203 protein-coding genes, 4 tRNA genes and 4 pseudogenes (1 of these 211 running past the window's edge) are annotated in these 205647 nt (G+C 73.2%); 158 read left to right on the plus strand and 53 right to left on the minus strand.

The genetic code is table 11. The annotated features are described in order from the left end of the window. The 10 genes from O2W18_RS14145 to ccsB all read left to right on the plus strand — a co-directional run. Positions 1 to 381, plus strand: partial view of a glutamyl-tRNA reductase gene (locus O2W18_RS14145; protein WP_269188149.1) — the end only. The gene continues 1038 nt to the left of window position 1, outside the view; only the last 381 of its 1419 coding nucleotides appear in the window; its start codon lies off the left edge, out of view; its stop codon occupies positions 379 to 381. Next, a complete protein-coding gene (gene hemC / locus O2W18_RS14150; RefSeq protein WP_269188150.1) occupies positions 378 to 1316 on the plus strand; it encodes a hydroxymethylbilane synthase in 939 nt (312 codons plus the stop codon). The genes O2W18_RS14145 and hemC overlap by 4 nt, the downstream gene beginning before the upstream one ends. An 88-nt stretch (positions 1317 to 1404) precedes the next feature. Then, on the plus strand, positions 1405 to 2964 hold the full coding sequence (locus O2W18_RS14155; RefSeq protein ID WP_269188151.1) for a uroporphyrinogen-III synthase: 1560 nt from the start codon (positions 1405 to 1407) through the stop codon (positions 2962 to 2964). Continuing rightward, on the plus strand, positions 2961 to 3959 hold the full coding sequence (hemB, locus tag O2W18_RS14160; RefSeq protein WP_269188152.1) for a porphobilinogen synthase: 999 nt from the start codon (positions 2961 to 2963) through the stop codon (positions 3957 to 3959). Before O2W18_RS14155 ends, hemB begins: the two co-directional genes overlap by 4 nt. 83 nt (positions 3960 to 4042) lie before the next feature. After that, complete coding sequence (hemL, locus tag O2W18_RS14165; protein ID WP_269188153.1) at positions 4043 to 5407, plus strand: glutamate-1-semialdehyde 2,1-aminomutase; 1365 nt, start codon at positions 4043 to 4045, stop codon at positions 5405 to 5407. Beyond that, positions 5404 to 6039 carry a histidine phosphatase family protein gene (locus tag O2W18_RS14170; protein WP_269188154.1) on the plus strand — a complete coding sequence of 212 codons (636 nt, stop codon included), beginning with the start codon at positions 5404 to 5406 and terminating at the stop codon, positions 6037 to 6039. The genes hemL and O2W18_RS14170 overlap by 4 nt, the downstream gene beginning before the upstream one ends. Beyond that, positions 6032 to 6607 (plus strand): TlpA family protein disulfide reductase, encoded by a 576-nt coding sequence (locus tag O2W18_RS14175; protein WP_269188155.1) that lies wholly within the window; start codon positions 6032 to 6034, stop codon positions 6605 to 6607. Before O2W18_RS14170 ends, O2W18_RS14175 begins: the two co-directional genes overlap by 8 nt. 3 nt (positions 6608 to 6610) lie before the next feature. Beyond that, positions 6611 to 7465, plus strand: coding sequence for a cytochrome c biogenesis CcdA family protein (locus O2W18_RS14180; protein ID WP_269188156.1), 855 nt, complete (start codon positions 6611 to 6613; stop codon positions 7463 to 7465). Between the two features lie 73 nt (positions 7466 to 7538). Continuing rightward, positions 7539 to 9191, plus strand: coding sequence for a cytochrome c biogenesis protein ResB (resB, locus tag O2W18_RS14185; RefSeq protein ID WP_269188157.1), 1653 nt, complete (start codon positions 7539 to 7541; stop codon positions 9189 to 9191). After that, positions 9188 to 10153, plus strand: a complete 966-nt coding sequence (gene ccsB, locus O2W18_RS14190; protein WP_269188158.1) for a c-type cytochrome biogenesis protein CcsB — start codon at positions 9188 to 9190, stop codon at positions 10151 to 10153. Before resB ends, ccsB begins: the two co-directional genes overlap by 4 nt. Before the next feature lie 625 nt (positions 10154 to 10778). Here the strand turns inward: ccsB and O2W18_RS14195 are convergent. Then, a complete protein-coding gene (locus O2W18_RS14195; protein WP_269170455.1) occupies positions 10779 to 11024 on the minus strand; it encodes a hypothetical protein in 246 nt (81 codons plus the stop codon). Between the two features lie 54 nt (positions 11025 to 11078). Here O2W18_RS14195 and O2W18_RS14200 point away from each other — a divergent pair, with 54 nt between their 5' ends. Together O2W18_RS14200 and O2W18_RS14205 are read left to right on the plus strand one after the other, a co-directional pair. Continuing rightward, positions 11079 to 11591 (plus strand): Lrp/AsnC family transcriptional regulator, encoded by a 513-nt coding sequence (locus O2W18_RS14200; protein WP_269188159.1) that lies wholly within the window; start codon positions 11079 to 11081, stop codon positions 11589 to 11591. Further along, on the plus strand, positions 11584 to 11907 hold the full coding sequence (locus tag O2W18_RS14205) for a DUF4229 domain-containing protein (protein ID WP_269188160.1): 324 nt from the start codon (positions 11584 to 11586) through the stop codon (positions 11905 to 11907). Before O2W18_RS14200 ends, O2W18_RS14205 begins: the two co-directional genes overlap by 8 nt. 61 nt (positions 11908 to 11968) lie before the next feature. On the opposite strand, the gene O2W18_RS14210 is transcribed toward O2W18_RS14205, so the two are convergent. From O2W18_RS14210 to O2W18_RS14225, 4 genes are read right to left on the minus strand one after another with little or no spacing between them, the layout of a single operon-like run. Further along, a complete protein-coding gene (locus O2W18_RS14210; RefSeq protein WP_269188161.1) occupies positions 11969 to 12838 on the minus strand; it encodes a 1,4-dihydroxy-2-naphthoate polyprenyltransferase in 870 nt (289 codons plus the stop codon). Next, positions 12838 to 14013, minus strand: coding sequence for an o-succinylbenzoate--CoA ligase (gene menE, locus O2W18_RS14215; protein ID WP_269188162.1), 1176 nt, complete (start codon positions 14011 to 14013; stop codon positions 12838 to 12840). The genes O2W18_RS14210 and menE overlap by 1 nt, the downstream gene beginning before the upstream one ends. A gap of 27 nt (positions 14014 to 14040) precedes the next feature. Further along, positions 14041 to 14598: a hypothetical protein gene (locus tag O2W18_RS14220; RefSeq protein ID WP_269188163.1), complete on the minus strand. Its 558-nt coding sequence runs from the start codon at positions 14596 to 14598 to the stop codon at positions 14041 to 14043. Further along, the gene (locus O2W18_RS14225; RefSeq protein WP_269188164.1) at positions 14591 to 15292 is read right to left on the minus strand and encodes a CDP-alcohol phosphatidyltransferase family protein; all 702 of its coding nucleotides are present in this window, start codon (positions 15290 to 15292) and stop codon (positions 14591 to 14593) included. Before O2W18_RS14225 ends, O2W18_RS14220 begins: the two co-directional genes overlap by 8 nt. Before the next feature lie 135 nt (positions 15293 to 15427). Here O2W18_RS14225 and O2W18_RS14230 point away from each other — a divergent pair, with 135 nt between their 5' ends. Continuing rightward, entirely contained in the window at positions 15428 to 16390 is a 963-nt protein-coding gene (locus O2W18_RS14230; RefSeq protein ID WP_269188165.1) for an o-succinylbenzoate synthase, read from the plus strand. Next, positions 16387 to 18135, plus strand: a complete 1749-nt coding sequence (menD, locus tag O2W18_RS14235) for a 2-succinyl-5-enolpyruvyl-6-hydroxy-3-cyclohexene-1-carboxylic-acid synthase (protein WP_269188166.1) — start codon at positions 16387 to 16389, stop codon at positions 18133 to 18135. The genes O2W18_RS14230 and menD overlap by 4 nt, the downstream gene beginning before the upstream one ends. Here menD and O2W18_RS14240 read toward each other — a convergent pair. The 3 genes from O2W18_RS14240 to O2W18_RS14250 form a co-directional block, all read right to left on the minus strand. Next, positions 18132 to 18446, minus strand: a complete 315-nt coding sequence (locus O2W18_RS14240) for a hypothetical protein (protein ID WP_269188167.1) — start codon at positions 18444 to 18446, stop codon at positions 18132 to 18134. The genes menD and O2W18_RS14240 overlap by 4 nt on opposite strands. Before the next feature lie 15 nt (positions 18447 to 18461). Next, positions 18462 to 21176, minus strand: coding sequence for an EAL domain-containing protein (locus O2W18_RS14245; protein WP_269188168.1), 2715 nt, complete (start codon positions 21174 to 21176; stop codon positions 18462 to 18464). 114 nt (positions 21177 to 21290) lie between these two features. Next, on the minus strand, positions 21291 to 22565 hold the full coding sequence (locus O2W18_RS14250) for an isochorismate synthase (protein WP_269188169.1): 1275 nt from the start codon (positions 22563 to 22565) through the stop codon (positions 21291 to 21293). Positions 22566 to 22603: 38 nt separating this feature from the next. On the opposite strand from O2W18_RS14250, the gene O2W18_RS14255 reads away from it, so the two are divergent. Further along, on the plus strand, positions 22604 to 23320 hold the full coding sequence (locus O2W18_RS14255) for a demethylmenaquinone methyltransferase (RefSeq protein ID WP_269188170.1): 717 nt from the start codon (positions 22604 to 22606) through the stop codon (positions 23318 to 23320). On the opposite strand, the gene O2W18_RS14260 is transcribed toward O2W18_RS14255, so the two are convergent. Then, positions 23317 to 24195, minus strand: coding sequence for an aminoglycoside phosphotransferase family protein (locus O2W18_RS14260; RefSeq protein WP_269188171.1), 879 nt, complete (start codon positions 24193 to 24195; stop codon positions 23317 to 23319). The two genes, O2W18_RS14255 and O2W18_RS14260, sit on opposite strands and share 4 nt — an antisense overlap. Positions 24196 to 24397: 202 nt before the next feature. Here O2W18_RS14260 and O2W18_RS14265 point away from each other — a divergent pair, with 202 nt between their 5' ends. The 17 genes from O2W18_RS14265 (at position 24398) to O2W18_RS14345 (ending at position 44177) form a co-directional block, all read left to right on the plus strand. Further along, positions 24398 to 24748 (plus strand): hypothetical protein, encoded by a 351-nt coding sequence (locus O2W18_RS14265; RefSeq protein WP_269188172.1) that lies wholly within the window; start codon positions 24398 to 24400, stop codon positions 24746 to 24748. A gap of 561 nt (positions 24749 to 25309) precedes the next feature. Further along, the gene (locus O2W18_RS14270) at positions 25310 to 25672 is read left to right on the plus strand and encodes an NADH-quinone oxidoreductase subunit A (RefSeq protein WP_373286324.1); all 363 of its coding nucleotides are present in this window, start codon (positions 25310 to 25312) and stop codon (positions 25670 to 25672) included. Positions 25673 to 25738: 66 nt separating this feature from the next. Beyond that, a complete protein-coding gene (locus tag O2W18_RS14275; RefSeq protein WP_442928930.1) occupies positions 25739 to 26422 on the plus strand; it encodes a NuoB/complex I 20 kDa subunit family protein in 684 nt (227 codons plus the stop codon). Continuing rightward, positions 26419 to 27138, plus strand: coding sequence for an NADH-quinone oxidoreductase subunit C (locus O2W18_RS14280; protein ID WP_269188173.1), 720 nt, complete (start codon positions 26419 to 26421; stop codon positions 27136 to 27138). Before O2W18_RS14275 ends, O2W18_RS14280 begins: the two co-directional genes overlap by 4 nt. Beyond that, complete coding sequence (locus O2W18_RS14285; protein WP_269188174.1) at positions 27135 to 28457, plus strand: NADH-quinone oxidoreductase subunit D; 1323 nt, start codon at positions 27135 to 27137, stop codon at positions 28455 to 28457. Before O2W18_RS14280 ends, O2W18_RS14285 begins: the two co-directional genes overlap by 4 nt. Continuing rightward, positions 28454 to 29458 (plus strand): NADH-quinone oxidoreductase subunit NuoE, encoded by a 1005-nt coding sequence (gene nuoE, locus O2W18_RS14290; RefSeq protein ID WP_269188175.1) that lies wholly within the window; start codon positions 28454 to 28456, stop codon positions 29456 to 29458. The genes O2W18_RS14285 and nuoE overlap by 4 nt, the downstream gene beginning before the upstream one ends. Before the next feature lies 1 nt (position 29459). Continuing rightward, complete coding sequence (gene nuoF / locus O2W18_RS14295; protein WP_269188176.1) at positions 29460 to 30785, plus strand: NADH-quinone oxidoreductase subunit NuoF; 1326 nt, start codon at positions 29460 to 29462, stop codon at positions 30783 to 30785. Further along, positions 30785 to 33304: an NADH-quinone oxidoreductase subunit G gene (locus O2W18_RS14300; protein WP_269188177.1), complete on the plus strand. Its 2520-nt coding sequence runs from the start codon at positions 30785 to 30787 to the stop codon at positions 33302 to 33304. The genes nuoF and O2W18_RS14300 overlap by 1 nt, the downstream gene beginning before the upstream one ends. Next, on the plus strand, positions 33301 to 34740 hold the full coding sequence (nuoH, locus tag O2W18_RS14305; RefSeq protein WP_269183768.1) for an NADH-quinone oxidoreductase subunit NuoH: 1440 nt from the start codon (positions 33301 to 33303) through the stop codon (positions 34738 to 34740). The genes O2W18_RS14300 and nuoH overlap by 4 nt, the downstream gene beginning before the upstream one ends. Continuing rightward, entirely contained in the window at positions 34733 to 35413 is a 681-nt protein-coding gene (gene nuoI, locus O2W18_RS14310) for an NADH-quinone oxidoreductase subunit NuoI (protein ID WP_269188178.1), read from the plus strand. The genes nuoH and nuoI overlap by 8 nt, the downstream gene beginning before the upstream one ends. After that, positions 35410 to 36300 carry an NADH-quinone oxidoreductase subunit J gene (locus O2W18_RS14315; RefSeq protein WP_269188179.1) on the plus strand — a complete coding sequence of 297 codons (891 nt, stop codon included), beginning with the start codon at positions 35410 to 35412 and terminating at the stop codon, positions 36298 to 36300. The genes nuoI and O2W18_RS14315 overlap by 4 nt, the downstream gene beginning before the upstream one ends. After that, positions 36297 to 36596, plus strand: a complete 300-nt coding sequence (gene nuoK / locus O2W18_RS14320; RefSeq protein ID WP_166754891.1) for an NADH-quinone oxidoreductase subunit NuoK — start codon at positions 36297 to 36299, stop codon at positions 36594 to 36596. Before O2W18_RS14315 ends, nuoK begins: the two co-directional genes overlap by 4 nt. Positions 36597 to 36627: 31 nt before the next feature. Then, positions 36628 to 38532 (plus strand): NADH-quinone oxidoreductase subunit L, encoded by a 1905-nt coding sequence (gene nuoL, locus O2W18_RS14325; RefSeq protein WP_269188180.1) that lies wholly within the window; start codon positions 36628 to 36630, stop codon positions 38530 to 38532. A 40-nt stretch (positions 38533 to 38572) separates the two neighbouring features. Further along, complete coding sequence (locus O2W18_RS14330) at positions 38573 to 40255, plus strand: NADH-quinone oxidoreductase subunit M (RefSeq protein WP_269188181.1); 1683 nt, start codon at positions 38573 to 38575, stop codon at positions 40253 to 40255. Beyond that, positions 40255 to 41799, plus strand: coding sequence for an NADH-quinone oxidoreductase subunit NuoN (gene nuoN / locus O2W18_RS14335; RefSeq protein WP_269188182.1), 1545 nt, complete (start codon positions 40255 to 40257; stop codon positions 41797 to 41799). The genes O2W18_RS14330 and nuoN overlap by 1 nt, the downstream gene beginning before the upstream one ends. An 82-nt stretch (positions 41800 to 41881) precedes the next feature. Then, entirely contained in the window at positions 41882 to 42958 is a 1077-nt protein-coding gene (locus O2W18_RS14340) for a polyprenyl synthetase family protein (RefSeq protein ID WP_269188183.1), read from the plus strand. Between the two features lie 34 nt (positions 42959 to 42992). After that, complete coding sequence (locus tag O2W18_RS14345; protein ID WP_269188184.1) at positions 42993 to 44177, plus strand: PQQ-dependent sugar dehydrogenase; 1185 nt, start codon at positions 42993 to 42995, stop codon at positions 44175 to 44177. Here O2W18_RS14345 and O2W18_RS14350 read toward each other — a convergent pair. After that, positions 44161 to 44859 (minus strand): pyridoxamine 5'-phosphate oxidase family protein, encoded by a 699-nt coding sequence (locus O2W18_RS14350; RefSeq protein WP_269188185.1) that lies wholly within the window; start codon positions 44857 to 44859, stop codon positions 44161 to 44163. The two genes, O2W18_RS14345 and O2W18_RS14350, sit on opposite strands and share 17 nt — an antisense overlap. A 93-nt stretch (positions 44860 to 44952) precedes the next feature. On the opposite strand from O2W18_RS14350, the gene pdxR reads away from it, so the two are divergent. Beyond that, a complete protein-coding gene (pdxR, locus tag O2W18_RS14355) occupies positions 44953 to 46323 on the plus strand; it encodes a MocR-like pyridoxine biosynthesis transcription factor PdxR (RefSeq protein ID WP_269188186.1) in 1371 nt (456 codons plus the stop codon). Positions 46324 to 46488: 165 nt separating this feature from the next. On the opposite strand, the gene O2W18_RS14360 is transcribed toward pdxR, so the two are convergent. Both O2W18_RS14360 and O2W18_RS14365 read right to left on the minus strand, forming a co-directional pair. Continuing rightward, complete coding sequence (locus O2W18_RS14360; RefSeq protein ID WP_269188187.1) at positions 46489 to 47613, minus strand: 2-oxoacid:ferredoxin oxidoreductase subunit beta; 1125 nt, start codon at positions 47611 to 47613, stop codon at positions 46489 to 46491. Then, a complete protein-coding gene (locus tag O2W18_RS14365; RefSeq protein WP_269188188.1) occupies positions 47610 to 49583 on the minus strand; it encodes a 2-oxoacid:acceptor oxidoreductase subunit alpha in 1974 nt (657 codons plus the stop codon). The genes O2W18_RS14360 and O2W18_RS14365 overlap by 4 nt, the downstream gene beginning before the upstream one ends. Before the next feature lie 213 nt (positions 49584 to 49796). Between O2W18_RS14365 and htpX the strand changes: the two genes are divergently transcribed. Further along, positions 49797 to 50660: a zinc metalloprotease HtpX gene (htpX, locus tag O2W18_RS14370; protein WP_269188189.1), complete on the plus strand. Its 864-nt coding sequence runs from the start codon at positions 49797 to 49799 to the stop codon at positions 50658 to 50660. Positions 50661 to 50697: 37 nt separating this feature from the next. Here htpX and O2W18_RS14375 read toward each other — a convergent pair whose 3' ends face one another. After that, positions 50698 to 51189, minus strand: coding sequence for a YajQ family cyclic di-GMP-binding protein (locus tag O2W18_RS14375; RefSeq protein WP_269188190.1), 492 nt, complete (start codon positions 51187 to 51189; stop codon positions 50698 to 50700). A gap of 89 nt (positions 51190 to 51278) precedes the next feature. On the opposite strand from O2W18_RS14375, the gene O2W18_RS14380 reads away from it, so the two are divergent. Next, a tRNA-Tyr gene (locus tag O2W18_RS14380) sits at positions 51279 to 51360 on the plus strand. Between the two features lie 47 nt (positions 51361 to 51407). On the opposite strand, the gene O2W18_RS14385 is transcribed toward O2W18_RS14380, so the two are convergent. Then, a complete protein-coding gene (locus O2W18_RS14385) occupies positions 51408 to 51845 on the minus strand; it encodes a pilus assembly protein TadG-related protein (RefSeq protein ID WP_269188191.1) in 438 nt (145 codons plus the stop codon). Positions 51846 to 52010: 165 nt separating this feature from the next. Between O2W18_RS14385 and O2W18_RS14390 the strand changes: the two genes are divergently transcribed. The 8 genes from O2W18_RS14390 (at position 52011) to O2W18_RS14425 (ending at position 58807) form a co-directional block, all read left to right on the plus strand. Beyond that, complete coding sequence (locus tag O2W18_RS14390) at positions 52011 to 52292, plus strand: hypothetical protein (RefSeq protein ID WP_269188192.1); 282 nt, start codon at positions 52011 to 52013, stop codon at positions 52290 to 52292. Next, complete coding sequence (locus tag O2W18_RS14395) at positions 52289 to 54328, plus strand: hypothetical protein (protein WP_269188193.1); 2040 nt, start codon at positions 52289 to 52291, stop codon at positions 54326 to 54328. Before O2W18_RS14390 ends, O2W18_RS14395 begins: the two co-directional genes overlap by 4 nt. A 560-nt stretch (positions 54329 to 54888) precedes the next feature. Next, the gene (locus tag O2W18_RS14400) at positions 54889 to 57327 is read left to right on the plus strand and encodes a putative bifunctional diguanylate cyclase/phosphodiesterase (RefSeq protein ID WP_269188194.1); all 2439 of its coding nucleotides are present in this window, start codon (positions 54889 to 54891) and stop codon (positions 57325 to 57327) included. A gap of 99 nt (positions 57328 to 57426) precedes the next feature. After that, positions 57427 to 57499: transfer RNA gene (locus tag O2W18_RS14405), tRNA-Thr, on the plus strand. Positions 57500 to 57557: 58 nt separating this feature from the next. Next, positions 57558 to 57631, plus strand: a tRNA-Met gene (locus O2W18_RS14410). A gap of 114 nt (positions 57632 to 57745) precedes the next feature. Then, a complete protein-coding gene (gene rpmG, locus O2W18_RS14415) occupies positions 57746 to 57910 on the plus strand; it encodes a 50S ribosomal protein L33 (protein WP_014742879.1) in 165 nt (54 codons plus the stop codon). 31 nt (positions 57911 to 57941) lie between these two features. Then, a complete protein-coding gene (locus O2W18_RS14420) occupies positions 57942 to 58388 on the plus strand; it encodes a MaoC family dehydratase N-terminal domain-containing protein (RefSeq protein ID WP_269188195.1) in 447 nt (148 codons plus the stop codon). After that, the gene (locus O2W18_RS14425; protein WP_269188196.1) at positions 58385 to 58807 is read left to right on the plus strand and encodes a MaoC family dehydratase; all 423 of its coding nucleotides are present in this window, start codon (positions 58385 to 58387) and stop codon (positions 58805 to 58807) included. Before O2W18_RS14420 ends, O2W18_RS14425 begins: the two co-directional genes overlap by 4 nt. Before the next feature lie 16 nt (positions 58808 to 58823). Here the strand turns inward: O2W18_RS14425 and O2W18_RS14430 are convergent, their stop codons facing one another. Further along, positions 58824 to 60077, minus strand: a complete 1254-nt coding sequence (locus O2W18_RS14430; protein ID WP_269188197.1) for a pyridoxal phosphate-dependent aminotransferase — start codon at positions 60075 to 60077, stop codon at positions 58824 to 58826. A 224-nt stretch (positions 60078 to 60301) separates the two neighbouring features. Here O2W18_RS14430 and O2W18_RS14435 point away from each other — a divergent pair. The 9 genes from O2W18_RS14435 to O2W18_RS14475 all read left to right on the plus strand — a co-directional run bounded on the left by O2W18_RS14435 (position 60302) and on the right by O2W18_RS14475 (position 72615). Beyond that, a tRNA-Trp gene (locus tag O2W18_RS14435) sits at positions 60302 to 60377 on the plus strand. 63 nt (positions 60378 to 60440) lie between these two features. Then, a complete protein-coding gene (secE, locus tag O2W18_RS14440) occupies positions 60441 to 60905 on the plus strand; it encodes a preprotein translocase subunit SecE (protein WP_269188198.1) in 465 nt (154 codons plus the stop codon). 40 nt (positions 60906 to 60945) lie between these two features. Then, a complete protein-coding gene (gene nusG / locus O2W18_RS21760; protein ID WP_269188199.1) occupies positions 60946 to 61842 on the plus strand; it encodes a transcription termination/antitermination protein NusG in 897 nt (298 codons plus the stop codon). A 52-nt stretch (positions 61843 to 61894) separates the two neighbouring features. Then, positions 61895 to 62323, plus strand: a complete 429-nt coding sequence (rplK, locus tag O2W18_RS14450) for a 50S ribosomal protein L11 (protein WP_036334253.1) — start codon at positions 61895 to 61897, stop codon at positions 62321 to 62323. Between the two features lie 128 nt (positions 62324 to 62451). Continuing rightward, entirely contained in the window at positions 62452 to 63171 is a 720-nt protein-coding gene (gene rplA, locus O2W18_RS14455) for a 50S ribosomal protein L1 (RefSeq protein ID WP_269188200.1), read from the plus strand. A 328-nt stretch (positions 63172 to 63499) separates the two neighbouring features. Beyond that, positions 63500 to 64132, plus strand: a complete 633-nt coding sequence (rplJ, locus tag O2W18_RS14460; protein ID WP_269170500.1) for a 50S ribosomal protein L10 — start codon at positions 63500 to 63502, stop codon at positions 64130 to 64132. Positions 64133 to 64150: 18 nt separating this feature from the next. Next, the gene (gene rplL / locus O2W18_RS14465) at positions 64151 to 64540 is read left to right on the plus strand and encodes a 50S ribosomal protein L7/L12 (RefSeq protein WP_269188201.1); all 390 of its coding nucleotides are present in this window, start codon (positions 64151 to 64153) and stop codon (positions 64538 to 64540) included. Positions 64541 to 65111: 571 nt separating this feature from the next. After that, positions 65112 to 68621 (plus strand): DNA-directed RNA polymerase subunit beta, encoded by a 3510-nt coding sequence (rpoB, locus tag O2W18_RS14470; protein ID WP_269188202.1) that lies wholly within the window; start codon positions 65112 to 65114, stop codon positions 68619 to 68621. 94 nt (positions 68622 to 68715) lie between these two features. Beyond that, a complete protein-coding gene (locus tag O2W18_RS14475) occupies positions 68716 to 72615 on the plus strand; it encodes a DNA-directed RNA polymerase subunit beta' (RefSeq protein ID WP_269188203.1) in 3900 nt (1299 codons plus the stop codon). A 112-nt stretch (positions 72616 to 72727) separates the two neighbouring features. On the opposite strand, the gene O2W18_RS14480 is transcribed toward O2W18_RS14475, so the two are convergent. The 3 genes from O2W18_RS14480 to O2W18_RS14490 all read right to left on the minus strand — a co-directional run bounded on the left by O2W18_RS14480 (position 72728) and on the right by O2W18_RS14490 (position 75145). After that, complete coding sequence (locus tag O2W18_RS14480; RefSeq protein ID WP_269188204.1) at positions 72728 to 73768, minus strand: LLM class F420-dependent oxidoreductase; 1041 nt, start codon at positions 73766 to 73768, stop codon at positions 72728 to 72730. Positions 73769 to 73856: 88 nt separating this feature from the next. Continuing rightward, positions 73857 to 74072 carry a hypothetical protein gene (locus tag O2W18_RS14485; RefSeq protein WP_269188205.1) on the minus strand — a complete coding sequence of 72 codons (216 nt, stop codon included), beginning with the start codon at positions 74070 to 74072 and terminating at the stop codon, positions 73857 to 73859. A 92-nt stretch (positions 74073 to 74164) separates the two neighbouring features. Further along, positions 74165 to 75145: a hypothetical protein gene (locus tag O2W18_RS14490; protein ID WP_269188206.1), complete on the minus strand. Its 981-nt coding sequence runs from the start codon at positions 75143 to 75145 to the stop codon at positions 74165 to 74167. Positions 75146 to 75789: 644 nt separating this feature from the next. Between O2W18_RS14490 and rpsL the strand changes: the two genes are divergently transcribed. The 36 genes from rpsL to truA all read left to right on the plus strand — a co-directional run bounded on the left by rpsL (position 75790) and on the right by truA (position 98681). Further along, positions 75790 to 76164, plus strand: a complete 375-nt coding sequence (gene rpsL / locus O2W18_RS14495; protein WP_036334266.1) for a 30S ribosomal protein S12 — start codon at positions 75790 to 75792, stop codon at positions 76162 to 76164. Then, positions 76164 to 76634 (plus strand): 30S ribosomal protein S7, encoded by a 471-nt coding sequence (gene rpsG / locus O2W18_RS14500; protein ID WP_269159155.1) that lies wholly within the window; start codon positions 76164 to 76166, stop codon positions 76632 to 76634. The genes rpsL and rpsG overlap by 1 nt, the downstream gene beginning before the upstream one ends. 87 nt (positions 76635 to 76721) lie before the next feature. Next, positions 76722 to 78821 carry an elongation factor G gene (gene fusA / locus O2W18_RS14505; RefSeq protein WP_269188207.1) on the plus strand — a complete coding sequence of 700 codons (2100 nt, stop codon included), beginning with the start codon at positions 76722 to 76724 and terminating at the stop codon, positions 78819 to 78821. A 94-nt stretch (positions 78822 to 78915) separates the two neighbouring features. After that, positions 78916 to 80109: an elongation factor Tu gene (gene tuf / locus O2W18_RS14510; RefSeq protein WP_269170507.1), complete on the plus strand. Its 1194-nt coding sequence runs from the start codon at positions 78916 to 78918 to the stop codon at positions 80107 to 80109. A 119-nt stretch (positions 80110 to 80228) separates the two neighbouring features. Then, complete coding sequence (rpsJ, locus tag O2W18_RS14515; RefSeq protein ID WP_014742859.1) at positions 80229 to 80534, plus strand: 30S ribosomal protein S10; 306 nt, start codon at positions 80229 to 80231, stop codon at positions 80532 to 80534. A 14-nt stretch (positions 80535 to 80548) separates the two neighbouring features. Beyond that, positions 80549 to 81214 carry a 50S ribosomal protein L3 gene (gene rplC, locus O2W18_RS14520; protein WP_269170508.1) on the plus strand — a complete coding sequence of 222 codons (666 nt, stop codon included), beginning with the start codon at positions 80549 to 80551 and terminating at the stop codon, positions 81212 to 81214. Next, entirely contained in the window at positions 81211 to 81999 is a 789-nt protein-coding gene (gene rplD, locus O2W18_RS14525; protein WP_269188208.1) for a 50S ribosomal protein L4, read from the plus strand. Before rplC ends, rplD begins: the two co-directional genes overlap by 4 nt. After that, positions 81996 to 82298, plus strand: a complete 303-nt coding sequence (rplW, locus tag O2W18_RS14530) for a 50S ribosomal protein L23 (protein ID WP_014742856.1) — start codon at positions 81996 to 81998, stop codon at positions 82296 to 82298. The genes rplD and rplW overlap by 4 nt, the downstream gene beginning before the upstream one ends. A 54-nt stretch (positions 82299 to 82352) precedes the next feature. Then, positions 82353 to 83186, plus strand: a complete 834-nt coding sequence (gene rplB, locus O2W18_RS14535) for a 50S ribosomal protein L2 (protein WP_269170510.1) — start codon at positions 82353 to 82355, stop codon at positions 83184 to 83186. A 22-nt stretch (positions 83187 to 83208) separates the two neighbouring features. Continuing rightward, complete coding sequence (rpsS, locus tag O2W18_RS14540) at positions 83209 to 83490, plus strand: 30S ribosomal protein S19 (RefSeq protein WP_036334275.1); 282 nt, start codon at positions 83209 to 83211, stop codon at positions 83488 to 83490. A gap of 28 nt (positions 83491 to 83518) precedes the next feature. Next, positions 83519 to 83986: a 50S ribosomal protein L22 gene (rplV, locus tag O2W18_RS14545; RefSeq protein WP_442929139.1), complete on the plus strand. Its 468-nt coding sequence runs from the start codon at positions 83519 to 83521 to the stop codon at positions 83984 to 83986. Beyond that, positions 83986 to 84915, plus strand: coding sequence for a 30S ribosomal protein S3 (gene rpsC, locus O2W18_RS14550; protein WP_269170511.1), 930 nt, complete (start codon positions 83986 to 83988; stop codon positions 84913 to 84915). Before rplV ends, rpsC begins: the two co-directional genes overlap by 1 nt. A 3-nt stretch (positions 84916 to 84918) precedes the next feature. After that, on the plus strand, positions 84919 to 85335 hold the full coding sequence (gene rplP / locus O2W18_RS14555) for a 50S ribosomal protein L16 (RefSeq protein ID WP_269170512.1): 417 nt from the start codon (positions 84919 to 84921) through the stop codon (positions 85333 to 85335). Next, positions 85335 to 85568, plus strand: a complete 234-nt coding sequence (gene rpmC / locus O2W18_RS14560; RefSeq protein ID WP_014742850.1) for a 50S ribosomal protein L29 — start codon at positions 85335 to 85337, stop codon at positions 85566 to 85568. The genes rplP and rpmC overlap by 1 nt, the downstream gene beginning before the upstream one ends. Beyond that, the gene (gene rpsQ, locus O2W18_RS14565) at positions 85565 to 85870 is read left to right on the plus strand and encodes a 30S ribosomal protein S17 (protein WP_269170513.1); all 306 of its coding nucleotides are present in this window, start codon (positions 85565 to 85567) and stop codon (positions 85868 to 85870) included. The genes rpmC and rpsQ overlap by 4 nt, the downstream gene beginning before the upstream one ends. Before the next feature lie 199 nt (positions 85871 to 86069). Continuing rightward, a complete protein-coding gene (gene rplN / locus O2W18_RS14570; RefSeq protein WP_222050071.1) occupies positions 86070 to 86438 on the plus strand; it encodes a 50S ribosomal protein L14 in 369 nt (122 codons plus the stop codon). A 2-nt stretch (positions 86439 to 86440) separates the two neighbouring features. Further along, positions 86441 to 86788, plus strand: coding sequence for a 50S ribosomal protein L24 (rplX, locus tag O2W18_RS14575; protein WP_442928849.1), 348 nt, complete (start codon positions 86441 to 86443; stop codon positions 86786 to 86788). A 5-nt stretch (positions 86789 to 86793) separates the two neighbouring features. Then, positions 86794 to 87378, plus strand: a complete 585-nt coding sequence (rplE, locus tag O2W18_RS14580) for a 50S ribosomal protein L5 (protein ID WP_331254073.1) — start codon at positions 86794 to 86796, stop codon at positions 87376 to 87378. A 32-nt stretch (positions 87379 to 87410) separates the two neighbouring features. Next, complete coding sequence (locus O2W18_RS14585; protein ID WP_036334286.1) at positions 87411 to 87596, plus strand: type Z 30S ribosomal protein S14; 186 nt, start codon at positions 87411 to 87413, stop codon at positions 87594 to 87596. 133 nt (positions 87597 to 87729) lie between these two features. After that, on the plus strand, positions 87730 to 88140 hold the full coding sequence (gene rpsH, locus O2W18_RS14590) for a 30S ribosomal protein S8 (RefSeq protein WP_036334288.1): 411 nt from the start codon (positions 87730 to 87732) through the stop codon (positions 88138 to 88140). Positions 88141 to 88155: 15 nt separating this feature from the next. Next, on the plus strand, positions 88156 to 88695 hold the full coding sequence (rplF, locus tag O2W18_RS14595; RefSeq protein WP_269188209.1) for a 50S ribosomal protein L6: 540 nt from the start codon (positions 88156 to 88158) through the stop codon (positions 88693 to 88695). Next, positions 88695 to 89111: a 50S ribosomal protein L18 gene (rplR, locus tag O2W18_RS14600; protein WP_081975217.1), complete on the plus strand. Its 417-nt coding sequence runs from the start codon at positions 88695 to 88697 to the stop codon at positions 89109 to 89111. Before rplF ends, rplR begins: the two co-directional genes overlap by 1 nt. Before the next feature lie 37 nt (positions 89112 to 89148). After that, positions 89149 to 89790 (plus strand): 30S ribosomal protein S5, encoded by a 642-nt coding sequence (rpsE, locus tag O2W18_RS14605; RefSeq protein ID WP_036334292.1) that lies wholly within the window; start codon positions 89149 to 89151, stop codon positions 89788 to 89790. A 1-nt stretch (position 89791) separates the two neighbouring features. After that, positions 89792 to 89974, plus strand: a complete 183-nt coding sequence (rpmD, locus tag O2W18_RS14610; RefSeq protein ID WP_164699904.1) for a 50S ribosomal protein L30 — start codon at positions 89792 to 89794, stop codon at positions 89972 to 89974. Between the two features lie 25 nt (positions 89975 to 89999). Then, positions 90000 to 90443 carry a 50S ribosomal protein L15 gene (gene rplO, locus O2W18_RS14615; RefSeq protein ID WP_269188210.1) on the plus strand — a complete coding sequence of 148 codons (444 nt, stop codon included), beginning with the start codon at positions 90000 to 90002 and terminating at the stop codon, positions 90441 to 90443. A gap of 196 nt (positions 90444 to 90639) precedes the next feature. After that, positions 90640 to 91950 (plus strand): preprotein translocase subunit SecY, encoded by a 1311-nt coding sequence (gene secY, locus O2W18_RS14620; RefSeq protein ID WP_269159165.1) that lies wholly within the window; start codon positions 90640 to 90642, stop codon positions 91948 to 91950. Next, on the plus strand, positions 91950 to 92570 hold the full coding sequence (locus O2W18_RS14625) for an adenylate kinase (protein ID WP_269188211.1): 621 nt from the start codon (positions 91950 to 91952) through the stop codon (positions 92568 to 92570). The genes secY and O2W18_RS14625 overlap by 1 nt, the downstream gene beginning before the upstream one ends. An 81-nt stretch (positions 92571 to 92651) precedes the next feature. Next, positions 92652 to 93455 (plus strand): type I methionyl aminopeptidase, encoded by an 804-nt coding sequence (map, locus tag O2W18_RS14630; protein WP_269188212.1) that lies wholly within the window; start codon positions 92652 to 92654, stop codon positions 93453 to 93455. 289 nt (positions 93456 to 93744) lie between these two features. Next, positions 93745 to 93966 (plus strand): translation initiation factor IF-1, encoded by a 222-nt coding sequence (infA, locus tag O2W18_RS14635; protein WP_012950459.1) that lies wholly within the window; start codon positions 93745 to 93747, stop codon positions 93964 to 93966. A 73-nt stretch (positions 93967 to 94039) separates the two neighbouring features. Then, positions 94040 to 94153, plus strand: a complete 114-nt coding sequence (rpmJ, locus tag O2W18_RS14640; RefSeq protein WP_014742835.1) for a 50S ribosomal protein L36 — start codon at positions 94040 to 94042, stop codon at positions 94151 to 94153. 14 nt (positions 94154 to 94167) lie between these two features. Further along, the gene (rpsM, locus tag O2W18_RS14645) at positions 94168 to 94542 is read left to right on the plus strand and encodes a 30S ribosomal protein S13 (RefSeq protein WP_036334299.1); all 375 of its coding nucleotides are present in this window, start codon (positions 94168 to 94170) and stop codon (positions 94540 to 94542) included. A gap of 128 nt (positions 94543 to 94670) precedes the next feature. Further along, entirely contained in the window at positions 94671 to 95078 is a 408-nt protein-coding gene (gene rpsK, locus O2W18_RS14650) for a 30S ribosomal protein S11 (RefSeq protein ID WP_026844840.1), read from the plus strand. A 35-nt stretch (positions 95079 to 95113) separates the two neighbouring features. Continuing rightward, positions 95114 to 95740: a 30S ribosomal protein S4 gene (rpsD, locus tag O2W18_RS14655; RefSeq protein ID WP_269159168.1), complete on the plus strand. Its 627-nt coding sequence runs from the start codon at positions 95114 to 95116 to the stop codon at positions 95738 to 95740. 110 nt (positions 95741 to 95850) lie between these two features. After that, positions 95851 to 96918 carry a DNA-directed RNA polymerase subunit alpha gene (locus tag O2W18_RS14660; RefSeq protein ID WP_269188213.1) on the plus strand — a complete coding sequence of 356 codons (1068 nt, stop codon included), beginning with the start codon at positions 95851 to 95853 and terminating at the stop codon, positions 96916 to 96918. A gap of 169 nt (positions 96919 to 97087) precedes the next feature. Further along, positions 97088 to 97807 (plus strand): 50S ribosomal protein L17, encoded by a 720-nt coding sequence (rplQ, locus tag O2W18_RS21640; RefSeq protein WP_331254074.1) that lies wholly within the window; start codon positions 97088 to 97090, stop codon positions 97805 to 97807. 28 nt (positions 97808 to 97835) lie between these two features. Continuing rightward, the gene (gene truA, locus O2W18_RS14670) at positions 97836 to 98681 is read left to right on the plus strand and encodes a tRNA pseudouridine(38-40) synthase TruA (protein WP_269188214.1); all 846 of its coding nucleotides are present in this window, start codon (positions 97836 to 97838) and stop codon (positions 98679 to 98681) included. Positions 98682 to 98720: 39 nt separating this feature from the next. On the opposite strand, the gene O2W18_RS14675 is transcribed toward truA, so the two are convergent. Both O2W18_RS14675 and mobA read right to left on the minus strand, forming a co-directional pair. Further along, on the minus strand, positions 98721 to 99386 hold the full coding sequence (locus O2W18_RS14675) for an NAD(P)H-binding protein (protein WP_269188215.1): 666 nt from the start codon (positions 99384 to 99386) through the stop codon (positions 98721 to 98723). 58 nt (positions 99387 to 99444) lie between these two features. Then, on the minus strand, positions 99445 to 100032 hold the full coding sequence (mobA, locus tag O2W18_RS14680; protein WP_269188216.1) for a molybdenum cofactor guanylyltransferase: 588 nt from the start codon (positions 100030 to 100032) through the stop codon (positions 99445 to 99447). 42 nt (positions 100033 to 100074) lie between these two features. Here mobA and fdhD point away from each other — a divergent pair, with 42 nt between their 5' ends. Next, on the plus strand, positions 100075 to 100905 hold the full coding sequence (gene fdhD / locus O2W18_RS14685; protein WP_269188217.1) for a formate dehydrogenase accessory sulfurtransferase FdhD: 831 nt from the start codon (positions 100075 to 100077) through the stop codon (positions 100903 to 100905). 73 nt (positions 100906 to 100978) lie between these two features. Here fdhD and O2W18_RS14690 read toward each other — a convergent pair whose 3' ends face one another. From O2W18_RS14690 to moeA, 3 genes are read right to left on the minus strand one after another with little or no spacing between them, the layout of a single operon-like run. Next, entirely contained in the window at positions 100979 to 101476 is a 498-nt protein-coding gene (locus O2W18_RS14690) for a MogA/MoaB family molybdenum cofactor biosynthesis protein (protein WP_269188218.1), read from the minus strand. After that, a complete protein-coding gene (gene moaC / locus O2W18_RS14695; RefSeq protein WP_269188219.1) occupies positions 101473 to 101976 on the minus strand; it encodes a cyclic pyranopterin monophosphate synthase MoaC in 504 nt (167 codons plus the stop codon). Before moaC ends, O2W18_RS14690 begins: the two co-directional genes overlap by 4 nt. Beyond that, positions 101973 to 103178, minus strand: a complete 1206-nt coding sequence (gene moeA / locus O2W18_RS14700) for a molybdopterin molybdotransferase MoeA (RefSeq protein WP_269188220.1) — start codon at positions 103176 to 103178, stop codon at positions 101973 to 101975. The genes moaC and moeA overlap by 4 nt, the downstream gene beginning before the upstream one ends. A gap of 171 nt (positions 103179 to 103349) precedes the next feature. Between moeA and O2W18_RS14705 the strand changes: the two genes are divergently transcribed. The 12 genes from O2W18_RS14705 (at position 103350) to tsaE (ending at position 114597) form a co-directional block, all read left to right on the plus strand. Continuing rightward, positions 103350 to 104315 carry a PfkB family carbohydrate kinase gene (locus O2W18_RS14705; protein ID WP_269188221.1) on the plus strand — a complete coding sequence of 322 codons (966 nt, stop codon included), beginning with the start codon at positions 103350 to 103352 and terminating at the stop codon, positions 104313 to 104315. Positions 104316 to 104368: 53 nt separating this feature from the next. After that, positions 104369 to 104854: a beta-class carbonic anhydrase gene (locus O2W18_RS14710; RefSeq protein ID WP_269188222.1), complete on the plus strand. Its 486-nt coding sequence runs from the start codon at positions 104369 to 104371 to the stop codon at positions 104852 to 104854. 166 nt (positions 104855 to 105020) lie between these two features. After that, positions 105021 to 105473, plus strand: a complete 453-nt coding sequence (gene rplM, locus O2W18_RS14715) for a 50S ribosomal protein L13 (protein WP_442929140.1) — start codon at positions 105021 to 105023, stop codon at positions 105471 to 105473. After that, positions 105470 to 105889 (plus strand): 30S ribosomal protein S9, encoded by a 420-nt coding sequence (gene rpsI, locus O2W18_RS14720; protein ID WP_164699893.1) that lies wholly within the window; start codon positions 105470 to 105472, stop codon positions 105887 to 105889. Before rplM ends, rpsI begins: the two co-directional genes overlap by 4 nt. Positions 105890 to 105899: 10 nt before the next feature. Beyond that, entirely contained in the window at positions 105900 to 107255 is a 1356-nt protein-coding gene (gene glmM / locus O2W18_RS14725; RefSeq protein WP_269188223.1) for a phosphoglucosamine mutase, read from the plus strand. Positions 107256 to 107404: 149 nt separating this feature from the next. Beyond that, complete coding sequence (gene glmS / locus O2W18_RS14730) at positions 107405 to 109267, plus strand: glutamine--fructose-6-phosphate transaminase (isomerizing) (RefSeq protein ID WP_269188224.1); 1863 nt, start codon at positions 107405 to 107407, stop codon at positions 109265 to 109267. 45 nt (positions 109268 to 109312) lie between these two features. Continuing rightward, positions 109313 to 109690 (plus strand): holo-ACP synthase, encoded by a 378-nt coding sequence (locus O2W18_RS14735; protein ID WP_269188225.1) that lies wholly within the window; start codon positions 109313 to 109315, stop codon positions 109688 to 109690. Next, entirely contained in the window at positions 109687 to 111123 is a 1437-nt protein-coding gene (locus tag O2W18_RS14740; RefSeq protein ID WP_269188226.1) for an NAD(P)H-hydrate dehydratase, read from the plus strand. Before O2W18_RS14735 ends, O2W18_RS14740 begins: the two co-directional genes overlap by 4 nt. Before the next feature lie 27 nt (positions 111124 to 111150). Next, positions 111151 to 112302: an alanine racemase gene (alr, locus tag O2W18_RS14745; protein ID WP_269188227.1), complete on the plus strand. Its 1152-nt coding sequence runs from the start codon at positions 111151 to 111153 to the stop codon at positions 112300 to 112302. After that, the gene (locus O2W18_RS14750; RefSeq protein ID WP_269188228.1) at positions 112302 to 113489 is read left to right on the plus strand and encodes an alpha/beta fold hydrolase; all 1188 of its coding nucleotides are present in this window, start codon (positions 112302 to 112304) and stop codon (positions 113487 to 113489) included. Before alr ends, O2W18_RS14750 begins: the two co-directional genes overlap by 1 nt. 32 nt (positions 113490 to 113521) lie before the next feature. Next, complete coding sequence (locus O2W18_RS14755) at positions 113522 to 114148, plus strand: uracil-DNA glycosylase (RefSeq protein WP_269188229.1); 627 nt, start codon at positions 113522 to 113524, stop codon at positions 114146 to 114148. Next, positions 114145 to 114597 (plus strand): tRNA (adenosine(37)-N6)-threonylcarbamoyltransferase complex ATPase subunit type 1 TsaE, encoded by a 453-nt coding sequence (gene tsaE, locus O2W18_RS14760; RefSeq protein ID WP_036334325.1) that lies wholly within the window; start codon positions 114145 to 114147, stop codon positions 114595 to 114597. The genes O2W18_RS14755 and tsaE overlap by 4 nt, the downstream gene beginning before the upstream one ends. A 3-nt stretch (positions 114598 to 114600) precedes the next feature. On the opposite strand, the gene O2W18_RS14765 is transcribed toward tsaE, so the two are convergent. Then, positions 114601 to 115281 (minus strand): alpha/beta hydrolase, encoded by a 681-nt coding sequence (locus O2W18_RS14765; RefSeq protein ID WP_269188230.1) that lies wholly within the window; start codon positions 115279 to 115281, stop codon positions 114601 to 114603. 110 nt (positions 115282 to 115391) lie between these two features. Here O2W18_RS14765 and tsaB point away from each other — a divergent pair, with 110 nt between their 5' ends. Genes tsaB through tsaD form a run of 3 tightly spaced genes read left to right on the plus strand, consistent with a single transcriptional unit; the run spans position 115392 to position 117498 of the window. Beyond that, positions 115392 to 116021 (plus strand): tRNA (adenosine(37)-N6)-threonylcarbamoyltransferase complex dimerization subunit type 1 TsaB, encoded by a 630-nt coding sequence (gene tsaB, locus O2W18_RS14770; protein WP_269188231.1) that lies wholly within the window; start codon positions 115392 to 115394, stop codon positions 116019 to 116021. Continuing rightward, positions 116018 to 116467 carry a ribosomal protein S18-alanine N-acetyltransferase gene (gene rimI, locus O2W18_RS14775; protein WP_269188232.1) on the plus strand — a complete coding sequence of 150 codons (450 nt, stop codon included), beginning with the start codon at positions 116018 to 116020 and terminating at the stop codon, positions 116465 to 116467. The genes tsaB and rimI overlap by 4 nt, the downstream gene beginning before the upstream one ends. Next, the gene (gene tsaD, locus O2W18_RS14780; RefSeq protein WP_269188233.1) at positions 116464 to 117498 is read left to right on the plus strand and encodes a tRNA (adenosine(37)-N6)-threonylcarbamoyltransferase complex transferase subunit TsaD; all 1035 of its coding nucleotides are present in this window, start codon (positions 116464 to 116466) and stop codon (positions 117496 to 117498) included. Before rimI ends, tsaD begins: the two co-directional genes overlap by 4 nt. Before the next feature lie 26 nt (positions 117499 to 117524). Here tsaD and O2W18_RS14785 read toward each other — a convergent pair whose 3' ends face one another. Next, positions 117525 to 118790: a class I SAM-dependent methyltransferase gene (locus O2W18_RS14785; protein WP_269188234.1), complete on the minus strand. Its 1266-nt coding sequence runs from the start codon at positions 118788 to 118790 to the stop codon at positions 117525 to 117527. A gap of 172 nt (positions 118791 to 118962) precedes the next feature. On the opposite strand from O2W18_RS14785, the gene groES reads away from it, so the two are divergent. From groES to O2W18_RS14800, 3 genes are all read left to right on the plus strand, one after another. Next, the gene (groES, locus tag O2W18_RS14790; protein WP_269159193.1) at positions 118963 to 119271 is read left to right on the plus strand and encodes a co-chaperone GroES; all 309 of its coding nucleotides are present in this window, start codon (positions 118963 to 118965) and stop codon (positions 119269 to 119271) included. Between the two features lie 168 nt (positions 119272 to 119439). Then, on the plus strand, positions 119440 to 121080 hold the full coding sequence (gene groL / locus O2W18_RS14795; RefSeq protein ID WP_269188235.1) for a chaperonin GroEL: 1641 nt from the start codon (positions 119440 to 119442) through the stop codon (positions 121078 to 121080). A 147-nt stretch (positions 121081 to 121227) separates the two neighbouring features. Further along, the gene (locus O2W18_RS14800; RefSeq protein WP_269188236.1) at positions 121228 to 122856 is read left to right on the plus strand and encodes a GGDEF domain-containing protein; all 1629 of its coding nucleotides are present in this window, start codon (positions 121228 to 121230) and stop codon (positions 122854 to 122856) included. A 94-nt stretch (positions 122857 to 122950) separates the two neighbouring features. Here the strand turns inward: O2W18_RS14800 and O2W18_RS14805 are convergent, their stop codons facing one another. Then, the gene (locus tag O2W18_RS14805) at positions 122951 to 123250 is read right to left on the minus strand and encodes a WhiB family transcriptional regulator (RefSeq protein WP_036334333.1); all 300 of its coding nucleotides are present in this window, start codon (positions 123248 to 123250) and stop codon (positions 122951 to 122953) included. 368 nt (positions 123251 to 123618) lie between these two features. Here O2W18_RS14805 and O2W18_RS14810 point away from each other — a divergent pair, with 368 nt between their 5' ends. Next, positions 123619 to 124377: a response regulator transcription factor gene (locus O2W18_RS14810; protein WP_269188237.1), complete on the plus strand. Its 759-nt coding sequence runs from the start codon at positions 123619 to 123621 to the stop codon at positions 124375 to 124377. An 18-nt stretch (positions 124378 to 124395) separates the two neighbouring features. On the opposite strand, the gene O2W18_RS14815 is transcribed toward O2W18_RS14810, so the two are convergent. Next, entirely contained in the window at positions 124396 to 124830 is a 435-nt protein-coding gene (locus tag O2W18_RS14815) for a DUF5319 family protein (RefSeq protein WP_269188238.1), read from the minus strand. Positions 124831 to 125019: 189 nt separating this feature from the next. On the opposite strand from O2W18_RS14815, the gene guaB reads away from it, so the two are divergent. The 4 genes from guaB (at position 125020) to O2W18_RS14835 (ending at position 130399) form a co-directional block, all read left to right on the plus strand. Next, positions 125020 to 126540: an IMP dehydrogenase gene (gene guaB, locus O2W18_RS14820; protein WP_269188239.1), complete on the plus strand. Its 1521-nt coding sequence runs from the start codon at positions 125020 to 125022 to the stop codon at positions 126538 to 126540. Positions 126541 to 126543: 3 nt separating this feature from the next. After that, entirely contained in the window at positions 126544 to 127707 is a 1164-nt protein-coding gene (locus tag O2W18_RS14825; RefSeq protein WP_269188240.1) for a GuaB3 family IMP dehydrogenase-related protein, read from the plus strand. Between the two features lie 8 nt (positions 127708 to 127715). Then, on the plus strand, positions 127716 to 129299 hold the full coding sequence (gene guaA / locus O2W18_RS14830) for a glutamine-hydrolyzing GMP synthase (protein ID WP_269188241.1): 1584 nt from the start codon (positions 127716 to 127718) through the stop codon (positions 129297 to 129299). 77 nt (positions 129300 to 129376) lie between these two features. Beyond that, the gene (locus O2W18_RS14835) at positions 129377 to 130399 is read left to right on the plus strand and encodes a sodium:calcium antiporter (protein WP_269188242.1); all 1023 of its coding nucleotides are present in this window, start codon (positions 129377 to 129379) and stop codon (positions 130397 to 130399) included. Positions 130400 to 130506: 107 nt separating this feature from the next. Here O2W18_RS14835 and O2W18_RS14840 read toward each other — a convergent pair whose 3' ends face one another. Next, positions 130507 to 130791, minus strand: a complete 285-nt coding sequence (locus tag O2W18_RS14840; RefSeq protein ID WP_269188243.1) for a hypothetical protein — start codon at positions 130789 to 130791, stop codon at positions 130507 to 130509. Further along, positions 130784 to 131782 carry a PspC domain-containing protein gene (locus O2W18_RS14845; RefSeq protein WP_269188244.1) on the minus strand — a complete coding sequence of 333 codons (999 nt, stop codon included), beginning with the start codon at positions 131780 to 131782 and terminating at the stop codon, positions 130784 to 130786. Before O2W18_RS14845 ends, O2W18_RS14840 begins: the two co-directional genes overlap by 8 nt. Positions 131783 to 131916: 134 nt before the next feature. Here O2W18_RS14845 and O2W18_RS14850 point away from each other — a divergent pair, with 134 nt between their 5' ends. After that, positions 131917 to 133155, plus strand: a complete 1239-nt coding sequence (locus tag O2W18_RS14850; RefSeq protein WP_269188245.1) for an ATP-binding protein — start codon at positions 131917 to 131919, stop codon at positions 133153 to 133155. After that, entirely contained in the window at positions 133152 to 133823 is a 672-nt protein-coding gene (locus O2W18_RS14855; RefSeq protein WP_269188246.1) for a response regulator, read from the plus strand. The genes O2W18_RS14850 and O2W18_RS14855 overlap by 4 nt, the downstream gene beginning before the upstream one ends. Before the next feature lie 55 nt (positions 133824 to 133878). On the opposite strand, the gene O2W18_RS14860 is transcribed toward O2W18_RS14855, so the two are convergent. The 5 genes from O2W18_RS14860 to O2W18_RS14880 all read right to left on the minus strand — a co-directional run bounded on the left by O2W18_RS14860 (position 133879) and on the right by O2W18_RS14880 (position 138020). Further along, positions 133879 to 135249 (minus strand): acetamidase/formamidase family protein, encoded by a 1371-nt coding sequence (locus O2W18_RS14860; RefSeq protein ID WP_269188247.1) that lies wholly within the window; start codon positions 135247 to 135249, stop codon positions 133879 to 133881. A gap of 112 nt (positions 135250 to 135361) precedes the next feature. Next, positions 135362 to 136096 (minus strand): PIG-L deacetylase family protein, encoded by a 735-nt coding sequence (locus O2W18_RS14865; RefSeq protein WP_269188248.1) that lies wholly within the window; start codon positions 136094 to 136096, stop codon positions 135362 to 135364. A gap of 13 nt (positions 136097 to 136109) precedes the next feature. Then, positions 136110 to 137024 carry an RNA polymerase sigma factor SigJ gene (sigJ, locus tag O2W18_RS14870; RefSeq protein ID WP_269188249.1) on the minus strand — a complete coding sequence of 305 codons (915 nt, stop codon included), beginning with the start codon at positions 137022 to 137024 and terminating at the stop codon, positions 136110 to 136112. Further along, entirely contained in the window at positions 137021 to 137584 is a 564-nt protein-coding gene (locus O2W18_RS14875; protein ID WP_269188250.1) for a carboxymuconolactone decarboxylase family protein, read from the minus strand. The genes sigJ and O2W18_RS14875 overlap by 4 nt, the downstream gene beginning before the upstream one ends. A gap of 118 nt (positions 137585 to 137702) precedes the next feature. Beyond that, the gene (locus O2W18_RS14880; RefSeq protein ID WP_269188251.1) at positions 137703 to 138020 is read right to left on the minus strand and encodes a chorismate mutase; all 318 of its coding nucleotides are present in this window, start codon (positions 138018 to 138020) and stop codon (positions 137703 to 137705) included. A gap of 260 nt (positions 138021 to 138280) precedes the next feature. Here O2W18_RS14880 and pcrA point away from each other — a divergent pair, with 260 nt between their 5' ends. Continuing rightward, complete coding sequence (pcrA, locus tag O2W18_RS14885; protein ID WP_269188252.1) at positions 138281 to 140572, plus strand: DNA helicase PcrA; 2292 nt, start codon at positions 138281 to 138283, stop codon at positions 140570 to 140572. Here the strand turns inward: pcrA and O2W18_RS14890 are convergent. From O2W18_RS14890 to O2W18_RS14900, 3 genes are all read right to left on the minus strand, one after another. Beyond that, the gene (locus O2W18_RS14890) at positions 140562 to 141074 is read right to left on the minus strand and encodes a GNAT family N-acetyltransferase (protein ID WP_269188253.1); all 513 of its coding nucleotides are present in this window, start codon (positions 141072 to 141074) and stop codon (positions 140562 to 140564) included. The two genes, pcrA and O2W18_RS14890, sit on opposite strands and share 11 nt — an antisense overlap. Positions 141075 to 141139: 65 nt before the next feature. Next, positions 141140 to 142006 carry a M23 family metallopeptidase gene (locus O2W18_RS14895; RefSeq protein WP_269188654.1) on the minus strand — a complete coding sequence of 289 codons (867 nt, stop codon included), beginning with the start codon at positions 142004 to 142006 and terminating at the stop codon, positions 141140 to 141142. Between the two features lie 240 nt (positions 142007 to 142246). Then, positions 142247 to 143152, minus strand: a complete 906-nt coding sequence (locus tag O2W18_RS14900) for an esterase/lipase family protein (protein ID WP_269188254.1) — start codon at positions 143150 to 143152, stop codon at positions 142247 to 142249. 163 nt (positions 143153 to 143315) lie between these two features. Between O2W18_RS14900 and O2W18_RS14905 the strand changes: the two genes are divergently transcribed. The 13 genes from O2W18_RS14905 (at position 143316) to O2W18_RS14965 (ending at position 155655) form a co-directional block, all read left to right on the plus strand. Continuing rightward, entirely contained in the window at positions 143316 to 144371 is a 1056-nt protein-coding gene (locus O2W18_RS14905; protein WP_269188255.1) for a hypothetical protein, read from the plus strand. Between the two features lie 34 nt (positions 144372 to 144405). Next, positions 144406 to 144816 carry a cobalamin B12-binding domain-containing protein gene (locus O2W18_RS14910; protein WP_269170564.1) on the plus strand — a complete coding sequence of 137 codons (411 nt, stop codon included), beginning with the start codon at positions 144406 to 144408 and terminating at the stop codon, positions 144814 to 144816. 102 nt (positions 144817 to 144918) lie between these two features. Continuing rightward, positions 144919 to 146082: an ADP-forming succinate--CoA ligase subunit beta gene (sucC, locus tag O2W18_RS14915; RefSeq protein WP_269188256.1), complete on the plus strand. Its 1164-nt coding sequence runs from the start codon at positions 144919 to 144921 to the stop codon at positions 146080 to 146082. 88 nt (positions 146083 to 146170) lie between these two features. After that, positions 146171 to 147049 carry a succinate--CoA ligase subunit alpha gene (gene sucD / locus O2W18_RS14920; protein ID WP_269188257.1) on the plus strand — a complete coding sequence of 293 codons (879 nt, stop codon included), beginning with the start codon at positions 146171 to 146173 and terminating at the stop codon, positions 147047 to 147049. A gap of 137 nt (positions 147050 to 147186) precedes the next feature. Beyond that, positions 147187 to 147987 carry a hypothetical protein gene (locus tag O2W18_RS14925; protein ID WP_269188258.1) on the plus strand — a complete coding sequence of 267 codons (801 nt, stop codon included), beginning with the start codon at positions 147187 to 147189 and terminating at the stop codon, positions 147985 to 147987. Between the two features lie 85 nt (positions 147988 to 148072). After that, positions 148073 to 149260 carry a cell division protein PerM gene (locus O2W18_RS14930; protein ID WP_269188259.1) on the plus strand — a complete coding sequence of 396 codons (1188 nt, stop codon included), beginning with the start codon at positions 148073 to 148075 and terminating at the stop codon, positions 149258 to 149260. A 49-nt stretch (positions 149261 to 149309) separates the two neighbouring features. Beyond that, positions 149310 to 149948, plus strand: a complete 639-nt coding sequence (purN, locus tag O2W18_RS14935) for a phosphoribosylglycinamide formyltransferase (RefSeq protein WP_269188260.1) — start codon at positions 149310 to 149312, stop codon at positions 149946 to 149948. Next, the gene (gene purH, locus O2W18_RS14940; protein WP_269188261.1) at positions 149945 to 151495 is read left to right on the plus strand and encodes a bifunctional phosphoribosylaminoimidazolecarboxamide formyltransferase/IMP cyclohydrolase; all 1551 of its coding nucleotides are present in this window, start codon (positions 149945 to 149947) and stop codon (positions 151493 to 151495) included. Before purN ends, purH begins: the two co-directional genes overlap by 4 nt. Next, a complete protein-coding gene (locus O2W18_RS14945) occupies positions 151495 to 152115 on the plus strand; it encodes a pentapeptide repeat-containing protein (RefSeq protein WP_269188262.1) in 621 nt (206 codons plus the stop codon). The genes purH and O2W18_RS14945 overlap by 1 nt, the downstream gene beginning before the upstream one ends. A 36-nt stretch (positions 152116 to 152151) precedes the next feature. Next, a complete protein-coding gene (locus O2W18_RS14950) occupies positions 152152 to 153021 on the plus strand; it encodes a bifunctional methylenetetrahydrofolate dehydrogenase/methenyltetrahydrofolate cyclohydrolase (RefSeq protein ID WP_269188263.1) in 870 nt (289 codons plus the stop codon). Beyond that, positions 153018 to 153344 carry a DUF3017 domain-containing protein gene (locus O2W18_RS14955; protein ID WP_269188264.1) on the plus strand — a complete coding sequence of 109 codons (327 nt, stop codon included), beginning with the start codon at positions 153018 to 153020 and terminating at the stop codon, positions 153342 to 153344. The genes O2W18_RS14950 and O2W18_RS14955 overlap by 4 nt, the downstream gene beginning before the upstream one ends. A 59-nt stretch (positions 153345 to 153403) precedes the next feature. Next, positions 153404 to 154357 carry a malate dehydrogenase gene (gene mdh / locus O2W18_RS14960; protein ID WP_269188265.1) on the plus strand — a complete coding sequence of 318 codons (954 nt, stop codon included), beginning with the start codon at positions 153404 to 153406 and terminating at the stop codon, positions 154355 to 154357. 83 nt (positions 154358 to 154440) lie between these two features. Beyond that, complete coding sequence (locus O2W18_RS14965) at positions 154441 to 155655, plus strand: NADP-dependent isocitrate dehydrogenase (protein WP_269188266.1); 1215 nt, start codon at positions 154441 to 154443, stop codon at positions 155653 to 155655. Positions 155656 to 155778: 123 nt separating this feature from the next. On the opposite strand, the pseudogene O2W18_RS14970 reads toward O2W18_RS14965, so the two are convergent. The 4 genes and pseudogenes from O2W18_RS14970 to O2W18_RS21775 form a co-directional block, all read right to left on the minus strand. After that, positions 155779 to 156675 (minus strand): annotated as a pseudogene (locus O2W18_RS14970) (helix-turn-helix domain-containing protein). 846 nt (positions 156676 to 157521) lie between these two features. After that, complete coding sequence (locus O2W18_RS21765) at positions 157522 to 157869, minus strand: integrase core domain-containing protein (RefSeq protein WP_442929147.1); 348 nt, start codon at positions 157867 to 157869, stop codon at positions 157522 to 157524. Next, positions 157776 to 158108, minus strand: a pseudogene (locus tag O2W18_RS21770) (DDE-type integrase/transposase/recombinase); the annotation flags it as partial. The pseudogene O2W18_RS21770 and the gene O2W18_RS21765, both read right to left, overlap by 94 nt. Before the next feature lie 182 nt (positions 158109 to 158290). Further along, positions 158291 to 158982: pseudogene (locus tag O2W18_RS21775) on the minus strand (CAP domain-containing protein). On the opposite strand from O2W18_RS21775, the gene O2W18_RS14985 reads away from it, so the two are divergent. Then, positions 158970 to 159290, plus strand: a complete 321-nt coding sequence (locus O2W18_RS14985) for an endonuclease domain-containing protein (RefSeq protein ID WP_269188269.1) — start codon at positions 158970 to 158972, stop codon at positions 159288 to 159290. The pseudogene O2W18_RS21775 and the gene O2W18_RS14985 sit on opposite strands and share 13 nt — an antisense overlap. A 72-nt stretch (positions 159291 to 159362) precedes the next feature. Here the strand turns inward: O2W18_RS14985 and O2W18_RS14990 are convergent, their stop codons facing one another. After that, positions 159363 to 160232 carry a CAP domain-containing protein gene (locus O2W18_RS14990; protein WP_269188270.1) on the minus strand — a complete coding sequence of 290 codons (870 nt, stop codon included), beginning with the start codon at positions 160230 to 160232 and terminating at the stop codon, positions 159363 to 159365. Positions 160233 to 160430: 198 nt separating this feature from the next. Between O2W18_RS14990 and O2W18_RS14995 the strand changes: the two genes are divergently transcribed. Next, positions 160431 to 161762 carry a hemolysin family protein gene (locus O2W18_RS14995; protein WP_269188271.1) on the plus strand — a complete coding sequence of 444 codons (1332 nt, stop codon included), beginning with the start codon at positions 160431 to 160433 and terminating at the stop codon, positions 161760 to 161762. A gap of 12 nt (positions 161763 to 161774) precedes the next feature. On the opposite strand, the gene galE is transcribed toward O2W18_RS14995, so the two are convergent. Beyond that, the gene (gene galE, locus O2W18_RS15000) at positions 161775 to 162731 is read right to left on the minus strand and encodes a UDP-glucose 4-epimerase GalE (protein WP_269188272.1); all 957 of its coding nucleotides are present in this window, start codon (positions 162729 to 162731) and stop codon (positions 161775 to 161777) included. Positions 162732 to 162769: 38 nt separating this feature from the next. Here galE and hisC point away from each other — a divergent pair, with 38 nt between their 5' ends. The 4 genes from hisC (at position 162770) to O2W18_RS15020 (ending at position 166744) form a co-directional block, all read left to right on the plus strand. Next, the gene (hisC, locus tag O2W18_RS15005; protein ID WP_269188273.1) at positions 162770 to 163915 is read left to right on the plus strand and encodes a histidinol-phosphate transaminase; all 1146 of its coding nucleotides are present in this window, start codon (positions 162770 to 162772) and stop codon (positions 163913 to 163915) included. 27 nt (positions 163916 to 163942) lie between these two features. Continuing rightward, positions 163943 to 164968 carry a tryptophan--tRNA ligase gene (gene trpS / locus O2W18_RS15010; RefSeq protein ID WP_442929141.1) on the plus strand — a complete coding sequence of 342 codons (1026 nt, stop codon included), beginning with the start codon at positions 163943 to 163945 and terminating at the stop codon, positions 164966 to 164968. Continuing rightward, entirely contained in the window at positions 164965 to 165555 is a 591-nt protein-coding gene (locus tag O2W18_RS15015; RefSeq protein WP_269188275.1) for a 2'-5' RNA ligase family protein, read from the plus strand. The genes trpS and O2W18_RS15015 overlap by 4 nt, the downstream gene beginning before the upstream one ends. A 61-nt stretch (positions 165556 to 165616) precedes the next feature. Then, positions 165617 to 166744, plus strand: a complete 1128-nt coding sequence (locus O2W18_RS15020) for a YihY/virulence factor BrkB family protein (RefSeq protein WP_269188276.1) — start codon at positions 165617 to 165619, stop codon at positions 166742 to 166744. Here O2W18_RS15020 and O2W18_RS15025 read toward each other — a convergent pair. After that, positions 166674 to 167978, minus strand: a complete 1305-nt coding sequence (locus tag O2W18_RS15025; protein ID WP_269188277.1) for a D-alanyl-D-alanine carboxypeptidase family protein — start codon at positions 167976 to 167978, stop codon at positions 166674 to 166676. The genes O2W18_RS15020 and O2W18_RS15025 overlap by 71 nt on opposite strands. 317 nt (positions 167979 to 168295) lie before the next feature. Between O2W18_RS15025 and O2W18_RS15030 the strand changes: the two genes are divergently transcribed. The 11 genes from O2W18_RS15030 to O2W18_RS15080 all read left to right on the plus strand — a co-directional run bounded on the left by O2W18_RS15030 (position 168296) and on the right by O2W18_RS15080 (position 180818). Then, a complete protein-coding gene (locus tag O2W18_RS15030) occupies positions 168296 to 169357 on the plus strand; it encodes a BMP family lipoprotein (RefSeq protein WP_269188655.1) in 1062 nt (353 codons plus the stop codon). Positions 169358 to 169517: 160 nt separating this feature from the next. Then, positions 169518 to 171077, plus strand: a complete 1560-nt coding sequence (locus O2W18_RS15035) for an ABC transporter ATP-binding protein (protein WP_269188278.1) — start codon at positions 169518 to 169520, stop codon at positions 171075 to 171077. Then, on the plus strand, positions 171074 to 172330 hold the full coding sequence (locus O2W18_RS15040) for an ABC transporter permease (protein WP_269188279.1): 1257 nt from the start codon (positions 171074 to 171076) through the stop codon (positions 172328 to 172330). Before O2W18_RS15035 ends, O2W18_RS15040 begins: the two co-directional genes overlap by 4 nt. Beyond that, positions 172327 to 173607, plus strand: coding sequence for an ABC transporter permease (locus O2W18_RS15045; protein WP_269188280.1), 1281 nt, complete (start codon positions 172327 to 172329; stop codon positions 173605 to 173607). Before O2W18_RS15040 ends, O2W18_RS15045 begins: the two co-directional genes overlap by 4 nt. Further along, positions 173607 to 174023, plus strand: coding sequence for a cytidine deaminase (locus tag O2W18_RS15050; protein WP_269188281.1), 417 nt, complete (start codon positions 173607 to 173609; stop codon positions 174021 to 174023). The genes O2W18_RS15045 and O2W18_RS15050 overlap by 1 nt, the downstream gene beginning before the upstream one ends. Further along, positions 174020 to 175303, plus strand: coding sequence for a thymidine phosphorylase (locus tag O2W18_RS15055; RefSeq protein WP_269188282.1), 1284 nt, complete (start codon positions 174020 to 174022; stop codon positions 175301 to 175303). Before O2W18_RS15050 ends, O2W18_RS15055 begins: the two co-directional genes overlap by 4 nt. A gap of 138 nt (positions 175304 to 175441) precedes the next feature. Continuing rightward, positions 175442 to 176344, plus strand: coding sequence for an ABC transporter ATP-binding protein (locus tag O2W18_RS15060; RefSeq protein WP_269188283.1), 903 nt, complete (start codon positions 175442 to 175444; stop codon positions 176342 to 176344). Then, complete coding sequence (locus tag O2W18_RS15065; RefSeq protein WP_269188284.1) at positions 176341 to 177156, plus strand: ABC transporter permease; 816 nt, start codon at positions 176341 to 176343, stop codon at positions 177154 to 177156. Before O2W18_RS15060 ends, O2W18_RS15065 begins: the two co-directional genes overlap by 4 nt. Before the next feature lie 65 nt (positions 177157 to 177221). Beyond that, positions 177222 to 177830 carry a DUF6338 family protein gene (locus O2W18_RS15070; RefSeq protein ID WP_269188285.1) on the plus strand — a complete coding sequence of 203 codons (609 nt, stop codon included), beginning with the start codon at positions 177222 to 177224 and terminating at the stop codon, positions 177828 to 177830. Between the two features lie 42 nt (positions 177831 to 177872). Beyond that, a complete protein-coding gene (locus O2W18_RS15075) occupies positions 177873 to 178949 on the plus strand; it encodes an adenosine deaminase (RefSeq protein WP_269188286.1) in 1077 nt (358 codons plus the stop codon). A gap of 228 nt (positions 178950 to 179177) precedes the next feature. Continuing rightward, positions 179178 to 180818, plus strand: a complete 1641-nt coding sequence (locus tag O2W18_RS15080) for a DEAD/DEAH box helicase (protein WP_269188287.1) — start codon at positions 179178 to 179180, stop codon at positions 180816 to 180818. Positions 180819 to 180910: 92 nt separating this feature from the next. Here O2W18_RS15080 and O2W18_RS15085 read toward each other — a convergent pair whose 3' ends face one another. The 4 genes from O2W18_RS15085 to deoC all read right to left on the minus strand — a co-directional run bounded on the left by O2W18_RS15085 (position 180911) and on the right by deoC (position 185759). Further along, on the minus strand, positions 180911 to 182344 hold the full coding sequence (locus O2W18_RS15085) for a hypothetical protein (protein WP_269188288.1): 1434 nt from the start codon (positions 182342 to 182344) through the stop codon (positions 180911 to 180913). Between the two features lie 111 nt (positions 182345 to 182455). Continuing rightward, positions 182456 to 183322, minus strand: coding sequence for an aldehyde dehydrogenase family protein (locus O2W18_RS15090; RefSeq protein ID WP_269188289.1), 867 nt, complete (start codon positions 183320 to 183322; stop codon positions 182456 to 182458). Next, a complete protein-coding gene (locus O2W18_RS15095; RefSeq protein ID WP_269188290.1) occupies positions 183322 to 184764 on the minus strand; it encodes an aldehyde dehydrogenase family protein in 1443 nt (480 codons plus the stop codon). The genes O2W18_RS15090 and O2W18_RS15095 overlap by 1 nt, the downstream gene beginning before the upstream one ends. Next, positions 184764 to 185759, minus strand: coding sequence for a deoxyribose-phosphate aldolase (deoC, locus tag O2W18_RS15100; protein ID WP_269188291.1), 996 nt, complete (start codon positions 185757 to 185759; stop codon positions 184764 to 184766). The genes O2W18_RS15095 and deoC overlap by 1 nt, the downstream gene beginning before the upstream one ends. 196 nt (positions 185760 to 185955) lie before the next feature. Here deoC and O2W18_RS15105 point away from each other — a divergent pair, with 196 nt between their 5' ends. Then, positions 185956 to 187158, plus strand: a complete 1203-nt coding sequence (locus O2W18_RS15105; RefSeq protein WP_269188292.1) for an HNH endonuclease signature motif containing protein — start codon at positions 185956 to 185958, stop codon at positions 187156 to 187158. A gap of 58 nt (positions 187159 to 187216) precedes the next feature. On the opposite strand, the gene O2W18_RS15110 is transcribed toward O2W18_RS15105, so the two are convergent. Both O2W18_RS15110 and O2W18_RS15115 read right to left on the minus strand, forming a co-directional pair. Then, on the minus strand, positions 187217 to 187627 hold the full coding sequence (locus tag O2W18_RS15110; RefSeq protein ID WP_269188293.1) for a hypothetical protein: 411 nt from the start codon (positions 187625 to 187627) through the stop codon (positions 187217 to 187219). Positions 187628 to 187720: 93 nt separating this feature from the next. Further along, positions 187721 to 188098, minus strand: a complete 378-nt coding sequence (locus O2W18_RS15115) for a hypothetical protein (RefSeq protein WP_269188294.1) — start codon at positions 188096 to 188098, stop codon at positions 187721 to 187723. 89 nt (positions 188099 to 188187) lie between these two features. Here O2W18_RS15115 and O2W18_RS15120 point away from each other — a divergent pair, with 89 nt between their 5' ends. From O2W18_RS15120 to O2W18_RS15140, 5 genes are read left to right on the plus strand one after another with little or no spacing between them, the layout of a single operon-like run. Then, positions 188188 to 188832, plus strand: a complete 645-nt coding sequence (locus O2W18_RS15120; RefSeq protein WP_269188295.1) for a maleylpyruvate isomerase family mycothiol-dependent enzyme — start codon at positions 188188 to 188190, stop codon at positions 188830 to 188832. A gap of 31 nt (positions 188833 to 188863) precedes the next feature. After that, positions 188864 to 189487 (plus strand): uracil phosphoribosyltransferase, encoded by a 624-nt coding sequence (gene upp, locus O2W18_RS15125; protein ID WP_269188296.1) that lies wholly within the window; start codon positions 188864 to 188866, stop codon positions 189485 to 189487. A gap of 4 nt (positions 189488 to 189491) precedes the next feature. Continuing rightward, positions 189492 to 190379, plus strand: a complete 888-nt coding sequence (locus O2W18_RS15130) for a Gfo/Idh/MocA family protein (RefSeq protein ID WP_269188297.1) — start codon at positions 189492 to 189494, stop codon at positions 190377 to 190379. Further along, positions 190376 to 190801: a DUF805 domain-containing protein gene (locus O2W18_RS15135; protein WP_269188298.1), complete on the plus strand. Its 426-nt coding sequence runs from the start codon at positions 190376 to 190378 to the stop codon at positions 190799 to 190801. Before O2W18_RS15130 ends, O2W18_RS15135 begins: the two co-directional genes overlap by 4 nt. 28 nt (positions 190802 to 190829) lie before the next feature. Further along, positions 190830 to 191264, plus strand: a complete 435-nt coding sequence (locus O2W18_RS15140; RefSeq protein ID WP_269188299.1) for a DUF805 domain-containing protein — start codon at positions 190830 to 190832, stop codon at positions 191262 to 191264. A gap of 7 nt (positions 191265 to 191271) precedes the next feature. On the opposite strand, the gene O2W18_RS15145 is transcribed toward O2W18_RS15140, so the two are convergent. The 3 genes from O2W18_RS15145 to O2W18_RS15155 are packed head-to-tail and all read right to left on the minus strand — an operon-like array spanning position 191272 to position 194566. After that, a complete protein-coding gene (locus O2W18_RS15145; protein ID WP_269188300.1) occupies positions 191272 to 192900 on the minus strand; it encodes a phospho-sugar mutase in 1629 nt (542 codons plus the stop codon). Beyond that, a complete protein-coding gene (locus tag O2W18_RS15150; protein WP_269188301.1) occupies positions 192897 to 193751 on the minus strand; it encodes an NAD-dependent epimerase/dehydratase family protein in 855 nt (284 codons plus the stop codon). Before O2W18_RS15150 ends, O2W18_RS15145 begins: the two co-directional genes overlap by 4 nt. Further along, on the minus strand, positions 193748 to 194566 hold the full coding sequence (locus O2W18_RS15155; RefSeq protein ID WP_269188302.1) for a purine-nucleoside phosphorylase: 819 nt from the start codon (positions 194564 to 194566) through the stop codon (positions 193748 to 193750). Before O2W18_RS15155 ends, O2W18_RS15150 begins: the two co-directional genes overlap by 4 nt. Positions 194567 to 194640: 74 nt before the next feature. On the opposite strand from O2W18_RS15155, the gene O2W18_RS15160 reads away from it, so the two are divergent. The 7 genes and pseudogenes from O2W18_RS15160 to O2W18_RS15190 form a co-directional block, all read left to right on the plus strand. Then, entirely contained in the window at positions 194641 to 195789 is a 1149-nt protein-coding gene (locus tag O2W18_RS15160) for a glutamate--cysteine ligase (RefSeq protein ID WP_269188303.1), read from the plus strand. Further along, positions 195786 to 197030 (plus strand): amidohydrolase, encoded by a 1245-nt coding sequence (locus O2W18_RS15165; RefSeq protein ID WP_269188304.1) that lies wholly within the window; start codon positions 195786 to 195788, stop codon positions 197028 to 197030. The genes O2W18_RS15160 and O2W18_RS15165 overlap by 4 nt, the downstream gene beginning before the upstream one ends. Before the next feature lie 50 nt (positions 197031 to 197080). After that, positions 197081 to 199018: a methylmalonyl-CoA mutase family protein gene (locus O2W18_RS15170; protein ID WP_269188305.1), complete on the plus strand. Its 1938-nt coding sequence runs from the start codon at positions 197081 to 197083 to the stop codon at positions 199016 to 199018. Beyond that, a complete protein-coding gene (gene scpA, locus O2W18_RS15175; RefSeq protein WP_269188306.1) occupies positions 199015 to 201225 on the plus strand; it encodes a methylmalonyl-CoA mutase in 2211 nt (736 codons plus the stop codon). The genes O2W18_RS15170 and scpA overlap by 4 nt, the downstream gene beginning before the upstream one ends. A gap of 43 nt (positions 201226 to 201268) precedes the next feature. Beyond that, complete coding sequence (gene meaB, locus O2W18_RS15180) at positions 201269 to 202246, plus strand: methylmalonyl Co-A mutase-associated GTPase MeaB (RefSeq protein ID WP_269188307.1); 978 nt, start codon at positions 201269 to 201271, stop codon at positions 202244 to 202246. Between the two features lie 120 nt (positions 202247 to 202366). Next, on the plus strand, positions 202367 to 203776 hold the full coding sequence (locus tag O2W18_RS15185) for an NAD(P)H-quinone dehydrogenase (RefSeq protein ID WP_269188308.1): 1410 nt from the start codon (positions 202367 to 202369) through the stop codon (positions 203774 to 203776). 217 nt (positions 203777 to 203993) lie between these two features. After that, positions 203994 to 205647 (plus strand): annotated as a pseudogene (locus tag O2W18_RS15190) (hypothetical protein); the annotation flags it as partial.

Raw genomic sequence — 205647 nt, forward strand, 5'->3', positions numbered from 1 at the left:
GCCCCGACCGTCTCGGCGCTGCGCAGCCAGGCCGCCGAGGTGGTCGACGCCGAGCTGCTCCGGCTGTCTACCCGGCTGCCGGACCTGGACGCGAAGGCGCGCAGCGAGATCGCCCGCACCGTGCGCCGGGTGGTCGACAAGCTGCTACACGAGCCCACCGTGCGGGTGAAGGAACTGGCCGGAGCCCCCGGCGGCACCGACTACGCCGACGCCCTGCGCGCGCTGTTCGGCCTCGGGCTGTCCGGCGCGACCGACGGGGAGCGCACCAGCCTGTCCGATGCGGTCACCGTCGACCCGGAGCTGCCGGCCGGCACCCCGTTGTCGGCCCTGGACCCGCGGATCGACGTCACCAGCGACGGTCGCCCCGGCGGTGCCGCATGACCGGCACGGAGCAGCCGCTGCGGCTGGGCACCCGGGCCAGCCAGCTGGCGCTGACCCAGTCCCAGCACGTCGCCGACGCGCTCACCGCCGCGACCGGCGTGCCGGTGGAGCTGGTGCACGTGAGCACCTACGGCGACCGGTCGACCGAGGCGATCACCCTGCTCGGCGGCACCGGCGTGTTCGTCACCGCGCTGCGGGACGCCCTGCTGCAGCGCACCGTCGACCTGGCGGTGCACAGCTTCAAGGACCTGCCGACCGCGCCGGCCCCGGGCCTGACCGTGGCCGCCGTCCCGCCGCGCGAGGACCCGCGCGACGCGCTCGTGGCCCGCGACGGCCTCACCCTCGGCGAGCTGCCCGCCGGCTCCCGCGTCGGCACCGGTGCCCCCCGGCGGATGGCCCAGCTGCGCGCCCTCGGCCTCGGCCTGGAGGTCGTTCCGATCCGCGGCAACGTCGACACCCGGATGGGCCGGGTCACCTCCGGGGACCTGGACGCCGTCGTCCTGGCCCGGGCCGGGCTGGCCCGGTTGGGCCGGCTGTCGGCGGTCACCGAGGTGCTCGACCCGATCCAGGTGCTCTCCGCCCCGGCGCAGGGCGCCCTCGCCGTGGAGTGTCGCAGTGACGAGACCCGGGTCCGGGAGCTGCTCGCCGTGCTCGACGACCCCGCTGCCCGGGACTGCGTGGCCGCCGAACGCGCGGTGCTCGCCGCCCTCGAGGCCGGCTGCAGCGCGCCGGTGGCCGCGCACGCCGAGCTCGCCGAGGGGGAGGACGGCGCCGCGGAGCTCTACCTGCGCGCGTCGGTCACCGCGCTCGACGGCAGCGACGGCGTCCGTGGCTCGATCACCGGCCCGGCCACCGCAGCCGAGTCCCTGGGGCGCGAGCTGGCCGCCGAGCTGCTGGACCGTGGCGCGGCCGCCCTGATGGCAGCCAGCCGGTGACCTCACCCCGCGGGGGCCACGCCCCCCGCCCCATCCGTCCCGTACCACCCGCAGCGACCCCCTCCGGGGGCAGGAACAGGAGCACGCGATGACGCGCTCACGCAAGCAGAACGGCAACGGCAAGGGCACGGTGGTCTTCGTGGGCGCCGGGCCCGGTGACCCGGAGCTGCTGACCGTCCGGGCCAGCGCCGCGATCGCCGGCGCCGACACGGTGCTGGCCGACCCCGAGGTGTCCGCCGCCGTCCGTGAGGCGCTGCTGGAGGCGCACCCGGACCTCGAGCTGACCACGGTCAGCGGCGAGCCGGCCGAGGTGGCCAAGTCCGCGGTGGCCGCGGCCAAGAACGGCAGCGTCGTCGTCCGGCTGATCGCCGGTGACCCGTTCACCAGTGACGCCGTGGTCAAGGAGGCGCTGGCGGTCACCCGCACCAGCGTCGCGTTCGACGTCGTCCCCGGCGTCGCGATCGGCACCGCCGTGCCCGCCTACGCCGGCGTACCGCTGGGGGCCAGCTCGGTGCAGGCCGATCTCCGCACCGCCGACACCCCGGTCGACCTGGCGGCGCTCGCCGCCGCCTCGACCGGCACCGGCAGCCCGCTGGTGCTGCAGGCCAACGCCGACCAGGTGGCCACCGCGGCGGCCGGCCTGCTCGAGGGCGGCCTGTCCGGCAACACCCCGATCGTCGTCACCACCCAGGGCACCGGGACTGCGCAGAAGAGCGTCGCCGCCAAGCTGTCCGCGGTCGCCGAGAAGTCCGCCGGGCTGGACAGCCTGGCCGGTCCGGTCGTCATCACCGTCGGCTCCGTGGTCGACAAGCGCGCCAAGCTCTCCTGGTGGGAGAGCCGCCCGCTGTTCGGCTGGCGGGTGCTGGTGCCGCGCACCAAGGAGCAGGCCGGCGACATGAGCGAGCGGCTGCGCGCCTACGGGGCCGTGCCGGTGGAGGTGCCGACGATCGCCGTCGAGCCGCCCCGCAGCCCCGCGCAGATGGACCGCGCGGTCAAGGGCCTGGTCACCGGCCGCTACGGCTGGATCGTCTTCACCTCGACCAACGCGGTCCGCGCGGTGCGCGAGAAGTTCACCGAGCTCGGCCTGGACGCCCGCGCCTTCGCCGGGGTCAAGGTCGCCTGCGTCGGGCAGCAGACCGCCGACGCGGTGCGCGAGTTCGGCATCGTGCCGGAGCTGGTGCCCAGCGGCGAGCAGTCCAGCGAGGGCCTGCTGGCCGACTTCCCGCCCTACGACGACGTCTTCGACCCGATCGACCGGGTGCTGCTGCCCCGGGCCGACATCGCCACCGAGACCCTGGCGGCCGGGCTCAAGGAGCGCGGCTGGGAGATCGACGACGTCACCGCCTACCGCACCGTGCGGGCGGCACCGCCGCCGGCCGCGGTGCGTGAGGCGATCAAGGGCGGTGGCTTCGACGCGGTCTGCTTCACCTCCTCCTCGACCGTGCGCAACCTGGTCGGCATCGCCGGCAAGCCGCACGCCCGCACCGTCGTCTCGGTGATCGGCCCGGCCACCGCGGCCAGCGCCACCGAGTTCGGCCTGCGCGTGGACGTGCAGCCGGAGACCGCAGCGGTCGGTCCGCTCGTCGACGCGCTCGCCGCGTTCGCCGAGGCCCGCCGCGCCGAGGCGGAGGCCGGGGAGACCCCGTGACCTCCGGCCAGGGCGGCACGAACCCCGGGTTCGCCCGGGGACGCCGGCTGCGCTCGACCCCGGCGATGCGCCGGTGGACGGCGCAGACCCGGCTGTCCCCGGCCGACCTGGTGCTGCCGGTGTTCGTCAAGGAGGGCATCAGCGAGCCGGTGCCGATCAGCTCCATGCCGGGTGTCGTCCAGCACACCCCCGAGTCGCTGCGGACGGCGGCCGCGGAGGCGGCCGAGGCCGGGATCAGCGGGCTGATGCTGTTCGGCATCCCCGCGGACAAGGACCCGGTGGGCTCCCAGGCCGACGCCGCCGACGGCGTGGTCAACGCGGCGCTGCGGCAGCTGCGGGCCGACCTGGGGGACGAGCTCGTGCTGATGGCCGATCTGTGCCTGTGCGAGTACACCGACCACGGGCACTGCGGCGTGGTCACCCCCGCAGGCGTGGTCGACAACGACCCGACCCTCGACCGGTACGCCGCCGTCGCGATCGCCCAGGCCCAGGCCGGGGCGCACGTGATCGCCCCCAGCGGGATGATGGACGGCCAGGTCGCGGCGATCCGGGCCGGGCTGGACAGCGCCGCGTTCACCGAGACGCCGATCCTGGCCTACGCCGCCAAGTACGCCTCGGGCTTCTACGGGCCCTTCCGCGAGGCGGCCGAGGGCGCGCCGCAGTTCGGTGACCGCTCGACCTACCAGATGGACCCGCCGAACACCGACGAAGCGCTGCGCGAGGTGGCCCAGGACATCGCCGAGGGCGCCGACGCGGTCATGGTGAAGCCGGCCGGGCCGTACCTGGACATCGTCGCCCGGGTCGCCGACGCCGTCGACGTCCCGGTGGCGGCCTACCAGGTCAGCGGCGAGTACGCGATGGTCGAGGCGGCCGCCGCGAACGGCTGGATCGACCGCGAGCGGGCCGTGCTGGAGACGCTCACCGCGATCCGGCGGGCCGGCGCGGGCTCGGTGCTCACCTACTGGGCGGTCGAGGCCGCCCGCTGGCTGCGCTGATCGGGTCGTGAGCTGAGCGTGGCGCTGCTCACCGTCCACCCCGTGGGCGGCGCGGACACCGGAGCGCCTGGGAGAGTGGGACCGTGACTGAGCCCTACCCGTACGAGGCCCCGGTGTCGGCAGAGCTGTTCGAGCGGGCCGGCCGGGTGACGCCCGGCGGGGTGAACTCCCCGGTGCGTGCGTTCCGGGCGGTCGGGGGGACCCCGCGGTTCATGGCCTCGGGCTCCGGTCCGTGGCTGACCGACGTCGACGGCCGCCGCTACGTGGACCTGGTGGCCTCCTGGGGCCCGATGATCCTGGGGCACGCGCACCCGGAGGTGGTCGCCGCCGTCACGGCCGCGGCCCGCAAGGGGTTCACCTTCGGCACCCCCACCGCCGCCGAGGCGGAGCTGGCGGAGGAGATCGTCGCCCGGGTGGCCCCGGTCGAGCGGGTGCGGCTGGTGAACTCCGGCACGGAGGCGGTCCTCTCCGCGGTGCGGCTGGCCCGCGGGTACACCGGCCGGCCGCTGGTGGTGAAGTTCGCCGGCTGCTACCACGGGCACGTCGACGCCCTGCTGGCCTCGGCCGGTTCCGGCGTCGCCACCCTCGGCCTCCCCGACACCCCGGGCGTCACCTCCGGCGCGGCGGCCGACACGATCGTGCTGCCCTACAACGACGTCGCCGCGGTCGAGGCGGTGTTCGCCGAGCGTGGCGACCAGATCGCCTGTGTGGTCACCGAGGCGGCCGCCGGGAACATGGGCGTCGTGCCGCCGCTGGACGGCTTCAACGGTCACCTCCGCCGGATCACCGCCGCCTCGGGGGCGCTGCTGCTGGTCGACGAGGTGATGACCGGGTTCCGGGTCTCCGGTGCCGGTTGGTACGGCCTCGACCCGGTGGACGCCGACCTGTTCACCTTCGGCAAGGTCATGGGCGGTGGCATGCCGGCCGCGGCGTTCGGCGGCCGCGCCGACGTGATGGACCAGCTGGCGCCGTCCGGCCCGGTGTACCAGGCGGGCACGCTGGCCGGGAACCCGGTGGCGGTGGCGGCCGGGCTCACCACGTTGCGGCTGTGCACCGACGAGGTCTACGAGCGGTGCGACTCCGTCGCCGCCCTGCTGCGGGGTGCCGCCAGCGCGGCGCTCTTCGCCTCCGGGGTGCCCCACCGGGTGCAGCAGGCCGGGTCGATGTTCTCGGTCTTCTTCGTGCCCGACGAGCGCCAGGTGCGGGACTACGACGACGCGCGCAGCCAGGACGTCGCCGCGCACACCGCCTTCTTCCACGCCATGCTCGCCCGTGGGGTGTACCTGCCGCCCTCGGCGTTCGAGGCGTGGTTCGTCAGCGCCGCCCTGGACGACGAGGCGCTGGAGCACGTGCTGGCCGCCCTGCCCGCCGCCGCCTCGGCCGCCGCGGCCGCCGCGGGCGGTCCCGCCTCGCCCGAGGCGAAGGACACCCTGGAGCTGCAGCCGTGACCGAGACGACCGTCGTCCACCTGATGCGGCACGGCGAGGTGCACAACCCGGCCGGCGTGCTCTACGGCCGACTGCCCGGCTACCGGCTGAGCGAGGCCGGCGAGGGCATGGCCCGCACCGCAGCCGCCTGGTTCGCCGACCGGGACGTCACGCACCTGGTGGCGAGCCCGCTGGAGCGGGCGCAGCAGACCGCGCGCCCGATCGCCGACACGCTGGGCCTGGAGATCGCCACGGACGAGCGGCTGATCGAGGCGGGCAACTCCTTCGAGGGCAAGACCTTCGGCGTCGGTGACGGAGCGATGCGGCACCCGGGCAACTGGTGGCGGCTGCGCAACCCGTGGACGCCGTCGTGGGGCGAGCCGTACCGGGAGATCGCCGTCCGGATGCTCGGCGCGATCGACACCGCCCGGGACGCCGCCCGTGGGCACGCCGCCGTCTGCGTCAGCCACCAGCTGCCGGTCTGGACGGTGCGGTTGCACCTGGAGGGCCGTCGCTACCTGCACGACCCACGTCGCCGGGAGTGCGGGCTGGCCAGCGTCACGTCCCTCACCTACGACGGCGACCGGTTGGTGCGGCTGGAGTACGCCGAGCCGGCCGGGGCCACCGACCCCGATGCGGTGCCCGGTGCGTAGCCGACTGGCCGCCACGCTGGCGGTGGCCGCGGTGCTCACCGCCGGCTGCAGCACCGGGGAGGACGCGGTCGACGTGACCAACGGCGGCGAGTTCCGCTTCGAGGCGGCCACGCCGGACGCCGAGGTCATCCCCGAGGGTGAGCGGGCCAGCGCGCCGGAGTTCTCCGGCACGCTGCTCGGTGGCGGGAGGTTCGACTCCGACGAACTGGCCGGTGACGTCGCGGTGCTCAACTTCTGGGGTTCGTGGTGCGCGCCCTGCCGGGTGGAGAGCCCCGAGTTCCAGGAGGTCTACACGGAGGTCCGGGACGACGGCGTCCAGTTCCTGGGCCTCAACGTCAAGGACGAGGAGCAGTTGGCCACCGCCTTCGTGGAGAGCAAGGGGATCACCTTCCCCTCGCTGCACGACCCGCGCGGTGAGGTGGCGCTGGCGTTCCGCGACTACCCGGCCAGCGCCATCCCCTCGACGATCGTGCTGGACCGTGCCGGTCGCGTCGCGGCGGTGTACACCGGTGCCGTGCGCCAGGACGACCTGCGCACCGTGATCGCCCAGCTGACCGGGGAGGCCTGACCCATGGTTGAGGCCATCAGGGAGCTGATCGGTGACGGGCCGCTGCTGGTCGCCGCCGCGGTGGCGGCGCTGGCCGGGCTGATCAGCTTCGCCTCGCCCTGCGTGCTGCCGCTGGTCCCCGGCTACCTCTCCTACGTCACCGGCCTGGTGGGCAGCGCCCCGCGGACGACGGCCGGCACGCCCCCCGTGGGCGGGCCCCCGGCGGCTGGTTCTCCAGCGGCTGGGGGTTCGGTGGCCACCGCTGTCCGGCCGGTCGACGAACGGGCCTCGCGTGGCCGGATGGTGCTCGGCTCGGTGCTCTTCGTGCTCGGCTTCACGGTGGTCTTCGTGGCGATCAGCAGCGCCTTCGGCGGGCTGGGTCGGCTGCTGCTGGAGTACAACGACGTGATCACCCGGGTGATGGGCCTGGTCACCATCGTGGTGGGGCTCGGCTTCCTGGGGTGGCTGCCGTTCCTGCAGCGCACCGCCCGGATCAACGTCCGCCCCGCTGTCGGCCTGGGCGGCGCCCCGCTGCTCGGCGTCGTCTTCGGCCTGGGCTGGACCCCGTGCCTCGGCCCGACCCTGCAGGCGGTGCAGAGCCTGGCCTTCACCGAGGCGACGGTGGGGCGCGGCGCGATCCTGGGGCTCGCCTACTGCGTGGGCCTCGGCGTGCCGTTCGTGCTCGTGGCGCTGGGCGCCCGCTGGGCGGTGGGGGCGATGTCGTTCCTGCGCCGCAACGCCCGCACGGTCACCCGGGTCGGCGGGATCGTGCTGATCGGGGTCGGCCTGATGCTGGTCACCGGGGCCTGGACCGAGCTGATGATCTGGCTGCGCGGCTGGCTGGCCGCCACCGGGCTGGCCGAGTCGGCGCCGCTGTGATCGAGCTCGTGAGATCACCGATGAGCACAGCACGCCCCGTCGCCGGGTCGACGAGCGCCAGCGCGGAGGCCCGGTGACGACCACCGCCCCACCGCGCCCGGCCGCCCCGGCCAGCCCGCCGTCCCCGCCCTCGGCCGGCCGTCGGGTGCTGGGCCGGCTGCTGCGCTGGTGGCGGCAGCTGACCGCGATGCGCACGGCGCTGATGTTGCTGTTCCTGCTGGCCCTGGCAGCGATCCCGGGCTCGCTGCTGCCGCAGCGGTCGCTGTCGCAGAGTGACGTGGCCGGCTACCTGGCCGAGTACCCCACGCTCGGACCCTGGCTGGACCGGCTGTACCTGTTCGACGTCTTCAGCTCGCCGTGGTTCGCCGCGATCTACCTGCTGCTGTTCATCTCGCTGATCGGCTGCGTCGTGCCGCGGGCGATCGAGCACGGCCGGACGCTGTTCACCCCGCCGCCGACGGCACCCCGCCATCTGCAGCGGCTGCCGGAGTCGGCGGCGCTGAGCACGTCACTGGCCGGCCCGGCGGCGCTGGACGTGGTGGAGGAGGAGCTGCGGGTCCGCCGGTTCCGGGTCGTCCGCCGGGAGGGCCGGTCCGGGCCGGAGGTCTCCGCGGAGAAGGGCTACCTCCGGGAGACCGGCAACGTGCTGTTCCACCTCTCGCTGCTGGCGCTGCTGCTCGGCCTGGCCGGCGGGAAGCTCTGGGGCTACGAGGGCAGCATCCTGGTGACCGAGGGCCAGGGCTTCTGCAACGCGTTCCAGCAGTACGACACCCACCGGTCGGGGGCGCTGGTCGACGGTGAGGACCTCTCGCGGCTGTGCGTGGACCTGGACGACTTCGAGGCCCAGTACGAGGAGAACCTCACCGCGGCCTCGTACACCGCGGACATCAGCTGGGAGCTGGACGGCGCCGACCCGGTGGGCACCACCATCGGGGTCAACGACCCACTGCGGGTGGGCGGTGACCGGGTCTACGTCACCGGGCACGGCTTCAGCCCCGTCTTCAGCATCACCCGGCCGGACGGCCAGACGTTCACCGACCTCTCCGCGCCGTTCCTCCCCGCCGACCTGGGGACGATGCTCAGCCAGGGTGTGCTCAAGGTGCCCGACCTGGGTGCCGGATCGACCGAGCAGCTGGCGATCGAGGGCTTCCTCGCGCCGACCGGTGTGCTCGAGGCCGGCTTCCTGACCTCGATCGACCCGCGGCCGCTGGACCCGAAGGTGGGCATCGACGTCTACACCGGCTACCTGGGGCTGGACTCCGGTCTGCCGCAGTCGGTCTACGCGCTGGACCGGGACCAGATCGACCGGGGTCTGCTCAACCGGGTGGCCCGGACGAACCTCGCCGTGGGGGAGTCGACCACCCTGCCCGACGGCACCGTGGTCACCTTCAGCGGCCTGAAGGAGTTCGCGGCACTGCAGGTCTCGCACGATCCCGGCCAGGTGTGGGTGCTGGGGGCGTCGATCGCCGTCCTGGTGGGCCTGCTCGGCATGCTGCTGGTGCGCCGGGAGCGGGTGTTCGCCCGCTCCGACCCGGCACCGGACGGCGGGGGTACCGTGCTGTCGATCGGCTCGCTGACCCGGGGCAGCGCTGACACCGGTCCTCGCTTCGCCTCGTTCACCGAGGACGTGCAGGAGGCCCTGGCCGCCCGCACCGACGCCCCGGCGAACACCCCACCGGCCCGTGGACACGGGTCGGCACCCGATGAGGAGGCACCGCCGTCGTGATCGACGAGTCGCTGGCCGCGCTGTCCGACACCCTGTTCTCGGTCAGCGTCGGGCTGTACTCCCTGGCCGTGGTCGCCTTCTGCGCCGAGCTGGCCTTCGGCCGGTCCCGGCAGTCCCGGGCGCTCGTGGGCGCCGGCGGCCCTGCGGTGCCGCCGGCCGGGGCGTCGGCCGCGACCCCGGCCGCGGAGCCCGCGGGAGCCCGCCGGCTCGGCCTGGTCGCGATGGTGCTGACCGGGCTCGGGGCGGTCACCCACGCCGGTGTGCTCGTCGCCCGCGGCATGGCCACCGACCGGTTGCCCTGGGGCAACATGTACGAGTTCGCCACCGCGGTCGTGCTGGTGGCCGTCGTGGCCTATCTGGTGCTCGCCGTGCGGGCGCCGTCCCTGCGGCACATCGGCGTCTTCCTGTTGGCGCCCGTGGTGCTGTCGATGGTGCTGATCGGGCTGTTCCTCTACGCCGAGGCCGGCCCGCTGGTGGCCGCCCTGCGGTCGAGCTGGCTGGCGATCCACGTCAGCACCGCCACCATCGGCTTCGGCATCTTCTTCGTCAGCGGCATCGCCAGCGTGCTCTACCTGGTGCGCACCCGGCGGGACGCCACGGTCGCGGCCGGTGCCGGCACGGCCGCACCGTCCCTGCTGGACCGGCTGCCCACGGCGGCGGCGCTGGACCGCACCGCCCACCGCACCGCCGTCTTCGGCTTCCCGATCTGGACCTTCGCGGTCATCGCCGGGGCGATCTGGGCGGAGAGCGCCTGGGGCCGGTTCTGGGGCTGGGACCCGAAGGAGACCTGGGCGTTCATCGCCTGGATCGTGTACGCGGCCTACCTGCACGCGCGCACCACGGCCGGTTGGCGTGGGCGCCCCTCGGCGTGGATCAACATCGTCGGCCTGGCGGTGATGATCTTCAACCTGCTCTTCGTCAACCTGGTGTCGACCGGCCTGCACAGCTACGGCGGCGTCTGACCCTGCTCCGGCAGCGCCGCTGCTGGGCTGCTGGGCCGATCACCCACCGTCACCTTCGAGTGATGCGGTCCCGGCAGCACGCGCGATGAAGAGATGCCAGGCGCTGCCCATGGCATCCTGACCGCATGACTGAGAGCGGTGGAGCTCACCGTGGGTAGGCACTCGGCCGGGAACCGTGCGCGCGTCGACCCGATCGTCGCGGCCGCGCTGTCGCAGCGGTCCACGTCGGTGGAGCCACCCCAGCCGACTCCCGTACCCGACCCGGCGGAGGACCAGCAGGACGGCGGCCTGGGCTGGCCCGGGGAGCCGGGCGAGGGCTCCGGTCTGGGGTGGCCGGACGACACCACGGCCGAAGACACCACGGCAGAAGACACCACGGCGGATGAACTCACCGCGAGCGACACCACGGCTGCCGACGCGACTGTGGCCGCGCTCGCTGCGGCCCCGGCGGCCCAGCGGAGGTCGGGCTGGCGCCGGTGGTTCGGTGGGGGCCCCGCGGTGGCACCCACGCCGTCGGGCAGCTCCGCCGCCTGAGCGGGAGACCCAGAAGCGACGAGTCGCCGGCCACGGAGGGCCGGCGACTCGTCGTGTGTGAGCGTGCGGGCCAGGCGACCCGCGGGTCAGGTCAGGCGGCCGTCGTCCCGTCGTCCCGCCGGGCTCGCCGCTCGAGCTCGCGCAGGAACTCCGGGTCGTCGTCGGGCGCCACCGGCCGGGTGGGCCGCTGCGCCCGGGGCGGGCGCGGCCCGCGGGTCGGACGCTCCGGACGACCGATGCCGCCGGACCCTCCTCGGCCACCGTCCTGCGCCGACGCGGCGCGCATCACCAGTACGACCACGGCCACCGCGATCACCAACATCACCAGGAAGACCATCGGGCCACCCCCCTCATCACCACCAATGTACGACCGCGGCGATACTCGGACCCGGTGATCTCCTGCCCGACATGGGCGGGCTCTGCGCCAGCGCCCTGCGGGCGTGCACCCGAGGAGCCGGAGGGCGACATCGACGCAGTCGACGAGCAGCTGATCAGCCTGCTGCGAGCCAACGGCCGGGCCAGCTACGCCGAGCTCGCCCGACAGGTGGGGCTCTCGGCCCCCTCGGTGCACGAGCGGGTCGGGAAGCTGGAGGCCGCCGGCGTCGTCACCGGCTACCAGGCCGTCGTCGACCCGGCCTCGGTCGGGCTCGGCGTCACCGCCCTGGTCGGGGTGATCGAGAGCGACCAGGTCGACGACACCGGCCTGGAGGAGGCGATGGCCGAGCTGGCGTCGGTGGAGGACTGCTGGCGGGTGGCCGGTAGCGAGGGGTACGTGCTCAAGGTGCGGGTCCCCGACATCCGGGCACTCGAGGACACCATCAGTGCGTTGAACAGGATCCGGGGCGTCGCACGCACCCGGACGACCGTGGTGCTGTCGACCAAGTGGGAGGGCCGTCGTGGCTGAACAGACGAGGACCGGCGGGGCGTCGGTGCCCGGCGGCACCGATGAGGGGGCGCCGAGCCAGGGCGGGGTCGCCCGGTGGCTGGCGATCTACACCCTCGGGCGGCTGGCGATCGCCGCCGCGCTGATCGGGCTGCTGTGGGTGCTCGGCCTGCCCGGCACCCCCGGCTTCCTGTTCGGGGTGCTGCTGGCGATGCCGGTGTCCTACCTGGTGCTCGGCGGGGTGCGCCAGCAGCTGACCAGTGCCCTGGTGGCCCGCAACGCCCGCAAGGAGCAGCTGCGGGCCGAGCTCCGCGGCTCCGCCGCCGACGACGGCTGACGGCCCTGCTGCAGGGGCCCGCCGCGAGCTCGCGAGTGGTGGGGGGCAGCAGGGTCCTTCGTCAGCTGAGGCCGAGGCCGAGGCCGAGCAGGACGCCGGTGACCAGGGTGAGCTGTCCGGTGGCCTTCAGCGCGCCGATCAGCGCCGGCCCGCGGCCACCGCCGAGCACGAGGCGGACCGGCGGCACCGCCAGCGGGGCGGCCAGGAGGCCCAGCAGCGCCCACGGCCGGACGACGCCGATGCCGGCGATGACCAGGAAGGCGCCGGCCAGCAGCCCGGCGTAGAAGACCCGGGTGCGGGCCTCGCCGAGCAGCACCGCCAGCGTCCGCTTGCCGACGGCGGCGTCCCCGTGCACGTCGCGCAGGTTGTTGACCACCAGCAGCGCGACGGAGAGCAGCCCGATCGGCACCGCGGCGGCGAACGCCAGGCCGTCCAGCGACTCGGTCTGGGCGAACGTCGTCCCGACCACGGCGACCAGGCCGAAGAAGACGAAGACGAAGACCTCGCCCAGCGCCCGGTAGCCGTAGGGGATCGGCCCGCCGGTGTAGGTCCAGGCAGCGAGGATGCTCACCGCGCCGACGGCGACCAGCCACCAGCTGGACACCGCCGCGAGCGCGAGGCCGGCCACCGCCGCGACCGCGAAGGACGCCATCGCGGCGGTCAGCACCTGGCGGGGGGTGGCCGCGCCGGAGCCGACCAGGCGCATCGGGCCGACCCGGTCGGCGTCGGTGCCGCGTTTGCCGTCGGAGTAGTCGTTGGCGTAGTTGACCGCCACCTGCAGGGCGAGCGCGACGACCAGGGCCAGCAGCGCCGGCACCAGCCGGAACCCGTCGAGCGCGGCCGCGGCGCCGGAGCCGACGAGCACCGGGGCGAGGGCGGCGGGCAGGGTGCGGGGGCGGGCGCCCGCCAGCCACTGGGCGGGGGTCGCCATCAGTCGGTTCCTCTCGGCGTGCGGGTGATCGGCGTGGGTCTGATCAGCGTGCGTGCGACGGCCCGGCGGTCGGGCTTGCCGGTGTGCAGGGTGGGCACCGCGTCGACGACCCTCAGCTCGCGGGGGGCGGCGGCCGCGCCCAGCCGGGCGGCGACCCAGGGGCGCAGCTCGGCCAGGTCGGGGGTGGCGCCGGGCGCGGCGACGACGACGGCGACCACCCGCTGCCCCCACTCCGGGTCCGGCAGCCCGGTGACGACGGCGTCGGTGACCGAGGGGTGCTCGCGCAGCGCCGCCTCGACGCCCTGGGGGGCGACGTTGACCCCGCCGCTGATGACGACGTCGTCCAGTCGGCCGTGCACGGTGAGCCGGCCGGCGTCGTCCAGCGAGCCGGCGTCCCGGGTGCGGAACCAGCCGTCGCGGAAGGCGGCCGCCGTGCCGGCCGGGTCCAGTCGGTAGCCCGACGCCAGCACCGGGCCGGCGAGCTCGATCCCGTCGGTGACCCGCACGGAGACCCCGGACAGCGGCACCCCGTCGTAGACGCAGCCGCTGGCCGTCTCGCTCATGCCGTAGGCGGTGCGCACCTGCACGCCGGCGGCGCGAGCGGCGGCGAGCAGCGCGGGGTCGGTGGCGGCGCCGCCGATCAGCACGCCGTCGAAGGAGGCCAGGGCGGCCGGCTCCTCGGCCAGGTACCGGCGCAGCTGGGTGGGCACCAGGGCGACGTAGCGGCGGTCGCCGGCCGGCAGCCGGGCGGCGGCTGCCGCGAGCGGCTCTCCCCGGCTGAGGACGACGGGCTCCCGGCCGGCCAGCGCGGTGCGGACGAGCACCTGCAGCCCGCCGATGGCCGAGGTCGGCAGCGCCAGCAGCCAGCTGCCGGGGCCGCCGAGCCGGTCGGCGGTGGCGGCCACCGAGGCACGCAACGCCGTCGCGGAGAGGAGCACGCCCTTGCCCGCGCCGGTCGACCCGGAGGTGACGACCACGAGGTCGGTGCCGGGCTCCAGCGGCTCGTCGGGGCGGAGCACGGCGCGGGCGGCGTCGGCCGGCCCGGTGCCGGCGGGCAGCACGGCCAGCGGACGGTCGCCGTCCAGGCTGGACCGCACGGCCGGCCAGACGGTGTCGAGCACCGCCGCGGCCGCCTCGGGCGGCGGCGCGGCCACGAGGGTCAGCTGGCGGTGCACGAGGAGTCAGGCTACGGCGGCCTGCGCTCAGAACAGGTCGGGCACCAGCGCCAGGACGACGAACCGGATCGCGCGGCCGACCAGGCAGGTCACCACGAAGGCCCGCAGGCTCATCTTCGACGTCCCGGCGTAGAAGGCGATCGCCAGCAGCGGCGGGATGCCCACCGAGCCGCTGAGCAGCACCACCCCCGGCCCCCAGCGTCCGGACAGCAGCGCGACGCCCCGGGCGTTGACCCGGCTCAGCCAGCGGCCCACCGGCCGGAGCGCCCGCTTCACCGGCCCGCCCGGGGGTGGCTCCCCAGCGGCCTCGGCGGCGGCGATGGCGGCCGCCTCCGCCGCCCCGCGCTCACGCAGTCGCTCCAGCCAGCGGGAGCTGGTCGCGCCCCGGGCGGCGGAGAACAGCAGCACCTTGCCCACGGTCTGGCCGATCGCCGCGGCGACGGCGCCGGCGATGGCGACGGTGGGGGACTGGGCGACCGCCAGGCCGATCACGTAGGCCTCGACCGGGAGGAACGGCGTGACGGCCGAGACCGCGCCGACCACCAGGCCGAGCGCGATCAGCCCGATCGTGCCGGCGTCAAGCACGGGCGGCGGCGCCCGAGGTCGGCTGCGCGACGTGCACCAGGTCGGTCGGCCGGGGCAGCCGCAGCACCCGGCCCAGCGACCAGACCTTGATCACCAGCACCACCGAGGCGGCGACCAGGGCCACCCGCTGGTCGGGCACGAACACCAGCAGCAGCACCAGCAGGGTCGTGTTGGTGACCTTGGCGACCACGTGCCAGTTCAGCGTCCAGGCCAGCCGGTCGACGAGGAAGAAGTAGTTCGGGGAGAGCACCGGCCAGCGCATCGGCAGCAGGGTCAGCGGCAGGTCGACCACGACGAACTGGAAGAGGAAGACCGCCACCGGCCAGGGTGCGTCGATGAACATCAGCAGCACGAGGGCGCAGCTGATGCAGTTGACCCGGTCGCAGACCACGTCGAACACCGCACCGAAGCGGGTCTCCTGGTCCCGCCAACGGGCGATGTTGCCGTCGGCGGAGTCGCCGATCCAGTAGGTCAGGTAGGCGGCGAGCAGCCACGGCCAGGACTCCTGGACGGCGGCGGTGGTCACCATGGCCAGGGAGGCCAGCGTGCGGAGGACGGTGACCAGGTTCGCGGCGTTGAGCAGCTGGCGGGGGTCCTCGCAGGCGCAGCCGCGCACGCCGCACCGCACCGGCAGCCCGGGGCCGCGGGGGCTGCGGTCGGCGGGGACGGTCCGTGCAGCCGTCGAGTGGGCCACGAGGGGACCTCCGGGTCTCGGGTGCGCCGGCTCTCCGGTCGGCAGGGCGGCGCTGCGACTGCACGCTAGGGGTCGGTTGGCCCGCGCACCAGGACCGCCCCCGGGTGTCCCGGTGCCCCGCCTACGCTGTCGGCCGTGGTCACCGCCCCTCCCGACGCCGCAGCGACGGCGCTGGAGGTGCACGTCTGGTCGGTACCGCTGCGCACCCGGTTCCGCGGGATCGACGTCCGCGACGGGGTCCTCGTGCGGGGTCCGGCCGGCTGGGGCGAGTTCTCCCCGTTCTGGGACTACGACGTCGCCGAGAGCCGCCGCTGGTGGGCCGCGGCGCACGAGGCCGCCGTCCTCGGCTGGCCCGAGCCGGTGCGGGCCAGCGTGCCGGTCAACGTCACGGTGCCGGCCGTGGGGCCGGAGCGGGCGCACGCCATCGTGACGGCGTCGGGGTGCGCCACCGCCAAGGTGAAGGTCGCCGAGCCCGGCCAGTCCGCGGCCGACGACCTGGCCCGGGTGGAGGCGGTGCGCGACGCGCTCGGGCCGGCCGGGGCGATCCGGGTGGACGCCAACGCCGCCTGGGACGTCGACACCGCGGTGGTCCGGCTGCGCGAGCTGGACCGGGTCGGCCTGGAGTACGCCGAGCAGCCCTGCGCCACGATCGCCGAGCTGGCCGCCGTGCGCCGGCGGGTCGACGTCCGGGTCGCCGCCGACGAGGTGGTCCGCCGCGCCGCCGACCCGCGGGCGGTCGACCTGCGCGAGGCGGCCGACGTGGTGGTGCTGAAGGTGCAGCCGCTGGGCGGGGTGCGGGCGGCCCTGGCGGTCGCCGAGGCGCACGGTCTGCCGTGCGTGGTCTCCTCGGCGCTGGAGAGCTCGGTCGGCATCGCCGCCGGGGTCGCCCTGGCCGCTGCGCTGCCGGAGCTGCCCTTCGCCTGCGGGCTGGCCACCGTGGCGCTGTTCACCGACGACGTCACCGGTGAGCCGCTGCTGCCGGTCGACGGGGCGCTGCCGATGCGCCGCCCGGAACCCGACCGGCTGGCCCAGACCGCGGCCGACCCGGCGGTCGAGCAGCGCTGGCGCGCCCGGCTGGCTGCGGTGACGGCGCCGTGAACCCGGCCACCGCCTTCGCCCGGGTGCTCGTCGACGAACTCGTCCGCGGCGGGGTCACCGACGCGGTGCTCGCCCCCGGCTCCCGCTCCGCGCCGGTGGCGCTCGCGCTGGCCGACGCCGAGACCGCGGGCCGGCTGCGGCTGCACGTGCGGATCGACGAGCGGACGGCGGCCTTCCTCGCGCTCGGGTTGGCCAAGGCCAGCGGGCGGCCGGTGCCGGTGCTCACCACCTCCGGGACGGCGACCGCCCACCTCCACGCGGCGGTGCTGGAGGCGCACGAGAGCGGGGTGCCGCTGCTGGCGCTGACCGCGGACCGCCCGCCGGAGCTGCGCGCCACGGGTGCGAACCAGACGATCGAGCAGGTCGGCCTCTACGGCGGCGCGGCGCGCTGGGCACTGGACGTCGGGGTGCCCGAACCGGGCCGGGAGGCGGCGCAGAACAAGTACTGGCGGTCGGTCGTCGCCAAAGCGCTCATCGTGGCCCGCGGCTCGCTGTCCGGCGACCCCGGCCCCGTGCACCTGAACCTCGCGCTGCGCGAGCCGCTCATGCCCGACGACAGCGGCACCGGCCAGCCGCCGGCGCTGCCCTCGGGTGACCTGGCCGGGCGCCCCGACGGCGCGCCGTGGACGGTGTCGGCCGGGGACGGGGTCCGGACCGCGACGCTGACCGGCGGCGCGCCGGCCGAGGGCGGCCGCACCCTGCTGGTCGCCGGGGACGCCCCGTCCGCGGTCGGGCGGGCCGCCGCCGTCGTCGCCGACCAGCGGGGCTGGCCGGTGCTGGCCGAGCCCAGCAGCGGTGCCTGGGGGGCGAGCGGGGCGCTGCGCGGGTCGGCGTTGCTGCTGGGGGCCGCGGACTGGCTGGCCGCGCACCGGCCCGACCGGGTGGTCGTCGTCGGCCGGCCCACGCTGTCCCGGCCGGTCAACGCGCTCCTGGGCGACCCGGCGGTCACCGTGGAGACCTACGGGCCCACGCCGCGCTGGGCCGACCCGGGCCGGGGCAGCGCCGTCGTCGGCAGCGCCCAGCTCGACCCGGCCCTGGCGTTGCGCGATCCCGGCGCGCGGGCCGGCGGGGAGTGGGCGGCCCAGTGGGCGCAGGCCGCCCGGCAGGTCGGGGCGGCGGTCGACGCCGAGCTGGACACCCCCGGGGGCGGGCTGACCGCGGCCCGGCTCGCGCGGGACCTGGTGGCGGCGCTGCCGGCCGGTGCGCTGCTGGTGCTCGGTTCCTCGACGCCGGTGCGCGACGTCGACCGGGTCGCCGTCCCGCGCGCGGGGCTGACCGTGCTGGCCAACCGCGGGGTCGCCGGCATCGACGGCACCATCTCGACCGCGGTGGGGGCCGCGCTCGCCCACCAGGGCGCCGGCGGTGGTCCGGCGTTCGCGCTGATGGGCGACCTGACGTTCCTGCACGACCTGACCGGGCTGCTGTCCGGGGCGGGGGAGTCGCGGCCGGACCTGACCGTCGTCGTCCCGGACAACGACGGAGGTGGCATCTTCGCCCAGCTGGAGCCCGGGCAGCCGCAGTACGCGGCCAGCTACCGGCGGGTGTTCGGCACCCCGCACGGCCGGGACCTGGTGGCGGTGGCGCGCTCGCTCGGCTGGGCCGCGACCGCGGTCAGCGACCCCACCCAGCTGGTGGCCGCGCTCGGTGCGGGCGGGCCGCGGGTGGTCGTCGTCCGCACCGACGCCGCCGCCGAGGCGGCCCTGGCCACCCGGCTGCGCGCAGCCGCCGTCACCGCGCTCGGCTAGGACTCCTGGGCCGCCGGGGCATCGGTGACCTGTGCCAGGTGCTCGGCGCCTTCGCGCTCCCAGGCAGCGCCGAGTCGCGTGCCGACGTCGGTCAGCGCGGCGATGAGTGCGGGCAGCTGGTCGAGGTGGACGACGAGGCTGGCGGCCGGGCCGCCGCGCTGCGGGATCCCGTGCAACGCGACGTGTGGACCGGGTTCAGGCGCAGTGCCGCTGTGGCTGTCGAACCAGCCCCAAACGGTCAGCCGGCGGTCAGCGACCCCGGACATGAGGCGGCTGTCCATGCCCTCGTTCTGCTCCGGCCACTCGGTCATGCCTCAACGTAGTGCTCAGGCCTGGGCGACGGGCAGGTCGCCGGTGGTGGTCGCCGGCCGCGGTCGGGGGAGCGCCGGTGCGGCGGAGGCCTGGCCGAGCAGCAGCAGCTCCGCCTCCTCGACCTCCAGCGGCTTGGCGAACAACCAGCCCTGGGCCAGGTCGCAGCGCTCGGCCCGCAGCCGGTCGCGCTGGACCTCGGTCTCCACGCCCTCGGCGACGACCTCCAGCCGCAGCGTGCGGCCCAGCTGGATCAGCCCGTGCACGATCGCCGCGTCGTCGGCCGAGCCGTCGAGCAGGCTCACGAACGAGCGGTCGATCTTGAGCACGTCGACGTCGAACTGGCGCAGGTAGCTCAGGGACGAGTAGCCGGTGCCGAAGTCGTCCAGGGCCAGCCGGGTGCCGAGCGCGCGCAGCTCGCAGAGCCGCTCGGCGACGGCGTCCGGGTCGGTGACCAGCGCGGTCTCGGTGACCTCGAGGACCAGGGACGACGGCGTGATGCCGCTGGAGGTCAGCGCCTCGGCGACGTGCTCGACCAGCGTGCCGCCGGCCAGCTGCCGCGCCGAGACGTTGACCGCCATGGACAGCGGCGTTGGCCGGGGGTGGGCGCGCTGCCAGCGGGCGGCGGTGGCGGTGGCCTCCGCCAGCACCCAGCGGCCGATCGGCAGGATGTGCCCGGAGTCCTCCGCGATCGGGACGAACCGGTCCGGCCCGATGGTGCCGAGGACGGGGTGCTGCCAGCGGAGCAGCGCCTCGAAGCCGACCACCTGCTCGGTCTGCAGGTCGACGACCGGCTGGTAGACCAGCCGCAGCTGGCCGGCGGCCAGGGCCCCGCCCAGCTCCCGTTCCAGCTCGATCCGCTCCAGCGCCGCGGTGCGCATGCCCGGGTCGAACACCACCCACTGGGCGCGGCCGGCGGCCTTGGCCTGGTACATCGCGATGTCGGCGTCCCGGAACAGCGACAGCGGGGTCGCGTCGGGCTCGGCGGCGACGATCCCGATGCTGGCCGCCACGGCGACCCGGTGGCCGTGCAGCAGCACCGGCTCGTCGAGGACCTGCAGCAGCCGCTCGGCCAGCGCGGCGGCGGCCGGCAGGCCACCCCGGGTGTCGTCGATGAGGACGGCGAACTCGTCGCCGCCCAGCCGGGCCACGGTGTCCGCCGCCCGGACGACCCCCTGCAGCCGCGCGGCGACCGCGCGCAGCAGGTCGTCACCGGCCAGGTGACCGAGGCTGTCGTTGACGTCCTTGAAGCCGTCCAGGTCCAGGCACAGCACGATCGGCGGGCTGCCGGTGCGGCCGGCCCGGCGCAGCGCCTGCTCGGTGTGGTCGAGGAACAGTGACCGGTTGGCCAGCCCGGTCAGCCCGTCGTGGAAGGCCTGGTGGGCCAGCTCCCGCTCGGCCAGCTTGCGCGGGGTGATGTCGTAGACGCTGACGGCGATGCCGCCGACGTCCGGGTCGTGCCGCAGGTCGACGGCGCGCCCGCCCAGCCACACCGTGCCTCCGGTGGGGTGGGTGCCGCACAGCTCCAGCTCGACCGGTTCACCCGGTGCGAGCCGGGCCCGGTCGAGGGCCGTCAGGACGTCGGTGGGGTCGACGCCGATGCCGCTGAGCAGCTGGGGCAGCGAGCGCCCGGCGCAACCGGGGCGCCCGAGCAGCTCGGCCAGCGACCGGGAGTCCGAGGTCAGCCGCCCGTCGCGGTCGACGACGGCCACCGCGTCGGAGGAGGTCACCGCCAGCGCCTCGTACCGCCGGGCCAGGGAGTGCACCTCGGCCCGGGCGCGGCTCTGGTCGGTGAGCAGCCGCTGGGCGCGCACGATCATCAGCACGGTCAGCGTGGAGGTGGCCAGCAGGCCGGGCAGCGGGTCGAGGTCCTCCCCGGCCAGCCAGGCCCGGAGCTCGAAGACGCCGGGCACCAGCAGCGGCAGGAAGGCCAGGGTCATCCGCCACCGCCCGGTCCCGGCCGTGGCGGCCGTCACCGTCGGGCCGGCTGGGAGGTCGGAGCGGTCCGTCCAGGGCAGCGTGGCGAGCGCGACCGCACCGATCAGCCAACCGGCGTCCAGCCAGCCGCTGACCGTGTCCGGGGCGGCGAGCAGCAGCCAGGCCAGGTCGGAGGCGAGCCAGGCGGTGGAGCCGAGTCCGAGCAGCAGTGCCGGCACCCCCACCCGCGACTGCACGACCATGCCGCGCACCACGAGGCCGAGGACGACCGCGTCCAGCAGTGGGTAGGCCGCCCAGATGGCCCGGGTGCCCAGCGGCAGGCTGTCGTCGGTCAGGGTCGAGTGCACCGAGCTCTGCCAGACGACCAGCAGGGCGATGACCAGCACCGCCGCGCCGTCGAGCAGGGCGTGGAAGCGGGCCCGGGGGTGGCTGTCGCCGTCCCCGGCGTAGACGAGCAGGGCGGCCCCGAGGGCGCCGTAGGAGCCCAGGTAGGCGGCGTCGGCGAGCGAGACGTCCGGCGGGGAGTCGGCCAGCCACGCCTGCAGCTGCCACAGCACGTCGCCGACGGCGTTGAGCGAGACGGCGGCCGCCACCCACCGGGCCGCCGGGCCCGGGCGGCACCGCCGGACGCCCAGCCAGGCGGCGACCGCGGCGCCGACGGAGACCAGCAGCGAGACGACCGAGGACGAGGTCGACCCGCCGGTGAGGCCCACCAGGACGACCAGGGCAGCGGCCAGCGGCAGCCACACGGCAGCGGCCGTGCGGCCGCCGTCGTTCGCCACCCTGCTGTCCATGCCCTGTCGCCCCCCTTGCCGGTGTCCCGTTCTGGACACTGTCGGGCCGCAGGCGGGTCGTCTTGACCCCAGGGGACCACCTTGCCTGGTGCGTTCCTCCCTCCGGGGGAGGCCTCAGTCCTCGAGGGCGGCCTGGAAGGCGGCCAGCTTCGCCTGGGTCTCGGCCAGCTCGGCGATCGGGTCGGACTCGGCGACGATCCCGCACCCGGCGAAGAGCCGGGCCTGCCGTCCGCCGTCGGCCCCGGTCAGCTCCGCGCAGCGCAGGGCCAGCCCGAACTCACCGTCGCCGCGGGCGTCCAGCCAGCCGACCGGCCCGGCGTAGCGGCCACGGTCCATCCCCTCGAGCTCGGCGATCACCCGGGCGGCGGTGGGGGTGGGGCTGCCGCAGACCGCGGCGGTGGGGTGCACGGCGCCCACCAGCTCCAGCAGCCCGGTGGCGTCGTCGTCGCGCTGGCGGCCGCGGACGTCGCTGGCCAGATGCCGGACGTTGGGCAGGGTCAGCACGATGGGCTGCTCGGGCACGACGAGCTCGTCGACGAACGGCCGCAGTGCGTCGGCGAGGGAGTCGACCGCGTAGGCGTGCTCGGCATGGTCCTTGACCGAGGTCTGCAGGCCGGCCGCCAGCCGGTCGTCCTCCGCGCCGGCGCCCCGCGGGGCCGTGCCGGCCAGCACGCGGGCGTCCAGCTCGCGGCCGGTCCGGCGCAGCAGCAGCTCGGGGGTGGCGCCCAGCAGGCCGTCGACGGCGAAGGTCCAGGTGTCCGGGAACCGCTCGGCCAGGCGCAGCAGCAGGCGGCGGGGGTCCAGCGGGCGGTCGGCGGTGACCAGCAGGTCACGGGCCAGCACCACCTTGTCCAGCTCGCCGGCGTCGATCCGGGCGACCGCGGCGGCGACGGCGCCACACCAGGCCATCGCGTCCAGGGCCCCGTCGGCGTAGGCGAGCCGGCCGATCGAGGTGGCCGCGTGCTGCGTCGAGGTCTCGACGACCGCGAGCTCCTCGTCGTCCGCGTCGCCGGTGACGGTCACCCAGGTGCACCCGTCGCGGCGGCCCACGACGACCTCGGGGACGACGAACACCGACGTCCCCACCGCCGGGTCGAAGGCCACGGAGGCGAACAGGACCGGCCCGGAGCCGGGGACGCCGACCGGGTCGTGGACCTCGGTGTCCGCGCAGCGCCGGGCCCACCAGTCGGCGGCCTCGGTGAGCGCGCCGGGGCCGGAGACCTCCAGCCGGTCGGCCTCGCCCCAGCCGACCAGGCCCTCGCCGCGGCGCACCCAGGCCAGCGCACCGTCGCGGGGGAGCAGGGTCAGCAGCGGCGTGCGCCGGGTGCCCAGCGGAGTGGTGGTGACCGCCGCCGCGCTGGTCGCGGTGCGTGCGGCTGCCGTGGTCACCGCTCCAGGGTAGGAGGCGCGCAGGTAGCGTCGCCGTCGTGGCGACCGGGGAACGGGCTGGGGCAGCAGGGGCGCGAGCCGGGCTCGACAAGCGGCCGGCGGAGGTCGCGGCGATGTTCGATCGGGTCGCCGGCCGGTACGACCTGACCAACACGGTGCTCTCCGCCGGGCTGGACGCCGGCTGGCGCCGGGCCACCCGCGAGGCGTTGGGTGCGCAGCCGGGCGCCACCGTGCTCGACGTCGCGGCCGGGACGGGGGTCTCCACCGTCGAGCTCGCCGCCGGGGGCGTGCGCGCGATCGCCTGCGACTTCTCCCAGGGCATGCTCCGCGCCGGGGCGTCCCGGCCGGTGCCGAAGGTCGCCGGGGACGCGATGGCGTTGCCGCTGGCCGACGAGAGCGTCGACGGCGTCGTCATCTCCTTCGGCCTGCGCAACGTCGCCGACCCGCAGGCCGCGCTGCGCGAGTTCCGCCGGGTCACCAGGCCCGGCGGCACGTTGGTGGTCTGCGAGTTCTCCAGCCCCACGCTCGCGCCGTTCCGCACCGTCTACACCGAGTACCTGATGCGGGCGCTGCCGGCGATCGCACGGGCGGTGAGCAGCAACCCGGAGGCCTACGTCTACCTGGCCGAGTCGATCCGGGCGTGGCCGGCGCAGCCTGAGCTCGCCCGGTGGCTGCAGGGCGCCGGCTGGGCCGACGTCGCGTGGCGCGACCTGACCGGCGGCGTCGTCGCGCTGCACCGGGGCACCCGGGTCTAGCCGTCGGCCAGCACGGCCGCCAGGACGGCGTCGGCGCGCTGCCGTTCGGCCGCGTTGGTCTCGGCTGCGCCGGCGCGCACGACGAGCGCCTTCCACAGGGCCCAGCCGCGGCCGCGGGCCCAGGTGCCCGCGTCCAGGTCCAGGCCTTCCCGGAAGGCCGCCCGGCTCCGGCCGGAGAAGATCGTCCAGGCGACGACGAGGTCGCAGGCCGGGTCGCCCACCCCGCAGGTGCCGAAGTCCAGCACCGCGGCGAGCCGGCCGTCCCGCACGAGCAGGTTGCCGGCCGCGACGTCACCGTGGAACCACCGTGGGGGCCGGTCCCAGGAGGTGGCGGTCGCAGCCGCCCAGACGGCCGTGGCCGCCCGGCCGTCGATCGCGTCGCCGAGCGCCTCGATCGCCGCGTGCGTCTCGGCGGCGCAGTGGCTGAGCGGGGCGCCGCGGAACCAGCTGTGCGGCCCGGCCGGCGGCCCGTCGCGGGGGTCGACCTGCTGGAGGGCGGTGAGGAAGCCGGCCAGGTCGGTGGCGAACGTGCTGAGGTCGCCGACCGGCGCGACGGACGCATCGGTCCCCTCCAGCCAGCGGTACACCGACCACGGCCACGGGAAGCCCGCGCCGGGAGCCCCCTGGCCGAGCGGCACGGGGACCGGCACCGGCAGCCGGGGTGCCAGCCGGGGGAGCCACTCCTGCTCCTTGGCCACCTGGACGGCGTAGCCCTCCGCACTGGGCAGCCGGACCAGCATCTGCTCGCCGAGCCGGAACGTGCGGTTGTCCCAGCCGCCCGGCTCCACCGGCACGACCGGCAGGTGCGCCCACTCCGGGAACTGGCTGGCGACCAGCCGGCGCACCAGCGGGACGTCGATGCGCGGGGTGGTCACCGGGGCACCCTCCCCTGCACCCGCCGGCCGGGGCCATCGGTTTGTCCGCGTCCGTGGTCTGTCGGTCGGGGTCCGAGCAGGCCTCGTGGCGGCACGGGTGGGGTTCCATGGCCGGCGGTGGTCGGCGACCGAGCCTGGACACTCGCCGTGGGGCCGGGCATCGCAACTGAGGCGTCGCAACCGAGGTCGAGGAGGTGGTGTGGTGGTGGTCCGCCGAGCGGTCTCGTCCCCGGGAGCCCGGGCGCTGATCGTCGTCGCGCTGGTGGGCGTCCTCGGCCTTGCGGTCTGGGCGTGGGAGATCAGCGGCCCGGCCGTGTTCGTCGTGTTCGGCCCGACCGCGGTCGGTGCGGCTGTCGCCCTGTCGGTCGAACGCGCCAGCGTGACGATGCGCGCCCCAGCGGTCACCGCGGCGGTCGGGGCCACCTCCGTCGCGTGGGGGCTGGTCACGTTGCTGGGTGGTGGGCTGTACCTCCTGGTACCCGCGCTCCTGCTGCTGGTCGCCGCCGTGGTCTCGTGGGTCGCCAGACGGCCGGACGCCTCGTGGACGCGCTGACCCGGACGCCGAGTGTCGAGTTGTCGATGTCTGCGGTCCGGAGCAGACGTGCACAGCTCGTCACCCGGCGAGCGCCGCCCGGGCCGGCCGGCGAGGTGTTGCGCCCGGAGCGGACAGCGTTCCCTGTCCGCCGCGGGAGGAGCAGGCTCCCGGCATGACGATCCCGCCCAACCCTGAGCCCCAGCCGCCGTCGCCGTCCCCGTCGCCGACCGACCCGATCACCCCGCCGTCCCCGGCGCCCGTCCCGGGCCCGGACCCGACCGATCCCACCGCGCCGCCGCCGGCCCCGGCCCCCGGGCCGCTGTGAGCCGCTGACCTGCGCTCTCGCGGCCTGTCGGGACCCCCGGTGTGAACTCGATCACCGGGGGTCCTGGTGTTCCGCCACCCGTTCGGCATAGGCTTCGACCACTCGACCTTGTGAACCAGTTCACAAGCGCAGGGTGAAGCAGTTCACAAGTGGTCGCCCGGTCGTCGGATGTGAGCGGAGGTCGTCGCAGTGGTCCGCCCGAGGTCGTGCACGCCCCCCACCGTCCCGCGGAACACCTGCCTCGGGAGCTGCTGATGCTGTCGAACTACGTGCCCCTGGTCGGGCTCTTCGTCCTCGCCGCGGGCTTCGCGCTCTTCTCGGTCACCGCCGCACCGTTCATCGGGCCGCGCCGCTACAACAGCGCGAAGGTGCAGGCCTACGAGTGCGGGATCGAACCGGTCGACCAGCCGCTCACCGGCGGACGGATCCCGGTCAAGTACTTCCTCACCGCGATGCTCTTCATCGTCTTCGACATCGAGATCGTCTTCCTCTACCCGTGGGCGGTTGCCAACGACGCGCTGGGCCTGTGGGGCCTCGGCGCGATGGCGGTCTTCATCGGCACCGTCTTCATCGCCTTCGTCTACGAGTGGCGCCGCGGGGGGCTCGAATGGGACTGACCGACACGGGACCGACCGACATGGGACCGACCGACACGGAACCGACCGACACGCGACCGACCACGGATGGGGGGCGCTGAGATGGGCCTGGAAGAGAAGCTGCCGAGCGGCGTCCTGCTGACCAGCGTCGAGAAGCTCGTCAACTGGACCCGCAAGTCCTCGCTCTGGCCGGCCACCTTCGGCCTGGCCTGCTGTGCGATCGAGATGATGGCGTCCGGTGCCGGCCGCTACGACCTGGCCCGCTTCGGCATGGAGGTGTTCCGCGCCTCCCCGCGCCAGGCCGACCTGATGATCGTGGCCGGGCGGGTCAGCCAGAAGATGGCCCCGGTCCTCCGGCAGATCTACGACCAGATGCCCGAGCCGCGTTACGTGCTCGCCATGGGCGTCTGCGCCAGCTCCGGCGGCATGTTCAACAACTACGCGATCGTGCAGGGCGTCGACCACATCGTCCCGGTGGACATGTACCTGCCCGGCTGCCCGCCGCGGCCGGAGATGCTCACCGACGCCATCCTCAAGCTGCACCACAAGATCCAGCACCAGCCGCTGGGCGCCAAGCGCGCCCGGGAGCAGGCCGAGGCCCGGGCCAACGGGACGGCGCCGGAGCTGCACCTCGCGATGCCCTCCAGCGTCCGGGCGGACCCGGCGGCGCGGCGCGCCTACGAGCAGGCCGCCGCCGAGGGCCGCACCGGCCAGTTCGCCATCGAGCAGCGCGGAGGCAACGCCGTCGTCCTGCCCGGAGCAGGCCGATGAGCGACGAGGCCGGCTTCGGGGCCGCGACCCAGCCCGGCGGGGGCTTCCGCAAGGGCGCCTTCGGCGTCAGCGGCAGCGGCGACACCTCCGGCTTCGGTGGCCTCGTCCGGGTCGAGCCCGGCGGCGCTGTCGCGCTGCACTCGACCGACCGGCCCTACGGCGGCTGGTTCGACGAGGTCACCGACGCGCTGATCGACGCGGTCGGCCAGGCCACGTACGCCGCGGCCGTCCACCGGGTCCTGGTCGACCGGGGCGAGATCACGTACTTCGTCGCCTGCGAGCACCTGCTCACCCTGGTCCAGGCGCTGCGGGACGACGAGTCGTTGCGCTTCGAGCTGTGCAGCAGCGTCTCCGGCGTCGACTACGCCGACAGCGGCGGACCGGCCGCGACGCCCGACCGGCCCCGGCTCCACGTCGTCTACCACCTGACCTCGATGACCTACCGCCGCCGGATCCGGCTCGAGGTCGCGGTCACCGTCGAGGACGCGCACGTCCCGTCGGTGAGCTCCGTCTACCCCACGGCGGACTGGCACGAGCGGGAGGCCTGGGACATGTTCGGCATCGTCTTCGACGGCCACCCGGCGCTGACCCGGATCCTCATGCCCGACGACTGGGAGGGCCACCCCCAGCGCAAGGACTACCCGCTCGGCGGTGTCCCGGTCGAGTACAAGGGCGCGCAGATCCCGCCCCCCGACGAGCGCCGGAGCTACCGATGACCACCACCCAGGACCCCTACGCCGGTTCCCGGGAGACCACCGAGGGCCGGGTCTACACGGTCACCGGCGGCGACTGGGACCAGACCTTCGGCGCCGACACCCACGACGACCAGCGGCTCGTGGTCAACATGGGCCCGCAGCACCCCTCGACCCACGGGGTGCTCCGGCTGGTGCTCGACCTCGAGGGCGAGACCGTCACCCAGGCCCGCGTCGTCATCGGCTACCTGCACACCGGCATCGAGAAGACGACGGAGTACCGCACCTGGACCCAGGGCACGACCCTGGTCACGCGGATGGACTACCTGGCCCCGCTGTTCAACGAGACCGGCTACTGCCTGGCCGTGGAGAAGCTGCTCGGCATCGAGGCGCCGCCCCGGGCACAGACCATCCGGGTGCTGGTCATGGAGCTCAACCGGATCGCCTCGCACCTGGTCGCGCTGGCCACCTTCGGCATGGAGATGGGCGCGCTCACCGGCATGACCAACGGCTTCCGGGAGCGGGAGCTGGTCCTCGACGTGCTCGAGGAGATCACCGGGCTGCGGATGAACCACGCCTACGTCCGCCCCGGCGGGCTGGCGCAGGACCTCCCCGAGGGTGCTGTCGAGTCCGTGCGGGAGCTGCTCGCCGTCCTCCCCGAGCGGGTCGCGGGCACCCACCGGCTGCTCACCGGCCAGCCGATCTGGCAGCGCCGGCTCAAGGACGTCGGCTACCTCGACCTCACCGGCTGCGTGGCCCTCGGCGTCACCGGCCCGGTCCTCCGGGCGGCCGGCCTGCCCTGGGACATGCGCAAGGTCGAGCCGTACCTGGGCTACGAGACCTACGACTTCGAGGTGCCGACGGCGGACACCTGCGACGCGTGGGGCCGCTACCTGGTGCGGATGGGCGAGATCACCGAGTCCATCAAGATCATCGGACAGGCGCTGGACCGGCTCGAGCCAGGGCCGGTGATGGTCGAGGACAAGAAGATCGCCTGGCCGGCGCAGCTGTCCCTCGGCGCCGACGGCATGGGCAACTCCCTGGACCACGTCCGGCACATCATGGGCCAGTCGATGGAGGCCCTGATCCACCACTTCAAGCTGGTCACCGAGGGCTTCCGGGTGCCGGCCGGCCAGGTCTACACGGCGATCGAGTCCCCCCGCGGAGAGCTCGGCTACCACGTGGTCAGCGACGGCGGGACGCGCCCGTTCCGGGTGCACGTCCGTGACCCCAGCTTCGTCAACCTGCAGGCCACCGCGGCGATGAGCGAGGGCGGCATGATCGCCGACGTCATCGCCGCGATCGCCTCGATCGACCCCGTGATGGGAGGCGTCGACCGATGAGTGCTCTTCCCGGTTCCTACGAGGGGACGGCGGTCACCGGGCTGGACTCCAGCCCGGTCGAGCCGGCCGCCCCGGACCTGCCGCCGCTGACCGAGCAGACCGAGGCCGAGGCCCGCGAGCTGATGGCCCGCTACCCGCAGGAGCGGTCGGCGCTGCTGCCGATGCTGCACCTGGTCCAGTCGGTACAGGGCTACGTCTCGCCCGAGGGCGTGGGGTTCTGCGCCCGGCTGCTCGGGCTGACCAAGGCCGAGGTGGGCGCGGTCGCGACCTTCTACACGATGTACAAGCGGCACCCGACGGGCAAGCACCTGGTCAGCGTCTGCACCAACACGCTCTGCGCCGTCCTGGGTGGGCAGCGGATCTACGACGCCGTCTCCGCCGACCTCGGCGTCGGCCACGACCAGACCGCGCCCGACGGCTCGGTCACCCTCGAGCACGCCGAGTGCCTGGCCGCCTGCGACTACGCGCCGGTGGTCACCGTCGACTACGAGTTCTACGACCAGCAGGACGTCGAGTCGGCCCGGGCGCTGGTCACCGCGCTGCGGATGGGGGAGAAGCCGCCGCCCACCCGCGGGGCACCGCTGACCGACTTCCGAGGCGTCTCCCGGCAGCTGGCCGGCTTCTCCCAGCACGCCGACCTCGAGGCCGAGCGGGCAGCGATCGACGCCCCGTCGGCCGGTGGCCCGACGCTGGTCGGGGTGCGGCTGGCCGCCGAGCGCGGCGAGACCGCGCCGCCGATGGGCGATGCCCAGCCCGAGCAGGCGCCCGAGCCGGACGTCGAGCCCGCGGGCGGGCCGGGCGAGACGGCGTCCGAGCAGGCCGCCGACACCGCCGTCGCCTCCGCCGACACCCCGGCCGAGCGTGCCGGGGCGGCGCAGCACCACCCGGACGCCCCCGAGCCCGCCGGCCGCCAGCCGGCCGAGCGCGGCCGCGAGGGCACCGACACCCCGCCCACCAGCTCGGGCGCCGGGCAGAACAGCTCGATCGAGCGGGAGGCCTGAGATGCCGTTGACCCCCGTCCTCACCGCGCGCTTCGACGCGCCCCGCTCCTGGGCGCTGGAGACCTACGAGCGCCTCGACGGCTACCGCGCGCTCCGCTCGGCCCTGGAGATGGCGCCGGATGACGTCGTCTCCCTCGTCAAGGACTCCGGACTGCGCGGCCGCGGCGGTGCCGGCTTCCCGACCGGGATGAAGTGGAGCTTCATCCCGCAGCCCAAGCCGGGGGAGACCCCGACCGGCCCGGCGGCGGCGCCGAAGTACCTGGTGGTCAACGCCGACGAGGGCGAGCCGGGCACCTGCAAGGACCTGCCGCTGATGATGGCCGACCCGCACTCGCTGGTGGAGGGCGTGATCATCACCGCCTACGCGATCCGCTCGCACTTCGCCGTCATCTACGTCCGCGGCGAGGCGGTGCACGCCCACCGCCGGTTGATCGCCGCCGTGCAGGAGGCGTACGCCGCCGGCTACCTCGGCAGCGACGTGCTGGGCTCGGGGTACGACCTCGAGCTGGTGGTGCACGCCGGCGCCGGCGCCTACATCTGCGGTGAGGAGACCGCGCTGCTGGACTCGCTGGAGGGCTACCGCGGCCAGCCCCGGCTCAAGCCGCCGTTCCCCGCCGTCGCCGGCCTCTACGGCTCCCCGACGGTGATCAACAACGTGGAGACGCTGGCCAGCGTGCCCTACGTGGTCCGTGGTGGCGCCGAGTGGTTCAAGAGCATGGGCCCGGAGAAGTCGCCCGGCCCGAAGATCTACTCGCTGTCGGGCCGCGTGGTGCACCCCGGCCAGTACGAGGCCCCGATGGGGACGACGATGCGGGAGCTGCTGGCCATGGCCAGCGGCGTGCGGCCCGGGCACGAGCTCAAGTTCTGGACGCCGGGCGGCTCCTCGACCCCGTACTTCACCGCCGAGCACCTCGACGTCCCGCTGGACTTCGACTCGGTGGCCAAGGCCGGCTCGATGCTGGGCACCACCGCCCTGATGGTCTTCGACGAGACCGACTCGATCGTCGAGGCGACCCTGCGGTTCACCGAGTTCTACGCGCACGAGAGCTGCGGCAAGTGCACTCCCTGCCGGGAGGGCACCTACTGGCTCGTCCAGATCCTGGAGCGGCTGGTGCACGGGCAGGGCCGGGCGGCCGACCTCGACCTGCTCACCGACACCTGCGACAACATCCTGGGCCGCTCGTTCTGCGCCCTCGGCGACGGTGCGACCAGCTGCATCGCCAGCTCCCTGAAGTACTTCAAGGACGACTACGTCGCGCTGCTGCCGGCCGAGGAGCAGGCCCGCCTCGGTCGTTCGCTGCGGCTCGAGCCGGTTGGAGCAGCCTGATGACCCTCACCCCGGCAACCCCCGAGCCCGCGCCGGCCCTGCCGCCGGGCGCGCCCGGCCCGCACACCCCGCCGGACGCCGTGCACTGCACCATCGACGGCTTCCCGGTCGCCGTGCCGAAGGGCACGCTGATCATCCGGGCCGCCGAGCAGATCGGCGTGCAGATCCCGCGGTTCTGCGACCACCCGCTGCTGGACCCGATCGGTGCCTGCCGGCAGTGCCTGGTGGAGGTGGAGGGGCAGCGCAAGCCGGTGGCCTCCTGCACCACCCCGGTGACCCCGGACATGGTGGTGCAGACCCAGCTGACCAGCCCGGTCGCGGACAAGGCCCAGCAGGGCACGATGGAGCTGCTGCTGGTCAACCACCCGCTGGACTGCCCGGTCTGCGACAAGGGCGGGGAGTGCCCGCTGCAGAACCAGGCGATGAGCAACGGGCGCAGCGAGTCCCGGTTCGTCGAGACCAAGCGCACCTACCCCAAGCCACTGCCGATCAGCTCCCAGGTGCTGCTGGACCGCGAGCGCTGCGTGCTCTGCGCCCGCTGCACCCGGTTCAGCCAGCAGGTGGCCGGTGACCCGTTCATCGAGCTGTTCGAGCGCGGTGCGCTGGAGCAGGTGGCGATCTACGAGGACGAGCCGTTCGAGTCCTACTTCTCCGGCAACACCACCCAGATCTGCCCGGTCGGCGCGCTGACCAGCGCCACCTACCGGTTCCGCGCCCGCCCGTTCGACCTGCGCAGCGAGCCGAGCGTCTGCGAGCACTGCGCCAGCGGCTGCGCCCAGCGCACCGACTACCGGCGCGGCACGGTGACCCGGCGGCTGGCCGGGGAGGACCCGGCGGTCAACGAGGAGTGGAACTGCGACAAGGGCCGCTACGCCTTCCGCTACGCCAGCAGCAACGAGCGGCTGATGACGCCGCTGGTCCGCCGGGACGGTGAGCTGCAGCCGGCCTCGTGGCCGGAGGCCTGGGCCGCCGCGGCCGAGGGGCTGCGGGCGGCCCGCGCGGCCGGCGGGGTCGGGGTGCTGCCCGGTGGCCGGCTGACCGTCGAGGACGCCTACGCCTACGCCGCCTTCGCCCGCGTGGCGCTGGGCACCAACGACGTCGACGCCCGCGCCCGCGCGCACTCCGCCGAGGAACTGGACTTCCTGGCCACGCACGTCGCCGGCACCGCCCCCGGGGCCGGCGCGGTCAGCTACGACGACCTGACCGCTGCTCCCGCGGTGCTGCTGGTCGGCTTCGAGCCGGAGGAGGAGTCCCCGATCGTCTTCCTGCGGCTGCGCCGGGCCGTGCGGACGGCGGGCATGCAGGTGTTCGACGTCGCCCCCTTCGGCACCCGGGCCGCGGAGAAGCTGCAGGCCACCGTGCTGACCACCGTCCCGGGCCAGGAGGCCCAGCTGCTCCGCGACCTGGCCGCCAACCCGGTGGACGGCGTGCTGGCCGACGCGGCCGTCGCGCTGTTCCGCCCGGGCGCGGTCATCCTGGCCGGGGAGCGACTGGCCGAGCTGCCGGGCGGGTTCTCCGCGGTCAGCGCCCTCGCCGCCGAGACCGGCGCCCGGATCGGCTGGGTGCCCCGCCGGGCGGGGGAGCGGGGCGCGGTCGAGGCCGGCGCGCTGCCGACCCTGCTCCCCGGTGGCCGCACCGTCGCCAACGCCGCCGACCGGGCCGCCGTCGCCCAGCGCTGGGGGGCCGACGTCCCGGCGACCCCGGGGCGCGACCTCACCGGCATCCTCGCCGCCGTGCGCGACGGCGGCCTGGCCGGGCTGCTGGTCGGGGGCGTCGACCCCGCCGACCTGCCCGACCCGCTGCTCGCCGAGCAGGCGCTGCAGACCGCTCGGTTCGTGGTCAGCCTGGAGCTGTTCCCGACCGCGGTCACCGCGCACGCCGACGTCGTCCTCCCGGTCGCCGCTGCCCCGGAGAAGGCCGGCAGCTACCTGGACTGGGAGGGGCGGGTCCGCTCCTTCGACGCGACCCTGCACGGCTCCGGGCAGCTCACCGACGGCCGGGTGCTCCAGGGCCTGGCCGAGCACCTCGGCGTCGACCTGCGGGTGGGCTCGGTGACCGAGGTCCGCGCGCAGCTGACCGCCCTCGGCGGCGCCGCGCAGGCCCCTGCCGACACCGGGGCCGACGTCGCCCCGGCACCGCTGCCGGAGCTCGCCGACGACCAGGCGGTGCTCGCCTCGTGGCGGCAGCTGGTCGACGTCGGGACGCTGCAGCGGGAGGAGCCGGCGCTGGCCGGCACCGCCCGTCCCCCGGTCGCCCGGCTGGGCAAGGACGCCGCCCGCCGGCTCGGCGTGGCCGACGGCGACCCGCTCACCGTCACCGGTCCGGCCGGGGCGGTCACCCTGCCGGTGCGGCTGGTCGAGATGCCCGACGGGGTGGTCTGGCTGCCGATGCGCTCCCCGGGCAGCGAGGTCCGCGCCCAGCTCGGCGCCGGCCCCGGCTCCGTCGTCCGCCTCGCCGGACCGCCGCCCACCCCGGCCGGCGCGTCGTCCCTCTCGAGCCTGCGGGGAGACCAGGAGTGACCGTCTTCGCCGCCGCCGACCAGCCGACGCTGGAGGACTTCGGGAACGACGTCTGGTGGATCGTGCTCATCAAGATCGTCGGCATCTTCGGGGTGCTGGTGCTGATGACGCTGTTCGCCATCGTCTTCGAGCGCAAGGTCGTCGCCCGGATGCAGCAGCGGATCGGCCCCAACCGGGTCGGGCCGCGCGGCTACCTGCAGAGCCTCGCCGACGGCCTGAAGCTGGCGTTCAAGGAGGACATCATGCCGGCGCTGGCCGACAAGCCGGTGTACTTCCTGGCGCCGGTCATCGCCACCATCCCGGCCTTCCTGGCCTTCTCCGTCATCCCGCTCGGCCCGACGGTCAGCATCTTCGGCGAGCGCACGCCCCTGCAGCTCGTCGACTCCCCGATCGGGGTCCTCATCGTGCTGGCCGCCTCGGCGATGGGCGTCTACGGCATCGTGCTCGGTGGCTGGGCGTCCGGGTCGACCTACCCGCTGCTCGGCTCGCTGCGCAGCGCGGCGCAGATGATCAGCTACGAGATCGCGATGGGCCTGTCGATCGTCGCGGTGTTCCTCTACGCCGGTTCGATGTCGACCTCGGAGATCGTGGCCGCACAGGCCGACGGCACCGAGCTGTCCTTCTTCGGGCTGGAGTTCACCGGGCCCAGCTGGTACGCCGTCCTGCTGCCGGTCTCCTTCGTCATCTACGTCATCGCCGTGGTGGGCGAGACCAACCGGGCGCCCTTCGACCTCCCCGAGGCCGAGAGCGAGCTGGTCGGCGGGTTCCACACCGAGTACTCGTCGCTGAAGTTCGCGCTGTTCTTCCTGGCCGAGTACATCAACATCGTCACCGTCTCCGCGCTGGCCGCCACGCTCTTCCTCGGCGGCTGGCGGGCGCCCTGGCCGATCTCGATCTGGGACGGGGCCAACACCGGGTGGTGGCCGCTGCTGTGGTTCTTCGCCAAGGTCGTCGTCGCGCTGTTCTTCTTCGTCTGGCTCCGCGGCACGCTTCCCCGGCTCCGCTACGACCAGTTCATGCGCTTCGGCTGGAAGGTGCTGGTCCCGGTCGGGCTGGTCTGGATCCTCGTGGTGGCGACGCTGCGCGCCGTCGCCCGGGAGTCCGACCTGGACGCCGGTCAGGTCGCCGTCTTCGTCGGGGTGCCGATCGCCCTGGTGCTGCTGGGCGGCCTGCTGCTGGCTTCCCGGATGCGCAACCGGGACACCCGGGTCGCCGCCCGCGAGGCCGCCGCCGGCGGGCCGGCGCCCGCCGAGCCGCAGGTGCTGGACCCCCAGGGCCGGGACCGGGCCTCCGGTGGGTTCCCGGTGCCGCCGATGGACCTGGTCGTCCCGCCCTCGCCACGGCTGCGCCGCCGCGAGTCCGTCGGCGCCGGGACCGTGGTCGGCACCGGCCGGCGCAGCAGCTCGACCACGCCTGAGGAGACCGACGATGTCTGAGCCCACCCCGCCGCCCACCGCCGAGCCGACGTCGGGCGCCAGCCCGGCCCGGCCGGAGGGCACGGCCATCGCCCGGCAGTCCTCCGAGGCGCCGTCCAACACGGCGCCCGGCAAGCGGTCCAGCTGGCTGCCCGGGCCCGCCCAGGGGTTCGGCGTCACCTTCGCCACGATGTTCAAGAAGGTGACCACCGAGGAGTACCCCGAGGTCCCGAAGCAGACCAAGCCGCGCTACCACGGCCGGCACGTGCTCAACCGGCACCCCGACGGCCTGGAGAAGTGCGTGGGCTGCGAGCTCTGTGCCTGGGCCTGCCCGGCCGACGCCATCTACGTCGAGGGCGGCGACAACACCGAGGACGCCCGCTTCTCCCCGGGTGAGCGCTACGGCGCCGTCTACCAGATCAACTACCTGCGCTGCATCTTCTGCGGGCTGTGCATCGAGGCATGCCCCACCCGGTCGCTGACGATGAGCAACGACTTCGAGCTCGCCGACGACGACCGCCAGGCGCTGATCTACACCAAGGAGCAGTTGATGGCCCCGCTGCTGCCCGGGATGGAGCAGCCCCCGCACCCGATGCGCCTGGGCGAGAACGAGCAGGACTACTACGTGCGCGACCCCACGGCGGCGTCCCCGACGCAGCAGGCGGCCGAACCGGTGCTCGAGGAACGGGCATGAGCGTGCTGGCCGCCGCAGCGGACACCGGGGTGGTCATCGGCACCGGGGAGACGATCGTCTTCTGGGTGCTCGCCCCGGTCGCCCTGGCCGGCGCGCTGGGCATGGTGCTGTCCCGCAACGCCGTGCACTCCGCGCTGTGGCTGGTCGCCACCATGCTCAGCCTGGGCGTCTTCTACGTCGTCCAGGAGGCGCCGTTCCTCGGTGCGGCGCAGATCATCGTCTACACCGGCGCGATCATGATCCTGTTCCTCTTCGTGCTGATGCTGGTGGGCCGGGAGACGTCGGACTCGGTCGTCGAGACGCTGCGGGGGCAGCGGGTGGCGGCGATCGTGCTGGGCATCGGGTTCGCCGGGCTGGTCGGCGCCGGCATCGCGCGCGCCACCGAGGACCTGCCGGTGGTCGGGCTCACGGCGGTGCAGGGCACCGTGGGCGGGCCGGCCGCCGGCAACGTCGAGGCGATCGCCGCCGTCCTGTACGGCCGGTTCGTGCTGGCCTTCGAGGTCACCGGTGCGCTGCTCATCGTGGCCGCCGTCGGGGCGTTGCTGCTGACCCACGCCGAACGGGAGCCCGGCACCGCGCGCAGCCAGAAGGAGCGCTCCCGGGCCAGGTTCCTCACCGACCGGCCGCAGACGCTGCCCGGGCCCGGCGTCTACGCACGCGCCAACTCCATCGCCGCGCCCGGCCGGCTCCCTGACGGCAGCCCCGCGCCGAGCAGCTTCGCCACCGGGGTCGAGCCCGTGCAGGTCGACGAGCTGCCGCGCACCGGCAGCGTCGGCGCCGAGCGTGAGGGGCTGCCGCACGCCGGGGGCACCGACGCGGCGCTCGGCACGATCGGCGGCGGCACCACCGGACCGGTCCCCGGCAGCGGAGAGGACGCTCCCCGATGACCATCACGAACTACCTGGTGCTCGCCGCGATCCTGTTCACCATCGGCGCGGTCGGCGTGCTGGTGCGGCGCAACGCCATCGTGGTGTTCATGTGCATCGAGCTGATGCTCAACTCGGTGAACCTCACCCTGATCACCTTCGCCCGGAGCACCGGGACGGTCGAGGGCCAGGTCATCGCCCTGTTCGTGATGGTCGTCGCCGCCGCGGAGGTGGTCGTCGGCCTGGCCATCATCATGTCGATCTACCGCACCCGCCGCTCGGCCTCCGTCGATGACGTCAACCTGCTGAAGTACTGAGCGGATCGGGGACCCAGGAGTGAACGAGGTCGTGCCTGCGTCGATGCCGGTCGACGGGCTGTTGTCCGTCACGTGGCTGGTGATCGTGCTGCCGCTGGCCGGCGCCGCGCTGCTGCTGCTGGGTGGGCGGCGCACCGACCGGTGGGGGCACCTGCTGGCCACCGGGACGGTGGTCGCCGCCTTCGCCCTCGCCGTGGCCTGCACCGTCGCGCTGACCGACCGCGCCGGCCGCGCGGTGAGCCTGGACCTGTTCACCTTCATCGACACCGGCAGCCTCGACGTCACCGCCGGGCTCCTCCTGGACCCGCTGTCGGCGGTCTTCGTCCTGCTGATCACCGGGGTCGGCGCGCTGATCCACGTCTACTCGATCGGCTACATGGCGCACGACCCCGGCCGCCGCCGGTTCTTCGCCTACCTCAACCTCTTCGTCGCGGCGATGCTGCTGCTGGTCCTGGGCAACAGCTACGTGGCCCTCTACGTCGGCTGGGAGGGCGTCGGCCTGGCGTCCTACCTGCTCATCGCGTTCTGGCACACCCGCCCGGCCGCCGCCACGGCGGCCAAGAAGGCCTTCCTGATGAACCGGGTCGGGGACGTCGGTCTGGCGCTGGCGATCTTCATCATGTTCGCCCAGCTCGGGACGACGTCCTACGCCGGCGTCTTCGGCGCGGTCGGGCTGCTCGCCGGCGGCACCGTCACCGCGATCGGGCTGCTCCTGCTGCTCGGCGCCTGCGGCAAGTCCGGCCAGTTCCCGCTGCAGGCCTGGCTGCCCGATGCGATGGAGGGCCCGACGCCGGTCTCGGCGCTGATCCACGCCGCCACGATGGTGACCGCCGGGGTCTACCTGATCGCCCGCAGCGCCCCGCTCTACGACGCCACGCCCACCGCGCGCACCGTCGTCCTGGCCGTCGGCGCGGTCACGCTGCTGATCGGGGCGATCGCCGGCTGCGCCCACGACGACATCAAGAAGGTGCTGGCCTACTCCACGGTCAGCCAGATCGGCTACATGTTCCTGGCCGTCGGGCTGGGCCCGGTCGGCTACGCGGCCGCCATCGCCCACCTGCTGGCCCACGGCTTCTTCAAGGCCGGGTTGTTCCTCGGCGCCGGCTCGGTGATGCACGCGATGGACGACACCGTCGACATGCGCCGCTTCGGCGGCCTGGCCAGGCGGCTGCCGATCACCTTCGTCACCTTCGGGCTGGGCTACCTGGCGTTGATCGGCTTCCCGTTCCTGTCCGGCTGGTGGACCAAGGACGCGATCATCGAGGTGGCGCTGGACCGCGGCGGCTGGTCGGGCTGGCTGCTCGGCGGGATCGCCGTCCTCGGCGCCGGGCTCACCGCCTTCTACATGACCCGGCTGATGCTGATGACCTTCTTCGGCCGGCCACGGTGGGAGGACGGCGTGCACCCGCACGAGGCGCCACCGTCCATGACGGCGCCGATGGTGCTGCTCGCCGTCGGGTCCGTCGCCGCGGGCTTCCTGCTGGTGGCGGTCTTCCCGCTGAGCGGTTGGCTGGAGCCGGTGTTCGGGGAACCGGAGGAGGCCGCGCACCTGGTGTCGCCGTTGGTGGTCAGCATCGTCGTCACCGTCGTCGTCGCCCTCGGGGCGCTCACCGCCTGGCTGTACGTCGGTCGCCGCGAGGTGCCGACGACGGCGCCGGCCCGCGTCTCGCCGGTGGTCACCGCCGCCCGCCGCGGCCTCTACGCAGACACGGTCAACGAGTCGCTGGTCATGCGCCCGGGGATGTGGCTGACCCGCGCGCTGGTCTGGCTGGACGCCCGCGGGGTGGACGGCGCGGTCAACGGCGCGGCCGCGGCCCTGGGCGGCGGATCGGCCCGGCTGGGGCGGGTGCAGACCGGGTTCGTCCGCAGCTACGCCCTCGGCATCCTCGGCGGCGCGGTGCTGGTCGCCGGCGCGCTGCTCGCGGTGACGGCATGACCACCCCTGACACCCCCACCCGCGGAGAGGCGGCCCAGCCGTGAGCGACGTCCCCTGGCTGGTCCTGATGATCGCCGTCCCGGCGGTCGGTGCGGCGGTGGTCGCGGCGCTGCCGGCCGCCCGGGAGGCACTGGCCCGCCAGCTCGCCCTGGCGGTGAGCCTGCTGGTCCTGCTCCTCGCCGTGCTCACCACGATCGCCTTCGACCCCGGTGGTGACCGGTTCCAGCTGACCACCTCGGTGGCCTGGATCCCCGACTTCGGGGTCGAGTTCGCCCTCGGCGTCGACGGGATCGCGCTGTCGATGCTGCTGCTGATCGGCGTGCTGGTGCCGGTGGTCGTCGGCGCCTCGTGGCGGGACACCCCGGTGCCCCGGCCGGGCCGCCCGGCGCGGTCGATGACCGCCTTCTGGGCCTGGCTGCTGCTGCTCGAGTCGCTGATGGTCGGGGTCTTCGCCGCCACCGACGTCTTCCTGTTCTACGTCTTCTTCGAGGCCATGCTCGTGCCGATGTACTTCCTGATCGGCAGCTTCGGCGGTCCGAACCGGCAGTACGCCGCGGTGAAGTTCTTCCTGTACAGCCTGCTCGGCGGGCTGGTCATGCTCGCCTCGGTGATCGGGCTGTACGTGGTCAGCAACTCCCAGCTGGGCGAGGGCACCTTCGCCTTCGACGCGCTGCGCCAGCTGGAGATCGACCCCAACGTGCAGAAGCTGTTGTTCGCCGGCTTCTTCCTCGCCTTCGCGATCAAGGCGCCGCTGGTGCCCTTCCACACCTGGCTGCCCGACTCCGGTGCCGAGGCGCCCATCGGCGGCGCCGTGCTCCTGGTGGGCGTGCTCGACAAGGTCGGCACGTTCGGCTTCCTGCGCTACTGCCTGCCCCTGTTCCCCGACGCCTCCCGCGACCTCGCCCCCTGGGTGCTGGTGCTGGCCGTGGCCGGGATCATCTACGCGGCGCTGCTCGCCGTCGGGCAGAGCGACATGAAGCGGCTGGTGTCCTACACCTCGATCGCCCACTTCGGCTTCATCGCGCTCGGCATCTTCGCCTTCACCACCGAGGCGGCGACCGGCGCGGTGCTGTACATGGTCAACCACGGCATCGCGACCGGGCTGCTGTTCATCGTCGTCGGCATGGTCATCGCCCGCGGCGGCTCCCGGCAGATCCGCGACTACGGCGGCCTGGCGGCCAAGGCGCCGCTGCTGGCCGGCGTCTTCCTGCTCGCCGGGCTGGCGTCGCTGGCGCTGCCGGGCACCAACAGCTTCGTCAGTGAGTTCCTCGTGCTCATCGGGGCGTTCCCGACCCGCCCGGTCTTCACGATCATCGCCACCGTCGGCATCGTGCTGGCCGCCCTCTACGTGCTGCTGATGTACCAGCGGGTGATGCACGGACCGCCGCGCGGCGTGCTGCTGGTCGACGAGGACGAGGACGTGGACGAGGACAAGGCCGGGGACGGCGACCCCGTGCGGCCGGCCTCCGGAACGGGGGGCGCGACCGCGGTGCTGGACGCCCCGGTGCGGGCGCGGGTGCTGGCGGTCCGCGACCTCTCCCGCCGGGAGATCGCCGTCATCACGCCGCTGGTCGCCCTGATCCTGGTGCTCGGGGTGTACCCGCAGCCGCTGATCGACCTGGTCAGCCCGGCGGTCGAGGCGACCATGACCGACATCGGCGTCGACCCCGGGGGCAGCACGCCGGCTGCACCGGGCAGCACCGGGACCGGGGGGACCGACTGATGGGCGCCATCGAGGCACCGGACCTGTCGTACGCGGCGCTCGCGCCGTTGCTGTTCGTCTTCGGTGCTGCGTGCGCCGGTGTCCTGGTCGAGGCGTTCGTCCCTCGGGCGGTGCGCCACCCCGTGCAGGTGGCGATCGCCCTGGTCGGCACGATCGGGGCCCTCGTCGCCACGGTGCTGCTGGCCGGGACGGAGGAGATCACCGCCGCCGGGGCGCTGGCCGTCGACGGACCGGCCCTGTTCCTGCAGGGGACGATCGCCGTCCTGGGGGCGCTGTCGGTGCTGCTGTTCAGCGAGCGCGCCCTGGACCCGGCCCGGTCGGCGTTCGTCGCCGCCGCCGCGGTGCCGGCCGGCAGCGTCCGGGACCGGGAGCTGGCCACCTCCGAGCGGGTGCAGACCGAGGTCTACCCGCTGGCCACCTTCGCCATCGGCGGCATGATGCTGTTCACCGCCGCCAACGACCTGCTGATCATGTTCGTGGCGCTCGAGGTGCTCAGCCTGCCGCTGTACCTGCTGTGCGGGCTCGCCCGCCGCCGGCGGCTGCTGTCCCAGGAGGCGGCGGTCAAGTACTTCCTGCTCGGTGCGTTCGCCTCGGCGTTCTTCCTGTACGGGCTCGCCCTCGTCTACGGGGCCACCGGCAGCGTGCGGCTCTCCGACGTCCGGGTGGCCGTGGTCACCGAGGGCGGGAGCACCCTGATGGTGCTCGGACTCGGCCTGCTCGTCGTCGGGCTGATGTTCAAGGCCAGCGTCGCGCCGTTCCACAGCTGGACCCCCGACGTCTACCAGGGCGCACCGACGGCGGTGACCGCCTTCATGGCCGCGGCCACCAAGGTCGCCGCCTTCGGGGCGGTGCTGCGGCTGCTCTACGTCGCCTTCGGCACTGCCGACTGGACCTGGCGCCCGCTGATCTACGCCCTGGCGATCGTCTCCATGATCGTCGGCGCGGTGCTCGGACTCACCCAGACCGACGTCAAGCGGATGCTGGCCTACTCCTCGATCGCCCACGCCGGCTTCCTGCTCACCGGGGTCATCGGCCTCGGCGCGGACGGCACCGGCTACGGGCTGGCGGCGACGATGTTCTACCTGCTCGCCTACGGCCTCACCACGCTCGGCGCGTTCGGGCTGCTCACCCTCGTCCGGGACGGCGACGGCGAGGCCACCCACCTCTCCCAGTGGGCCGGCCTGGCTCAGCGCTCCCCACTCGTGGCCGCCCTGATGAGCTTCTTCCTGCTGGCCCTCGCCGGGATCCCGCTCACCAGCGGGTTCACCGGCAAGTTCGCCGTCTTCCGGGCCGCGATCGAGGTTGGGGCGTGGCCGCTGGTCGTCACCGCCCTGGTCGCGAGCGCGATCGCGGCGTTCTTCTACCTGCGGGTGATCGTGCTGATGTACTTCTCCGACCCGGCGCCCGACGGCCCCACGGTCGGCGTCCCCGGACTGCCGACGACGATCGTGCTCGCGGTCGCCGCGGCGGCGACGCTGGTGCTCGGCGTCCTGCCGGGGTCGGTGCTGGACCTGGCCGAGTCGGCGGCGGTGTTCGTCGGCTGATCGGGAGTGGTGGACCGGGGCGGTGCAGGTGGAGCGGGCCGGTGGGCCGAGGGCTGCGGACGACGGCTATCTTCGTCGGTTGATGACCGGAGCCGGCACCACCAGCCCCCAGGGCGGCGGACTCGACCCCCAGCGCGAGGGCCCGACCTGGCACCGGCCCGCCCGCCCGGCCTCGACGATCGGCCCCTGGCTGCCCGACGGTGAGCTGGGGGTGGCGCTGTCCGACGGGCTCGCGCGGGTGGAGGCCCGGCTGGCCTCCTCGGTCACCAGCGAGCACGCGTTCGTGAACGAGGTCGCCGGGCACCTCATGGCCGCCGGCGGCAAACGGTTCCGCCCGGTGCTGGCCCTGCTCGCCGCCCAGCTCGGCGATGCGGACGCCCCCGAGGTCGTCGACGCCGCCGTCGTCTGCGAGCTGACCCACCTGGCCACGCTGTACCACGACGACGTGATGGACGAGGCCTCCGTCCGCCGCGGCGCCCCCAGCGCCAACAGCCGCTGGACCAACAGCGTCGCCATCCTGACCGGCGACTTCCTCTTCGCCCGGGCGTCGGACCTGCTGGCCGACCTCGGCCCGGAGGCGGTCCGGGTGCAGGCGCAGACCTTCGAGCGGCTGGTCACCGGCCAGCTCCGGGAGACCGTGGGCGCCCGGCCGGGCGAGGATGCCGTCGCCCACCACCTCGGGGTGCTGGCCGACAAGACCGGGTCGCTGGTCGCCACCTCCGCCCGGTTCGGCGCCTCGTTCGCCGGCGCCGCCCCCGAGCTGGTCACCGCGCTCACCGCGTTCGGCGAGGAGGTCGGGGTCGCCTTCCAGCTCTCCGACGACCTGATCGACATCGTCAGCGAGGGCGGCACGTCGGGGAAGCTGCCCGGCACCGACCTGCGCGAGGGGATCGCCACCCTGCCGGTGCTGTTCGCCCTGGCCGGCGACGACCCGGCCGAGGCCCGGCTCCGCGAGCTGGTGGCCGGCCCGGTCGTCGACGACGCCGAGCACGCCGAGGCGCTCGCCCTGCTGCGCAGCTCGACCTCCCTCGCCCGCGCGACCGCGGTGCTCGGTGAGTACGCCGACCGGGCCCGGAGCCGGTTGTCCGCGGTGCCCGACGGCCCGGTGCGGGAGGCGCTGTCCGGGTTGTGCACGTACGTGGTCACCCGCACCAGCTGAGCCGCACGGCCTGATCGGGGGCATCCTGGGGAGGATGACCCGCCGTTCCTGGGTGGCCCTGCCACCGATCCTGCTGCTCGTCGCCTGCGGTGCCACCGACACCGACACCGGCGCTGCGGACACCGGTACAGCCGGTCCCGCGCCGGTGTCGGCACCCGCCGGTGCCCCCGAGCTGGACGTCGAGGTGGTCCTCGACGGGCTGGACCACCCCTGGGACGTCGCCCAGGCGCCCGACGGCACCCTGCTGGTCGACGAGCGCGCCGGCGGCCTGACCGCGGTGCTGCCCGACGGCGAGGCGCGCCCGCTGGACGCGGACTTCGAGGACCTGTTCGCCGAGGGGGAGACCGGCCTGATGGGCCTCGCCCTGGACCCGGCCTTCGCCGACAACCGGCGCTTCTACACCTGTCAGGGCGTGCAGACCGGCGCCGGCGCCGAGGTCCAGGTGATCGCCTGGACCGTCGACGAGGGGTGGACGGTCGCCACCCGGGTCGCCGACCCGCTGCTGGGCGGGATCCCGGTCAACTCCGACAGCGGCCGGCACGGCGGTTGCCGGGTCGAGTTCGGCCCGGACGGCGCGCTCTTCGTCGGGACGGGTGACAACGCGCTCGGGACCAACCCCCAGGACCTCGGCTCCCTCGCCGGCAAGGTCCTCCGGATCGACCCGCAGACCGGCGAGGCGCTCCCCGGCAACCCGTTCACCGACGACGCCGACGCCGCCGACCGGATCTGGACCTACGGGCACCGCAACGTGCAGGGCCTGGCCGTGCGGCCGGACTCCGACCAGGTGTACTCCGTGGAGCACGGGCCCGACCGGGACGACGAGGTGAACCTGCTCCAGCCGGGAGCCGACTTCGGCTGGGACCCGGTCGGCTCGGGCCGCTACGACGAGAGCGTGCCGATGACCGCCCCCGGCGCCGTGCCGGCGGTGTGGTCCTCCGGCGAACCCACCATCGCGCCGTCCGGGGCGACGTTCCTCGACGGCGCGGGATGGGGCGACTACGACGGGCTGCTGCTCATCGGCGTGCAGAAGGACACCGGCGTCCTCGCGCTGCGGCTGACCGAGGGCGGCGAGCTGGTCGAGTCCTTCCGGCTGCCGGAGCTCGAGGACACCTACGGCCGCATCCGCACCCCCGAGCAGGGGCAGGACGGCGCCCTCTACGTGACCACCGACAACGGCGACGGCGAGGACCAGGTGCTCCGGGTCACCCCGGCGAGCTGAGCGACCGGTCCCGCACCCGCGCCGGCACCGGGACGCCGGCCGGGAGCAGCGGGTCGGGCACCGGCTCACCGAGCACGGTGCGCAGCGGCAGCACCCCGGCCCACACCGGGGACGGGCCGGCATCGGCCGCCAGATCGCCCTCGTCGTCCCCGGGTGGGCCGGAGCGCACCTTCAGGCTCGCCTCGGTGAGGTCGAGCGACAGGACGGCGGTGGCGGCCAGCTCCCGGCGGTCCGGCTGCCGGGTCGCCGTCCAAGAGCCCGGTGCCAGCTGCTCGGTCAGCGCCGCGAGGGCGCGGAGCCGTTCCGCGGGGTCGGTGACCAGCTGCGCGATGCCGTGCACCACCGCGCAGCGGTAGTTCATCGAGTGGTGGAACGACGAGCGCGCGTAGACGACGCCGTCCAGGTGGGTGACGGTGAAGGCCACCGGCTGGCCGGTCGCGGCGGCCCGCAGCGTGGCCGCGCCGCTGGAGCCGTGCAGGTACAGGGTGTCGCCCACCCGGCCGTACCCGGTGGGCAGCACCACCGGGGCGCCGTCGAGCACGACACCCAGGTGACCGACGAGCCCGGCGTCCAGCACGGCGTAGAGCTCGGCGCGGTCGGTGCGGGCCCGCCGGGCCCCCCGGCGGACGGTGCTGCGGGCGGTGGGGGAGAGCGGGAGCTGGTCGGCGGGTGCGCTGGTCACCGGACCATCGTGCGGGCACGAGTGGCCTCTTCGAAGGGCCATTCCCCTACGATCTCGGCAGGCCACTCCCGGATGGCCCCGAGGGGAGTGCCCGTGGTCGACGTGCCGCCGCTGCCGCTGGACCGCACCTCCCGGGTGCCGTTGTCGGTGCAGCTGGCCGACGCCCTGCGCACGGTCACCGCCCAGGGCAGCCTGCGTGCCGGGGACCGGCTGCCCTCCACCCGGCAGCTGGCGACCGTGCTGGCGGTCAGTCGCACCGTCACCGCCGCGGCCTACGACCAGCTGCTGGCCGAGGGGTGGGTCCAGGGCCGGCGCGGGGCCGGCACCTTCGTGGTCGGCGCACCCAGCCCGCCCGCGCGGGCCCCCGCCACCCCGGCCACCGTCCGCAGCCCCGCCCCGGCGGCGGTCGACCTGCGGGCGGGCACGCCCTGCCTGGAGGTGCTCGACCGGGGCGCCTGGCGCCGGGCGTGGCGGGCGGCCGGGGACGAGGAGCCCGACGGGCGGCCGGACCCGGCCGGTGCGCCGGGCTACCGGTCCGCCGTGGTCGAGCACCTGCTCCGCCACCGCGGGCTGCCGGCCGCGGCCGAGGACGTGCTGGCCACCGCGGGCACCTCCGCCGCCGTCGGCGAGGTGGCCCGGCTGCTGCCCGCCGGGTCCCGCGTCGGGGTCGAGGACCCGGGCTACCAGCGCGCCGTCGGCGCGCTCCGCGACGCACAGCTGGAGATCGTCCCGCTGCCCGTGGACGCCGACGGACTGGTCGTCGCCGAGGTGCCCCGGGGCCTGGCCGCGGTCTACTGCACGCCGGCCCACCAGTGGCCGCTGGGCGCCCGGCTGGCCGCACCCCGGCGGACGGCGCTGGTGGCCCGGGCCCGGGCCGAGGGCTTCTGGGTGCTCGAGGACGACTACGACGGCGAGCTGCGCTACGACGTCGCGCCGCTGCCCCTGCTCGCCGCGCTCGCCCCGGACGTCGTCGTGCACCTGGGCACCACCAGCAAGGTGCTCAGCCCGACCCTCGGGGTCGGCTGGCTGGTCGCTCCACCCCCGCTGCGGGAGGGCCTGCTCGCCCGCCGGACGGCGACCGGCACCCGCCCCGCCCGGGCCGGGCAGCGGGTGGTGGCCGCGCTCGCCACCTCCGGTGACCTGTCCCGGCACCTGCGCCGGCTGCGGCGGGAGCTGCACGCCCGCCGCGACGAGGTGCTGGCCGCCGTCGCCGCCGCGGACCGGGGCACCCTGGGCGATGCGGCGGGGGCGCACGTCGTCGTCCCGCTGCCGGACCTGGCGACCGAGGCGGCGGTGCTCGCCGCCGCCGCGGCGCGCGGCCTCGCCCTGGACCCGCTGTCCCGGCACTCACTGGACCCGTCAGTCGCCCAGGCGGGGTTGGTGCTGGGCTGGGCGGCGCCGACCCGCGCCCAGCTCACCCGGGCGCTGCCGGAGCTGACCAGGGTGCTGCTGGAAGGCGGCTGAACGACACCGGACCCGCCCCCCGGTGCGGGGGACGGGTCCGGTGCGGACCGCGGAGCGGGTGACGCCGAGCGGGGGGCCGGAGGCCCTCCCGAGGTGGCACGGGAAACGGCTCAGCGACCCCGGAGCACGGCACATGGCCGCGCTGTGATCCGGAGGATCACCATGTCACTGCACGGTCCAGCTGTCGCCGCCGGCCAGCAGGGCGTCGAGGTCGGCGGGCTCCTGGGCCGCGGCGTCCTCGAGCTGGTCGGCCATCATCCGGTCGTAGGTGGGCTTGGCCACCGACCGGAAGACGCCCATCGGGCTGTACCGCAGGTCCTGGGTGGACAGCCGGGACAGCGCGAAGGCGTACGACGGGTCGTCGCGGTGCGCGTCGTGCACCACGATCTGGCTGGCGTCGACCTGGTTGGTCTCGGCGATCCGCAGGCCCCCGAAGTCGTCCCGGACGACGCAGGAGGCGCCACCCGGGCCGAAGACCAGCGGCTCGCCGTGCACCAGCGGGATCGTCCACATCGGGCCGGTGTTCGGGTCCTTGAGCAGCTCGAACGCGCCGTCGTTGAAGATGTTGCAGTTCTGGTAGATCTCCACCAGCGACGTGCCCTGGTGCTCGGCGGCCTGCCGCAGGACGTCGGTGAGTCCCTTGCGGTCGGAGTCCATCGCCCGGCCGACGAAGGTCGCGTCCGCGCCCAGCGCCAGGCTCACCGGGTTGAACGGGTGGTCCAGCGAGCCCATCGGCGTGGACTTGGTGACCTTCCCGACCTCCGAGGTGGGCGAGTACTGGCCCTTGGTGAGGCCGTAGATCCGGTTGTTGAACAGCAGGATCGTCAGGTTCACGTTGCGGCGCAGGGTGTGGATCAGGTGGTTGCCGCCGATGGACAGCGCGTCGCCGTCCCCGGTGACGACCCACACCGACAGGTCCGGGCGGGAGGCCGCCAGGCCGGTGGCGATGGCCGGGGCGCGGCCGTGGATCGAGTGCATCCCGTAGGTGTTCATGTAGTACGGGAAGCGCGAGGAGCACCCGATGCCGGACACGATGACCATGTCCTCCCGGGCGATGCCGAGGCTGGGCAGGAAGCTCTGGACCGCGTTGAGGATGACGTAGTCACCGCACCCGGGGCACCAGCGCACCTCCTGGTCGGTCTTGAGGTCCTTGGCCTTCAGCACCGTCTGCTTCTCGCCGTGCGCGGCGACGGAGGCGTCGATGGCGCCGGAGATCGTCGTGACGTCCGGGCCGCCGGCGGGCATGCCGAGGTCGTGCACGTGGGCGTTGGTGGAGTCGATGGCGGTCACAGTGCCGCTCCCGTCTGTGCAGGGGTGTCGGAGCCGGTGTCGAGGGTGGCGACCGTCCCGGTGGTCCCGTCGATGACGTCCTGGAACACGGCGGCCAGTTCAGCCGCGCGGAACGGCAGCCCGCGCACCTGGGTGTGGCTGTGCACGTCGACCAGGTACTTCGCCCGCAGCACCATCGCCAGCTGACCGAGGTTCATCTCGGGGCAGACGACGCGGTCGTACCGGGCGAGGATCTCGCCGAGGTCGGCCGGCAGCGGGTTCAGGTGGCGCAGGTGCACCTGGGCGATCGAGCGGCCGGAGGCGCGGATCCGCCGGCAGGCCGCGCCGATCGGCCCGTACGTGGAGCCCCAACCGATGACCGCGACCTGGGCATCCCCGTCGGGGTCGTCGACCTCGGTCGCCGGGATCGAGGCAGCGATGCCGTCGATCTTGGCCTGCCGGGTCCGGACCATGAAGTCGTGGTTGTCTGCGTCGTAGGAGATGTTGCCGGTCTTGTCGGCCTTCTCCAGCCCACCGATCCGGTGCTGCAGCCCCGCGGTCCCGGGGATCGCCCACGGTCGGGCCAGCGTCTCCGGGTCGCGCAGGTACGGCAGGAACTCGCCGTCGGGCCCGTTGGGCTCGGTGGCGAACTCGGTGCGCAGGTCGGGGAGCTCGTCGGCGGCCGGGATCGACCACGGCTCGGCGCCGTTGGCCAGGTAGCCGTCGGACAGCAGGATCACCGGCGTCCGGTAGGTCAGCGCGATCCGCGCGGCCTCCAGCGTGGCGTCGAAGCAGTCGCCGGGGGACCGGGGGGCGATGACCGGCACCGGGGCCTCGCCGTTGCGGCCGTAGAGGGCCTGCAGCAGGTCCGACTGCTCGGTCTTGGTGGGCAGCCCGGTGGAGGGGCCGCCGCGCTGCACGTCGACGATGAGCAGCGGCAGCTCGGTCATCACGGCCAGGCCGATGGTCTCGGCCTTGAGCGCCACACCCGGGCCGGACGTCGTCGTGACGCCCAGCGCCCCCCCGAAGGAGGCGCCCAGCGCCGCGCCGATGCCGGCGATCTCGTCCTCGGCCTGGAAGGTGCGCACGCCGAACGCCTTGTGCTTCGACAGCTCGTGCAGGATGTCGCTGGCCGGGGTGATCGGGTACGCGCCGAGGAAGACCGGCAGGCCGGAGCGCTGCCCGGCGGCGACCAGGCCGTAGGAGAGCGCCTGGTTGCCGGAGATGTGCCGGTACTTGCCCGGGGCCATCGGAGCCGGCTTGACCTCGTAGGAGACCGCGAAGGCCTCGGTCGTCTCGCCGTAGTTGAACCCGGCCCGGAAGGCGGCGATGTTGGCCGCGGCGATCTGTGGCTTGCGCCGGAACTGCCGCTCCAGGAAGCGGATCGTGCCCTCGGTGGGCCGGTGGTACATCCAGGAGAGCAGGCCGAGGGTGAACATGTTCTTGCTGCGCTCGGCCTCCTTCTTGCCCAGGCCGGAGTCCGCGAGCGCATCGGTGGTCATCGAGGTCAGCGGCACGCTCACCAGCTGCCACTTCTCCAGCGAACCGTCCTCCAGCGGGTTGCTGGCGTAGCCCACCTTGGCCAGGTTCCGCGGGGTGAACTCGTCGGAGTCGGCGATGAGCAGGCCACCGCCGGGGAGGTCCACGAGGTTGGCCTTGAGCGCGGCGGGGTTCATCACGACCAGCACGTCGGGCGCATCGCCCGGGGTCATGATGTCGTGGTCGGCGAAGTGCAGCTGGAAGCTGCTGACCCCGGGGAGGGTGCCCGTCGGCGCCCGGATCTCGGCGGGGAAGTTCGGCAGCGTCGAGAGGTCGTTGCCGAACGAGGCCGTCTCACTGGTGAAGCGCCCACCCGTGAGCTGCATCCCGTCGCCGGAGTCCCCGGCGAGCCGGATGACGACGCGATCGAGCTCGACGACGCTCTTCACCAGTCCGCCGGGGGCGGAACTGTGGGCGGCAGCGTCGATGGCGGGGTCCACGGCGGGGTGCATGCCAGGGGCAACACCGTTCGCGGCGGAGCTGATTCCGGGGTTGGTGCCAGTCATGTGTGAGGTACCTCCGACCCGCCAGGCTACGTGCGCGGCGCGCCGCACGACCGGCTCGGGCGGCGACGTGAGGCAAGCCACACAGGGTGGGCTCACCTCACCGGGCTGCGCCCGGGGTGCCGGGGGAACGGGGATCGGGCCGGGGGCGTTCTACCGCTCGTGCAACGCTGGAACAACGGACTGAAGACGGCTGTGCTCCTCGGCCTGATGGCCGGGGTCATCCTGCTGGTCGGCAGCTTCTTCGGCCGCGGGGGGCTGCTGATCGCCCTGGTGGTGGCGCTCGGCGTCAACGGCTGGGCCTACTTCAACTCCGACAAGCTGGCGCTGCGGGCCATGCGCGCCTTCCCGGTGACCGAGACCCAGGCCCCACAGCTCTACGCGATCGTGCGCGAGCTCGCGACCGAGGCCCGCCAGCCCATGCCCCGGCTGTACGTGAGCCCCACGGACCAGCCCAACGCCTTCGCCACCGGCCGCAACCCGCGCAACGCCGCCGTCTGCTGCACCCAGGGGATCCTGGAGCTGCTGGACCGCCGGGAGCTGCGCGGGGTGCTCGCCCACGAGCTGTCGCACGTCTACAACCGCGACATCCTGATCAGCTCGGTGGCCGGGGCGATGGCCACGGTGATCACCTACCTGGCGCACATGGCGATGTTCGCCTCGCTGTTCGGTGGCCGGTCCGAGGACCGGCAGGGCGGCGGGCTGGGCGGCCTGCTGCTGGTCTTCCTCGGCCCGGTCGCCGCCGGCCTGGTCCAGATGGCGGTCAGCCGCAGCCGGGAGTACCAGGCCGACGCCTCCGGCGCGCAGCTCAGCTCCGACCCGCTGGCGCTGGCCAGTGCCCTGTCCAAGCTCGACCGCGGGGTGGCCGCCCGGCCGCTGCCGCAGGACGACCGGCTGGTCACGCAGAGCCACCTGATGATCGCCAACCCGTTCCGCGGCCAGGGCATGGCGTCGATGTTCGCCACCCACCCGCCGATGGCCGAGCGCATCGCCCGGCTGCAGCAGATGGCCCGCGAACTGGGCTGACGGCCCCCTCGCCGGGGCGCGGGGGCCGTCCCTCAGCTCACCGGTAGTTGTCGAACTGCAGCGCGATCTCGAAGTCCTTGCTCTTCAGCAGCTGCTGGACCGCCTGGAGGTCGTCGCGCTTCTTGCCGCTGACCCGCAGCTGGTCGCCCTGGATCTGCGCCTGCACGCCCTTGGGGCCCTCGTCGCGGATCGCCTTGGCGATCTCCTTGGCCTTGTCCGAGGCGATCCCCTGCTGGATCCGGGCGGAGATCTTGTAGACCTTCCCCGAGGACTGCGGCTCGTCGGCGTCCAGCGCCTTCATCGAGATGCCCCGCTTGATCAGCTTCTCCCTGAACACCTCGAGCGCCGCGGCCACCCGCTCCTCGGTGTCGGCCTGCAGGGCCACCGCCTCCTCGCCGGCCCAGGCGATCGTGGCGTTGACGCCGCGGAAGTCGAACCGCTGCGACAGCTCCTTGCCCGCCTGGTTCAGGGCGTTGTCGACCTCCTGCCGGTCGACCTTGCTCACCACGTCGAAGGACGCATCGGCCATGTCGGTTCCTCCTCAGTGGGGACGACGCACCGCCGGGGACCCGGCGAGGACGTCGTCCCCCGTCTTGTAAGCTCTCCCGGTACCACCACGGCGGGTTGCCCGAGTGGCCAATGGGAGCGGACTGTAAATCCGTCGGCTTAGCCTACGAAGGTTCGAATCCTTCACCCGCCACACCTGGTACGACGGCCCCCGACCACGCGGTCGGGGGCCGTCCTCGTTCACGCGGTCGGCGCCCGGGCGCTGGCGACCGCGGTCCGCTCCAGCGGCTCGCCGGCCAGGAACAGCCAGCCGAAGGCGATCGGCACCGAGCGGCTGCACCGCACGGTCACCTCGGCCCCGTCGGTCGCCGCCGACCACGAGTCGAGGGCGACGCCGGCGTCGCCGAGCTGGTCGGCCACCGCCGCCTCGGCCGCGGCGCGGGTCAACGGCAGCTCGGTGCCCACCCCGCGGGTGTAGACGGCGGCCTCGTCGGCCTGGTTCGCCGCCGCCAGCGCCGCACCGTCGCAGATCGACTGCACCTCCTGCTGTTCCAGGAAGGCGTCGGAGGCGGCGATCGCCCCGAACACCATCAGCGCCGCCACCAGCCAGCAGACCAGCACGAACGGCAGCGTCGACCCGGCCTCGGGATCGCCCTGGTCGGGCCGTCCGGTTCGCACGCGGGCAGCGTAGAGGGCATCCGCAACGTGCTCCGTCGCTGTCCACTGGTTGTGGACGGAGCCTGTGGACGGTGTGGACGACGGCGCGCCACCCGGCCTGTGCCGCCACCTGGCCCTGTGGACGACGGCCGAGGCGGACGCCGCCCGGCCGCGAGACTGCCCGGCATGGTCATCGAGGTGGTCCCGGCGCGGCTGTACGCGCTGGCCGGGGTGCTGGACGCCGCATCGGTACGCGCTGGCCAGGTCGCTGCGGCCGGCGACGGCGCGGGGGTGGGTGGGCCGCTCGGCCCGGTCCTGGCTGATTTCGGCGAGACGGTGGCGACCGCCGGTGGTTGCCTGGCGGGCGAGCTCGCCTGGCTGCGCGGCGCCGTGACGACGGCAGCCGGGTCCTGGCAGCAGGTGGACGCCGGGCTGCTGCCCGGGCGCGGCACGGCGGTGCCCCGGTGAGCGGCCTGCTCCCCACCCCGATGGGGCTCCCCGACCCACCGGGCTCCCCGGTTGCCCTGGGGGACGTCCTCGACCGGCTCGCCTCGGCCGGCTTCGCGGCGGGGACGACGGTCCACCTGCTGGGCGCGGCGACCGTCGACTCCGGCTGGCGGGGCGCCGATGCGGCGGCGCTGGCCGCCGAGGTGGCCACGGCACGGACAGTGGCCGGGGAGCTGCACGGGGCGCTGGTGACGGCGGCCGCCCGGCTCGGTGACCACCGCGAGCTCTGGCTGACCGTCCTGACCCGGATCGCGGACCTGCGTGCCGATCAGCGCGAGCAGTTCGCGAGGGCCGGGTCCCGGCTCGCCGTGCTGGTGGGGCCGGCGTGGGACGGCGGTGTCCCCGGTCCGGGCCGGGACGAGGCCGCCGACCTCAGCGCCGCGGTCGCTGCCGACGACGTCGACCGGGCCGCCGAGCACCGGGCGCTGCTGGACGACCTGGCCGCCGACGCCACGGCCGTCGCCGCGGTCCTCGCCGCGGTCGCCGCACCACTGGGTGGGGCCACCCGCCTGGGGGGCGCCGCAGGGGTCACCGCCTGGCTCGCCGGGCGGATGCCGGGGTGGGGGGACGGCGCGTTCGCCGCGCTGGGGAGGGAGGCGGCGGCGGACCTCCTGCGGCCGGGCACGGCCGAGCGGCTCGATGCTGCGGCCGCCGGCTGGTCCGGCCACGCGGCGAGCCCCGCCTTCGCAGCTGCCGTGGTCGCGCGGCTCGGCGCCGACGGCCTCCGCTGGCTGCTCACCGTGCTGGGCGAGCGGGATGGCTCCGTCGACGCACTGGCCGACCTGCTGGCGGGAACGCTCAGCTCGGTGGCCGGTGGGGCGGCCGGAGGGAGCTCGGCCCGTCGCGCGCTGGACGACCTGCGGCTCGCGCCGGCGGACCCGGACGGCGCGGTCGACGTGCTGGCGGTCGGGATGGGCACGGTGCTGGGCGCCCTGGCGGGCCGGGGTGCGGCCGGGGCCTCCGCACTCGCTGCCTCCTGGGGGCGCCAGCTCCTGGCCCGCGAGGCAGGGCAGGGAGCCGGCGCGGCGGCCCGGGTCGGCGCGCCGGCCGCCGACCCCGTGGCGGCGGCGTTGACCGTGCTGCGCCGCGCCGGCGACCGGGCTGCTGCGGGGGAGCTGCTCGCCGACCCGGCCGCCTGGACGACGCTGCTGAGCCGGCCCTGGCCGGGTGGGACCGAGGACCTGGCTGCGGTCGTCACCCTCGCCGCGGCCGGCCCCGGTGCGGCGGCGGCGGTCGGGGCGGCGCTGCGGTCACTGGGCCGGGGACTGGCCCCGGACTCACCGGACAAGGTGCTGGTCGACCAGGAGACGCTCGCCCGGATCGGCGCGGAGGTCAGCGGTCTGGTGGCCGGACAGGCCGGTGCCGTGCTCCCGGTCCTGGAGGCGGTCGTACGCGACGGCGGCCCGGGGGGTCATCTCGATGCGTCGACCGACGCCGCGCTGCGCGGGCTCGCGCTCCTGCTCGCCGACGAGGCCCGGAGCGAACCGGTGGTCACCGCCGTGCACGCCGCACTGCTGGCCGGCGACGCGCCTGGGTCGTCGTCGGCGGAGCTCGTCGGTGCAACTGTGGCGGTCCAGGAGCACGGGCAGCGGCTCCGGTACGGGCTCGCGTACAGCCAGGAGCACGAGGCGGCGGTCGATCGGCAGCTGCTGTGGACGCTCGGGGTGACCGTGCCCAGCTTCTTCGTCCGCGGGCCCCGGGGGGACCCGCTCAGTGCTGGCCTGGACCTGGCAGCGATCGCGGTCGGCGCGGACGGCGAGGTGCGGATGGGACCGGACACCGGCCGGGTCCGCACGGCCGAGGACGCGCATCGGGACGCCGTCGAGCTGCTGGGGGAGGAGGCGCTGGTCCCCGGCGCCGTCGGGGCAGCCGCGCGGACCGGTTTCTCGCAAGTGGCCGCCGTGCTCCGCTCGCCGGGACCACCGGAACCCTCGCTCTGGGATCGGCTCGACGACCTGCCCCGTCCGGAGGCCCCGGAACGCCGTCCACGACGCTGACACCTGTCCAGGGACACCCGAACAGCTGGCCAGGGACATCCGGACATGACTGTGAGCGGATCGCTCGTCACACACAGTGGCGACACAACGAAGATCATTAGCCCAGTCGTGTCTAATCTTGCGCGTGTGGGTGACCCATCGCAGTCTCTTCATTGCGGTCTGTGCCGGACGACGCTCTGCCCCCGCGTGGGCGGCTGCCGCGAACCCCGAGTCCATCCGTGCCCTCAGGAGACGCCATGTCCAGCACCGCCACGCCCACTGTCGTTCGTTCCGCCACCGCCGACCGCGGCTGGCGTTGGTCTCGCGGGTGGCGCTGGAGCTGCTGAGCGCCTGACCTGACCGGTCCGGGACTGTCCGGGACGACTTGCTCCATCGGGTGAGCCTGCTACCCCGGGTCGGGAGCCGCTGTTACCTTCGGTCGACACCGCCTCCCGACAGACGGGCTCACGTTGGCCGAGTCCTCGGTACGCCCGACCGCGGAGATCACGCGGCCCGCACAGCTCCGACGCCCGGAGATGATCTTCGCTGTTGCCTGCGCAACGGCGATCACACTGGGTGCGTTGACGCTGCCGCAAGCCTGGACGACTCCGCCGGTGTGGGCGGTTCTGGCACTCTTCGCTGCCTTCCTGCTCACCGAGTCGGTTCAGCTGGACATCGAGTTCCGGCGGCAGACCTTCTCGGTGTCCCCCTCGGAGGTCGCCCTTCTCGTGGGCTTGGTCGAGGTCGGCGGCGTCTGGACGGCCGTCGCCCGGGTCGGGGCCGTGGCGGTCGTCCTGGCGCGTCAGTCCCTGCCGTTGCCGAAGATCGGGTTCAACCTCTCCCTCGCTGTGGTGGAGGTCTGCACCGCGTTGTTGGTGCTGTCCTTGCTGCCGCAGGTGGACCTCGATGAACCACTGAGCTGGCTGTTCCTGGCGTTCGCCCTGGTGAGTGCGACGGTCGTCGGGATGCTGCTCACCTGTCTGGCGATATCCCTGGCCGGCGGCTTCCCTGGCTGGGGGCTCTTGCTGGGCATGGTGCCGGCGCTCGCCGTGGCGCCGCTGAGCGTCGTCGTCGGCGTGGTGGCGCTGTTGCTGACTCGGCAGACCCCGTGGGGGTGGGCGCTGATCGTGCCGTTGGTGCTGGGTGTGGTGGCGATCTTCCGGCAGGGGACCCGGGCTCAGCGCGACCGTCGGACGGTCCAGCAGGTCTACGACTTCGCCCGGCGAGTCGAGCTGGTGAGCCCGGACGAGGATGGGACCCGAGAGATCGTTCGAGCGGTACGGGAGCTGCTCAACGCCAACCGGGTGGCGCTGTGGCTACCGCCGTACTTGGACGAGGGTCCCCAGTTGGTCGTCGACGCCGCCGATGGGGACGTCGCTTGGTATGACGGGCCGGGCGATCCAGACGACCTGATCCGTCGTCGCGCTCTCGCCGCCGATGTCAGCGGCCCCCTCCTGCTGTCGGCGGTACGGGCGGACCCCCAGGAGTTGGTCGCACTGAACAGGCGGGGTGCACGTGAGGTGCTCGGCGCACCGGTGGTCACGGCAGCCGGTGAGCCCGGGTATCTCGAGGTCTGTGACCGGCGCAGCGACGTGGTGACCTTTGCCGACGGGGACCGCAGTGCGCTCGACTCGATGCTGACCCACGTCAACGCCGCGATCCGCCAGCAGCAGCTGCTCAGCCAGATCCGGCACGACGGCGACCACGACCGGCTGACCGGGCTGCCCAACCGGCAGCGGCTGGGCGGGGAGATCGACGCGCTGCTGCTGGCCGAGCCGGCGACCGCCCGGGCCGGGCTGGTGCTCGCGGCCCTGGACGGCTACACCGACGTCACCGACACCCTCGGGCACGCCGCCAGCGACGAACTGCTCCTGGTCACCGCCGGGCTGCTCCGCGAGCACGCGCCGCCGCAGGCCGTCGTCGCGCGGATGGAGGGCGGTCAGTTCGCCGTCCTGCTGCCCGGGCTGTCCCTGGCCGCCACCGAGCGGGCCGCTCGCCGGCTGCGGGAGGCCGCCTCGACCCGCGCCCGGGTCGCCGGGCTCGACCTGGAGGTCGCGCTGACCATCGGGGTGGCCGCGGCACCGGTCCACGGATCGGAGTCCGGCACGCTGATCCAGCGGGCCGACGTCGCGCTGCTCGCGGCACAGGGCTCCGGGGGAGTGGCGACCTATCACCCCGTCCTGGACCAGCAGAGCCTGCGCCGCCTGCAGCTGGGCGCCGAGCTGGAGACCGCGATCGCCGACGGGCAGATCTCGGTGGTCTTCCAGCCCATCGTGGACACCCGCACCGCCGACATCGTCTCGGTGGAGACGCTCGTGCGCTGGGCGCACCCGCGCTACGGGGACATCTCGCCGGACGACTTCATCGGCCTGGCCGAGCAGATCGGCCGGATCGGCCTGCTCACCGACCACGTGCTGGACCGTGCGCTGGACCGCTGCCGGCGGTGGCTGGACCAGGACATCGCGCTGTCGGTCGCGGTCAACCTCTCCGCCCACTGCCTGGCCGAGCCGGACATCGTCGACCGGGTCCGTCGCGCGCTGCGCCGCCACGGTGTGCCGGGTGAGCTGCTGACCCTCGAGCTCACCGAGGGCAGCGTCGTCGACGACACGGTGCGCAACAGCACCGTGCTGGCCGACCTGCACGCGTTGGGCCTGCGGCTGTCCATGGACGACTTCGGCACCGGCTACTCCTCGCTGTCCCAGCTGCGGCTGCTGCCGATCGACGAGCTGAAGATCGACAAGTCCTTCGTGCTGGGCATGTCGACGAGCTCGAACGAGTCCTTCATCGCCCGGTCGATCGTCGAACTGGCGCACAACCTCGGGCTCCGCGTGGTCGCCGAGGGGGTCGAGGACGAGATGACCCGGGACCTGCTGACCCAGATGGGCTGCGACAAGCTGCAGGGCTTCCTCGTCAGTCGGCCGTTGCCCGAGGACCGGCTGGAGGGCTGGCTGCTGGCCCGCACCGGCGTCCGCGCCGCCGCGCCGGGGGCAACCCACCGGCGACTGTTCGTCCGCACCTGAGAAAGGGCTCCCTGCCCCCGCCGCTCGCAGGCTCGCGGCGGGCCCCTGCAGGGAGGCCGAAGGGATCAGGTACAGTTCTCCACGGCTCTCCGGAGCAACGCCCCTTTAGCTCAGTCGGCAGAGCGTCTCCATGGTAAGGAGAAGGTCTACGGTTCGATTCCGTAAAGGGGCTCGTACGATCGAATGCCCGACCGCCGGTCCAGTCGGAAGACCGGGCCGCACGGTCGCCTGGCGGTGTAGCTCAGCCTGGTAGAGCAAGCGGCTCATAATCGCTGTGTCACCGGTTCAAGTCCGGTCACCGCTACCCCAGACGGACCCCGGGAACGGGGTCCGTCGTCGTGTTCGGCATCCGCCGGGCACGGGCACCACCCCGACGCGTCGAGGAACTCTCGACCACCGACAAGGCGAGGATGCGCTCATGGCAGCCACCGACGTTCGTCCGAAGATCACCCTGGCTTGCCAGGAGTGCAAGAACCGCAACTACATCACCCGCAAGAACCGGCGGAACGACCCCGACCGGATCGAGCTGAAGAAGTACTGCCCCACCGACCGCAAGCACACGGTCCACCGCGAGACGCGCTGACCGCAGCGGTCGCGAGGAGAGGGCGGGGAGCATGACGCTGGACGCAGGACTGGTCGGGCGCAGCTACCCGCCCTCTGCCGTGTACGAGGTCGGGCGCGAGAAGATCGCGGAGTTCGCCACGGCCCTGGCCGACCCGGACCCGGTCTACCGCGACCCGACCGCTGCCCGAGCGGCCGGTCACCCCGACGTCATCGCCCCGCCGACCTTCGCGATCGTCCTCTCCCTCGGTGCGGGCAACGTGGTGGTCGAGGACCCGGACGTCGGGCTGGACTACAGCCGGGTCGTCCACGGCGAGCAGCGGTTCACCCACCACCGCCCGATCCGGGCCGGCGACCGGCTGATCGCGACCGCCACGATCGACGCGGTGAAGACGGTGGCCGGCAACGACATGCTGACCACCCGGGTCGACCTGGCCACCGAGGCCGGCGAGCCGGTCTGCACCACCCGCTCCATGCTCGTCGCCCGGGGCACGGCGTGAGCCCGCGACCGGCCGACGTCCAGGTCGGCGCCGAGCTCCCCGAGCAGACCTCCCGGGTCACCCGCGCCGACCTGGTGCGGTACGCCGGGGCCTCCGGCGACTTCAACGTCATCCACTGGAACGAGCGGGTCGCCCGCGAGGTCGGCCTCCCCGGCGTGATCGCGCACGGGATGCTCACCGCCGGCCTCGCCGTCCGGGCGGTCACCGCCTGGGCCGGCGACCCGGCTGCCGTCGTCGACTACCAGGTGCGCTTCAGCCGGCCGGTGGTGGTGCCCGACGACGAGCTCGGTGCCGAGCTGACCGTGCGCGGCCGGGTCGCCGCGCTCCTCGAGGGCGGCCGGGTCCGCATCGACCTCACCGTGACCAGTGGTGGCGAGAAGGTGCTGTCCCTGGCGCGCGCCGTCGTCGCGCTCGACTGATCCCGCCCCGGGGTCGTCAGTCGGCAGAGCACAGCAGCTGCTGCATCCGGCGGACCCCCTCGACCAGGTCGTCGTCCCCCAGGGCGTAGGACAGCCGGAGGTACCCCGGCGTCCCGAAGGCCTCGCCGGGGACGACGGCGACCTGCGCCTGCTCCAGCAGCAGCTCGGCCAGCTCGGCGCTCGTGGTGACGGTGCGGCCGGCGATCGACCGGCCGAGCAGTGCAGTGACCGAGGGGTAGGCGTAGAAGGCGCCCAAGGGCTCCGGGCAGGCGATCCCGGGGATCTCCCGGAGCATCCCGACCACGGTCCGGCGGCGCCGGTCGAGCGCGGCCCGCAGCTCCGCCACGCTGGACTGGTCGCCGGTCAGCGCGGCCACCGCGGCGGCCTGGGCGACGTTCGAGACGTGACCGGCCGAGTGGGACTGCAGGGCCGTTGCGCCGGCCACCACGTCGGCCGGCCCGATCAGCCAGCCCACCCGCCACCCGGTCATCGCGTACGCCTTGGCGACCCCGTTGACGACGACGCACCGCGGCTGGATCTCCGGGACCAGGGCGGGCAGGGACGCCGCCGTCGTCCCGTCGTAGGTCAGATGCTCGTAGATCTCGTCGGTGACCACCCAGAGGCCGGCCGCCAGTGCCCACCGGCCGATCTCGGCGACCTCCTCGGGCGGGTGGACGGCGCCCGTCGGGTTGGCCGGGGAGTTGAACAGCAGCACCTTGGTGCGCGGGGTGCGCGCAGCCTCCAACTGCCCGACGGAGACGAGGTAGCCGCTGGCCTCGTCGGCGACCACGGGGACGGGGACGCCACCGGCCAGCCGGATCGCCTCCGGGTAGGTCGTCCAGTACGGAGTCGGCAGCAGGACCTCGTCGCCGGGGTCCAGCAGCGTCGCCAGCACCTGGGCGACCGCCTGCTTGCCCCCGGCGGTGACCAGGACGTCGGTGGGCCGGGCAGTGAGGCCCGAGTCGCGCAGCGTCTTGGCGACGATCGCCTCCCGGAGCTCCATGAGGCCCTCGACCGGGGTGTACCGGTGCATCGCCGGGTCCCGGGCCGCGCGGACGGCTGCGGCGACGACGTGGTCGGCCGTGGCGTGGTCCGGCTCCCCGGCGGCCAGGTTGACCACCGGCCGCCCGGTCGCCCGCAGCGCCTTGGCGCGGGCGTCTGCGGCCATCGTCGTCGAGGAGGTGAGGGCACCGACTCGCCGGGAGACCCGCCGATCCACCGGTGGCGCCGGCTCGGCGGGATCGGGCCCGGGCGCAGTGGCGGTCGACATGATCCGATCGTGGCAGACGGGTGGGGACGCCCGGCCCGTCCGCTCGCCCCGTCTGAGGGCCCGGGCGGGGGCCTCGCCTCCCGTGTTCGCTGCCCCCCGGGTCGGTCCCGTACACTCGACGACCTGGGGCCTGTGGGACCCCGCCACCGGCGTGCCCCGGAGGCCCTCTTCGGGGGGTCACGTCGAGACTGGGGCCGCGTCGCGACGCGGGCCCGGCGATCCCTAGGGGTGTAGCTCAATTGGCAGAGCAGCGGTCTCCAAAACCGCAGGCTGCAGGTTCAAGTCCTGTCACCCCTGCCACGACCTGACGACCGACCGAGATGAGCCGACCGAAGTGAGCCGGACCGACGTGAGCGAGGCGCTGTGAGCGAGAAGGACGGCGAGCCGAACGGCGAGCAGGTCGACGCCGAGCAGCTCGACGCCGAGACGCCGGGCGTGGAGGACGCGGAGGCGCTCGAGGCCGCCGAGGCCGGTGTCGCCGACCAGGCGGAGTCCGACGAGGACAAGGTCGTCGCCACCCCCACCCAGCGCCGGTCCCGGTCCTCCCGCCGTCCGGCCGACCGGACGCCGGACGCCGGACCCGCGGGGGAGGGCACCCGCACCCGGGCCGACGCCGAGCGGGCACGCGCCGCGGAGCTGAAGGAGAAGCGGAACCTGGGGCGGTTCCTGCGCGAGGTCGTCGCCGAGCTGCGCAAGGTCATCTGGCCCGGCCGCAAGGAGCTGATCACCTACACCACCGTGGTGATCATCTTCGTGGCCGTCATGGTCGCGATCGTCGCCGGCCTGGACCTCCTCTTCGCCCAGGGCGTGCTCGCCGTCTTCGGCTGACCGTCCGCGCCTGCACCGCACCCGACAAGGAAGAGACCCTGTGACTGACCCCCGCGAGCCCTTCGAGACCGACAGCGCCGTCGAGGGCACCGACCTCGACGACGCGCGTGCGGACGTGCGCGGCAGCGCCGACCTCGAGACGGGCGCCGGCGAGACCGGGTCCGCCGAGGGATCGAGCGACACCGCCGACCAGGACACCAGCACCGACGCCGCCGACGTCGTCCCCGACGTCGAGACGGGGGAGCCGGCCACGCTCGCCGCCGACCCGGCGCCCGAGCCGGCTCCCGACCACGACCTGCCGGTCAGCGAGGCCCTCGAGGCCGCGGCGGCAGAGGACGAGGACCCGGCGGACACCCTGCGCTCGACGCTGCGCGCGCAGTTCGGCGACTGGTACGTGATCCACTCCTACGCGGGCTACGAGAACAAGGTGAAGACCAACCTCGAGTCCCGGATCACGTCGCTGGACATGGAGGACTACATCTTCCAGATCGAGGTGCCCACCGAGGAGGTCACCGAGATCAAGAACGGCAAGCGGACGCAGGTCAACCGCAAGAAGCTGCCGGGGTACCTGCTGGTCCGGATGGACCTCAACGACGAGTCCTGGGGAGCGGTCCGCAACACCCCGGGCGTCACCGGCTTCGTCGGGGCCACCTCCAAGCCCTCGCCGCTGAGCATCGACGAGGTCGTCAACCTGCTGGTCCCGGCGACGACCGCCAAGCCGGTCTCCGCGACCGAGGCCGCCCCCAGCGCCGGCCCCGCGCCGGAGGTCGAGTTCGAGGTCGGCGAGTCCGTCACCGTCATGGACGGTCCGTTCGCGACGCTGCCGGCGACCATCAACGAGATCAACCCGGAGCAGCAGAAGCTCCAGGTGCTCGTCTCCATCTTCGGCCGCGAGACGCCGGTCGAGCTGTCGTTCACCCAGGTCACCAAGATCTGACCCTGGCGCAGGCAGCGCAGCACCACCCCCTGATCCGAAGAAGAAGGAAGTCATGCCCCCCAGGAAGCGGTTGACCGCGGTCATCAAGCTCCAGATCAACGCCGGTGCGGCCACCCCCGCGCCGCCCGTGGGCCCCGCCCTCGGTCAGCACGGCGTCAACATCATGGAGTTCTGCAAGGCGTACAACGCCGCGACGGAGGCGCAGCGCGGCAGCGTCATCCCCGTCGAGATCTCGGTCTTCGAGGACCGGTCGTTCACCTTCGTCACCAAGACGCCCCCGGCAGCGCGCATGCTGCTGAAGGCCGCCGGTGTGGAGAAGGGCTCGGGTGAGCCGCACAAGACCAAGGTCGCGACGGTCACCCGCGACCAGGTCCGTGAGATCGCGCAGACGAAGATGGCCGATCTGAACGCCAACGACCTCGAGCAGGCCGAGAAGATCATCGCCGGCACCGCCCGGTCGATGGGCATCACCGTCAAGTGACGGCAGCCGCCGGCTGACGGCGGCGTTGCACGACCCGGGTCCACGCGGACCCGGCCAGTACTCGTGGGAGGGCCTCGCCAGGCCCGCGCACCACGCGACCCCCGCTCCGGGGGGGAAGGAGAACCACCATGGCAAAGCACGGCAAGAACTACCGCAAGGTCGCTGAGCTGGTCGACGCGGACAACCTGTACAGCCCGCTGCAGGCCGCCGGTCTCGCCAAGGAGACCTCGATCACCAAGTACGACGCGACCGTCGAGGTCGCCATCCGGCTCGGGGTCGACCCCCGCAAGGCCGACCAGATGGTCCGTGGCACGGTCAACCTGCCGCACGGCACCGGCAAGACCGCTCGCGTCATCGTCTTCGCGACCGGCGACAAGGCAGCCGAGGCCGAGGCCGCCGGCGCCGACGTCGTGGGCTCCGACGACCTGATCGAGCAGATCCAGGGCGGTTTCCTGGACTTCGACGCCGCGATCGCCACCCCGGACCAGATGGCGAAGGTCGGTCGCATCGCCCGGATCCTCGGGCCCCGTGGCCTGATGCCGAACCCGAAGACGGGCACGGTGACCCCCGACGTCACCAAGGCCGTCAACGACATCAAGGGCGGGAAGATCAACTTCCGCGTCGACAAGCAGGCCAACCTGCACCTGGTGATCGGCAAGACGTCCTTCGACCAGACCAAGCTGGTGGAGAACTACGCCGCCGCCCTCGACGAGGTGCTGCGGGCCAAGCCGTCCGCGGCCAAGGGCCGGTACCTGAGGAAGATCACCGTCTCCACCACCATGGGCCCGGGCATCCAGGTCGACCCCAACCGCACCCGCAACCTCACCGTGGACGAGCCCTCCGCCTGATCGACGGACGCCGTCCCCGCACCAGGGCCCCGCAGCGCACGTCGCTGCGGGGCCCTGCTGCGTCCGGTCCGGCAGGGGCGTGTACTCTTGCCGCTGTTCCCCCCAAGACCGCTGGTCGTCGCACGTCCGCGTGCGATCGAAGGTCCGGAAACGACCGGACGACCCGCGCAGGTGGACGGTTCGACGAACGTGTCGCGGCACGGGCCCAGCGCCCGCACCGTGATCGTCCCTCGCCCCGTGCGCCCTGCGCCGGGGCGTTCCTCGTCTCCGGGCCCGATCGCCCCGGGCGCTCGTCGCCGGTGGTCGCCCGACAGACGAGAGGAGGCCCATGCCCACGCAGGCGAAGGCCGCGGTGATCGAAGAGATCACCGAGCGGTTCCAGAAGTCCAGCGCGGCCGTGCTCACCGAGTACCGCGGGCTGACCGTGGCGCAGCTGACCGAGCTGCGTCGTTCCCTCGGTGCGGGCAGCAGCTACGCCGTCGTCAAGAACACCCTGACGAAGCGTGCAGCGGACTCGGTCGGTCACTCCGACCTGGCCCCGCTGCTCAACGGCCCCACCGCGATCGCCTTCATCGAGGGCGACCCGGTCGAGGCCGCCAAGGCCATCCGTGACTTCGCGCGGGCCAACCCGCTGCTGGTCATCAAGGGCGGCGTGGTCGAGGGCCGCACGGTCGACGCAGCCGAGGTCACCCGCCTCGCCGACGTCGAGTCCCGTGAGGTCCTGCTGGCCAAGCTGGCCGGCGCCATGAAGGGCAACCTCACCAAGGCTGCCGGGCTGTTCCAGGCCCCGCTGTCGCAGGTCGCCCGACTGGCCGAGGCCCTCAAGGAGAAGAAGCCGGCCGAGGGCGCTGCTGCCTCGGACGACGCTGCTCCCGCCGACTCTGCTGCTGACACCACCCCGGCCGCCCCGGCCACCAACGACGAGAGTGCTGCCGCGGACTCCGCGGCCAGCACCGACTGACCCCCTCAAGGAGACACCATGGCCAAGCTTTCCACTGACGAGCTGCTCGACGCCTTCAAGGAGATGACCCTCCTGGAGCTGTCGGACTTCGTGAAGGAGTTCGAGACCACCTTCGACGTCACCGCTGCCGCTCCGGTCGCCGTCGCGGCTGCCGCTGGTGCCGGAGGCGGCGCCGCTGCCGAGGCGCCGGTCGAGCAGGACGAGTTCGACGTCGTCCTCGAGTCCGCCGGTGACAAGAAGATCCAGGTCATCAAGGAGGTGCGCGGCCTGACCTCGCTCGGCCTCAAGGAGGCCAAGGACCTGGTCGACAACGCGCCGAAGCCGGTCCTGGAGAAGGTCGCCAAGGACGCTGCGGAGAAGGCCAAGGCCGCCCTCGAGGGCGCCGGCGCCACCGTCACCGTCAAGTGACCCCCCACCCGGCCGCCGCCCCCGCGGCGGCCGGGTAGCACCACCCCGCACTGACGACAGGGGCCGATCCACTCCGGTGGGTCGGCCCCTGTCGTGCGTCCAGATCGCTCCGGTGCGCCGTCCGGTCGCCCCTGGCCGGGTCTCCGTAGGCGCGTCGTTCACCCACAGGTCCCGGCGTGGCAGTTCCCGCTGGGCTGCCGCACTGGCATCATCGGCAGGGCACTCGCCTCGCTCGCCCCCGATCCCGCGGCGCTGCGCTCCTCCTCCGGAGCCCAGTGCTCCCCGGGCCGGGTGGGCACCGGACACCCCTCGTGGGTGGGTCCCCGGCCGCTCCGGCGGCCCGACGTGGACACCGGCGCTGAGCAGGGGTAGGGTCTCCTGTTGCGCTGCCCTCTGACTGCCAGCCCGCCGAGACGGGTCACGAGGGGTGCCCGGGAACGGCTCCGGGAGACCCCGTGTTGACCGTACCGACGGGGCAGGCATCCGCGGTCAGCCTCGCCGACAACGACGACGACCCAGGACGAACTGCACCCACCGCCCGCACGTCGTGAGGTCCTCGAAAGGACGCATCTTGGCAGGCTCTCGCCCCACCAGCATCACCCCCGGCACCACCGAGTCCAGCAGCACCCCGACCACCGCGGTCGACGTGCAGCCCGGTCCCCGCACCGGCGGCACCGACCACCAGAAGATCCCCGGCGCGCCGCTGCGCGTCTCGTTCGCCAAGATCCACGAGCCGCTCGAGGTCCCGGACCTGCTCGCGCTCCAGACCGCCTCCTTCGACTGGCTGGTCGGGAGCCCCGCGTGGCGGGCCACCCTCGCTCCCGAGGAGCAGGCCGGCGCGGTGGGCGGCCTGGCGGAGATCCTCGAGGAGATCTCCCCGATCGAGGACTTCAGCGGCTCGATGTCGCTGTCCTTCTCCAACCCGCGCTTCGAGGACGTCAAGGCGTCCCTCGAGGAGTGCAAGGACAAGGACATGACCTACGCGGCGCCGCTGTTCGTCACCGCCGAGTTCATGAACAACACCACCGGCGAGATCAAGAGCCAGACGGTGTTCATGGGCGACTTCCCGGTGATGACGAGCAAGGGCACGTTCGTCATCAACGGGACCGAGCGCGTCGTCGTCTCCCAGCTGGTCCGCAGCCCCGGCGTCTACTTCGACAAGAGCCTGGACAAGACGTCGGACAAGGACGTCTACAGCGCCAAGGTGATCCCCAGCCGCGGTGCGTGGCTGGAGTTCGACGTCGACAAGCGCGACACCGTCGGCGTCCGGATCGACCGCAAGCGCCGTCAGCCGGTGAGCGTCCTGCTCAAGGCCCTCGGCTGGACCGAGGACCGCATCCGCGAGCACTTCCAGTGGTCGCCCACGATGCTGGCCACCCTGGAGAAGGACCACCTCGCCGGCCAGGACGAGGCGCTGCTGGACATCTACCGCAAGCTGCGCCCGGGCGAGCCGCCGACGCGTGAGTCGGCGCAGGCGCTGCTGGAGAACCTCTTCTTCAACCCGAAGCGCTACGACCTGGCGAAGGTCGGCCGCTACAAGGTGAACAAGAAGCTCGGCGTCGAGGTGCCCAAGGGCACCTCCACGCTGACCGAGGACGACATCGTCGCGACGATCGAGTACGTCGTGCGTCTGCACGCCGGCGAGCCCGACCACGGCGTCGACGACATCGACCACTTCGGCAACCGGCGCCTGCGCACGGTCGGCGAGCTGATCCAGAACCAGATCCGGGTCGGTCTCTCCCGCATGGAGCGCGTCGTCCGCGAACGGATGACGACCCAGGACGTCGAGGCGATCACGCCGCAGACCCTGATCAACATCCGGCCGGTCGTCGCCTCCATCAAGGAGTTCTTCGGCACCAGCCAGCTCTCGCAGTTCATGGACCAGACCAACCCGCTCGCGGGCCTGACCCACAAGCGCCGCCTGTCGGCGCTGGGTCCGGGTGGTCTGTCCCGTGAGCGCGCGGGCATGGAGGTCCGCGACGTGCACCCGAGCCACTACGGCCGGATGTGCCCGATCGAGACGCCGGAAGGCCCGAACATCGGCCTGATCGGCTCGCTGTCCTCGTTCGGCCGGGTCAACCCCTTCGGGTTCATCGAGACCCCGTACCGCAAGGTCGAGAACGGCACGGTCACCGACCAGATCGACTACCTCACCGCTGACGAGGAGGACCGCTTCGTCGTCGCGCAGGCCAACTCGCCGCTGGACGCGACGGGCCGGTTCGCCGAGGACCTGGTCCTGGTCCGCACCAAGGGCGGCGAGACCACCGACCTCGCGCCGGAGAACGTCGACTACATGGACGTCTCGCCGCGGCAGATGACCTCGGTCGCGACGGCGATGATCCCGTTCCTCGAGCACGACGACGCGAACCGGGCCCTGATGGGCGCGAACATGCAGCGTCAGGCGGTGCCGCTGCTGCGCAGCGAGGCGCCGCTGGTCGGCACCGGCATGGAGCTGCGTGCCGCCGTCGACGCCGGCGACGTCGTGGTGGCGGAGAAGGCCGGCGTGGTCGAGGACTCCACCGCCGACTACGTCACCGTGATGGCCGACGACGGGACCCGGCAGACCTACCGTCTGCTGAAGTTCCAGCGCTCGAACCAGGGCACCTCGATCAACCAGAGCCCGGTGGTCGAAGAGGGCCAGCGGGTCGAGGTCGGTCAGGTCGTCGCCGACGGGCCCTGCACCGACGAGGGCGAGATGGCGCTGGGCAAGAACCTGCTCGTCGCCTTCATGCCCTGGGAGGGGCACAACTACGAGGACGCGATCATCCTGTCGCAGCGCCTCGTGCAGGACGACGTCCTGTCCTCGATCCACATCGAGGAGTTCGAGGTCGACGCCCGCGACACCAAGCTCGGTGCCGAGGAGATCACCCGGGACATCCCGAACGTCTCCGAGGAGGTCCTCGCCGACCTCGACGAGCGCGGGATCATCCGGATCGGTGCCGAGGTCGTCCCCGGCGACATCCTCGTCGGCAAGGTCACGCCCAAGGGCGAGACCGAGCTGACCCCCGAGGAGCGGCTGCTGCGGGCGATCTTCGGTGAGAAGGCCCGCGAGGTGCGCGACACCAGCCTCAAGGTGAAGCACGGTGAGTCCGGCAAGGTCATCGGCGTCCGGGTCTTCTCCCGCGAGGACGGCGACGAGCTGCCCGCCGGCGTGAACGAGCTCATCCGGGTCTACGTGGCCCAGATGCGCAAGATCAGCGACGGCGACAAGCTGGCCGGCCGCCACGGGAACAAGGGCGTCATCTCCAAGATCCTCCCGCAGGAGGACATGCCGTTCCTCGAGGACGGCACCCCGGTCGACATCGTGCTCAACCCGCTGGGCGTGCCCGGCCGGATGAACGTCGGCCAGGTGCTGGAGACCCACCTCGGGTGGATCGCCAAGACCGGCTGGGAGGTCGAGGGCACCCCGGAGTGGGCGGCCAAGCTGCCTGGTGCTGCGCGCCAGGCCGCACCGGGCACCCGCACCGCGACCCCCGTCTTCGACGGTGCCAAGGAAGAGGAGATCATCGGCCTGCTGGGCTCGACGATCCCGAACCGCGACGGCAACCGGATGGTCAAGGAGACCGGCAAGGCGCGGCTGTTCGACGGTCGCTCCGGGGAGCCCTTCCCCGAGCCGATCTCGGTGGGCTACGTCTACATCCTGAAGCTGCTGCACCTGGTCGACGACAAGATCCACGCCCGCTCGACCGGCCCGTACTCGATGATCACGCAGCAGCCGCTGGGTGGTAAGGCGCAGTTCGGTGGTCAGCGCTTCGGTGAGATGGAGTGCTGGGCGATGCAGGCCTACGGCGCCGCCTACGCGCTGCAGGAGCTCCTCACCATCAAGTCCGACGACATCCTCGGCCGCGTCAAGGTGTACGAGGCGATCGTCAAGGGCGAGAACATCCCGGAGCCGGGCATCCCGGAGTCCTTCAAGGTGTTGCTCAAGGAGCTCCAGTCGCTCTGCCTGAACGTGGAGGTCCTCTCCGGCGACGGGCAGGCGATCGAGCTGCGTGACACCGACGACGAGGTCTTCCGCGCCGCGGAGGAGCTGGGCATCGACCTCAGCCGTCGCGAGCCGTCGTCCGTCGAGGACGTCTGATCGGCCGCCGGCCGGCCCTGAGCAGTCAGGGCCGGCCGGCACCAACCCTCATCGACTAGAAGCGAAGAACTAGCCCCGGAAAGGGGTACATCGAGTGCTCGACGTCAACTTCTTCGACGAACTGCGCATCGGTCTGGCCAGCGGTGACGACATCCGCCAGTGGTCACACGGCGAGGTGAAGAAGCCCGAGACCATCAACTACCGCACTCTCCGTCCGGAGAAGGACGGTCTGTTCTGCGAGAAGATCTTCGGTCCCACCCGGGACTGGGAGTGCTACTGCGGCAAGTACAAGCGGGTCCGCTTCAAGGGCATCATCTGCGAGCGCTGCGGCGTCGAGGTCACTCGCGCCAAGGTGCGTCGTGAGCGGATGGGCCACATCGAGCTGGCCGCGCCGGTCACCCACATCTGGTTCTTCAAGGGCGTTCCCTCGCGCCTGGGCTACCTGCTCGACCTGGCGCCCAAGGACCTCGAGAAGATCATCTACTTCGCTGCCTACATGATCACCGCCGTCGACGACGAGGCGCGTCACCGCGACCTGCCGACCGTCGAGGCCGAGATCAGCGCTGAGAAGTCCAACCTCGAGGGTCGCCGCGACGCCGACGTGGAGGCCCGCCAGCAGAAGCTGGAGGCCGACCTCGCCGAGCTGGAGGCCGAGGGTGCCAAGTCCGACGTGCGCCGCAAGGTGCGCGAGGGCGGCGAGCGCGAGATGCGCCAGCTGCGCGACCGGGCCCAGCGGGAGATCGACCGCCTCGAAGAGGTGATGGACACCTTCCGCAAGCTCGAGGTCAAGCAGCTCATCGCCGACGAGGGCCTCTACCGCGAGCTGCGCGACCGCTTCGGTGAGTACTTCGAGGGCGGCATGGGCGCTGCGGCGCTGCAGAAGCTGCTCGCCGGCTTCGACCTCGACGCCGAGGCCATCTCGCTGCGCGAGACCATCCGCAGCGGCAAGGGTCAGCGCAAGCTGCGGGCCCTCAAGCGGCTGAAGGTCGTCGCGGCGTTCCAGCAGACCCAGAACTCGCCCATGGGCATGGTGCTGGACTGCGTGCCGGTGATCCCGCCGGACCTGCGCCCCATGGTGCAGCTGGACGGTGGGCGCTTCGCGACCAGCGACATGAACGACCTGTACCGCCGGGTGATCAACCGGAACAACCGGCTCAAGCGACTGCTCGACCTGGGTGCGCCGGAGATCATCGTCAACAACGAGAAGCGGATGCTCCAGGAGTCCGTGGACGCGCTGTTCGACAACGGCCGTCGTGGCCGGCCGGTCACCGGTCCGGGCAACCGTCCGCTGAAGTCCCTGAGCGACCTGCTCAAGGGCAAGCAGGGTCGTTTCCGCCAGAACCTGCTGGGCAAGCGCGTCGACTACTCCGGCCGTTCGGTCATCGTCGTCGGCCCCCAGCTGAAGCTGCACCAGTGCGGTCTGCCCAAGCAGATGGCCCTGGAGCTGTTCAAGCCCTTCGTGATGAAGCGGCTGGTGGACCTCAACCACGCGCAGAACATCAAGTCCGCCAAGCGGATGGTGGAGCGCGCGCGGCCGGTCGTGTGGGACGTCCTCGAAGAGGTCATCACCGAGCACCCGGTGCTGCTGAACCGGGCGCCGACCCTCCACCGTCTGGGCATCCAGGCCTTCGAGCCCCAGCTGGTCGAGGGCAAGGCCATCCAGATCCACCCGCTGGTCTGCACCGCGTTCAACGCCGACTTCGACGGTGACCAGATGGCGGTGCACCTGCCGCTGTCCGCCGAGGCGCAGGCCGAGGCCCGCATCCTCATGCTGTCCAGCAACAACATCCTGAGCCCGGCCGATGGTCGCCCGATCACCGCGCCGACCCAGGACATGGTGCTGGGCCTCTACCACCTGACCTCCCTCTCCGGGACGGTCGAGGTGCCCGAGGGTGAGCGGCCGAAGTCCTACTCCACGACCGCGGAGGCCGTCATGGCCTTCGACAAGGGCGTGCTCGGGCTGCAGGAGCGGGTCCTCATCCGCCTCGACGAGGTCTTCGGCGTCGACAGCGGCCCGAACGACCCGTGGGAGGCCCCCGAGGGCTGGGAGCCCGGCCAGCCGGCCCTCGTCTCCACCAGCCTGGGCCGGGTCCTCTTCAACGAGGCCCTGCCGGAGGACTACCGGTTCGTCAACTACCAGGTGCCGAAGAAGGCGCTGGGCGCGATCGTCAACGACCTCGCCGAGCGCTACCCGAAGGTGCAGGTGGCGGCGACGCTGGACGCCCTCAAGTCGGCCGGGTTCCGCTGGGCGACCCGTTCGGGCGTGACGATCGCGATCGACGACGTCGTCACCCCGCCGGTGAAGGCCGCGATCCTGGAGCGGCACGAGGACGAGGCCCGGAAGATCGAGCGTCAGTACGAGCGCGGGGTCATCACCGACGCCGAGCGTCGTTCCGAGCTCATCGAGATCTGGACGCGGGCACGCGCCGAGGTCAGCCAGGCGATGGTCGACAACTTCCCGACCACCAACCCGGTCTGGGTCATGGTCAACTCCGGCGCTCGCGGCAACATGATGCAGATCAGCCAGATCGCCGGCATGCGTGGCCTGGTGGCCAACCCGAAGGGCGAGATCATCCCGCGGCCGATCAAGGCCAACTTCCGGGAGGGTCTGTCGGTGCTGGAGTACTTCATCTCCACGCACGGTGCCCGCAAGGGCCTGGCCGACACCGCGCTGCGGACCGCTGACTCCGGGTACCTCACCCGCCGGCTGGTCGACGTCTCGCAGGACGTCATCATCCGCGAGGAGGACTGCGGCACCGAGCGCGGCGTGATCATGCCGATCGGCACCGTGGTGGACGGCACGGTCATCCGTGACGCCCACGTGGAGACCAGCGTCTACGCCCGTGCACTGGCCGCGGACGTGGTCGCCGCCGACGGCACCCAGATCGCCCCGGCCGGGGCGGACCTGGGCGACGTGCTGATCGCTCAGCTCGTCGACGCCGGTGTCGCCGAGGTCAAGGTGCGCTGCGTGCTCACCTGCGAGTCGCTGCTGGGCACCTGCGCCACCTGCTACGGCCGGTCGCTCGCGTCGGGCAAGCTCGTGGACGTCGGCGAGGCGGTCGGCATCATCGCCGCCCAGTCGATCGGTGAGCCGGGTACGCAGCTGACCATGCGCACCTTCCACACCGGTGGTGTGGCCGGTGCCGACATCACCCACGGTCTGCCGCGTGTGGTCGAGCTCTTCGAGGCCCGTGTCCCCAAGGGCAAGGCCCCGATCGCCGAGCTGGCCGGCACCGTCCGGATCGAGGACGGCGACCAGTTCCGCAAGCTCACCATCACCCCGGACGACGGGTCCGAGGAGGTCGTCTACGACAAGCTGTCGCGTCGCTCGCGGCTGCGGGTCGAGGACGGCGGGCACGTCGAGGTCGGCGAGCAGCTGACCGAGGGTGCGGTCGACCCGCACGAGGTGCTGCGGATCATGGGCCCGCGTGAGGTGCAGCTGCACCTGGTGCGCGAGGTCCAGGAGGTCTACCGCAGCCAGGGTGTGTCGATCCACGACAAGCACATCGAGGTGATCATCCGCCAGATGCTGAAGCGGGTGACCATCATCGACTCGGGCGCGACGGAGTTCCTGCCCGGTGCGCTGGTCGAGCGGACCCTGTTCGAGACGGAGAACCGTCGCGTGGTCGCCGAGGGCGCCGAGCCCGCCTCGGCCCGCCCGGTGCTGATGGGGATCACCAAGGCGTCGCTGGCGACGGAGTCGTGGCTGTCGGCCGCCTCCTTCCAGGAGACGACGAAGGTCCTCACCGACGCCGCCATCCAGGGCAAGAGCGACAGCCTGCTCGGGCTCAAGGAGAACGTGATCATCGGGAAGCTGATCCCGGCCGGTACCGGTATCAGCCGCTACCGGAACATCACGGTCGAGCCCACCGAGGAGGCGCGCGCCGCCGTCTACACCATGGCCGGCTACGACGACGGGCAGTACTACAGCCCGGACGTCTTCGGTCAGGGCACGGGCGAGGCCGTCCGGCTCGAGGAGTACGACTGGCGCTGATGCGCTGAGTGAGTGACAGAGAGGCCCCGCACGCCAGCCGGCGTGCGGGGCCTCTCTGCGTCCTGCCGTGTCACGTGACGCAAGGAGCCGGGCGACCCCGGCTCGCCGCGGCTCAGCCGGCCAGGCGGCGCATCGTCTCGACGGTGCGGAGTCGGCCCTCCCGGCTGTCGTCGAGAGGCTGCAGGTTCAGCGTGGTCACCCCGGCCTCGGCGAATGCGGCGATCCGCTCGGACACGTAGGACTCCGACCCGATCAGGGACGTCGCCCGCACCAGGTCCTCCGGGACGGCGGCCGCCGCCTCGTCCTTCCGGCCGGCCAGGTACAGCTCCTGGATGGCCTCCGCCTCGGCCTCGTAGCCGTACCGGCGGGCCAGGTCGTTGTAGAAGTTCTTGCCCTTGGCACCCATGCCGCCGACGTAGAGCGCGATCCCCGGCCGTACTGCCTCGACCAGGTGGTCGACGTTCTCACCGATCGCCACCGGCACTCCGACAACGACGTCGAGTTCACCCAGCGACGGGTCCCGCTTGGCCTTGCCCGCCTGGAGCGAGGCGCCCCACACGTCGGCAGCGCGCTCGGGGTGGAAGAAGATCGGCTCCCACTTCTCCGCGATCTCTGCGGCGAGCTCGACGTTCTTCGGGCCGAGCGCGGCCAGCAGCACCGGGATCCGGGGCCGGACCGGGGTGTTGATCAGCTTGAGCGGCTTGCCGAGGCCGGTGCCCTGGTCGGCCGGCAGCGGCACCTGGTACTTCTTGCCGTCGTGCTCCAGCCGCTCGCGCCGCCACACCTGGCGACAGATCTCCACGATCTCGCGGGTCCGCTGCAGTGGGGCGTCGTACGGCAGCCCGTGCCACCCCTCGATGACCTGCGGGCCAGAGGCGCCGAGCCCGAGGGTGAACCGACCGCCGGACACGAAGTCCAGGCCGGCCGCGGTCATCGCGATCAGCGCGGGCGTGCGGCTGTAGATGGGCAGGATGCCGCTCATCAGCTCGACCCGGTCGGTCACGGCCGCGAGGTAGCCCAGCTGGCTGACCGCGTCGAACGTGTACACCTCCGCGCACATCGCGACGTCGAGCCCAGCGGACTCCAGGTCGCGGATCTCCTCCGCGGTCTGCTTGAAGTCACCGGCGTAGCTGGCCTGGATCCCGATGCGCACGCGTCCTCCTCGGCGTTCGCGGCACCCACGTCGGTGCCACGTGCCGCGACGGTAACGGCCTGGCGGGGGAGCGGGGCCGTGGGGCGGTTCAGAGGGCGCGGACGGTGCCGATCACCTGGGTGACGACCCGCACGCCGTCGACGTCGGCCGGTACCCGGGCGCCGGCGCCGGGCTCGGTCAGGTCGACCCGGACCACGTAGTCGGCGGCCTGCCGCGCGAGCCCGACGCCGGCGACGCCCGGGTCGGAGGCGAAGCGCGAGGCCAGCGCGTTCTTGGCAGCCCGGGCGGAGGCGCGGTCGGTCATGCACCCATGGTGCCCCTCCTCGCGGGATCCGGACAGGGCAACGGCCACCGGCGCCCTCCCTCCGGGGCTCCCCAGCCGGTGGTCCTCGCGACTCAGCCCGCGAACCACTCGACGTCGAGTTCGCGCAGCACGGTGGCCAGCGGGTTGGCGAACGTGACGCCGCCCCCGGCGCTGCCGCCGGTGGTGGAGCCGGCGAACAGCAGCCCCAGCGGGGCGCGGTCCCGGCTGCGCCAGATCACCGACCCGCTGTCACCGCCGGCGCTGAAGGCGCCGGTGAGGCCCTCGATCTCCACCTGGTCGTCGAAGGTGTGGACGACGTCGTCGTACTGCACCCCGACGCCGTCCACCTCGACGGCGGTGATCCGCCCGTGGGTGTGGCCGGTGGTGCGCCCCACCTTCTCCACCAGCTCCTCGGGGTCGGTCTCGTCCGCGGCCGCCACCGCGGCGGAGAGCGGGCCCCCGGGGTAGCCGGCGGGATCGGCGTCCATGCCCGAGTCCAGGGCAGCGACCGCGGCGTCGACGAGGTTCCCGGGCTTGCCCCGGAACCGGACGAAGGAGGTCAGCCCACCGATGCGGTCGGTCTCGAGACCGCCGTCGGCGACGCCCGGCTGCAGCACCGGGTCCCCCTCCGTGGCGGCGTCGCTGTCGGCCAGCACGTGGTTGTTGCTCAGCACCAGCAACCCGGCACCGCCGGCGCGCCGGACGAACCCCCCGAGGGTCCCGGCGGTGACGTCCCGATGGCTGATCGACGCCCCTGGCCGCAACGGACGGCCGCGCCTCCTCAGCTCCTCGGGGGTGGGGGAGCCCAGCGGCCGGACCGGTCCGATGACCCGGACGTCGACCTCCTCCCGGGCGCCGGCGTCCAACCCGGCGAGCACCACCTCGGCGTCGGCCGGCTCGATCAGCCGGATCGCCAGGTGCACCTGCCCCCCGGCGACCGGGGTCAGTCCCAGGGCCACCCCGCTCCACCGGGAGGGCCCGTCGACCGAGCTCGCGACGACGCTGGACGGCGGCACCTCGCTCAGCCGCTTGGACAGCCGGGCCTTCAGTTCGCGGGCGTTGTCGGGGAGCACGGCTACCTCCGGGCGGCAGGGGCACCACTGACTGGGTGCGGGACGGACTGGGCGCGTGACGTGAGCGGGTCAGCACCGACCGTAGGGCGGGAGTCCGACAGAAGCGACGCGGACGAACGGCCCCGGTCCACGGTGGCGGTGCACCTGCCCGCCGCCGTCCGACTCGGGTACGTTGCCGGCACGACCCCTCGGGCAGCTGCGTGCAGCGCCCGGGAATGTGCCCGGTACACCGCCAGTTGGTGCAGGACAGACCGGCTGACCCCGGTGCGCAGCCCACATGTCGACCCGGCTTTGACCGGTCCGGCAGGGCCGGGTACTGTGGTCAGCTGTGCCCAGGATGACTGGGCCTGCTCCCGTTCGCGGTGCACCTGGGTGTCCATCGATCCTCGGATCGAGTGGATGCCGGGGGCCACTCCCGTCACAGACGGGGCCCACTGCAAGGTGGTGTGGCCGGTGCCGAGTCGCGAGGGGCGATGAGTCCGGTTCGATCAACTGGCCGGTTCTCGCGAAGGGCGACACGCCCGAACGCGGGGGTCGGAGGGTGGGTCGCGGGCAGACTCGAGAGGGCCGGGCGACCGGGCACACCACAGCAGTGCACCACATCCACAGCACGACCCAGCGCAGGCAGGAGATCCAGGCCACCCATGCCCACGATCCAGCAGCTGGTCCGCAAGGGCCGCGAGGACAAGGTCGAGAAGACCAAGACCCCGGCGTTGAAGGGATCCCCTCAGCGCCGCGGCGTGTGCACGCGCGTCTACACGACGACGCCGAAGAAGCCGAACTCGGCGCTGCGCAAGGTCGCTCGCGTCCGCCTCACCAGCGGCGTCGAGGTGACCGCCTACATCCCGGGCGTCGGCCACAACCTGCAGGAGCACTCGATGGTGCTCGTGCGCGGCGGCCGGGTGAAGGACCTCCCCGGCGTCCGGTACAAGATCATTCGCGGCTCGCTGGACACCCAGGGCGTCCGCGGCCGCAAGCAGGCTCGCAGCCGCTACGGCGCGAAGAAGGAGAAGAGCTAATGCCGCGCAAGGGCCCCGCGCCGAAGCGTCCGCTCGTCGCCGACCCGGTCTACCAGTCCCAGCTGGTGACCCAGCTGGTGAACAAGGTGCTGGTCGACGGCAAGCGCTCCATCGCCGAGGCGATCGTCTACGGCGCCCTCGAGGGCGTCCGGGCGAAGAACGACACCGACCCGGTCGTCACGCTCAAGCGTGCGCTGGACAACGTGAAGCCCGCCCTCGAGGTGCGCAGCCGCCGCGTCGGTGGTGCCACGTACCAGGTGCCGATCGAGGTCCGTCCCTCCCGCAGCACCACCCTCGGCCTGCGCTGGCTCATCCAGTACAGCCGGGCACGCCGCGAGAAGACGATGACCGAGCGCCTGATGAACGAGCTGCTGGACGCCAGCAACGGTCTCGGTGCCGCGGTCAAGCGCCGCGAGGACACGCACAAGATGGCCGAGTCGAACAAGGCCTTCGCGCACTACCGCTGGTGACGACAGTCCCTCAGCAGCCGCTGCCCGCGGTGGACCCGGGCGACCCCCGGGCGCCGCGCACGGACGAGACAGAAGAGGAGTGACGTAATGGCCCAGAACGAGGCCCAACTCGCCAAGACCCGCAACATCGGGATCATGGCGCACATCGACGCCGGCAAGACGACCACGACCGAGCGGATCCTCTTCTACACCGGTATCAACTACAAGATCGGTGAAGTCCACGACGGCGCGGCCACGATGGACTGGATGGAGCAGGAGCAGGAGCGCGGCATCACCATCACGTCCGCCGCGACGAAGTGCTCCTGGGCGGACCACGACATCAACATCATCGACACCCCGGGTCACGTCGACTTCACCGTCGAGGTGGAGCGGTCGCTGCGGGTGCTCGACGGCGCCGTCGCGGTCTACGACGGGGTGGCCGGTGTCGAGCCGCAGACCGAGCAGGTCTGGCGGCAGGCGGAGAAGTACAGCGTCCCGCGCATGTGCTTCGTCAACAAGCTCGACCGCACCGGTGCGGACTTCTTCCGCTGCGTCGACATGATGGTCGAGCGCCTCGCGGCCAACCCGCTGGTGCTGCAGCTGCCCATCGGGGCCGAGGCCGACTTCATCGGCGTCGTCGACCTGGTCTACATGCGCGCACTCACCTGGCGTGGTGAGACCAAGATGGGCGAGGACTACTCCATCGAGGAGATCCCGGCCGAGCTCACCGACCAGGCCGCCGAGTACCGCGAGAAGCTCCTCGAGAACATCGCGGACTTCGACGACTCGCTGATGGAGGACTACCTCGCCGGCGAGGAGATCGCCCCCGAGCGCCTCAAGGCCGCGATTCGCAAGGCGACGATCGCCGGCCAGGTCAACCCGGTGCTCACCGGCACGGCCTTCAAGAACAAGGGCGTGCAGCCCCTGCTCGACGCGGTCGTCGACTACCTGCCCAGCCCGCTGGACGTCGAGTCGATCGTCGGCACCGCACTGGACGGCGAGACCGAGGTCCTGCGGCACGCCGACGAGAACGAGCCGTTCTCCGCGCTGGCCTTCAAGATCCAGACGGACCAGCACCTGGGCAAGCTGACCTACATCCGGGTCTACTCCGGCAAGCTCGAGGCGGGTTCCCCGGTGCTGAACAGCACCAAGGACCGCAAGGAGCGGGTCGGGAAGATCTACCAGATGCACGCGAACAAGCGTGAAGAGCGCGCGGGCGTGGGCGCCGGCGAGATCGTCGCCGTCAACGGGATGAAGCAGACGACGACGGGTGACACCCTCTGCGACCCGCAGAGCCCGGTCATCCTCGAGTCGATGACCTTCCCCGCCCCGGTCATCTCGGTGGCGATCGAGCCCAAGACCAAGGGCGACCAGGAGAAGCTGGGCATGGCCATCCAGAAGCTGGCCGAGGAGGACCCCACCTTCCAGGTCAAGCTGGACGAGGAGACCGGTCAGACGGTCATCTCCGGGATGGGCGAGCTGCACCTGGAGATCCTGGTCGACCGCATGCGCCGCGAGTTCCGCGTCGAGGCCAACGTCGGCAAGCCGCAGGTGGCCTACCGCGAGACGATCCGCAAGGCCGTCGAGCGCTACGACTACACGCACAAGAAGCAGACGGGTGGCTCCGGGCAGTTCGCGAAGGTGCAGATCGCCCTCGAGCCGCTCGTGATGAGCGGCGACTCGGCGACCTACGAGTTCGAGAACAAGGTCACGGGTGGGCGCATCCCGCGGGAGTACATCCCGTCGGTCGACGCCGGCATGCAGGACGCCATGCAGTACGGCATCCTCGCCGGCTACCCGATGGTCGGCGTCAAGGCCTCCCTCCTGGACGGCCAGTACCACGAGGTCGACTCCTCGGAGATGGCCTTCAAGATCGCCGGGTCGATCGCCTTCAAGGAGGCTGCCCGCAAGGCCAGCCCGGCCCTGCTGGAGCCGATGATGGCGGTCGAGGTCGTCACCCCTGAAGAGAACATGGGCGACGTCATCGGCGACCTGAACTCCCGCCGCGGGACCATCCAGGCGATGGAGGAGCGCTCCGGCGCTCGCGTCGTCCGGGCCCTGGTGCCGCTGTCGGAGATGTTCGGCTACGTGGGCGACCTGCGCAGCCGCACCCAGGGGCGGGCGAGCTACACCATGGTGTTCGACACCTACGCCGAGGTCCCGGCCAACGTCGCCAAGGAGATCATCGCCAAGGCGACCGGCGAGTAACGGGACGGCGGGCCCGGGTACCCCGGGCCCGCCCCCCGAGCACGGACCACCCCAGACACGAGCACGACTGCGAAGACACGGAGAGAGGATCCCAGTGGCCAAGGCCAAGTTCGAGCGGACCAAGCCGCACGTCAACATCGGCACCATCGGGCACATCGACCACGGCAAGACGACGCTGACCGCGGCGATCACCAAGGTGCTGCACGACAAGTACCCGACCCTCAACGAGGCGTCCGCCTTCGACATGATCGACAAGGCGCCCGAGGAGAAGGCCCGCGGCATCACGATCTCGATCGCCCACGTCGAGTACCAGACCGAGAACCGGCACTACGCGCACGTCGACTGCCCCGGGCACGCCGACTACATCAAGAACATGATCACGGGTGCGGCGCAGATGGACGGCGCCATCCTCGTGGTGGCCGCCACCGACGGCCCGATGCCGCAGACCAAGGAGCACGTCCTCCTGGCCCGCCAGGTCGGCGTTCCCTACATCGTGGTCGCGCTGAACAAGGCCGACATGGTCGACGACGAGGAGATCCTCGAGCTCGTCGAGCTGGAGGTCCGCGAGCTGCTGTCCGAGTACGAGTTCCCGGGCGACGACCTCCCCGTGGTCCGCGTCTCGGCGCTGAAGGCGCTCGAGGGCGACGCCGAGTGGGGCGACAAGCTCATGGAGCTCATGAACGCCGTCGACACGGCGATCCCCGAGCCCGAGCGTGAGATCGACAAGCCGTTCCTCATGCCCGTCGAGGACGTCTTCACGATCACCGGTCGTGGCACGGTCGTCACCGGTCGCGTCGAGCGCGGCATCGTCAAGGTCTCCGAGGAGATCGAGATCGTCGGCATCCGCCCGACCTCGACCAAGACGACCGTCACCGGCGTCGAGATGTTCCGCAAGCTGCTCGACCAGGGCCAGGCCGGTGACAACGTCGGTCTGCTGCTGCGTGGCATCAAGCGCGAGGACGTCGAGCGCGGCCAGGTCGTCGTGAAGCCGGGTTCGATCACCCCGCACACGAACTTCGAGGGCTCGGTCTACATCCTCTCGAAGGACGAGGGTGGCCGGCACACGCCGTTCTTCAACAACTACCGTCCGCAGTTCTACTTCCGGACCACGGACGTCACCGGCGTCGTCACGCTGCCTGCGGGCACCGAGATGGTCATGCCCGGCGACAACACCGAGATGTCGGTCGAGCTGATCCAGCCGATCGCCATGGAGGAGGGCCTGCGCTTCGCCATCCGCGAGGGTGGCCGCACCGTCGGCGCCGGCCGGGTCGTCAAGATCAACCAGTGACACCCTGACGGGCGGCGGCCTCATCGGCCGCCGCCCGTCAGCCGGGTCGGGGATACCGACCCAGGGTCAGCAGACCCACTTGTACTTTCACAACCGATCGGCAGGAGCGAAGACAACCGATGGCGGGACAGAAGATCCGCATCCGGCTGAAGGCCTACGACCACGAGGCGATCGATGCCTCGGCTCGGCGCATCGTGGACACGGTGACGAAGACCGGAGCGCGCGTCGTCGGCCCAGTGCCGCTGCCGACGGAGAAGAACGTGTACTGCGTCATCCGCTCGCCGCACAAGTACAAGGACTCGCGCGAGCACTTCGAGATGCGTACGCACAAGCGGCTCATCGACATCCTCGACCCGACGCCGAAGACGGTCGACGCGCTGATGCGCATCGACCTGCCGGCCTCGGTCGACGTCAACATCCAGTAAGGGCTGTCCCAGACATGGCGAGCACATTCCGTGGTCTCCTCGGCGAGAAGCTGGGGATGACCCAGGTATTCGACGAGAACAACCGCATCGTGCCGGTGACCGTCATCAAGGCGGGCCCGTGCGTGGTCACCCAGGTGCGCACCCCCGAGAAGGACGGCTACTCGGCCGTCCAGCTCGGCTTCGGTGCGATCGACCCCCGCAAGGTGAACAAGCCCGAGGGCGGGCACTTCGCCAAGGCGGGCGTCACGCCGCGCCGGCACGTGGTCGAGCTGCGCACCGAGGACGCCGCTGACTACACGGTCGGTCAGGAGCTGACCGCCGAGGTCTTCTCCGACGTGGCCAAGGTCGACGTCATCGGCACCAGCAAGGGCAAGGGCACCGCCGGCGTCATGAAGCGTCACGGCTTCAAGGGCCTCGGCGCGGGTCACGGCACCCACCGCAAGCACCGCGCCCCCGGCTCGATCGGCGGGGCCTCGACCCCGGGTCGCGTCTTCAAGGGCGTGCGCATGGCCGGACGCATGGGTGCGGTCACCACGACCACGCTCTCGCTGAAGGTCCACCAGGTCGACACGGAGAAGGGCCTGGTGCTCATCAAGGGCGCCGTCCCCGGTCCGCGCGGCGGGCTGCTGCTCGTCCGTTCCGCGGTCAAGGGTGGCCCCGTAGGGAGTGACGCTAAGTGACCACATCGACATCGGCTGGCGCGACCGACACCCGGTCCGACCGGCAGGTCGACGTCCGGACGCCGGCGGGGGAGACCTCCGGCAGCGTCACGCTGCCCGGCGAGCTCTTCGACGCCCCGGCCAACGTCTCGTTGCTGCACCAGGTCGTCGTGGCCCAGCTGGCCGCGGCACGCCAGGGCACGCACTCGACCAAGACGCGCGCCCAGGTCAGCGGCACCGGCGCCAAGCCGTACCGCCAGAAGGGCACCGGTCGGGCCCGTCAGGGTTCGCTTCGCTCGCCGCAGTTCACCGGCGGTGGCATCTCGCACGGCCCGCAGCCGCGCAACTACGAGCAGAAGACGCCCAAGAAGATGAAGGCCGCCGCCCTGCGCGGTGCCCTCTCCGACCGGGCCCGGGACGGCCGCGTGCACGTCGTCTCCGCGTTCGTCGAGGGTGATGCGCCCTCGACGAAGGCAGCGCTGAAGGTCCTGGACTCCATCAGCACCGCCAAGCGCGTGCTGGTCGTCCTCGACCGGGACGACGTCCTCAACTGGGTGAGCCTGCGGAACGTGCAGCGGGTCCACCTGATCGAGGCCGGTCAGCTCAACACCTACGACGTGCTGGTGTCCGACGAGGTCGTCTTCACCGAGACCGCGCTGGACGAGTTCGTCACCGGCCCGGCCCGGGGCGGCAAGGGCGCGGCCTCCTCGGCCGAGCTCCCTGACCTGGAGACCCGCGAGATCGACGGCGACGTGCCCTCGATCGCGCCGGCCACCACGACCGAGACGACCGAGGAGAAGGCATGAGCGTCCGCGACCCCCGGGACGTGCTGCTGTCCCCGGTCATCTCGGAGAAGAGCTACGGGCTCCTGGACGAGAACAAGTACACGTTCATCGTCCGGCCCGACGCGAACAAGACCCAGATCAAGATCGCTGTGCAGCAGGTCTTCAACGTGAAGGTCCTCGCCGTCAACACGATCAACCGCCAGGGGAAGAGGAAGCGCTCCAAGGGCGCTGTGATGGGGAAGCGCAAGGACACCAAGCGCGCCATCGTCTCCGTTGCCCCCGGTGACCGCATCGAGCTCTTCGGTGGACCCGGCGCCTGAGCGCCGGTGACCACCGATCGGACCAGAGAGAACAGACAGGGACTCTGAGGAACCATGGCCATCCGTAAGTACAAGCCGACGACGCCGGGCCGCCGCGGCTCGTCCGTCGCCGACTTCGCCGAGGTCACCCGCGACCATCCCGAGAAGTCGCTGGTCCGACCGCTGCACGGTCGTGGCGGGCGCAACGTCCACGGTCGTGTGACTGCTCGTCACCAGGGCGGCGGGCACAAGCGCGCCTACCGTCTCATCGACTTCCGCCGGGCCGACAAGGACGGTGTGCCGGCCAAGGTCGCGCACATCGAGTACGACCCGAACCGCACCTCGCGCATCGCGCTGCTGCACTTCGCCGACGGGGAGAAGCGCTACATCATCGCCCCGGCGAAGCTGAAGCAGGGCGACGTGGTCGAGTGCGGCCCCGCGGCCGACATCAAGCCCGGCAACAACCTGCCGCTGCGCAACATCCCGGTCGGCACGGTCATCCACGCCATCGAGCTGCGGCCCGGTGGCGGGGCCAAGATCGCCCGCTCGGCCGGCACGAGCGTCCAGCTGGTCGCCCGTGAGGGTCGTTTCGCCCAGCTGCGGATGCCCTCGGGCGAGATCCGCAACGTGGACGTGCGGTGCCGCGCCACCATCGGTGAGGTCGGCAACGCCGAGCAGTCGAACATCAACTGGGGCAAGGCCGGCCGGATGCGGTGGAAGGGCAAGCGCCCGACCGTCCGCGGTGTCGCCATGAACCCGGTGGACCACCCGCACGGTGGTGGTGAGGGCAAGACCTCCGGTGGCCGGCACCCGGTCAACCCGAAGGGCAAGCCGGAGGGCCGGACGCGCAAGCGCAAGGCCAGTGATGCCCTGATCGTGCGCCGCCGGCGCACCAACAAGAAGCGCTGAGCGGGTAAGGAGTCCGACAGACATGCCACGCAGCCTGAAGAAGGGCCCGTTCGTCGACGACCACCTGCTCGCCAAGGTGGACGTCCAGAACGACAAGGGCACCAAGAACGTCATCCGCACCTGGTCGCGGCGTTCGACGATCATCCCCGACATGCTCGGGCACACGATCGCCGTGCACGACGGCCGCAAGCACGTCCCGGTGTTCGTCACCGAGGCGATGGTCGGGCACAAGCTCGGCGAGTTCGCGCCCACGCGCACCTTCCGTGGGCACGTCAAGGACGACCGCCGGTCGCGGCGCGGCTGAGCGACGACCAGGTAGAGAAGAGACCCAGATGACTTCCCAGTTGGGACAGGAGACGCCGGTCGCCCGGGCCACGGCCCGGTTCGTCAGCGTCACCCCCATGAAGGCACGCCGGGTGGTGGACATGATCCGCTACCTGCCGACCGACGAGGCCATGGCGCTGCTGCGCTTCACCCCGCAGACCGCCAGTGAGCCGGTGGCCAAGGTCGTCGCCAGCGCGGTCGCCAACGCCGAGCACAACCTGCAGTTGGACCCCGCAGCGCTGGTCGTCAGCGCCGCGTTCGTCGACGAGGGCCCCACGCTCAAGCGGATCCGTCCGCGGGCCCAGGGCCGGGCGTTCCGCATCAACAAGCGGACCAGCCACATCACCGTCGAGGTGACCGAGGTGAGCTCGAGCGCTGAGCTGGCCCTGCGGTCGCGCAAGGCACGTCGGGAGACCGGGCAGTCCGGCCCGGCCACCCAGCAGCAGAAGAGCAACACGAGGGGAGGGACCCGCTAGTGGGTCAGAAGGTCAACCCGCACGGGTTCCGGCTCGGCATCACCACCGACTACAAGTCCCGGTGGTACGCGGACAAGCTGTACGCCGACTACGTCAAGGAAGACGTGGCCATCCGGAAGCTCATGGGCAAGGGCATGGAGCGCGCCGGGATCTCGAAGGTGGAGATCGAGCGCACCCGTGACCGGGTCCGAGTGGACATCCACACCGCCCGGCCGGGCATCGTCATCGGCCGGCGTGGCGCGGAGGCCGACCGCATCCGGGGTGAGCTCGAGAAGCTCACCGGCAAGCAGGTGCAGCTGAACATCCTCGAGGTGAAGAACCCCGAGTCCGACGCGCAGCTGGTCGCCCAGGGTGTCGCCGAGCAGCTGTCCAGCCGCGTGAGCTTCCGTCGTGCGATGCGCAAGGCCATGCAGTCGGCGCAGCGCAGCCCGCAGGTCAAGGGCATCCGGGTGCAGTGCTCCGGTCGCCTCGGCGGCACGGAGATGAGCCGCTCGGAGTTCTACCGCGAGGGTCGCGTCCCGCTGCACACGCTGCGCGCGAACATCGACTACGGCATCTACGAGGCCCGCACGACCTTCGGCCGCATCGGCGTGAAGGTGTGGATCTACAAGGGTGACGCCAGCGGCTCGCGCGCCGAGCGGGAGGCCCTCGAGGCCCTCGCCCAGCGTCAGCAGCGCCGTGAGCGGGCCCAGCGTCCCCAGCGTCGGTCCGGCTCGTCCGGCACGACCGCCGGGGGCACCGAGGCCGGCCGCGCAGCGGCCGACGCCCCGGTCTCCACCGAGCAGCCGTCCGAGGCTCCCGCCGACGCCACCAGTGCCGTCGCCGTCGCCTCGGGTGAGGCTGCTCCCGCACAGAGCATCGGCGAGGCAGCCGGTGCTGAGGGCACCGCGGCCGCGAAGGCCGCCGGCGCCGAGAACACGGAGGGCTGACCAGTGCTCATCCCGCGTCGGGTCAAGCACCGCAAGCAGCACCACCCCGACCGCACTGGCCGGGCCAAGGGCGGCACCGCGATCAACTTCGGTGACTTCGCGATCCAGGCTCTCGAGCCCGCCTACGTGACGAACCGGCAGATCGAGTCCGCTCGTATCGCCATGACCCGTCACATCAAGCGTGGCGGGAAGGTGTGGATCTCGATCTACCCCGACCGTCCGCTGACCAAGAAGCCGGCCGAGACCCGCATGGGTTCCGGCAAGGGCTCGCCCGAGTGGTGGGTGGCGAACGTCAAGCCCGGTCGGATCATGTTCGAGCTGTCGGGTGTCGACGAGCCGGTGGCCCGTGAGGCCATGCGCCGCGCGATCCACAAGCTCCCCATGAAGTGCCGCTTCATCACTCGCGAAGGAGAGGTGTGATGGCCGCCGGCCTCACTGCGCCTGAGCTGCGCGAGCTGTCCGCCGACGAGCTGGCCACCCGGCTGCGCGAGTCGCGCGAAGAGCTGTTCAACCTGCGGTTCCAGGTGGCCACCGGCCAGCTGGACAACAACCGGCGACTGCAGACCGTCCGCCGCGACATCGCCCGGATCTACACGATCATGCGCGAGCGCGAGCTCGGTCTCTCGGTCGCCCCGAACGAGGGTGTCGCATGAGCGAGGTCACGAACACCAGCACCGAGACCTCGACCGGGCCCGGCCTGGCCGGGCGTGGCTACCGCAAGGTCCGTGAGGGCCTGGTCGTCAGCGACAAGATGGACAAGACCATCGTCGTCGAGGTCGAGGACCGTGTGAAGCACGGGCTCTACGGCAAGGTCCTGCGCCGCACCAGCAAGCTGAAGGCGCACGACGAGCAGAACACCGCCGGCATCGGCGACCGGGTGCAGATCATGGAGACGCGCCCCACCTCCGCCACCAAGCGGTGGCGTCTGGTGTCGGTCGTGGAGAAGGCCAAGTAAGAAGTCGACAGCCGGCCCCTCGGGGTCGGTGAGCAGGGAGTACCCTGGACGACTGGCGCGCTCTTCGGTGCGCGCCACATCCCGGAACCCGTGCACGGACGCACCGGCGGCATCGCTGCCGGTGCGTCCGCACGTGGGTACCGGACAGCCGGTTCACCGATCCGGTCCGGCTGTCACCACTCAGATTCAGGAGCAGGAAGTGATCCAGCAGGAGTCGCGGCTCAGGGTCGCCGACAACACCGGGGCCAAGGAGATCTTGTGCATCCGGGTGCTCGGTGGCTCGGGGCGTCGCTACGCGGGCATCGGTGACGTCATCGTCGCCACCGTCAAGGACGCGCTTCCGGGCGCAGGCGTCAAGAAGGGCGATGTGGTCAAGGCCGTCATCGTCCGCACGGTCAAGGAGCGCCGTCGTCCGGACGGTTCCTACATCCGCTTCGACGAGAACGCCGCGGTGATCATCCGCGACACCGGGGACCCGCGCGGTACGCGCATCTTCGGCCCGGTGGGCCGGGAACTGCGCGACAAGCGCTTCATGCGGATCATCTCGCTCGCTCCGGAGGTGTTGTGATCATGGCTCAGCCGACGAGCGGGAAGACCCCGTCGATGAAGGTCAAGAAGGGCGACTCCGTCGTCGTCCTGGCCGGCAAGGACAAGGGTGCCAAGGGCCGCGTCATCGCGGCCTTCCCCCGGACCCAGAAGGTCCTGGTGGAGGGCATCGGCCGGGTGAAGAAGCACACCCGGATCAGCACCACCCAGCGCGGTGCCCAGCAGGGCGGGATCGTCACGCAGGAGGCCGCCATCCACGTGAGCAACGTGATGGTGATCGACTCCGAGGACAAGCCGACCCGGGTCGGCTACCGCAAGGACGAGGAAGGCCGCAACATCCGGGTTTCGCGGCGCACCGGTAAGGACCTCTGAACACCATGAGCGCACCCACCCGTGAGCTGCCCCGCATGCTGGCCCGGTACCGCGAGGAGATCGCCCCGGCCCTGCAGTCCGAGTTCGGCTACCCCAACGTCATGCAGATCCCCGGTCTCGTGAAGATCGTGGTCAACATGGGCGTCGGCGAGGCCACCCGTGACGCCAAGCTGATGGACGGCGCGGTCCGCGACCTCACCGCCATCACCGGCCAGAAGCCCGCCGTCGTGCGGGCCCGCAAGTCGATCGCGCAGTTCAAGCTGCGCGAGGGCATGCCGATCGGCGCCAAGGTCACCCTCCGCGGCGACCGCATGTGGGAGTTCCTGGACCGGCTGCTCTCGCTGGCCCTGCCCCGCATCCGCGACTTCCGCGGCCTGAGCCCCAAGCAGTTCGACGGCCACGGCAACTACACGTTCGGTCTGACCGAGCAGTCGATGTTCCGCGAGATCGACGTCGACAGGATCGACCGGCCCCGGGGCATGGACATCACCCTGGTGACCACCGCCACCACCGACGAGGAGGGCCGGGAGCTGCTGTCGCGGCTCGGGTTCCCCTTCGCCGGCCAGACCGTCGTGAACACCACCCGCTGACGCGGTCTGCGTAGAAGGTAGGAGACCAAGAGATGGCCAAGAAGGCCCTTGTCAACAAGGCGGCTCGCACGCCGAAGTTCGCCGTCCGCGGCTACACCCGCTGCCAGCGGTGCGGTCGGCCCCACGCGGTCTTCCGCAAGTTCGGCCTGTGCCGGATCTGCCTGCGGGAGATGGCCCACGCCGGCGAGCTGCCCGGTGTGACCAAGTCCAGCTGGTAACAGACGCAGTACGGCCCGCCCCGCACGGGGCGGGCCACCCGCTCCCGGGCACGCCCGGGAGCACAACCCACGTCGCCGAGAGGCCCGCGCACGACAGCGTGCGGAACCGCGGCGAGAGAGGCACGACGCACCCATGACGATGACCGACCCGATCGCGGACATGCTCACGCGGATCCGCAACGCCAACCAGGCGTACCACGACGCCGCGGCCATGCCGTCGTCGAAGCTCAAGACGAAGGTCGCCGCGATCCTCCAGCAGGAGGGTTACATCGGCGGCTGGACCGTCAACGACGTCGAGGTCGAAGGCCACGTCCGCAAGGAGCTCGTGGTCTCCCTCAAGTACGGCCCCAACCGCGAGCGCAGCATCGCCGGTGTCCGTCGGGTCTCCAAGCCCGGCCTGCGTGTCTACGCGAAGTCGACCGCCCTGCCCAAGGTCCTGGGCGGCCTCGGGGTGGCGATCATCTCCACCTCCACCGGGCTGCTGACCGACAAGCAGGCGAACAAGAAGGGCGTGGGTGGGGAAGTCCTCGCCTACGTCTGGTAAGAGGAGCGAGCAGACATGTCACGGATCGGACGACTCCCGATTCCGGTGCCGAGCGGGGTTGACGTCGCCATCGACGGGCGAACGGTCAACGTCTCCGGGCCGAAGGGGAAGCTCAGCCACACAGTGGCCGCTCCCATCACCGTCGAGCGCGGCGAGGACGGGGCCCTGCTGGTGCAGCGTCCCAACGACGAGCGCGAGAGCCGGGCGCTGCACGGCCTCTCGCGATCGCTCATCGCCAACATGATCACCGGCGTCACCCAGGGGTACGAGAAGACCCTGGAGATCGTCGGCGTCGGCTACCGCGTGCAGGCCCGCGGGTCGGACCTCGAGTTCGCCCTCGGCTTCAGCCACCCGGTGCTGGTCAAGGCCCCTGAGGGGATCGCCTTCACCGTCGAGGCCCCCACTCGCCTGCGGGTGAGCGGGATCGACAAGCAGCAGGTCGGCGAGGTCTCCGCCAAGATCCGTAAGATCCGCCGCCCGGACCCGTACAAGGGCAAGGGCGTGCGGTACCAGGGCGAGGTCGTCAAGCGCAAGGTCGGGAAGACGGGCAAGTGATGGCACAGGCAGCCAAGACCGAGAAGGGTGTCCGGGTGCACAAGCCCGTCGGCACCGACGTCAGCACTGCGCGCCGCGTCTCGCGGCTGCGCCGGCACAACCGTCTCCGCAAGCGCGTCGGCGGTACGCCGGAGCGCCCGCGCCTGGTGGTCAAGCGCAGCTCGCGGCACATCCACGTCCAGGTGGTCGACGACACGGTGGGCCGTACCCTGGCCAGTGCGTCGACCATGGACGCCAGCCTGAAGGGCGCCGAGGGCGACAAGTCCGCACTCGCCCGTCAGGTCGGTGCCCTGGTCGCGGAGCGTGCCAAGGCCGCCGGGATCGCCGCCGTCGTCTTCGACCGCGGTGGCAACCGGTACGCCGGGCGCATCGCCGCCCTGGCGGACGGCGCCCGCGAAGGCGGGCTGGACTTCTGATGAGCACCATCACTGAGCAGATCGAGAGGGACGTCTGATGCCAGGACCACAGCGACGCGGCGGTGGCGCCGGCGGGACGGGTGGCCCCGGCGGTGCCGGCGGCGGCAACGACCGCCGTGACCGCCGCGACGGCGGCCGCGGCCCCGGTGGCGGTACCGCCGAGAAGAGCCAGTTCATCGAGCGCGTGGTGGCCATCAACCGCGTGTCCAAGGTCGTCAAGGGCGGTCGGCGCTTCAGCTTCACAGCGCTGGTCATCGTCGGCGACGGCAACGGCACCGTGGGTGTCGGCTACGGCAAGGCCAAGGAGGTGCCCGCGGCGATCGCCAAGGGCGTCGAGGAGGCCAAGAAGCACTTCTACAAGGTGCCTCGCATCGCCAGCACCATCCCGCACCCGGTGCAGGGTGAGGCGGCTGCCGGTGTCGTGCTGCTGAAGCCGGCCAGCCCGGGTACCGGTGTCATCGCCGGTGGTCCGGTGCGCGCCGTGCTGGAGTGCGCCGGCATCCACGACATCCTGTCCAAGAGCCTCGGGTCTTCGAACCCGATCAACATCGTCCACGCGACCATGCAGGCGCTGAAGGACCTCGTCCGGCCCGAGGAGATCGCGGCTCGCCGCGGTCTGCCCCTGGAGGACGTCGCCCCGGCCGCGATGCTGCGTGCGCGGGCCGGTCAGGGGGTCTGAGATGGCTCAGCTGAAGGTCACCCAGGTCAAGTCGGCCATCGGCACCAAGCCGAACCAGCGCCAGACGCTGCGTTCGCTCGGGCTGAAGCGGATCAACGACTCGGTCGTCCAGGAGGACCGTCCCGAGATCCGCGGGATGGTCGCGACGGTGCCGCACCTGGTCGCCGTCGAAGAGATCGTCTGAACGTCGGACGAGAAGGAACACTGACATGACTCTCAAGGTCCACCACCTGCGTCCGGCCCCGGGCGCCCACACCAAGAAGACCCGCGTGGGTCGTGGTGAGGGCTCCAAGGGCAAGACGGCCGGTCGCGGCACCAAGGGCTCCGGCGCTCGCGTGCAGGTCTCGGCCCGCTTCGAGGGTGGCCAGACCCCCCTCTTCATGCGGCTGCCGAAGCTCTCTGGTTTCAAGAACAACAACAAGGTCGTCTTCCAGGTCGTCAACCTGGACCGGATCGCCTCCCTGTTCCCGCAGGGCGGGACCATCGACCCGGAGACGCTGGCCGACGCCGGTGCCATCCGGCGGGGTCAGCCGGTCAAGGTCCTCGGTACCGGCGAGCTGGGCGGGGTGAAGGTCGACGTGCAGGCGCACGCCTTCTCGAAGTCCGCCCAGGAGAAGATCGGCGCTGCCGGGGGCAGCACCAACCAGATCTGACCGCCGACGGCCCCCGGGGCGCGCACCCGAGCAGGGTGACTGCGCCCCGGGGGTCGTCTGCTGTCCGGTCGTGGACCGGGCCGCCCCACACTCGTCCAGGTCCGCCGGACCCCGCTCTCGTCGTCCCCGTGGGACGGTGGCTGTGGGGATGTCGGCCGACGTTGATAACCTCACACGACCAACTCGGGGAGGGCACGTGCTGCAGGCGTTCGCCGCGGCGTTCCGGACGCCAGATCTCCGGCGCAAGCTGCTGTTCTCCCTGGCGCTGATCGCCGTCTACCGGCTGGGCGCCAGCGTCCCGGGGCCAGGTGTCTCCACCGAGGCGATCAACAGCTGTCTGGACCTGGCTGCGGCCTCCGACCAGCGCGACGTCTACTCGCTGGTCAACCTCTTCTCCGGCGGGGCTCTCCTCCGGCTGTCGGTCTTCGCGCTCGGCATCATGCCGTACATCACCGCGAGCATCATCGTCCAGCTGCTGGTCGTGGTCATCCCGCGCTTCGAGCAGCTGAAGAAGGAAGGGCAGTCGGGTCAGGCCAAGCTGACCCAGTACACCCGCTACCTGACGATCGCGCTCGCCGTGCTGCAGAGCACCGGGATCATCGCCCTGGCCCGCAGTGGCCAGCTCTTCCCGAACTGCCCGCAGGACATCATCCCGTCGGACTCCGTGTGGACGACGGTCATCCTCGTCATCACGCTGACCGCCGGCACCGCCGTGATCATGTGGCTGGGCGAGCTGCTCACGGAGAAGGGGATCGGCAACGGCATGTCCGTGCTGATCTTCACCTCGATCGCCGCCCGGATCCCGGCCGAGGGTGGCGCGATCCTGCAGACCCGCGGCGCCTTCATCTTCGCCGTCGTCTGTGTCTTCGCCCTGGTCGTCATCGCCTCGGTGGTCTACGTCGAACAGGCGCAACGTCGCATCCCCGTTCAGTACGCCAAGCGGATGGTCGGCCGCCGGATGTACGGCGGGACGTCGACGTACCTGCCGCTGAAGGTGAACCAGGCCGGCGTCATCCCGGTCATCTTCGCCTCGTCGCTGCTCTACCTGCCGCAGTTGCTCAGCCAGCTGCAGAGCGACTCCAGCGGTCCGGTCCGCCGGTTCTTCGAGAACTACGTGATCAACCAGAGCAGCCCGGTGCACATCGCCATCTACTTCGGGCTGATCATCTTCTTCACGTACTTCTACGTGTCGATCACGTTCAACCCCGAAGAGCGGGCCGACGACATGAAGCGCTACGGCGGCTTCATCCCGGGCATCCGTCCCGGTCGGCCCACGGCCGAGTACCTGCAGTACGTGCTGTCGCGGATCACCCTGCCGGGGTCGATCTACCTCGGGTTGGTGGCGGTGCTGCCCAACCTGTTCCTCTCGATCACGCAAGAGGGGCAGAACCAGAACTTCCCGTTCGGCGGGACCGCGGTGCTGATCATGGTGGGAGTGGGGTTGGAGACGGTGAAGCAGATCGAGACGCAGCTGAACCAGCGCAGCTACGAAGGGTTCCTCCGCTAGTGCGCATCGTGCTGCTGGGCCCTCCCGGAGCCGGCAAGGGGACCCAGGCCCAGATCATCGCTGCGCGACTCGGCGTGCCCGCGATCTCGACCGGCGAGATCTTCCGCGCCAACGTGGGCGGTGACACGGAGCTCGGCAAGCAGGCGAAGGTCTACATGGACGCCGGCGACCTGGTCCCCGACGTGATCACGGTCGCGATGGTCTCCGATCGCCTGGCCGAGCCCGACGCGAAGGCCGGCTTCCTGCTCGACGGCTTCCCCCGCACGATCGCGCAGGCCGAACAGCTGCGTGACTCGCTGGCGGGGATGGGGCATGCGCTGGACCGCTGCCTGGAGCTCGTCGTCGACGAGGACGAGCTCGTGCGCCGGCTCTCCGGCCGGCGGGTGCAGGTCGACGGGGAGATGGTCCAGCGGGACGATGACAAGCCGGAGACCGTGCGGCATCGCCTCGAGGTCTACCGGGAACAGACCGCGCCGCTGGCCGGGTTCTACGAAGAGGTCGGGCTGCTCAGCCGGATCGACGCCATCGGGGAGATCGACGAGGTCACCCGACGCGCCCTGGAGGCACTGGGTGCCGACGAGGCGCTGGACGACGAGCCCGACGACGAGTCCGGGCGCTGACCCAGCGAGGTCGTGGTGCACGGTGACCGCGGAGCTGGCTGGGCGTCCTGGCTGCCGCTGTCGGCGAAGTGGAGTGGACGCATGATCCAGATCAAGACGGCGCACGAGATCGAGCTCATGCGCGCCTCCGGCCTGGTCACCGCCGGGGCCCTCAAGGCTGTGCGCGCTGCCGTCCGACCCGGGGTGACCACCGGTGAGCTCGACGCGATCGCCGAGGACCACATCCGGTCGTCCGGCGCGGTGCCGAACTTCTTGGGCTACCACGGTTTCACCGGCACCATCTGTGCCTCGATCAACGACGAGGTGGTCCACGGGATCCCGAACCCGGACCGGACGCTGGTCGAGGGCGACAACATCTCGATCGACTGCGGGGCCATCCTCCAGGGGTGGCACAGCGACTCGGCGATCACCGTCTCCGTCGGCACGCCGTCCGCAGCAGACGCGGCCCTGCTGGAGGTCACCGAGCGCTCGATGTGGGCCGGGCTCGCGAAGGCCGTGGCCGGCGGCCGGCTGACCGACATCAGCCACGCCGTCGAGGAGTCGATCACGGCGCACGAGCACCGGTACGGGATCGTCGACCACTACGGCGGTCACGGCATCGGCACCGAGATGCACCAGGACCCCCATGTCCTGAACTACGGGCGTGCGGGTCGCGGCCCGAAGCTCGTCCCCGGCCTCGCGCTCGCGATCGAGCCGATGGTCACCGTCGGCGATCCCGCCACCGTCGAGCTGGACGACGGCTGGACGGTCGTGACCAAGGACGGCTCCCGCGCCGCGCACTTCGAGCACAGCGTCGCCATCACCCCGGAGGGACCGTGGGTCCTGACGGCGGAGGACGGCGGCCTGGCCGGCCTGGCCCCCTTCGGGGTCACCCCCCGCTCCTGACCCGGTCTCCCGCCGGGACACCCGGTGCGCTCGAGTGCGCTCGAGGGGAGAGGGGACCGTCATACCGGCCCGGGTTGGAGCCCTGGTGCCACGGGGAGTACAGTGGCCGATGGCGTTCGCGCCGTCCGTCGTCGTGCTGTGGCCGTACGCCGCCGGACGCCCTCAGCGAGATCGCCCGCACGACCGCATCCGACTCATCGGGTGCAGCCAGCAAGGAACCCCGCACCACCGCCTGTGCCATCCCGGCATGGGCGCATGCAGTCTGATCGAACGAGGAGGCCGTGTAGGCGTGGCAAAGAAGGACGGGGCCATCGAGGTCGAGGGTCGTGTCGTCGAGCCGCTGCCCAACGCGATGTTCCGGGTCGAACTGCAGAACGGGCACCGGGTGCTCGCCCACATCAGCGGCAAGATGCGGCAGCACTACATCCGGATCCTGCCCGAGGACCGCGTGGTCGTGGAGCTCTCGCCCTACGACCTGACCCGCGGCCGCATCGTCTACCGCTACAAGTAACCCGCTGCCGGTCCGGGTCCCACGCGTGGGTCCGGGGGTCGGCGCACGATCTACAGGAATGAGGGCGGCACCGGTGAAGGTCCAGCCGTCGGTGAAGAAGATCTGTGACAAGTGCAAGGTGATCCGCCGGCACGGCCGGGTCATGGTCATCTGCGAGAACGCCCGGCACAAGCAGCGCCAGGGCTGAGGGAGTACCTGACAATGGCACGACTTGCTGGCGTCGATCTTCCCCGCGAGAAGCGGATGGAGATCGCGCTCACCTACATCTACGGGATCGGGCCCACGTCGGCCAAGGCGACCCTGGCCGCAACGGGCGTCAGCCCGGACCTGCGGGCCAAGGACCTGACCGACGAGGACCTGCTCAAGCTGCGCGACTACATCGACGAGCACTTCCGCGTCGAGGGTGACCTGCGCCGTGAGGTGGCTGCCGACATCCGCCGCAAGGTGGAGATCGGTTGCTACCAGGGTCTGCGGCACCGCCGCGGCCTGCCGGTGCACGGGCAGCGCACCAAGACGAACGCGCGCTCGAGCAAGGGCCCGCGCAAGACCATCGCGGGCAAGAAGAAGGCTCGCTGACCTCAGCACGTCGGCGCACCGTCGCGGGTCCGTAGGGCCGGACCGGCGGTGCGCCTGAGCACGACCGTCCCCTCGGCTAGGACCGGGTGGGCGACCAGGCCACGAACACAGACTCAGACCGGAGAGAGATGCCTCCCAGGGCTCGCGCGGCAGCTGGCACCAAGAAGGTGCGCCGCAAGGAGAAGAAGAACGTCGCTCACGGCGCGGCGCACATCAAGAGCACCTTCAACAACACGATCGTGTCGATCACCGACCCCACGGGCAACGTGATCAGCTGGGCCTCGGCCGGGCACGTCGGGTTCAAGGGCTCCCGCAAGTCCACGCCGTTCGCGGCGCAGATGGCTGCGGAGAACGCCGCACGCAAGGCGCAGGAGCACGGCATGCGCAAGGTCGACGTCTTCGTGAAGGGCCCGGGCTCCGGTCGGGAGACCGCGATCCGCTCGCTGCAGGCCACCGGCCTCGAAGTGGGTCAGATCCAGGACGTGACGCCTCAGCCGCACAACGGCTGCCGCCCCAAGAAGCGCCGCCGGGTCTGACCGGTCACTGACGAGACGAACTAGGAGTACCTGACGTGGCCCGTTACACCGGAGCCGACTGCCGCTTGTGCAGGCGCGAGAAGATGAAGCTGTTCCTCAAGGGCAGCAAGTGCGAGTCCCCCAAGTGCCCGATCGAGATCCGGCCGTACCCGCCGGGCGAGCACGGCCGGGGTCGCAGCAAGGACAGCGAGTACCTGCTCCAGCTTCGCGAGAAGCAGAAGGCCCGCCGCATCTACGGCGTGCTGGAGAAGCAGTTCCGCGGTTACTACGAAGAGGCGAACAAGAAGTCGGGCAAGACCGGTGAGGTCCTGCTGCAGATCCTCGAGTCCCGCCTCGACAACGTGGTCTACCGGGCCGGCTTCGCCGAGTCCCGCGACATGGCCCGCCAGCTGGTGCGCCACGGCCACATCAAGGTCAACGGTCGCAAGGTCGACATCCCGTCCTACCGGGTGAGCGCCAACGACATCCTCGAGGTGGCTGCGAAGTCCGCCGAGATGGTGCCGTTCCAGCTCGCCCAGGCCAAGGCCGGTTCTCGTCCGGTGCCGCCGTGGCTGGAGGTCATCTCCTCGCAGCTGAAGGTGTTGGTCCACAACATCCCGGCGCGCCAGGTGATCGACACCCCGGTCCAGGAACAGCTGATCGTCGAGCTCTACTCGAAGTGATCGGCCGGTAGGACAGCACGACGGCGGGACGGGCGGACCGATGTCCGTCCCGCCGGCACCACCCCCTCACGGCGTCATATGGCGGGTGCCGGAGGACCTGAAGGAGAACCATGCTCATCGCACAGCGTCCGACCCTCGCCGAGGAGACCATCGACGCCCAGCGCTCTCGGTTCGTCATCGAGCCGCTCGAGCCGGGTTTCGGTTACACCCTCGGCAACTCGCTGCGTCGCACCCTGCTGTCCTCGATCCCCGGCGCTGCTGTCACCAGCATCCGGATCGAGGGCACCCTGCACGAGTTCACGACCGTGCCGGGGGTCAAGGAGGACGTCACCGAGATCATCCTGAACCTCAAGGGCCTCGTGGTCAGCTCCGACTCCGACGAGCCGGTCACCATGTACCTGCGGAAGCAGGGGCCGGGTGAGGTCACGGCGGCCGACATCGCGCCGCCGGCCGGTGTCGAGGTCCACAACCCCGATCTGCACATCGCCACGCTGAACGCGAAGGGCCGGCTCGAGATCGAGCTGGTCGTCGAGCGCGGCCGCGGCTACGTGCCGGCCACCCAGAACAAGCAGCCCGGCCAGGAGATCGGTCGGATCCCCGTCGACTCCATCTACTCGCCGGTGCTCAAGGTGACCTACGCGGTCGAGGCGACCCGCGTCGAGCAGCGCACCGACTTCGACCGCCTGGTGGTCGACGTCGAGACGAAGCCGTCGATGGAGCCCCGCGACGCCATCGCCAGCGCCGGTTCGACGCTGGTCGAGCTCTTCGGCCTGCTGCGCGAGCTGAACATCGACGCCGAGGGCATCGAGGTCGGGCCCAGCCCGGCCGAGGCCGCCGACATCGCGAACTTCTCGATGCCCATCGAGGACATGGACCTCACCGTGCGGTCCTACAACTGCCTCAAGCGCGAGGGCGTGCACACCGTCGGTGAGCTCGTCACCCGCTCGGAGGCGGACCTCCTCGACATCCGCAACTTCGGTGCCAAGTCGATCGACGAGGTCAAGCTCAAGCTGGCCGCGATGGGCCTGGCACTGAAGGACAGCCCGCCCGGGTTCGTCCCCACCTCGGTGGAGAGCTACGACGAGGGCTACGAGACCGACGCCTACCAGGGCGACGCTGCTTTCGGCGATCCGGCGACGCTGGACGAGGGCACCTACCAGGAGACCGAGCAGCTCTGACAGGCTGTTCGTGATCCGGGGCGCGGCCGGCGGGGGAGACCCTGTCGGCCGAGCCCCGCACCGAGCACTGAGCACTGGCCATCCCACGGTGGCCCAGCAGCACGCAGCACTGCGATGTGGACGACGCAGCCGGCACACGCCCCGCCCGGCCGCCTGAGGAAGGACCGACATGCCCACCCCCACAAAGGGCCCCCGTCTCGGCGGCTCCCCCGCGCACGAGCGGCTGATGCTGGCCAACATGGCCACCTCGCTGTTCGAGCACGGGCGGATCACCACCACCGAGGCCAAGGCCAAGCGGCTGCGGCCGCTGGCCGAGAAGCTGGTCACCTTCGCCAAGCGCGGTGACCTGCACGCCCGTCGGCAGGTGCTGACGACGATCCGGGACAAGGACGTCGTGCACCACCTGTTCGCCGAGATCGGCCCGCGCTTCGCGGACCGACCCGGCGGCTACACGCGCATCGTCAAGGTCAGTCCCCGCAAGGGCGACAACGCACCGATGGCGATCATCGAGCTGGTCGAAGGCCAGACGGTGGCGCAGCAGGCCGTCGGCGAGGCCGAGCGTGCCCGCGGCACCCGGTTCGCGGCCGGCGCCGGCGCATCGGCAGCCGCCGGCGAGGTGACCGCGGACGCGGTCGCCACGGACACCGACGAGTCCGCCGAGGCCGAGGAGGTCGTCACCGACGTCTTCGTGCCCGACGGCGAGCGCCAGGACGACGGCGACGTCACCCCGGAGCCGACATCGGAGAACCTCGCCGTCGTCGACGACCCGACGCTCAGCCCCGACGTGGCCGCTGCGGCCGCCGCCGAGGTCGAGGCCGCCGAGATCACTGACGCGGCGACCGCGGGCGCCCAGGCCCCCGGTGGCGAGCCGGCCACCGACCCGAAGTGAGTTGAGACCGTCTCCGACGGTCCACCCCATGCAGGACGTGCACGCTGACGAGCCCGCCACCGTTCTCGGTGGCGGGCTCGTCCGCGTCCGGCTGGGCATCTCCTACGACGGGACCGCACTGCACGGCTGGGCCCGCCAGCCGGGCCTGCGCACGGTGCAGGGCGAGCTGGAGCTGGCCCTGGCCACCGTCCTGCGGGCGGACGTGGACCTGACCGTGGCCGGCCGCACGGACGCCGGCGTGCACGCCACCGGTCAGGTGGCCCACACCGACCTGCCGGGGGAGCTCTTCGCTGCGCAGCAGGACCGGCTGCTCCGGCGGCTACGGGGCGTCCTGGCGCCGGACATCGCCGTGACCTCGGTGGCGGCGGTCACCGCCGACTTCGACGCGCGCTTCTCCGCGTTGGCCCGGCACTACGTGTACCGCCTGACCGATGCCGACGCTGGACCGCCACCGCTGCGCCGTGCCGACACCGTCGGTTGGTCGCGCCGGGTCGACGCCGACGCGATGCAGGTCGCGGCGCGACTGCTGCTCGGGCAGCAGGACTTCGCCGCCTTCTGCCGTCGCCGCGAGGGGGCGACGACGATCCGCACCCTGCTCGCCCTGGACGTCCAGCGGGACGGGGACCTGGTGCAGGTCCACGCGTCGGCCGACGCGTTCTGCCACTCGATGGTCCGCAGCCTCGTCGGTGCTCTCGGCGCCGTGGGTGAGGGGCGCCGGCCGCCGGAGTGGCCGGCGTCCCTGCTCAGCCGGAGCGAGCGGGCCAGTGACGTGCCCGTCGCGCCGGCCGGTGGTCTGACCCTGCTGCGGGTCGACTACCCGGACGACGCCGACCTCGCGGCCCGCGCCCTGGTCACCCGGGCGAAGCGGAGCTGACGGCCGTCAGCGGCGCCACGGCGGCCCCGCACCCGACCGTCAGGGGAGGGCGCTGACGGCCTCGGGGATCGGCGTGTCCCCGGTGAGGAGCTCGACCACGGTGCCGTCCTTCGGGTCGTCCAGCAGGGCCACCAGGACGGCGGCGACGTCGTCGCGGGGCACCTCGCCGCGGTCGGTGGTGTGCTCCAGGCGGACCCGGCCGGTGCCGGGGTCGTCGGTCAGGCTGCCCGGGCGGATCACCATGGGGGACAGGCCCTCGCGGGACAGCACGTGCTCCTCGGCGGCGAGCTTGGCCCGCAGGTAGGCCACGAAGACCTCGTCCATGTCCTCCGGGGGTGCGTCGCCGGCCACGAGCTCGACGCCGATCGAGGAGATCAGCAGGTAGGGCCGGACGCCGGCGGCGACGGCCGCGTCGGCCAGCAGCACGGCGGCGCCACGGTCGACCGAGTCCTTGCGCTCGATGCCGCTGTCCGGGCCACCGCCGGCGGCGAAGACCACGGCGTCGGCGCCGGAGACGACGGCGGCCAGCTCCTCCACCGAGGCCTGCTCCAGGTCCAGCACCACCGGCTCGACCCCGTCGGCCTCCAGGTCGGCACGGTGCTCGGGGTTCCGGATGATGCCGACGGCGGTGTCCCCCCGTTGGCTCAGCAACCGGCCGAGGCGGCGGGCGATCTTCCCGTGGGCTCCTGCTGTGACGACGCGCATGGTGCGGCCCTACCCGGGGTCGGTCGCTCCCACGCAGGCCGGCTCCGTGGCGAACGGCTCACTCGCTGGTGGGTGCGGCGCGGGCGCGGGCCAGGTCGGCCGGGGTGTCACAGTCGGTCCACGGCGCCGGACGGCCGGGAGACGCCTCCGGCCGGTGGCGGCGGACCGACAGCGGCGACAACACCGCCCGCAGCGGGGTGTGCGGGCGGGGGTCCCGGACGGCGTCGCGCAGGGCCGCGGTCCGCCAGACGCCGAGCAGGAGCTGGTCCCGGCCGGTGTCGTCGACCACCAGGACTCCGTCCTCGGCCAGCTGCCGGCGCAGGGCGGTGACCAGCTCGCGGGTGAGGAAGGGCAGGTCGGCGGCGAGGACGGCGACCACCTCGGCCTCCCCGACCGCGGCGAGCCCGGCGGCGAGCGCGGGCACCGGACCACCACCCGCCGGGACCTCCCGGACGAGCACGACGCCCTCGGGGACGGGCTGGGGCGGTCCGACCACGACGACCGGGTCGCCGTCCCGGACCGCGTCCAGGACGGCGGCGAGCATGGTGCGTCCGCCGACGTCCAGCTGCGGCTTGGGCTGTCCGCCGAGCCGGGCTGCCCGGCCGCCGGCCAGCACGAGGGCCGCGAACGGCGGGAGCGAGGTCATGGCCGGAACGGTAGGGCGCGGGCGGTGAGTACCGTCATCGGCGTGGGACGAGTCACCAGCCGCACCCCGGTGCTGCGCATCCGAGGCGCCGTGCACACCCGACGGCCGGACACGGTCGCCTCCGAGGAGCCCCTGGAGATCCGGCTGGGCGGCACCCCGCTCGCGGTGACGATGCGGACCCCCGGCGACGACTTCGACCTCGTGCACGGCTTCCTGACCACCGAGGGCGTGATCGCGTCGGCCGCGGACATCGCCGGGCTGCGGTACTGCAACTCCGTCGACGACGAGGGCCGGAACACCTACAACGTCGTCGACGTCGACCTGGCGCCCGGCGTCGAGGCCCCGGACACCGCACTGGACCGGAACTTCTACACGACCAGCTCCTGCGGTGTCTGCGGCAAGGCCAGCATCGACGCGATCCGGACGAAGACCGCCTACGACGTGGCCGCCGACGACACCCGGCTGACCCTGGCGACGCTGTTGGCGTTGCCGGACCGGCTGCGCGCCGCCCAGCAGGTGTTCGACAAGACCGGGGGCCTGCACGCCGCCGGTCTGTTCACCGCCGAGGGCGAGATGGTCGCGCTGCGCGAGGACGTCGGCCGGCACAACGCGGTGGACAAGGTGGTCGGCGACGCGGTGCGCGAGGGCCGGGTGCCGCTGGCCGGGCACGTGCTGATGGTGAGCGGCCGTTCGTCCTTCGAGCTCACCCAGAAGGCGGCGATGGCCGCGGTGCCCGTGCTGGCCGCGGTGTCGGCGCCGAGCTCGCTGGCCGTGGAGCTGGCCCAGGAGGTCGGCATCACCCTGATCGGCTTCCTCCGCGGCGACGGCTGCAACGTCTACACCCACCCCGAACGCCTGGTCCTGCCCGACTAGGCACACAGAGCCGGGGACGGCTCAGCGCAGGCCGGGACGCCTCCTGGCCGCGCAGGAGCGCGGCAGCGCGACATCAGACATGGTCGCCACCGCGGAGCTGGCTGACCACGTGCGGCAGCAGCGGGCCCAGCACGGCGAGACCGTCCCGGACGCCGCCGGTGGAGCCGGGCAGGTTGACGATCAGGGTGCGGCCGGCGGTGCCGGCGACCCCGCGGGACAGCACCGACGTGGGCACCTTCCCCTCGCCGTACCGGCGCACCGCCTCGGCGATGCCGGGGGCCTCGCGCTCCAGCACCGCCCGGGTGGCCTCGGGGGTGACGTCCGTGGGCGAGAGGCCGGTGCCGCCGGTGGTGAGGACGACGTCGGCCCCGCCGGCCACGGCTTCCCGCAGCACCTCGGTGAGCGCGGCGACGTCGTCCGGGCGCACGTGCGGGCCCTCCACGGTGAAGCCGAGCCCGCGCAGCCCGTCGGCGAGCGCCTGCCCGGAGCGGTCCTCGTAGACCCCGGCCGAGGCGCGGTTGGAGGCGGTGAGCACGACGGCCCGGGCGTCGGCCGGCAGGGCGGAGGTCATCGCGTCCAGTCGCCCTTCTTGCCGCCGGACTTGGCGAGCAGCCGGACGTCGGTGATGCAGGCGCGCGGGTCGACGGCCTTGACCATGTCGATGACGGTGAGCCCGGCGACGGCGACCGAGGTCAGCGCCTCCATCTCCACGCCGGTGCGGTCGGCGGTGCGGGCGGTGGCGGTGATCTCCACGGCGTCGTCGGTGACCTCGAGGTCGACGGTCACGCCGTGCAGCGCGATCGGGTGGCAGAGCGGGATGAGGTCGGGCGTGCGCTTGGCCCCGGCGATCCCGGCGATCCGGGCCACCGCGATCGCGTCGCCCTTGGGCACCCCGGTGCCGCGCAGCAGGGCGACCACCTCCGGGCTGACCAGCACCCGGCCGGCGGCGGTGGCCACCCGTGCGGTGACCGCCTTGGCGGTGACGTCGACCATCCGGGCGGCGCCGGTCTCGTCGACGTGGGTGAGTCGGGCGGGGCGCTCGGGGGGTGGGCCCTCGGGGGAGGTGGTCACTGGAGTGCTCCTTCGATCAGGACGACGGTGACCCGGGCGCCCTCGGGCAGGTCGGTGACGTCCTCGGGGACGACGACCAGGCAGTTGGCGCGGGCGAGGTGGGCGACCAGGTGGGAGCCGGGCCCGCCGACCTGGTCGACGACCTCGCCGTCGAACCGCCCGCGCAGGAACTGCCGGCGGCCGGCGGGGGAGCGGAGCGGGGCGGTGAGCCGGGCGGTGGTGCGCAGCCGGTCGGGGGAGGCGTGGCCGAGGGCGCGGCGCAGCGCGGGCCGGACGAACACCTCGAACGACACGAACGAGCTCACCGGGTTGCCGGGCAGCGTGATCACCGGGACGCCGTCGACCGTGCCGGCGCCCTGCGGACCACCCGGCTGCATGGCGACCTTGCCGAACTGGACCGTGCCCAGCCCGGCGAACGCGTCCTTGACCACCTCGTACGCGCCGGCGCTGACCCCGCCGCTGGTGACCAGCAGGTCGGCGTCGGGCAGCTCGGCGCGCACGGCGGCGAGGAACTGGTCGACGTCGTCGGGGACGAAGTGCAACGTGCGCGCCTCGCCGCCGGCCTCGGTGACGGCGGCGGCCAGCAGCACCGAGTTGGACTCGTAGATCTGGCCCGGCTGCAGCGGGCGGCCCGGTTCGACCAGCTCGCTGCCGGTGGAGAGGACCAGCACCCGGGGGCGCCGTCGCACCGGCACGGTGTCGTACCCGACCGCCGCGGCGAGCCCCAGCTGGGCGGCGCCGAGCGCGGTGCCGGCGGGCAGGGCCAGCTCGCCGGCCCGGATGTCCTCCCCGGCGTGCCGCAGATGGGTGCCGGCCGGAGGGGCGGAGGTGATGGTGACGACGTCGGTGCCGGCGTCGGTGCGCTCGACCGGGACGATCACGTCGGCGCCGTCGGGCACCGGGGCGCCGGTCATGATGCGGTGCACCGTGCCCGCCAGCAGCGGCGGCACGTCGGTGCGCCCGGCCGGCAGGTCGGCGCCGACCGGCAGCCTCACCGGCGTCTCCGCGGTGGCCGCCCCGACCTCGGCGTGCCGTGCGGCGTAGCCGTCCATCGCGGAGTTGTCGAAGCCGGGCAGGGCCACTCGCGCGGTCAGGTCCCGGGCGAGCACCCGTCCGGCGGCCGCGGCGAGCGGGACGTCCTCGACCGGCAGCGGGGCGAGCAGCCCGGCGACCGCTGCCTGGTGTTCCTCGACGGTGCGCACGCCGCCCATCCTCACCGATGCCCCGGCAGCGCGTCGCGGCGCGGGCCGGGACGGCGCTGGGTCCGGCCGGTGGTCGCGCGGTGGGCGGTGGGCGGGCAGGCTGGTCCGGTGACCGACGTCGCGGCCGGCCGAGGGCCGGTGCGGCGCGACCCGAGCGGGGGAGGAGCGAGCGTGCCAGTTCCGGAGGGCCGCGCCGTCGTCGTCGGCCAGGTGGGTCGGGACCTCGTGCTGGAGGTCGACCGGCTGCCGCCCGGCGGCCGCAGCACCGACGTCCGACACCGCCGGGAGCTGCTCGGCGGCAAGGGCGCGAACCAGGGCGTCGCGATGGCGCAGCTGGGCTGGCCGGTCGCGCTGGTCGGGGTGCTCGGCGACGACCCGCCGGGTGACCTCGTCCTGGCCCAGGCGATCGCCGACGGCCTGTGGGTCTCCGGGGTGGTCCGCCGACACGGTGCCGACACCGCCCTGCTGGTCGACCTGGTGGAGTCCGACGGCACCCGGCGGCTGCTGGAGCACGTGTCGGCGGCCACCTTGCTGACCGCGGCCGACGTGGCGGCGGCCGGGCCCTCGTTCGCGCGGGCGTCGGCCGTCCTCCTGCAGCTGCAGCAGCCGGGGGACGCCGTCCGCGCCGCGCTGGCGCAGGCTCCCCGGGGCGCGTTGACGGTCGCGGACGGCGCACCGCCGGACGGCGAGACCCGCGACGCGCTGCTGGGCCGGGTGGAGGTGCTGCGGGCCGACCTGGTCGAGGCCGGGCTGTGGGTGGACGGCGAGCTGGACGGACTGGCCGACGTGCGCGATGCCGCCCATGAGCTCTGCGCGGCCGGTCCACGGGTGGTCTGCCTGGCAGCCGGAGCGGACGGCGACCTCACGGTGTGGCGGGAGCCCGGCGGCCGGCTGCGCGAGGAGCTGGTGCCACTGCTCGGCGCGGACCCGGTCGACCCGACCGGTGCCGGGGACAGCGTGGTCGCGGCGCTCGCCGTCGCGCTGCTGCGCGGGGCGGACCCGGGGACGGCGGCCTGGCAGGCAGGGGCCGCGGCGGCCCTGACCGTGGACCGGCTCGGCGGGCGGCCTGCGCTGGACCCGGCGGAGGTCACCGGCCTCGCCGCGGAGTGCCGGGAGCGCGGTGGTGCGGGCCGCTGACCCGCCGCGCTAGCGTTCGCCGGGACGACGAGGCGGATGCAGAGGTGGTGCAGGTGACCGAGATCGACCGGATGCTGGCGGCGAACGAGGCATGGCTCGGGGAGTTCCCGGGCGACCTCCCGGTGGCCCCGGACCGCAAGGTCGCCGTCGTCGCCTGCATGGACTCGCGGATGCCGCTGTTCGGGATGCTCGGCCTGGCGGTCGGCGACGCCCACGTCATCCGCAACGCCGGCGGCGTCGTCACCGAGGACACCCTGCGGTCGCTGGCCATCTCCCAGCACGTCCTGGGCACCCGCGCCGTCGTGCTCGTGCACCACACCGACTGCGGGCTCAACAAGGCCACCGACCAGGAGGTCGCCGACCTGGTGGAGCGGAACACCGGCCACCGGCCGCCGTGGGTGGCGCGCACCTTCACCGACGTCGACGCCGACGTCCGGGAGTCGAGGCAGCGGATCCGGGAGACGCCCTACCTGCTCAGCACCGAGGTGCGGGGCACCGTCTACGACGTCGCGAGCGGCCGGCTCCGCGAAGTGGACTGATCGCGGCTGTCAACCGACCAGTCCGACGCTGGTATGGTTCTCCGTTGGTGCGTGATGCCGGTTGGTGCACGCGTGTCCGGGGCCGCCGATCTCATCGGATCAGCCCAAGTCTCCCGTCCTCGGTGAGGCGATCCCACCAGCCACCCGCCCGACGACGACAGGACAAGTGAGCCTCGTGCGCACGTACAGCCCCAAGCCCGGTGACATCACCCGGGCCTGGCACGTCATCGACGCCACCGACGTGGTGCTCGGTCGACTCGCCAGCCAGACCGCGATCCTCCTCCGCGGCAAGCACAAGCCCCAGTTCGCGCCGCACGTCGACGCCGGCGACTTCGTCGTCATCGTCAACGCGGGCAAGGTGGCCCTGACCGGCTCCAAGCGCGACACCAAGGTCGCCTACCGCCACTCCGGCTACCCGGGTGGCCTCCGGACGATCAACGTCGGCGACGAGCTGAAGACCCGTCCCGACCGCGTCGTCGAGCGCGCCATCAAGGGGATGCTGCCGCACAACACGCTGGGCCGGCAGATGCTCTCCAAGCTCAAGGTCTACGCCGGGCCCGAGCACCCGCACGCCGCCCAGCAGCCCCAGACCTACGAGATCAAGCAGGTGGCCCAGTGACCAGCGCACTGACCGTGACCGACGCCGACGGGCGTCCCATCCAGACCGTCGGCCGCCGCAAGGAGGCCATCGTCCGGGTGCGTCTGCTCCCCGGCACCGGCGAGTTCAAGCTCAACGGCCGCACCATCGAGCAGTACTTCCCCAACAAGGTGCACCAGCAGCTCATCCGTGAGCCGTTCGTGATCCTGGAGAAGAACGAGCAGTACGACGTCGTCGGCATCCTGCACGGCGGCGGCGTCAGCGGCCAGGCCGGCGCGCTGCGCCTGGCCATCGCCCGGGCGCTCATCGAGATCGAGCCCGAGGACCGTCCGGCCCTGAAGAAGGCCGGCTTCCTCACCCGTGACCCCCGCGTCACCGAGCGCAAGAAGTACGGCCTGAAGAAGGCCCGCAAGGCGCCTCAGTACTCGAAGCGCTGACGGTACGTCCGTGGGTCGGCTCTTCGGGACCGACGGCGTCCGGGGCCGGGCCAACGCCGAGCTGACGCCGGAACTGGCGCTCTCGGTGGCCCGGGCCGCCGCCAGTGTGCTCGCCGACCGCGACGGGACCTCGCGTCCCGTCGCGGTCGTCGGGCGTGATCCCCGCGCGAGCGGGGAGATGCTCGAGGCCGCCGTCGTCGCCGGCCTGGCGAGCGCCGGCGCTGAGGTGCTGCGCGTCGGGGTGCTCCCGACGCCCGCGATCGCGCACCTGACCGGCCGCACCGACGCGGACCTGGGCGTGATGCTCTCCGCGAGCCACAACCCGATGCCGGACAACGGCATCAAGCTGTTCAGCCGGGGCGGGCACAAGCTGCCCGATGCCGTCGAGGCCGCCATCGAGCGGCGGGTGACGGGCGCCGACGACGGCGACCACCGCGGCGACAACCGGCCGACCGGCGGGGGCATCGGCCGGGTCCGCGACCTGGCCGGCGCCGCGGAGGACTACACCACCCACGTGCTCTCCGCGCTGCGTGAACCCCTCCGTGACCTGCGCGTCGTCGTCGACTGCGCCCACGGCGCCGCCTACCGCTGCGCCCCGGAGGTCTACCGCCGGGCCGGTGCGCAGGTGCACGTCATCGGTGGCGAGCCCGACGGCTGGAACATCAACGACGGGATCGGCTCCACCCACCTGGGGCCGCTGATCGACGCCGTCGCGCGGCACGGTGCCGACATCGGCATCGCCCACGACGGGGACGCCGACCGCTGCCTGGCCGTGACCGCGCAGGGCGAGGTCGTCGACGGCGACGCGATCCTGGCGATCTGCGCGCTGGCGTTGCACGAGAGCGGCAACCTGGCCGACGACACGGTGGTCGCCACCGTGATGAGCAACCTCGGCTTCCACCACACCATGCGCGCCGCCGGCATCACCGTGCAGACGACCGCCGTGGGCGACCGCTACGTCCTCGAGGCGCTGCGCTCGCGTGGACTCTCCCTCGGCGGCGAGCAGAGCGGTCACCTGGTCTTCCTGGACTGGGCGACCACCGGTGACGGGCTGCTCACCGGGCTGGCGCTGCTCTCCCGGATGAGCGCCACCGGCGCCTCGCTGGCCGAGTTGGCCTCGGTCGTGCAGCGGCTGCCGCAGACCCTGGTCAACGTGCCGGTGACCGACCGGCTCGCGGTGGCCGAGAGCGATGCGGTCGCGCGGGCCGTCAACGCGGTCGAGGCCGAGCTGGGCGACTCGGGCCGGGTGCTGCTGCGTCCCTCAGGCACCGAGCAGCTGGTGCGCGTGATGGTCGAGGCACCGACGCAGGACCAGGCTGACACCGTCGCCGCTCGGCTGGCAGAGGTCGTCGCCGCCACCCGCTGACCCGCCGTCGGCAGTGGGGTGAGCGGGTCCTCGTCGGCGGAGCCGCTCCTCGAGTGCCTGAGGGGACGGGACGGGTGGCCGGTGGGGCATGTGGGGCACTGGGTGCGTGGCCGGCGGTCAGCTGACGGCGAGTCGGTATCCTCGGTCGAATGTGCGGCATCGTGGGATACGTCGGTCCCCAGGACTCGGTGAACGTGGTCCTGGAGGGCCTTCGCCGACTCGAGTACCGGGGCTATGACTCGGCCGGGGTGGCGGTGCTGGCCGACGGCCGGCTGGCCACCGCCAAGAAGGCGGGCAAGGTCGCCAACCTGGAGAAGGAGCTCGTCGAGGCCGGGCTGCCGGCCTCGACCATCGGCATCGGGCACACCCGCTGGGCCACGCACGGCGGGCCGACCGACCGCAACGCCCACCCGCACGTCTCCGCCGACGGCACCGTCGCGGTCATCCACAACGGGATCATCGAGAACTTCGCCTCGCTGCGTGCCGAGTGCGAGGCCACCGGCATCGAGTTCTCGTCCGAGACCGACACCGAGGTCGTCGCGCACCTGCTGGCCGCCGTCTACCGGGAGACCCCCGCGGGGCCCGACCGGCTCGCCGAGGCGATGCGCACCGTCAGCCGGCGCCTGCAGGGTGCCTTCACCCTGGTCGCCAGCCACACCGCCGAGCCCGACCGGCTGGTCGCCTCGCGGCGGAACAGCCCGCTGGTCGTCGGGGTGGGCGACGGGGAGTACTTCTTCGGCTCCGACGTGGCGGCCTTCATCGGGCACACCCGCCGGGCGCTGGACGTCCAGGAGGACCAGGTCGTGCTCCTGGACCGCCACCACGGCGTGACGGTCACCGACTTCGCCGGCACCGTCGTCGAGCCGGTGACCCGCACCGTCGACTGGGACGCCGCAGCCGCGGAGAAGGGCGGCTACGACTGGTTCATGCTCAAGGAGATCGCCGAACAGCCGCAGGCGGTCGCCGACACCCTGCTGGGCCGGCTCGGTGAGGCCGGCGAGCTGGTGCTCGACGAGGTCCGGCTCTCCGACCAGGAGCTGCGTGACGTCGACAAGGTCTTCGTCGTCGCCTGCGGAACGGCGTACCACGCGGGACTGATCGCCAAGTACGCGATCGAGCACTGGACCCGGGTGCCGGTCGAGGTCGAGCTGGCCAGCGAGTTCCGCTACCGCGACCCGGTGCTCGACCGCAGCACTCTGGTCGTGGTGATCAGCCAGTCCGGCGAGACGATGGACACTCTCATGGCGCTGCGGCACGCGAGGGAGCAGAAGGCCAAGGTCCTGGCGATCTGCAACGCCAACGGGTCGACCATCCCGCGGGAGTCCGACGCGGTCCTCTACACCCACGCCGGGCCCGAGGTCGCCGTCGCCTCGACCAAGGGGTTCCTCACCCAGGTCGTGGCCTGCTACCTGGTGGGGCTCTTCCTCGCCCAGGTGCGCGGGGTCAAGTACGCCGACGAGGTCGCCGCCATCGTCGACGACCTGCGGGCGCTGCCGGCCCAGGTGACCGAGGTGCTGGGAACCATGGAGCCGGTGCGGGAGCTGGCCCGCGACCTGGCCACGGAGAACACGATCCTGTTCCTCGGTCGGCACGTCGGCTACCCGGTGGCCCTGGAGGGGGCGCTCAAGCTCAAGGAGCTCGCCTACATCCACGCCGAGGGCTTCGCCGCCGGGGAGCTGAAGCACGGCTCGATCGCGCTGATCGACCAGGGGACCCCGGTGATCATCGTCGTCCCGTCGCCGCTGAGCCGGGAGTCGGTGCACGGCAAGGTGGTGAGCAACATCCAGGAGGTCCGGGCCCGCGGTGCGCGCACGATCGTGATCGCCGAGGAAGGCGACGACGACGTGCTGCCCTACGCCGACCACCTGATCCGGGTGCCCCGCACCCCCACACTGCTCGCGCCGGTCGTCACGACCGTGCCGCTGCAGGTGCTGGCGTGCGAGATCGCGGCCACCCGCGGCCTCGACGTCGACCAGCCGCGCAACCTCGCCAAGAGCGTCACCGTCGAGTAGCACCACCACCCGGTGGGGGCGGACGGCGGCAGGCACACTGGGCCGGTGATCATCGGGATCGGTGTCGACGTCTGCCCGGTCGAGCGGTTCGCCGCCTCGCTGGTCCGTACCCCGGGACTGCGGGACCGGCTGTTCACCCCAGCGGAGCAACGCACCCCGGCCGGTGCCGAGCGCAGCGGTGAGTCGCTGGCCGCCCGCTTCGCCGCCAAGGAGGCCCTGGCGAAGGCGCTGGGCGCGCCGGGCGGGCTGCGCTGGCACGACGCGGAGGTGGTGGTCGGGGAGCGCGGGCGCCCGCACCTGGAGGTCCGCGGCACGGTCGCCCGGTGCGCGGCCGAGCTGGGCGTCACCTCCTGGCACGTGTCGCTGAGCCACGACGGGGGCATCGCCTCGGCCATGGTGGTCGCCGAGGGAACTGCCCCGTGATCGGGCTGCACACGGCCGCGCAGGTCCGGGACGCCGAGCAGGTGGTGCTGGCCGGGCTCCCGGCGGGCGCGCTCATGCAGCGGGCCGCGACCGGGCTGGCGACCGTCTGCCTGCGGCTGCTGGGCCGGGGCCACGGCGTCCGCGTGGTGCTGCTGGTCGGGTCCGGCGACAACGGCGGCGACGCGCTCTTCGCCGGCGCCCTGCTGGCCCGGCGCGGCGCCGCCGTCACCGCCGTCCTGCTCGCGCCCGAGCGGGCGCACGCCGAGGGGCTGGCCGCGTTCCGCCGGGCCGGCGGGCGGGTGGCCGAGGCGGCCGACGCCGGGCTGCACCGGGCGGACCTGGTCCTCGACGGGATCGTCGGTCTCGGCGGCAGCGGGGGGCTGCGGGAGCCGGCGGCCGCGCTGGTCCGGGAGGCGACCGCCGGGCCGGGGCTGCTGGTCGCGGTCGACCTGCCCAGCGGGGTCGTCGCCGACACCGGGGAGGTGCCCGGCGATGCCTTCCCCGCGCAGCACACGGTCACCTTCGGCGCGGTCAAGCCCGGGCTCGTGGTCGGCGCCGGGCGCCGGCAGGCCGGCACGGTGCACCTGGTCGACATCGGGCTCGGCGCCGCGCTGGCCGAGCCGGCGGCCCGGCAGCTGACCGACGCGGACGTCGTCCCGCACCTGGACGCCCCCGCACCCGACGACGACAAGTACTCCCGCGGCGTGGTCGGCGTGCTGGCCGGTTCGGCCACCTACCCCGGCGCCGGGGTGCTGTGCACGGGAGCCGCGCTGCGCACCCGGCCGGGCCTGGTCCGGTACGCCGGCACCGCCGCGGACGGCGTCCGCGCCTCCTGGCCGGAGGCCATCGTCACGTCCGGCCGCCCGGGGGACGCCGGACGTGTGCAGGCCTGGGTGGTCGGGCCGGGGATGGGCACCGACGAGGACGCCGCGAGCGTGCTCGCCGAGGTGCTGGCGACCGACCTGCCGGTGGTGGTCGACGCCGACGGGCTGACCCTGGTCTCCCAGCGGCCGGAGCTGGTGGGCGAGCGGACCGCCCCCACCGTGCTCACCCCGCACGACCGCGAGTTCGCCCGGCTCTTCGGTGAGGTCGGCACCGACCGTCTGGCCGCAGCCCGCCGCGGCGCCGCGGAGCTGGGCTGCACCGTGCTGCTCAAGGGAGATGCCACCGTCGTCGCCGACGCCGCCGGCACCACGTTCGTCAACGGCACCGGCACCCCGTGGCTGGCGACCGCCGGCACCGGCGACGTGCTCGCCGGGGTGCTGGGCGCGGTGCTGGCGACCGGGCTGCCGGCGGCGGAGGCCGCGGCCGTCGCCGCCCACGTGCACGGCCGGGTCGGTCAGCTGGCCGCCGAGCAGGGACCGCTGATCGCCGGTGACCTGGTCCGCCGGTTGCCGGAGACGCTGGCCCGGCTGCGCGCCGGTGCCGGCTGACCGCGGCGGCCTGGGACAGTGGGCGGTGTGACGCAGGTGCAGCAGGTGCTGGGCAGCCGGGCCGAGGTGGTCGTCGACCTGGACGCGATCGCGGAGAACACCGCGGCGCTGCGCGCGCGGGCCGGCCGGCCGCTGATGGCGGTGGTCAAGGCCGATGGCTACGGCCACGGGCTGGTCCCCGCTGCCCGGGCGGCGCTCGCCGGCGGGGCCGACGCCCTCGGGGTGACGGTGCTGGAGGAGGCGCTCGCGCTGCGCGCCGCCGGGGTCACCGCACCCCTGCTGTCCTGGCAGCACGCGCCGGGGGAGGACTACGCCGCGGCGCTGGCCGCCGACGTCGAGCTGTCGGTCAACGCGGAGTGGGCGCTGGCCGAGGTCGTCGACGCTGCGCGCGCCACCGGCCGCCCCGCCCGCGTGCAGCTGTTCGCCGACACCGGCCTGTCCCGCGAGGGGGCGACCCCGGAGGCCTGGCCCGGGCTGGTGGCCGCCGCGGTGCGCGCCCAGGCCGACGGCGACCTCGTCGTGACCGGGCTGTGGAGCCACCTCGCCTACGCCGACGCCCCCACCCACCCGACCATCGCCCGCCAGGTACAGGTCTTCGAGGAGGCGGTGGCGCTGGCCCGGCAGGCCGGGCTGACCGACGTCCGCCGGCACCTGGCCAACTCGGCGGCCACGATCGCGCTGCCGGAGACCTGGTACGACATGGTCCGGCCGGGCGTGGCGGTCTACGGCCTGGACCCGCTGGGCGGTGACCCGGGGCAGTACGGGCTCCGCCCGGCGATGACGGTGCAGGCCCGGGTGGCGCTGACCAAGCGGGTGCCGGCCGGGGCCGGGGTCTCCTACGGCCACACCTACTCACCGGAACGGGCGACGACGCTGGCCCTGGTGCCGGTCGGCTACGCCGACGGGGTGCCCCGCGCCGCCGGCAACCGGGCGCCGGTGCTCGCCGCCGGGGCGCAGCGGACGATCGCCGGCCGGGTCTGCATGGACCAGTTCGTCCTCGACGTGGGAGACGACCCGATCGCCCCGGGCGATGCCGTGGTGCTGTGGGGCTCGGGTGCAGCAGGCGAGCCGACCGCCCAGCAGTGGGCCGACGCGGTCGACACCATCCACTACGAGCTCGTCACCCGGGTGGGCGGCCGCTTCCGCCGCCGGTACGTCGGCACCGCAGGGGTGCGCTGATGGGGCAGCGCGGCACCCTGCACCTCAGCCGCACGGCCGGCCTGGTCGGCGCCGCGGTCGGTCTGGCCGCGGCCGGCACGGCGGTCGGCGTCGCCGTCACCCGGACGGCGACGTCCCGGGTCCGGGCCGGCCAGGTGGCGGCCCAGCGCGGGGAGGACGGGCGACCGGTCGAGGAGGTGCCGGTCAACCAACTGCGCCGGGAGGACCCGCTGGGCTCCGGCCGCCGTGCCGCTGACCGCACGATGGCGGTGCGGGCCGAGGACGGGGTGGCGCTCTGGGTCGAGGAGGTCGGTCCGATCGATGCCCCGCTGACCGTCGTCTTCGTCCACGGCTACGCGCTGTCCATGGCCTCCTGGACGTTCCAGCGCCGCGACCTGGGTGAGCAGCTGGCCACCGCCAACGGTCACCGCCCCACCGCGCGGCTGGTCTTCTACGACCAGCGGGGGCACGGCGCCTCCGGCCGCGGGGCCGCCGAGCGCTCGACGATCGACCAGCTGGCCGCGGACCTGGAGTCGGTGCTCACCGCGCGGGTGCCGCACGGGCCGGTGGTGCTGGTCGGTCACTCGATGGGCGGGATGACGGTGCTCGCGCTCGCCCAGCGACGGCCGGAGCTGTTCGGGACCCGGATCGCCGGCGTGGCGCTGGTGTCCACCTCCAGCGGCAACCTCGGCGAGCTGGACTTCGGGCTCCCCGCGCTGCTGACCCGGGTGCGCGCCGCGGTGCTGCCGGTGGCGGTCTGGGCCATGCGCCGCAGGCCCGGCCTCGTCGAGCGCACCAGGCGACTGGCCAAGGACCTCGTGTCGGCGGTCACCTGGTCGATGTCGTTCTCCTCCACCGGCGTCGACCCGGCGCTGGGGCGCTACGTGGACGCGATGATCGCCGGGACCCCGGTCGACGTGGTGGCCGAGTTCTACCCGGCGATCGCCGGACTGGACGTCAGCGGCGCGATCGAGCCGCTGTGCCGGGTGCCGACCGTGGTGCTCACCGGCGACGCGGACAAGCTGATCCCCAGGGCGCACAGCGAGCGGATCCGGGAGCGGCTCGAGGAGACGGGGGAGGGCTCGGTCGAGTACGTCGCCGTCCCGGACGCCGGGCACCTGGTGCCGCTGGAGCACCCGGCGCAGGTGACGGACGCGCTGGTCGGTCTGGTCCGCCGGGTCGCCGCCGGGCAACGCCCCACCGGCTGACGGCCGGCCCGGCCCGGCCGTAGGGTCTGCGCGTGGTCTCCGCCCGTCCGCCGCGCCTCGACGCGGCCGCGACCGAGGTGGCGGCGACCGCTGCGGCCGCGCCGGACTGGGCAGCGCTGGCCGACGTCGCCCGCTCCTGCGTCGCCTGCCCGGAGCTGGCCGCCACCCGGCAGCACGTCGTCGTCGGGGACGTGCCGGTGACCGGCCGGCCGCGGCTGGTGGTCGTGGGGGAGGCCCCCGGTGCCACCGAGGACGAGACCGGCCGGCCGTTCGTGGGGAAGAGCGGCGCGCTGCTGGACCTGCTGCTCGGCGAGGCCGGCCTGGCCCGCGAGGAGGTGGCCGTGCTCAACATCGTGAAGTGCCGCCCGCCGGGCAACCGGACCCCGAAGGCACCCGAGGTCGCTCGGTGCAGCGGCTGGCTGCGCCGCCAGCTCGACCTGCTGGGCACCTCCGTCGTGGTCGCTCTCGGGCTCTCCTCGGCGAAGTGGTTCCTCGGCCCGCGCACCGTGCTCGGCCAGGTGCGCGGCCGGGCGCACGACGTCGACGGGCGGGCCGTGTGGGTCACCTACCACCCGTCGGCGGCGATCCGGTTCGGTCCGAACGGCGCTCCGCGGGCCGCGCTGGCCGCCGACCTGCACGCCGTGGCGGCCTCGCTGTGAGGCGCGCGCACGAGCTGCCCACCGTCGCCGACACCCAGGCGTTCGGCCGCGAGCTGGCCGGGCTGCTGCGGGCCGGCGACCTGGTCGTGCTGGCCGGTCCCCTGGGAGCGGGGAAGACGGCCCTCACCCAGGGCATCGGCGCCGGCCTCGGGGTGCCCGGCCCGGTGACCTCACCGACCTTCGTGCTCGCCCGGGTCCACCGCGGCGGGCGGGTGCCGCTGGTGCACGTCGACGCCTACCGGCTGGCCGGCATGGCCGACGTCGACGACCTGGACCTGGACGCCACCACCGACGAGGCGGTCACCGTCGTCGAGTGGGGCCATGGCCTGGTCGAGCAGTTGGCCGACGAGCACCTGGTCGTCGAGCTCGACCGGCGGGACGACGACGTCCGCACCGTCCGGCTGGTGCCCGTCGGCCCGGGCTGGGAGCAGCGGCTCACCGACGCCTGAGCCTCAGCCGGCCCGCTCGACGATCGGGCGCAGCAGGGCCGCCAGCTCTGCCGGTACGGCCAGGAACGGTGAGTGGCCGGCGTCCAGCCGGAGCACGGTGCCGGCGCGGGAGGACATCGCCTCCTGGGCGGCCACCGGGATGGCCTGGTCCTGCTCGCAGACGACGTAGGTGCTCGGCAGCTCGTTCCAGGCGGCGCGGCTCAGCGGCTGGGTGAGCGCGGCCGTGGACTGCAGCTGCAGTTCGGCCACCGCCTGCCGGGTGAGCTCGGGGGAGACGCCGTTGTAGAACACCGTCTCCGGCGCGGTGGCCCGTACGTGCGTCGGGTGCAGCTCCTGCCACGACGGGACCTGACCGCCGAGGCTGCTCACCAGCGAGTCGCCCACGTCGAGCTGGAAGGCGCACAGGTAGACCAGGTGCGCCACGCCCAGCTCGGCGGTGGCCGCCTCGCTGATCGGGATCCCGCCGTAGGAGTGCCCCACCAGGACGATGGGCCCCTCGACCGCGGCGAGCGCGTCCCGGACGGCCGCGGCGTCGGCGGTGAGGTCGCCGAGCGACTGCGGGTCGGTGCCGGAGCTGGGCAGCGCGACGCGGACGACGTCGACGCCGGGCAGGTGGTCGACCAGCGGTTGCCAGCACCACGGGGTGTGCCAGGCGCCGTGGACCAGGACCAGGGTGGCGGGCATGTGGGTTCCTCGTCGTCGGGGTCAGTGGACGCGCAGTTGATCAACAAGGTGACCTCGGGCGCAACCGCCCGGCCGCTGCCGACGGGGCGCGGCATCTACCCTCGACGGTCGTGCTCGTCCTCGCGCTCGACACGGCCACCCCGACCCTCGTGGTCGGCCTCGCCCGCTGGACCGCCGGTGGCCCCGCCGACGTGCTCACCGAGCGCGGGCTGCCCTCGGGCAATCGGCACGCCGAGCTGCTCACCCCCGCGATCCGGGAGGTCCTCAGCACCGCCGGCGTCGCGATGGCCGACCTGGACGCCGTCGTCGTCGGCCTCGGGCCGGGACCGTTCACCGGCCTGCGGGTCGGCATCGTCACCGCAGCCGCCCTGGGGGACGCCCGCGGGATCCCGGTGCACGGGGTCTGCTCGCTGGACGCGGTCGGCGACGGCGCCCGGTCGGTGGTCACCGACGCCCGGCGCAAGGAGGTCCACTGGGCCACCTACGACGAGGCCGGGGTGCGGCTCTCAGGTCCCGGCGTGGACCGGCCCGAGGACGCCCCGATCACCGACCCGGTCGTCGGGGACGTCCGGTTCACCGAGCGGCTGGGCCGGGAGGTGGTCGCCGCCGAGGTCACCACCGCCGGGCTGCTGCGCGCCTCCGTCCCCCTGCTGGGCCGGCCACCGGCACCGCTGGAGCCGCTGTACCTGCGCCGTCCCGACGCGGTGCCGTCGGTGACCCGCAAGCCGGTGAGCCAGTGAGCGTGCAGCTGCGGGACATGACGGTCGACGACCTGACCGCGGTGATGGCCCTGGAGGACGAGCTCTTCGCCCCCGACACCTGGACCGAGTGGATGTACCGGGACGAGCTCGCCCGCCCCGACACCCGGCACTACCTGGTCGCCGTCGACGCCGACGCCGTCCTCGGTTACGCGGGGCTGATCAGCTACCCCTACGAGGCGCACATCGCGACCATCGGGGTCACCGGCACGCGGCAGCACGAGGGGATCGGGGCGCTGCTGCTGGACGCCCTGCTCGCCGAGGCGGACGGGCGGCGCACCCCGGTGCTGCTGGAGGTCCGCGAGGACGACGAGGCGACCCAGGAGTTCTACCGCCGACGCGGGTTCGCCCAGATCGGCCGCCGCCCGAACTACTACCCGCTCAGTGGGAAGGACGCCGTCGTGATGCTGCGGGAGGCACGGCGATGAGCCAGCCGCTGGTGCTGGGGTTCGAGACCTCGTGCGACGAGACCGGGATCGGGCTGGTGCGCGGGCAGACGCTGCTGTCCGACGCGCTGGCCACGTCCATGGCCGAGCACGAGCGCTTCGGCGGGGTGGTCCCGGAGATCGCCAGCCGGGCGCACCTGGAGGCGATGGTCCCCACGGTGCAGCGGTCGCTGGCCGACGCCGGGGTGACCCTCGGCGACGTCGATGCGATCGCGGTCACCGCGGGCCCGGGGCTGACCGGCGCGCTGCTGGTGGGGGTGGCGGCGGCCAAGGCCTACGCGCTGGCCCTCGACGTCCCGCTGTACGGGGTGAACCACCTGGCCGCGCACGTCGCCGTCGACGAGCTGGAGCACGGCCGGCTGGCCGAGCCCTCGATCGCCCTGCTCGTCTCCGGCGGGCACAGCTCCCTGCTGCTGGTGCCCGACCTCGCCCAGGACGTGCAGGAGCTGGGCCGGACGATCGACGACGCCGCGGGGGAGGCCTTCGACAAGGTCGCCCGGGTCCTCGACCTGCCGTTCCCCGGTGGCCCGCCGATCGACCGCGCCGCCCGGGAGGGCGACCGGGCGGCGATCGCCTTCCCGCGCGGGCTCACCGGCCCCCGGGACGCCACCTACGACTTCTCCTTCTCCGGCCTGAAGACGGCGGTGGCCCGGTGGGTGGAGGGGCGGCAGCGGGCCGGGGAGCCGGTGTCGGTCGCCGACGTCTCCGCGTCCTTCCAGGAGGCGGTGGTCGACGTGCTGACCGCCAAGGCGGTGCGGGCCTGCCGCGACCACGGGGTCGACCACCTGGTCATCGGCGGCGGCGTGGCGGCCAACTCGCGACTGCGCGCCCTGGCCCAGGAGCGCTGCGACGCCGCCGGGATCGTGCTGCGCACCCCGAGCCCGCGACTGTGCACCGACAACGGCGCGATGGTGGCCGCACTCGGCTCGCGCCTGGTCGAGGCCGGGGTGGCCCCGGCGCCGGTCGACCTCGGCGCCGACAGCTCCATGCCGATCGACCTGATCTCCCGCTAGCCCACCACAATGGCCATTTCGGTGGGCTAGGGGGCTGCGCAGACCAGCACGGTCGGGGCGCCGGCGACGCGGGTGACGACGACGACCGCGCTGCCCTCGCCGGGCCCGCGGAGCTGCCGGGCCAGCGTCTCGGGCTCGATCGGCGACCCCCGCTTCTTCACCACCACCCGGCCGACCCCGCGGGCGCGCAGCAGCGCCTTCAGCTTCTTCAGGTTGAACGGCAGCACCTCGGTCACCCGGTACGAGCTGACCCACGGGGAGTCGGCGGCCGCATCGGAGGTCAGGTAGGCGATCGTCGGGTCGACCAGGGTCGCGTCCAACTCGGCCGCGGCGAGGGCGACCAGGCCGGAGCGGATGACCGCCGGGTCGGGCTCGTGCAGCCAGTCGCGCACCGGGCCGGGCCGCGCGTCGCCCGGATCGGTGTCGGCGGTCAGCTCCCGCACGCCGCCGTCCCGGCCGATCACGGTGGCCCGGCGCCACGTGCGCGACGGCCCGCGCCCCCACAGCAGCGCCTCGACGATCGACCCGCCCACCGACACCCACTCGGCCTCGACCCCGGCCGGCACCCGGTCGTGGTCCAGCCCGGGAGCCACCTTCACCAGGCACGTGGGCACGGCGTCGAGCAGCGCCCGCACCGTCGACCAGGGTGGGGACCAGCGGTCCGGGTCCAGCTGACGGCGCCCGCCGGCCCGCCGGGCAGGGTCCAGGACGGCGGCGTCGCAGCCGGCCACCCGGCCCCCGGCCGCGGCGGCCACCAGGTCGACCGCGTCGCCCGCACGGACCTCGACCCCGGTGAGCCCGGCCGCCGCGGTGTTGAGCCGGGTGAGCTCCCGGGCGACCGGGTCCAGGTCGACGGCGACCACGGTGGCGCCGGCCCGGGCCAGCGCGATCGTGTCGGTGCCGGCGGCGCAGCCCAGGTCGACCACCGACCGGGCGCCGTCGGCCAGCAGCCGGGCGGCCCGCCGGTCGGCGAGCACCGGGCGGCCGGCCTGCTCCAGTGCGTCGGCGGTGAAGAAGAACCGGTCGGCGTCGGCCCCGAACGCCGGCCGGGCCCGCTCCCGCTGCCGGGCGATGCCCCAGGCCGGGCCGGCCAGCTCCACGCCCACCTCGGCCCGCAGCCGGGTCAGCGCGGTGACCGCGTCGGCGCGCTCGGCCAGCAGCTCCCGGGCGCGGGTCAGCGCCGCCGCACCGGCCGGTGCCGCGAGGGCCTGCAGCTGGCGCACCGCCTCCGCGGCCTGCCCGCCGGGCTCGTCGTCGTGGAGGTCGCCGGGCACCGGCACAGCCTGGCGCATCGCCGTCCCCACCTGGGCAGGACCCCGGTTGAGCGGCTGGCACTCACATGGGTAGAGTGCCAATCGACACGGGCCGGGCCCCGACCCCCGCGACGGCGAGGCCCAGCCCCCGTGCCACAGCATCAGCACCATCCATCGAGAGCCCGTCCGACACCGAAGGGGGCGTCACGACGTGACGACCGCTACCAAGGTCAACATCAAGCCGCTCGAGGACCGCGTGGTGGTCCAGGCCAATGAGGCCGAGACCACCACCGCCTCCGGTCTGGTCATCCCGGACACCGCCAAGGAGAAGCCCCAGGAGGGCACCGTCATCGCTGTCGGCCCCGGCCGCGTCGACGACAACGGCAACCGGGTCCCGCTCGACGTGAACGTCGGCGACGTGGTCATCTACTCGAAGTACGGCGGCACCGAGGTGCGCTACGGCGGCGAGGACTACCTCGTCCTCTCCGCGCGCGACCTGCTCGCCGTCGTCTCCAAGTAACTGAAGGACCCGGTCCCTCCCCACGACGCGCTCCGCACGCCGTGGGGCCCTAGGACCGGGCCTGAGCACCACGCAGCACGACACCGCCCCGGCGACCCGAACCACCGGGTCCCGGGGCGGTCGTCGTCTGCCTCCGTTCTCCTCCGCACCACCTGAGAGAGGTCTGGCATGGCCAAGATCATCCTGTTCGACGAGGACGCCCGTCGCGCCCTCGAGCGTGGCGTCGACAAGCTCGCCGACGCCGTCAAGGTCACCCTCGGCCCCCGCGGCCGGAACGTGGTCATCAACAAGAACTTCGGCGCCCCGACGATCACCAACGACGGCGTGACCATCGCCCGGGAGATCGATCTCGAGGACCCGTACGAGAACCTCGGCGCCCAGCTCGCCAAGAACGTCGCCACCAAGACCAACGACGTCGCCGGCGACGGCACCACCACCGCCACCGTGCTGGCCCAGGCCCTCGTGCACGAGGGCCTGCGCAACGTCGCCGCCGGGGCCAACCCGATGAGCCTGGGCCGAGGCATGCGCGCCGCCGTGGACGCGGTCTCCGCCGCCCTCGACGCCGTCGCCATCCCCGTCGACGACCGCAAGGCCATCGCCGGCGTCGCCACCGTCTCCGCTCAGGACGCCGAGGTCGGCGAGCTGATCGGCGAGGCGATGGAGCGGGTCGGCAAGGACGGCGTCATCACCGTCGAAGAGGCCAACGGGATGACCACCGACCTGGACGTCACCGAGGGCGTGCAGTTCGACAAGGGCTACCTGTCGCCGTACTTCGTCACCGACAACGAGTCGATGGAGGCCGTCCTCGAGGACGCCCTCGTCCTCATGGTCAGCGGCAAGGTCAGCGCCCTGGCCGGCCTGCTGCCGCTGCTGGAGAAGGTCCTGGCGACCGGCAGCCGTCCGCTGCTGATCGTGGCCGAGGACGTCGAGGGCGAGGCGCTGTCCACCCTGGTCGTCAACTCCATCCGCAAGACCGTCAAGGTCGTCGCGGTGAAGTCGCCCTACTTCGGCGACCGGCGCAAGGCGTTCATGACCGACCTCGCCATCGTCACCGGCGGCCAGGTCGTCAGCGAGGACGTCGGCCTGTCCCTGGACGGCGTCGGCCTCGAGGTGCTGGGCACCGCGCGCCGGGTGACCGTCACCAAGGACGACACGACGATCGTCGACGGCGGCGGCACCTCGGGCGCCGTGGCCGACCGGGTCGCCCAGATCCGCAAGGAGATCGAGGCGACCGACTCCGACTGGGACCGCGAGAAGCTGCAGGAGCGGCTGGCCAAGCTGGCCGGCGGCATCGCGGTCATCCGGGTCGGTGCCGCGACCGAGGTCGAGATGAAGGAGCGCAAGCACCGCATCGAGGACGCCATCGCCGCCACCCGCGCTGCGGTGGAGGAGGGCGTCGTCCCCGGTGGTGGCTCCGCGCTGGTGCACGCCGCCACGGCGATCGACGACCTGGAGCTGACCGGCGACGAGCTGATCGGTGCCCGATCGGTGCGCAAGGCGATCGACTCGCCGCTGTCGCTGATCGCCTCCAACGCCGGGTTCGAGGGGCCGGTCGTCGTCGGCCGGGTCCGTGAGCTGGGCATCGGCCAGGGCTTCAACGCCGCCACCGGCGAGTACGGCGACCTGGCCGCCCAGGGCGTCATCGACCCGGTCAAGGTCACCAAGGCGGCGCTGTCGCACGCCGCCTCGATCGCGGCGATGGTGCTCACCACCGACTCGGCGATCGTGGAGAAGCCCGCCGAGCAGGAGTCCGACGGTGCCGGGCACCACACCCACGGGCACTCGCACGGCCACGGGCACAGCCACTGAGCTGAGCGCGACCGGCTGACCTCCGCCCCCGTTCCCCTCTGGGAGCGGGGGCGGAGGCGTTCCTGGCCGCCGGGTGGGCACACCCCGTGCGGGTCAGCCCGCCGAGGCCGGGCTCAAGCTGTCCGTCGGGCGGTCGATGGGGGTGGTGTGCACGACACGGAGGCCGGTGAGAGGGCAGCGTCCCTCTCCTCTCCGGCGACCGCTGCGGACGCCGCAGAGCTGACGGCCGCAGAGCTGACGGCCGCCCTCAGCGAGCTGGAGGCGCTGTCGCGTTTCGACCGCGACGGCATCGGCGACCGGGCTCAGGCGGCGCAGGACGCCGCTCGTGCACTGGACGTACCGGAGCTGGAGCTGCGGGCGCGACTGGTGGCGGCCGACCTGGCCCGACGACGTGGGGACGTGGCCGAGGCCGGCCGGATCGCCCGCGAGGTGCAGCGCTGGGCCACCGACGCGGGTTCCCGGCACGTGCTGTCCCGCAGCCACTTCCTGCTGGCGGCCGTCTTCCAGGAGCTGGGCGACCTCTCGCTGGCCCTGGAGCACGCCGTCCAGTCCGTGGACCTGCTCGGCGACGACGGGCCCCCGGCGCAGCGGATCGACCACCTCGCCCGGCTGGCCGACTGTCAGGGCCTGCAGGGAGACGAGGGGGCGCGGGAGCGGTACGCGGAGGTGCTCGGTCTCGCCGAGCAGCTCGGCGACGTGGACCGCCAGCTGCTGATCCTGAACAACTGGGCGTACGTGGAGACGATCGCCGGCCGGTACGACGGTGCCCTGACCCTGAGCACGCAGCTGCAGGCCCTCTCCGACGAGCACGGGGTGGCGTTGCACGTCGGGCGGCTGGACACCATCGCCCGCGCCCTCCTCGGCCTGGGCCGGCTGGAGGAAGCGGAGAGGGTCCTCGAGCCGGGGACCCGGTCCGGGGCGCTGGACGCCTCGTCGGACGGGGACGCCGGCGCCGACTTCCTGCTCACCCTGGCCGAGGTCCGTCGGCGGCGGGGGCGCGTGGCGGGCGCCCAGGAGGCGCTCGACGAGTGCGTGCGCCGGTGCGAGCAGCACGGGCTGACCGCCATCCGGGTGCGCGCGCGGCGGGAGCAGGCCGAGCTGCACGCGGCAGGTGCTGACTTCCGGGCGGCGTTCGAGGAGCACCAGCTGTACTGCCAGGCGGCGCTGGACCTGCAGTCCGTGCAGCGCGATGCCCGGGCCCGGGCGCTGCAGGCGATGTACGAGACCACCGAGGCGCGACGCCAGAGCCGGCGCTACCGCGAGCTGTCGCTGCGTGATCCGCTGACGGGCCTGTACAACCGGCGCTTCGTCGACGACCAGCTCCCGCAGGTGCTGGACCGGGCGACCGCGGCGGGCGAGGTCGTCTCCGTGGCGCTGGTCGACCTGGACCACTTCAAGCGCGTCAACGACACGTGGTCCCACGACGTCGGGGACCAGGTGCTCCGCGCAGTGGCGGCGAAGCTGGAGGTCGCCGCGTCGGGCTCCGTCGTCCCGGGTGGCTTCGCCGCTCGGATGGGGGGCGAGGAGTTCCTGCTGGTGCTCGTGGGCGGGGACCTGCCCCGCGCCGTCCGGCAGCTGGACGACCTGCGTCGGGAGGTCGCCGCCCACCCGTGGGGCGACCTGGTCGACGACCTGGCGGTGACGCTGAGCGCCGGGGTGTCCACCACAGCCGGGCGCGCGGGCGCGACGATCGCCGGTCTGCTCAGCCGCGCGGACGAGCACCTGTACGGGGCCAAGACCCGAGGGCGGGACCTGGTCGTCAGCGACCTGGGCTGAGCCGCGCCGGACAGCCGAGAGGGCCGGTCCGACACGTTCGTCGGACCGGCCCTCTCGGCGTCTCGTCGGCGGGGGAGGTCTCCCGCCGACAGGATCAGACCGCGGCGGCGATGGCGGCGGGCTCGGCGGCGATCAGCCGCGCGCGCTCCTCCTCGCTCATGCCGCCCCAGACCCCGTAGGGCTCGCGGACGGACAGGGCGTGCTGGAGGCAGGACTCGATCACCGGACAACGTCCGCAGACGGCTTTGGCAGCGGCCTGGCGGCGCGCGCGGGCCGGCCCGCGCTCACCGTCGGGGTGGAAGAAGAGCGACGTGCTCTCGCCCCGGCAGGAACCGTGCAGCTGCCAGTCCCAGACCTCGGCCACGGGGTTGGGCAGTCGGCGGATGTCAGCCATTGGACCTCCTCGGCTCGGTGCACCGGGGGGTCTGCCCGGTCGCTTCCGGGCCGATGCCCGCTGCCGACCAGCCGCAAACACGACCGATCGTGCTCGTCCTGCGAGATCGGCCGAGTTGTGCTTCAGCCGTCGCGCGATCACGGGTCGTCACCCGCGGGGGTGACGGCCACTGTTGCTGCGCTACTCAGCGGATCAAGGTGGTCACAGTGAGTGCCGACCACCACGGTGGGGGACACCCCGACACCCGTCCGGGAGACCGGAGGTGCCGGCGCTCCCGGGAGCGGGGAGACCACCCCGCTCCGGCCACCCGCCCGGGCGACGCCCGGTCGGTACGCCGCCGGCTCCGACCGGCGCAGACGGGAGCATTCGTGATCGAGGACAGGGCGCGGGGCAACGGCAGCGGTGGATCCGTCGTCTGGGTGTTCGACGAACGTCGCCGGGTCCGGGACGACGTCGCCGGCCGGCTGCTGGCCCTGCCGTTCGTCAGCCGCGTCGAGGCCGTCGCCGACCCCGCCTCGCTGATGGCCCGCCTGGACAACCGGGTGCCCGACGTCCTCCTCGTCGGTACCCAGCGGGCGACCGACAGCGGGTTGTCGGTGGCCACCCAGGTCCTGCGCGCCCACCCGGCGCTGCCGGTGCTGATGCTGGGCGCACCGGACGACGCCGAGACCGTGCGCGCCGCGGTCTCCCTCGGCGCGCGGGGCTACCTCCGCTGGGACGCCAGCCCGGTGGAGCTCGGGCTGGGCCTGTCCCGCACCGGCATGCGTCCCGAGGGTGGGCGCCTGCCCCACCAGCTGGCCCCTGCGCCACGCACGCCGCAGCACGCGGGCATGCTCGCCGGCGCCCCCGCCGGCTCCGGCTGGAGCGGCGCCAGCCCGCTGGCCGGCCTGGCGCCGACCACGGTGCGGTCCACGGTGCCCGAGACGCCGCAGGCCGCCTTGTCGGGGCGGGAGATGCAGGTGCTCACCGGGATGAGCCAGGGCAAGAGCAACGCCCAGATCGGCCGGGAGCTCTACCTGTCCGAGGACACGATCAAGACCCACGCGCGGCGGCTGTTCCGCAAGCTGGGCGCCAAGGACCGCGCCGAGGCCGTCGCCACCGGCTTCCGCCGCGGCATCATGACCTGACCTCAGCCCCGAGGTCGCTCAGTCGTCGCGGGCGTGCCGGCCGCCGGTGCCGTGCCGGCCGGTGGGCTCCTCGCGCTCGGCGAGCGCGGCCACCCCGTCGGCGTAGCCGCTGGCGTAGTCCCAGCTGACGTAGTCGTCGGGGTCGGGGTCGAACGGCGGCTCGTGCCGGCCGGTCCGGCCCTCGTCGAGCAGCTGGCGCAGGTTCGCCTGCATCAGCGCCCAGTCGACGTGGTGCTCCTCGTCGCAGTCGGGGCAGTCCACGACGATGCCCTTGACCCCGGTCGGCTCCAGGAGCGTGCGGAAGACCTCCAGCTCGGCCAGGTCGTCGAGCACCCCGGCCCGTTCCTCCATGGTCAGCGGTGGCTGCACCGAGTGGTCACCGGAACCGAGACCGTCCCCGAAGTCCGGGTCGCGATCCGGGGTCGCGCCGAATGCGTCGTCCCACGCGTCCACGTGTCCTCCTCGCCGGACAGGCCGGCCTTCTCGGTCACTGCTGGTGAGCCAGCAGTCGGGCCGGGCGCACCCGACCACCGGACCACGGTAGCGGGGGGCGGGAGCCCCCCGGAGCTCCGCCTAACATGAGACGGGATCCCGTGCGCCTCGGAGGCGCTCCCACCGAAGAAGTCGAGAGGGTGGCGGCACATGCAGCCCGACGAGCGCGTCCCTGAACTGCCGGCCAAGTTCGCCCCGCTGGGGCTGACCTACGACGACGTCCTGCTGGTCCCCGGGGCCTCGGACATCGTGCCCACCGACGTGGAGACCAGCAGCCGGCTGACCCGCGGCATCCGGCTCGCCATCCCGCTGGTCTCCTCCGCGATGGACACCGTCACCGAGTCGCGGATGGCGATCGCCATGGCCCGCGCCGGTGGCATCGGGATCCTGCACCGCAACCTCGCCGCCGAGGACCAGGCCGGCCAGGTCGACCTGGTCAAGCGCTCCGAGGCCGGCATGGTCACCAACCCGGTCACCTGCTCCCCGGAGAACAGCCTCGCCGAGGTCGACGCGCTGTCGGCCCGCTACCGGATCTCCGGCGCCCCGGTCGTCGACGCCGACGGCGTGCTGGTCGGCATGGTCACCAACCGCGACATGCGCTTCGAGACCGACCAGCACCGGCTGGTGCGCGACGTGATGACGCCGCTGCCGCTGGTGACCGCGCCGGTCGGCGTGGAGCCGGAGCGGGCGCTGGCGCTGCTCAAGCAGCACAAGATCGAGAAGCTGCCGCTGGTGGACGACGCCGGCCGGCTGCGCGGGCTGATCACCGTCAAGGACTTCGTCAAGCGCGACCAGTACCCGAACGCCACCAAGGACGTCGGCGGCCGGCTGACCGTCGGCGCCGCCCTCGGCGTGGGCGAGGACGCCTACAAGCGGGCCGGGCTGCTCGTGGACGCCGGGGTCGACGTCCTCGTCGTCGACACCGCCCACGGCCACCAGCGTGCCGTGCTGGACATGGTCGCCCGGGTGAAGAAGGAGTTCGCGAACGTCGGCCACGGTGTGCAGGTGGTCGGCGGCAACATCGCCACCCGCGCCGGTGCGCAGGCGCTGATCGACGCCGGGGTCGACGCGGTCAAGGTCGGCGTCGGCCCGGGCTCCATCTGCACCACCCGCGTGGTGGCCGGGGTCGGGGTCCCGCAGGTCACCGCCATCTACGAGGCCGCGCTCGCCGCCCGTCCGGCCGGGGTGCCGGTCATCGCCGACGGCGGGTTGCAGTACTCCGGTGACATCGTCAAGGCGCTCGTCGCCGGGGCGGACACGGTCATGATCGGCGGCCTGTTCGCCGGGGTCGAGGAGGCCCCGGGTGAGCTGGTCTTCATGAACGGCAAGCAGTACAAGACCTACCGCGGGATGGGCTCCCTCGGCGCGATGCAGAAGCGCGGCAACCAGTCCTTCAGCCGGGACCGCTACTTCGCCGACGACGTCCTCTCCGACGACAAGCTCGTCCCGGAGGGGATCGAGGGGCAGGTGCCCTACCGCGGGCCGCTCTCCGGGGTCGCCCACCAGCTGGTCGGCGGGCTCCGCGCGGGCATGGGCTACGCAGGTGCGGCCACCGTCGCCGACCTGCAGGAGCGTGGCCAGCTGACCCGGATCACCTCGGCCGGGCTGACCGAGAGCCACCCGCACGACATCCAGATGACCGTCGAAGCCCCCAACTACCGAGGCCGCTGACCCATGCCAGTACGTGACAACGTCGAGATCGGCCTGAACCGCTTCGCCCGCCGGGGCTACGACCTGGACGAGGTGTCGATCGTCCCCTCGCGGCGCACCCGGGACCACGACGACGTCTCCACCGCCTGGCAGATCGACGCCTTCCGGTTCGAGATCCCGCTGGTCACCAGCCCCAGCGACGCGGTGGTCAGCCCGGCGACCGCGGTCGCCGTCGGGCAGGCCGGGGGCCTGGGCGTGCTCAACGCCGAGGGCCTGTGGGCCCGGTACGACGACCCGACCGACGTCTACCGCCGGCTGCGCGACGCCGCCGGGCCGGACAGCGGCCCGCCGACCGCGCTGCTGCAGCAGGTCTACGCCGAGCCGGTCAAGCCCGACCTGATCGCCGCCCGGATCAAGGAGATGCGGGACGCCGGCGTGACGACGGCGGTGCGCGTCTCCCCGCAGCACACCGTGGCCCTCGCCCCGACCGTGCTCGCCGCCGGGGTCGACCTGCTGGTCATCCAGGGCACGATCGTCTCCGCCGAGCACGTCAGCACCGGCGGGGACGCGCTGAACCTCAAGGAGTTCATCGCCGACCTCGACGTCCCGGTGATCGTGGGCGGCGCCGCGGACTACCAGACCGCGCTGCACCTGATGCGCACCGGAGCGGCCGGCGTGATCGTCGGCGTCGGCGCCGACAGCTGGTCGACCGCGGACGCCGTGATGGGGATCCGGGTGCCGCTGGCCAGCGCGATCGCCGACGCCGCCGCGGCTCGCCGGGACTACCTGGACGAGACCGGTGGCCGCTACGTGCACGTCATCGCCAACGGCCGGATCGAGACCAGTGGCGCCATCGCCCGGGCCCTGGCCTGCGGCGCGGACGCCGTCCAGCTCGGGGAGCCGCTGCGCACCGCCGCGGAGGCCCCGGCCGGCGGCGTGTGGTGGGACTCGGTGGCCGCGCACCCGCGGCTGCCCCGCGGCGGCACCTCCGCTCCGGCGCAGGCCCGCGGCACCCTCGAGGAGGTGCTGCTCGGCCCGGCCACCGCCGCCGACGGGCGCACCAACCTCTTCGGTGCCCTGCGCCGCACCATGGCCAAGACCGGCTACCGGGACCTCAAGGAGTTCCAGCGGGTCGACCTGGTGCTCGGTGGCGGCAGCGACGACGCACCCGGCCACCTGGCCGGCTGAGCGCGGCGATGAGCAGCGGTCTGTCGCACATGGACTTCCCGACCGTGCTGGTCGTCGACTTCGGCGCCCAGTACGCGCAGTTGATCGCCCGGCGCATCCGCGAGGCGGGCGTGTACTCCGAGCTCGTCGGCTCCGACGTGCCGGTCGCCGAGCTGCTGGCCCGCAAGCCCGCGGCGATCGTGCTCTCCGGTGGGCCCTCCAGCGTCTACGCCGAGGGTGCTCCGCAGCTCGACCCGGCCGTCTTCGAGGCGGGCGTGCCGGCCTTCGGCATCTGCTACGGGTTCCAGGCGATGGCCGCCAGCCTCGGCGGCACGGTGGCCCGCACCGGCGACCGGGAGTACGGCGGCACCCCGCTGACCGTGACCACGCCGGGGCAGCTGTTCGGTGAGCTGCCGACCGAGCAGTCGGTGTGGATGAGCCACGGCGACGCCGTCTCCGCCGCGCCGCCCGGGTTCACCGTCACCGCCACGAGCACCGGCGCACCGGTCGCGGCGTTCGAGGACGTCGACCGGCGGCTGGCCGGCGTGCAGTTCCACCCCGAGGTGAAGAACACCCCGCACGGGCAGACGGTGCTCGAGCACTTCCTGTTCGACATCGCCGGCCTGGAGCCGAGCTGGACGATGGCCAACGTCGTCGACGAGCAGGTCGCGTCGATCCGGGCGCAGATCGGTGACCGTCGGGCCATCTGCGGGCTGTCCGGCGGGGTCGACTCCGCGGTGGCCGCCGCGCTGGTCCAGCGGGCCATCGGTGACCGGCTCACCTGCGTCTACGTCGACCACGGGCTGATGCGCGAGGGCGAGACCGAGCAGATCGAGCGGGACTTCGTCGCCGTCACCGGCGCCGACCTGCGCGTCGTCGACGCCAGTGACCAGTTCCTGGCCGCGCTGGCCGGGGTCAGCGACCCGGAGACGAAGCGGAAGATCATCGGCCGGGAGTTCATCCGGGTCTTCGAGCAGGCCGCCCTCGACGTGATCGCCGACGCGAAGGAGCACGGCGAGACCGTCGACTTCCTGGTGCAGGGCACCCTCTACCCCGACGTGGTGGAGTCCGGTGGCGGCACCGGGACGGCGAACATCAAGAGCCACCACAACGTCGGCGGGCTGCCCGAGGACCTGACCTTCACCCTGGTCGAGCCGCTGCGCACGCTGTTCAAGGACGAGGTGCGTGAGGTCGGCCGGCAGCTGGGGCTGCCCGACACCCTGGTCCAGCGCCAGCCGTTCCCTGGCCCTGGCCTGGGCATCCGGATCATCGGCGAGGTCACCCGCGAGCGGCTGGACGTGCTCCGCCAGGCCGACGCGATCGCCCGCGAGGAGCTGACCGCGGCGAAGCTGGACACCGAGATCTGGCAGTGCCCGGTGGTGCTGCTGGCCGACGTCCGTTCGGTCGGGGTGCAGGGCGACGGGCGCACCTACGGCCACCCGGTCGTGCTGCGCCCGGTGTCCAGCGAGGACGCGATGACCGCGGACTGGACCCGGCTGCCCTACGACGTGCTGGCGAGGATCTCCACCCGGATCACCAACGAGGTCGCCGAGGTGAACCGGGTCGTGCTCGACGTGACGAGCAAGCCCCCGGGCACGATCGAGTGGGAGTGAGTCGCCCGAGTGGCGACGCCCGAACGGTCATGATCAGGTTGTCGTCGATCTGATCGTCGACTCCTGGAGGTCCCCGAGTGACCACCGGTACGTGGCCGCTCGTGCCCAGCCTGATCGCCCTGGTCGCGATGGCCGTGGTGATCGTCTTCGCCGGTGTCCGGCTGACCCGCGCCGCGGACGAGCTCGCCGACCGCACCGGTCTCGGGGACGCCGTCGGGGGTGCGCTCCTGCTCGGTGCCGTCACGTCGCTGCCGGGGAACGTCACCGTCCTCACCGGGGCCCTGGAGGGCGACGCCGGCTTCGCGCTGGCGAACCCGATCGGCGGCATCGCCCTGCAGACCGTCTGGCTGGCCGTCGCCGACCTGGTGTACCGCCGGGCCAACCTCGAGCACGCTGCCGCGTCGCTGGAGAACGTCATGCAGTCGGTGATCCTCATGGCGATGCTGTCGCTGCCGGTGATCGCCTACTCGACGCCGCAGCTGACCCTGGGCTGGATCCACCCGGTGACGCTGCTCATCCCGATCCTCTACGCCTACGGTCTGGTGCTGCTGCGCCGGATGCACGACCACCCGATGTGGGTGCCCACCCACACGTCGGCGACGGCGGACGAGGACGAGGACGAGGAGGGCTCCGACCGCTCGACCCGCCGGCTGTGGGCCACCCTCGCCGGGCTGGGGCTGCTCGTCGGGGTGGCCGGCTGGATCGTCGGGCAGGCCGGCCTCGGCGTGGCGGCCGGCACCGGCCTGGAGGGCGGCATCATCGGGTTCACGCTGACCACGGCGGTCAGCTCGCTGCCCGAGCTCGTCGTGCTGGTCACGGCGGTGCGGATGGGGCAGCTGACCCTCGGGGTCGGCAACATCGTCGGGGGCAACGTCTTCGACATGCTGATGATCGCCGTCGCGGACATCGGGTACCTGGAGGGGCCGCTCTACCGGGCAGCCGGGTCGACCAGCCTGGTGCTGCTCGGCGGGACCATGCTGTTGATCGCAGTGCTGACCGCCGGGCTGGTGATGCGCGACCGGAAGGGCATCGGGTTCGAGGGCCTGCTGATCCCGGTCATCTACGTCGCCACGGTCGCCCTGGCGGTCATCAGCCGGTGACGAAGGGCCCGGGGAGCGGTCGCTCCCCGAGCCCTCGTGGTCGATCTCGCGTGCCTCGGGTGGGTGCCGGGTGACCCCGCCCGCCACCGGCCCTCCGGCGGCTGCCCTCAGTTGCGGCGGCGGGCCTTGCGCCACTCGTTGACCAGCAGCGCGATCCCGGCACCGACCAGGATGACCCAGGCGATCCCGTTGCCGAACCAGTCGAAGGACAGGTCCACCCCGGCCATCAGCAGGATCGCCACCAGGATGAACAGGACCCCGGCGACCAGTGCGCCGTTGTCGACATCGCGTCGGCGTCCGGACTCGTCGACGGCGGAGGCCGCGGAGCTGCCGGTGGTGCTCTGGGGGAACACCTCGGTGTCCCGCCGTCCGTAGGGGTCGTGCTCAGCCACGGGACACCTCCACGTCACCCAGACCTGCGTTGATGGTGATCTCGAACTCCGGCTCGGAGTCCCCGGACCAGTCGGCCGTGCCCAGGCCGGGGAAGAAGCCGGTCTCCACGCTGTCGCCGAACAGGTCGGTCTCGCCGAGCCCCTGCACGACCTCCAGCTGCACGTCGGCGGAGAACGGCACGATCACCTGGATGTCACCCATCCCCGAGTCGATCCGGGTGGTGATCGGGGAGTCCAGGTCGTCGAGGTCGTCCAGGTCCACGCCGCGCAGGTCCAGCAGCAGGTCACCGACCCCGTTCTCGTAGTCCGACTGCACCGCGGCCGCCGACGCCGGGCGCCAGGTGCGGTCGCCCATCTCGCCGCTGGGGACCTCGACCGTCGAGGCGATCACGAGCGCCACGGAGAGCACCATGCCCAGCCCGATCAGCCCGCCCTTGGCGCCCCGGCCGATCCCGGTCAGCGCACCGAACACCAGGCCGACGCCCACGATCAGCAGCGCGCTGCCCAGGACACCGCGGGCGCCCAGGTCCACGTCGGTGAACTGGTCGAGCATCACCGCGATGCCGGCGATGATCAGCAGCGCCGCGATCGTCACCCCGGGCACCGGGGACCGTGGGCCGGTGCGGGTCTGCTCCGGAGCGCCCGGCTGGCCGGGCGGCGCGGCGGGGGCGGCCGGCATGAGCAGCCACAGCAGCACGTAGATGATCAGGCCGCTGCCGCCGGCGAGGGTGAGCGCGATGGCGCCCACCCGCCACAGCAGGGCGTCGACGCCGGTGTACTCGGCCAGGCCGCCGGCGACGCCGCCGATCACCTTGTCGGTGCGGCTGCGCCGCAGCGGGGGCCGGGCGACCGAGCCCGGTGGAGGAGGAGGCGGCCAGGAGCCCGGTGGAGGGGCAGGCGGCCAGGAGCCCGGCGGTGGAGGAGGCGGCCAGGAGCCCGGCGGCTGCTCGGCCGCCGGGGGCGGGGTGGAGGGAGGAACTGCTGAGGTCATGCCACGAGCCTGCCCACTCCGGGCGCCCGGCGATATCAGGGAACCCCCTGGACCGACCCTGATCCGCACGGGCCGCCCTGCCTCCGGGTGATCACCGGTGTGCGTGGCGCGGCGGCGGTGACACCATCGGGACCGTGACCACCAGCACCGAGCCGACGGCCGGGCACCCCGCCCCGTCCGCGCCCGGGCTCTCCGACGGCCGCCCGGCCCGGCCCCCGCTCGTGCGGCCGGCCACGGGGCGGCTGCTGGCCGGGGTGGTCGCCGGGACGGCGGCGCACCTGCGCCTGGACCCGCTGGTGGTCCGGTTCGTCGTGATCGGGCTGGCGTTCACCGGGGTGGGCGTCGTCGCCTATGCGCTGCTCTGGCTGACCATGCCGGTCGCCGACCCCTCCGGCGACGGTGCGCCCACGGCCGTGATCGGGGAGCGCCCCAGCCGCCGGCAGCTGATCCTGCTGGCCCTGCTGTCCTTCGCCGTCTTCGGGCTGGTCTCCCAGCTGCTCACCTTCGGCGGCTACGACGTCGTCCTGCCGCTGGCCCTCGCCGGGATCGGGCTGGCCGTGATCTGGCGGCAGACCGACAGCGACGCCTCGCTCTCCCGCCGCACCAGCCGCTGGGGGCTGGCCGCCGGGGTCCTCGTCGGCGTCATCGGCGTGGTGCTGCTCTTGGTCACCACCGGGCAGCTGGCCAACGCCCGCAACGGCTTCACCGCCACCGTGGTGATCCTGGTCGGCCTGGCGCTGGCGACCGCCCCGCTGTGGCGCCGGCTGCTGGACCAGCGCGCGACCGAGCGGGCCGCCCGGATCCGGTCGGAGGAGCGCGCCGCGGTCGCCGCACACCTGCACGACTCGGTGCTGCAGACCCTCGCGTTGATCCAGCGGCACGCGGCCGACCCCACGGTGGTGGGCCGGCTGGCCCGCAGCCAGGAGCGGGAACTGCGGGCGTGGCTCTACGAGCCGACCGTCGCCACCGGCGGCACCTGGGCCGGGCTGGTCGCCCGGCTGGTGGCCGAGGTGGAGGCCGACCACGCCGTCACCGTCGACCCGGTCGTCGTGGGGGACCTGCCCGTCGACGACGCGGTGGCCACCCTCGGGCAGGCCGCCCGGGAGGCGGTGGTCAACGCCGCGAAGCACTCCGGTGCGCCCTCCGTCTCGCTGTACAGCGAGGTGACGCCGGGCGCGGTGACGGTGTTCGTCCGGGACCGCGGCACCGGGTTCGACCCGGCCGCCGTGCCGGGCGACCGGCGCGGCCTGCGCGACTCGGTGGTGGGACGGCTGACCCGACTGGGCGGCACGGCGACGGTGCGGTCCGCACCGGGAGAGGGGACCGAGGTGGAGCTCTGCCTGCCGCGCGAGCGGACGGAGGCGCCGGCATGACGGCCGCGACGGGGCGCACCCGGGTCTTCCTGGTCGACGACCACGCGATGGTCCGCGCCGGGGTGCGGGCGGAGCTGGGCGAGGACGTCGAGGTGGTCGGCGAGGCGGCCGACGTGCCGACCGCGGTGGCCGGCATCCGGGCCAGCACGCCGGACGTCGTCCTGCTCGACGTGCACCTGCCCGGCGGCGGGGGCCACGCCGTCCTGGAGTCGTTGCGCACCGAGCTGCCCGCTACCCGCTGGCTGGCGCTGTCGGTCTCCGACGCCGCCGAGGACGTCATCGCCGTCATCCGTGCCGGGGCCCGGGGGTACGTCACCAAGACGATCTCCGGGGCCGACCTGCGCGACGCCGTCCGCCGGGTCGCCGAGGACGACGTCGTGTTCAGCCCCCGGCTGGCCGGGTTCGTGCTCGACGCCTTCTCCGCCGGCCCCGCCGCGCCCGTGCCCGCCGACGACCCGGCCACCGACCCGGGCCTGGACCTGCTGTCGGCCCGCGAGCGGGAGGTGATGCAGCTGCTGGCCCGCGGCTACACCTACCGGGAGATCGGCGGCCGGCTGTTCATCTCGGTGAAGACGGTGGAGTCCCACGCCTCCAACGTGCTGCGCAAGCTGCAGCTGTCCAACCGCAACGAGCTCACCCGCTGGGCGGCCACCAACCGGCTGCTCTGAGGGAGGACCACCTCCTCCCACCCCTCGCGGGCACAGGGGAGGAGGTGGCCCTCCCTCAGCAGAAGTGGCTCTTCGGGATCAGGCCGTGCACGCCGACGGTGCGGTCCACCACCTGTGACACCTCGAAGTCCGCGGCCGCCGAGAGGTAGGCGTAGGCGACCGCCCGGTCCATCCCCCGGTCGTTCACCAGGAAGTCCAGCGCGTTGACCACGGCCCGCCGGCTGGCGACGTCCAGGTCACTGCCCTGCCCGTCGCGGGAGCCGTCCGGGTCGGACAACCCGATCGGCACCCAGGCGTCCGGCGTCTCCCCGAAGGGGTACCGGAAGGCCACCGACGGTGCGTCGCCCGCGCCCGGGCGGCAGACGGTGAGCCGGTAGGTGATCCGGAGCGACCCCTCCATCGCGGTGAGGGCCACCTCGCCGTTGCCCATCGACATGTGCGGATCGCCGGTGGAGAACAACGCCCCCTCGGCGACCACCGGCACGTAGAAGGCGGAGCCGACGTTGAGGTGCTTGACGTCGATGTTGCCGCCGCCGAGGGTCGGCGGGATCGAGTTCACCAGCGGGTCGTTGACCTGCGTCGCGTCGCCGACCGTGGCGACGGCCATCAGCCCGGCGAACGGGTCCAGCGGCCAGCTGACCTCGCCGCTGGTGCCCACCGGGAGGTGCGCGGTGGGCACCCCGCGGCGACCCCGGCGGACCGGGGTGAAGACCGAGACGTTGCCGTACTGCAACGGGTCCCCCGTGGCCCGGCCGTCCGGCGTCTGCGGCATCGCCTCGGCGGGGCTGATCCCGTTGTCGGGGGAGAACTGGACGGCGAGCGCGCCCTTGCCGTGCCGGCTGGAGATGACGCCGTAGGGGACCCGCGGCATCGCCGAGAGCGGCTCGATCTTGAGCACGTCACCAGGACGGGCGCCCTCGACGTGGACCGGGCCGGTGACGACGTGCGGCCCGTCGGCGTCGAAGTCGCGCGGGTGCCGGCTGTACCCGGACGCGATGGCGACGGCGTCGTCCAGCACCTGCTCGCGGGGCACCCCCTGACCGGCGAACCACCCCGCCGGGTCGCGGCCCTGGTCCTCCAGGAGCCCCTCGTGGCTCACCGTGTCGATGGTGATCGTCTGCCCGGAGCGCATCCGGGCGACCGGTGCGTCGGTGGTGCGCGGCAGGTAGCCCCACAGCACCTCGTCGGGCCGCGAGGGGAGGTACAGGTCCCCGTCGATGGGGCCGGTGCCGGGCTGGAGGACCTGCCCGGGCAGCCGGGTCCGGGGCCCACCGGTGGCCGCGGCCGGCGATGCGGTGGCGACGCCGGCCGCCATGACGGCGCCGGTGGCCAGGGCGGCCTGGACGAAGGCGCGGCGGCCGAGCCCGCGCTCCAGCAGTGCAGCGGCGGCCGCGGGCTCCACGCCCTCGTGCGGTGCGTCGGTCATCGTGTTCTCCCGGTGCTGGGTGAGCGGACCGGGAGAGGTCTACGTGAGCTCTGTTACAGCGGTGCGCCCATCCGGTGACTCTGTGACGGGCTGGTGTCCGTACCGGTGTCGGTCACGCTGTGTACACGACCTGGAACGCTTCGGCGAGGTGCCCGTCGGGCAGGCCGTGGGTGCGCGCGTTCTGCCGCATCCAGCCGGTCAGGAACTCCTGCAGCTGGCCTTCGGGCCAGTGCGAGACCTGGCTGACGTGCGAGCGGAGCGCGGCGAGCTTGCGGTCGAGCACGTCGGTCACGTCCACGGCGTGGTCCGAGCGGGGGCCACCACCCAGCCACACCTCCGACACCGTCCAGGCATCCAGGCCCTCGTCGGCCAGCAGCTCGGGGAAGGCGAAGGGGTTGCGGGCGTCGGGGTACACCGCCCGCAGCGTGGACTCGCCCACGGTCATGTGATCGGGGTGGCTGGCGCCGATCCGCTCCCAGAACCGCTCGGGTGAGCTGGTCAGCACCCGCTGCGGGCGCACCTGCCGGATCACCCGGCTGATGTCCCGGCGCAGCTCCAAGGTCGGCTCCAGCCGCCCGTCCGGGTACCCGAGGAACCGCACGTCGCTGACCCCGACCGCGGCCGCGGCGGCGGTCTGCTCCTCCCGTCGCAGCGGACCCATCTTCTCCCGTGGGGTGTCGTCGAACCCGCCGGCGTCGCCGTCGGTGACCATGCAGTACGTGACCTCGGTGCCGGCCGCGGTCCAGGTGGCGACGGTCCCGGCGCTGCCGAAGTCGACGTCGTCGGGGTGGGCGAGCACGCACAGGGCGCGCTCGACGAACGGGGCAGGGGCCTCGGGCAGCGGCATCACGCGGGCGAGCCTAGGTCGCGGCGCGCGGGCGTCCGGCCAGGCCCTGCAGCTTGTCGGGGTTGCGGACGACCAGCACCTGCTCGATGCGCCCGTCGGCGACGACGAGGGACATGGTCAGGAACGGCTCGACGCCGCTCCAGGCCACGATCGCCGGGGTGCCGTTGACCTCCACGACCTCGATCCGCAGGTCGGGCACGTCCGTGGCCTGCGCGGCGACCCCGAGCAGGAACCGGGTGACCTTCTCCGCGCCGGTGATCGGCCGCAGCGCCGCCTTCGCCTTGCCGCCGCCGTCGCTGACCAGCACCACGTCGGGGGCCAGCGCCGACAGCAGCGCCTCGACGTCCCCGCCCGCGCAGGCCGCCAGGAAGCGGTCGGTCACCTCCCGCTGCGCACGGCGGTCGGTGTCGAACCGGGGACGGCGGGCCTGCACGTGTTCCCGTGCCCGGTGCGCCATCTGCCGGACGGCGGACTCGCTGCGGCCCAGCGCTGCTGCGACCTCGGCCACCGGGAGGGCGAAGACCTCACGGAGCACGAAGACCGCACGCTCGGCGGGGGAGAGGGTCTCCAGCACGACCAGCAGGGCCAAGGACACCGCCTCCCCGGTCTCGGCGACCTCGCTCGGATCGGCCGGACCGGGTGCTGCGGCGACCCGGTCTGCTCCGGTGAGCAGCGGCTCGGGCAGCCACGGCCCGACGTAGCTCTCCCGCCGTGCTCGGGCGGAGCGGAGCCGGTCGAGCGCCAGCCGGGTGGTGACCTGCACCAGGTAGGCCCGCGGGTCGGTGACGTCGGCCCGGTCGGCCGCCGACCAGCGCAGCCAGGCGTCCTGCACGGCGTCCTCGGCCTCGGCCACGCTGCCCAGCAACTGGTAGGCGACGGAGAAGAGCAGTCGGCGGTGGCCGGTGAACAGGTCGGCGGCGGCGCTCACCGGCCCGGCACCTCGCACCGGTCCCGGAAGCCCTGACTGCTCAGCCCGAGGGCGGCGTTGGTCCGGGAGCGGGAGTTCTCCACGGAGATCATCATGGTGAGCTCCACCAGCTGGGCGTCGTCCAGGTCGCGCCGCAGGTCGGCGACCATGTCGTCGGTCACCTGGGGTGGAGTGGCCGTCATGGCCTCCGCGTAGGCCATCACCCGTCGTTCCAGGTCGCTGTACACCTGGCTGTCCCGCCACCGCGGGACGTCGCGCAGCTTGGCCGGGTCCACGCCGCGCTGACTGCTCTCCCAGAAGCCGAAGTCCAGGCACCAGGAACAGCCGATGGTGGTCGCCGAGGACATCACCGCCAGCGCCTTGAGCGTCGGGTCCAGCCGGCGCCACCGGTCCACGCTCTTCTCGTAGCGGACCTGGCTGAGCAGCACGCGCGGGTGGTGCGCCATCGCCGCGCCCGGGTCGAGCACCGCCCCGAAGGTGCGGCGGGACCACCACTCCGCGGCCCGGGTCAGCAGGGTGCGGGGCGGGTCGAGCGGGATGCGGGCGGTGTCGGTGGTCATGTCCGTCGTCCTCTCCATCGGCTGGTGCCCAGGGAGACGGGACAGCGCCCGCGGACGTGACATCCGCCGTCGGCCGCACCGCGGCTGGGCCAAGAGCGGCCGGCCGAGGAGGACGGCGTCAGAGCCGGCCGCGGCCCTGGCGCAGCAGCATCATCCCGAGGGTCGAGCCGTCGGGGCCGAGGGCGTCGCGGAAGCGGGAGAGCACCCGCTGCTCGCGGGACAGCGACAGTCGCATGCCACCGCTCGCGGTGCGCAGCGAGCCGATCTCCTGGGAGATGGCCAGCCGGCGCTGCACGAGCGCGATGATCTCGGCGTCGCAGGCGTCGATCTCACCGCGCAGCGCGTCGATCCGCGCCGCGGGGTCCGCCGCGGTGTCTGCGGCCGAGCTGTCGGTGCTGGGGGAGAGGGCGGTGCTGCTTGAGAGCGCGGTGCTCATCGGTTCCTCCGGGGTGCAGGAGGCCGTCGGGACCCCAGAGACGGAAAAACGCCCCGGGGCCGTGGGCCCGGGGCGTCGTGTGCGGTGGCGGTTCAGCCAGCCGAGACGGACACCGGAACCCGGTGGCCGTAGGAAAACTCTCGGGGGCTGAGCACGTCCAGGAGTGTGCCACAGCCCACGGTCCGTGGCCATCGCCGACCACCCCGCCGACACGCGGGCCGCCCGGAGCTGTCGGTGTCCCGGCTTAGAGTGGCGGGGTCATGAGCAGCCCCCAGCACACCCTCCCAGGCACCGCCGCGCTCCCCCGGCACACCTCCGGCCAGACCGGCCGCGAGCTGGACCGGATGCTCGCCGGCCTCAACGGCCCGCAGCGCGAGGCCACGGTGCACGAGGGCAGCCCGCTGCTCATCGTCGCCGGCGCCGGTTCCGGCAAGACGCGGGTGCTCACCCACCGCATCGCGTACCTGCTCGGCGCCCGCGGCGTGCAGCCCGGCGAGATCATGGCGATCACCTTCACCAACAAGGCCGCCGGGGAGATGAAGGAGCGCGTCGCCGCGCTCGTCGGCCCACGCGCCCGGGCCATGTGGGTGTCCACGTTCCACTCGATGTGCGTGCGCATCCTGCGGGCCGAGGCCGGCAAGCTCGGCATGAAGAGCTCGTTCACCATCTACGACCAGGGCGACTCGGTCCGGCTGATGACGATGGTCGCCCGCGACCTGGACCTCGACGCCAAGCGGTATCCCGGCCGCGGCCTGGCCAACCAGGTGTCGAACCTGAAGAACGAGCTGGTCGACGAGGAGTCCTACGCCCCGCAGACGGCGCCGGAGAAGGTGCTGAAGGAGGCGTACACCCTCTACCAGCGGCGGCTGCGCGAGGCGCACGCCATGGACTTCGACGACCTGATCATGACCACGGTGCACCTGCTCCAGGCCTTCCCCGACGTGGCCGAGCACTACCGCCGCCGGTTCCGGCACGTGCTGGTCGACGAGTACCAGGACACCAACCACGCCCAGTACGTGCTGGTCCGCGAGCTGGTCGGCACGCACGGTGGCCCGGTGCCACCGGCCGAGCTGTGCGTCGTCGGCGACGCCGACCAGTCCATCTACGCCTTCCGCGGCGCGACGATCCGCAACATCGACGAGTTCGAGCGCGACTACCCCGACGCCACCACCATCGTGCTGGAGCAGAACTACCGCTCCACCCAGCGCATCCTGCGCGCGGCCAACCAGGTGATCGCCCGCAACACCGCCCGCCGGCCGAAGAACCTGTGGTCCGACGCCGGTGACGGCGAGCTGATCGAGGGCTACGTCGCCGACAACGAGCACGACGAGGCCGCCTGGGTCGCCGAACAGATCGACGCACTCACCGACGAGGGCAAGGCCCGGCCGGCCGACATCGCGATCTTCTACCGCACCAACAACGCCTCCCGCGTCTTCGAGGAGGTGTTCATCCGGGTCGGCATGCCCTACAAGGTCGTCGGCGGGGTGCGCTTCTACGAGCGCCGGGAGGTCCGGGACGCGGTCGCCTACCTCAAGGTGATCGCCAACCCGGCGGACGTGGTCAGCCTCCGGCGGGTGCTCAACACCCCCAAGCGGGGCATCGGCGAGCGCGCCGAGGCGTGCGTCGAGCGGTTCGCCGACCGGGAGCGGATCCCGTTCGCCAGCGCCCTCCGCCGCTGCTCCGAGGTCGGTGACCTGGCCACCCGGTCGCTCAAGGCCATCCAGGAGTTCGTCGCGCTGCTGGAGGAGTTCGAGCAGCTGGTCGAGACCGGTTCGGGCCCGGCGGCCCTGCTGGAGAGCGTCCTGGACCGCACCGGCTACCTGGCCGAGCTGGAGGCCAGCACCGACCCGCAGGACGAGGGGCGGGTCGACAACCTCAACGAGCTGATCTCGGTGGCCGCCGAGTTCGAGGCGGCCAACCCCGGGGGCACGGTCACCGAGTTCCTCGAGCAGGTCTCGCTGGTCGCCGACGCCGACCAGATCCCGGTCAGCGGCGACGAGGCCGGCGTGGTGACCCTGATGACCCTGCACACCGCCAAGGGCCTGGAGTTCCCGGTGGTCTTCCTCACCGGCCTGGAGGACGGCGTCTTCCCGCACCTGCGGGCCCTCGGCGACCCGCGGGAGCTGGAGGAGGAGCGGCGACTGGCCTACGTGGGCATCACCCGGGCGCGGCAGCGGCTGTTCCTCTCCCGCGCCACCGTGCGCACCAACTGGGGGCAGCCGGCCTACAACCCGCCGTCCCGGTTCCTCGACGAGCTGCCGGCCGACGCCGTCCACTGGGAGCGGCTTGAGCCGGCCCCGAGCAAGCCGATGAGCTCCGCGCAGGCGCGGGTCGCCTCGACCGGCCTGTCGACCGGGGGCCTGCGCGGTGGTGCGGGCAACCGGGCGGTGATCAGCGTCGACGTCGGCGACCGGGTCAGCCACGACGCCTTCGGGCTCGGCACCGTGGTCGAGATCAACGGCGCCGGCGACAAGGCGCAGGCCACGGTCGACTTCGGCTCCGGCGGCACCAAGCGCCTCGTGCTGCGCTACGCCCCGCTCGTCAAGCTCTGAGCTGGTCGGCGGCGAGCTCGTAGACCAGCTCCAGACCGTCCTCGTCGTCCTCCTGCTCGCCGACCAGCACGAAGCCGTAGGGGAGCGCGAGGGCACGGGAGGCGGTGTTGGTCGGGCTGATCGTGACCCGGACGGTGCGCACCGCCGGCTCCCCGGCCGCCCGGGCGAGCAGCTGCTCGACGGCGGCACGGGCGTAGCCCTGCCGGCGCCGCGCGGGCACGACGGCGTAGCCGATCTCCACCATGCCGTCGTCGTCCGGTGCGCCGTGGAAGCCGGCCCGCCCCACCGCGATGCGGCGGTCCGGGTCCCAGACCACTCGGGTGACCCAGCCGGCATCCGCCGGGCGGGCGACCAGCTGCGCGGCGCGGCGTCGCCACACCGGCGCCCAGTCCGGCCCGGCGAAGTACGCGGTCAGCGGCACCGGGCTGAGCTCGTCGGCCGCGGCGAGATCACCGGCGGCCAGGGCGGTGAACGCCGCAGCCGGGAGCTGGACCAGCCGCACGGACCGAGTGGACGGCGGGTCGGCGGAGGTCACCGAGCCAGTCTTCCCCGGCCCGCCGACCTCGCTCAGCCGACGGAGAGGCCGCGCTCGGCGAGCCACGCCTCCGGGTCGATCGGCTTGCCGTTCATCCCACCGCGGTGGATCTCGAAGTGCAGGTGCGGCCCCGTCGACTGGCCCTGGTTGCCGACCTTGGCGATCTGCTGACCCGCCGAGACGACGTCACCGGCGGCCACGTCGTAGTAGCGCATGTGCCCGTAGATCTGGACGTTCCCGTCGGCGTCCTGGATGTAGACGGCGTTGCCGTAGCCCGACGCGGGACCGGCGCGCAGCACGACCCCGTCCGCCGCGGCGAAGATCGGGGTGCCAAGCGGGGCGGCGAGGTCGAGACCCCAGTGCATGGTGCCCCAACGCTGGCAGAAGCACGTGGTCAGCCGGCCGGCGGTGGGCACGACGAAGTCCGGCTCGCGCGCGGCCCGGGACGCGGCGATCTCGCTCAGCCGGGCCTGCGCCTCCGCCTGGCTGATCTCCCCGCGCGCACCCTCGACGTCCACACCGCCGGCGAAGCTGGCATCGGTCAGGCCCAGCCCGTAGTCCACACCGGAGGCCACCGGGGCGGGTGCCGGTTCGCCGATGCCCCCCATCAGCGAGGTCGCCAGGGCGCCGACGACGGCGACGGCGAGCAGCACCGGCGCCCTGCGGCGCGGCGGGCGGGGGACGCGCCGCCGGGTGGCCGCACCCGGTGCGCTCGGTGGGGTCTCCTCGGGTGCGGCCAGGGTGCCGGTGGCGCTGCTGGGGTCGGTCTCCTGGGTGGCCGCCCACTCGCGGTCCCAGTCCCAGTCGTCGTCGAACTGGTCGGTCCAGTCACTGGATGCGCCGGTGAGGGCGGCGGCGGGGACGACTTCGGACTGCGTGCGGCCGACGAGTTCTCGCATACGGGACAACGGGCACCTTCCCGGGCAGCACGCCGCGGGAGCCGGGCGTCGTCGGGCACCAGCCGGCCGCAGGGAGCGGCTGGTGCTGGCACTGCGGTTTCGGTGACGCCGGCGGAAATCCCATCGGTGTCATTCGGGACGCTACGGAGAGCGGCAGAGGGCACCAACGACCTGACTCCGCGTGTCGTGGCGCAGAGCTATGAGTGACGACACCCGCAGTTGGCAGGTGTCGACATGTGGTCAGGCGGCAGCGACGGGAGCGTCGTCGGTGCTGGTCCGCAGGCCGGCCAAGGTCGCGGCGACCTCGTCCACCACACCACGGTGGATGGGGAGCGACATGTGCCCCACCCCCGGCACGAGGACGTTCCGGGCCTGGAGGTCGGGGTGGTCGCAGCGGCCGGCCGACGACGGCACGACCATCTGGTCCAGGTCGCTGTAGACCGCCGTCACCCGGGTCCGGCACTCCGGTGCCGGAGCGGCGAGCTGCTGGAACAGGGCCGATCCCGGCCGGAGCTGGCGCACCAGGCGGGTGGGCAGCACGTGCGCCCACCGGCTCCCGCCGTGCGGCGTCCCGAGGGTGACCAGCGACTCCACCCGCGCGTCGCCGTCCAGGCGCTGCACGAGGTACCGGGCGACCAGCCCGCCGAGGCTGTGGCCCACCACGTGCACCCGGTCGTGACCGGTGGCCCGGCAGACCTCCTCGATGTGCTGGCCCAGCGCCTCCGCAGCGCTCTCCACGTCGCGCAGCAGCGGGCTGTAGTTCCACGTGCAGACCTGGGTGAAGCCGCGTCGACGGAGGCCCCGGCGCATCACCGCGAACACCGACCGGTTGTCGACCAGCCCGTGGACCAGGACGACGGGGATGCGGGCGGCCAGGGGGTCGGCGGCGAAGAGGGCGCGGACGGCGGCGGGCTGCGGGTGGGGTCGGTAGCTCCCGTCGGGACGCAGCCGCTCGGTGCGGGTGCCGAGTGGGTAGAGCAGCGTGTGTGCCCCCACCCAGGCCAGCTCGGTGATGCTGCCGGTGATCGCGGCCGGGGAGACCAGCCGCCGGAGGCCGGTGCGCCGAGGGGCCGCTGGGACGTCGCTCCCTGCTCCGGCGCGCGGGGCGTGCCAGGCTGGTGCGGAGGGCAGAACGGGTACCTGCACGCCGTTCTCCCTCCCGTCCGCCCCAGCACCGCGCCGGGCGGCGCGCCATGGGCAGTGATGTGCTCAGTTCCGGGGACCGTAATGCCCCGTTGTGTTGAAAGTCATACAACCGATACACGACACGCGCCCGTGGCCAGACAGCCTGATCCCGAGGAGACCCCCAGTGCCCGCCCGTGACCGCGTCCCCGCCCGCACCGGCACGCCAGGCCGGCCCGGCGCGGCGCGCACCCCGGCGGCCCGCCGCACCGGAGGTCCCCGCGCCGGTGCGACCGCGCCGTCCGCGACCGCCCCCGACCGGGTCGTCGTCGGTCCGGTCCCGGTGCTGGCCCGCGCCTGCGGGCTGCTGCTCCTGCTCGCCGGGCTGGCCGGGGCAGCGGCGGCCTTCCCGACCTACCTCGTGGTCGGCGGGACGGCGGTGAGCCAGGTGCAGGGAGCGCTGGACGCCGTCGTGGCCCTCGTCGCGCCCATCGCCTCGATCGCGGTCGGCGCCGGGCTGCTCCTCGGGCGGGTGCCGCGGTTCGGTCTGGCCTACGCGGCGGTCACCGGCGCGCTGGCGGTCGGCCGGCTCCTCATCGAGCTCCACCGCGGCCAGGGGTCGACCACCCGCCCGGCGGTCGAGGTGCTGGCCGGTGACCTCGTGCTCACCAGCTCGGTGGAGGTCGGTGCCGGCTGGGTGCTCGGTGTCGTCGCCCTGGGCCTCGCCGTCCTCGCCGGGCTGACCGCCTTCGCCGCCTGGGGCCGCACGGTGATGGAGGACGGTGGCGGGCTGGACCCGCTGCGTCCGGTGCTCGCCGGCGTGGCGGTGCTCCTCGGTGTGGCGGCGGTGCTCGCCCTCGCGCTGCCGGCGGCCGACGTCCCGGACGAGGTGGTGACCGACCCGCTGACCGGGCTGGAGGCCGTCGTGGAGCAGGAGGGGCCGCAGGCGCTGCTGGAGCGGCCCGGGCTGGCCCTGCTGGGCGGGCTGTTGCTCGCGGGGGCGCTCGTGCTCTCCGCCGTCGTCGCGCCATCGCTGCGGCCCCGGCTCGCCGCCGTCGGCGGGCTGCTCGCCGTCGCCGTCTTCCTGCTGGACACCGCCCTGTCCGGGCTCCGCGACGCGTGGTCCAGTCCGGACCTGGAATGGACCGTGCCGGGGATCGGTCTGCTGGTGCTGGCCCTCGGCGCGGTGGGGCTCACGCTCGTGGCCTGGCGCTGGCGGCGCGGTTCGCCCGCTCAGGGGTGACGAAGGACACCCCGCCGCCCCTAGAGTCGACGCCGTGGCAGCTGAGCGCATTCGTGTCGTGATCGCCAAGCCGGGCCTCGACGGTCACGACCGCGGCGCGAAGATCGTCGCCCGCGCGCTCCGTGACGCGGGCATGGAGGTCGTCTACACCGGGCTGCACCAGACGCCCGAGCAGATCGTGGACACCGTCGTCCAGGAGGACGCCGACGCGGTCGGGCTCTCGGTGCTCTCCGGTGCCCACATGACGCTGTTCCGGCGGCTCGCCGAGCTGCTCCGCGAGCGGGAGGTCGACGACGTCGTCGTCTTCGGGGGCGGGATCATCCCCGAGGCCGACCTGCCCGAGCTGTCCCGGCTGGGCGTGGCCCGGGTCTTCACCCCCGGTGCGAGCACCGAGGAGATCGTGGGCTGGGTCCGCGAGCACGTGGGCGCCACCGCCGAGGCCTGACCCCACATCGATCCCGCTGGGCGGAAGAGACGGGTGAGACGTCCCCCTCCGACGGAGGGCAGGTGACGCGAGGCGGAGCGGGGCGGGCTACGGTCCTTGCTCGTGGATCTCTTCGAGTACCAGGCCCGTGACCTGTTGGCCTCGCACGGCGTGCCCGTGCTCCCCGGCGGCGTCGCCGAGACGCCCGAGCAGGCGGAGGCGATCGCCCGCGAGATCTCCGCCCCGGTCGTCGTGAAGGCGCAGGTGAAGGTCGGCGGCCGCGGCAAGGCCGGCGGCGTGAAGCTGGCCGACGACCCCGAGAGCGCCAAGGCGCGGGCCCAGGACATCCTCGGGCTGGACATCAAGGGGCACATCACCCACAAGGTGATGGTGGCCCAGGCCAGCGACATCGCCGAGGAGTACTACTTCTCCTACCTGCTCGACCGCTCCAACCGCACCTTCCTGGCCATGGCCTCGGTCGAGGGCGGCGTGGAGATCGAGACGCTCGCCGTCGAGCGCCCGGAGGCGCTGGCCCGCATCCCCGTCGACGCCTCGGTCGGCGTCGACGCGCAGAAGGCCGCCGAGATCGTCGACGCCGCCGGCTTCCCGGCCGAGGTCCGCGACCAGGTGATCGCCATCGCGGTCCAGCTGTGGGACGTCTTCAGCAAGGAGGACGCCACCCTGGTCGAGATCAACCCGCTGGCCAAGGCGCCCGACGGCACGGTGCTCGCCCTCGACGCCAAGGTGACCCTGGACGAGAACGCCGCGTTCCGGCACGGCGACCACGACGCCCTCGAGGACGTCGCCGCCGCCGATCCGCTCGAGGCGGCCGCGAAGGAGAAGGGCCTCAACTACGTCAAGCTTGAGGGCGAGGTCGGCATCATCGGCAACGGCGCCGGCCTGGTCATGAGCACGCTGGACGTCGTGGCCTACGCCGGCGAGGAGTTCGGTGGGGTCCGCCCGGCCAACTTCCTCGACATCGGCGGTGGCGCCTCCGCCCAGGTGATGGCCGACGGGCTGGGCGTCATCCTGTCCGACCCGTCCGTCAAGAGCGTGTTCGTCAACGTCTTCGGCGGGATCACCGCCTGCGACGCCGTGGCCGACGGCATCGTCTCGGCGCTGGGCCTGCTCGGCGACGAGGCCACCAAGCCCCTGGTCGTGCGGCTGGACGGCAACAACGTGGAGGAGGGCCGGCGGATCCTCGCCGAGGCCGCCCACCCCCTGGTGACCGTGGTCGACACCATGGACGGCGCCGCCCGCCGCGCCGCCGAGCTCGCCGCCTCCTAACCGTCTTCTGGCCTCGTCCAGAGGCTCGCCCCGAGCGTGCGAGGGGTGAGGAGGACGAGGTCCTTCTACTGAACAGGACACAGCAGAGATGTCGATCTTCCTCACCGAGAACAGCAAGGTCATCGTCCAGGGCATCACCGGATCCGAGGGCCGCAAGCACACCGCCCGGATGCTCGCCTCCGGCACCGCCGTCGTCGGTGGCGTGAACCCGAGCAAGGCCGGTCAGACCGTGGACTTCGACGGCACGTCCGTCCCCGTCTTCGGCTCCGTCGCCGAGGCGATGAAGGAGACCGGGGCCGATGTCACCGTCGTCTTCGTGCCGCCGAAGTTCGCCAAGGGCGCCGTCATCGAGGCCATCGACGCCCAGATCGGGATGGCCGTGGTCATCACCGAGGGCATCCCGGTGCACGACTCGACCTACTTCTGGGCGCACGCCCAGGGCGGCTCGACCCGGATCATCGGCCCGAACTGCCCCGGGCTGATCAGCCCCGGGCGGTCCAACGCCGGCATCATCCCGGCGAACATCACCCAGGCCGGCAAGATCGGGCTGGTCAGCAAGTCCGGCACGCTGACCTACCAGATGATGTACGAGCTCCGGGACATCGGCTTCTCCACCGCCGTCGGCATCGGCGGCGACCCGGTCATCGGGACGACGCACATCGACTGCCTCCAGGCGTTCCAGGACGACCCGGAGACCGAGGCGATCGTGATGATCGGCGAGATCGGCGGCGACGCCGAGGAGCGCGCGGCGGACTTCATCAAGGCCAACGTGACCAAGCCGGTCGTCGGCTACGTCGCCGGCTTCACCGCCCCCGAGGGCAAGACGATGGGCCACGCCGGCGCCATCGTGTCCGGCTCGGCCGGCACCGCACAGGCCAAGCAGGAGGCCCTCGAGGCCGCCGGGGTCAAGGTCGGCAAGACGCCGTCGGAGGCCGCTCGCCTCATGCGGGAGATCGTCGGCGGCTGACGCCACCGACCGCGTTCCACCGCCACTGCCCGGCCCTCTCCGGAGGCGCCGGGCAGTGGCGTCCCCAGGGGTGCCCGTCGCGCGCGAGACGGCGGAGACTCCCTGGTGCCCGTCCGCACGACGCCGAGGAGAGCACCATGACGCCGAGTGGTCCGGCCCAGCCTCCGGTGGGGCCCCAGCCGCCGGGTGGTCCGCTCCCGGCCGCGGGCTCCGGCTTCGACCGGAGCAGGCTCGGCGCGGCGGACGTGCTGGTGGCCGGGGGCGCCCTCCTCTACGTGCTCGTCGGCTTCCTCCCGTGGGCCTCGGTCGACTTCGACCTCGTCGGCCGGATCACCGCCAGCGGGTACGAGTACTCCGGGCTGGTCGTGCTCAGCGCGCTGTTGTTGCTGGCCGCAGCAGCGTGGGCGCTGCTCCCCGCGGTCCGGCCGCACCGCGGCGGTCCCCTGCGCGCCGCGCCGACCGTCGTCCTGGCCGCGCTGGCACTGCTCTGCACGCTCATCGCCTGGCTGCGGAGTGCGGACTACGGCTTCCAGCTCCCCGCCCTGCTCGGCGTCCTCCTCGCCGCCGCGGTGACCGTCCTGGCCGCGCTCTCCCTGCTGCCCGGGCTCCGCGACGCATCCCTCCGCCGGGGTGGGCCGGCCCACCCCGGAGAGGGCGCCGGCGGAGGCCCGTCGCCGCAGGACCGGCCGGCGCCCGGGTACGGGCCGCCGTCGGCCCCCGAGCAGCCCCAGTACGGCCGCCTGCACTACGGGCAGCCGGTGGCCTTTGGGCAGCCGCAGTACGCGCAGCCGCAGCACGAGCCGCCGCAGTACGGGCGTCCGGAGTACGGGCAGCCGGAGGCCCACTGGCGGCGGCCCACCCCGGCGCCGTCGGCCGGCGGGGCGACCGCCGAGCACCCGGCGGACCCCGACCGACCACGCCCCGCTGCCGACCGCTGACCCCCCGCCACGGGCGGGGCCGTGACTTGAGTCGCCCCGGCGCGTGCGCCACGCCGGGTCTCCTGCGCCTTGCGACAGTGAGCGGGTGACCTCCCTGCTGGCGCGTCTGCCCTCCGTCGGGTCGGGGGAGCGCCGCGGTCGGCTCACCGGCCTCCTGGCGGCGGCCGCCGCGCTGGCCGTGTCGGCGCTGGGCCTCGCCGGGCTGACCCTCGCCGTCGTCGTCGTCCAGACCCTGGACCCCGACGGCGGGTTGCCCCTGACGTCCTCGGCGCGGGTCGCCGGCCAGCTGTGGCTGCTCGCGCAGGGCGCGGAGCTCCGGCTCTCCTCGGGCCCCCTGCGGCTCGCGCCGCTGGCCCTGACGGTGGCGATCGCCTGGGGGATCAGCCGGGCCGCAGGCTCGGTGGTGGCCCTCCGGCGGGTGCGCACCGGCGGTGGGGCGGCCGCGGTGCTCGCGGTCGTCGTCGCCGTCCACGTCGCCCTCGCCACCGGCCTGGCCCTGGTCCTGGACGCCCCGGGCGCCTCGGTCGCCCTGCCCCGCGCGGTGCTGGGCGCCGGCGTCGTCGCCCTCGTCGCCGGCGGGCTGGGGGTGCTGCGCGACTCGGGCCTGGGTGCGGAGCTGGTCGACCGGCTCCCCGGTCCCGGGCGGGTGGTGCTGCGCGCGGTGGCCGCCGGGACCCTGGCGCTGGCCGCCTGCTGCACCGCGGTGATCGCCGTGGCGCTCGTCGACGACGTGGCCGGGCTCGGCCGGATCATCACCGGCCTCGGTGGCGCCGGTGCCGGAGCCGCCGGGCAGGTAGCGCTGAGCCTGCTGGTGCTGCCCAACGCCGTGGGCGCGGTGATGGGCCTGGCCGCCGGCCCCGGCTTCCTGGTGGGCGCCGGGACTTTCGTGTCCACCAGTGGGGTGACGTTGGGCAGCGTGCCCGCGCTGCCGCTGCTGGCCGCGCTGCCCGACACCCAGGCGGTGCCGCTGCTGGCCTTCCTCTCCCAGGTCCTGCCCGCGGTGGCGGGGCTCGTCACGGGTGCGGTGCTCGGTCGCCGGCTCGGGGACGACGACGGCGGCACGGTGATCGCGGCGCTCTGGGGTGTGGTCGCCGGGCTGGGCGTGGGCGTCTGCGCCGGGCTGTGGGTGCTGGTCGGCGGGGGCCGGCTCGGCGATGCGGCGCTGGCCGAGGTGGGTGCGCCGGCGCTGGCCACCGGACTGGCGATCGCCGCGCAGGCGGCCCTCGCGGCCGCCGTGGCCGCCGCCGTCAGCCGCTGGCGCGCGCGGGGCTGACCCCGGCCGCGGTCGGCCCGGCCGGAGGCGACGGCTAGGGTTGGCGAACGTGTCCGCCGACGCAGCCGCCCCGCGGTCCCGCGTCGTCGTCCTGTTGTCCGGGGCCGGCACGCTGTGCGCGGCGCTGCTGTCCGCCGCGGCCTCGCCGGGCTACCCCGCCGAGGTGGTCGCCGTCGGCTCCGACCGCGCGGACGCCCCCGGCCTCGCGCACGCCCGCGGCGCCGGCGTCCGCACCTTCGTCACCGCCCTGCGGGACGCCCCCGACCGGGCCGGCTGGGACGCCGCGCTGGCCGCGGAACTGGCCCGGCACCGGCCCGACTGGGTCGTCTGTGCGGGCTTCATGAGGCTGCTCGGCCCGGCCGTCCTGGACGCGTTCGGTGGCCGGGTGCTCAACAGCCACCCGGCGCTGCTGCCGGCCTTCCCCGGCGCCCACGCCGTCCGGGACGCGTTGGCCGCCGGCGTCACCACGACCGGCGCGACCGTCCACCTCGTCGACGCCGGCCTCGACACCGGTCCGGTCCTGGCCCAGCGCCCGGTGCCGGTGTTGCCCGGGGACGACGAGGAACGCCTGCACGAGCGGATCAAGACCGTGGAGCGGGAGCTCCTGGTGCAGACCCTGGCCGGCCTCGTGGTCCAGGCCGCCGGGCTGTCCCCGACCGACCCACCGACCCAGGAGAGCACCCGATGAGCGACCGCACCCCCGTCCGCCGCGCCCTGCTCGGCGTCTACGACAAGAACGGCGTCGAGGAGCTGGCCCGCGGGCTGGTCGACGCCGGGGTGGAGCTGGTCAGCACCGGCGCCACCGCGGCCCGGATCGCCGCCGCCGGCCTGCCGGTCACCCCCGTCGAGCAGGTCACCGGCTTCCCCGAGTGCCTGGACGGCCGGGTCAAGACGCTGCACCCGGCGGTGCACGCCGGCATCCTCGCCGACCGGCGCCGGCCCGAGCACGTCGCCCAGCTCGACGAGCTGGGCATCGCCGCCTTCGACCTGGTCGTGGTCAACCTCTACCCGTTCAGCGACACGGTGGCCTCCGGTGCCTCGCCCGACGAGTGCATCGAGCAGATCGACATCGGCGGCCCGGCGATGGTGCGCGCCGCGGCCAAGAACCACCCCTCGGTCGCCGTCGTCGTCGACCCGGCCCGCTACGACGAGGTCGTCGAGGCGGTCGCGGCCGGCGGGTTCACCCTGGCCCAGCGCCGGGAGCTGGCGGCCGAGGCGTTCCGGCACACCGCCGCCTACGACGTCGCCGTCGCCTCCTGGATGGGCAACGTGCTGGCCCCGGACGACGCGAGCGGCTTCCCCGAGTGGGTCGGCGGGAGCTGGGAGCGCACCGACGTCCTGCGCTACGGCGAGAACCCGCACCAGGGGGCGGCGCTGTACCGCAGCGGGCAGTCGGGTCTGGCGGACGCCGAGCAGCTGCACGGCAAGCAGATGTCCTACAACAACTACGTCGACACCGACGCCGCCTGGCGGGCTGCCCACGACCACGCCGACCCCTGCGTGGCGATCATCAAGCACGCCAACCCCTGCGGGATCGCGGTCGGCGCCGACATCGCCGCTGCCCACCGCAAGGCGCACGCCTGCGACCCGGTCTCCGCGTTCGGTGGCGTGATCGCGGCCAACCGCGAGGTCGACCTGACCTTGGCCGAGCAGATCTCCGAGGTCTTCACCGAGGTCGTCGTCGCCCCCTCGTTCACCCAGGACGCCCTCGGCGTGCTGACCGCGAAGAAGAACATCCGGCTGCTGCGCATGCCGGAGGTGCCGCGGCTGTCGGTGGAGCTGCGTGCGATCAGCGGGGGGCTGCTGCTGCAGACCGCCGACCGGATCGACGCACCCGGCGACGACCCGACCAGCTGGACGCTGGCCGCAGGTGCACCCCTGGACGCCGCCGGGCTGGACGACCTGGTCTTCGCCTGGCGGTCGGTCCGCTCGGTCAAGAGCAACGCCATCCTGCTGGCGGCCGACAAGGCCACCGTCGGGGTCGGCATGGGACAGGTCAACCGGGTCGACTCCGCCCGGCTCGCGGTGACCCGGGCGGGGGAGCGGGCGACCGGCTCGGTGGCCGCCTCCGACGCGTTCTTCCCCTTCGCCGACGGGCTGCAGGTGCTGCTGGACGCCGGGGTGCGGGCCGTGGTGCAGCCGGGCGGGTCGGTGCGGGACGAGGAGGTCGTCGCCGCCGCGCAGGCCGCCGGGGTGACGCTCTACCTCACCGGCACCCGCCACTTCGCGCACTGATGGCGGACCCGCAACCGCCGGCGCCGGGCACGGTCTGGGAGGGCGAGGACCTCGCCCGGGTCGACTGGGACTGGGCCCGGCTGGAGCAGGTCACGTTCATCGACTGCCGGTTCGACGACGCCGACATGTCCGAGCTGGTCACCACGCGGTGCGTCTTCGAGCGCTGCGTGCTCACCGGGGCTTCGCTGTCGGGCTCCCGGCACGAGGGGACGGCGTTCCTGTCCTGCCGGTTCGACCGGGCGAAGCTGTCCAACGTGACCTGGAGCGGGTGCAAGCTCACCGGCTCGCAGTTCCCCGGCGCCACGCTGCGGCCGATGACCTCGAGCGAGTGCGACTGGTCCTACGTGTCGCTGCGGGGCGTCGACCTCTCCGGTGTCGACCTCTCCGGGCAGAAGCTGACCGAGGCCGACCTCACCGACACCGTGCTGACCGACGCCGACCTGACCCGGGCCGACCTCCGGCGTGCCCGGCTGCAGTCGACGCAGCTGCGCGGGGCGGACCTGCGCGGTGCCCAGACCGACGGCGTCAACTGGCGGGGCTTCGACCCCACCGGGGTGCGGCTGGACCTGGCGCAGGCCGTGCTGTTCACCAGCGCCCACGGCGCCCTGGTGGCCGGCTGAGCGAGCCGGAGGCGTGCGTCGGGCACACTGCACGACGTGGTGGCGACGACTCTGGACGGCAAGGCGACCGCGGCGACGATCCGGGCGGAGCTGACCGAACGGGTGGCGGCCCTCGCCGCGGCTGGACGGCGACCGGGCCTGGGCACCCTGCTGGTCGGTGACGACCCGGGCAGCCGCTGGTACGTCGGTGCCAAGCACTCCGACTGCGCCCAGGTCGGCATCGCGAGCATCCAGCGGGAGCTGCCGGCCACCGCCGACCTCGCCGAGGTGCTCGCCGTCGTCGACGAGCTCAACGCCGACCCGGCCTGCACCGGCTACATCGTGCAGCTGCCCCTGCCGCACGGCATCGACGAGAGCGTCGTGCTCGAGCGGATCGACCCGACCAAGGACGCCGACGGCCTGCACCCGGTCAACCTCGGCCGGCTGGTGCTCGGCGTCCCCGGGGCGTTGCCCTGCACCCCGGTCGGGATCGTCGAGCTGCTCCGCCGCTTCGACGTCCCGCTGGCCGGCGCGGAGGTGGTGGTGGTCGGCCGCGGCATCACCGTCGGCCGGCCGCTGGGCCTGCTGCTCACCCGGCGCACCGAGAACGCGACCGTGACCCTCTGCCACACCGGCACCCGGGACCTCGCCGCGCACACCCGCGCGGCCGACGTCGTCGTCGCGGCGGCCGGCGTCCCGGGGCTGATCACCGCCGACATGGTCAAGCCCGGGGCGGCCGTGCTCGACGTGGGGGTCAGCCGGGTCGAGGGCAAGATCGCCGGCGACGTCGCCCCGGACGTCCGCGAGGTGGCCGGCTTCGTGGCCCCCAACCCCGGCGGGGTCGGGCCGATGACCCGGGCGATGCTGCTGGCCAACGTCGTCCTGGCCGCCGAGCAGGCGGCCGGGGTGGAGGTGCTGACGGCATGATCCGGCCCGCCCGCGGGACCCCACCCACCCGGCCGCCGCTCTACCTGCGCCGACCGCTGCTGGCCGGCTTCCTCCGGCAGTGGCCGCTGCTGGCCGTCATCGTCGTCGCCGGGGCCGGGCTGCTGCTCGTCTCACATGGCCGGTGGCGTCTAGGGCTGGTCGTGATGGGGTTCGCGCTCATCGCCGCCGCCACGCTGCGGCTGCTCCTCCCGTTGCGTCGCATTGGCTTCCTCGCCGTCCGGAGCCAGCGCGTCGACGTCACTCTGACCGGCGTCGCCGGCGTCGCCCTCGCCGTCATCGCGTTGCTCATCCCTGCCCCCTGACCAGTCCGGTGCGGCCCCCGCATGGCCGGACGGCGCCGCTCGGGGCTAGGTTGGCGGGCATGGCAGAGCGGGCCCGGAACGGCAAGGTGACCGTGGTCGGTGCCGGTTTCTACGGCTCGACCACCGCGTTGCGACTGGCGGAGTACGACCTGTTCGAGACGGTCGTGCTCACCGACATCGTGGAGGGCAAGCCCGAGGGGCTGGCGCTGGACATCAACCAGTCGCGGCCGATCGAGGGGTTCGAGACCCGGGTGGTGGGGGTCGGCGGCGGCTCGTACGCGGGCACCGAGGGCTCCGACGTCGTGGTGATCACCGCGGGGCTGCCCCGCAAGCCGGGCATGAGCCGGATGGACCTGATCGAGACCAACGCCGGCATCGTCCGCCAGGTCGCCGAGAACGTCGCGCAGACCTCCCCGGGCGCCGTCGTCATCGTCGTCTCCAACCCGCTGGACGAGATGACCGCGCTGGCGCAGCTGGCCACCGGCTTCCCGAAGGCCCGGGTCATGGGCCAGGCCGGGATGCTGGACACCGCACGCTTCAGCAACAACGTCGCCGAGGAGCTCGACGTCCCGGTGGCCTCCGTGCGCACGCTGACCCTGGGCTCGCACGGCGACACGATGGTCCCGGTGCCGTCCCGCTGCACCGTCGACGGCAAGCCGCTGTCCGACGTGCTGCCCGCCGACCGCATCGCGCACCTGGTCGACCGCACCCGCAACGGCGGGGCCGAGGTCGTGGCGCTGCTGAAGACCGGGTCCGCCTACTACGCGCCGTCCGCCGCAGCCGCCCGGATGGCCCGCGCCGTGATCGAGGACAGCGGCGCCGTGATGCCGGTCTGCGCCTGGGTCGACGGCGAGTACGGGATCGCCGGGGTCTACCTGGGAGTCGAGGCCGAGATCGGCCGAGAAGGTGTCCGGAAGGTCGTCGAGGGCGACCTCTCCGACAGTGAGCTGGCCGGTCTGCGCGAGGCCGCCGAGGCGGTACGCACCAAGCAGGCCGATGTAGCCGACCTCTGAGAAAGGACCCCGCTGCCCCCCACCGCTCGCAACTCCGCGGCGGGGCCCTGCAGCGGGGCCATGAGTGCACAAAGGAGAACTACGTGAGCAAGATCAAGGTCGAGGGCAAGGTCGTCGAGCTCGACGGCGACGAGATGACCCGGATCATCTGGCAGTTCATCAAGGACCAGCTGATCCTCCCGTACCTGGACGTCGACCTCGAGTACTACGACCTCGGCATGGAGAACCGCGACGCGACCGACGACCAGGTCACCGTCGACGCGGCCAACGCCATCAAGCAGCACGGCGTGGGCGTCAAGTGCGCCACCATCACCCCGGACGAGGCGCGGGTCGAGGAGTTCGGCCTGAAGAAGATGTGGCGCTCCCCGAACGGGACGATCCGCAACATCCTCGGCGGCGTGATCTTCCGCGAGCCGATCATCATGCAGAACGTGCCGCGCCTGGTGCCGGGCTGGACGAAGCCGATCATCATCGGCCGCCACGCCTACGGCGACCAGTACCGCGCCACCGACTTCACGTTCCCCTCCGCGGGCACGCTCAAGGTCGTCTTCACCCCCGAGGACGGCGGCGAGCCGATCGAGCGCGAGGTCTTCCAGGCCCCCGGTGCCGGCGTCTCGCTGTCGATGTACAACCTCGACGACTCGATCCGCGACTTCGCCCGGGCCTCGCTGAACTACGGGCTCAACCGCGGCTACCCGGTCTACCTGTCGACGAAGAACACGATCCTGAAGGCCTACGACGGCCGGTTCAAGGACATCTTCGAGGAGGTCTTCCAGGCCGAGTTCAAGGAGCAGTTCGACGCGGCCGGGATCACCTACGAGCACCGCCTCATCGACGACATGGTCGCGGCGTCCCTCAAGTGGGAGGGCGGCTACGTCTGGGCGTGCAAGAACTACGACGGTGACGTGCAGTCCGACACCGTGGCCCAGGGCTTCGGCTCGCTCGGCCTGATGACGTCGGTGCTGGCCACCCCGGACGGCAAGACCGTCGAGGCCGAGGCCGCGCACGGGACGGTCACCCGGCACTACCGCCAGCACCAGCAGGGCAAGGAGACCTCGACGAACCCGATCGCGTCGATCTTCGCCTGGACCCGGGGCCTGGCCCACCGCGGCGTGCTCGACGGCACCCCCGAGGTGACCCGGTTCGCCGAGACCCTCGAGCGGGTCTGCATCGAGACCGTCGAGGGCGGTCAGATGACCAAGGACCTCGCGCTGCTGATCTCCAAGGACGCCCCGTGGCTGACCACCCAGGACTTCCTGGCGGCCATCGACAGCAACCTGCAGAAGGCGATGGCCTGACGACAGCAGGCGTAGTGATGCAGGATGCCCCTCGCCCCGTAGCGAGGGGCATCCTGCATCAGGAGCGAATTGACCGCAGCTAGCGGCTGCGTCCGCCACGGGCCGCCGGGTCGGTAGCGATGCTCACGCCTGGCTGTGATGTCCAGGCAGGCTGTTGAGTCCGCTGATGGGTGTGCCGGTGATCGCGGAGTGGCGTCGGTGATGGTTGTAGAAGTGCAGCCAGCGGTGCAGGGCTGGTGCGCTCGGTCTCTGAGGCGTAGAAGCAGGCGTAGGCCCAGCTGTCCGCCAGGGTGCGGTGGGAGCGTTCGATCTTGCCAATGCTCTGCTGCCGGTAGGGCCGGGTGCGCTTCGGGCTAATCGCCAGCTCCGCGCAGGCTGCGCGTCAGGCGTGGGACCGGTAGGCAGACCCGTTGTCAGACAGCTCCCGCTCGACGGCGACGCAGCGTTCGGCGAACCGTGTCAGTGGTCGCCTTCAACAGCTCCACTCCACGTCTGGAGGTCCTCTCTCACAGACGCCTAGATCAGATCTTGTAGTCACACGTCCCCGACCAACGTCTCCGGTCAGTACAACTAGCCCTTGCTGGCGGCCGACGAACCGGTGACCACCGCCGTCGGGGATGCGCCCGAACTTGGTGACCTCGACGTGGATCATCGATCCCGGGAGGGAATGTTCGTAGCGACGCACGGGCTCACCGGTCACCCGGTTGATCCGTGACAGGCGGTTTACTCGATAGCGTGCCAGGACGGCGCACCGTGGACGGCGCCAGACCCAGTTGCCCAGCGATCTGCGCGGGCCCGAGCCGGGCGTGCCAGCGCAGGGCGGTGATGGCCCGCTTCATCGGCTCGGAGCTGCGGTCCGGGGACTATGCGGTCGGACTGGAACGGTCGTCCATCCCGGCGCGCCCCTCGGCGCGGTAGCGGGCAGCCCACATTGTGGGCGGTGACCGGCGAGTCCAGGAACGTCTTGGCCGCGACCGTGACCTGCCAGTGATCATCGACGATGAGTGGGGCCAGACGCATCGGGGCGCGCGGGGTCAGGGTGGCCTTAGCGTGGACATGGGGACCTCTGGTATGTGCGGCGGTTCTCGGCAATGCCACTTCACAACCAGAGATCTTCGCCCACCGGCATCTCACGGACGTGTCCGCCAGCATCGTCCTTGGAAATCGGAGCTAGCGGTTGCATCGGACGGCGCGGCCGCTTTAGTATCGAATTGCACGTCCTAGGGAGACCGCAACCGACAGTTTAGTCGTTGCAACATGTCGAAAGGATGGGTAACCGTGAAGAAGATGGCGCGCGCCGTTCTGACTTCCGCAACAGCAGCTGCCTTGGTCGGTGGGGGGACTGCGATAGCATCCCCGGCTCAGGCTGCAGAATGCAGGGTGACACAGTCACTCGGCGCCCCAAGTTTTACGGGGTCGTCGGTAAAGCTGTCTGCTTCTCTGTCCGTCAGCTCTGCGTGCAGCAGTGGCGAGTATTACTACATCAAGTTGCGCAAGCAGGAGAGCTTCGGGTATCAGCCCACCGTAAAGACTGCCGACGCATACGTTTCACCTGGAACAACTTCGCGACTGACCGTTTACTACCCTTGTCAGAGTTCCGGCTCGCAGAACTGGTTCGGCGCGTCGGATCACCAGCCCTACCGAACGGCGACAGTGGAGTATCCCTGCTCCTAGGGCCCTGTCTGCGACGTTAGCGACCGTGGATGGACTTGATATCTGAGGGCCTCCGAGAGGTGCTGACGCGCCAAGGGCGCGCACCAACTCGGAGGCCTTCAGGTGTTGAGGTAGTTCTCGGTCTCGTCTACGGCTGCGTTGAGTGATTCTGAGCCGTCTGACAGCGAATTCCGCTAAGTATCCCGTCCCGGCTCAGTGGAGACTCGGAACTGAGGCGTCCGCGGTGGCCGTCGCGGTGGTGTGCCGGTAGAAGTACTCCTCGTGCTCGGCCGGTGACACGAGCCCGATCTCGCTGTGCAGCCGGCGGTGGTTGAACCAGTCGGTGTATTCAGCGGTGGCGGTCTCGTGGTCGTCGATGTCATTCCAGAGGTCGCGGTTGCGCACCAGTTCGGCCGCGAACAGGGAGTTGAACGCCTCGGCGAGGGCGTTGTCGTGGGAGTCGCCGGTGGAGCCGACCGGGGCGACTGCCCGGCTTCGGCCAGGCGCTGGGCGTAACGCACCGTGACGTGGCGAATTACTTTGTCCGAGTGATGGACCGATCCGCCGAGGTCCCGGGCGGCCCGGCGGCGGGTCCAGAAGCCCATCTCGAGTGCATCGATGGCCAGGTCGGTGCGCAGCGAGCGCGACAGTTGCCAGCCGAACGCCCGGCGGGAGTGCACGTCGGTAATGAACGTGGCGTAGAGCCAGTTGGTGAAGGTCCGGCAGTAGGTGATGTCGGCGATCCACAGCTCGTCTGGGCCGACTGCGGTGAACGCCCGTTCGACCAGGTCCGGCCGCAAATCTGCACTCGATCCCGAGATGGTGGTCGGCGGGCGCTTGGCACGGGTGACGCCCCGCAGCTAGGCCGCGCGGATCAGCCCTTAGAAGGCGCACCGGGCCACCGCATGGCCTTGCCGGTGCAGCTGCGCGGGGACTTTCCGGGCGCCGTAAAACCCGAAGATCTTCCCGTGCACCCGCTCGATCACCGCGGTGGTCGCCGCATCGCGCTGATCGACCGCGCAAAGGGCGGCCGCGACCGGTGCGCGTAGTAGGTGCGCGGGGCGATTCGCAGTTGGGCGCAGCAGGCGCCGAAGAGCTGCGCCCACCACGGGCCGCCGGGGCCCTCGGCCACACCGAACCCCAGTGTCACCAGTCGGCAGTCCAGAATGTTGTGCCGGTGTCCCGGGCTGGCCATCCAGGCGGCCATGACGGCAGCCGCGTCCGGCTGGCCGGACGCGATGTCCTTTGCCCGCGCGTAGCCGATCCTCGCCGCGCGGGCGCGGGCGCGGGCGAGGAAGTCGGGCCCTTCAGAGTTGATGTGGGAGAAGGAGTCGCGGTCCCGCATGTCCGCGCTGTGCGCCGGGCCATCGCGGCCAGTTCGGCGTCCGCGCTGACCGACGCGCAGCCGGCGGCAGCCCTCTCGGCGTTCACCAGCGCCAGCAGCTGCCCCTCGTGCCCGGGCGCCGGCGGTGCGGCTGCCGCTGCTGGCGGCGGGGCGGGTGCCGGTGCGGGTTCGACGGACAACGCGGGAGTGTCGGGCGCCGCCGCGGTGACCGGCGGCGGGGCCGGAGCCCGGGTGGTGACCGTCGGGGCGGGCGGGCGGGCGGGCGGGCGGGCGGGCGGGCGTGGTCGTCGGCGGCGGGACGGCGGTGGTGCTCCCTGTGGTCGGCTCACCTGCGGTGCTGGTCCCCGGAGCAGGGGCAGGGCTGGACGTCGTAGCGCACGGGCTGCCCGCGCCGGTGGCGCAGCACGAGGTGCGCGCCGGTGGGCGCTTCCTGGCCCGCGTCGACTTCGGCTGGCCCGAGCGCCGGGTGGCGCTGGAGTACGACGGGATCTGGCACGACGGACCCGGTCAGTTCGTGCGGGACCGGCAGCGGCTCAGCGCCCTGGCGGCCGCCGGCTGGCGGGTCCTGGTCATCACCGCGGCCGACCTGCACGCCCCGGAGCTGCTGATCGCCCGGCTGCGCGCGGCCCTGCGGTGATCACCTCGGGCTGAGCGCTGCCTCACCCGTGGTCGAGGCAGCCACCAGCCCGTTCTCGGTGAGTGGCGGAGCTCAGGCGCCGAAGAGCTGGGTCCACCACGGGCCGCCGGACCCGGTGGCGACCCCGACCCCCAGGGTGCGCAGGTCGCAGTCGAGGACGTTCGCCCGGTGCCAGGGGCTGGTCATCCAGGCCGCCATCACCGCGGTCGCGTCGGGCTGGCCGGCGGCGATGTTCTCCGCCCGCGCGTGGCCCAGCCCGGCCGCGCGGGCCCGGGCGAAGGGGTCCAGCCCCTCGGGGTCCACGTGGGAGAAGTAGCCGCGGTCCCGCATGTCGGCGCTGTGCGCCCGGGCCACCGTCGCCAGGCCGGCGTCCGCGCTGACCGGGGTGCAGCCGGCGGCGGCCCGCTCGGCGTTCACCAGGGCCAGCACCTGCCCCTCGGGCCCGGGCGCCGCCGGTGCGGCCGCCGCTGCGGCCCGGGGTGCCGCCGCGGCCGGCGGCGGTCCGGGCGCCGGTGCTGCTCCCGCGGGCGGCGCAGGAACCCGGGGCGCAGGCGCGGCTGCCTGCGGCGGAGGCGGCGGAGCGGGGGCCGGGCCCGGAGCAGGGGCAGGGGCAGGACCCGGAGCCGGTGGGGGCGGCGGTGGGACCGCGGTGGTGGTCGCTGCGGTCGGCTCTCCTGCACCGCCGGTCACCGGGGCGGGCGCAGTGCTGGACGGCGCAGGCTCGCTCCGGTCGGCGGGTGGTCCGGCCTCCGCCTGCTGCTCGACGTCCGTGGCGGGCTGCTCGACGTCCGTGGCCTGCGAGGCGTCGTCCAGCCCGGGCAGGAGGCGGCCGCCCAACACGGTGGTCAGGGCCACCGCGGCGACGACGACGGCGACCAGCACGAGTGCCCACAGCGACCGGTGGCGTCCGGCCGAGGACGGCGGGGTGAGGCGGTGCGGCACGTCGGCGTCCTCACGGTGGGTTCAACTCGTTACCCAGGCGAGGGTAGCCGCATGCGGACGGTCACCGTGTCGGTCACGGGCGGGCCTCCGCGGGGGTGGACCTGGCAGGGAGGCGCGGCCCGCCCCTCGGTCCAGCCACTACCGTGGGCGACTCCGGGCGTTCCCGGCACACCCCACATCTGGAGGAGCACGCCGCTCGTGAGCGACGTCTGGCTCAACATCGTCATGGTCTTCGCCTTCGTGCTGGTCGGCGGCGCGTTCTCCGGCGCGGAGATCGCGCTGGTGTCCCTCCGCGAGTCCCAGGTCCGCGCCCTGGCCGAGACCGGCCGGCGCGGGCAGGCGCTGAACAAGCTGCTCGCCGACCCCAACCAGTTCCTCGCCTCCGTCCAGGTCGGCGTCACGCTGGCCGGCTTCTTCTCCGCCGCGTTCGGCGCCAGCACCCTGTCCGGGCCGCTCGGCGACGTCCTGATCGGTTGGGGGGTGCAGCCCGGTGTGGCCGACCCGCTGTCCTTCGTCGCCGTGACGATCGCGATCAGCTACCTGTCCCTGGTCGTCGGCGAACTGACCCCCAAGCGGCTGGCCCTGCAGCGGGCCGAGGGGTTCTCGCTGGTGGTCGCCGCCCCGCTCAACGCCATCGCCAAGCTGTTCCGGCCGATCATCTGGCTGCTGTCGAAGTCCACGAACGTGTTGGTCCGCCTGTTGGGCGGTGATCCCCGGGCGAGCGGTGAGTCGATCAGCCAGGAGGAGCTGCGCGACCTGGTCGCCGCGCACGAGTCGCTGTCCAGCGACGAGCGCCGGCTGATCGACGAGGTGTTCCGGGCCGGGGACCGCGAGGTGCGCGAGGTGATGACCCCCCGCACCGAGGTCCACTTCCTGGAGGCCAGCATGACCGCCAGCCGCGCGGCGAAGCAGGTCGCGGACTCCAACTGGTCGCGCTACCCGGTGGTGGGCCGGAACGAGGACGACGTCGTCGGGTTCGTGCACGTGCGCGACCTGTTCCTGCCCAGCCACCCGGCGGGGCGGGCGGCGACCGTGGGCGACCTGGCCCGCGAGATCAAGCAGCTGCCGGGCACTGCCGGCGTGCTCACCGCCCTGTCCGGGATGCGCAAGGAGAACCGGCACTTCGCGATCGTGGTCGACGAGTACGGCGGCACCGACGGCATCGTCACCCTGGAGGACCTCATCGAGGAGGTCATCGGCGACATCTACGACGAGTACGACGAGGACGTCGCGCCCGAGTCCGAGGAGCCGGCCGAGGGGCCGCACGAGGTCGACGGGCTGTTCAACCTGGACGACTTCGCCGGGGCGACGGGGCTGCAGCTGCCGGAGGGCCCGTACGAGACGGTCGCCGGTTACGTGCTCGCCGAGCTGGGGCGCCTGCCGGTGGTCGGGGACACCGTGACGGTCGAGGAGCGGACCCTGACGGTGCTCGAGCTCGACGGACGGCGGATCGCCCGGATCAGCGTCAGCGCCGCCCCGCAGCAGGACGGCGACGCCGCCGACAGGGCCGCGGAGTCCACCGCAGGCTGACGGCCGGCGTCCTCAGGCCCGGCTGTTCGTGAACGCCCAGGCGTCGGCGACGATCTCGCCGAGGTCGGTGTGCTGCGGTGCCCAGCCGAGCTCGTCCTGGATCCGGGCGGAGCTGGCCACCAGCCGGGCCGGGTCGCCGGGACGGCGGTCGCCGACGACGACCGGCAGCTCGTGCCCGGTGACCTCCCGGACCGCGTCGACCATCTGCTGCACGGAGAAGCCGGTACCGCTGCCCAGGTTGTAGACCCGGTGCTCGCCCGGCGCCGGGGCCGGCAGCGCCAGCAGGTGGGCCGCGGCGAGGTCCTTGACGTGCACGTAGTCGCGGATGCAGGTGCCGTCGGGGGTCGGGTAGTCCGAGCCGTACACGGTGAGCGCCTCGCGGGTGCCCGAGGCGACCTGCAGCGCGATCGGGATCAGGTGGGTCTCGGTGGCGTGCCGCTCGCCGACGCCGTAGGCCGCGCCGCCGACGTTGAAGTACCGCAGGCTGATCGCGGCGAACGAGTGGGCCACCGCGTAGGAGGTCAGCATGGTGTCGACGGCGAGCTTGCTGGCGCCGTAGGTGTTGGTCGGCCGGGTCGGGGCGTCCTCGCGGATCGGCACCTCGTCGGGCTCGCCGTAGGTGGCCGCGGTCGAGGAGAAGACGATCCGCCGGCAGTCGACCGCGCGCATCGCCTCCAGCAGCGCCAGCGAGCCGCCGACGTTGGAGTGCCAGTAGACCTCGGGCTCGACCTGGCTCTGCCCGACCAGGCTCTTGGCCGCGAAGTGCAGCACCGCCTCGGGGCGCACGTCGGCCAGCACGGGCGCGGAGTCGTGCAGCGACGCCCGGACGAACCGGGCACCCGCGGGGACGGCGTCCTCGTGGCCGGTCGACAGGTCGTCGAGCACCGTGACCTCGTGGCCGGCCTCCAGCAGGGCCGCCGTGACTACGCTGCCGATGTAGCCGGCCCCACCGGTGACGAGTACGCGCATGCGCCCAACCCTAGTGAGTCGCCCGGAGGAGCTCCGGCGTGACCGAGGAGGAGGATCCCGTGGTCAGCGCCCGCCCTGCCGTGGCCGCCATGCCGGTCTACCGACCCGGCCGCAACCCCGCCGACCTGGCCCGCGAGATCGGTGTCGACCGCGCCGTGAAGCTGGCCAGCAACGAGGTCGCCTTCCCGCCGCTGCCGGCCGTCGTCCAGGCGATCGCCGCGACGGCGGGGGAGACGAACCGGTACCCCGACAACGGCGCCGTCGTCCTCACCCGGGCCCTGGCCGAGCGGTACGGCGTCGAGCCGGCGCAGGTGGCCACCGGCTGCGGCGCCGTCACCGTCTGCCAGCAGCTGGCCCAGGCGTACAACGACCCGGGCTCGAGCATCGCGTTCGCCTGGCGCTCCTTCGAGATGTACCCACTGCTCGCCCAGGTCGCCGGGGCGCGGGCCCAGCAGGTGCCGCTCGTCCCGGGCACCCCCGGCGGGGCCGCGGACACCCACGACCTGGACGGGCTGGCCGCGGCGATCGACGACACGACCCGGGTGGTCTTCGTCTGCAACCCGAACAACCCGACCGGGACGGCGGTGCGGCGCCCCGAGCTCGAGCGCTTCCTGGACGCCGTCCCGGCCCAGACGCTGGTCGTGCTGGACGAGGCTTACCGGGAGTTCGTCACCGACCCCGACGTCCCCGACGGGGTCGAGCTGATGCGCGGGCGGCCCAACGTCGCCGTGCTGCGGACGTTCTCCAAGGCCTGGGGCCTGGCCGGCCTGCGGGTGGGCTACCTGCTCGCCGAGGACCCGGCCGTGGCCGACGCCGTCCGCCGCACCCAGGTGCCGTTCAGCGTCTCCTCCCTCGCCCAGGCCGCGGCGGTCGCGGCACTGGCCAGCGAGCCGGAGGTGCGCGAGCGCTGTGCCGCCGTCGTCACCGAGCGCGCCCGGCTCACCGACGCGCTGCGCGGACGCGGCCTGCCGGTGGCCGACAGCCAGGCCAACTTCGTCTGGCTGCCGCTGGGGGAGCGCACCGTCGAGGTCGCCGCCGCGCTGGAGGCGCGCGCGGTGATCACCCGGCCGTTCGCCGGTGAGGGGATCCGGGTGACCGTCGGTACCCCCGAGGAGGACGACGTCTTCCTCGGCGCGCTGGACGACGTCCTGACCAGCGCACCGGCGGGTGCTGCCGGAGCCTGAGCGAGCCCTGCTGGGGCGCGTGGTTCGATGGAGGACGTGCCTGCTCCCCGCGTGCTGTCCGGCATCCAGCCGACGGCGGACTCCTTCCACCTCGGCAACTTCCTGGGGGCACTGCGGCAGTGGGTCGCCCTGCAGGACGACCACGAGGCCTTCTACTGCGTCGTCGACCTGCACGCGATCACTGCGGAGCAGCCCGACCCGGAGCTGCTGCGTTCGCGCACGCTGGCTTCAGCGGCGCAGCTGCTCGCGCTCGGGGTCGACCCGGACCGCAGCGCGCTGTTCGTGCAGAGCCACGTGCCCGAGCACGCGCAGCTGGCCTGGGTGCTCCAGTGCCTGACCGGCTTCGGTGAGGCCAGTCGGATGACCCAGTTCAAGGACAAGAGCTCCCGCGAGGGGGCCGGGACGACGTCGGTGGGGCTCTTCACCTACCCGGTGCTCCAGGCCGCCGACATCCTGCTGTACCAGGCTGCCCGGGTGCCGGTGGGTGAGGACCAGCGCCAGCACCTGGAGCTGACCCGCGACCTGGCCACCCGGTTCAACGGCCGGTACGGCGACACCTTCGCCCTGCCCGAGGCCTACGTGCCGCCAGGGGCGGCGAAGGTGCTGGACCTCCAGTCGCCGGACAAGAAGATGAGCAAGAGCCTCCCGCCGGCCGGCTGCATCAACCTCCTGGACGACCCGAAGGTGACGGCGAAGCGGATCCGCTCGGCGGTCACCGACACCGGCCGCGAGGTCGTGGCCGACCCGGTGGGGAAGCCCGGGGTGACGAACCTGCTGGCCATCCACTCGGCGCTGTCCGGGCAGAGCGTGGCGCAGCTGGAGGAGCACTTCGCCGGCCGCGGCTACGGCGACCTGAAGAAGGAGGTCGCCGAGGTCGTGACCGACGCCCTGGCCCCGGTCCAGCAGCGCACCGCCGAGCTCCTGGCCGACCCCGCCGAGCTCGAGCGCGTGCTCGCCGCCGGGGCGGCCCGGGCTCGTGCGGTCGCGGCCCCGACGCTGGCCACGGTCTACGAGCGGGTCGGCTTCCTCCCCGCCGTCGGGGCACCGACGTGAGGGACCGGCCGCTCCGGGCCGACGACACCTTCGTGCACCGGCCCGGCGCCGCGACGTCGCCGGACACCGCCGTCCTCGGCGTCGTGGTGTCGGTCCCCGAGCCGTGGGCGCAGCTGCTGGTGGAGTGGCGGGGCAAGTGCGGTGACCCCCAGGCCACGCTCGTGCCCCCGCACGTGACGCTGCTGCCGCCCACCGAGGTGCCGATCGGCTCCCGGCCGGCGATCGCCGAGCACCTCGCCCGGGTGGCCGCCCAGCACCCCCCGTTCGACATGCACCTGTCCGGCACGGGCACCTTCCGCCCGATCTCGGAAGTGGTCTTCATGGCGGTCGCGCAGGGCATCGGTGACTGCGAACTGATCGCGACCGACGTCCGGACCGGGCCGCTGGCCCGGCCGTTGAGCTTCCCGTACCACCCGCACGTCACCGTGGCCCACGACGTGCCGGCCGACATGCTGGACATGGCCTACGCCGGCCTGGCCGAGGTGCACGCGGAGTTCCGGGTCGACGGCTTCACCGAGTTCGAGCAGCTGCCCAGCGGGGCGTGGGCCGTCTCCCGCGAGTACCCGCTCACCGGCCCGCAGCACTGACCCGGGGCCGCGTCGGGCCGCTGCTGCGCGGGGCCGCGGAGGAGCGCCCAGACTGGCCACGATGACCAACCCCGTGACCCGTGCGGCCGGGGCGGCGGGCGGGTTCCTGCGCCGCCAGCGGGCCCGGCGCTCCTGGCTGGACCACCTGGTCCGTGCCGGCGGGCGCTACGTCCGGGTGCACGCCACCCTGATGGCCTCCGGGGTCACCTACTACGTCTTCCTCGCGCTGGCGCCGGTGACCCTGCTGCTCGTCGCGGTCGCCGGCTTCGTCCTGCGTGGCGACCCGCTGCTGCAGGACGAGCTCCTCGACGCCCTCCGGGACGCCGTGCCGGGGGAGACCGGGGACAGCCTGGCGCAGACCGTCACCACGGCCGTCGAGAGCGCCACCACGTTCGGCCTGCTGGGGCTGCTCGGCGTGGTGTTCATCGGGCTGGCCGCGATGGACAAGCTGCGCATCGGCATGGACATCGTCTGGCGGGGCCGGGCCGACCCGCCGGAGTTGGTGGCCGACCGGGCGCGGGACCTCGTCTCACTGTTCGGGCTCGGCGTCGCAGGCGCCCTCAGCATCGCGCTCACCGCCGGCGCGACCAGCGTCGCCGACCAGGTGCTCGGGCTCACCGAGGTCGACGAGGTGCCCGGCTTCTTCCTGGTCGGCCGCGCGTTGCCGATCGTGCTGGCCGTGGCCGGGGCCACCCTGCTGTTCCTGTGGCTGCTCAAGGGCGTGCCGGGCACCCCCTTCGGCTACCGGCAGGTGCTGCCCGGCGCCGTCTTCGGTGCCGTGGGCTTCGAGGCGCTGAAGCTGGTCGGCGGCCTCTACCTGGCGGTCATCGGCGGCAACGTGACCGCCTCGACCTTCGGTGGCCTGGTCGGGCTGATCGTCTGGATCAACGTGGTGTGCCGGTTCGCCTTCTTCACCGCGTGCTGGACGGCGACCCTCCCCGCGATCGAGCACGCAGACACCCAGGTGCCGCACGGCCCGGCCGGGCCGACGCCGCTGCCGGAGGTGGCGCGGGTCGACGAACGCGCCGCGAGCCCGGCCGCGGGTCGGCTCGCCCTCGGCCTGCTCGCGGTCGGGGCGCTCGCCGGTGCGGCCGGGAGCCGGCTGCTGCCCCGGCTCGTCAGCCGCCGCGGGGACCGGGGGCGGCCTCGGGCCGAGCGTCCCGGAGCACCGCCCGACGGCGGCCGATGACCGTGGCCGCCACGATCACCAGCGCGCCGGCGGCCAGCCCGGCGGGCACGAAGGGGGAGGTGTCCGTCGCGGAGCCGGGAGCTGCCACGGCGGCCGTGCCGGCCGGCTCGGCGACGGTCGTGGCCTCGGCGGCCGTCGACGCCGTCTTCTCGGCGGCCATCTGCTCGGCGACCTCCGCGGCCTCCATCTCAGCGGCGACCTCGCCCGGCTCGACCAGCCGGCCGACGCCCTCGGCGCCGGCGGGGACGGCGAAACCCCAGTCCAGCAGCCGCCGGGCCTGCTCCAGCTCGTGGACCGGGCGGCGCTCGGCCTGCATGACGCTGACCACCAGGCGCCGGCCGTCGCGTTCGGCGGCGACGACGAAGGTGTGCCGGGCCGCGTCGGTGAACCCCGTCTTGCCGCCGAGGGTGCCCGGGTAGTCGCTCAGCAGGGTGTTCTGGTTCTGGATCTGGTAACCCTCGTAGCCCGCGACGGTCGGCATCTGCGCGACGCGGGTCTGCAGGACGTCCAGGCTGTAGGGGTCGGTGACCAGCTGGCGCAGGATCAGCGCGAGGTCGTAGGGCGAGGACGACTGCCCGGCGACGTCCAGCCCGGAGGGCGTGCCCGCCACGGTGTCGTACGCGCCCAGCTGCGCGGCGGTCTCGTTCATCGCGGCGAGGGCCGTGTCCACCCCGCCTGCGGCCCGGGCGAGGGCGTTGGCCACGTCGTTGCCCGACTGCATGACCAGGGCGCGGAAGAGCAGGTCGACCGGGTACTGGCCGCCGCGCACCAGGCCCACCCGGCTGCCCTCGATCGCCTCGTCCTCGACGGTGCCCTCGACGACCAGTGCGGGGTCCAGGGTCGGCGCGAGGGTGAGCAGGGTCAGCGCCTTGAGCGTGCTGGCCGGGTAGTAGCGGCCGTGCGGGTCACGGGCCCCCAGCACCGCACCGGTGCCGGCGTCGGCGACCAGCCAGCCGCGGGCGTCGATGCCCTCGGGGAGCGGAGGTGCACCGGGCGCGGTCACCTGGCCGCGGGTGTCCAGCCGCTCACCGCCGACGGTGCTGCCGTCGGGGGCGCTGCCCTGGGGTGGCCCGTTCGGGTGCGGGCTGGTCGGGGTCGGGGCCGCCGGGTCGACGGTGGGCCGGGAGTTCTCGGCCAGGGCCGGGTCGGCGGGGGCCAGCAGGACCCCGATCACCAACAGCCCGGCCACGAGCAGCACGGCGGGCAGCCGGCGCAACGGCAGGGGTCGGCGCATGCCCGACGCTAACCCGCAGGGGCCTGCTTGATCGAACAGCGGGCGGTCCACGGTGTGCCGGAGGTCTCCCGGGGGGCACCTCGTGTGTGCCGGGTGTTGCCCGTTGGCAACGATCGGGTCTCTATCCGTTCGCCTGGGGGTCTCCGGCGCCTCAGCCGCGGTTAGCGTGCCCACGTCGCCGTCGGAACCGCCTCGTACCTGTGAGTTCGTACGTGTGAGCCGGACGGCGGAGCAGGCCTGGAACACACCGCACCGGGGTTCCCCGTCCGACCACTGGTCGGAGGAGCCCTCTCAGAGAGGAGACCGTCTTGCGCCGAGTGCGTGGGATGAAGGCCGCAGCTCTGCTGCTGGCCGGCAGCATGGCCCTGGCGGCCTGCGCCAGTGACGAGACCGACACCGGTTCCGCTGACGGCGGCGGCAGCGCCGGCGGCGAGGAGCTGATGGTCGGGCTCGCCTACGACACCGGCGGTCGCGGCGACAAGTCGTTCAACGACTCGGCTTACGCCGGTGTCGAAGCGGCGGTCGAGCAGCTCGGTGGCGACGTCTCGGAGGACATCCAGGAACTGTCGCCCAACGACGACGGTTCCGACCGCGCCGAGCTGCTCACCCAGCTGGCCGAGCAGGGCTACGACCCGGTGATCGGGGTGGGCTTCGCCTACGGCGAGATCATCGGCGACATCGCCGCCGAGTACCCGGAGACCACCTTCGCCGTCGTCGACTCGTCGGTGGCCGAGATGGGCGCCGAGAACCTGACCGGCCTGCTCTTCGCCGAGGAGGAGGGGTCCTTCCTCGCCGGTGCGGCTGCGGCGCTGAAGACCAACACCGACCACATCGGCTTCGTCGGCGGCGTCGAGAACCCGCTGATCCAGAAGTTCGAGGCCGGCTACGTGGCCGGTGCCCGGGCGGTGAACCCGGACATCGTCATCGACACCCAGTACATCTCCCCGGCCGGTGACTTCTCCGGCTTCGGCGACCCGGCCCGCGGTCAGATCGTCGCCCAGGGCATGTTCGACGCCGGCGCCGACATCGTCTACCACGCCGCGGGCGGCTCCGGCCAGGGCGTCTTCGAGGCCGCTGCCGACTCCGGTGGCCGCGCGATCGGCGTCGACTCCGACCAGTACGAGACGGTCGGTGACCCGGCCCTGCAGGCGGTGATCATGACGTCGATGCTGAAGCGGGTCGACAACGCGGTGGAGTCGTTCATCACCGACTACTCCGAGGGCGCTGTCGAGGGCGGCCAGGACATCGTCAACGACCTGTCGACCGAGGGCGTCGGCCTGTCCACCTCCGGTGGGCAGATCGACGACATCCAGACCCAGATCGAGGACTTCCGGCAGCAGATCATCGACGGCGAGATCGAGGTCCCGACGATCCCGTGACGCGCTCGTCCTGAGCAGCACGGACGCGGCGGGCCCGGGGGCGGTACACGCTCCCGGGCCCGCCGTTTTCCGTGTGTACCGTCTCCGCGTCGGACCGGACGTCGTCCGACGCGCTCACGACCGGAAGACCTCCGGTCACAGCCCCGGTCCAGCGCCCACCATGGAGATCCCGTTGAACGAGTCGGCACCACTGGCGGTCGAGCTGCGCGGCATCACCAAGCGCTTCCCCGGCGTCGTGGCCAACAAGGACATCGAGCTGCGCGTCCGGCGCGGTGAGGTGCACGCCATCGTGGGGGAGAACGGCGCGGGCAAGTCCACGCTGATGAAGACCCTGTACGGCATGCACCGCCCGGACGAGGGCCAGATCCTGCTCGACGGGAAGCCGGCGACCTTCCGGAGCCCGGCGGACGCGATCGACGCGGGGATCGGGATGGTCCACCAGCACTTCATGCTGGCCGACAACTTCACCGTGCTGGAGAACGTCGTCCTCGGCAGCGAGCCGACCAAGGGCGGCCGGCTGGACCGCGGCGCGGCCCGTAGCCGGATCCAGGAGATCTCCGACAGCTACGCACTGGGCCTGGACCCGGACAGCCTGGTCGAGGACCTCGGCGTCGGCGACCGGCAGCGCGTGGAGATCGCGAAGGTCCTCTACCGGGGCGCCACCACGCTGATCCTCGACGAGCCGACCGCCGTCCTGGTCCCGCAGGAGGTGGACGAGCTGTTCGGCAACCTCGCCGAGCTCAAGCGCGAGGGCCTCACCGTCATCTTCATCTCGCACAAGCTCGACGAGGTGCGCAAGGTGGCCGACTCGATCACGGTCATCCGCCGGGGCACCACCGTCGGCACCGCCGACCCGCGGACGACGAGCGCCAAGGAGCTGGCGGAGATGATGGTCGGCGCCGAACTGCCCGTCGCGGCGACGCGCGAGTCCACGGTGCGCGAGGGCCCCGTCCTCCGGATGCGCGGGGTCAGCGTCACCGCCGTCGCCGGTGGCCGGTCGGTCGTCGACGACGTGAGCCTCACGGTGCGCGAGGGGGAGGTCGTCGGCATCGCCGGGGTCGAGGGCAACGGCCAGGCCGAGCTCGTCGACGCGATCATGGGCCTGCGGCCGCTGGCTGCCGGTGAGCTCCGGCTCGGCGACGAGGACATCGCGCAGTGGAGCACCCGCCGACGCCGCGAGGGCGGCATCGGCTTCGTCCCGGAGGACCGGCACCGGCAGGGGATGCTGCTGGACGCGCCGCTGTGGGAGAACCGGATCCTCGGACACCAGACCCGGCCGCCGGCGGTCAAGGGCTTCTTCATCGATCGGCGGGCGGCCCGGGCGGACACCGCCCGGATCATGCGCGAGTACGACGTCCGGGCACCGGGGCCGGACACCGCGGCGGTGGCGCTCTCCGGGGGCAACCAGCAGAAGCTGATCGTCGGTCGGGAGATGAGCGCGCACCCGCGACTGCTGGTCGCCGCCCACCCGACCCGCGGTGTCGACGTCGGCGCCCAGGCCGGCATCTGGGAGCTGCTCAAGGACGCCCGCGCGGAGGGGATGGGGATCCTGTTGGTCTCGGCCGACCTGGACGAGCTGATCAGCCTGTCCGACACGCTGCACGTCATGCTCCGCGGCGCACTGGTCGCGACGCTGGACCCGAGACGGGTCACCCCGGAGGAGCTCGGTGGGCACATGACCGGCGCCGCGCGCGGCGACGACTCGGCGGGTGCGGCGTGACCGGCCTCCGCCGGCTGGGCCTGTCGCTCATGGCCCCGGCCATCGCCGTGGTGGTGGCGCTGGCCCTGTCCGCGGCCGTCATCGCGCTGATCGGCCAGAACCCGGCCACCGCGGTCCGGGTCATGTTCGACTTCGGTGACTCGCCCGCCCAGCAGACCCAGGCGATCGTGGTGGTGCTCAACCGTGCGGTGCCGCTCTTCCTGGCCGGGCTGGCGGTCTCGGTGGCCTTCCGGATGGGCCTGTTCAACATCGGCGTCGAGGGCCAGTACCGGATCGCCACGGTGCTGGCCGCCGGCGCCGGTGCGGCGGTGGCCCTGCCCGGGCCGCTGCACCTGCTGCTCATCATCGTCGTCGCGATGGTGGTCGGGGCCTTCTGGGCGGGCATCGTCGCCGTGCTGAAGGTGACCCGGGGCGTGAGCGAGGTGATCAGCTCGATCATGCTGAACTTCATCGCCCTGGGGTTGGCGTCCTACCTGCTCACCGGGCCGCTGCGCGGGTCGCCCGAGGGCGCCTCGATCATCACCACGAGCCCGATCCCCGAGTCCGGCTGGTTCCCCGGTCTGAACGGCGTGCTCACCGGGCTGGGGCTGGCGGAACCGCGCTCGGAGCTCTACGGCTTCCTGGTCGTCGCCGTGGTGGTCGGCGTCGCCGTGGCCGTGCTGGTCAAGCGCACCCGGTTCGGCTTCGACCTGCGGGCCACCGGGATGTCGCCGTCCGCGGCCACCGCGAGCGGGGTGGACGCCCGCCGGATGGTGCTCAAGGCGATGCTCATCTCCGGCGCCATCGCCGGCCTGATCGGCATGCCCGACCTGCTCGGCGACGCACGGAGCTACAACACCGAGTTCACCGCGGGCCTGGGCTTCCTGGGCATCGCCGTGGCCCTGCTCGGCCGGAACTCCCCGCTGGGGATCGCCTTCGGGGCGCTGCTGTTCGCCTTCCTCGACCGGGCCGCGATCCCGTTGCAGTTCGCCGACATCCCGGCCTCGGTCGTCACGATCATCCAGGGCACGATCGTGCTCGCCGTCGTCATCGCCAACGAGATCGCCCGCCGGGTGACCCGGCAGCAGGCCGAGCGCGGCAGCGCCGTCGCGCCGCCCGCCACCGGTGACGGCAGCACCGGCGGCGAGCAGGGGCCCGGCGACGGGCCGCCACCGGACGTCGGTCCCACGACCGGCACCGGCACCGGCGTCGGGGTCCGAAACGCGAGCGGTGAACCCGGCCGCACCGACAGCCGTCAGGGAGCAGGAGCATGAGCACCGCGACCGCCGTACCCGGAGCCGGCACCAGCCGTGGGCCGGTGACCGAGCTGTTCCTCGGCGGTGGCCGGGCGCGCCGGGTGACCTGGCTGCTGGTCGGGCTGCTGGTGCTGTTCTCCGTCGTGCGGGTGATCTCGGGGCAGCAGGCGCTGACGTCGTCGTCCACCTTCGGTGCGGCACTGCTGCTCGCCGTCCCGCTCCTGCTGGTCGCCCTCGGCGGCCTGTTCGCCGAGCGTGCGGGCGTGGTCAACATCGGCCTCGAGGGCATGATGATCCTGGGCACCTGGGGAGCCGGCTGGGCCGGCTACCAGTGGGGCTGGGTCGGCGCGCTGGTCGGTGGGGCGATCTGCGGTGCGCTCGGCGGTCTGCTGCACGCCGTCGCCACCGTCACCTTCGGCGTCGACCACGTCGTCTCCGGCGTGGCGATCAACATCCTGGCCGCCGGCGTCGTCCGCTTCCTCTCCGAGCTGCTCTACACCGACAACCCCGCCGGGGGCGGCGTCACCCAGTCGCCGTCGCTGTCCAGCCGCCCGCCGAGCTTCTCCCTGCCGGTGCTCTCCTCCGGCCCCGACCTGCTCGGTGACCTGGAGTCCCGGCACTGGTTCCTGATCAGCGACCTCGCCGGCCTGCTCCGCGGGGTGAGCAGTGGGGTCGGCGTGCTGACCGTGCTGGCCGTGCTGATGGTCCCGGCGGCCTACCTGGTGCTCTGGCGGACGGCGTTCGGCCTGCGGCTGCGGTCCTGCGGGGAGAACCCGGCGGCGGCGGACTCCCTGGGCGTCCCGGTCTACCGGCTCAAGTACATCGCGGTGATCATCTCCGGCATGCTGGCCGGCCTGGGCGGGGTCTTCCTGGTCTTCATCGCCAACATCTACCGCGAGGGGCAGACCAACGGCCGCGGGTTCATCGGCCTGGCCGCGCTCATCTTCGGCAACTGGCGCCCCGGCGGCCTGGCCGCCGGTGCGGGCCTGTTCGGCTTCGCCGATGCCCTGCAGCTGCGCAGCCAGACCGCGGTGGTGGCGTTGCTGCTGCTGGTGGCGATCCTGCTCGCCGGGGTCGCCGTGTGGCAGCTCTTCCGTGGCAGGCGGATGCAGGCGGTCATCGCGGCGGCCTTCGCGGCCGCCACGCTCGCCGCCTTCCTGACCATCGAGGAGCTGCCCGACGGCATCGTCTCCTTCACCCCGCACCTGACCACGCTGCTGGTCCTGTCGCTGGCCTCGCAACGGCTGCGGCCGCCGAAGGCCGACGGGCTGGTCTACCGACGAGGAGAGCACTAGTGGACGTCGACTGGGAAGCGCTGCGGACGTCCGCCCGGGAGGCGATGACGCACGCGTACGCCCCCTACTCGCAGTTCCCGGTGGGGGTGGCCGGCCTGGTCGACGACGGCCGGGTGGTCACCGGGTGCAACGTGGAGAACGCCTCCTACGGGCTCGGCCTGTGCGCCGAGTGCGGCATGGTCAGCGACCTGGCCCGCTCCGGCGGTGGGCGGCTGGTCGCGGTCGCCTGCGTGGGGGGCGACGGTCAGCCGCTGATGCCCTGCGGTCGCTGCCGGCAGCTGCTGTGGGAGCACGGGGGAGCCGAGATGCTCATCGAGACGGTCTCGCTGGGGATCGTGCCGATGCGCGACGTGCTGCCGGACGCCTTCGGTCCCGAGGACCTGGTGGCCGCGGCGGGACGGGGGCAGGGGGCATGACGCAGCCGTTCGACGCCATCGACGTCATCCGGGCCAAGCGGGACGGGCGGGTGCTCACCCCGGAGCAGATCCGCTGGGTGGTCGGGGCCTACACCGACCGGGTGGTGCCCGACGAGCAGATGAGCGCCCTGCTCATGGCCGTCTTCTTCCAGGGCATGTCCGCGGACGAGCTGGCGGCCTGGACGCAGGCGATGATCGACTCCGGCGTCCGCAAGGACCTCTCCTCGCTGGGCCGACCGACCGCGGACAAGCACTCCACCGGCGGTGTCGGCGACAAGATCACCCTGCCGCTGGCGCCGTTGGTCGCCGCCTGCGGGGTCGCCGTTCCGCAGCTGTCCGGCCGCGGGCTCGGGCACACCGGCGGCACCCTGGACAAGCTCGAGGCGATCCCCGGGTGGCGGGCCGACGTCGGTGAGGAGGCCTACCTGGCGCAGCTCCGGGACGTCGGCGCGGTCATCTGCGCCGCGGGCTCGGACCTCGCACCGGCGGACAAGGTGCTCTACGCCCTCCGGGACGTCACCGGCACCGTCGAGTCGATCCCGCTGATCGCCAGCTCGATCATGAGCAAGAAGATCGCTGAGGGTGCCGACGCGCTGGTGCTGGACGTGAAGACCGGGTCCGGTGCGTTCATGCGCGACCCGGCCGACGCCCGCACCCTGGCCCGCACCATGGTCGGGCTCGGCGAGGCGGCCGGCGTGCGCACCGTGGCGCTGGTGACGGCGATGGACCGGCCGCTGGGCCGGGCCGCCGGCAACGCCGTCGAGGTGGCCGAGGCGGTCGAGGTGCTGGCCGGGGGTGGCCCGGCCGACGTCGTCGAGCTGACCCTCGCCCTGGCGCGGGAGATGCTCGCCGGCGTGGGACGGGACGACGTCGACCCCGCCGACGCCCTCGCGGACGGCCGGGCGATGGACGTCTGGCGCCGGATGATCGCCGCCCAGGGCGGCGACCCCGACGCCGCGCTGCCGCAGCCGGCCGAGCGGCACGTGGTGACCGCGCCGGCGACCGGCACGCTCACCCGGCTGGACGCCTACGGGCTCGGTGTGGCGGCGTGGCGGCTGGGTGCCGGCCGGGCCCGCAAGGAGGACCCGGTGTCGGCCGCGGCCGGCGTCGTCTGGACCGCCGGGGTGGGGGAGCGGGTGACCGCCGGGCAGCCGCTGCTGGAGCTCCAGACCGACGACGCCGCCCGCATCCCGCGCGCCCTGGAGGCCCTGGAAAGCGCGATCGGCGTCGACACCACCGACGAGCCGCTCCCGCTCGTCCTCGACCGCATCACCGCCTGAGCCCACCGGCTGCGTCCGTGATCATGGAGCTGGCGTGGGGACGCGCCGCCGGGGATCGGCGAGTCGTCCCGCCGGCTCCATGATCGTCGGGGGAGGGGTGGCGCGGCAGCACAGCCCGGGAGAGGACACTGACCGTTCGTGACCCGAACGCCCGCCGCACCCGCGCCCGGAGCGGTCCAGCCCTCCGCCCCACTCGATCCGGATGCCGCGATCAGCATCCGCGGCCTGGTGAAGCGCTACGGCGACCGCAACGCGGTCGACGGCGTCGACCTGGACATCCGGCGGGGCGAGATCTTCGCCCTGCTCGGGCCGAACGGCGCGGGGAAGACCACCACCGTCGAGGTGCTGGAGGGCTACCGCGCGCGGGACGGCGGCGAGGTCCGGGTGCTGGGTGTGGACCCGGCCGACGGCGGGCGGCGCTGGAAGGCCGAGCTCGGCATCGTGCTCCAGTCCGGCGCCGGGGACAGCCAGCTCACCTGCCTGGAGCTGCTGCGCGCCCAGGCCGCCTACTACCCCGAGCCCCGCGACCCGGCCGAGGTGCTGGAGCTGGTCGGGCTGACCGAGAAGGCCGGCTCCCGCGGGCGCACGCTCTCCGGTGGCCAGCGCCGCCGGCTGGACGTCGCGCTGGGCATCGTCGGCCGGCCGCGACTGCTGTTCCTCGACGAGCCCACCACCGGCTTCGACCCGGAGGCCCGCCGGCAGTTCTGGTCGCTCATCCGCTCGCTGCGCGACCTCGGCACCACGATGCTGCTGACCACGCACTACCTCGACGAGGCCGAGGAGCTGGCCGACCGGGTGGGCGTCATCACCCGGGGCCGGCTGGTCGAGGTGGCCGTCCCGTCCGCGCTGGGCGGGCGAGGGCAGGCCCCCGCCGTCGTCAGCTGGACCGAGGACGGCGTCCGGCGCACCGCGGAGACCGCGGCCCCGACGGCCTTCGTCGCAGAGCTGGCCACCCGTTTCCCCGGCGAGGTGCCCGACCTGGCCGTCGCCCGGCCCACGCTCGAGGACGTCTACCTGCGCATGATCGGTGACCCCGCATGACGATGACCGAGGAACGCTCGCTGCCGTCGATCGGCAGCGTTTGCCGGACCCGGGCCGGGGTGGAGCTCAAGGAGTTCTTCCGGCAGCGGGAGTCGGTGGTCTTCACGCTGATGTTCCCGGTGATCCTGCTGCTCGTGTTCGGCGCGGTGCTGGACTACGAGCTGGGCTCCGGGGTGAGCTTCACCCAGTACTTCATGGCCGGGGTGATCGCCGCGGGGATCCTCGGCGCCAGCCTGCAGAACATGGCCATCGGGATCGCGACCGAGCGCAGCGACGGCACCCTCAAGGGCCTGGCCGGCACGCCGATGCCCAAGAGCGCCTACTTCGTCGGGAAGGTCGTCCAGGTCCTGGTCGTCACCGTGGCGATCGTGGCGATCCTGCTGGTCATCGGCGTGGTGTTCTACGGCGTCGACCTCCCGTCGGGGACGGAGTGGCTGACCTTCGCCTGGGTCGCCGCGCTGGGCTCCGCAGCCAGCACGCTGCTGGGCATCGCCGTCTCGAGCCTGGCCCGCAACGGGCGCTCCGCGTCGGCGACGGTCACCCCGGTGGCGCTGGTCCTGCAGTTCATCTCCGGGGTCTTCTTCCAGTTCAGCGAGGTCCCCACTTGGCTGCAGACGGTCGCTGCGGTCTTCCCGCTGAAGTGGATGGCCCAGGGCCTGCGCTCGGTCTTCCTCCCCGACGCGCTGGCCGCCCAGGAGCCGGCCGGCAGCTGGGAGCTCGGCCGGGTCGCCCTGGTGCTGGGCATCTGGTGCGTCGTCGGCCTGGTGCTCTGCGTGCGCACCTTCCGCTGGCAGGACCGCGTCGACCGGTGACCCCACACCCCCTTCATTGAGCGAAGGGGGTCAAGGGCACGAGCGGAGGAGCCGATTCCTCTGGCATGCCAGATTCGCTGACCGCCCTCGCGATCCTCGCTCTCGTTGGCGTCCCCGGTTACGTCTACCTGCAGCTCCGACCTGCCCAGCCAAGCTCGGACGGTGAGACCGCATCGGATGGCCGAGCGAGTGGCTTGAACGAAAACCTGGAGACTGTGTTCTTCGGACTGGCATGTGCGCTCGGAGGTGCGGTTCTGTCGTTGATCGCTCTCGGGCGCTCGTGGTCGTCGGTGTTCAAGTACTCGATCGGCGATGAGTCAGTACAAGCCGACCTCCCCTTGGACATCGTGGGCATCGTCACGACGTCCTTCGCTGGGTCACTGTTAACGGCGATTTTGCTGGCCGGACTCGTGAGGTGGTTGCAGTTCTGGCCCGAGAAGTCGAGTCGATCGATTGGCGCTCCGGCCGCTTCTTCCAAGGGCAGTGCCGACCCGGTGAACCCGTTGCCGTCCGGCGACTTAGTCACGACGTCTGGAGGCCGTCCCGGTCATCGTGCGACAGACATTGCGGGTGAGATGGCTGCGGCCCGGCGACAGGCCGCGATAATGAGCAGCGGGGCCTTGGTCGGTCTGGTCGTCACAGGTCTGGTGGCCTGGGTAGTTTCGCTCGCATAGCCGCCGAGGCCGAGATCGCCGTCTCTCCGCTAGCGTTTGCCCGTGCCTGCGCCCCTGACCACCGAGACCCTCGCCCGCGCGCCGAAGGTGCTGCTGCACGACCACCTGGACGGCGGGCTGCGGCCGCAGACGGTGCTGGAGCTGGCCGAGGAGGTCGGCTACCGCGACCTGCCCGCCGACGAGCCGGAGGCGCTGGGCCGCTGGTTCCGGCAGGCCGCCGACTCCGGTTCGCTGGAGCGCTACCTGCTGACGTTCGCGCACACCGTGGCGGTCATGCAGCGCCCGGAGGCGGTGCAGCGGGTGGCCCGCGAGTGCGCGCTGGACCTGGCCGCCGACGGGGTCGTCTACGCCGAGGTGCGGATGGCGCCGGAGCTGCTGACCGCCGGTGGGATGTCGCTGGACGACGCGGTCGAGGCGATGCTCGACGGCTACGCCCAGGGCAGCCGGGAGGCCGCGGCCGCCGGGCACCCGATCGTCGTCGGCACGCTGCTGTGCGCGATGCGCCAGGCCGACCGCTGGGTGGAGGTCGCCGAGCAGGTCGTGCGGCACCGGGACGCCGGGGTGGTCGGCTTCGACCTGGCCGGGCCGGAGGACGGCTTCCCGCCGGACCGGATCCCCGCGGCGATCGAGCTGCTGGACCGGGCCGGTGCCCACCGCACCGTGCACGCGGGCGAGGCGGCCGGCATCGAGTCGATCCGGGCAGCGCTGGACGGCGCCGGCGCCGAACGGCTCGGCCACGGGGTGCGGATCGCCGACGAGGTGCCGGCCGACGGCCCGCTGGGCGCGCTGGCCGAGCGGGTGCGCGAGGAGCAGGTGCCGCTGGAGGTCGCGCCGTCGTCCAACGTGCAGACCGGCGCGTCCCCGACGCTGGCCGACCACCCGGTCGACCGGTTGCACCGGGCCGGGTTCACGGTGACCCTCAACACCGACAACCGGCTGATGAGCGGGGTGTCGGCCACCAGCGAGCTGGCCGCGGTCGTGGACACCTTCGGCTGGGGGTGGGACGACGTGCAGACGGTGGCCGAGCGGGCGCTGCGCGGCGGCTTCGCCGACGACGCGGTGCGGGCCCGGGTGTTCACCGAGGTGCTCCGCCCGGGCTTCGAGGCCCTCCGCGGCTGACCCGGGCGAGGAGGGTCACCCGGTCTCGGGAATCTTCTGGGCGCCGTCGCTGCTAACCTGGACGTGCCGGTGAACGCCGGTCATCCTCCCGGGCGGTCCTGCCCGGGCACAGCGCATCCGTGCAGATCACGCGTCATAGCAGACGCCCCCGATCATCAGCGTGGACGTCGGACATCCGGCGACCACCATCACCACGGGACGCGCGCCGATCTGTATCGGAGTCCCCGCTTGTCCTCGTTCGACTCTGTCGACGTCCAGAACACCCCCGCACTGCAGGACGCCGCGGCTGACGCCGCCGTCCTCGACACGCCCGCCACCGAGGCCGCTGTGGCCGAGGTGGCACCCGAGCCCACCGGCCCGACCTTCGCCCAGCTGGGCCTGCCCCAGCCGCTGGTCACCGCGCTCGAGCGCAAGGGCATCCGTCACCCCTTCGCCATCCAGACCTCCGCCCTGCCGGACGCCCTCGCCGGGCGCGACGTGCTCGGCAAGGCCGCCACCGGCTCGGGCAAGACGCTGGCCTTCGGCCTCCCGCTGCTGGCCCGGCTCGGTGCCGAGCCCGGTCAGGGTCGCCGCGCGCCGCGTGGCCTGATCCTGGTGCCGACCCGCGAGCTGGCCCAGCAGGTGCACGACAACCTGGCCCCGCTGGGGCAGTCCAACGGCGTCCAGCTGGCCGCCGTCTACGGCGGTGCCTCGATGTACCGCCAGATCCAGCAGCTGCGTCGCGGTGTCGACGTGCTGATCGCCACCCCCGGGCGGCTCCAGGACCTGATCAACCAGGGCGAGGCCACCCTCGCCGAGGTGGTCGTCTCCGTCATCGACGAGGCCGACTTCATGTCCGACCTCGGCTTCCTGCCGGTGGTCAAGGAGCTGCTCGACCAGACCCGCCCCGACGGCCAGCGGCTGCTCTTCTCGGCCACGCTGGACGGCGAGGTCGACACCCTGGTGCGCCGCTACCTCAAGGACCCGGCCCGCCACGAGGTCGCCAAGGCCGAGGACAGCGGCCCGCAGGCCGAGCACCTGGCCTACAGCGTGTCCTTCCCGGACAAGCTGAAGATCGCCGAGGCGATGGCCGCCCGTCCGGGCCGGATCATCATCTTCGTGCGCACCCAGCACGGTGCCGACCGGCTGGCCGGCAACCTGCAGCAGGTCGGCATCGCGGCCGAGCCCATCCACGGTGGGCTCCCGCAGGCGGCCCGCCGCCGTGCGCTGGAGGCGTTCACCGACGCCCGCAGCCCGGTGCTGGTGGCCACGGACGTCGCCGCGCGTGGCATCCACGTCGACGACGTGTCGCTGGTCCTGCACTACGACCCGCCGGCAGACCACAAGACCTACCTGCACCGTTCCGGCCGCACCGCGCGCGCCGGTGCCGCGGGTGTCGTGGTCTCGTTGCTCCTCCCCGACCAGGTGGGCCAGGCCAAGCGCCGCTTCCGCCAGGCCAAGCTCGACCCGCAGGTTTCGCGGATCCGCCCGGGCGATGCCCCGATCACGGACCTCGTCGCCGGTGGCACGTTCGTCGAGCCGATCGTCCGTCCGGTGCGCGAGTCGCGCCGTCCGGCCGGTGGCTCCGGCGGGCGTCGTCCCTCCGGGGAGCGTCCCGGTGGCTACCGCGGCGGCCCCCGCCGTCCCTCCGGCGACCGCGAGCGCACGTACGGAGACCGCCCCTCGGGCGAGCGCTCCTACGGCGATCGGGATCGCAGCGCAGCTGGCCGGCCCTCCGGCGACCGCGACCGCTCGTACGGAGACCGCCCCTCGGGCGAGCGCTCCTACGGTGATCGGGATCGTTCCGGTGGCGGCGAGCGGCGCACCGGTGGCTACCGCGGCTCCAGCGACGGGCAGCGCCCCGGCGCCCGCCCGGCCCGCTCCTACTGAGCAAGGGGCCCCGTCCGCAAGGACGGGGCCCGAACGGCAACGGCCGGCTCCCGCATCGCGGGGGCCGGCCGTTGCCGTCTCGACGTGGTCACTCAGTCGTTGCGGAAGACCAGCACCGTGCCGACGTCGGTGAGGACGTCGCCCCACGCCGACCCCAGCGCTGAGGCGTCCTCCGCGGACAGCGGGGCGGTCGGCTCGGCCTCGCTACGGGCCACGGCCCGGCCGAGCGGTGCACCGGGGGCGAGCAGTTGCTGCACGCGCGCCAGGCCGGCGTACTCGGCGAGGTCGAGGGCGCCCTCGGCCGGCTGCGCCAGGGCCTGGTGGGTCACCAGCCCGCCGGCGCCCTCGGCCACCTCGCGGAGCACCTCGGCCAGCGCCACCAGGTCGTAGCGGTCCTCGTCGGCCGGCAACGGCATGGTGTCGGTGTCGGCCACCTCGGGCCACGAGGCGATCTCGGTGAGGTCGTGCTCTTCGTCGCCGGCGCAGAACCGGGCCAGCTCCACCGGGTTCGAGAAGACGAAGACCTTCCCGTCGCGACCGAGGAAGCGCGCCCGGTCGTCGACGTAGCAGCGGAGGGTGATCCCCGCGCCCTCCGGCACGACCAGCTCCACCGGCAGGATGCCGACCGCCTCCCAGAACTCCTGGGCGGCGGCGACGGCCGCAGGGGTCGCGGTCAGTCCGCTGCCGCTGCGGATGGTCCGGATGCCGGCGGTGGACGCCTGGGCCGGGCTGGCCGCGGTGGAGCCGGCGGCGGGGCGGGCGGCCGGGGCGACGTCGTCCTCGTCGTCCTCGTCGTCGTCGTCACCGGGCTGGGCGGCGCGCGCCTCGGCCTCCTCGGCGGCGGAGGGGTAGTCGTCCACGGCGACGGTGCCGGCGCCGGTCCAGTCCAGGTGCTCGTCGAGCTCCTCGAGGACGTCCTCCCACAGCTCGTCGACGGCGGTGCCCAGCCGCGCCCAGCTCTCCTCGCCGCTCCGGCCGAGGAACGCGCCGACGCCCAGGCCGAGGGCAGCGACCTCGGGACGGGAGACCAGCTCGGCGACGGCCTCGAAGCTGGTCTCGTCGTCGTCCAGGTCCTCGTCGTCCTCGTCGCCGGTGGTGTCGCAGCACTCGGCCAGCCGGCCGACGATGTCGACGTCGGCGGCCAGCTCCTCGACGGCCCAGCGGTCGGGGTTCTCCGCGACGATGTCGTAGACGCCGTCGAGGTCGTAGCGGTGGTCCTCGTCGGGAGTGAGCTCGGCGGCGCCCAGCGTCGACACCGTGGGCCAGACCGGGTGGTCGGCCAGGTCGTGGTCGGTGCTCACCCGGCAGAACGCGGCGAGCGCGGCCGGCGAGGGGAACAGGTGGACGACGGCGGTGGGGCCGGGGGCCTCGGGGTCGTCGTCGTTGATGTCGGCCGGCACGTCGATCGTGCTGCCGAGGAACGCCTGCCACTCCTCGCCGTCCTCTTCCCACGGCGGCGCCCAGAGCGTGTAGCCCGTGCGGTCGTCGAGGGTCAGGGCGATGGGGACGATGCTGGGCCTGGGCACCCGTCCATCCTGCCCGGTGTGCCTGTGCGTTCGCGACGTGGGATCGAGCCCTCGCCCCCGCTGCAGGGTCCCGCCGCGAGCTCGCGAATGGCGGGGGGCAGCGGGGTCCTCTCACACGCCGATCGGGTGCCAGACGCTCTTGGTCTCCAGGAACGGCCGCAGCCGGGAGAGCCCCGGGTCGGCCGACCAGTCCGGTTCCTCGGCCGGGGCTCGGAGCACGCGCTTGATCGTGCCGGCGGCGGAGCGCTCGAGCTCCATCGCCAGCGGCGCCGGGGCGCCGGCCAGGTCGATCGCGTCGACGTCGGCGTGCTCGGCCAGCCAGGGGCCGATCTCCGCGGCGTCCCCGGTGAGCAGGTTGACCACGCCGCCCGGGACGTCGGAGGTGGCCAGCACCTCGCCGAGGGTGATCGCCGGCAGCGGGCGCTCCTTCGAGCTGACCACCACGGCGGTGTTGCCGGCGGCCAGCACCGGGGCCAGCACGCTGACCAGGCCGAGCAGACTCGACCGCTGCGGGGCCAGGACGGCGACGACGCCGGTGGGCTCGGGGACGGAGAAGCCGAAGTACGGCCCGGCGACCGGGTTGGTGCTGCCCAGCACCGCGGCGAGCTTGTCGGTCCACCCGGCGTACCAGACCCACCGGTCGATCGCGGCGTCGACGGCGGCGCGCGCCTTGGCGGCCGAGAGCCCCTCGCCGGCGGCGACCTCCTCGGTGAACTGGGCGGCGCGGCCCTCCATCACCTCGGCGACCCGGTACAGCACCTGGCCGCGGTTGTAGGCGGTGGCGCCCGACCACTTCCCGAACGCGGCGCGGGCGGCGACCACGGCGTCCCGGCCGTCCTTGCGGGAGGCCCAGGCCGCGTTGGCCAGGAAGTGCCCCTTGGCGTCGTGCACCTCGTAGGTGCGGCCGGACTCCGACCGGGGGAAGGCCCCGCCCAGGTAGAGCTTGTAGGTCTTGCGCACGGTGAGCCGGTCGGACATCAGGAGTCGCTCCTCAGGTAGGCGGCGAGGCCCTGCCGGCCGCCCTCGCGGCCGTAGCCGGACTGCTTGTAGCCGCCGAACGGCGAGGTGGGGTCGAGCTCGTTGAAGGTGTTGGCCCACACCACGCCGGCGCGCAGCTGGTCGGTGACCTTCAGGATCCGGGAGCCCTTCTCCGACCAGATGCCGGCCGAGAGCCCGTAGGTGGTGTTGTTCGCCTTCGCGACCGCCTCGTCGGGGGTGCGGAAGGTCATCACCGAGAGCACCGGGCCGAACACCTCGTCGCGGGCGATCCGGTGAGCGGGGGAGACGTCGGTGAAGACGGTGGGCTTGAACCAGAAGCCGCGGTCGGGCAGGTCGCCGTCGGGCTGCCAGCAGGTCGCGCCCTCGGTCTCCCCGAAGGCGGTCAGCTCGCGGATGCGGGCCAACTGCGAGTGCGAGTTGATCGCCCCCATGTCGGTGTTCTTGTCCATCGGGTCACCGACCCGCAGCGTGCCGATCCGCCGCTGCAGGGCGGCGACGACGTCGTCGTGCACCGACTCCTGCACCAGCAGCCGGGAGCCGGCGCAGCAGACGTGGCCCTGGTTGAAGAAGATGCCGCGGACGATGCCCTCGACGGCCTGGTCGATCGGGGCGTCGTCGAAGACGATGTTCGCCGCCTTGCCGCCCAGCTCCAGGGTGAGCCGCTTCTCGGTGCCGGCGACCGTGCGGGCGATGGAGCGGCCGACCTCGGTGGAGCCGGTGAACGCGACCTTGTCGACGTCCGGGTGGCTGATCACCGCGCGGCCGGTCTCCCCGGCGCCGGTCACGATGTTCACCACGCCCGGCGGCAGGTCGGCCTGCTGGCAGACCTCGGCGAACAGCAGCGCGGTCAGTGGGGTCGTCTCGGCTGGCTTGAGGACGACGGTGTTGCCGGTGGCCAGCGCCGGGGCGACCTTCCACGCCAGCATCAGCAGCGGGAAGTTCCACGGGATCACCTGCCCGGCCACACCCAGCGGGCGCGGGGCCGGCCCGAGGCCCGCGTGCTCGAGCTTGTCGGCCCAGCCCGCGTGGTAGAAGAAGTGCGCCGCGGCCAGCGGGACGTCGACGTCCCGGGACTCCCGGATCGGCTTGCCGTTGTCCAGGGTCTCGAGGACGGCGAACTCCCGGGCCCGCTCCTGCAGCAGCCGGGCGATGCGGAACAGGTACTTGCCGCGGTCGGCCGGGCGCATCGGGCCCCAGGTCTTGACGAACGCCCGGCGGGCGGCGCGCACGGCGCGGTCGACGTCGTCCTCGCTGCCGGTCGCGACCTCGCTGAGCACCTCCTCGGTGGCCGGGTTGACCGTCTTCAGCGGCGTGCCGGTGCCGTCGGTGAACTCGCCGTCGACGAACAGCCCGTAGCTGGGCCGGATGTCGACGATCGACCGGGACTCGGGTGCGGGCGCGTACTCGAACAGGCTGGTCATCAGTCCACGCTCACGTGGTCGGGGCCGGAGTAGTGGCCGGTGCGGAGCTTCTGGCGCTGCAGGAGCAGGTCGTTGAGCAGGCTGGAGGCGCCGAAGCGGAACCAGTCGGGGGACAGCCAGTCCGAGCCGACGGTCTCGTTGATCAGCACCAGGTGCTTGACGGCGTCCTTCGTGGTCCGGATGCCCCCGGCGGGCTTGACCCCGACCTGGCGGCCGGTGGCGGCGCGGAAGTCGCGGACGGCCTCCAGCATCACCAGGCAGACCGGCAGGGTGGCGGCGGGGGAGACCTTGCCGGTGGAGGTCTTGATGAAGTCGCCGCCGGCCAGCATTGCCAGCCAGGAGGCGCGGCGGACGGCGTCGAGGGTGACCAGTTCGCCGGTCTCCAGGATCACCTTGAGGTGCGCGGACCCACAGGCCTCCTTGACCGCGACGATCTCCTCGAAGACGTCGAGGTAGCGGCCGGTCAGGAAGGCGCCGCGGTCGATGACCATGTCGATCTCGTCGGCACCGTTCGCGACGGCGTCCCGGACGTCGGCGAGCTTGACCTCCCGGCTGGCCCGGCCGCTGGGGAAGGCGGTGGCCACGGCGGCGACGTTGATGCCGGTGCCGGCCAGCGCCTCCTTGGCGACGCCGGCCAGGTCGCCGTAGACGCAGACCGCGGCGACGGCCGGGCAGCTCGGGTCGGTCGGGTCGGGACGGCGGGCCTTGGCGGCCAGGCTGCGGACCTTGCCCGGGGTGTCCGAGCCCTCCAGCGTGGTCAGGTCGACCATCGAGATCGCCGTGTCGATCGCCCACGCCTTGGCGGTCGTCTTGATCGACCGGGTGCCGAGCACCTTGGCCCGGGCCTCGGCCCCGACCTGGTCGACGCCGGGCAGGCCGTGCAGGAACGCGCGGAAGGCGTCGTTCGAGCGGGTGACGTCGGCGAACGGGTCGGGCAGGGTGCCCGTTCCGCTGCTGGTGTCGGCCAGCGCGTTCGGGTCCAGCACGTGGGTCATGCGCCGCATTCTCCACTGCGGCACCGGGCGAGTGGACAGAGTCCGCAGCCGGGGACTCTCTTCGACGCCCTCCCGGGTGGTGTGTCAAGAGCGTGCGGCGATCTGTGGACAGGCCGCTGAACTGGGCACTCGCGTTGTGAGTGCCCTTCTTCGGCGGTAGTGTTCGTACATACGTTCGAACCGGTCGGGAGGTGTCATGAGCGAGTTGCAGTCGGCTCTGGACGCCCTGGCGGCCGAGGATCTGCACGGGTGGAGCGACGGGGCTGCGTTGGACCGGGTGGCCGTGCTGGTGGCGCTGCAGAATCGGGTCGCGGCGGAGTTGACCCGCACGGTGCGGCACGCAGAGCTGACGCAGGCTGCGGAGTGCGACGGGTTGAAGTCGATCCGGTCGTGGTTGATCGGGCATGCGCGGTTGTCGCAGACGGAGGCGTCGCGGGTCGTGCGGTCGGGGCGGGTGCTGGAGCACTTCCCGGCCTTAACGGCCGGGTTCGCCGACGGGCAGATCACGGCGGCGCAGGTGAACGTGGTGGCGGAGAAGATCGGCCCCCGCGAGGTCGCCCAGGCGGAGGAGCAGGGCATCGACCTGGGTGCCTTCGACCAGGTCTGGGCGCAGGTGGCCACGGAGTCCCCGCACGACTCGCTGGCCGCTGCGGTGCAGGCCTTCGAGAACGCCCTCGATCCCGACGGGCCGGAGCCGGACCCGACCGAGGGCCGGCGGTTCACGATGGTCAAGCACGCCGATGGCACCGTCACCGGCCGGTTGGAGCTCGATGCCGCCGGTGGGGAGAAGGTGCAGGCGGCGCTCGAGTCGATCGTGCAGGCCGACCGCCCGAAGGGTGATGAGCGGACCCGGTCGCAGCAGGACGCCGATGCGTTCGTGCAGCTGTGTGACAACCAGCTGGCGGCCGGCAACCTGCCGGTCCTGCGGACGGTGAAGCCGCACGTGGTCGTGGGCATCGACCTGGAGGACCTGGTCGACCCGGCGACCGGTGCCGGTGCCGGGGAGATGGGGTTCGGGGCGACGATCTCCGCGGCCCGGGCCCGGTACCTGGCCTGTGACGGCAGCATCTCCCGGATCGTGATGGGCCCCGACGGGGTTCCCCTCGATCTCGGCCGGGATCACCGGGTGGTCACCCCGGGCCTGCGCAAGGCGGTGGAACGCCGGGACAAGTCCTGCGTGTTCGCCGGCTGCGGTGCTCCGTCGTGGTGGTGCGATGTCCACCACCTGATCCACTGGCTGCACGGCGGTGAGACCAACCTCGAGAACTCAGCGTTGTTGTGCGAACGGCACCACACCAAGGTCCACCACGGATTCCGGGTCGAGCGAGATCCCGGCGGCCGATGGCGCACCTACCGCCCCGACGACACCGAGATCCTCATCGGACCACTGATCCGCTGAGGCGCACCGTCCGTACGGTCCCGGCCGGTGGTGGTCCGTGGGCGCGCCGGCGCTCCCGTCAGCAGCCGTCGAGCGGGGGCACGATGCCGAGGAGGTGTCGGCCGTCCTCGTGGACCACCTGCCAGGCGAGACAGGTACCGCTGCCGGCTGGGGCGCGCACGACGATGACCTCGCCCCGGGCCGAGTCGCTGACCACGCCCTCCGGTCCGCTGCGGGTGCTGGGGAATCCGGCGAGGAGCTGTTCGGCGTAGTCACCGGGGGCGTCACCCACGAGGAGAGCCTGGAGTGCATCGGCGTCCCGCTGGTCGAGCGCCGACGCTGTCCGGGTGGCCAGCGCGTCCACCGAGGATGCCCCGGGCTCGGGCACGGTGAGGATCTCGATCACTACGAACGCGGCCCACGCAGAGACGGCGGCCAGACCGAGCGCCGCGAGCGCTCGGCCGGTGGGGGTCCGTGGTGCGTGCGCCATGCACCCACCCTGCCGCGCCGCGGGCCGAGCTGTCTCCCCTGGGATCGCCCACCGGGGGCGCCCGGCGATGCCGGGTGTTGGGCGGAGTCCCCGTCAGGTGCGGCTGAGGCGGGCGAGCAGCCGTCGGCCGAGCACCACGTCGTGCGGCAGTCGGCTGAGCTCGGTCGCGTCGACGGCGACTCCCTGGGCTCGGGCGGTGCCCGCCAGTGTCCGCCAGTGGTCGGCGGCCATGTCCTGCTGCGATCGGCCGCCGAACGGCTCGTCCGGCCCGACCACCACGCGCGACGTGTCGACCACCTCGGCCACCGAGCACGTGTCCCATTCTCCCGACTCGCTCCAGCCCCGGTCGTCCAGCAGCATCACCCGGCTCCCGTCGGCGAGCTCGACCTCGAGTCGCGCCGACACCGAGATCTGGTCTCCCGCTCGGTCGTCGACGTCGACGGAGGTCAGCAGCCGGCTCACCGTGTTCATGTGCTCCTCGTTCCGGTCAGGGCGATGAGTTCCGCGCCGGGTGGGAGTCCTCGACACGACCGACGTCCGCCGTCCCCTGTGAGGAACCCGTGCCCGAACCCCGCGTCACCATGCTCCCCGAGGTCGCCGCGCAGCGGCACGCCCTCGCCGACCTGCTCGACACCCTGGACCGCGACGAGTGGTCGGCGCCGTCGCTCTGCCTCGGCTGGACGGTGCACGACGTGCTCGCCCACCTCACCCTCTCCACCCGGCAGTCCACCGCCGGCATGGTGCTGCGCATCCTGCGGGCCCGCGGCGACTTCGACCGGGCCGAGGCCCGCGCCGCCCGGGAACGCGCCGCCGCGCACCCGCCGGCCACGCTCACCGCCCAGCTGCGCGAGACGGCCGCGGTCGACCGCCGGGTCGGGCTGTCCAGCCCCCGGGACCCGCTGGTCGACGTCCTCGTGCACGGCCAGGACATCGCCCGCCCGCTCCGCCGCCGGCTGCCGACACCACCGGAGCTCGCCGTCCCGGCGCTGCGGCACGTCTGGTCCAACGTCTTCTACGGCCGTCCGTCCCGGCGGCTGCACGGGGTGCGGCTGATCGCCACCGACACCGCCTGGTCGGAGGGGGCGGGACCGGAGGTGTGCGGCACCGCCGGGGACCTCCTGCTGCTGGCCACCGGCCGGTCGGTGTCGGCATCCGGGGTCACCGGGGCGGGAGTCGGGGAGGTCGCCGCCCGGCTCCGCTCCTGACCTGCAGTCGGGGGCCGATACGGTGTGCGCCGTGCAGCTGACCGTCGTCGACCACCCGATCGCCCGCGCCCGACTGTCGCGGATGCGCGACGAGCGCACCGACAACGCCGCCTTCCGGGCCGCGTTGCGGGAGCTCACCCAGATCCTCGTCTACGAGGCCAGCCGCGACCTCGCGGTCGCCGAGGAGCCGATCACCACCCCGGTCACCGACACCACCGGCTACCGGCTGGCCGCGCCGCCGCTGATCGTGCCGGTGCTGCGGGCCGGGCTCGGCATGGCCGACACCGCGCACGGGATGCTGCCGGAGTCGCAGATGGGCTTCGTCGGGCTGGCCCGCAACGAGGTCACCTTCCAGCCGGAGGCCTACATGGCCTCGCTGCCCGAGTCGCTCGTCGGCCGCCGGGTGTTCGTGCTCGACCCGATGCTGGCCACCGGCGGCTCGCTGGTGCACTGCTGCTCGCTGCTCACCGACCGCGGCTGCAGCGACATCACGGTGCTCTGCGCCCTCGCCGCCCCGGAGGGGCTGAAGCGGCTGGAGGAGAGCGGCCTGCCGCTGCGCGTCTTCACCGCCAGCATCGACGAGCGGCTCAACGAGAACGCCTACATCGTCCCCGGCCTCGGGGATGCGGGCGACCGCCAGTTCGGCGCGGTCTAGGGCCATGCGTTTCGGGGTGCTCGGCACCGGCTTCTGGGCGACCGAGGTGCACGCCACCTCCCTGGCCGGGCACCCGGACGCCGAACTGGTCGGCGTGTGGGGCCGGGACCTGGCCAAGGCGAAGGCGGCCGGCGCGCAGTTCGACGTCCCGGGGACCGACGACGTCGACGCCCTGCTCGCCGACGTCGACGCGGTCAGCTTCGCGCTGCCGCCGGACGTGCAGGCGCCGCTCGCCGAGCGGGCGGCCGCCGCAGGCAAGCACCTGCTGCTGGAGAAGCCGGTGGCGCTGTCGGTCGCCGCGGCCGACCGGGTGGTCGATGCGGTCGAGGCGGCCGGCGTCGCCTCGGTGGTCTTCTTCACCAGCCGTTTCCAGACGGCGACCTCCACCTGGCTCGAGCAGGCGTCCCGCACCACGCTGGCCGGTGGCGCGGTCACCTGGCTGGGGCGGCTGGCCGGTTCGCCGTTCGAGACCCCGTGGCGGCTGGAGCACGGCGCGCTGTGGGACGTCGCACCACACGCGCTCTCCCTGCTCGTCCCGGCGCTCGGGCCGGTGAGCGCGGTGCAGGCCGGCGCCGGGCTGGGCGACACCGTGCACCTGGTGCTGACCCACCCCGAGGGTCGCGCGAGCACGGTGACCGTCTCGGCGACCGTGGCGGAGCTGGCCACCGGCATCGACATCTGGGTGCACGGGGACGCCGGCCGGCTGGTGCTGCTGCCGGAGTCCGGCACCGCGGTCGAGGCCCACGCGGTCGCCGTCGACGAGCTGCAGGCGGCTGCGCTGACCGGCGGGGCGCACCCGTGCGACGTCAGCTTCGGGCGGGACGTCGTCCGGGTGCTGGACGCTGCGCAGCGGTCGTTGGCTTCCGGCTGCCGCGAGACCGTCGGGGGATGACCGGGAACGACGGCCGCGGGGGGCTGCTCGGCTGGTACGTGCCCACCGGGCGGATCCGGCGCAGTGACTGGTGGCTGCGGTACGTGCTGCTCATCGGCCTGTTCGGGCTGATGGCCTCGGTCGTGGACGCGCAGTGGTTCCCGGACAGCTACCCGCGGTTCGAGGACCGGGAGGGCGTCGTCGACGTGGACGTCCTCTGGTTCTTCCCCGAGGAGGGCGGGCCGGTGACCGCGCTCGTCGCCCTGGTGCTCGCCGTGCCGAACATCGCGGGCACCGTCACCCGGCTGCACGACCGCGACCACTCCGCCTGGTGGCTGCTGTGGAGCCTGCTCCCGGGCATCGGCTGGTTGGTCCTGTTGATCACCTGCGGGTTCCTCGGGACCCAACCCCACCCGAACCGGTACGGGCCACCTCCTCGCTGACGCGCGCGGCGCGAGGCAGACTGGGTGCGTGGACTTCTGGCAGTGGTACGTGCGCCGTGGCCGCATCGACCGGCGCACCTGGTGGTTGCAGTACGCCCTGCCGATCGGGGCGCTGAGCGTGCTGGCCCTGATGGCCGACGTGGCCCTGGGCAACAGCTCGCTGGAGAGCATCGCCATGGGCGAGACGGGCTACGGGCCGATCGTGACCACGATCGGGCTGCTGGCGATGCCGGCGTCGATCTCCAGCGGCGCGACCCGGCTGCACGACCGCGGCATGTCCGCGTGGTGGCTGCTGATCGGGCTGGTGCCGCTGTTCGGTCAGGTGGCGCTGCTGGTGATCACCGGCTTCCTGCCCGGCGACGGCGGCCCCAACCGGTACGGACCGCCGCCGTCCGCGGCCCCACTGGCAGCCCCGCACCCGGAGCCGGCCCCCGAGCCGGAGCGGCCGCCCTACTGGGGCTGACGCCCGGCTACAGCCCGAGAGCGGCGGCCATCTCCGCACGCAGCCGGGCCAGCTCGTCCGCGCCGCGGCTGCGGGCGGCCGGCAGACCGTCGGCCTCGGGCACCGGGACGACGGTCTCCAGGTAGGCCTTGAGCTTCGGCTCGGTCCCGCTGGGGCGGACGATCACCCGCACGCCCTCGCCGGTCAGCCGGACCGCGTCCAGCGGCGGGGTGGCCTGCGCCAGGTCGACCACCTCGACCGACCGGCCCAGCAGCTCGGCGGGGGGCTCGGCGCGCAGCCGGGCCATCGCGCCGGTGATGAGCGTGAGGTCCTCGACCCGAACCGAGTACTGGCCGGTGGCGTACAGGCCGTGCTCGACCGCCAGCTCGTCGAGCCGGTCGGTGAGCGTGCGTCCCTCGACCGCCAGCTCGGCGGCGAGCAGGGCGACCGCCAGGGCCGCAGAGACGCCGTCCTTGTCGTGCGCCACCGACGGGGACACCGCGTAGCCCAGCGCCTCCTCGTAGCCGAAGACCAGAGGTGCTGCCGTCGACCCGGCCCGGATGATCCACTTGAAGCCGGTCGGGGTCTGCTCGAACGGCACGCCGTGCGCGCGGGCGAGCGTGCCCAGCAGCGAACCGCTCACCAGGGAGTTCGCGTAGGTGCCGCGCACCCCGCGGCGGAGCAGCCAGTCGCCCAGCAGCACGCCGACCTCGTCGCCGGTCAGCTGGCGTCCCCCCGCCACCACCGAGCAGCGGTCGGCGTCCGGGTCCTCGGCGATCGCGACGTCGGCGCCCGTGTGGTCGGCCAGCGCGGTCAGCAGGTCGACCGCGCCCGGCTCCTCCGGGTTGGGGAAGGCGACGGTCGGGAACGCCGGGTCGGGCTGGTCCTGCTCCGGGACGCAGTGCAGCGCGGCGAAGCCGGCGGCCTCGAACACCTGCTGGGTGGTCGCCGAGCCGACGCCGTGCATGGCGGTGTAGGCCACCACGAGACGTCGGCGGGCCGCGGTGTCCACCCGGTCGGGCTGCAGGGCGCGCACCACCGCGGCGACGTAGTCGGCCTCGACGTCGTCGCCGAGGGTGGTCCACTCGTCCCCGAGCGGGATGCCGCGGGCCGGGCCGGTGGCCGCGATGGCGGCCTCGATCTCCCGGTCGGCCGGCGGCACGAGCTGCGCACCGTCGGCGAGGTAGACCTTGTAGCCGTTGTCCTGCGGCGGGTTGTGGCTGGCGGTCACCATCACGCCGGCGACCGCGCCCAGGTGCCGGACGGCGTAGGAGAGCACCGGCGTGGGCAGCGGGCGGGGCAGCACGGAGACGGCGAACCCGGCGCCGGAGAGCACCGCGGCGGAGACGTGCGCGAACTCGTCGGAGCGGTGCCGGGCGTCGTAGCCGATGACCACGCCGCGGCCACCCTGGCCCGTGTCGCTGAGGTACCGGGCCAGCCCGGCGGCCGCGCGACTGACCACGGCGGCGTTCATCCCGGCCGGGCCGGCGCGCAGCGGGCCGCGCAGCCCGGCGGTGCCGAAGGTCAGCGGGCCGGTGAACCGGCGGGCCAGCTCGGCCTCGTCCCCCGCGGCGACGAGCCCGTCGATCTCGGCGCGGTCGCCGGCGTGCGGGTCGGCGGCCGCCCAGGCGCGGGCGGTGGTCAGCAGGTCGGTCATCGTGGGCCTCCACTCGGCTGGACCGGGCCCTGCGCCGCCTCGACCACGTCGACGTCCACGCCGGGCAGCGTGTACTCCCCGCCCACCCGAGCGTGCACCGGGTCGGCCGGGTCCGCCTCGCCCTGGGCGGCGATCAGCTCGGCGGCGTACGCCTCGGCGTCGTCGGCCGGTTCGTAGCCCAGCGCACGGGCGGCGGTGAGGTCCCACCAGCCGCGGGTGTTCGCCGAGACGCCCCAGACCACCCGGAAGCCGGGGGAGGGGGTGCGCAGCGCCGCGTCGACCAGGCGCACGGTGTCGCCGGGGGAGAGCCAGGTGGCCAGCTGGCGGACCGTCGTCGGCCGGGGGAAGGCGCTGCCGATCCGCAGGCAGACGACGTCCAGGCCGTACCGGTCGGCGTACAGCGAGCCGAGCGCCTCCATCGTCACCTTGGCCACCCCGTAGTAGGTGTCCGGTCGCGGCGGCGCGTCGGCCTCGGTGAGCAGGCCGGAGGCCGGCCGGGACGTGAAGCCGCTCGCGTGGTTGCTGCTGGCCAGCACCACCCGGGGAACGCCGGCGCGCCGGGCCGCCTCCAGCGCGGTCCGGGTGGTCTCGATGTGCGAGCGCACGATGGCCGGCCAGGTCGCCTCGCCGAGGATGCCGGCCAGGTGGACCACCGCGGCCGCGCCCTGTGCTGCCCCGGTCACCGTGGGCAGGTCGGCGGCGTCGGCCACCAGGTGCTCCTCGCCCGGGCGGGGGTCCTCGATCGGCACCACGTCCAGGCTGCGCAGCGCCCAGCCGCGCTCGGGCAGCCCCCCGCGCAGCGCCGTCCCGAGCCCGCCGGCCGCGCCGGTGACCAGGACGGGTCCGCTCACGGCATGCGCCCGATCAGCTCGACCAGGAAGGCGCCCAGCCGGCCGGCCGCGGCCTTGCCGGCCTCCAGCACCTCCAGGTGGTCCAGCGCCTCGCCGGTGATGCCGGCGGCGGCGTTGGTGACCATCGACAGGCCGAACACCTCCATCCCGGCCGCCCGGGCGGCGATCGCCTCCAGCGCGGTGGACATGCCGACCAGGTCCGCGCCCAGCGTGGTGAGCATCCGGATCTCGGCCGGGGTCTCGAAGTGCGGGCCGGGCAGCGCCGCATAGACGCCCTCGGCCAGCGACGGGTCGATCTCCCGGGCCAGCGTGCGCAGCCGCGCGGAGTACAGGTCGGTCAGGTCGACGAAGGTCGCGCCCACCAGCGGCGAGCGGGCGGTCATGTTCAGGTGGTCGCTGATCAGCACCGCCTGGCCGACCCGGTGCTCGGGGCGCAGCCCGCCGGCGGCGTTGGTGAGGACGACGGTGCGCACCCCGGCCGCCGCGGCGGTGCGGATGCCGTGCACCACCGGCTCCACCCCGCGGCCCTCGTACAGGTGCGTGCGACCGAGGAAGAGCAGCACCTTGTGCGCGCCGACCTGCACCGAGCGGATCTCTCCGCCGTGGCCGGTGACGGTCGGGGCGGCGAAACCGGGGAGGTCGCCGATGGCCACGCTGGCCAGCGTCTCGCTGAAGGCGTCGGCAGCCGGGGCCCACCCCGAGCCCATCACCACCGCGACGTCGTGGCCGCCACCCAGGGCGGCGGTCAGCTGCTCGGCCGCCGAGGCGGCGAGGGCGGCGGGGTCGGCAGGGTGCGCGGAGGTCGGCTGGCTCACCCCGTGAGCATAGGAACGACTTCCGGGCGGTCCATCGCCCGGCGGGTGTCCGCCGCCTTCTCTAGACTCGCGGGGTGCAGATCCCCTTCCACTCGTCCGAGCGCGCCAGCCTGGGAGTGGAGTGGGAGCTGCAGCTCATCGACCCGCAGACCCGCGAGCTGACCTCCGGCGCTGTCGAGATCCTCGCCGAGCTCACCCCCGACGGCCTGGACGAGCACCCCAAGGCCAAGCACGAGCTGCTGCAGTCGACGGTCGAGATCATCACGGGCATCTGCACCACCGTCGCCGAGGCGAAGGCCGACCTGGCCGGCACCCTGGCCGAGGTGGTCGCCGCCGCCGAGCGGCGCGGCCTCGGCGTGATGTGCGCCGGCAGTCACCCCTTCACCCGGTGGGACAGCCAGGAGATCTCGCCGAAGGAGCGCTACGCCGAGCTCGTCGAGCGGATGCAGTGGCCGGCCCGGCGCCTGCAGATCTTCGGGGTGCACGTGCACGTCGGCGTCCGCTCGCCCGACAAGATCATCCCGATCGTGAACGCGCTCACCCAGTACGTGCCGCACTTCCTGGCGCTGTCGGCGTCCTCGCCCTACTGGTCCGGCTGCGACACCGGGCTGGCGTCGGCCCGCACCAAGGTCTTCGAGGCGATGCCGACCGCCGGGCTGCCCTACCAGCTGGCCGACTGGTCGGAGTTCGAGGAGTACATGGGCACGCTGATCGACGCCGGCGCCATCGAGAGCGTCCGCGAGGTCTGGTGGGACATTCGCCCGCACCCGGACTTCGGCACCGTCGAGCTGCGGATCTGCGACGGCCTGCCCACCCTCGACGAGATCGGCGCGGTCGCCGCGCTCGCCCAGTGCCTGGTCGAGCAGTTCGACACCCAGCTCGACCGCGGCTACACCCTGCCCTCACCGACGGACTGGATCGTGCGGGAGAACAAGTGGCGGGCGGTGCGCCACGGGCTGGACGCCGAGATCGTCGTCGACGAGCAGGGCACCGTCCGCCCGGTGCGCGAGGCGATCTCCGACCTGGTCGAGGAGCTGCTGCCGACCGCCCGCAAACTCGGCTGCGAGGGGGAGCTGGTCGACGCCCGGCGGGTCCTGGACGCCGGTGCGTCCTACCAGCGCCAGCGCGCCGTGGCCGCTGCGCACGACGGTGCCCTGGCCCCGGTGGTCGACAGCCTGCTCGCCGAGCTCCGCGACGGGCTGCCGGCGACGGGAGCGGCGTGAGCGGCGGGGAGGCGACCAGCGCGGCAGAGGTCCTCGGGCTGGCCGTCGACGCCTGGTCGGCGGCGCACCAGCCCGAGCTCGTCGCCGTCCGCAGGCACCTGCACGCCCACCCCGAGCTGGGGTTCGCCGAACACGAGACGACCGCCTTCCTGGAGCAGCGGCTCACCGCGGCGGGCCTGGCGCCCCGCCGGCTGAAGTCCGGCACCGGGCTGGTCTGCGACGTCGGGGGCGACCCGGACGCCGGGCCGGTCGTCGTGCTGCGCGCCGACATCGACGCGCTGCCGCTGGCCGACCTCAAGGACGTCCCGTACGCCTCCACCCGCGAGGGGCTCTGCCACGCCTGCGGCCACGACGTGCACACCACGGTGCTGCTCGGTGTCGCGCTGGCGCTGGCCTCGCTGGACGAGCTGCCGGGCACCGTGCGGTGCGTCTTCCAGCCCGCCGAGGAGCAGGTGCCCGGCGGTGGGCTGGAAGTCGTCGACGAGGGCGTGCTTGCCGGTGCCACCCGGGCGTTCGCGCTGCACTGCGACCCCTCTCTGACGGCCGGTTCGGTCGGGCTGCGCACGGGGGCGATCACCGCGGCCTGCGACCGGGTGGAGGTGACGCTCACCGGGCCCGGCGGGCACACCGCCCGCCCGCAGCTGACCGTCGACCTGGTGCACGCGATGGGCCAGGTGGTCACCGAGGTCCCCGGGCTGCTGTCCCGGCTGGTCGACCCGCGCGCCGGTGTCTCGCTGGTGTGGGGCGCGATCAGCGCCGGGGTCGCGGCCAACACCATCCCGGAGACCGGGCAGCTGCGCGGCACGCTGCGGGTGCTCGACCGCGCGGTGTGGAGCGAGGCCGAGGACCTGGTGCGCCGGCTGGTCACCGAGGTCGCCACGGCGTCGGGGGCCCGGGTGGCGATCGACTACGTGCGCGGGGTGCCGCCGGTGGTCAACGACCCGCGCAGCGTGGCACTGCTCCGCTCCGCGGCGCTGGAGACGGTGGGCAGCGAGGGCGTGGCGCTCTCCCCGCAGAGCATGGGCGGGGAGGACTTCGGCTGGTTCGCCGAGGTGCTGCCGATCGCGCTCGCCCGGCTGGGCACGCACGGCAGCGGCGAGACGTTGGACCTGCACCGAGGGACCTTCGACGTCGACGAGCGGGCGATCGGGGTCGGGGTGCGGTTGCTGGCCCGCACGGCGCTGCACGCTCTGGCGGCCGACGCCGTACCCGCTGGTACGCCTGTCGGTCCGGCCCTGTAGACCTCTTCCGACGCACTTCCCTCAGGCACCTGAGAGGCGGGGACCCGACGATGAGCTCCACCGACCAGCGACCTGCGCGGCCCGGTGGCGGGCCGCCGGCCGAGCCGGCGGCGCCGGACGTGCTGACCCTCGCCGGCGACTTCCCCGCGGCGAGCCGGGAGCAGTGGCGCGACCTGGTGGCCGGGGTGCTGCGCAAGGCCGGCCGTGATGAGCTGCCCGACCCGGTGGAGGAGGCGCTGGTCCGCACCGTCGCCACCGGGGTCACCGTCGCCCCGCTGTACACCGCCGAGGACGCCGGGGACCTGCCCGCGCTGGCCGGCGTGCCCGGGCTGCCGCCGTTCGTCCGCGGCTCGCGGGCCGGTGCCGCCGGGGTGGCCGCGGCCGGTGGTGCGGACCCCGACGTCCCGGGGGGCTGGGACGTCCGGCAGCGCCACGCCGACCCCGACGTGGCGCGCACCCGGGAGGCGATCGCCGCGGACCTGGAGAACGGCGTCTCCTCGCTGTGGCTGGTGGTCGGCGACGGCGCGGTGCCGGCGGGCGCGCTGGGTGAGGTGCTCGCCGACGTCCTGCTGGACCTGGCGCCGGTGACCCTGCAGGGCGGTCCGTCTGCCGCGGAGGCCTTCCTGGCGCTGGTCGCGGGGCGCACCGACCTGGCGCCGGGCGGCTGCCTGGGGCTGGACCCGCTGAGCGTGCACGCGGCGACGGGGCAGCCGCAGGACCTCGACGGCCTGGCCGACCTGGCCCGCCGCACCCCGGCGGGCTGGCGCGCCGTCGTCGCCGACGGGACGGTGTTCGCCGACGCCGGTGGCTCGGTGGTGGAGGAGCTCGGTTGCGCGGTCGCCGCCGGGGTGGCCTACCTGCGGGCGCTGACCGAGGGCGGGCTGGACGTCGCCGACGCCTTCGGTCAGCTGGAGTTCCGGCTGTCGGCCGGCGCCGACCAGTTCACGACGATCGCCGCGCTGCGCGCCGCACGGCGGCTGTGGGACCGGGTGGGCGAGGCGAGCGGCGTGCCGCCGGAGGGCCGGGCGATGCGCCAGCACGCGGTCACCTCGGACGTGATGGTCACCCGGCACGACCCGTGGGTGAACATGCTGCGCACCACGGTGGCCTGCTTCGCCGCGGGCGTCGGCGGTGCCGACGTGGTGACGGTGCAGCCCTTCGACGCCGCACTCGGGCTGCCCGACGCCTTCGCCCGGCGGATCGCCCGCAACACCCAGAGCCTGCTGGTGGAGGAGGGGCACCTCGCGCGGGTGCTCGACCCGGCCGGTGGCTCCTGGTACGTCGAGTCGCTGACCGAGTCCCTGGCCCAGGCATCCTGGGCCTGGTTCACCGAGATCGAGCGGGCCGGCGGGCTGGCGGCGGCGCTGACGTCCGGGCTGGTCGCCGACCGGATCGGCGCCGCGTGGGCGGAGCGGCAGGAGCGGATCGCGCACCGCACCGACGCGATCACCGGCGTCACCGAGTTCCCCAACCCGACCGAGGTGCTGCCCCGCCGCCGTCCGGTGGCCGAGGCGCTGCCGCCGACCCCGGGCGGGCTGCCGCGGGTGCGGGCCGCGCAGGCGTTCGAGCAGCTGCGCGACCGGGTCGAGTCCGTCGATCCCCGACCGTGGGTGCACCTCGCCACGATCGGGCCGGTCGCCCGGCACACCGCCCGGGCCACGTTCGCGGCCAACCTGTTCGGTGCCGGCGGGCTCGCGGCGCCGACCGGGGACGCGGTGGACGGCCTCGCCGGCACGACGGTGGCCTGCATCTGCGGCAGCGACCGGGACTACGCCGACTCCGCTGCCCCGCTCGCCGCCGAACTGCGGGCCGCCGGTGCCACCCAGGTCTGGCTGGCCGGGCCGCCGTCCCTGGCGGTGGACGGCGTCGACGGGTACCTGTACGCCGGGTGCGACGCCCTGGACGTCCTGACGACGGTCCTCGCCGACCTCCTCCCCGACCACCAAAATGGCCATTTTGGTGGTCCTGACCAGGAGGTGTCGGCATGAGCGCGATCCCCGACTTCGGTGGCATGGCGCTGGGCCGCCCGCAGCCGACGGCCACACCGGACGACTGGGCGAAGGCCTACGCCGACGCCACCGGCCGGGACGTCGGCGAGGCGACCTGGCAGACGCCGGAGGGGATCGCCGTCCCCCCGCTGTTCACCCAGGACCAGTTGGCCGACGTCGACTTCCTCGACACCCTCCCGGGCATCGCGCCCTACCTGCGCGGGCCCTACCCGACGATGTACACGACCCAGCCGTGGACGGTGCGGCAGTACGCCGGGTTCTCCACGGCGTCGGAGTCCAACGCCTTCTACCGGCGCAACCTGGCCGCCGGGCAGAAGGGCCTGTCGGTCGCCTTCGACCTGCCCACCCACCGCGGCTACGACTCCGACCACCCGCGCGTGGTCGGCGACGTCGGGATGGCCGGGGTGGCGATCGACTCGATCCTGGACATGCGGCAGCTGTTCGACGGCATCCCGCTGGACCGGATGAGCGTCTCGATGACGATGAACGGCGCCGTCCTGCCGGTGCTGGCGCTCTACGTGGTCGCCGCCGAGGAGCAGGGGGTGAAGCCGGACCAGCTCACGGGGACGATCCAGAACGACATCCTCAAGGAGTTCATGGTCCGCAACACCTACATCTACCCGCCGAAGCCCTCGATGCAGATCATCAGCGACATCTTCCGGTTCACCTCCACGCAGATGCCGCGGTACAACTCGATCTCCATCTCCGGTTACCACATCCAGGAAGCCGGGGCGACGGCCGACCTGGAGCTGGCCTACACCCTCGCCGACGGGGTGGAGTACCTGCAGGCGGGCAAGGCGGCGGGCCTGGACGTCGACGTCTTCGCGCCCCGGCTGAGCTTCTTCTGGGGCATCGGCATGAACTTCTTCATGGAGGTCGCCAAGCTGCGGGCCGGCCGGCTCCTGTGGGCGAAGCTGGTGAAGGAGGCGGGGGCGACCAAGGACAAGTCGATGTCGCTGCGCACCCACTGCCAGACGTCGGGCTGGTCGCTGACGGCGCAGGACGTCTACAACAACGTCGTCCGCACCTGCCTGGAGGCGATGGCGGCCACCCAGGGGCACACCCAGTCGCTGCACACCAACGCCCTGGACGAGGCGCTCGCACTGCCGACGGACTTCTCCGCCCGGATCGCCCGCAACACCCAGCTGCTGCTGCAGCAGGAGTCCGGGACGACGCGGGTCATCGACCCGTGGGGCGGGTCGGCGTACGTGGAGAAGCTGACCTACGACCTGGCTCGCCGGGCGTGGGCGCACATCCAGGAGGTCGCCGAGCACGGGGGCATGGCGCAGGCGATCGACGACGGCATCCCGAAGCTGCGGATCGAGGAGGCCGCGGCCCGCACCCAGGCCCGGATCGACTCCGGCCGCCAGCCGGTGATCGGGGTGAACAAGTACCGGGTCGAGGCCGACGAGGCGGTCGACGTCCTCCGGGTCGACAACGCCGACGTGCTCGCCCAGCAGAAGGCGAAGCTGGCCGAGCTGCGAGCCTCCCGGGACGGCGCCGCGGTGACCGAGGCGCTGGGCCGGCTGACCGACGCCGCCCGCGCCGCCGCGGAGGGACGGCGCGGGGACGAGCTGTCGTCGAACCTGCTGGCGCTGGCGGTCGACGCCGCGCGGGCGAAGGCGACGGTGGGGGAGATCTCCGACGCGCTGGAGGCGGTCCACGGCCGGCACTCCGGTCAGGTCCGCACCATCTCCGGTGTGTACCGCGATGAGGCCGGCGCCTCGGGCCCGGTCGAGGAGACCCGGCGGGTGGCTGCTGCGTTCGCCGAGGCAGAGGGCCGCCGTCCGCGGATCCTGGTGGCCAAGATGGGCCAGGACGGGCACGACCGCGGGCAGAAGGTGATCGCCACCGCCTTCGCCGACCTCGGCTTCGACGTCGACGTCGGCCCGCTGTTCCAGACGCCGGAGGAGGTCGCCCGGCAGGCGGTGGAGGCCGACGTGCACGTCGTCGGCGTCTCCTCGCTCGCCGCCGGCCACCTGACCCTGGTGCCGGCGCTGCGGGACGCACTCGCCGACCTCGGGGCCAACGACGTGCTGGTCGTGGTGGGTGGGGTCATCCCACCGGATGACGTCCCGACGCTCAAGGAGATGGGCGCGGCCGCGGTCTTCCCGCCCGGCACGGTCATCGCCGAGGCCGCGCAGGACCTGCTCCGCACCCTGTCCACCCGGCTCGGCCACGCGTGACCGTCTCCACCAAAATGGCCATTTTGGTGGGTCGGGGGCCGGTGTGAGTCGGCCCGTCGACGTCCCCGGGCTGACCGAGGGGGTGCTCGCCGGGGACCGGCGGGCGGTGGCGCGGGCGATCACGCTGGTCGAGTCGCGGCGGGCCGACCACCGGGAGGCGGCCCAGGAGTTGCTGGTGGAGCTGCTGCCGCACGCCGGGGACGCCCGGCGGGTGGGGATCAGCGGGGTCCCCGGGGTCGGGAAGTCGACGTTCATCGACTCCCTCGGCGTCGACCTGACCGCGGCGGGGTCGAAGGTCGCGGTGCTCGCCGTCGACCCGTCGTCGGCCCGGTCCGGCGGCTCGATCCTGGGCGACAAGACCCGGATGGCCCGGTTGGCCGTCGACCCGAACGCGTTCATCCGACCGGCGCCCACCGCCGGCACGCTCGGCGGGGTGGCCCAGGCGACCCGGGAGTCGATGGTCGTGGTCGAGGCGGCCGGGTACGACGTCGTCCTGGTGGAGACCGTCGGCGTCGGGCAGTCGGAGGTGACCGTCGCGGAGATGGTCGACTCCTTCCTGTTCCTCACCCTGGCCCGCACCGGTGACCAGCTGCAGGGGATCAAACGGGGGATCCTGGAGATCGCCGACGTGATCGCGGTGAACAAGGCCGACGGCCCGGGTGAGGTCGACGCCCGCCGGGCCGCCCGCGAGCTGGCGGGGGCGATGCGGATGCTGCGCGGCGAAGCCGTCCCGGTGCTCACCTGCGCCGGGCTCACCGGTGCGGGGCTGGACGAGGTGTGGGCGAAGGTGGTCGAGCACCAGGACCGGATGCGGGCCTCCGGTCAGCTCGACGAGCGGCGCCGAGGACAGCAGGTGCGCTGGACCTGGCAGCTGGTCCGCGACGGGCTGGAGCACCAGCTGCGCGAGCACCCCGCGGTGCGGTCGGCGACGCCGGAGCTGGAGGCGGCCGTGCTGGCGGGGGAGCTGACCCCCGCACTGGCCGCCCGCCGGTTGCTGGACGCCTTCGCATCGTCCCGCTGACAGCTCGGCGGGCCCCGGTGGCTCCTCGGGGTGGCCCGCCCGCGTGGGTGGGCGACGGCGGGCCCGGCAGCAGGGACAATGGCCGGTGCACACATCGGTCCAGCACTGGGAGCAACGACCATGACCCGCATCGTCATCATCGGCGGCGGCCCGGCCGGGTACGAGGCCGCGCTCGTCGCCGCCCAGCTCGGTGCAGACGTCACCGTCGTCGAGCGCGACGGCATCGGCGGCGCCAGCGTGCTGACCGACTGTGTGCCGTCGAAGACCTTCATCGCCTCCGCCGGCGCGATGACCTGGGTGCGCGACTCCGTCGCCCTGGGGGTCACCGGCACCGAGCTGGGGCGGGCGGCGCTGGACCTGGCGACGGTGAACAGCCGGATCAAGGGGCTGGCCGTCGCGCAGTCCTCGGACATCCACCACCGCCTGGAGTCCGAGGGGGTCCGGATCATCCGTGCCTCGGCCCGGCTGGCCGACGAGAAGCTCGGGCTGACCGTGCACCGGGTCGAGGTCGTGGACGCCGACGGGCAGGTCGCCGAGACACTGGAGGGTGACGTCGTCCTCATCGCCACCGGTGCCGATCCCCGCGTGCTGCCCGGGGCCGAGCCGGACGGCGAGCGGATCCTGTCCTGGCGCGACGTCTACGAGCTCCAGGAGATGCCCGAGCACCTGATCGTGATCGGTTCCGGCGTCACCGGTGCGGAGTTCGCCTCCGGCTACCTCGAGGCCGGAGTGCCGGTCACCCTGGTGTCCTCCCGCGACCAGGTGCTGCCCGGAGAGGATGCCGACGCCGCGGCCGTCGTGGAGGAGGTCTTTCAGTCCCGGGGCGGCCGGATCGCCGAGCGCAGCCGCGCGGAGAGAGTCGTGCGCACCGAGAAGGGCGTGCGGGTCGAGCTGACCGACGGCCGCGTCGTCGAGGGGTCGCACGCGCTGATGACCGTGGGCACCGTGCCCAACAGCGGTGGGATGAACCTGGAGGCATGCGGCGTCGAGCTCACGCCGGCCGGGCACGTCGTCGTCGACCGCGTCTCCCGCACCACCGTCGCCGGCGTCTACGCGGCCGGCGACGTCACCGGGGTCTTCCAGCTCGCCTCCGTCGCGGCCATGCAGGGCCGGATCGCCATGTGGCACGCCCTCGGCGAAGCGGTCGCGCCGATCCGGCTGAAGACCGTCTCGGCCAACGTCTTCACCCACCCGGAGATCGCCACGGTCGGCGTGCAGGAGAAGTCGCTGACCGAGGACGGGGACGTGGAGGTCATCCGGCTGCCGCTGGTCACCAATGCGCGGGCGAAGATGGGCGACCTGCACAGCGGGTTCGTGAAGCTCTACGCCCGCCGCTCGACCGACGTCGTCATCGGCGGCGTGGTCGTCGCACCGGGTGCGTCCGAGCTGATCCTGCCGATCGCGCTGGCCGTCACGAAGGGTCTGACCGCCGGGGACCTGGCGCAGACCTTCGCGATCTACCCGTCGCTGTCCGGCTCGATCACCGAGGCCGGCCGCCGGTTGATGGGGATCGAGGACGAGCACAGCTGACCTAGCTCCGGGCCGCCCGGCAGGAGGGGAGCGGTCAGCCGTTCAAGTCCAGCGCGTGCTCCGCCGATGAGAAGAGAAGTCCCTCTCAGCTCTGGAGTCGTGCGTGCGTCCCTCATCTCGTCCGCGGCGCCCTCTGCTGCTGGTCACGGTCGCTGTGGCCGTCCTGTCGTTTGCTGCGACACCGGTGGTGGCGCGAGCGGAAGCCCCCTCCTCGGACGTGCGCGCCGGCGAGGCGGTCGTCGGCGAACTGGTCCAGGCCTACGACGACCCCGGTCCGTCAGCCGAGGTGGAGCACCACGACGAGGACGAACACTCCGCCGGTCTGCTGAGCTGGGTGCAGACGGCTGCGGGGGAGTCCGTGCGGGTCGTCACCGAGGATCTCCCCGACATCGACTCCGGCTCGACCGTCGAGGTGACCGTCGGCGAGGTGGTCGCCGACCGGGCGTCGGAGGACGGGGTCGAGCCGGCCCGGGAGGTGCTCGCGGCTGAGTTGGTCGCCGAGCCGTCCGTCGACGAGTCGGTGACCGCGCCTGCGGTCGCGCCCATCGACCACGTCGTCACCGTCGTGATGATGCGGCCGCCCGGTGCTCCGGCCGACCCGACCACCCTCGCCGACGTGCAGGCCGTCGTCGGGGGTGCGGTCGCCGACTTTTGGTCGCAGCAGACCGGCGGCTCGGTCCGCCTCTCCCTGGCCGGTGGACACGACTGGGCAGACAGCTCGGCCGGCTGCTTCGAGCCCCTCGCACTCTGGGACGAAGCCGCCAAGCGGGCTGGCTGGGCATCGGTGCATCCTGCGGCCGGCCAGCACCTGCTGGTCTACGTCCCCGCCGGGACGCCTGGGTGCTCATACGGCCTGGGCACCGTGGGCTCCGGGCTCGGCAGCGGCGGGTTGGCCTACGTGCAGGCAGCCCGCACCTCGGTCATCGCCCACGAATTCGGGCACAACGTCGGCCTGGGGCACTCTTCGGCGCTGCAGTGCGACGCGGCGGTCGACACCGGCACCTGCCAGGTTGCGGCCTACAACGACTACTACGACGTCATGGGCACCTCCTGGGACCAGGTCGGGTCCCTCAGCGTCACCCAGGCGGCTCGGATCGGCGTGCTCCCCGCCGAGCAGCAGCGGGCCGTCGCCGCGGCCGACGACGGCGGCGACTTCACCCTGGTGCCGGTGTCCTCGGCCAGCGGCACCCGTGCGCTGCGGCTGACCTCGACGCAGGGAGTCGTCTCCTGGCTGGAGCTGCGGACACCGGCGGGCCGGGACGCGTGGCTGGGCACGTCGGCGAACTGGCCTCGCCTGCAGACCGGCGTGCTGCTGCGCCGCAGCGGCAACTCCGACGACACGTCGCTGCTCCTGGACGGCACCCCGTCGACGCGTGACCGTTGGTCCGGCGACAACCTGGTCGCCCTGCCCGTCGGCACCACGGTCGAGGTGGGCAGCGGTGACTTCTCTGTGACGGTGCTCGGCGTCTCGGCGGACGCGGCCACGGTCCGGGTCGACACTGTGCTCCGCACAGCGACCGCTGCCATCGATGCGGCGTACGCCGGGTCAGGTGGTGTCGAGGGCCCGCTGGGTGCGGGAACATCCGAGGTCGTCTGCGGGCTGGCCGGCGGCGCTTGCCGGCGCAGCTACGAGAACGGTGAGGGCTGGTGGACCTGGGCGACCGGGGCCGCGCTGGTGCACGGCGACGTCTTCGCCGCGTGGACGGCGGCCGGGGGTGGGACTAGCCCGTTGGGTTATCCGGTGACCGGGTTGATCTGTGGGATGCGGGATGGTGGTTGTGGTCAGGTGTTCCGGGGTGGGCGGATCTACTCCTCGCCGGCCACGGGGGTGCATGCGGTGTCGGGTGGGATGCATGCGGTGTGGGCGGGGC

Source organism: Modestobacter sp. VKM Ac-2983 (assembly GCF_026967885.1).
In the GTDB taxonomy this organism is placed as follows: Bacteria; Actinomycetota; Actinomycetes; order Mycobacteriales; family Geodermatophilaceae; genus Modestobacter.

Bases quoted from the DNA above. Each gene is read 5' to 3' on its own strand.
- hemC (WP_269188150.1), top strand. From the start codon at position 378: ATGACCGGCACGGAGCAGCCGCTGCGGCTGGGCACCCGGGCCAGCCAG.
- O2W18_RS14155 (WP_269188151.1), top strand. From the start codon at position 1,405: ATGACGCGCTCACGCAAGCAGAACGGCAACGGCAAGGGCACGGTGGTC.
- O2W18_RS14180 (WP_269188156.1), top strand. From the start codon at position 6,611: ATGGTTGAGGCCATCAGGGAGCTGATCGGTGACGGGCCGCTGCTGGTC.
- O2W18_RS14195 (WP_269170455.1), bottom strand. From the start codon at position 11,024: ATGGTCTTCCTGGTGATGTTGGTGATCGCGGTGGCCGTGGTCGTACTG.
- O2W18_RS14210 (WP_269188161.1), bottom strand. From the start codon at position 12,838: ATGGCGACCCCCGCCCAGTGGCTGGCGGGCGCCCGCCCCCGCACCCTG.
- O2W18_RS14240 (WP_269188167.1), bottom strand. From the start codon at position 18,446: ATGACCGAGTGGCCGGAGCAGAACGAGGGCATGGACAGCCGCCTCATG.
- O2W18_RS14245 (WP_269188168.1), bottom strand. From the start codon at position 21,176: ATGGACAGCAGGGTGGCGAACGACGGCGGCCGCACGGCCGCTGCCGTG.
- O2W18_RS14270 (WP_373286324.1), top strand. From the start codon at position 25,310: ATGCTGTCGAACTACGTGCCCCTGGTCGGGCTCTTCGTCCTCGCCGCG.
- O2W18_RS14275 (WP_442928930.1), top strand. From the start codon at position 25,739: ATGGGGGGCGCTGAGATGGGCCTGGAAGAGAAGCTGCCGAGCGGCGTC.
- O2W18_RS14280 (WP_269188173.1), top strand. From the start codon at position 26,419: ATGAGCGACGAGGCCGGCTTCGGGGCCGCGACCCAGCCCGGCGGGGGC.
- O2W18_RS14285 (WP_269188174.1), top strand. From the start codon at position 27,135: ATGACCACCACCCAGGACCCCTACGCCGGTTCCCGGGAGACCACCGAG.
- nuoE (WP_269188175.1), top strand. From the start codon at position 28,454: ATGAGTGCTCTTCCCGGTTCCTACGAGGGGACGGCGGTCACCGGGCTG.
- nuoF (WP_269188176.1), top strand. From the start codon at position 29,460: ATGCCGTTGACCCCCGTCCTCACCGCGCGCTTCGACGCGCCCCGCTCC.
- O2W18_RS14300 (WP_269188177.1), top strand. From the start codon at position 30,785: ATGACCCTCACCCCGGCAACCCCCGAGCCCGCGCCGGCCCTGCCGCCG.
- nuoI (WP_269188178.1), top strand. From the start codon at position 34,733: ATGTCTGAGCCCACCCCGCCGCCCACCGCCGAGCCGACGTCGGGCGCC.
- O2W18_RS14315 (WP_269188179.1), top strand. From the start codon at position 35,410: ATGAGCGTGCTGGCCGCCGCAGCGGACACCGGGGTGGTCATCGGCACC.
- nuoK (WP_166754891.1), top strand. From the start codon at position 36,297: ATGACCATCACGAACTACCTGGTGCTCGCCGCGATCCTGTTCACCATC.
- nuoN (WP_269188182.1), top strand. From the start codon at position 40,255: ATGGGCGCCATCGAGGCACCGGACCTGTCGTACGCGGCGCTCGCGCCG.
- O2W18_RS14340 (WP_269188183.1), top strand. From the start codon at position 41,882: ATGACCGGAGCCGGCACCACCAGCCCCCAGGGCGGCGGACTCGACCCC.
- O2W18_RS14345 (WP_269188184.1), top strand. From the start codon at position 42,993: ATGACCCGCCGTTCCTGGGTGGCCCTGCCACCGATCCTGCTGCTCGTC.
- O2W18_RS14365 (WP_269188188.1), bottom strand. From the start codon at position 49,583: ATGCACCCCGCCGTGGACCCCGCCATCGACGCTGCCGCCCACAGTTCC.
- O2W18_RS14375 (WP_269188190.1), bottom strand. From the start codon at position 51,189: ATGGCCGATGCGTCCTTCGACGTGGTGAGCAAGGTCGACCGGCAGGAG.
- O2W18_RS14390 (WP_269188192.1), top strand. From the start codon at position 52,011: ATGGTCATCGAGGTGGTCCCGGCGCGGCTGTACGCGCTGGCCGGGGTG.
- rpmG (WP_014742879.1), top strand. From the start codon at position 57,746: ATGGCAGCCACCGACGTTCGTCCGAAGATCACCCTGGCTTGCCAGGAG.
- O2W18_RS14420 (WP_269188195.1), top strand. From the start codon at position 57,942: ATGACGCTGGACGCAGGACTGGTCGGGCGCAGCTACCCGCCCTCTGCC.
- O2W18_RS14430 (WP_269188197.1), bottom strand. From the start codon at position 60,077: ATGTCGACCGCCACTGCGCCCGGGCCCGATCCCGCCGAGCCGGCGCCA.
- rplK (WP_036334253.1), top strand. From the start codon at position 61,895: ATGCCCCCCAGGAAGCGGTTGACCGCGGTCATCAAGCTCCAGATCAAC.
- rplA (WP_269188200.1), top strand. From the start codon at position 62,452: ATGGCAAAGCACGGCAAGAACTACCGCAAGGTCGCTGAGCTGGTCGAC.
- rplJ (WP_269170500.1), top strand. From the start codon at position 63,500: ATGCCCACGCAGGCGAAGGCCGCGGTGATCGAAGAGATCACCGAGCGG.
- rplL (WP_269188201.1), top strand. From the start codon at position 64,151: ATGGCCAAGCTTTCCACTGACGAGCTGCTCGACGCCTTCAAGGAGATG.
- O2W18_RS14485 (WP_269188205.1), bottom strand. From the start codon at position 74,072: ATGACCGACCGCGCCTCCGCCCGGGCTGCCAAGAACGCGCTGGCCTCG.
- rpsL (WP_036334266.1), top strand. From the start codon at position 75,790: ATGCCCACGATCCAGCAGCTGGTCCGCAAGGGCCGCGAGGACAAGGTC.
- rpsG (WP_269159155.1), top strand. From the start codon at position 76,164: ATGCCGCGCAAGGGCCCCGCGCCGAAGCGTCCGCTCGTCGCCGACCCG.
- fusA (WP_269188207.1), top strand. From the start codon at position 76,722: ATGGCCCAGAACGAGGCCCAACTCGCCAAGACCCGCAACATCGGGATC.
- rpsJ (WP_014742859.1), top strand. From the start codon at position 80,229: ATGGCGGGACAGAAGATCCGCATCCGGCTGAAGGCCTACGACCACGAG.
- rplC (WP_269170508.1), top strand. From the start codon at position 80,549: ATGGCGAGCACATTCCGTGGTCTCCTCGGCGAGAAGCTGGGGATGACC.
- rplW (WP_014742856.1), top strand. From the start codon at position 81,996: ATGAGCGTCCGCGACCCCCGGGACGTGCTGCTGTCCCCGGTCATCTCG.
- rplB (WP_269170510.1), top strand. From the start codon at position 82,353: ATGGCCATCCGTAAGTACAAGCCGACGACGCCGGGCCGCCGCGGCTCG.
- rpsS (WP_036334275.1), top strand. From the start codon at position 83,209: ATGCCACGCAGCCTGAAGAAGGGCCCGTTCGTCGACGACCACCTGCTC.
- rplV (WP_442929139.1), top strand. From the start codon at position 83,519: ATGACTTCCCAGTTGGGACAGGAGACGCCGGTCGCCCGGGCCACGGCC.
- rpmC (WP_014742850.1), top strand. From the start codon at position 85,335: ATGGCCGCCGGCCTCACTGCGCCTGAGCTGCGCGAGCTGTCCGCCGAC.
- rpsQ (WP_269170513.1), top strand. From the start codon at position 85,565: ATGAGCGAGGTCACGAACACCAGCACCGAGACCTCGACCGGGCCCGGC.
- rplX (WP_442928849.1), top strand. From the start codon at position 86,441: ATGGCTCAGCCGACGAGCGGGAAGACCCCGTCGATGAAGGTCAAGAAG.
- rplE (WP_331254073.1), top strand. From the start codon at position 86,794: ATGAGCGCACCCACCCGTGAGCTGCCCCGCATGCTGGCCCGGTACCGC.
- O2W18_RS14585 (WP_036334286.1), top strand. From the start codon at position 87,411: ATGGCCAAGAAGGCCCTTGTCAACAAGGCGGCTCGCACGCCGAAGTTC.
- rpsH (WP_036334288.1), top strand. From the start codon at position 87,730: ATGACGATGACCGACCCGATCGCGGACATGCTCACGCGGATCCGCAAC.
- rplF (WP_269188209.1), top strand. From the start codon at position 88,156: ATGTCACGGATCGGACGACTCCCGATTCCGGTGCCGAGCGGGGTTGAC.
- rplR (WP_081975217.1), top strand. From the start codon at position 88,695: ATGGCACAGGCAGCCAAGACCGAGAAGGGTGTCCGGGTGCACAAGCCC.
- rpsE (WP_036334292.1), top strand. From the start codon at position 89,149: ATGCCAGGACCACAGCGACGCGGCGGTGGCGCCGGCGGGACGGGTGGC.
- rpmD (WP_164699904.1), top strand. From the start codon at position 89,792: ATGGCTCAGCTGAAGGTCACCCAGGTCAAGTCGGCCATCGGCACCAAG.
- rplO (WP_269188210.1), top strand. From the start codon at position 90,000: ATGACTCTCAAGGTCCACCACCTGCGTCCGGCCCCGGGCGCCCACACC.
- map (WP_269188212.1), top strand. From the start codon at position 92,652: ATGATCCAGATCAAGACGGCGCACGAGATCGAGCTCATGCGCGCCTCC.
- rpsM (WP_036334299.1), top strand. From the start codon at position 94,168: ATGGCACGACTTGCTGGCGTCGATCTTCCCCGCGAGAAGCGGATGGAG.
- rpsK (WP_026844840.1), top strand. From the start codon at position 94,671: ATGCCTCCCAGGGCTCGCGCGGCAGCTGGCACCAAGAAGGTGCGCCGC.
- O2W18_RS14660 (WP_269188213.1), top strand. From the start codon at position 95,851: ATGCTCATCGCACAGCGTCCGACCCTCGCCGAGGAGACCATCGACGCC.
- rplQ (WP_331254074.1), top strand. From the start codon at position 97,088: ATGCCCACCCCCACAAAGGGCCCCCGTCTCGGCGGCTCCCCCGCGCAC.
- truA (WP_269188214.1), top strand. From the start codon at position 97,836: ATGCAGGACGTGCACGCTGACGAGCCCGCCACCGTTCTCGGTGGCGGG.
- O2W18_RS14675 (WP_269188215.1), bottom strand. From the start codon at position 99,386: ATGCGCGTCGTCACAGCAGGAGCCCACGGGAAGATCGCCCGCCGCCTC.
- mobA (WP_269188216.1), bottom strand. From the start codon at position 100,032: ATGACCTCGCTCCCGCCGTTCGCGGCCCTCGTGCTGGCCGGCGGCCGG.
- O2W18_RS14690 (WP_269188218.1), bottom strand. From the start codon at position 101,476: ATGACCTCCGCCCTGCCGGCCGACGCCCGGGCCGTCGTGCTCACCGCC.
- glmS (WP_269188224.1), top strand. From the start codon at position 107,405: ATGTGCGGCATCGTGGGATACGTCGGTCCCCAGGACTCGGTGAACGTG.
- O2W18_RS14750 (WP_269188228.1), top strand. From the start codon at position 112,302: ATGGGGCAGCGCGGCACCCTGCACCTCAGCCGCACGGCCGGCCTGGTC.
- O2W18_RS14765 (WP_269188230.1), bottom strand. From the start codon at position 115,281: ATGCCCGCCACCCTGGTCCTGGTCCACGGCGCCTGGCACACCCCGTGG.
- tsaD (WP_269188233.1), top strand. From the start codon at position 116,464: ATGAGCCAGCCGCTGGTGCTGGGGTTCGAGACCTCGTGCGACGAGACC.
- O2W18_RS14785 (WP_269188234.1), bottom strand. From the start codon at position 118,790: ATGCGCCAGGCTGTGCCGGTGCCCGGCGACCTCCACGACGACGAGCCC.
- groL (WP_269188235.1), top strand. From the start codon at position 119,440: ATGGCCAAGATCATCCTGTTCGACGAGGACGCCCGTCGCGCCCTCGAG.
- O2W18_RS14805 (WP_036334333.1), bottom strand. From the start codon at position 123,250: ATGGCTGACATCCGCCGACTGCCCAACCCCGTGGCCGAGGTCTGGGAC.
- guaB (WP_269188239.1), top strand. From the start codon at position 125,020: ATGCAGCCCGACGAGCGCGTCCCTGAACTGCCGGCCAAGTTCGCCCCG.
- O2W18_RS14825 (WP_269188240.1), top strand. From the start codon at position 126,544: ATGCCAGTACGTGACAACGTCGAGATCGGCCTGAACCGCTTCGCCCGC.
- guaA (WP_269188241.1), top strand. From the start codon at position 127,716: ATGAGCAGCGGTCTGTCGCACATGGACTTCCCGACCGTGCTGGTCGTC.
- O2W18_RS14845 (WP_269188244.1), bottom strand. From the start codon at position 131,782: ATGACCTCAGCAGTTCCTCCCTCCACCCCGCCCCCGGCGGCCGAGCAG.
- O2W18_RS14855 (WP_269188246.1), top strand. From the start codon at position 133,152: ATGACGGCCGCGACGGGGCGCACCCGGGTCTTCCTGGTCGACGACCAC.
- O2W18_RS14860 (WP_269188247.1), bottom strand. From the start codon at position 135,249: ATGACCGACGCACCGCACGAGGGCGTGGAGCCCGCGGCCGCCGCTGCA.
- O2W18_RS14865 (WP_269188248.1), bottom strand. From the start codon at position 136,096: ATGCCGCTGCCCGAGGCCCCTGCCCCGTTCGTCGAGCGCGCCCTGTGC.
- O2W18_RS14875 (WP_269188250.1), bottom strand. From the start codon at position 137,584: ATGACCACCGACACCGCCCGCATCCCGCTCGACCCGCCCCGCACCCTG.
- O2W18_RS14880 (WP_269188251.1), bottom strand. From the start codon at position 138,020: ATGAGCACCGCGCTCTCAAGCAGCACCGCCCTCTCCCCCAGCACCGAC.
- pcrA (WP_269188252.1), top strand. From the start codon at position 138,281: ATGAGCAGCCCCCAGCACACCCTCCCAGGCACCGCCGCGCTCCCCCGG.
- O2W18_RS14895 (WP_269188654.1), bottom strand. From the start codon at position 142,006: ATGCGAGAACTCGTCGGCCGCACGCAGTCCGAAGTCGTCCCCGCCGCC.
- sucD (WP_269188257.1), top strand. From the start codon at position 146,171: ATGTCGATCTTCCTCACCGAGAACAGCAAGGTCATCGTCCAGGGCATC.
- O2W18_RS14925 (WP_269188258.1), top strand. From the start codon at position 147,187: ATGACGCCGAGTGGTCCGGCCCAGCCTCCGGTGGGGCCCCAGCCGCCG.
- purH (WP_269188261.1), top strand. From the start codon at position 149,945: ATGAGCGACCGCACCCCCGTCCGCCGCGCCCTGCTCGGCGTCTACGAC.
- O2W18_RS14945 (WP_269188262.1), top strand. From the start codon at position 151,495: ATGGCGGACCCGCAACCGCCGGCGCCGGGCACGGTCTGGGAGGGCGAG.
- O2W18_RS14955 (WP_269188264.1), top strand. From the start codon at position 153,018: ATGATCCGGCCCGCCCGCGGGACCCCACCCACCCGGCCGCCGCTCTAC.
- mdh (WP_269188265.1), top strand. From the start codon at position 153,404: ATGGCAGAGCGGGCCCGGAACGGCAAGGTGACCGTGGTCGGTGCCGGT.
- galE (WP_269188272.1), bottom strand. From the start codon at position 162,731: ATGCGCGTACTCGTCACCGGTGGGGCCGGCTACATCGGCAGCGTAGTC.
- trpS (WP_442929141.1), top strand. From the start codon at position 163,943: ATGGAGGACGTGCCTGCTCCCCGCGTGCTGTCCGGCATCCAGCCGACG.
- O2W18_RS15020 (WP_269188276.1), top strand. From the start codon at position 165,617: ATGACCAACCCCGTGACCCGTGCGGCCGGGGCGGCGGGCGGGTTCCTG.
- O2W18_RS15025 (WP_269188277.1), bottom strand. From the start codon at position 167,978: ATGCGCCGACCCCTGCCGTTGCGCCGGCTGCCCGCCGTGCTGCTCGTG.
- O2W18_RS15035 (WP_269188278.1), top strand. From the start codon at position 169,518: ATGGAGATCCCGTTGAACGAGTCGGCACCACTGGCGGTCGAGCTGCGC.
- O2W18_RS15045 (WP_269188280.1), top strand. From the start codon at position 172,327: ATGAGCACCGCGACCGCCGTACCCGGAGCCGGCACCAGCCGTGGGCCG.
- O2W18_RS15055 (WP_269188282.1), top strand. From the start codon at position 174,020: ATGACGCAGCCGTTCGACGCCATCGACGTCATCCGGGCCAAGCGGGAC.
- O2W18_RS15065 (WP_269188284.1), top strand. From the start codon at position 176,341: ATGACGATGACCGAGGAACGCTCGCTGCCGTCGATCGGCAGCGTTTGC.
- O2W18_RS15070 (WP_269188285.1), top strand. From the start codon at position 177,222: ATGCCAGATTCGCTGACCGCCCTCGCGATCCTCGCTCTCGTTGGCGTC.
- O2W18_RS15090 (WP_269188289.1), bottom strand. From the start codon at position 183,322: ATGTCCGACCGGCTCACCGTGCGCAAGACCTACAAGCTCTACCTGGGC.
- O2W18_RS15095 (WP_269188290.1), bottom strand. From the start codon at position 184,764: ATGACCAGCCTGTTCGAGTACGCGCCCGCACCCGAGTCCCGGTCGATC.
- deoC (WP_269188291.1), bottom strand. From the start codon at position 185,759: ATGACCCACGTGCTGGACCCGAACGCGCTGGCCGACACCAGCAGCGGA.
- O2W18_RS15105 (WP_269188292.1), top strand. From the start codon at position 185,956: ATGAGCGAGTTGCAGTCGGCTCTGGACGCCCTGGCGGCCGAGGATCTG.
- O2W18_RS15110 (WP_269188293.1), bottom strand. From the start codon at position 187,627: ATGGCGCACGCACCACGGACCCCCACCGGCCGAGCGCTCGCGGCGCTC.
- O2W18_RS15115 (WP_269188294.1), bottom strand. From the start codon at position 188,098: ATGAACACGGTGAGCCGGCTGCTGACCTCCGTCGACGTCGACGACCGA.
- O2W18_RS15130 (WP_269188297.1), top strand. From the start codon at position 189,492: ATGCGTTTCGGGGTGCTCGGCACCGGCTTCTGGGCGACCGAGGTGCAC.
- O2W18_RS15135 (WP_269188298.1), top strand. From the start codon at position 190,376: ATGACCGGGAACGACGGCCGCGGGGGGCTGCTCGGCTGGTACGTGCCC.
- O2W18_RS15145 (WP_269188300.1), bottom strand. From the start codon at position 192,900: ATGACCGACCTGCTGACCACCGCCCGCGCCTGGGCGGCCGCCGACCCG.
- O2W18_RS15170 (WP_269188305.1), top strand. From the start codon at position 197,081: ATGAGCTCCACCGACCAGCGACCTGCGCGGCCCGGTGGCGGGCCGCCG.
- scpA (WP_269188306.1), top strand. From the start codon at position 199,015: ATGAGCGCGATCCCCGACTTCGGTGGCATGGCGCTGGGCCGCCCGCAG.
- O2W18_RS15185 (WP_269188308.1), top strand. From the start codon at position 202,367: ATGACCCGCATCGTCATCATCGGCGGCGGCCCGGCCGGGTACGAGGCC.